This window comes from Algibacter sp. L4_22 (assembly GCF_023473045.1).
Lineage (GTDB): Bacteria > Bacteroidota > Bacteroidia > Flavobacteriales > Flavobacteriaceae > Algibacter.
This window is the reverse complement of the sequence record NZ_JAMCOK010000002.1, coordinates 634,388-814,163: the sequence shown is the minus strand read 5'-3', so window position 1 is coordinate 814,163 and position 179,776 is coordinate 634,388. Positions and strand designations below refer to the sequence as shown.

Below are 179,776 nucleotides of genomic sequence, written 5' to 3'. Positions count from 1 at the left end.
CCGATGGTACTGCATTTGTGGGAGAGTAGGTCGTTGCCTTTTTTAATCCTCAACAAGAAATTGTTGAGGATTTTTTTGTTATAAACTTAAATGGAAATAGGACCCCCTCATGGATCCCGATCAGAAGTTGTTGGGTTTTGTAATTAAGTTAAATATTTTTTTCATTGTTAATTTTTTATTAATTTAAAAAAAAGAAAAAAAATTTAATAGTTCATTTTCATTATTCCCAATTTCACTTTGTTGATTAATAGCATCTTTATTTCTTCAATTTTAGTGTCTTAATTACTTTATTACTTAATGTGATGTTTAAAACGTATTCTCTATTTTTTAAATGATCAGTACTAAGGTCAATGTTTTTATTTTCTTCTGAATTTGAATCAATATATTTATTCATAACTATTAGTATTTAAGGAGTTTACTGCAGATTATTGTGCAATATAAAAACTGAAATACAAAGCCGTATACTAATGAATAAATCGAGTATTTAAAGTAAATCATAATGAACAGAACTTAAAACTAATTTTGTTGTAAAATAATTATTTTACTTATCGTTTTGTTTTCTGCTGATATTTTTAATAAATAAACTCCAGATTCTTGGTTCTTTAAATTAATTTCTTTGGTGTTTTTAAATGTCTTAACTTTTATACCCAAAACCGAAAAAACTTCAATAGTATCTATTTGATAATTGGTCTTTATGCTGAAGATTGCATTTGAAGGATTTGGATAAATTTCTACCATAGATACTAGTTCATTATCCGATATACTTAAAGTTGGTTGTGCTATATATTCTGTTGCCAAATCATCATCGATAAGCTTAAAAGTATTTAGAGAAGCATGCGTCCAAACACTTCCTTCACTATCTATAGCGAGAGATGCTGGTCTATAATGGTCTAAAGATGGCATTATAGAATTATAATCTTCAATAACAATGTTTTCTACTATTGGGTTAGCATCAGATGGGTTTTTTATTGTGGTTATAGAAGCATTGTCGTTATTAAGTAAATAGGTTTTACCATTGATGTCTACTATAATATCAATTAGATTGTATAACTCAGAATAATCGATAGCTTTAAAATCGTAAAACACTCCAGCTTCTTGATAAATTGCCGCAGTATTGCCCAAAAACCAAACACCTCCATTTGGTGCAGCTACTATTTTACGTAAGTAACTTATACTACCAACTGATGATAAATCGTAAGTTGTAGATGTCAATGCAGTGGTATCAAATTTTTTAATTTCTAACGCACCAGCTGTTGAATATTGCATAAACCAAGCATCTCCATTATCATCTACTGCAAAATAATAGGCTTGTTGGTACCAATCTTCTCCTAAATCATAAGAGGTTAAAAGCGCATCGTCTTTATAAACATCTATTTTTTTATTTGCATGATCAAATATCCAAATCTGATTTCCAACACGTTTTATATCAGTGGCTTGGTTAGCATTCTCTTGAATTGAAATAGCATTAGGGAAATCTATTTTTCTAATTTCACTAGGACTTCCGCCTTGTATAATCGCTTTGTTGTCATCATCTATAGCAGCAGACTGTGATAAATATTGTAAATCTATGGTTTGGAGCTTATCTTCACTATCTCTATAAAGTACTAAATTATCGTACCTATTAAACCACCAAACGCCTCCATTCTCGTCTGATAAATTTTTAGTAAAACGTCTATTCATTCTATAGGATAGGTTGCCTTCTTCATTATCGTTACGTCCAGACCACACATCATTATCGTTAATAATAACTTCATAATTAAAGTTTATACCGCTAGAATAGTCTCTTGTAGTATAATAGAACTTATTATTTCTGTAGTATATATTATCAGGAATATAAGTTACTGGTACACCTAAAGTTGTTAAGTCTTCTTTTGGTAGAAGAGTCCAAGTTGGAGAATCATTTTCAATGGTTAGTTTTACTAAACCATTGTAATTATAAGCAGCGGCCCAAATTAACCCATTATCGTCTAATGCTAGCGTGTTGAATTTAATATTTACGGCAGCATTATCTGGTCTTGGTAATTGGTATGTTGTATAGGTTTCTGTGGTAATATTAAATTTTACAATAGCACCATCGTAAGCTTCATTATTTGCAAGCCATAAATCATTATTAGCATCGATTTGTAAATCATTTATACGATCAAAAGGCAAACTTGGAGTTGTTGTAGTGTCATAATATGTTATAGGCGCTGAATTACCCAAATTTGAAACATTTAATTTATAAAGCCCATATGTATACTTACTAAAACCTCCTATGTAAATAAAATCATTATGATAAAGTAGTTTTGTTTTACCGAGTCCTATTGTGGTAGAACCTGTGCTTAGTCCTATTGTACCTAAATTTTTTATAAGTTTAAGTGTTTGGTTTGCATCATTATACATATAAAGATATGTTGTGCTTGTCTTCGTTGCAAATACCCAAGTTATATCTCTGTCTTCATCGTAAACCATTTGTTGAGGGTATCTATTATCTGGAAAATTAACAGATGTAAAGGTTTTTGTAAGGCGGTCGTAAACATTCAATACTGCACCAGCGTTATTACCTTGAATAATTATTTTGCCATTTGGCAAAACCAAACCTGTTTGTATAGTTGGCAAATACGTGCTTCCCCAAAGTGGCACAGCAATATGTGGTAAGTTGTCCCAAGTACCATCTGCCTTTCTAATAGAAATACCATAACCAGTGAGATAATATTCATCTTCATTAAAATGATTAGGAAACATTCGTAAAACACGTCTATCACTAAGTCCATAGCTTCGTTCTACAACGCCTAGATTGTTGTTTCTATCGCAAAAACTTAATTTTCCGGCTGCTTCAGGCATGGTATTGCCACATTCGTTAATGTAAAATGCGAGTTTTGTGCCAGTTGTAAAGGCTTCTGTTTTTGTTATTTGAGCACTTATTGTTATTGAAAAAATAAATGCTAATGAGAGTAATAATGTTTTCATAATAGTGCTTTTTTTATATATTAATTCGTGTTTGATTTAGAAGCTTCTAATTCGTATTCTTTTTTGGCTCCTTGTATTTTTTCATCTTCCATAACTCGCTCTAAATACCACTTTACATCTTTAGAAGTTTGAGAGCTTAATGTGAAAAGTATTTTTTTAGGGATGGTGTGCTTATTATTTTCGCCATATTGTTGAAGTTCTAGAACACTACTTTTTACAAGATTCCATCCTTTTTTAAACTGAATATCTGCACTTCTTTCAATTTCACGATCATCATAATAAGAGTATCCTCGTATACATTTTTCTTTATAACTAAAAGCTCTGTCTACATAAATCCAATAATACCTATTACCTATATTTTCGTCGAAATTTTCTTTTATTAACATTTCCTCATCAGAAACGATAGATACATAAGCTACAAAAGCATCATATTTTTTTACGTACATTGGTGGATATAACTGCGAATAAACATCATCGTAAGGTGTTTTAAAAAGGGGTTTTCCAGTCATATCCACCTCTCCTTTATCCTTACATATTAGCATATTGAATTGGCTTTCAAAATGAGAATTCATATGATTTTTACCTAGGGCTTTTATATCATATTCTGGCAAATTCAAATGAACAATGCCCTTTTCATCAATCTTACCTAGTACAATTTCATCTCCACTGTTTTGCCATTGAACAAGTTCAAAACCACCTTTGGCATAATCTAATTCCCCTTTAAATTGGTTTTCTATTTTAGGTAATGAAGCTTTAGTTTGCGATTGTTGTGTCTTGCACGAAAGAAATAGCGCAGAAACAATTAATAAAAGTGTATAAATTTTAGTTGTCATAATTACAGTTTTTGAGCTTTAAACTTTCCTTCGGTAATCACTTTTGTAGAATCATCTGCTGGATTAAATCCTGTAAACGAAAAAGTTCCTTTTACATAAGAATTAGTGTTTTCTGTAATGGTAATTGTGCCAGAACCTCCATCTTCGGTTGCTGCCCATACAGCATAAGGATTAATCACTTGATAAAACAGTACATAATCTTCTGATATCGTTGCAGAAAATGTTCCAGTAGAAACAGGACTTTCTAATGAAAAACCAAAGGAAGACTCTTCACCAACACCTCTGATGAAATAAATATCCGTGTTATCTTGAAAAGCACTAATTGTTACATAATCTGTTGAAAAATTAACACCATCTACTTTAGCTGTTAAATAATAATCGCTTTGGTCTGCGTTAGAATCATCATCACTAGAGCAGCTTGTTAATGATGCTGTTAGTAATATTAAAATGACTACAGTTTTTGAGAATAATATCTTTAATGTTTTGCTCTCATTATCTCTATTGATTTTTTTGAGTTCGTAATTTTTCTTTGAATAGTTCATAATTTTGGGTTTTTAATTTTTAATTTCAGAATTTAGATCCATAAACTCATAGTCACTAACTACAATAGTTTTTGGCGATTTCTCTAAGGCGACACATGTCATTTTTGCGCTATATTTCTTTTTCTTTTTATGAGTCATATCCATTTCCATAACGATACTGTTCTCTGCTTTTTCCATCCATTTCGGATTAAAGCCTTTTTGTGTAGTTTTCAAATGATTTCCATATACCTGATTAAAACTAACAGGAGAATCCATAGCCATATACATGGTCATTTCTAATTCATCGTTTTCTACTTTGAAACCTTGACATTCATAACCCAATATCGTTTTATTTCCAATTTCTATAAATGTATATTCATCTATATTTGTTTCTTCTTGTTCAGCTACATCTTCAATATCTATAGTTGGATTCTTAAGAAGCGTACCAGATTTAACATCCTCTGTTTCCATAAAAATTGCCATGATACCTAGTTCTTTGTCAAACACCATAAACATGCCGTTTGCAATAGGGTTATCTTCCACTTCTGGCTGAGACCCAAAATACTTGGAACTAGGTTTTAGGTAATAGGTCATATTTACATTGCCTTTTTTATGTTGCATCTGCATGGTGTATTTCCACTCAAAATCATAGCTTTCTGGTAAAATAGATGGATCTGCCTGAGCACCTTCAAAATCAATATCGAATATCTTATCCATACCTTTTCCTGTCATTTCAGCTGCTTTATTCGATGTTTTTCTTACAATAACTTCTTCAACAGCTTGCCCTGCTTTTTCAGTTAATTTTTTCCAAAACTGAGCGTGGCTTGTATGGCAGATAAATAAAAATACGATGGTAAGTAATAATGGTTTTAGAGTTTTCATGATCGTTGTTTTTAGTTTTGGTTGCTAACGCGTTTATTTTTTAGTGTCTTAATTCGAAAAAGGCAAACATGCGTATGCATCTTTTTATATATAACTACTGCATGCTTTTAAGTTTTAGTTATGGTAATTGTTTTAATAATTTTTCCTTTAGAAAAAATATTCAAGACATAACTTCCATCTTTTAAATAATCTATATGTAAATTAATTTCTGGTTTTGAAGACAATAGTTCTCCATCAAATATGAGCTTGTCTTTGTCAAACATATTATTTAACAATTAATTTGATGTAAAACTATAGTAAGGTGGCTAGAAGGCTTATAAACTATGTAACAAAGTGTTTAAACTATGTAACAAACGCTATTTTATATAGTTGGCTGGAGAAACATTATAAGCGTCCTTAAAACATTTACTGAAGTAAGAAACAGAGTTAAAACCTACGCTGTAAGCAATTTCACTTATAGTAAGTTGCGATGCTTTTAATAATGGAAGCGATGCTTTTAAACGTTGGCTTTTTATAAATTCTGAAGTGGTTAAACCTGTTAATGCTTTTAATTTTCGGTGCAGTTGCATTCTACTCATTAACATATTTTTGCTTAAAAGCTCTGAATTAAAATCGGTATTCGTAATGTTTTTATTTAAAACTTCTTTTAGTTTTTTTAGAAATTGTTGGTCTACAGAAGTGGTTTTAATATCGCTTAGATTAAAAGAATTGCTATAACGTTGTTGTAGTTGTTGACGTAATTCAATTAATTTTTCAACACGTATTTTAAGTTTATTATTATTAAATGGTTTTGTAATATAATCGTCGGCTCCAGTTTTTAAGCCAATAATTTCATTTTTATCGCCACTTTTGGCAGTAAGTAGAATAATAGGGATATGGCTTGTACGTTCGTCTAATTTTAGGGTATTGCAAAGTTCAATACCACTAATTCTTGGCATCATAATATCGCTAATAATGATGTCCGGTATGTATTTTAAAGCATTTGCAATGCCTTGTTCACCATCTGTAGCTTTTTTTATCGTATAATCCTGTTCGAAAATAGAGCTTATAAATTGCCTAATATCCTCGTCATCTTCAACAATAAGTAGTAATGGTTTATTTTTATTATTTTTTGTTTTTGAAATTGGTTCTATGGTATTTGGACTATTTTGGATAACAGGATTCTCTACTGTTTGAAGTTCAATAATTTCTGATGAATTATAAAACGAACGTTCTATGGGTAGTGTTACAGTAAACTGAATTTCATCATCATTCATGGTATGCGCGATGATGTTTCCATGAGACAATGTCACTAATTCTTTAACGAGTGATAAACCAATACCAACACCATCTGCAGTTTTGTTATTTTGATAATACCGAGTGAATAATTTATTTAGTTCTTCTTCTGGTACTGTATTTCCATTATTGATTACCGAAATAATAATTTGACCATTTTGTACAATAGCTTCAAAATGAATCTTTCCATTTTTTGGTGTATATTTTACCGCATTGGATAATAAATTGATTATAATTTTTTCAATGACATCTTTATCAAACCAGGCATCATTAATGGTTTTCATTTGATGTGTAAATACAATGTTTTTTTCTTTAGTTTTAAATTGAAAAGCAGCAATAAGTTGCTTAAGCAATACGGTTAAATTTCCTTTAGAAACTGATAAATTTAAATTTCCTGTTTCAAGTTTTGACAAATCCAGTAATTGATCAACAAGATTTAAAAGGCGTTGCGAATTGCGTTGAACAAGTGTTAACTCTTTTTTATCTTTATTTGAAAGTTTAGGGTTGCTTAATTGGTTTTCAATGGGGCCTGAAATTAAAGTGAGTGGCGTTCGAAATTCATGAGATAGATTTGTATATAATCGTGTTTTAAATTCATTAAGTTTCTTTAAGCGTTTGGTTTCTTCATGTTCAAATTTCAATTTCATTTTCATGTACCAACGCCATTTTAAATAATAATATATGGCATAAGATAGAAGTGCAAACAAAAATATATAAATGCAAATGGCAAGTGTACTCAAGTACCAGGGTTGTTTTATTGTAAATGTATAGGTCGCAGGCGTTTCATTCCAAACACGATCGTAACTACATGAAATAACTTTAAAAGTATAGGTGTTGGGTGGTAAATTTGTATAATGTGCTATGTTGTTATTTCCAGACTCAATCCAATCAACATCATGGTTTATCAATTGATACTTAAATAAATTACGTGCTGGTTGTGAAAAGTGAAGACTTGAAAAAGTAAATGTTACGGTATTTTCATGATCTTGTAATTTCGAATTTTTAATTAATGGACGCACTTTCGAGAAGACTTCAAATTTAGAGATAATGGTTTTTGGTTTTATGGTATTGTAAGTAAGGTTTTCTGGATGAAACCAATTAATGCCTTCTAAACCTCCAAAAAACAAATTACCTTTCTTATCTTTAAAATAAGCTCCTGTATTGAATTCACTACTCTGAAGACCATCAAAAACACTGAAATTCTCAAAACTTTTAGCATTTTCCGAAGCATTAAAACAACTCAATCCGTTATTAGTACTTAACCAAAGTTTACCTTTATTATCTGGTAAGATACCATAAACAACATCGTTTGGAAGTCCGTCTTTTTCAGTATAGGTTTTAGTGGTGTTTTTGGTAATATCATATTCCTTTAATCCAGCACCATTGGTTCCAATCCATAGAAAATTATTATAAGCGTAAAGCGATTTAATTTTCTGGTCTATACCATTAAGTTTGGTAATTTTATTTGTGGTTGTATTCAATTTAAAAACACCGTTATTATCTGTTCCTATCCAAATAATTCCGTTATCTGATTTTACTAAGGTTTTTATATTATTAGAAGTTAGAGCCGAATTCTCCCTATTGTATTCTTTTATAATGCCTTTGTTTTTGTCGAATAATATAATGCCATGGAGTTCTGTGCATAACCATTTTTGGGTTGGAGATTCATTTATAATCTGCCAGATTGTAAAGTTTTCTAACTCTGAATATGATTTCAAATTCCCTGAAGCATCCATAGTATTGAGTCCATGTGCTTGATGGCCAATCCATAATTCGTTGTAGTTGGAGTTAAGACTAACAATTCTGTTACTAGAGAGTTTAGAATTATCAGACGTAAAGGTTCTGTAAGTTTCTGCTCTTATATCAAAATAGGTTAAACCTTTACCAGAGGTGCCAATCCAAAGGTTTTCATTAACATCCGTAGTTATACTTCTTACCATATCTACATTAACACTTTTTGGAACTTGATTGTTTGTTAATATATTGAATTTTATTAAATGCTCGTCATAATAACTAGCCCCTGTACCATCAGAACCAAACCAGATTATCCCAGTTTTATCTTCATATAGTGATAAGATATCATTATAATGAATAGCAAACGGGTTATTTTTGTTAGCCTTAAAATTGGTTACTTTATTGGTTTTGTTGTTTATTAAATACACCCCATTGCCATAAGTTGCAATCCAGAGTCTACCTTTTTTATCTACTAATAAATCTTCTATATTTAAATTTTCGGGCAGATTTGTATTATTGTATTTTTTGAATTCGTTACTATTTAGTGGTTTAAAAAACAAGCCTTTGCCATAGGTTCCTAACCAGGCATCACCGTTCGTGGTTTTCTCTAGAACGCTAAAACTAGTGTTGGATGATTCGTTTATTTTTTCATATGAATTATTGCTATTGATTTTATAGATATTATTAGCAGCTGCAACAATCAAATCATTTTCTATTTCAATATAATCGTAAATTGTTCTAAATCTATCGTCATGTTTTAAAATTTGAATGGTATCATTAGTTTCGGCATCAATTTTTAACAATCCGTTGTCATATAGGCCTATATACATATTTAAATTTTTATCCTGAAAAATGGAACTAGCTGCATGTGGCAATTTAATATGCTTAAAGTTGTCTGTTTTATTTTGATATAACTCAAGCTTTCCCGAGTGAGTAATAATCCAAAGTTTATTTTGTTTATCTATATATACCTTTCCAAGTTTGCTAAATGTGTTTCTTGTAATATCTTCAAACTGTTTTTCATAATGGATAAAATGTCTGCCATCATATTTGTTTAAGCCGTCTTGGGTTGCAAACCATAAATAACCAATACTATCTTGAGCGATACTAATGACGCTGTTTTGTGAAAGTCCATCACGTATAGATAATGTGCTAAAAGCAAATTGTTTTGGTATGGTAAGGTCTGTTTTAATTTCTTTTTGACCGTGCATTGAGCAAGTCCAAAATAGTAAACTAAAAAGAAAAGATATGCACTTGTTTTTAGTGAACATTAATGCCATAATTCATATTGGCTTGAGGGATTTTCTTAATAAGGCTATTGCTAAGGTAATACTTTTTTGTTTTTTATAATTAAATTGTTGGTAATCTGTTTATTGCGAATAAAATATTTTAATTTACTAGATTTAAATGTATGTCCTTAGATGTGTTATACTAAATTTGAACTCTTATAATTGCAGTGCTAGGCACGCCTTGTTCAGTATAAAGAATTTTCTTGTGATAACACTAATTTATTAGGCTTTGTTTTTTTAGAAATGGAGATTGCGGTTTTATAAGCTCGTTTTGGTTAAATGTATTATTTTTCTGATATATTTATGGAAGAAAACGAAAAATTGATTATTAAGAAATACAAGTAATTGTTGCTAATAAACTAATCGACAATTTAAGTTTAGCAATAGATTTGTAAACATGTTTTCGGGAGTAATAATAGCTATCTCTTTTTTTAGTGTTCCATGAAATATTTAGAGTGTTATTAGTTGTAATTAAGTGCTATAGGTTAAATATAGGCTGAAAGTTTAATAAGAAGTAAATTCATATAGAGGATAGCGCTGTTTTAAACTTTTATTAAAAATTCGCATTATTGCAATTAAGATATTATCAAATTCGTAAAAAGTTTTTGATATATTTTTGTTTTGTTAATAATTTGTGATTTGGCAGAAATTGTTACAAATCTGCTATACTTTAACTCCTTTCATATGGAAAAGGGGCCATTTTCAAAGTCAATTTTTGTATATTCGCAACGCAAAAATGGTATCCTTATTTTTATACACCATTTTTTAGATATAATAACTCACAAAAAATCACACGAATGTCTAAAATTATTTACACGAAAACGGACGAAGCTCCGGCTTTAGCAACACGTTCTTTTTTACCTATTGTTCAAACTTTTGTAAAATCGGCGGGAATTAAAATGGAAACGAAAGATATTTCGTTAGCTGCAAGGATTTTAGCTGTTTTTCATGATTTTTTGAATGAAAACCAAAAGGTTTCGGACGATTTAGCTTTTTTGGGAGAATTGGTAAAACAACCTGAAGCAAACATTATTAAATTACCAAATATTAGTGCATCTCTAACTCAATTAAAATCTGCTATTTCAGAACTGCAAAGTAAAGGTTTTGCTATTCCGAGTTATACAAATGAGCCTAAAACTGACGCGGAAAAAGAAATTAAATCGCGTTATGATAAAATTAAAGGTAGTGCGGTAAACCCTGTTTTACGTGAAGGAAATAGTGATCGTCGTGCTCCAAAAGCAGTGAAAAATTACGCGAGAAACAATCCACATTCAATGGGAGCGTGGTCTAGTGATTCTAAAACTCACGTGGCAACTATGAGTTCTGGAGATTTTGCTAATAACGAAAAATCGATAACACTTCCAGAAGAAACGAGTATAAAAATAGAACATACTGACACTAACGGTAATGTTACTGTTTTAAAAGATAGTTTTAAAATATTAAAAGGTGAAATTATTGATGCTACTGTTTTGAGTAAAAAGGCATTAATTAAGTTTTTTGAAATTGAATTTGCAGATGCTAAAGCAAAAGGTGTATTATTATCGTTGCATATGAAAGCTACGATGATGAAAGTGAGTGATCCTATCATCTTCGGTCATGCAGTACGTGTATATTTAAAAGATGTATTTGAAAAATATGGAGAGGTTTTTGATGAAATTGGTGTTGATGTAAATAACGGATATGGTAATTTAGTTGAAAATTTAAAAGTATTGCCAGAAGCAAAACAAACCGAAATTAAAGCTGCTATCGATGCTGCTTTCACAAATGGAGCAAATTTAGCGATGGTAAATAGTGATAAAGGAATTACAAATTTGCATGTGCCAAGTGATGTTATTATCGATGCATCTATGCCTGCGATGATTCGTACTTCGGGACAAATGTATAATGCTGCAGGAAAACTTCAGGATACTAAAGCCGTAATTCCAGATAGTAGTTATGCAGGTATTTATACAGCAACTATCGATTTTTGTAAAAAACATGGAGCTTTCAATCCAACTACAATGGGTACGGTACCAAATGTTGGTTTAATGGCTCAAAAAGCTGAAGAATACGGTTCTCACGATAAAACTTTTGAAATACCATCAAATGGTGTAGTAAAAGTTGTTGATGCATCTGGAGCTACTTTATTGGAGCATAATGTAGAAGCCGGTGATATTTGGAGAATGTGTCAAGCTAAAGATGCACCAATCCAAGACTGGGTTAAACTTGCTGTAACTCGTGCTAGAGCTTCGGAAACACCAGCTGTTTTTTGGTTAGATAAAAATAGAGCACACGATGCTGAGCTTATTAAAAAAGTAAATACATATTTAAAAGATTACGATACTACAGGTTTAGATTTAAGAATTTTATCTCCAATTGATGCTACGCTTTTTACTTGCGAACGTTTAAAAGAAGGTAAAGACACAATTTCTGTCTCAGGAAATGTATTACGTGATTATTTAACAGATTTATTCCCAATTTTAGAAGTGGGAACTAGTGCTAAAATGTTATCTATTGTTCCTTTGATGAATGGTGGTGGTTTATTTGAAACGGGAGCGGGTGGTTCTGCTCCAAAACACGTGCAACAATTATTAGAAGAAAATCACTTACGCTGGGATTCTTTAGGTGAATTTTTGGCACTTGCTGTATCATTAGATCATTTTAGTTTAGCAAATAATAATCCTAAAGCGAAAATATTGGGTGAAACGCTAGATAACGCTACCGATAAATTATTAGAAAACAGAAAAGGACCTTCTAGAAAAGTTGGAGAGTTGGATAATAGAGGAAGTCATTTTTACTTAGCGATGTATTGGGCACAAGAATTGGCAAACCAAACAGAAGATCAAGCTTTAAAAGCTGAGTTTACTCCAATGGCTAAGCAATTAGCGGATAATGAAAGTGTTATTGTTAAAGAACTTATCGATATACAAGGTTCTCCAGTAGATCTAGGTGGTTACTATGAGCCAAACGAAGATTTAATAAATAATGCAATGAGACCTAGTAAAACATTTAATAGTATTTTGAATTAAGAATACACTAAAACGTTTTTATATTATAAAAAAAGCATCCGTTTGGGTGCTTTTTTTTATGATTTAAAGTTTTTATTCTTGTATAAAATATTTACTACTCCATTATAAATAGATTAATGTTTATAGAGTTCATTGCGTTTTCTAAAGGTATCATTATATCTTCTAATTAATAATTTATACTGCGGAAGCCTATTTCACTAACATAATTTGAAATATTTTCATAATAATCTCTTCTAAGCATTATGGCTTCCTCATCATTTGGATGATGGTTTAGATAAGTTTCAATATCTTTTAAAAAGTAAGAATCTTTGTTTTTTAAATGAACTAAAGCTCTATTCTTTAGAATTTCAGATGTTTCACCTTCTAAACTAATCGCCTTATTAAAGTTTTCTAAAGCATCATCTAAAAAGTTTAAATTATATAAGGCTATACCTTTTGTTTTAAAAGCTATAGACAGTGTATCTGTGACCTGAATGGCTAAATTACAATGAGCTATAGATGCTTTGTAGTTTTGTATATCATTAAATGAATTTGCCTTTTTTATATAGTAATTGTAAACCCTAATCTGTTCTTGTTGGGTAAAATTTGAACCACAATTAAATAATAAAAAAAGCACAACATAAAGGTTGATTTTTTTATATAACTCCATAGCTATCTCTTTTTATTTGGTTGAAGTACAAATAAAAAAAGCAACTAGACAATGCGTGTCCAATTAAAAAATAAATTTAGTACAATATAAAAAGAATATTTATATTTAAATATCAGGGTAGTAGCGTTGTAAAATAAATTTATGCTGTTCGACTATGGTTTCAATTAACCATTGCGGTTCTATAACTTTTACCCATAAATTAAATTTGAACAGCTCGATGAGAAACTCATAATTTGGTTTTAAGGTAACCGAAATTTCACCGAATATATTCTTGTCTGTATAATCTAAAATATCTGTATTCATTTTAACAGGACGACTAATAATAGTTTGAGAATGATGCAAAGGTTTTGATTCTAAATATTTGAAGTGATGATTGGCAACTTTGATACGTATTGTTTCTGTTTTAATATCATTTTTTAAAATACCAAAAGCATCTTTAAAATAAATTAACTTATCAAAATAATAAGGATCTTCTACTAAATGATCTGTAATTAAAATGTTAGAAATGCGTTTGTCTAAGCACAATACTTTTACGCCAATATCTTCATTATAAACTAATAAATACCACGCTTTGTTTGCTTCTTTTATATGCAAAGGCTGAACTGTGGCCTGTTTTATTTCAGAAAAATGGTCGTCGTCATACCAGCCTTCATAGTTTATTTTAATATAAACTTTTCTTGCTATAGCTTTAACCAATCCTAAAATGTTGATTTCCGTATTTAATGATGATTCTTCGGTTGTGATATAAGGAGACCATTGGCGCTCTTTATGGCTGGCTAAAAACAATTCCATTTTATCAAAAACGGTGCGGTGTGTTTTTGTAATAACAGATTGGTTTACCATATAATGGCCTTTGTGCCTTATATGTTCAATTTCTACACCAAAAAAGGATTCAATATCTTTTACATCTCGGCTAATTGTTTTCTCATTGCTAACCAATAAGCCTTGATATAGTTTATCACCGTCGTGATAATCTAAATATAATGTTTCTAATGTATTGATTATCTCTTGTCTAGACTTACAATTGTTAATAGAGGTTTTGGTTAATATTTCATAAATATGAAATTTTCTTATAAAATCAGGTGTCATCAGTAGGGTTTGAAGTTCTAATGTAATAAAATTTGTTGAAAATTTACGATATAGTTCTACTTTAGCACAAAAGTGGTAATTGAGTTTATTCAGTAAAAAAGATTTCACGAATGCTAAGTGGTATATTTTAGAAAAAGTATGTCAATTAATGATAGGCATTTATATTACGCCTAAAATTTTTAATAGTCTAGGTGCTTTTAATTCTGGAGAATTAGAAATATCTAAAGCTATTGTTGGTGTGCTAGCACCATTTTTCTTTTTAGGATTATCGGCTATTTGTATTAGGGAATTAGTCTTTAAACCAAAATTAAAAAATTATATCCTGGGTACAACGTTAGTGCTTCGTTTGGCGAGTTTTTTAATATTGTCGCTTTGCTTATTAATCTATACCTATTTTACAAATACTACCGAAATTACTTTTATTGTTTTAATTCTTGCTTTTAGTTATTTGTTTAGAATTAGTGATGTTATAGAGTGTTTTTTTGTAGCTACTAAAGAATATAAATACGTTTTTTTCTGTAAAATTATAACATTAGTAATAGTCTTAATTGTTCAATATTACGGAGTAGAGAATAACCTTGGTGCTTTTTATTTTGCGAGTATTTTGTTTTTTGAATTCGCCATACAAACTATTATATATTTGGTTATTATAAGGTATTCAAAACAATTAGATCTGTCGAAATTAAAATGGTCTTTTGCAATAGCAAAGGATTTATTAAAATCTGCTTTTCCATTATTACTTACTAATTTTATTATTGTTTTTTATTTAGCAATTGACGATTTTTTTATCAATAATTATCTCGGTAATGCAGCTAATGGTGTGTTTTCTGTAGTAGGCTTTTTAGTGATTTTCATTACCTGGAATATTGGCGCAGCTTTTATTTATGGTTTGTATCCTGCTTTGGCGGAATGCTATTTGATAGATAAGAAGTTATATGCTAGTCGATTAAAATTTATGATTATAGTGGTAATGATTTTTGGAATTTCCATTGGTTTATTTTATACTTTTTTTGGCGACTATATTATATCTACACAATATGATAAAAGCTTTAGTACAGCCAAACTTCCTTTGCAAATTTTTGGATGGGCACCTCTATTTATTTTTATGGGTATGCTATTTGAAAAGCATTTGGTAAATCAAAATCAATTAGATCGTAATGTATATCGTTTTATTTTAGGGTGTTGCGTAAATGCTCTATTTTGTTTTTTACTTATCCCTAAATATAAACTCGTTGGTGCAGCTTTTGCTGTTTTATTAAGTCATTTTATAACCAACATCGTATTTGTTTTTTTATACAAATCTTATAGAAACAATATATGGGCTCTTTTATTTAGTAAAACGAAATAATGTTTGTAAATGATTATTAATTAGGTGCTTTTTCTTTATTTTTATAAAAAATTCCCCTAATGAAAATTCTTTTCTTGTGGCTAATAATAGCTTTTTCTTTTTTTAGCGTTTCCTTAAATGCACAAAATAAATTTACTATAAGCGGTACTATTTCAGAAGAAAGTAGTAATGAAACCTTAATTGGTGTTAATATTATTTTTCCAGAAGTTCAATCGGGAACCACAACTAATGAGTATGGTTTTTATTCCATAACATTACCCGAAGGTACTTATAAAATGGTGGTAAGCTATTTGGGGTTTAATACCGTTGTTGAAACAATTACACTCAGCAATGATCTCTCTAAAAATTATAGTTTATCCGACACTTTAGAAAATTTAGATGAAATCGTGATTACCGAAAATATTGAAAAACTTAATATTAAAGCTCCTCAAATGAGTGTAAATAAGTTAAGTTCCACCACTATAAAAGAAATACCAGTAGTGCTTGGTGAAGCCGATATTATTAAAGCCATTACCTTGCTTCCAGGTGTTACAACGGCTGGAGAAGCAGCTTCTGGATTTAACGTTCGTGGTGGTGCGGCAGATCAAAATTTGATACTTTTAGATGAAGCTACCATTTATAATTCCTCACATTTATTTGGTTTTTTCTCGGTATTTAATCCAGATGCTATCAAAGATTTAAAATTGTATAAGGGTGGTATTCCTGCTAGATATGGCGGTCGCGTATCATCTGTTTTAGATATTTATCAAAAAGAGGGAAATAGTAAAGAATTTCATGCCAATGGAGGTATTGGTATCGTATCGAGTAGATTGTTGCTTGAAGGTCCTCTAAAAAAAGATAAAGGCTCGTTTTTATTAGGAGGAAGGTCTAGTTATGCACATTTATTTTTACCACTTTTCGATTTGGATAATAAGGCCTATTTCTACGATTTAAATACGAAACTGAGTTATAAATTAAATGATAATAACAATATCTATTTTTCTGGGTATTTTGGTCGTGACGTGTTTAGTATAGCCGATACTTTTGAAAATACGTATGGAAATACAGTATTAAATTTTAGATGGAATCATTTATTCTCCGATAAGATATTTTCAAACTTGTCATTAATTTATTCCGACTATTATTATGGTCTAAAATTAAATTTTGTTGAATTCGACTGGAATTCTGGCATTCAAAATTTCAACTTAAAATACGATTTTAAACATTATTTAACCAATAAAATAAAATTACAATATGGTTTAAATAGCATTTATTACGCTTTTAACCCTGGTGATATTAAGCCAACAGGAGAGACCTCCGGTATCAATCCATTTACATTAACTCAAAAATATGCCTTTGAGAATGCTATATATCTTGATGCTGAACATAAGGTGTCAGATAAGTTATCATTGTCTTATGGACTGCGTTTAAGTACTTTCCATCGCTTAGGACAAGATGAATTAAACGTTTACGAAAATGATCAAGCCGTTATTTTTAACGAAGATTTTCAAATTTACGAAAAAGCAAAACCTATAGGCACAGAAAATTATGACAGAAGTGATGTCATTAAAAGTTTTATTAATTTAGAGCCTCGAGCTTCAGTAGCCTATCAGCTCAATTCCATATCTTCCGTAAAGGCTAGTTATAATAGAATGAGCCAGTATCTTCATCTACTTTCAAACACTAATTCTCCTACACCTTTAGATGTTTGGACACCTAGTGGGAAATATATTAAGCCGCAATTACTAGATCAGTTTGCGATAGGATATTTCAAAGATTTTAATGAAAGTAAATATTCTTTAGAAATAGAAAGTTTTTATAAAACCATAAAAAACCGAATAGATTATATTGATGGAGCCAATTTAGTGGCCAATAAAGCCATTGAGCAAGTGGTTTTAAACGGAAAAGGTAGAGCTTATGGGTTAGAAGTTTTATTCAGAAAAAATGAGGGACGTTTTAAAGGATGGTTGGCTTACACGCTTTCAAAATCCGAACAACAAACTAAAGGAAGAACGGCGAGCGAAATAGGAATTAATAATGGAGATTGGTACAATACTCCTTATGATAAAACTCACGATATTTCGTTAACCGGAAGCTACGATTTAAATGAAAAATGGAAATTAAATGCTAATTTTTTGTTTCAAACAGGTCAGCCGGCAACCTTTCCAAATGGTCAATATCAATATAATGGAGTTACAATACCTAGTTATAGTAATAGAAACGCCGATAGATTACCTGTTTACAATCGTTTAGATTTATCTGCAACTTATACATCTAAGCCAGAAAAAAAATCAGGATTACAAAGCTATTGGGTTTTTGGGGTTTATAACGCCTATAATCGTAAGAATGCAGCGTCCATTTCTTTTAGTTCTAATAAAGATACAGGAGCTAACGAAGCTAGTAGATTGGCTATTTTTGGTGTTATTCCTTCGGTTTCATATAATTTCAAATTTTAATATCATGAAAAAGTTTATATATATATTATTGATAAGTTTAAGTTTTACAGCTTGCGAAGATGTTATCGATTTAGAATTAAATACTGCCGAACCGCGATTAGTTATCGATGCATCGCTAAATTGGTTTAAAGGTACGGAAGGAAAAAATCAGTTTATAAAATTGTCGTTAAGTGCACCTTTTTATGATAATGAAGTGCCACCTGCTAATAATGCCATTGTAACAGTTGTGGATACAAATAATAATACTTTCAATTTTGTTGAAGATGGAGATACTGGAATCTACAGAAACAATACGTTTATCCCTGAGATAGATGGAGTTTATAATTTGACCATTAATTATAAAGATGAAATTTATACAGGTACCGAGCAATTGATGGGAGTTGCTAGCATTGATCGTGTAGAACAAAAAAATGACGGTGGTTTTAGTGGAGAAGAAATAGAAATAAAAGCATACTATACCGATCCTGAAGGTATCGAAAATTATTATTTATTTGAAGTTGAAAAGTTGTCGGATAACGATGTGAGCTTAGAAGTTTACGATGATGAATTTACGGATGGTAATGAGATTTTTGCATTTTACTCTGATGAAGATTTAGAAGCTGGAGATGAACTAACCATTTATGGTAGTGGAATCTCTGAGCGATTTTACGAATTTATGGTTATTTTATTGCAGCAAACAGATGAGGAAGGTGGCGATCCTTTTGAAACACAACCCGCTACGGTTCGAGGTAATTGTGTAAATATAACGAACCCCGAAAATTATCCATTTGGGTATTTTAGAGTTTCAGAAGTTTCTATTTTTAATTATATAGTCAAATTAAAGGGGGTTTGATACTTATTTCTGGTTTTGAGGTTAATCTCTTAGAAATCAAAAAAGATTTGGTTATTTAAATTCTCTTGAAAATTTCTGGCAAGATTATTACATATTAAGGCAACTTACGCTCTATGACTTTATAAATGATAAAAAGATAGAAGTTGAAGATATTCTTTATGATTAAAACCTGAATAATTCATATTTTTGAAATATGGTGAATTTCACAAAAACTACAGAGCAAGATTCTAAATATAATCATCTGGAAAAGATGAGTATTTCTGAATTATTAAGTAATATTAATAATGAAGATAAAAGTGTACCATTAGCGGTTGAAAAAGCGCTACCACAAATAGAGAAGTTAGTTGAACAAATTGTTGCTAAGTTAAAAGAAGGCGGACGCTTATTTTATATGGGAGCAGGAACTAGTGGACGCCTAGGTATTTTAGACGCTTCGGAATGTCCACCAACATTTGGTGTATCTCCAGATATTGTAATTGGTATTATTGCTGGCGGCGATCACGCTATTAGAAACGCTGTAGAATTTGCTGAAGATTCTATAAACCAAGGTTGGGAAGATTTAAAGGAATATAATATTTCTGATAAAGATGTCGTAGTTGGTATCGCGGCTTCTGGTACAACACCTTATGTTATTTCAGCTTTAGAGCAATGCAATAAAAATAATATTATTACAGGATGTATTTCTTGTAATAAAGATAGCCCTTTATCTTTAACGGCGCAGTTTCCTGTAGAACCTGTTGTTGGACCAGAATTTGTAACAGGAAGCTCTAGAATGAAAGCAGGAACAGCTCAAAAATTAGTGCTTAATATGATAACCACATCCACTATGATCCAGTTGGGACATATAAAAGGAAATAAGATGGTGGATATGCAACTAAGTAATAATAAACTTTTTGATCGTGGGGCTAAAATGATAATGGCCGAACTTAGTATTCCTAGAGAGGAAGCCGAAGATTTACTTAAAACTTATAAAAACGTGCGATTAGCAATAAAAAATCATAACAATGGATAATAATAGAACAGATAAAGTACAACTATTTAAAGGTGTTAAAACCATGATTTTTGCAGTATTAACACTTTTTATGGGGCCAATAATTTTGAGTATGGCTCTTAGTCAACCAGAAAACTCGCTCTATATTCCTCTTTTAATTATTGGAATATTGATTTGTGCTTTTGCGGTATTTTTAATATTTAAAGGTATCCGAACTATTATGGATAGTATGTTTAAGAAGTAGTGGCTAATTATTGAATTAACATTTGTTTGAAGCTGTTTTTGGAGTCGTTGGATTGTATCCAAAATCACCATCTTCAAACTGAATTTCTAAACGATCTAAAATATAGCTAATTATCGCATAATGATGAATAGTATGGCTATTGGCTTGAGATAATAGAGCACCAAAAGTATAGGCGATTTCGGCTTTACCCAAGCCCAAATCGTCAATGACTACAATTTTTGTATCCGCATTAAAATCTAAAGATTTTAATTTCTCCATAGTAATATTTAAATAATTACTAGCTGAATTACATTGCGTTTCTACATCTAGATTTCTACAACGTGCGGTTAAGTCAATTATATTGTCTTCATTCTTATTAAAAATACAATCGTAAAAATCTAAAATATGCCTAACATGGCTACCAATGCTGGAGTAGTATGGAGAAACAGAAGCATTGCATAAATCATCATCCGATAATTTATTTAAAAGTAGGTCTGCTTTCTGTAGCGTTTTTAAGCTCGATTCGATAATTATATTCATGGGCACTAAAATAAATAATTTGAGAATGAAATGAGTAGCTGTTAGTCTTTATTCAGGAACTTCCTTACAAAAGTAAGTTATTAAAGTAAAACTAAGTTTCATTTAAAACCTTTAATACCAAGCGTAGTTCATCATAACTATATTTTTTATCCACTTGCTGCTTTAAATCCGTTACGGTTTCAAACGTTTTTTTAGGAATAATTTCTTTCAGCTCATTATAATGATCTAAAGGTATTAAATCACTAATTTTTATTTCACCCGAATCAATAAAATTCGATAAATGTCTAAAAATAGTGTTTGTAGTTAAATCACGTTCCTTAGCAATTTCAAAAATAGTTTTCCCTGCTTTATGTAATTCTAATGATATTTTTTTCGTGTCAACTTTTGGTTTTTTAGGTTTTTCTACAGCCTTTTCTTCGGTAAAATTAATTTTATCGACATTGGTATCAATATCATTTTCATCACAATACCCTTTAATAACTTTTAAAATTTCGGTGCCATATTTTTCTACACGTGTTTTTCCCATGCCATTTACTTCAAGCAGTTCTGCTTTACTTAAAGGTAAGGTTTCGCACATTTCGTAAAGTGTTTTTTGATTGAAAACTTGATAATGAATTAAATCGTTTTTCTCGGCAATCTCATTTCTAAGCACACGGAGTAATTCAAATAATTCTACATTAGCTGTTCCATCAATAACCGTTTTTCTTGCTTTTTTAGGTTTGTCTTTAGCTAAAAACTTTGATTTAGCTCGTAACTCTAAAAGTTTTTTAGCAGAAAACCCATCTGTTAAACCATTAAAAAATAAAATCTTGGCAGCTAATAACTCTTCGAGTAAATCAAGAGCCTTAACTAAATCTTTGTCAATTGTTTGATTATCAGTAGTGAAATTAAGTAATTTCAATTGTTCTACAAAATGCGTTTCAGTTTCCACTTTAAAATAGGCAATAGCCTTTTTAAAACGCTCTTGTATTAAAGCACTAGCATCTGGTAAACGCTCGGTTTTAGACAATTCCTTTAATTGCGCGTTAAATCCATTACTTACTTTCAAAAAGGTGGTAATGGCGGTTTTTATTGCAAGTAAAGGCGCTTCAACATTACCTTCAATACTTCCACGATTTTTGTAATAGACATCTAAAATTCGATTTGCAGGATATAAAAACGGATAAAAATCGAATACTTCAACAATTAAATCCAACTGAAAATTTTTCTGCGATAACTCTAAAACAGCTTCATCAGGTTCATTAGCTTCTGCATTTTTATTAAAAGTAATTACGTTGGCATCACTAATAATTTGGCTAGAATGTATTTTACTTTTTAAAACCAATCCTTCTAGAGATTTACAACGGCTTAGTGCTACATACGTTTGTCCATGAGCAAAAGCACCTTGAGCGTCAATAATGGCTTTTTCAAAAGTTAAACCCTGACTTTTGTGTATGGTGATAGACCAAGCCAAACGTAATGGCATTTGGGTGTAAGAGCCAATTTTGTTTTCCGAAATAGCCTTGGTTTCCTTATCAACGGTATAATTTATATTTTCCCAAACCTCCGGAGTCGTCACTATATTAAACTCATCGTCGGGGCAATGTACCACAACTTCATCTTTATCTAAATGGATAATTTTACCAATTTTACCATTAAAATAACGCTTTTCTGGGTTGCTGTCATTTTTAACAAACATAACCTGCGCACCAACCTTAAGCTCTAAAGCTTCATTATTAGGGAAAGCATATTCAGGGAATTTACCCTCAACTTTGGCTTTGTAAAATCGATTTCTACCGTCAATTTTATTTAATTCCGTAATATTTGTAGCCTCTGCTTTGTTGTTGTGTGTGGTTAGTGAAATATAGCCAGCATCAGGCTTAGGCGTAAAATCAGGAATATAACGTTTATTTAATTCCGTTGCCGAAGCTTCAGAAAGCACATTATTTCTAATTTCATTTAAAATATTAATAAATACAGGATTATCCTGTCGGTAAATATGTTTTAACTCAATGGTCACCGCGTCGCAAGCTTGATAAGCTAAGCTGCTAAAAAAGAATCCATTCTTGTAAAAAGGTTTCAATAAATGCCATTCACTCTCTTTAATTACTGGAGAAAGTTGTTGTAAATCTCCTATCATGAGCACTTGCACACCACCAAAAACTTTATTTCTGTTTTTAAAACGACGTAATGTGCGGTCAATACCATCGAGTAAATCGGCGCGAACCATACTAATTTCGTCAATAACCAGTAGGTCCATCGACCTAATAATATCGATTTTAGTTTTATTAAATTTTCGATTAAAACTCTTCGAAGCGTTTAAACCTGTATCGGGTAAAATAGGACCAAAAGGCATCTGGAAAAAGGAATGTATCGTCACGCCCTTCGCGTTTATTGCGGCCACACCCGTTGGCGCTACTACTACTAAGCGCTTTAAGCAATCCATTTTTAAGCGGTGTAGAAACGTTGTTTTTCCCGTTCCCGCTTTTCCCGTTAAAAAAATTGACCGGTTTGTGTTGTTCACAAATTCCCAAGCCAATTCTAATTCTTTATTATCTGCCATTAAATCCTGTTCAAAATCGGAAATGAAGATACATAATTTCAATATTTTTTTGGGCGAGTTTTTAAGAAAAATAAAAACCACGCTATCCGCTGTATCTTTTTGCAAAGCAGATTAGTACACAATTTAAATTATATAGAATTAATAAAATGAAGGACAAAATCTAAGTTTAGGCTTGTTAAAGCTTCACAAAAAGGATGCCGCTACTATCGCTCTCGCACTTATCTGCCAAGCATATTGATTAATTTAAGTTACTTAGTTTGCTTGCTAAAATGAAGCCGAAATTAGCAATTTTAAAAATAACGAAACATCGACGAACGGATATTTAATCTATTCAGTATCCATTAATATATTGTGATTTAAATAGAGGTGTGATAAAATCGCAAGTCGTTTTAATAAAATAAATTACTCTAAAAACCGATTTTTTAATTCAACTGTAGGTATCATACATGATTCTTTTTTACCATACCATTTATAACGATTTTTTGCAATAAAATCGTAAACCCAATTTCTGATAAAAGCGGGAATGATAAGGAATATACCCATTAAATTCTCAGGAAAGCCTAATGAAAAACCTACTTTTAGTGCAGCCGTAGATTTATAATCAATTCCTTTCTCGGGTGTATAGAGTAAAATAGAATCTACTTTTTTAGTGTCAATTTTATAATACTCAAGGATTTCTTTTCCAACATCACTTTGTAGCGCTGTAAATAAAAATTGTTCGTTTTTATCACGTTTTATTACATATTGTACGCTGCTGTTACAAAGGTTGCAAACACCATCGAATAGTATAAGTTTTTTATGTTTAGGGACTCCAAAATACATGTTGTAAAAATACCATTTTATAAATCAATTCAAAACGATTAAAATAGGTTTTATAGTAGGTTGTTTTGGTATACTTTTTAGTTGTATTTGTCTAAACCGTCTTTCAAATTCACAACCTTTTTACTGAATTTATGGTTAAGTAAAATTGTAATGGCGGCTTTACTTCTTACACCCGATTTACAGTATACCAAAAGGTTTTTGTTTTTTGGGATTTCATGTAAACGCGCTTCAAGTTCGTTTAAAGGAATATGGAGACTCTCAAAATAATAATCGTTTCGTTCAGTATGTGTTCTTACGTCGAGTACGTTATAATTTTGTTTGTTTATGGCGTAATCCTGAAATGTGATTTCCGTTATTTCTTTAGATATGCCACAAAAACCATCATAGTTATCTTCTAGTTTTTCGATGGATATAGCTTCATTTTTTTTGAATTTAAAAATAAGTTGTTCAGAGCTAAGCGCGTTGTATGTTAGAATTTTACCAGAGAGAACATCGCCCAATTGTAATATTGTTTTAAGGACTTCATTGGCTTGTAAGCTACCAATAATACCAGGCAAAACGCCTAGAACTCCAATCTCTGAGCAGTTAGGTACTTCATTTGGTTTTGGAGGAGTAGGGTATAGGCATCTGTAGGTTGGACCGTTTTTATAATTAAATACAGATATTTGCCCTTCAAACTTGAAAATAGATCCAAAAATTACGGGTTTATTAGCAAGTACAGCAGCGTCATTTACTAAATATCGTGTTGGGAAATTATCACTGCCATCCACTATAATATCGTATTTAGAAAAGAGTTCAATAGCATTTTCTATAGTTACTTTTTTTAGATGAACTTCGAAAGTAATAAACGGATTTAACCTAGATAATTTACTCGCAGCAACTTTAGCTTTATACTTTCCTAAGTCGTCATGGTTGTATAAAATTTGTCGTTGCAAATTACTTTGGTCAATCGTGTCATGATCTGCAATGCCAATAGTACCAATACCTGCAGCTGCTAAATATTGCAAAATTGGGCAGCCCAAACCTCCAGCTCCAATGATTAAAACTTTAGCTTGTTTTAATTTTAATTGCCCAGATTCATTAATTTCATCTAAAATTAAATGGCGATTATATTGTTGATGTTCTGCTTTAGATAAATTCATTATTCCCAATTATTACTCCAATCTTTCCAAACCACTTCTAGTCCTTGATCTTTTAGCATTAAAGTCACTTCTTCTGTAGAACGCTCATCCGAAATTTCAAATTGTTCTAAAGATTCTGGTGCTACAGCATAACCTCCTGGATTTGTTTTAGATTCTGCACTAATTGATGTAATGCCAAGATTCACAATGTTATTCCTAAATACTTCACTTTCACGTGTAGACATAGACAGTTCGACATCTTCATCTAGTAACCTAAAAGCACAAATTAACTGCACCAAATCTGGATCTGTCATTTCTACCTTTGGATCTAACCCTCCAGAATGTGGACGAAGCCTAGGGAAGGATATGGAGTATTTTGTTTTCCAATATGTTTTCTGTAAATATTTTAAATGTAACGCGGTAAAAAAACTATCGGCTCGCCAATCTTCTAAGCCAAATAAAGCGCCTATACCAATTTTATGAATTCCGGCTTTACCTAGTCGGTCAGGCGTGTCTAATCTAAAATCGAAATTTGATTTTTTACCTTTAGGGTGGTGTTTTTTATACTCTTCTCTATGATAAGTTTCTTGATAAACTAAAACTGCAAATAAGCCATTATCAATTAATTGCTCATATTCATTTTGATATAAAGGTTGTACTTCAATAGTAATATTTGAGAAGTGAGAACGAATTAATTTTAATGCATTATTAAAATAATCCACACCAACTGTTTTGTTGGCTTCGCCTGTTACTAGTAGAATGTGGTCGAATCCTTTTGATTTGATATAGCCAACTTCTTTTAAAATTTCGGCATCGGTTAAGGTTCTACGCGCAATTTTATTCGTCATGCTAAATCCGCAATATGTGCAAATATTTTGGCACTCGTTGCTTAAATACATTGGCGAGTACATTTGTATGGTATTACCAAAACGTTTTTTAGTTAACGCTTTACTTAGCTGAGCCATTTGCTCTAAATAAGGTTTTGCAGCAGGAGAAATTAACGCTTTAAAATCTTCTAAATCGCGTTTCGGGTTTCCTAAAGCACGTAAAACATCGGATTCTGTTTTAGAAAAAATACTCTGTAGAGTATTGTCCCAATTGTAAGTGTCAAATATGTTTTTGAAACTGCTCATAGATTCTTAATTCAAAAAACTTGTTAAGGGACTACTTGCTTCTGCTTTTTTATGCACTATTGGAGCAAGTTTTGCTTTATAAGCCATGCGTCCAGCTTCTACGGCCATTTTAAAAGCAATAGCCATGTCGGTTGGGTTTTGAGAAACTGCAATAGCGGTGTTTACTAAAACAGCATCGGCTCCTAGCTCCATAGCGTAAGCGGCATGCGATGGTGCACCAATACCAGCATCTACAATTACAGGAATATTACTTTGGTCGATTATAATTTCGAGAAAATCTTGAGTTTTTAAACCTTTATTACTACCAATAGGCGCACCTAAAGGCATGACACATTGTGTACCAACTTCTTCTAAGCGCTTACATAAAACAGGGTCGGCATGGATATAAGGCATCACAACAAAACCTAATTTTACAAGTTCCTCGGCTGCTTTTAAGGTTTCTATAGGGTCTGGTAATAAATACTTTGGATCGGGATGAATTTCTAATTTAATCCAATTGGTTTCTAATGCTTCACGAGATAATTGTGCTGCAAAAACGGCTTCTTTTGCATTTCGCACACCAGATGTATTGGGTAATAGATTAATTCTAGGATGATTTAAATGTGATAAAATATCATCTTCTCTATCTTGTACATCTACACGTTTTAGCGCCACAGTTACCAACTCACTTTCCGAAGCTAACAAGGCCGCTTTCATTAATTTAGACGAGCTAAATTTTCCAGTTCCAGTAAATAATCTTGAGCTAAATGTTTTATCTGCTATTTGTAATTTATTATTCATAATAAAAGTAACTTTTATTAAAGATTTGTGTTTTATTTTTCTTCAGGTTTCCAGCGTTGTTCCTCTGTTATGCCTCCGTTTATAAGTTCTTTAAATTTCGAGATTTTATTGAAATCGCTTGTGATTTCTCCCGAAACGGCAATACCATAAACACCTGTTATCATAATATCTAAAATATCATTCAATGTGATGCCACCAATAGCGATAACCGGAATATCTGTTTTTAAGGATTCTAGTATTGTTTTGTATCCTTCTTCTCCTAAAACAGGGCTTAAGTTTTCTTTTGTTTCCGTAAAACGGAAAGGCCCCAAACCTATATAATCTACTTTTTGATCAATTAATTTTTTGCAATCAGCAAGTGTGTTAGCGGTTCCTCCAATAATTTGCCAAGATGCCAATCCTTTTCGGGCAATAGTTGGGGAAGTGTCCGATTTACCTAAATGCACACCATCGGCTTTAACTTCGGCTGCTATTTTATAATAGTCGTTTATAATTAAGCGTGTTTGAAAATGCTCCGTAATTTCTCTCGCTTTTTTTGCAGTTTCTAAAACAGTTTTAAGGTCGTATTTCTTTAAGCGCAACTGAACCAATTCGGCTCCAGCAGCACAAGCACTATGGATATTTGTTAAATGTTCTTGTGGCGTTGCGCCTTGCGATATGTAATGTAATTTAGCTATCATATTATTTTTTTGAATGAAATCCTAACATTGATTTATTAGAATTTAAAAATTTTTCGGTGTATCGTTTACCTTCTTTGCATGCTTTTAACAAAGGAAATCCTAATGCTAAATAACTCGTTATAGCAGAAGATAAAACACAACCACTACCATGTTTTTCGGAGCAGTTAAATGATTTTGGGTTTAAAGTAAATTGCTTTTTATTGGTAATATAAAGAACGTCTCGTCCTATTTTATCTGTACGGTGACCACCCTTTAAAAATAGATTTGTTTTTGATGAAATATAAGCAATTGTTTCTTCTATATCTTTTTCTGGGTATAATTGTTGAATTTCATTGTAATTAGGTGTTAATAGATATATTTTAGATAATATATCGTCTAATTTTTCTGAATTATTAGAATGAAAACTAAAGTCTGAACTTGACTTTAAAACAGGATCTAAAACGATTTTAATTTCCGGATTTAGTTCTTGCAATCTATTAATTATAATGGATAATATTTCCCAGTTTTCTACAATACCAATTTTAACATAATTGATTTCAAAACGATTAAATAATATCTCCATTTGATTTAAAATAAGAATTATTTCTGTCCAATGGCAGGCTTTAAATTCTATGTCATTCTGGATGGTATTCGCTGTGCAAACAGATAAACCATAACATTTTAAAGCTTCAAATGTTTTTATGTCAGCAGTTAGTCCGGCTCCATTAGATGGATCGAAACCTGCGATGGTTAATATGCTTGGTCGTTTTTTCAAATTATTGTAGTGTCGTAAACTGTTTTTAATTCTATGAAACTTTTAACGGGATTATTTGAATTCCATATACCTCCCAAAACTCCAACACCTTTAAAACCTAATTTAAAAGTTTCGATTATAGTATCTGCGTTAATACCTCCCATACCAATAATAAATTTATCTATATGGTTTACATTAAAACCTCTCCCTTCGTAGCCTACTTTAGAAATAGAAGAAAACACGGGACTTAATAAGTGGTAATCGAATTCGAATTCGCAATCTTCTAATGTTTTTGGTTCATGAAAAGAGGAACTAATGCTTTTACCAAACATGTTTAGATTTTTAAAATACTGTCCAGGATTATCTATATGATCTATCCGTTTTTGTTCTTGAAAGTGAATGCCTTTTAAATCGAATTCATTAATTAGTTCATGAAAATAATGCACTACAATTCTATTATGATATTGTTTATCTATTTGATTTAAATAAGAGCAATGTTCTTCATAGTTTTTATTGGGTTTTCTAAAATGATAGTATTGTAAACCTTCTTGAAACAACTGGTTAAGTATTTCAATTTCGTTTGGAATATCATGTTCTGGTGCTATTAAAACTATCATTTTTTTTGAGTTAGGGATTGCAGTGAAAATCCTTTTGCTTTTGCAAAAGATTGTAACGGAAAGCCCGCCCTCGCTTTGTTTAAAAAGCGGGGGAACTCCCAATTAATTATTCTACAAATATACTTCAGATCCTTTATCTTTAAACTCTTTTGATTTTTCTTTGAAACCTTTTGCAATAACCTCGTTATCTACAATGTCGTTTTCGGCTGCAAAGTCTCGTACTTCCTGAGAAATTTTCATGGAACAAAATTTTGGACCACACATAGAACAGAAATGCGCAATTTTTGCACCTTCGGCAGGAAGTGTTTCATCGTGATATTCGCGAGCACGTTCTGGATCTAAACCAAGGTTAAATTGATCTTCCCATCGGAACTCGAAACGTGCCATACTCAAGGCGTTATCTCTATGTTGAGAACCAGGATGACCTTTAGCTAAATCGGCAGCATGGGCAGCTAATTTATAAGTAACCACACCAACACGAACATCTTCTTTATTAGGTAAACCCAAGTGTTCTTTTGGAGTTACGTAACAAAGCATCGCGCAACCGTACCAACCAATCATGGCGGCACCAATACCAGATGTAATATGGTCGTAACCTGGAGCAATATCGGTTGTTAAAGGGCCTAGTGTGTAAAAAGGAGCCTCGTCGCAAAGTTCAATTTGTTTCTCCATATTTTCTTTAATCATGTGCATGGGCACGTGACCTGGACCTTCTATAAAACACTGTACTTCGTGTTTGCGGGCTATTTGTGTTAACTCGCCAAGGGTTTCTAATTCAGCAAATTGTGCTTCATCATTCGCATCTGCAACAGAGCCTGGACGTAATCCGTCACCAAGAGAAAAAGCGACATCGTAAGATTTTAAAATTTCGCAAATATCTTCAAAATGTGTGTATAAAAAACTTTCTTTATGGTGAGCTAAACACCATTTTGCCATAATGGAACCACCACGAGATACAATACCGGTAACACGTTTTGCCGTCATAGGCACGTAACGAAGTAATACGCCAGCGTGAATTGTGAAATAATCTACACCTTGTTCGGCTTGTTCTATTAATGTATCACGGAAAATTTCCCATGTTAAATCTTCGGCAACGCCATTAACTTTTTCTAAAGCTTGGTAAATTGGCACGGTACCCACAGGAACAGGTGAGTTGCGTACAATCCACTCGCGTGTTTCGTGAATATTTTGCCCAGTAGATAAATCCATGATATTATCTGCGCCCCAACGGCAAGCCCAAACTGCTTTTTCTACTTCTTCCTCAATGGATGAGGTTGTGGCAGAATTTCCAATGTTGGCGTTTATTTTTACCAAGAAATTACGACCCAAAATCATAGGTTCTGCTTCTGGGTGGTTTATGTTTGAAGGGATTACTGCACGACCTCTTGCTACTTCCGATCGTACAAATTCTGGTGTAATTTTATCTGGAATAGAAGCGCCAAAGTGTTCGCCTTTATGTTGTTTTCTAATCTCGGTCATTTCATCAATTCGTTGGTTTTCACGAATAGCGATGTATTCCATTTCTGGAGTAATAATGCCTTTTTTGGCGTAATGTAATTGTGTTACGTTTTGGCCTGTTCTGGCACGCAATGGCATTTTTAGATGCGAAAAGCGCATGTGGTCTAAGCTAGAATCATTTAAACGCTCGTTACAATATTTTGAAGAAAAACCGCTTAATTGCTCGACATCTCCACGTTCTAGAATCCAGCTTTCGCGAATTCTTTCTATACCGGTGTGTACATCGATGGATTTATTAGGGTCTGTATATGGGCCAGAGGTATCGTAAACAGTTATAGGCTGGTTTGGTGTTTTCTTTTTCGTCAACGAATCTGTAGTATCACTTAAAGAAATTTCACGCATGGCTACTTTAATTTGTGGGTGAATTTTTCCTTTCACGTAAATTTTATTAGAATTTGGGAAAGGGTTTCTTGTTATTCCGTCTTGTTTTGGTGCAGTGTCTTTTGTTTTCATTGCTTATTTATTTGATAGCGTGTAACTGGTAATAAATTTGATTGAATTTTGTGTAAATTTTATTTGTAGAAGGTTGGTTTTAACCGCCTTGAGTGGCTTTTATGATTAAGACCTCGTCACCATCATTAAGAGTTTGAGTTTTCCAGTCGGTTCTAGTGATGATGTTTAAGTTTACGGCAAGTGCTATGCCGTTCGTCGAGATTTCTAACTTTTTTAAAATGCTTTCAAGAGAGCATTCTTTATTTAATTGATGTGTTGCGTTGTTTACCTTTATGTTTATCATATAAAAATAGTTTGTGCAGACTAAATAAGTTTAGTCAAACAATTTTTGTAAACGATAAAAGGTTCGGGAATTTGAAAAAAGGGCAGTGGTTACACTGTTAACTTTTCCCTCCGTTGGTGTTAACCAAATCAGGTTCTAAGGATGTTTCTCAAACTAATTATATAAATAATTAATTACTCCTAAAGTTTACTATCGCAAATATATGTAAAACAATGAAAGATTAGACTACAAAAAATGAGATTGTTTTTTTTCATTTTTTAAATGATGTATTATACTTATGAAAGTATCATTATTATTTGTTTTAAAAGTCTTTTTAAGATAAAGGTTAGAGATATAATTTATCTATTTTATTTTCCAATGTGATTTTACTCTATTTTCCATTGATATTTATCTTCTTCACTTAATATTTTATAGATTTGGAATCCAAATTCGGCTAAATAAACTAAAACTTTATTTAGTAATACTATGTCAAATTGAATTAAAATTTTATTTCCTTCAAGTTTGTTTTTATTAAATAAAAATTCAAATAGATTTTTATAATATTGGTTATTTGGGATTTTATAAACATCTAAATAACCTTTATTGTGAGTTACTGAATGTCGAATCTCACTAAATATTTTGAGTAATTCTTTAAATTTGAAGTCATTAATGTTGTTTTTTGAATAATTAACTAACCTTTTTCCTCCTGCTTTTTTGATTAGCTTATAGATGTTTTCTCCTCCTTTTAAATCTTTTCTTGAGTAGTTTTCATTAAATCCAACTAACTTTTTAAATTCAATATCATTTATGATTTTTGAATCTATACAATCTTTCAAAAATCTTTCAAAAGCTTCATAGCATTGTGAATAAACAAAACTAAATTCTCTTGATAAAATTTTAGTTATTTCATCGGGATAATTTTCTTTTCCAGTTAATTTATTAATTCCAGTATGAAAACGTAATTTAGAATTATTTTCTCTTTGTAATGTCCAGTCTTCAATTACTAAAGATGTTAATGAAGAATAAATAGATTCTTCTGTCTTATATTTTTCTATGTCTTTTATTAAGACCTTATTAAGTCTATTTGTTGAATGTTTAAAATCCGTTATCGTATGAAAGTAGTTGTCTAAATTTTTTCTGTAAATGTTCTCGATTTTCATTTTATCCAACTTAAAAAATGATTATTACTTCTTCATATGCTCCACCAATTCCAACTGATCAATACTCACATTTGTAGTAAAGATGCCATAGTTTACAACAGCTTTATTTTTTTCAATTTTATCAATGGTACCAACGGCTCGGCCATCTTCCATGCGGACGCGATCGCCTAAACGAATTATCGATTTTGGTTTAGGAGCTTCAATGGCTTTTTTCTTCGCTTCTTTTTTATTTTCGCGAATAACTTCAACCTTTTTTTCTACTTCTTTTTTTACCTGAACTTCTTTGGCTTTTACTTTCTTTTTTTGCTTTACAGTAACGCGTTTACGTTTAGAATTTTCAATTTGAACTATTTTAAAAAGTTCGCCCATGAGTTCTTTTTTCTGTTTGTTTTCAAAAAACTTCTCGGCAATATCATTAACCTTTTGGCCTAAGTAAATTAAACGTTGATTGCTATCGTAGAGTTCTTGATAGCTTTCTAGTTTTTTTTGGATTTTGGTATTTATTTCTTCAAGTTTATCGGCTTCTTCTCCTTTTTTCTTTTCGTTTTCTTTTAATGATTGGCCTGTTTTTTCTAATTTAGAACGTTCTTTTTGAAGTTTAGCAATTGTGGCATCAAAACGAACTTTGCTACGTTCAATTTTCTTTTTAGCCCGGTTTATTAAACTATAAGGAATACCATTTTTCTGTGCAACTTCAAAAGTAAAACTACTTCCTGCTTGTCCGATTACGAGTTTAAACAAAGGTTCAAGCGTACGCTCATCGAAAAGCATATTTGCGTTAAGCATATTTGGCATTTCGTTTGCCAAAATTTTCAGGTTAGAATAGTGTGTGGTAATAATTCCAAAAGCTTCACGATGGTAAAACTCTTCTAAAAAAGTTTCCGCTAAAGCACCTCCAAGTTCCGGATCACTCCCTGTTCCAAATTCATCTATTAAAAAAAGTGTGTTTTTGTTACACTTCTTCAAGAAATAATTCATTTGTTTTAAACGATAACTATATGTACTTAAATGGTTTTCAATGGATTGGTTGTCGCCAATATCACTTAATATTCTATCGAATAAACAAACGGTGCTCCGTTCGTGTACAGGAATTAGCATACCACTTTGCAACATAACTTGTAGTAATCCAACGGTTTTTAAAGTTATACTTTTTCCGCCCGCATTTGGTCCAGAGATTACAATAATCCTGCTATCTTTTTTTAACTCTATACTTTGCGAAAATGTTTTTTGTTTTTTTTCTAAATTGTTTAAATAGAGTAGTGGGTGGAAGGCATCACGCAAATTCATGCTGTGATCTTCTGTAAATTCTGGTAAAATCCCGTTCATAGATTTGGCGTATTTCGCTTTTGCGGAAATAAGATCTATATCGATTAAAAAATCTTGATAATTTTCTAATAATGGTAAAAACGGACGAATAAAATTGGTAACATCTTTTAAAATACGAATAACTTCTTCTTGCTCTTCGTATTCTAAATTATTTAGTTCACGTGAATGTTGCAGCGTAGTTTCTGGTTCTATATAAACAATACTTCCTGTTCTACTACCGCCCATAATGGCGCCTTTAACTTTGCGGCGGTACATCGCTTTTACTGCTAAAACACGTTTGTTGTCTACCACAGATTCGCGAATATCATCTAGATATTCCATGCCGTGGTAAGTATTTAAAGCGGAACTGAAACTAGCGTTTATCTTTCCTTTTATTTGGTTTATAGATTGACGCAAACCATATAAAACAGTAGAGGCATTATCTTTTATGTCTCCAAAACGATCAACAATAGCATCTACTTTTTCAATAAGTACTTTGGTAACTTCAATATGCGATGCAAATTGGTGTAATTCTGGGTAATATTCTGCAAATTTCTTTAAAAACACAAGTATTGCATTTACCGAAATCGACATTGAAACAATTTTTTTTAAGCCATGCACTTCTAAATAAGTGTTTTCTATATGAAGGAGTTTCAATTCTTTTGCAATAGTATCGAAACCATGGTTAGGTATACGATTATCGTTATATAATGACGATAAATATTCGTTAGTGAGTTGTAATGCGTTTAGGAGTTCTTCTTTGGTTCTAAACGGCTCTATTTCTAAAGCCTTTTGTTTGCCTAATGGTGTTACGCAAAGCTCGCTTACTTGTTGTAAAACGGCATGGAACTCTAAATCTTGTAATGTTTTTTCGTGAATGTGTATCATTCGAAGTTTAATGGAGATTATCTAATAAAATGTGTGCTAATTTACATATTCTAATTGAGAATGGGTGTCTATAAATGCAACTCGGTTAAATTAAGCGGAAACGAGAAGCTTATGTAGTATATTTCTTGTTTTTTTTTAGTGAATTAATGAGTTTAATTTTTATTTTTTTAAAAAAAAGACTAAAGATATCGGATTTGCTGCTTTTTTGTTTCTTGCTGATTATCAATTGTTTGGCGCTGAAAGATGCATTTCGTCGATAAAAAGCAGTTAATAAACTACTTAAAAAAGCATTTCGTCGATAAAAGATGTCTTTTCATAGGATAAATATTGTATTTTTGAGGAAATTATTATGCAATTTTATTGTTCCAAGCCTAAAATTTAATTACTTATGAAAAAGTTTACTTTAGAATTACTGTTGTTTTTGTTTCTGTTTGGTAGTGCCTTTGCTCAACAAGAAAAAGGAATAATAGGTGATAACAACTGGTTAGAGAATTGGACGGAGTTCAATCCAAAACAATCTAACTACAGAGAACCTAATAAAATATTAACAGGTAACATTACCGAAGACTTAACTCTTAACAAAAGAGACACCTATTTACTTATAGGTAGTGTTTTTGTAACCAACAATGCAACACTTACTATTGAACCTGGTACAGTAATAATTGGCGACTACGATACTAAAGCATCACTTACTATTGCTAAGGGCTCTTTTATAGTGGCAGAAGGTTTAGAAACCGATCCTATTGTTTTTACTTCAAATAGAAGTGTAAAGCGAGCTGGAGATTGGGGAGGAATATTTATACTTGGTGATGCTCCAACAAATAAATTTGGTAATGGTTCAGTAGTGTCCTTCTTTCCTGGTTTAGCTACAAAAGATTATGCATATACTGGTTTTGGAGGCGATAATGCAGAAAGTTGCTCGGGTATTTTACGATATGTTAGAATTGAATATGCTGGTAAACGAATTAAAGGTGCTGGGTATTTAAATGGTTTATTGCTAGCGGGTGTTGGAAACCAAACTGTATTAGAAAATATTATGATGAGTTATTCTGGTGGTGATGCTATTGAAGTTTGGGGAGGTGATGTCATTTTGAAAAAAGTAGTATCATATAGAACAAGTAGTAATGATTTTAAATTTAATTATGGTGTACAATGTGAGTTATTTAATTCAATAGCAATAAGGTCTCCTTATATTTCAAGTAGTGAAGGGTCTAGATGTTTTCAAATATTGGCTTATGACGATATTGCTGATGTCGATTTTTCTAAGCCCGGAACATCTGTAGTCGCAAAAAATGTTACTATGATTAATAATAGTGAAAATTTAGCAGCCGATGTAGAAAAAGGTTTGGTAAAGGAAGCTGTATTTGTTGCTTATAATACATCATTAGAAATGAGTAAGACTGTAATCTCTGGTTTTAACCCGGCAGTTATTTTCGAAGAGAAGATAAATATTAATCAGGAAAGCCTAGATCAAATAAAATTTAGCAATATGTATTTTAATAATTGTAATGGAAACATTTTTGTTGAACATAATTCTAATAATGAAGATCTAGAAAACTGGTACGGGAACTCTTCTTTTTTTAATGTTTATGCTAAAAGCAGAAATTCAGAAACATTTATTAATATAAGAGACGAGCGTATGCCTGATTATCGTTTAAGAATTAATGAAATTACTTCAGTACAAGATGTTAATATGGACTAATATTTTTTTAATCTACCATATTTAAGTTTTAAAAATACTTAAGTTGTTGTTATTTAGCTGTTTGGCTCCTTCGTTTTTTAGGGGTTTTGTTCAGCTTTAATATAAGGTGTTGAAATATTAATTATTTGAGGATCTTTATTTATAAACATAAATTACTATAGAATGAGACGTTTAAATGTTTTTATTTTTTTTGTTTTGAGTTTTACGCAAATAGTAAGTGCTCAAATAGGAAAACCAATGCTTGGTTTTACTCAGGCTTGTGCGAGTCCGTCATTTAACACCTACAATGTTACGTTTACTTTTTCTTCAGATATAGGATCAAATGCATCAAATCAGTTTGAAATAGAACTTTCCGACGAAAACGGCGATTTTTCAGCAGCATCTACTATTTATGTTTCAGAAGCAGGAAGTGTAACAGTATCACCAGCAACATTAACATTTTCTTTGCCTACAACCACTTCAGGCGAAGGCTATGAAATTAAAATAAAAAGTACCGAACCAGCGGTTTCAAGTACTGCTTCCGATGCTTTTGCTGCATATTATAAAATTCAAGATTCACCATTTACTATTAATAATTTAATTGCAACTGGATCTTATTGTTCATCAGGAAGTTACCTGTTAACTATTGATAATCCTGGTGATGATAAAAATGATTCACCATTAAAATATGAATCACTTACCTTTAAATGGTTTAAAGAAACAGGCCCATCAACTTCAGTTTTTGTGGATTACGGTAATACTTTGGAAGTAGATTCTCCAGGTATATATTTTGTAGAAACTAATTATGGAACTTGTACTTCAAATTCATATTCAAATCGTGTTACTATAGATGAAGTTGAGCTTGATGCGTCAACATTTACTATAAACTCCAGCTTAGAAATTCCATATTGTGCTAGTGACGGACCAACCATTTTAACTGCTATTAAGGGTGATACATATCAATGGTTTTTAGATGATGTTGAAATTACTGGGGCTACGGAACAAATGTATACAACAAATGTAGAAGGAACTTATTTAGTAAATGTAAGCTTAGGAAGTTGTTCATCCAGTGCAACTATAGATTTAGTAAATACCGATTTTACTGCAAGTATTGATGTACCAGAGTATAACGATATTGAAGCAAATGAAACTTTAGAAATTAATGTTACAACTACAGCAACAGATCCTCAATTTAATTGGTATTTAGATAAAACATCTGTCGCTACAGGTATTAGTTATGAAGCTACTGAATCTGGTAATTACACGGTTGAAGTATTACAAACAACGGGATGTGTTTCAACAAAAACATTTTCGTTTGAAGTAAATAAAAAGACAGGTACTGATAAAATAGATCCATTTCCGGATGTTGAGCAAATTCCAAATATAATTAGCCCAAATAATGACGGTGAAAATGATACCTGGGTAATTCCTAAAATTTATGTTAGTGGCACAAATGCTAAAGTGCTGATATTTAGTCCGCAAGGTAAAATAGTTTTTAAGACCGATGATTATCAAAATAACTGGCCAATAAATCAAATAGAATTTAAAAGTATAAATCCAGTGTATTATTACATAATTACGACCGAAAATAACGAAATACATAAAGGATCGATAACTGTTATTAGATAATGAAAAAGTATATTCTACATACCGTTTTATTTTTGTGTTTAACTACTCAGGTCTATTCTCAAGAGAATGATATTGCCGCGTTTGCATTACCTGTTAGGAATTCGTTAAAATTCAACAAATATGCCTTAAACCCTACATTTAGTTTTGTGCGGGAACAAAATAAATATATAAGTATTACCAATAAAAGGCAATGGGTTCAATTCGAAAATTCTCCTGAGAATTATTTATTAAGTTATTCTGGCCGGTTTAGTGAAAATATTGGAGCCGGTATTGGTTTATTTCAGCAAAACATTGGTGTATTTACTAACTTTGGCGGTGTTTTGAATTTTGCTTACAATGCTGTTCTTAATCGAGACAGTAATTTAACTTTTGGTACTAATATAGCATTTTATCAAAGTGGTATAAATGAAGGTAAAGTTGTTTCTAACTATCCTGATTCAGCATTAAATAATATAGAAAAAAGCTCAGTTATTACAATAAATCCAGGGCTTAATTATGGAACTAAATTCTTAGATTTTGGTGTTGCTATTAATAATTTGGTTTCATATAATATGAATTCTTCCGAGCTTATTGAAGAAAATCCAGAGCAAAGTGTTCAAGGTCATATTATGTACACGGGCTATATACAAAGTCGTGGTTTTTTTGATGAAAGTAAATTTTCTGGTTTAGTGAGATCGGAGTTTAAAAAAGATGAAACTGTGGTATCTGGAATTATGATGCTTGCTATGCCTAAAGGTATATGGACACAAGTTGGATATAATACGCTTTATGGTGTTTCGGCAGGATTAGGTTTAAATGTAAGTAATTCAATAGCAATAGAATATAATTACGAGAAATCTATGGGGGAGTTGTCAGGATTTGGTAATTCTCATGAAATTACTTTGGCTTATAAATTCAAAAAGAAATTTAGATATGATTATAGTGATGACGAGGAAGAAACTTCACTTTTTTCTCCATCAAATAAACCAAAACGATCAGCTTCAAAACAATCAGCTAAAACAAGTGAAAGTGATAAAGAAAAATTTAGAAATAATAGAGTAGCAAGTTCCGAAGTAAAAGAAGAAAGAAAAGTTGAAAAAATAGCAGAAGTAAAAGCTAAAGCAGAAGAAGTTGCTAAAACGAGAGAAATAGCACGAGAAAAAGCTAAAACGGCAAGAGTAGCTAAAGCAAATCAATTAGCATACAAATTATATAAAGCGAAACAAGCTAAAGAAGCAGCAAGAGCAAAACAATTAGCAAGTGCGCAAGCTAGAGCGGAAGAAGTTGCTAAAGCTAGACAATTAACAGCGGAACAAGCTAAAGCAGAAGAAGTTGCAAGAGCGAAACAATTAGCTGAAGAACAAGCTAAAGCAGAAGAAGTTGCAAGAGCGAAACAATTAGCTGAAGAACAAGCTAAAGCAGAAGAAGTTGCAAGAGCGAAACAATTAGCTGAAGAAAAAGCTAAAGCAGAAGAAGTTGCGAGAGCGAAACAATTAGCTGAAGAAAAAGCTAAAGCAGAAGAAGTTGCAAGAGCAAATAAATTGACAGAAGAGCAAGCTAAAGCAGAAGCAGCTGCAAGAGCAAAACAATTAGCAGAAGAAAAAGCTAAAGCAGAAGAAGTTGCAAGAGCGAAACAATTAGCAGATGAAAAAGCTAAAGCAGAAGAAGTTGCAAGAGCAAATAAATTGACAGAAGAGCAAGCTAAAGCAGAAGAAATTGCAAGAGCGAAACAATTGGCAGAAGAAAAAGCTAAAGCAGAAGAAATTGCAAGAGCAAAACAATTAGCGGATGAAAAAGCTAAAGCAGAAGAAGTTGCAAGAGCAAATAAATTGACAGAAGAGCAAGCTAAAGCCGAAGAAATTGCTAGAGCGAAACAATTGGCAGATGAAAAAGCTAAAGCAGAAGAAATTGCTAGAGCAAAACAATTAGCGGATGAAAAAGCTAAAGCAGAAGAAATTGCAAGAGCAAAACAATTAGCAGATGAAAAAGCTAAAGCTTTAGAAAATCAACCTGTGGCTGTAGTTACGCCACAACCAATGATTGATATAACGAAATTAACCGATGCATCTAAGATAAAACAAGAGGATTTATTAAGCCGATTAAATGAAAAAACGGCTGGCAAACAAAAAGATCTTGATGATTTGAAAAAGGAAAATGATTTAAGAGATAAAGGTATTGTTAGCCCTCCAAAACCATTTAGACGTGTTTCTGAAGAAAATGCAGCTTTAGAAGCCTTAAAGATTGAGGTTGATGATGTTATAAGTGCAAGAACTGATAAAATAAAAGAGATTGAAGATTTATACAACCAGAGACGTAAAAAGGTTAAAAGTAAAGACGACCCTCTTAATATTATTTATTTAGATGCCATTGAGCTTCTATATAAAGAACAAAAAGAAGCAAAAGAAACGAAGGAAAGATTAGTTTCTACACTTGAGCGTATTAAAATAGCAACAGATATTGAAAGAAAACGTCGTATTAAAAAAGCTGATTATGAAAATGAGGAGGATCGATTTAAGAAGGATAGAGCAGCTTTAGCTAGAATTAAAAATAATACAGAAGTTAGTACAGAACCGCTAACAGAAAGTGATTTCGATTTTGGTAAAAAGTTAAGTAATATTCAAATTATGAAAGGAGTCGATAATGTGGAAAGTGGATATTATTTAGTAGTTGCCGTACATAGTGATGTTGCTAAAAGAGATGCTTTTTTAGCCAAAGCAGTGGCTGCAGGACAATCAAATATTGATTTCTTTTATGATGTTAATAGTAGTAACTATTTTATTTATTATCAAAAATTTGATGATATCGAAATGGCATCAAGAGTTTTACTAAACAGAAACAATAAACCATACGATAGTAGAATGTCAATGGTTAAAATAGAGAATTAAAAAAAAACAAGCATACTGTTTATTTTTCATAGCCTTAAAATGAAAAATAAATGTAACTAGAACTATCATGAAAAAAACTACTTATTTAAACAAAGGCTTAGCAATATTGCTACTATTATTCAGTTTTCAAGCTTTTGCACAAAATTATGTGAATTTTACTCCAAGATTCGATCAAGATCTTAAAGGGGATATAGTTTTAATTGGTAATAATACTTTAGGTCCAGATAATAATGCCTTTAATAATAATAGCACGTATAATCATAACGTTAATATGCGTTATATTGATATAGATGGAGATGCTTCTACATTTAGTTCCACGAGTGCAGATTTAGTAATCCCAAATATTGATTGCTACAAAATTATTCATGCTGGTTTATATTGGGGTGCTGTTTCAAGAGGAACGGCTCCTATTACTGATATAAAATTTAAAGGACCAGAAGGCGGTTATAATGATATTACGGGAGAAATTATTTATGATGCAAATGGCACTTTAGTTACAGGGAGTAGTTACCCTTATTCTTGTTATGCGGATGTTACAAGTATAGTTACAGGTATAACTAATAATACAGGAACTTACACGGTTGCAAATGTATCTAGTGAGGAAGGTAGATCAGCTTCGCTTACCCCAAGAAATGGTACAGGCTTTTCTGCAGGTTGGTCGTTATTTATTGTTTATGAAGATCCTACATTACCAGGAAAATCGATTACGAGTTTTGATGGTTTTAGTGCTATTAGTACCTCGGTAAATTTAGATATTCCTATTTCAGGATTTAGAACTATTCCTGCACCAGCACCTGTTCGTGCAAATTTAGCCTTTGCTACTTTGGAAGGTGATAAACCAATTAACGGTGATAGACTTAGAATTAATGGCTCTAGTTTATCGTCAACAGATAGAAATAGTTGGAATTTCTTTAATAGTTCAGTAACGCAATTAAGCGGATTACCTGTTAATAATAGAAACCCAAACAGTACAAATACATTAGGTTTTGATACTGGTATTATGAATGTGCCCAACCCCGGGAATGGAGTTATAGCAAATAATGCCACAAATGCAACTATACGATTGGAAAGTAGTGGAGATACATATTTTCAATATTTTTTCGCGTTAGCCGTCGAAATTATTGAACCTAAAATTGTACTTACCAAAATTGTTGAAAATGATACAGGAACTAATATAGGAGGAGAAATAGTAGAGCTTGGTGATCAATTAAATTACGTTATTGGTTTTCAAAATACAGGAAACGATAACGCGACAGAAGTAATTATTAGAGATATATTACCACAAAATATTGTGTTTGATTATCCAGCGGATTTAGCACCTCTACCACCAGGTGTTACTGTCCAAAGTTATGACGAGGCCACGAGAGAGTTAATTTTTCAAATTGACGAATCGGCTGTTGAGGAAAACGATCCTCTTGGAGAAATTAGATTTTCAGTAAGGGTGGTTTCAACTTGTAGTTTACTTAGTGACGCATGTTCTAATTTAGTAGATAATCAGGCATATGCAACTTATAATGGTACGTTAAATCCACTTTTCACTATTTCTGATGACCCTAGTTTTTCAGAAAATACGGGGTGTTTATTAAACCCTAAGGCTACCAATTTTTTAGCAGATATAAATGATTGTAGCTTTGAAGAAGAAGTAACTCTTTGTGGAGCAACTACAGAATTAGTGGCTGCCGATGGTTACAATAATTATACATGGTCTACCAGTCCTTCACTTACTCCAGTTATTGGAAATACGCAATCTATAAGCGTTACTGAAACAGGAACTTATTATGTTTATAATGAAGCAGTAGCGCCTTGTAAATCTATAAATCAAGTATTTAATGTTGTTAATTTTGGAACAACGGTTAATAATCCTGTGCTTCCTTATGCCGATCAAGTTGTAATTTGTCCTAATGATGGAAAAGAATTACCAAATATTTTTCTATGTGGAGCAAATGATTCAACGGTTATTCAAACAGGAATTTCCGATACATCGTCAATGATTTGGGAGAAATTGGACGAGGCTAGTTGCGATGCTGTAACTAACCAAGACTGTGCTAATGAAAGTGATACGTGTACATGGAATCAAGTAGAAACTGGACCAAATTTTACAGCCGATACTGCTGGACAATATAGGTTAACCTTAAATTACACAGGAGGTTGTTTTAATCAGTATTATTTCAATGTATATGAAAATATTTTGGAACCAAATACAACATCACGTGATATTTTTTGTACAACTACAGGTGAAATTGTAGTTGGGGGAGTACCTAGTGGTTACGAATATAGTATTGATGGAACAAACTACCAATCGAGTAATGTGTTTCCTATTTCAACTCCAGATTTTTATACTGTTTATATTAGACAAGTAGGTGTATCACCAAACCCGTGTATATTTACTGTTCCAGATATTCAAATTCGTGAGCGTGATTTTACAGGTTCAACTATAATTACACAACCGCTTTGTTATGGTGATAAAGGAAATATTAATTTAGCCGCGAATGATGTTCGTCCGCAGTATTTCTTTACGCTTTATAGCGGTTTAACTTTAGTAAACAGTGTAGGGCCAATTAATGAAAATAGTTATAAGTTCGAAAACTTAAATCCAGGATTTTATACGGTTAATGTTTCTTCGGAAGATGGTTGTACATTTTCTGAGACGGTAGAAATTATAAATCCACCTTTATTAACCGCAACTTCGGCATTAACAACCCCGTTAACGTGTATTGATGGAGAAATTACCGTGTATCCAGAAGGAGGAACTGCACCATATTTCTATTTTATTAATAGTACAACGGAATTCCAAAGTTCGGCAACAATAGATGTAACGTCTGCTGGTGTTTTTGATATTATGGTTGTAGATTCAAATAACTGTAGTGCAACAACATCTATTACGGTGGAAGATATTCCGGCTCCAGTTTATACTATAGCTGAAACAGATATTTTATGTTATGGTTATGATTCTGGAGAAATTGAATTTAACGTTACTAATGCTAATGGGTATACTTTAGAATACAGTATAGATAATGGAGTAACTTATGTTGCTAATCCTGTTTTTTCAAATCTTACTGCAGGTAGTTATGATACTATGGTTAAATATTCTCTTGGTACATCAGAATGTTTTACAACTCCAGAAAATATTACGATAAGCCAACCAGATACAGCTTTAACGGCATCTTCTGGGGTTTCTGAATTGGCAGGTTGTGAACCTTCAGGTTCAGGGGAAGGTAAAGTACGTATTACAAACCCGCAAGGAGGTACCCCACCATATGAATATAGTTTTGATAATCAATCGACATGGTTAACCACTAATGAATATTATGTTTTACCAGGAACTTATACGTTGTATATAAGAGATACTAATGGTTGTATTTATGCCATGCCATCTATCACATTAGATCCTGAACCAGTTGCACCAACTATAGATGTTTCAGATCCTGATTTTAATTGTGATGGAACAGCCGATGCCACGGTAACGGTAACAAATGCAGAAATAGATTCTTTTTCTTATAATTATTTGTTAGATGGTGTAGAAAATCCTAATACGGCTGATCCTACAGTGTTTTTAAATGTTCCAAGTGGTTCTCATACAGTAACTGTAGATTATAAATTAGAAAGTGTAACGACTTACAGTAATTTATTGTATGAAACTTTCGGCTATGGAGAGGATACAACTTCTCCAGGAATAAACCCAACCTATTATTGTTTTGAAAGGCAAGTTGTCGGATCAGAATGTAAAGGTCAAATTAATATTCAGGATGGAGATTATTCTGTTACAGCTGAAATAGTAAGACCATATGGTACTTGGCTTCAACCTGGAGATCATACACCTGCGACTACACCAGCAACAGAAAAAGGAAGGTCTTTAGTTGTTAATATAGGGTCTTCTATACCGAAAACAGAAATCTTGTATGAAAAGGATATTAATGATATTATTGCTGGTCAACCTATTATCGTAGAGCTTTATGCTATAAACTTATTGAGATCTGGTAGATCAGGAGCTAATCCTGATTTACTTGTTGCGTTAGTAGATGGTTCAGGTACTGAAATTTCTTCTTTTTCAACAGGTGAAATTCCAAAAAGTAATCAATGGGAGAATTATCCTAAAACACCTATGACTCTTGATCCTGGATCAAATACGAGTTTAAAATTTATTATTAGATCCAATGTTCAAGTAAACAACGGTAATGATGTTGCCATCGATGATATCACAGTTTATCAATTACCAAAATCTTGCGTAACAGAAGTTGAGTTTCCTATTGTAATCGATTCAGGAAAGGCCTTTACATCTAGTACCACAGGGTCTACAAATGTTACTTGTAATGGAGCTTCAGATGGAACTCTTAGCATTGCAGCACAAAATTATGACGCAACTATAGGATTTGAGTATTCAATAGATAATGGTACTACTTGGACAACTCAAATGACTTCACCTTATACTATTACTGGATTAGCAGCAGATAGCTATGATGTTATAGTGCGTTATGAAACGTGTAGTTTTCCATTTTCTGAAACTATTACAGCACCAGCCCTTTTAGAAGTTAGTGCTTCGGGAACACCAATAACTTGTCTTACAGGTTCTACAGTTACAGCAACAGCAACAGGAGGAACAGCTGGTTACACTTATGAGTTGTTAGATACTGCAACATTAAATTTAGTAGATAGTTTTCCAAGTAATGGTATTTTATCTAATATACCTTCAGGAGATTACACAATAAGAGCTACAGATTCTAACGATTGTGTTGCTACAACAACGCTTAATTTATCGGGATCTGCGGCACCAACAGCATCTATAAATACAACCTCTAATTTTTGTTATGATCCCGTTGGAGGTGGATCACTAATAGTTGATGCATTGGGTGGAGAATTACCATATGAATATAGTATTAATAGTGGTATTTTTCAATCAAGTAATACTTTTACGAGTTTAGCACCAGGTAATTATATAATTACAGTGCGAGATGCTTATGGTTGTACGGTAGTTTTACCAGCAGAAACTATTGCTCCACAAATTTCAGTAGTTGTAGAATTAACAAAAGAATTAGATTGTACCACATCACCAGATGCAGAAATTTCAGGAACTATTTCTGATGGTTATGCACCATATACAGTAACCTTATTACAAGGAACAGGAACTGTTACTTTAACAGGAAATACCTTCAGCTTAAATCCAACTACAGATGGTGTTTATCAATTTGAAGTAACCGATGATAGAGGATGTATTGTTGCATCAAACGAGGTTAACGTAAATCCTTTATTAACACCAGCAGTTACGGCTACTAAAACGGAAGTTACTTGTAACACAAGTGCCGACGGAACAGTTACGCTAACAGGCTCAGGAGGTTCAGGAGGTTATACTTATAGTGATGATAATGTAACTTTTACAACAAATAACACGTTTTCAGGTTTAGCAGCTGGTACATATAGCTTTTATGTAAAGGATAGTAAGGATTGTTCTAATACAGTTAGTGCTACTATAACAGAGCCAACACCTTTGGTAGCTACGGCTAGTGCCACAACATTTAGTTGTAGTGCAACCAATACAAAAGAATCGGCAGAAATAACTATTGCTTTACCAACAACAGGAACAGCAACATATCAATATAGTTTTAATGGAGGAACATCTTTTAGTTCTACCAATACATTAACGGTAAATGATACTGGGGCAGATCAAACCTTCTCATATGTTGTAAAAGACGCAAATGGCTGTTTAACCGCAGCACAAGATATAACGATAACGGCATTAGATCCACCAACAGATTTAGATTTTACTTCATTATCTGTAACGTGTTTAGCCACGACTACTACTGTAGATTTAACAGCTACGGATGGTGTAGGAACATTGCAATATGAAACCATAGCGCCTTCACCTATAATAGTTGGAAAACAAACATCTAATTCTTTTGCAGGATTAACGCCAGGTACTTATGTGTTTCAAGTAACAGATGCTAATGGATGTTATTATTCAGAATCATATACAATAACTCCAGTAACACCTATAGCCGTTTCAGGTACATTAACAAGTGATGTATCATGTAAAGGAGGTGATAACGGATCTGGAACTTATACGGTTTCAGGAAATGCAACTGTTGGAGGTTATACGTTTATATTAACATCAGGAACTTTAGGAACTGGTACACTTACACAAACAGGAGATGTTTTAACTTTAGCAAATGTAGAGGCAGGAACTTATACTGTAGAAGTTACAGATAACGCTACGGGTTGTGATGATACTGCCAGTATTACAGTTAACGAACCTATAGATGCGTTAACACTTGGTGTAACAAGTAATGTTAATGGAAATTGTGATACTGACGCTCAAGTAACAGTAACAGCATCTGGAGGTACACCAGGTTATAGTTATGCTTTTGTTCAAGATGGAACTTCTCCAACAGGACTTTATACGTTTAGTAGTACTTCTAACTTAGATCCATCAGTAAATACCGATTGGGATGTTTGGGTAATGGATATTCAAGGCTGTACCACTAAATTAGATATTGTTGTTGCTGCAGATGGAATACCAACAATAGATCCTGTGGCATTAGAATGTTATAAAGGGCTACCTATTAGTATTACGTTATCAGGAATGGCTGTTGGCACACCAACTTATAGTATTGGAGGTGCTTTTCAAGCAAGTCCAATTTTTACAATAAATGCTCCGGGAACATATAATTTGAGTATTAAAGATGGTAACGGTTGTATTGCATCTACAACTTATGTTGTACAACCAGAATTGTTGTTGGATGCTAATATGACACAAGATTTAACTTGTACTGTTGATGCTAGTATTACCTTAACGGCAAGTGGCGGAACAGGAACTTACAGCACTTATGAAGTTAATATTGATGGTGCAGGTTATAATTTGATATCTGGTTCTCCATATACAGCAACAGCTGATGGAGATTATCAATTTAGAGTTACGGATAGTCAAGGCTGTATAGCTGAATCTAATATTATTATAGTTACACCAAAAACAACACCAACACTTACATTTACACAAACTAATGTTAGCTGTAATAGTAGTAGTGATGGTAGTATTGTAGTAACAGCAGATAGTGGTATAGCTCCATACGAATACAGTATAGATAATGGAGTGACGTTCCAAACGTCTAATGTGTTTAATGGATTAAACCCTACAGGAACTTATAATATTGTTGTTAGAGATAGCAAGAATTGTGATTCATCTGCTACCTTAGTAACTATAACAGAGCCAGACGCTTTAGTTGCTACAGCTAATGCCACAACATTTAGTTGTAGTGCAACTAATACAAAAGAATCGGCAGAAATAACTATTGCTTTACCAACAACAGGAACAGCACCATATCAATATAGTTTTAATGGAGGAACATCTTTTAGTTCTACCAATACATTAACGGTAAATGATACTGGGGCAGATCAAACCTTCTCATATGTTGTAAAAGACGCAAATGGCTGTTTAACCGTAGCACAAGATATAACGATAACGGCATTAGATCCACCAACAGATTTAGATTTTAGTTCATTATCTGTAACGTGTTTAGCCACGACTACTACTGTAGATTTAACAGCTACGGATGGTGTAGGAACATTGCAATATGAAACCATAGCGCCTTCACCTATAATAGTTGGAAAACAAACATCTAATTCTTTTGCAGGATTAACGCCAGGTACTTATGTGTTTCAAGTAACAGATGCTAATGGTTGTTATTATCAAGAATCATATACAATAACTCCAGTAACACCTATAGCCGTTTCAGGTACATTAACAAGTGATGTATCATGTAAAGGAGGTAATAACGGATCTGGAACTTATACGATTTCAGGAAATGCAACTGTTGGAGATTATGCGTTTATATTAACATCAGGAACTTTAGGAACTGGTACACTTACAAAATCTGGAAATGTTTTAACCTTAGCAAATGTAGAAGCAGGAACTTACATTGTAGAAGTTACAGATAACGCTACGGGCTGTTTTGATACAGCCGACATTATAGTGGGAGAGCCCGCAAGTGATTTAAGCTTTGCAACAACTTCAACAAATGTATTCTGTACAAATGATGAATCACAAATTACAGTTACTCCAGCAGGAGGAACGGCAAGTTATACTTATGCCGCTGTAGTAACAGGAGCATCAGCTCCGGTAACTTACGATGCAAGTAGTGTGATAACAGTAGATACCAATTCGGCAGCAAACTTAAGCTGGGATGTTTATGTAAAAGATGCAAATGATTGTATTGAAATAAACCCTGTTATTATTGGTACAGAAGGGTTACCAACGGTTACTACACCAGCTATAGCTTCAAATCAATGTTCAGTTTCAACTGGCTTTACATTTACAGCAACAGGAACTGGCTTAGCGCCCCTTACTTATAGTATTAATGGTGGAGCTTCTTATCAAGCAAGCTCAACATTTACAGTAAATACGCCTGGAAGTTATACCGTAACAATAAAAGATAAGAATGGTTGTACAGGATTTAGTACTACGCCAATTGTTGTTTATGCACCACTTACGGCAAATGCTATTTTGACTAAAGATTTAACCTGTTCAATGCCAACAGAAGCTTCAATAGATATTTCTGCTTCAGGAGGAAATGGGGCTTACACTTACGAAGTGTCAACAGATGGCGGATCGACATATACAAGTATTACAGGTTCACTTTATAAAACATCAACAGCTGGTACTTATCAATTTAAAATAACAGATGTTAATTTATGTGATATTGAAACAAATGTTATAACAGTTGCCCCTGTAACTCTGGTAACAGCTTCAGAAACACTAGTAAATCCAACATGTAATGGAGATACTGATGGTTCTATTGAATTAACAGCATTAACAGGAGAAGCTCCATTTATTTATAGTATTGATGGAGGTGGTTCGTTTGTATCATCAAATACATTTGGTGGTTTAGCAGCAGGGACTTATAATTATGTTGTGAGAGATGTTAAAGGTTGTGAAATAACAGATACAGTTACATTAACGTCCCCAGCACCAATTGTTCCTGAAATTGTGACAAATGGAATTTTATGTAATTCTGTTACACCTGGTAGTTTTGATGTGGATATCACTTCAGGAGGAGATGCTCCATATGTTTATAGATTGTTTGATAATTCTTTTACGGAAATAGGTAACTATACGACTACTTTAGCTTCAACTTCATTTCCACATAATTTTCCGAATTTAGATTTTGGAGATTACTATATTACTATTGTAGATGCACGAGGGTGTGAGTTTTTAAGTTCTAAACTTAGAATAGAACCTATACCATATTTGGAATTAACTAGTCAAACAACATCTTTATCTTGTTTAACAGGAGCAACTGTTAATTTAAATGTTACTGGAGGTAATCCAAATTATACGTATTCAATATATGGGCGACCAGGAACAACTTCTCTGCCAACATCATCAACTTCTTATACATTTGCAAATTTAGATCAAAATACAACATATGTATTTGAAGTTGTTGATTCAGGGGGATGTCCATCTTTTTTAGAAATAAAAACAGGTACAATATCTCCTATAACTATTGATCCTATAGTAGCTACAGACGTTACTTGTAATGGATCCAACAATGGAGAGCTTTCATTTACTATTGGTCAATATGATGCATCAGTTACAGAACTTTATTATGAAGTACGTGATAATTTAACAAATGTTGCAATTTCACCAGCAAAAAATGGTACAATAACAGGAGTAACCGGAGCTGATGTTAGTGAAACAATTACTGGATTATTAGCTGGTAATTATACTTTATATATAAAAGAGGTTGACGGTACTTTCTGCTCAACAGCAGAAGAATTCCAAATTAGGCAACCAATTCAAGCATTATCTTCAATTATTACAAAAGAGATAAATGCTAATTGTAATTCAGGAGCTCAACTTACACTTACAACAACTGGAGGAACAGGCCCATATAAATATGCCGCTGGCGCACCAGGTTTCACACCGTTAACAGGAGATTTTGGAACGAGTAATGTGCTTAATTTAGATTACAATATTAGAACTATTTGGGATATAGTTGTAGAAGATGCCAATGGTTGTCAGTTTTTAATAGAAGACAAAACTATAATCAAAGATACCGATCCAACAATAACATCACCTGCTCAACAATGTTTTACAGGTTCACCAATTTCAATTACTTTATCTGGTACAACTGTTGTTAGTCCAGTTACCTACAGTATAGGTACTGGTGGTGTAGCAGGTGCTTATCAGTCTAGTGATACATTTACAATTAATGCCGCTGGAACTTATGATGTGTTTATTAAAGATGGTAATGGCTGTATTGCATCTACAACTTATGTTGTACAACCAGAATTGTTGTTAGATGCTGATATGACACAAGATTTAACTTGTACTGTTGATGCTAGTATTACCTTAACGGCAAGTGGAGGAACAGGAACTTACAGTACTTATGAAGTTAATATTGATGGTGCTGGTTATAATCCGGTACTAAGTTCTCCATATACAGCAACAGTTGATGGAGATTATCAATTTAGAGTTACGGATAGTCAAGGCTGTCCAGCCGAATCTAATATCATTATAGTTACACCAAAAACGACTCCTACATTTACTCACACTCAAACTAATGTGAGTTGTAACGGAGGTGCAGATGGTAGTATTGTAATAACAGTAATAGATGGTATTGCTCCATACCAATACAGTATAGATAATGGAGCTACATTCCAATCATCTAATGTCTTTAATGCATCTAATGGTAATCCATTAAATGCAGCAGGAATATACAATGTAGTTGTTAGAGACAGCAAGAATTGTGATTCATCTGCTACCTTAGTAAACATAACAGAACCAGTATTGCTTGATGGAACAGGTGATTTACTACAAGGTTTAACATGTGGTTCTGGTAATGCAACACAAGCAGCCGAAGTAACTATTACTGCAATAGCAGGAACGGGTACAGCACCATATACTTATAGTTTTGATGGTGTAAATTACACATCAACTAATAATTATTTCACATATACATCTGGTACGGTATCGGCATACATAAAAGATGCCAACGGATGTGTTGCAGGTCCAATAGATGTTATTGTACCAGCATTAGACCCACCAACAGATTTAGATTTTGTTGCAAGCGCAGTAACTTGTGTTGATTTAACTAGTGATGTACAATTAACAACAACAGATGGTGTTGGCATATTAAGTTATGAGATACTATCACCGGCAACTTCTACAGGAAATGTATCGGGCGCATCAAATGGTTTATTTACAGGCTTAGCACCAGATGATTATTTATTTGAAGTGACTGATGCTAATGGATGTACTTATCAAGAATTGTATACTGTGGTCCCTGTAACTAATATTGCAATTGCGGGATTAAAATTAAATGATGTTTATTGTTTTGGAGATAATTCAGGAGCTATTGAATATACTGTAACAGGATATGCTGGTACTTACACACCTACTTTAACAAGTGGAGTGGGAACTTTGTCTCAAACCGGAAACACTATTGATTTAACAGGTTTAGTAACAGATACCTATACAGTAAGAGTAACAGATGATATTACAGGTTGTTTTGATGAGGTTGATATTACTATAGATCAGCCAGCAAATGCATTAACATTTACAGCAGCAGCAACACATGTATATTGTACAGAAGATAATTCACAAATAACAGTTACTCCAGCAGGAGGAACAACAAATTATACTTATGCAGCTGTAATACAAGGAGCAACAGCTCCATCAGCAGGGGATTACGGTATAAGCAACATAGTTACAGTAGATACCAATTCTGGAACAGATCTAATTTGGGATGTCTATGTAAAAGATGCTAATGGTTGTATTACCACAAATTCATCTACTGTAATACTCGATCCAGAACCAACGGTAACCACACCTGCATTGGCTTCAAATCAATGTTCAGTTAGTTCAGGTTTTACTTTTACAGCAACCGGAGCATCGGGAGTATCACCATATGTGTATAGTATTAATGGAGGCGCATCGTATCAATCGAGCCCAACATTCACAATAAATACACCAGGTTCTTATACAGTTACAATAAAAGATGCAAATGGCTGTACGGCTACAAGCCTTACACCAACAATAGTATATGAGCCATTAACGTCGGTACCTGCTGTAACAAAAGAATTAGATTGTTCAGCAACGCCAGAGGCAGAAATTACGGTTACTATTTCAGGTGGTAATGGACCATTTACTTATACTGTTCAAAAAGGAGCAGGAGTAGCGAGTGTTGCAAGCGCACCTATTGCAGGTCCAACATTTACATATTCGGTTTCTTTAGCAGATGTAGATAGTTATACTTTTGAAATTACGGATGCTAATTCTTGTACTTCAACAAGTACTATAACAGTAGATCCAATAACTAATCCAATAGTAACACCAATTAAAACAGATGTTAGTTGTAATGGCGGTTCTAGTGGTACGGTTCAATTAACAGGTTCTGGTGGTTCAGGTGGTTACACCTATAGTGATGATAATGTAACATTTACAACTACATCATTATTTACAGGGTTAGCGCAAGGATCATATACGTTTTATGTAAAAGATAGTAAAAACTGTACAGGTTTTGTAACCGTAAACATCACTGAGCCAACGGCATTAGTGGCCACGGCTGATGCAACAAAGTTTAGTTGTAGCATTACAAATGAAAAACAAGCTGCAGTAATAACTATTGATGTTCCTACAACGGGAACGGCACCATATCAATATAGTTTTAATGGAGGAACAACATTTACTTCTAGCAATACCTTAACGGTAAATGATACTGGAGTTGATCAAACATTTTCTTATGAAGTAAAAGATGCTAATGGATGTACAACAGGAGCTCAAAATATAACGATAGTGGCATTAGATCCTCCAACGGATTTAGTATTCACACCAGGAAGCGCGGTAACTTGTTTAGATACAACGGGAGGTAGTGTAACATTAACGGCAACAGATGGTGTTGGCATATTAAGTTATGAGATAGTATCACCGGCAAGTGCTACAGGTAATATATCAGGCGCTTCAAGTGGAACTTTTACAGGCTTAGTAGCAGATACTTATTTATTTCAAGTAACGGACGCTAATGGTTGTTATTATCAAGAATCATATACTGTACCGCCTGTAACCAATATTGCAATTGCGGGATTAAAATTAAATGATGTTTATTGTTTTGGAGATAATACGGGTGCTATTCAATATACTGTAACAGGATATGCAGGTACTTACACATATACTTTAACAAGTGGAGTGGGAACTTTGTCTCAAACCGGAAACACTATTGATTTAACAGGTTTAGTAACAGATACCTATACAGTAAGAGTAACAGATGATATTACAGGTTGTTTTGATGAGGTTGATATTACTATAGATCAGCCCGCAAGTGATTTAGACTTTACAACAACTTCAACAAATGTATATTGTACCGAAGATAATTCTCAAATAACAGTTACTCCACTAGGAGGAACAGCAAATTATACTTATGCAGCTGTAGTAGCAGGAACAACAGCTCCAGCAGTTGGAGATTATATTACGAGTAATGTAGTTACAGTAGATACTAACTCTGGAACAGATCTAGTTTGGGATGTCTATGTAAAAGATGCTAACGGTTGTACTACCACGAACCCATCTACTGTAATATTAGATCCATTACCAACAGTAGATGTGCCTACTTTAGCATCAAATCAATGTAATTTAACTGGAGATGCTTATACATTTACAGTAACAAACCCAACAGGTGTTGTGCCTTTTGAATATTCTATAGGGAACGGTTTTCAAACAGGTACAACCTTTGCGGTTAGTAATGCCGGAACTTATTCGGTAACAATAAAAGATGGAAATGGTTGTACGTTTACAAATGCAACCCCAATAACTGTTTATGCGGCGTTAGATGTTTCTTCTACAATTGTTTCTTTACCTAGTTGTATAGATAATGATGGTGAAATTACAGTATCTGGAAGTGGAGGATCTGGAAATTATACATTCAGTATAAATCCTTCAACAGGTATCACACAAACAGGAAATATATTTTCAGGATTATCTGCTTTAACTAATTACACAGTTACAGTTACGGATACTGTAACTACCTGTACTAATACAGTTACTGTTAATTTAGAAGCAGCAACTCCTGTTAACTTTACAGCAACTCCAATAGATGTTACCTGTATAGGTGATACGGATGGTGTTATTACTGTTAATTTAGATGCATCGAATAATAATCCATTATACAAGTATGCTATAATTGCAGGACCAGCAACATTCCCAGCACAAGATTCAAATATATTTACAGGATTAGAAACTGGAAGCTACACTGTTGAGGTTACATCTGGACGAGATTGTGTTGACACAGAAATTGTAACGGTAGGAACACCAACGGCTATTATAGTTCCTGCTCCAACGGTTCAAGAATATTCTTGTACAGTAAATACCAATTTATCTAATTTTGCAACTATAACCGTAACAGGTGTATCTGGTGGATCTGGTAATTTTGTTAAATATGAATTTATTAGAGATGCCGATGGTGTTGTAGTACAATCTAATTCTAGTAATGTTTACACAATAACCAATCTTTTAGGTGGGGCATATACAGTTAATGTTTATGATGATAATGGATGTTTAGGCGCTTCTGTAGCAACGGTAGCTCCATTTATTTCTATTGATGATTTAACAATTACTATTGATAATGCTATTACATGTACTAATGATGAAGATATAACGGTATCTGTAACAAGTACAGGAGGTACGCCTACCAATTTACAATTTACTTTAGAGGATATTGTAGGTAGTGTAAAAGGAGGTGTTTATAGCCAAACCAATGCAACAGGTGTATTTACAGGATTACCAATTGGTAATTACTTAGCGACCGTTTTAAATATCGATACCGGGTGTGTTATAGAAAAAGTACATTATGTAAACGATCCATTCACGTTCGATCTTACTATAGATAATATTGTAGACGTTACTTGCTTTAGTGATAATGATGGTAGTGTTGATATTACTTTAATCGACAGAACACCTAATCCAACCGATGAGTCTGGTGCTTTTAGTTATGAGTTATTTGATAATTTAGGTAATTCAGTAGCAACAGGATTAACAACTAATGCTGGACCAGTTACAATAACAGGCCTTTTAGCAGGAACTTATAGTGTTACTACAAGTTTAACAAATGCTCCTTATTGTACAGTAAATAAAAACTTTACTATTACTGCACCAACTGCGGCATTAGCAATAGCTGAAACGCATACTGCTATTACATGTGTGAGTGGTAATAATGATGGGTCTATATCTGTTAGTGCAACAGGAGGTTGGCCAGGAGGTTATGAGTATCAATTATCAAATACAGGAGGATCTGTTATAATTCCTTTTGGAACGGAAAGTAACTTTATTGATTTATCAGCAGGAGATTATACCGTTACAGCTCGAGACAGTCAAGGTTGTGAGGATCCTATTAATGTAATATTGGTAAACCCAACTCCAATAACTATTGTTGCTAGTACAGATATAACAACATTAAATTGTTTTGGTGATTCTAATGCAACTATTAGCGTTACAAGCACAACAGGTGGACAGGGAAGTAATTATACATATTCTCTTAATATGGTTTCACCAACAGGAAGTACGTCGGGACCACAAACATCAGGTGTATTCTCTGGTTTAGCATCAGGAACTTATAATGTAACTGTAACAGATGGTTATAATTGTAGCGCAACTTCGTTAGATATCATTATTGCAGAACCTGCAGATATTCAAGCATCGTTAGTGAAGTCTACATCGGAAACTTGTTTAATTAGTGCAGCATTGACATTAAGTGCTACTGGAGGAACTGGTATTTATGAATATAGTAACGTAAGTGATTTTGCAACAGTTATAGGATCGTTCGTATCAGAGGTTACTTTTGATGCTGCACCAGGAACGTATATGTATTATGTGCGTGATGCAAATGGTTGTATTGCTAATGCATCTAACGAAATAATTATAGATCCTTTACTTGATTTAAAGGTGAATTTAGATACTACAAATGCTAGTATTAATTGTTCTGGAGATGATACAGGTGTTATTATAGCTAAGGCTGAAGGAGGTTTAGGTAACTATGTTTATACGTTGCAAGATGCTTCTGGAACCGATATAAGTCCAGTGCCAACTCAAAACAGTCCTGGTGTATTTACAAATTTACCAGCAGGAGATTATTTAATTGAAGTAGAAAGTGGCGACTGTTTAGAGATTAGTGCTCCTGTATCAATTTCTGAACCAACAAATCCATTAAGCGTTGCTTATAATGTTATAAATGTTACTTGTGCGGGAATAAATAATGGAATTTTAGAAATAAATGCTACGGGTGGATCTGGAATTATTAAATATGCAATTTCACCAAGATTAGATCGCTTTTTTGAAGATGCTACTTTTGAAGATTTAGCACCGGGAATCTATCAAGCTATTGTTCAAGATCAATTAGGTTGTTTTGTAATCATTGATTTTGAGGTTGAAGATGCCGAGCCTGTCTTATTAAATATTGTACCAAATTCTATATTCCCAGCCGTTTGTGATGGTGATATGGATGGTGAATTTAGTGTTGAAATATCAGGAGGTGAAATGCCATACAGTGTTGTTTTAGATGATGAAGATGGTGTTTATACAACTGGAGCAGCAACACAAATAGAATTCGATTTTACAGGTTTAGAAGGTGGTGATCATATTGTTTTCGTACGTGATAACTTAGGTTGCGAAAGTGAATGGAATATTACATTCCCAGAATCTGTTCTTATAGATCCTCAACTTAACATTGAGTATGGTTGTGTTGATAATGCATCAAGTAACACCGTGACAATTTCTGTAGATGAAAGTATCACAGATACTTCAGATTTAGATTATTCTCTAGATGGAGGTTTATCATACCAAGCTAGTAATATTTTCTTAGATGTTCCTGCAGGATTAAATCACTATGTTGATGTTAGACATACCAATGGCTGTATTAAACGTACAGAGCTTTTTGATATTTCTGAAATTCTACCATTAGAATTGGCTATAGAAGCAGGAGGTTTAAATGAAATTGTTGCAACGGCAACAGGAGGAGTAGAGCCATATGAGTTTACATTAAACGGCGAATCGTACGGAAGTACTAGTGATTTTATATATTACGAGTCTAGAGATTATACTGTAACTGTAACCGATAGAAATGGCTGTATAGCAACTGCCACAATGTATTTTGAGTTTATTGATGTGTGTATAACTAATTATTTTACACCAAATGGCGATGGCGTTTTAGATGAGTGGGGCCCAGGTTGTACATCTATTTATAATGATTTAACTTTCGAAATTTTCGATAGATATGGTCGTGTTGTAGCTAAATTAAGAGCTGGACAAAAATGGAATGGTAAATATCATGGTAAAGAGTTACCTACTGGAGATTACTGGTATGTAGTGAAACTGAATGATAGTAGAAATAATAAAGAGTTTGTTGGACATTTTACACTTTATAGATAATGAAGAAGAGTCTGTTTATGTTTAACACTAAAAGAATTCAAATGAAAAAAATATTAGTATATCTGCTTCTTATGGTTATGGCAAATGCTTATAGTCAAGAACTTAATTTACCTGTTTTTACACAACATTTAGCAGAAAATGATTTTGTAATATCTCCAACCTATGCTGGAATTGGTGATAACTTGAGAATTAGAGCCAACGGTTTAACGCAGTGGGTAGGTATAAAAGATGCACCAGATAATCAATCTATTTATGCCGATTTTAGAATAGCCGATCGCTCTGGTGTAGGTGTTTCATTTTACAATGATAGAAACGGCTATACTATTCAAACTGGTGCTAAATTTTCATTTGCACATCACCTTATTTTAGATTATTATTCTAAGCAATATTTGTCTTTTGGTATTTCTTTAAATCTGAATACTTTTAGAATAGATATTGATCAATTTAACACAACTATTGAGAACCCATCTTTAGATCCCTTTATTACCGATAATAGAAAAACATCAAATCAGAATTTCGATGTTGGTGCGTTATATAGAAATCACGGCTTCTTTTTAAGTTTTAATGCTAATAATGTTCTAGCCAAAGAGCTTGAAGATTTTAGAGAACTAGAACCTAATTTACTTTTAAACTATCAAATATATTCGGGATACACTTTTAGTGGGCCTAAGAAAAGTGGTTTAGAATTTGAGCCTTCCATTTTTTATCAAATGTTTGCAAGTGATAAACGTTCGGCAACCGATATCAACTTAAAAATGCGTAAATTTAGTAGAAACGAAGATTACTATTGGGCAGGAATTTCTTATCGTTTTCTGAATGACCAGTTAATGAAACCATTAAACATTGGACCTATGGCGGGTTTTAAAAAATCGCAATTCTATTTTGGGTATTCTTATCAAATTACAATGAATGGCTTATCATCTTATAACTCAGGAACGCATGTAATAACTGTTGGGTTCGACTTCTTACAAGGTATTAGTAATTGCCCTTGTACGCAAAGTGCTGTGCATAAGTAATGCTTAAATTATTGCATTTAAAATAAAATGTTACATTACTTTTGCAACTTCAAAAAGTAATATTTTTTTAAATGGAATTACGAGTAAAACAGCGCATTGCTTTAAGCGTTTACTTTTTTTTATCTGGGATTTGTTTTGCAACTTGGGCATCACGAATTCCAACTATAAAAACTTTTTTTAATTTAAATGAAGCGGAACTAGGTACCATACTTATTGCTATGCCAGTAAGTTCCTTGATTGGTTTGCCTATTTCTGGCTGGCTAGTTTCTAAATTCGATAGTCGTATTCCATTAATATTTGCCTTTGTTTGTTTTTCAATATCATTGGCTATGATTGGTTTTGCAACCACCACATTAGGATTGATTTTGTCAATTTCTAGTTTTGCTTTTTGCCTACGAATTTTGAATATTTCGATTAACACACAATCCATTACCTTACAGAAAAAATTTGAAAAGCGGGTAGTAGGAGCTTTTCACGGACTTTGGAGCACAGGTGGCTTGTTTGGTGTGTTATATTCAACTATCATGGTTAAGTTTAAAGTGCCTATCCATATTCATTTATTAAGTATAGCCATTTTTGCAATATTTGTAGCTTTGGCAACCTATAGGTATACTTTAAAAAATGATAAAGCACCTTCTGGAAATAAATTAATAGTAAGCAAGCCCGATCCTTACATTATGTGTTTAGGGTTAATTGTGTTTTTTGCAGCCATTTGCGAAGGTGGTATGTTCGATTGGAGCGGTGTCTATTTTAAAGAAGTTTTAAAAGAAGATGTTTTTACGTATGGCTATTTAATGTTTATGACTACTATGGCGTTGTCTCGTTTCTTCTCAGATAAATTAGTGACAAGAATAGGTGTTTTAAAAACGTATATTTTAAGTAGTTCTTTAGTTGTTATTGGGATATCTATGGCAGTACTATTTCCTAAGTTTTGGACCGCATTATTTGGGTTCTTTTTAGTTGGTTTTGGTACGGCTGCCTTTTTTCCTGTAACGATGTCTTTAGCAGGAAACTCTAAAAAGTATTCGCCAGGTATGGCTATTTCAATTATAACGACTTACGCTATTATAGGTATGCTTATTGGGCCACCGCTAATAGGTTATCTGGCACATGCTTTTGGATTAAGAAATGCCTTTATACTTTTCATTGTTGTTGGTTTATCATTTATTCCTGTAGCTTTTGGTCTTTTTAAATTTGAAGAAAAAGAAGCTTAAAACTGTTTATAAAAAAAAGTCAAAAAGAGATTTAACCATCTTTTTGACTTTCTAAGGAATAAACTATTAAGTTTTTATTTTTCCATTACCTCTACTTCAAATAATTTATCCCAGTGCTTACCTGTAACAAATATGGTTTTAGTTTTTGGATTGTAAGCAATGCCGTTTAAAACATCTAAACCTTCGTGTTGGGTTACTAGTTTCTTTAATGGAGAAAAGTCGATTACACCTATTACTGCACCGTTTTTTGGGTTAATAATAGCTACACCATCTTTTTGGTAACGGTTAGCGAAAATGTTATCATCAATCCATTCCATTTCATTAATACCAATAATTTTACCTTTATTGGTAAACACTTGTATGTAGCCTTCTTCAACTAAAGTTTCAGGATTTAATAACCATATTTTTTCGGTACCATCGCTTTTATAAATCGATTTCTCATTATGTGTTAAACCCCAACCTTCTTTACTATTAGCGTATTTAAAGCTGTCTAATTTTTCGAATGTATTTACATCGTAAACAAAACCAGTTCCTTTTTGCCAAGTTAATTGATAAATTTTATCATTTAAAACTGTTAATCCTTCACCAAAAAACTCATCGGCTAAATTGATGTTTTTAAGAATTTCGCCTGTTTTATAGTCTACTTTTCTAAGTTTAGATTCTTTATTTTGGCCAGTGCTTTCATATAATGTATCATTATAAAACTCTAAACCTTGTGTATAAGATGTAATATCGTGTGGGTATTCGTTTAAAATTTTATAGGTGAATATTTTTGGTGATTCATCATTCAAAATAGTAACGGAAGTATTTATACTTTGTTTCTCACCATTATAATAAACTGTAGCTTCAATAGTTTGTTTACCTAATTTAAAATTGCTTAAAGCTGTATTATTTTCAATTCGCTTACCGTTTAAAGTATAGGAAACAGAATCAATTTTATGACTTTTTTTATTTTCTAAAGAAAGTTTTAAGGTCTTATTTACTGAAATATTCCCTTTTTCAGCGTTCGTTATAACGTTGAAATCATTTTTTTTTAGTCCGTTATTAGATCCGCAAGCAATAATTAGTGTGCTTAAAAATATGATTATTAAGTGTTTGAATGTTTTCATTTCGAGCTTTAAATTTTAAGCAAGATATTTATTTAAAATCAGTTAAAAAAAATATTGTGAATTTTTTAAAAGGTTGTATATTTGCACCCGGCAAGTCCTACACAACTAGCTCCTGTTGAATCCTCCAGGGCGGGAACGCAGCAAAGGTAAATGGTCGTAGCAGTGTGATGTAGGTAGCTTGCCTTTTTTTTTACAATAAACTGAAATCTTGAAAGCTTAGGCTTATCGAGATTTTTTAGTTTTATATTGTATCTTCTTTATAAAACAATTTTAATAATTTAAGTGGTATATTAAAATTCATTATTAATTTTACATTTTTAATTTTCATACAAAAAGCATGTCTAAAGTTGTATTAATCACAGGAGGTTCTTCGGGAATAGGTAAATCTATTGGCGAGTTTTTAAAAACTAACGGATTTATTGTTTACGGAACCAGTAGAAATCCGGAGAAATACAAGGATAGTAAATTTCCTATTTTAGCTTTAGATGTAAAGGATAATCAAACTATTGAAGAAACAGTTGCTACAATAATTGCAAATGAAGGCAAGTTAGATGTGGTAATTAATAACGCTGGCGCGGGAATTACAGGTCCAATTGAAGAAATTCCAGATGTTGAAATCAAGAATAATTTCGATACTAATTTTTTCGGACCTATTAATGTAATAAAAGCCGTTTTGCCCCAAATGCGCGTACAAAATTCGGGTTTAATTATTAATGTAACATCTATTGCTGGTTATATGGGGTTACCGTATCGTGGTGTTTATAGTGCAAGTAAAGGCGCCTTAGAATTGATAACAGAAGCGTTTAGAATGGAGTTGAAAGATTTCAATATTAAAATGACTAATGTAGCACCTGGCGATTTTGCAACCAATATTGCTGCAGGACGCTATCATGCACCATTACTAGAAAATTCACCTTACAAAAAACCTTACGGTGAAACTTTAAGTTTAATGGACTCTCATGTTGATGGAGGAAGTGATCCTAATGAAATGGCAAAGGCTGTTTTTAGTATAATAAACTCCAAAAACCCTAAAATACATTATAAAGTTGGTGCGTTTATGCAGAAGTTTTCAATTGTCTTAAAACGAATTCTTCCAGATGCGGTCTATGAAAAAATGCTTATGAATCACTATAAGCTTTAGGCTAAATTATTTTTTGAGTAGGCCAAGAAGTTGATCTTCAAACTTGCTATAAAAAATATTAGTATTGCCGTTAGATATCGTTTTGTTTTTATTTATTATGAAGGTTTTAGTTACTGGATGAATAGCTAAAGCTTCCGATGCTAATTTTGGCGATTTAAAAAAGTATTCGTTTCCACTAACAAAGCCATTAGATTGTAATAGGCGTCTTGCTTTATTTACATTATAATTATCAATATTGATACTTATAAAAGTTACTTCTGGATATTTTGCTTTTAAACTTTTTAGTTTATGATGGCTGGTTTTAAAATGATCGTAATACATATTAGACCAAAACGTAATTACCGTTGGTCCTTTTACTATGTCACTAAGTTCTTGAGAGTTGTTTCTGTAATCTACAATATCAAGAGGCGGTAGCTTATTTCCTTTATCTAATTTACTAACAGCCTCGGCATAATTAATAATCATTTGTTTGCCTTTCTCATTTTCTGTTTTGGCTAAATAATTTTTAAGAATGGTATTTGTTTCTTTCGTATCATGACTTAACGAAAGAAATTTAACGGTGTAATGATAAAGTAATTCTTCTTTTAAACTTTTATCAGAAATTAAACTATCTATTTGTTTAAGTCGATCTAAGTTAAAACAAAGCGAACGACCTCTTTTAAAATCAAATTTATTACAATGTGCTAAGTGTTCGTTTAAAGCCAAATTACTTATGTTCGATTTTAAAAACCATTTATAAGTAACAAAGTCTCTTAATTTAGAATTATTGTAATCAATATCTTTTCTATAGGCATAAAAATCTTTAGGAAGCGTTTTATATATTTTTTCAATTTCAGTTCTATTGCTTCTAAAAGGATAAGTTTCTTTACTAGCGTAGTAGGAAAAATTGATATGTTCTAAAATTAAATTCTCAAAAGTTTTACTAACATCATTTTTCTTTTTAAATTTTTTAAATTTAGCAAGTTGTGCTTGTTTTATCGAGTCTAATTTAGCAGTAAACTTTTCTGGATCGAGTGCTTTAAATCTTCTAACGGCTTGTTCTGTCTTTTTGTTTTCTAAAAACTCATTTAACAAAAAGTTATTTTGTTTTGCACCACGGCCAGTGTAAACTAAAGATTCATCAAAATCGAATGTGTTTAATCTAAAAAGTAAACTGTCGTTAGGTTCAAGAATTATCATTTGATATTCACTACCATGTTTAAAAGTGTATAAACCTGGGTGCAAATTATTAATTTTATATATAAACCTATTTCTACCGTCAAGTTTTATAGTGTCAATAATTTTATTCCTACTTTCTAAAATAATGGTATTTTCAATAGGATTTACAATTTCCCCTCCAATATATGCAAAGCCATCACTCAGGTCGTGAGCGTTATTTTTACAGCCTGATATTAAAAGTGTAATTGATAATATTGAAAATAATATTCTCATATAAAGTCTTGGTTTTTGCAAAGTATCTACAGAACAAAAATATGCCTTGTTTTCATAATCTGCTGTTAATGCGTTGTTAAATGTTATTTAGACTAATAATGGATTAAAGCTTTAACACTGCAAAAATTAGAGCTTCTAAGTTTCTTCTTACCAATGTATTTTTTTACTTTTGCAAAAAAAAATAAACAACCTTTTATGTTATCAGTTTCAAATCTTTCTGTTCAATTCGGAAAACGTATTCTATTTGATGAAGTAAGCACGACCTTTAATAATGGCAATTGCTATGGAATCATTGGTGCAAATGGATCTGGGAAATCTACATTTTTAAAGATTATCTCAGGTAAAATGGAGCCAACTTCTGGACATGTTTCCTTAGAGGCAGGTAAGCGTATGTCGGTTTTAGAGCAAAACCACAACCTTTATGATGAGAGTACGGTTTTAGAAACTATTTTAATGGGTAATAAACCATTATTTGATATTAAAACTGAAATTGATGCACTTTATGCTGATTATACAGACGAAAATGCTGAGAAAATAGGAGAACTTCAGGTTAGGTTTGAAGAAATGGATGGTTGGAATGCTGATAGTAATGCTGCTTCTATGTTATCTAACTTGGGTATTAAGGAAGAATTTCATTATACTTTAATGGCCGATTTGGATGGTAAACAAAAAGTGCGTGTATTATTAGCACAAGCTTTATTTGGAAATCCAGATGTACTAATTATGGATGAGCCTACCAATGATTTGGATTACGAAACAATTTCTTGGTTAGAAAACTTTTTGGCCAATTATGATAATTGTGTAATTGTTGTATCGCATGATAGACACTTTTTAGATGCCGTTTGTACGCATATTTCTGATATTGATTTCGGAAAAATTAACCATTATTCTGGTAACTATACTTTCTGGTACGAGTCGTCTCAATTAGCAGCTCGCCAACATGCACAACAAAACAAAAAGGCTGAAGAGAAAAAGAAAGAGTTAGAAGAATTTATTCGTCGTTTTTCTGCAAATGTTGCAAAAAGTAAACAAGCAACAAGTAGAAAAAAGATGATTGAAAAATTAAATATTGGAGATATTAGACGTACTAGTCGTCGTTATCCAGCTATTATTTTTGATCGTGATAGAGAAGCAGGCGATCAAATTTTAAATATAGAAGGTTTAACAACTTCACTTGAAGGCGAAATGCTTTTTAAAAATATTGATTTAAACTTGGCAAAAGGAGATAAAGTGGTTGTGTTTTCTAGAGATTCTAGAGCAACAACGGCATTTTATCAAATTATAAATAATAATGAAAAAGCTGATTCTGGTGAGTTTGCTTGGGGTGTAACAACTACACAATCTTATTTACCTCTTGATAATAGTGAGTTTTTTGAAAATGATTTAAGTTTAGTAGATTGGCTACGTCAATGGGCTACAACCGAAGAAGAACGTGAAGAAGTACATATTCGTGGTTTTTTAGGTAAAATGATTTTTAGTGGAGAAGAAGCGCTTAAAAAATCGAATGTACTTTCGGGAGGAGAAAAAGTGCGTTGTATGCTTAGTAGAATGATGATGGTGCGTGCAAATGTGCTAATGCTTGATGAGCCAACAAATCATTTAGATCTGGAAAGTATTACAGCTTTTAACAATTCGCTTAAAAACTTTAAAGGTACTATGTTGTTTACAACACACGATCATGAGTTTGCGCAAACTGTTGGTAATAGAGTAGTGGAGTTAACTCCAAACGGTGTTATAGATCGTTACACTACTTTTGATGAATATATGCAAGACAAAAAAATAAAGGAATTACGTGATAAAATGTACACCGTAAAAGCTTAATATATTGCTTTAAATTAACTAAAGTATTTATTTAAATTTTTGCTTGGCAATTATACAATTTTAAAAAAGGGTTATTGAAATTAGTTTTCAACAACCCTTTTTTTTTGCTTGAATACGATCTCTTTAAATATTTCAAGCTTTTGGTAAAAAAAAGGACTTCGCTAAAAGTCCTTTCATTGTGGTAGATCGTGCAGATTTTAATTTGTTGTACTTAAAATCAGTGTTTTTTTTGAGTTTAGTTTGTTTTGTTATAAAATAATAATTTTAAAAACTAACTAGTAAATTAATTAAGCATTAAGCATAATTCCTACGTATTGGTTTGCTATTAGAATTGTTTTGAACCAATTTAGAAGTGTTTTTACCCATTAAATGATCAATAACATCAGTAGCGCGTTCAAGTTCGTCTTTGTGTACTAGAATGTCTTGTAAGGTCTGATTTAAATCACCAGGATAATTAATACGCTCAAACTTCGATTTGGCTCTAATTACTGCACAAATATTAAGTGCTGCTAAGTCATTAAAAACACGTTGTACATCGTTGAGATTTCCGGTAAATACTTTAATGTAGTTTTTCATTGTAGTTTGTTTTTAAAAGTTTATTCCTACAAGATAATAAATAAAGTAATCAAAATAAAGAGTTAAAGCGTTAAAAATCAGTTAAGTTTTTGCGTGTGCGCCAACACTTTTTTTTAAGGCTCTATTTCTAAATTTATACCTTCAATAATTGACGTCGCTTTTTCTAGCTCATCCTTATGTACATAAATTTCTTGAAGGCCTTGTATAGCCGAGCCAAATCCAGCTAGTCTTCCAGATTCTGTTTCATCTTTTATTACAGCTGTAATGTTCTCATTTTCTAAATCTGAAACAATACGTTGTACAACAATAAAGTCTCCAGAGAAAACTTTTATATAGTTTGAATTTGTCATAATAAATTTTAGTTTAATGTTCTAACTAAATATACAACATTTTTAAACACAAAAAAAGCCGACCATAGCCGACTTTTAATTTTTAACACGTGTTTAACTATCTTAATTCCGCACCAAGTTGTCTTTCAAAACTCGATTTCAATTTGTTCATTATTTTATCAATTTGTTTATCGGTTAACGTTTTGTTTTCATCTTGAAGAGTAAAACTCACTGCGTAACTCTTTTTGCCTGTTGGAAGGTTTTTACCTTGGTAAACATCAAAAAGGTTAACCGATTTTAGTAATTGCTTTTCACTTTGTTTTGCCAATTTATAAATAGACTCAAAGGTTACATTGTCATCCAATAATAAAGCGAAATCACGCTTTACTTCAGGATATTTGGTAATGGCTTTAAAAGTAATTTTATTGCGTTTTACAACATCTAAAATAGCATCCCAGTTAAAGTCTGCAAAAATAACATCTTGGCTAATGTCAAAATGCTTTAAAACTTGCTTTTTAACTAATCCAAAATCCACTAAAGTAGTTTTTCCTAAACCTAGGCTTATTCCTTCACTTATTAAATCGTTTTTAGTTGGCGCTTCGCTAAATCTAGAAATGCCTAAACGTTCTAAAAGAGAGATAATACTCCCTTTCATAAAGAAGAAATCACTTTTTTCGCTAGATGAAATCCAGTTATCTTGTGATTGATTTCCCGTTGAAAATACAGCTAGATGTTTAAATTCTTCACGCTTATCTTGGTAACCATGGTAGGTTTTTCCGAATTCGAATAATTTTAAATCACCACGTTTTCTATTGATGTTGAATGATACAGCCTCTAAACCTGAAAATAATAGCGATTGGCGCATAACCGACAAATCGTTACTTAAAGGGTTTAGCATGGTAATATTGTGTTCTTCTTTTAATTGTTCACTTAAAGCAGCGTAATTTGGCGTTGTAAGTGAGTTTGATAGTATTTCGAAAAACCCTTGCGAAGCCAATTGATTTCCTGTAATATTTTGAATTTTATAATCCTCAAAACGTGATGTAGGAGAAATAGAAGCGTTTAGTTTTTCGGTGGTTTTTACGTTATTGTAACCGTAAACACGCAAAATTTCTTCTATAATATCTGCTTCACGTTGCACATCGTTTCGGTATGCAGGCACCGTTAAACCTAATCCAGTTTCTGTAACATTGTTTATTTTTATATCTAAAGAAGATAAAATACGTTTTATAGTTTCCTTCGGAATTTCCTCTCCAATTAATTTTTCAGCATTATCGAAACTTAATCTAACTTCGAAATCTTGAATTTTCTTTGGATAGAAATCAATAATATCACTAGTAATTTCCCCACCAGCTAATTCCTGAATTAATAAAGTTGCGCGTTTTAAAGCATATTCCGTAATGTTTGGATCAATGCCACGTTCAAATCTAAAAGAAGCGTCAGTATTTAAAGCGTGTCTTTTTGCCGTTTTACGAACACTTACTGGATTAAAATAAGCACTTTCTAAAAAGATACTTGTAGTATGTTCTGAAACTCCAGAGTTTAATCCGCCAAAAACACCAGCAATACACATTGGTTTTTCAGCATCACAAATCATTAGGTCATCTTCGTGTAATTCACGTTCTACACCATCTAAAGTGATAAATTTTGTTCCAGCTTCTAAGGTTTTAACTTCAACTTTATTACCAGATATTTTTGCTGCATCAAAAGCGTGTAGTGGTTGCCCTAATTCATGTAAAACATAATTAGTAGCATCAACAATATTATTTATTGGGCTTAGTCCAATCGCTTTTAGGCGGTGTTGCAACCAAGCTGGAGATTCTTTTACTTTTATACCAGAAATAGTAACGCCACAGTAGCGTGGTGCTAATTCCTTATTATGCACATCGATATCCATTTTTAGGGTGCGGTTTTCAACGTGAAAGGCACTTACCGATGGTGTAATAAGTTCTAAGTTTATGTCTTTTTGGATTAGTCCAGCTTTTAAATCACGGGCTGTTCCAAAATGACTCATGGCATCGGCACGGTTTGGTGTTAATCCAATTTCAAAAACTTGATCGTTTTCAATTTCGAAAATATCTGCTGCAGGCGTACCAACTTCTAATGTTTCATCTAAAACTAAAATACCGTCGTGTCCTTTTCCTAAGCCAAGTTCATCTTCAGCACAAATCATCCCGAAACTTTCTTCACCTCTAATTTTACCTTTTTTAATGGTCCAAGCTTCTCCTTCTTCCGAGTATAAAGTGGTTCCAATAGTAGCAACAGGTACTTTTTGTCCGGCAGCAACATTGGGAGCGCCACAAACAATTTGTACAGGTCCATCTAAACCAATATTTACAGTAGTAATGTTTAGTTTATCGGCGTTTGGGTGTTTTACACAAGTTAAAACCTCACCAACTACAACACCTTCTAATCCCCCTTTTACAGATTGATAGGCTTCAATGCCTTCAACTTCAAGTCCTAAATCGGTAAGTAATTCGCTGGTTTGTTCTGGAGTCCAATCTGTTTTTAAAAATTGCTTTAGCCAGTTATATGAAATCTTCATAAATCGTTTTCGTATTAAGCGAACAAAGATAAATTATTGTGCTAAGCTTTCAAACAAAGGGATGTGAATTGTTTTATGAAAATGTGATATTGTTTTGGTTTAGTTTAATCATTTTTACAATCCTTCAATCATCTCATTAAAATCATATTGTAAATCTTCATGTAAACCCGATATTATCTTTTTCACCATAAGTAATTGACGATCATAGAGATTTACCAATTGTGTGCTGCGTTTGATGCTTGGTGAAAAATTTTTTAATGTTTGGCAGAAATAGATAAGTAGTTCGGCTTCGGTTTCTTTTTTCTGTGAATAACGCACAAACTTTTTTACATTTCTAAGAATTTTTCGAACAGATTTTCTAATATAAAAAAAGCTATCTCTGTTTATGGTTTCAAACTCATTGTCTATGTATGTTTTTACAGATTGAATATAGTCGTCTTCATGAGCCGATTCGAATAATAAATAGGTGAGGAGTTCTTTGTTTTCTTTTTTAAAGCGTGATAACCTAAGGCAAAGTGCTATTAACTCTTCGTTGGATTGATGTTGTAATTCTTTTTTAATAGCGACTGCCGAAACTGCTTTCATTTAGAAATAAATTAGATTTTAAATTTAATAAAATAATATGGGTTTCCACAAGCTTAGCCAGACAAAGTAATTTAGACTTGCTTTTATTGAAAAGTAATTTTAATATGAAAAAAGAAAGGTTTTGACAGGAGAAACCCGGCAAAACCTTTTTTAATTATTTTTTATAATGAACTGAATTATCTCAATTTAGGGAAATTTGCAGGATTACTTTCATGCATAACATCATAAATAGCTTCAAAAATATCTTCAGATGAAGGTTTTGAAAAATAATCACCATCATTTCCGTAAGCTGGTCTATGGGCTTTTGCAGTTAATGTTTTTGGTGCACTATCTAAATATTGAAAAGCATTTTGCTTGATTAAAATTTCGTCTAAAATATATGCAGATGCACCACCTGGAACATCTTCATCTATAATCATGACGCGATTAGTTTTTGCTATACTTTTTACAATATCATGGTTTAAATCGAATGGAATTAATGATTGTACATCAATAATTTCTACGTTAATACCAAGAGCCATAAGGTCTTTCGCTGTTTGCTGAACTATTCTTAGAGTAGAACCATAAGATATTAAAGTAATATCTGTACCTTCTTTAACAGTTTCAACAACGCCAATAGGTGTTTTAATAGCACTTAAATTGTTTGGCATTTTTTCTTTTAAACGGTATCCATTTAAACATTCTACAACAATAGCAGGATCATCTCCATTTAATAATGTGTTATAAAAACCGGCGGCTTTAGTCATGTTTCGTGGTACCAATAAGTGCACACCTTTAACTAGGTTTAAAATACCACCCATCGGTGATCCCGAATGCCAGATACCTTCAAGTCTGTGTCCTCGAGTTCGTATAATTAACGGTGCTTTTTGCTTTCCTTTGGTACGGTAATGCAGAGTAGCTAAATCGTCACTAATAATTTGAAGTGCGTATAAAATATAATCTAAATACTGAATTTCTGCAATAGGGCGTAAGCCACGTAATGACATGCCGATACCTTGACCAATAATTGTTGCTTCACGAATTCCTGTATCGGCAACTCGTAATTCACCATACTTTTCTTGTAAGCCTTCTAAACCTTGATTTACATCTCCAATCTTTCCTGTATCTTCACCAAAAACTAAAACTTCTGGGTGATTGCTTAGAATATAATCGAAATTATCACGAATAATAATACGGCCATCTACTAATTCTGCTTCGTCTGGATAAGTTGGCTTAATTTCTTTTATTCTTATGTTTGCACGTTGCGTTTCCGAATATAAATGCGAACTAAAGTTGTGTTGTGTTTTGTTTATATTGGAATTTATCCAATTGGCAAGAGTCGTTTTTTCAGTATTAGTTTCACCAAGTGTTAGGCGAAGTGTTTTTCTAGCCGTGGATAAAATATCTTTTCTAGTTGGCTCGGTTATACCTTCTAAATCGCTAGCTAATTTTGAGATAAAAACACGGTTGGCACTTTTTGATGCCACTTGCTTTAAAATATTAATTATCTCAAGTTGTTCTTTTTTTATTGGTCTTAAAAAAGTATTCCAAGCATTCTTTTTGGCATCACGTACATTTCTTTTTGCTGTACGTTCTATTTCTACTAAAGCTTCGTTGGTTGCAATACCGCTTTCAATAATCCATTCACGCATTTTGGCATTACAATCGTGGTTGTTTTCCCATTCTAAACGTTCTGCATTTTTATAGCGCTCATGCGATCCTGAAGTAGAATGCCCTTGTGGTTGCGTTAATTCGGTAACGTGAATTAAAACAGGTACATGTTCTTCTCTAGCAATCTTAGCTGCCTCTTGGTAGGTTTCCATTAAATTAGGATAATCCCAACCTTTTACTCTAAGGATTTCGTATCCTTTTTCATCTTTATTACGTTGAAACCCTTTTAAAATTTCAGAAATATTTTCTTTAGTGGTTTGGTGTTTGGCATGTACGGAAATTCCGTATTCATCATCCCAAACGCTAATAACCATAGGTACTTGTAATACACCTGCTGCATTTATGGTTTCAAAAAATAATCCCTCACTTGTACTTGCGTTACCAATAGTACCCCAAGCAACTTCATTTCCTTTAACCGAAAAATTATTGGTGTTAATATCTTTTACATTTCGGAATATTTTAGAAGCCTGAGCTAATCCTAATAAACGAGGCATTTGCCCTGAGGTAGGAGAAATATCTGCACTAGAATTATACTGTTCTGTTAGGTTTTTCCAACTCCCATTGTCATTTAAACTGTGAGTAACAAAATGACCACCCATTTGGCGTCCGGCAGACATAGGTTCCAATTCTAAATTAGTGTTGGCGTATAAACCTGCAAAAAACTGTTCGTTGGTTAACGCACCAATAGCCATCATAAAAGTTTGATCGCGATAATATCCCGATCTCCAATCACCTTTTAAAAAGGCTTTTGCCATGGCTAATTGTGGAACTTCTTTTCCATCTCCAAAAATTCCAAATTTGGCCTTTCCTGTTAAAACTTCTCGGCGACCTAATAAACTACATTCTCGACTCACCACAGCAATTTTGTAGTCGTTTAAAACTTCTGTTTTAAAATCTTCGAAAGAGAGGTTGTTGGTAACGTCTGGAATTGTCTGCATATTGTATAGAATACTTTTTGCAAAAGTAGTCAATCTTAGTGATTTTTACAATATTATAGCGCGTTAAAAAATTGTTATTAATTTTGTTAAATACTGTTTCATCTTGTTTTTGTTGATTTTTTCGTATTAGTAGTTATGTATTACTGATAATTCTATAAAAAATTAAAACCAACGACGTCTAAATAAGCCAAGAAGAGCTTGTGGGTCTAAAGTGAATTTAAACCTGATTTTTTGGTCGTAATGGGGTTGACCAATTTCCCATCCAAGATTGGAGTAAAGTGGAAGGTAAATTTCGAAATAATCGGTAACTAAATTAATTCGAACACCCGAATCGTATACAAAATGTGCATCGCGGTGTTTGTTTTTAACTAAACCAATATCACCATATAGTAAAACGTAATTCCAAAGGGTTGTACTTGTGTTTATGGTAGAAATCCATTGGTTTGCAAACGGAGTATCTAGTTTAGATTTAAAGCCACCTTCGGCTTCTATGTATTGTTGACTGAATATACCTGATGCTTCCGAACGCCCTAAATAAGAATAGTCGAATAAATAATCTGACGGTCGGTCTAGAGCAAAACTAAAATAGTTAGTATTGGTAGGTATATTATTTTCAATAAAAGCACCAGTAAAAAAACGAATATTTAACTGTCTATTATTTTCAAATAATCTTCTGTATTCATAATTAAAAGCAAGTTTACTAAAGTTTTTAGCAACTTGAAAATCGGAATACCAACTGCTATATTTTATAAGATTGTTGTTCGATTTGGTATAACGTGCATTAAAAACAGAGTAATTTGGTTCTGAGTTCGTTAATATATTATTAAGGTCTTGGTCTCTATTAATATCCAAATATCTTAAATTTAGGGATCCCCGTTTATTAGATCTTAAATCGGAGTGTTCTCTAAAACTCAATGAAATAGATGGTTGAATTTTACTCACAAATAAATCTTCTGCATAAGATTTGTAACTTCCGGATATACCGTAGTTTATAGCATACAAGTTTCTGTTTTCAAAATAATGTGTTTTATATGCAGAAGCTCCACCAGTAAAAGTTTTCGATTTAATGGCATATTGAGGTTCTATACTATAATTAAATAATTTTCTTAAAACTGTTTTGTTATAGGCTCTTATTCCTAGTGTAAGCCCGTCGTAAATATTATTAAATTCTACAACAGGCATAAAAAATACCTGATTGTAATGCGGATCTTCAATATCTTGAAATAGTCTAAATTGTAAAGGTTTATTATTAAAAAAGAAGCCTTTTAGTGATTTCCAATTATCCCTTAAGTTGTTCTCCGGAATACTATTTTCGTAATTTAAAGCTAATTTATTAGCGCCATTTCTTGGTAAAGTAATGGTTTTAATACCCGAGATGTTTTCTAACCAAGTTTTAGAAATAATACTATCATTATTTAAAGCATAAAGAGAAACAGGCATGCTGTTATTTCTCTTGTTTTTAATAGTTAACGTAATAGAATCTTCTGTTTTTGTTACTTTTTTTATTTTGAAATCTATTTTTTTTCGAGTGGATATATATTCAGAAAAAAACCAATCTATATCTTTATCTGTGTTTGATTTTAAAAGAGCTTCAAAAGCTTTAGTATTGGTTGGTTTTAACTTGTTTGTTTTTAAAAACGATTTAATACTATTTTCAACTACATCACCATTTACAAACTCATCTAAATATTTAAGTCCAATTCCTGCCTTATATTTATTGGCGATATTTTTATTAAATTTTAAAAGAGAATCCTTTGCCATAGTTAAAGGTTGATCTCTGTTTGTTCTAGCCATAAGCATGTAAGCTAGTGTATATTTATCGTTAAACTTCATATCGGCTGCATGAAAAGGGCGAATGGCCCAAAAATCACTCAGGCTACCTAAGAATTTCATGTTAGGATAATACTCATCTACGTAATTTATAGTATAATAAGTTTGAATGCCATCTATTAACCATTGCTCTTTTCTAGGGTTTAGTAATAGCGTATTTTCTAAATAATTATGTAATATTAGTTTTAATAATTTCAATTCGTATTGAAAATTATCGGGATAAGGTTTTATGAAATTTGGTAAAAAATTAAGTCCATAAACGGGGTCTTTGGCATAATCTATTTCAGTAATTAATAGCCTTTCATGTGGATATGCACCAAAGGTTTTTAGTAAGAAATCGGAAACTTTTTCGGTAATTAAAATCTTATCAATAATTTCTAAATCATCATCTTTTATATTTGAAATTAGAGAAAAATCGTCACTTTTAATAGATTTGAAAGTAGATTGCTTGGTTAAAAATAGTTTGGTGTTAATTCTATCTTCTCCTCCTAATTTTATGGTTTTTATATCATTTTGTTGCGCCGTTTCTAACACATCTAATTCCGAAGTTATTGTATAACTCTCTGGGTACTCAATCTCTAAAGTAACGTCGGCTTTAGGTATATATAGATCATCTAAATCTTTATTACTGTAATACTGCCATTTACCATCGTAAACTGCTGGTGTAATATACCAATAGCGTAGATTGAAATCACCAAAATCTGTAATTCCATAACTTGTAAATTTGCTGTTAGGGACTTGCACACGGTATTCTAGATCAATAGTGTAAGCAGTGTGCGGTTCGAGCGCCTTAACAAGCTTAACCTCTAAAATATCCATTTGGTTTTTAACGCGCGAAAAGTTTAAAACAGCATCATTTTGTTTTATAGAAGTTACTACAGAATAACCGCGATCTTCATTTTTAGCTAAATGAAAATCATTTTTATATTCGTCTGCAATTCGTATTGCTAGAGGTGTTTTTTTTGTAGAATAACTGTTGCTCCAGTCGTTTAGATAAATCGTTTTTAATGTATCTTCCGTAGTATTATGATACGTAATAGATTGTACAATTATAATAGATTTATTCTCAATGTCAAACTTGGCTTTTAAGTCAATTTTATTCTGACTAAAACCTGAAAAGCATATTGAAGAAAACACGAAAAAAAATAAAAATTGTAACTTCAAATTATTTTAGCATTAATAGGGTTTATAGCACTTAAGGTGTTGCAATATAATAAAATAACGTGGCTTAAAAATAAAACTTTTAAGTTTAACTAAATTTATTAAAAAATGAGTTTGGTTGTTCTTTAAGAGTTGGTTTCTATGAGTTATCTCTTATTTAAATTAAGTAACTCATGAATGTGATAATTTAGTTAAAACTCTATCTATATTATTTAGATTTAATAATATAGATAGAGTTTTAATCTATAACGTTAAGATTATCTCCAAACTAGTTATATTAACTTGATTCAATGGTTGTTAAAAATTAGGAGTTAACCTAGATTCTTGATAAAACTTATCAAGTATAGTAATCACTTCATCTTCAGTATCTACTAAATGAATCAAGTCTAAATCCTTTGGGCTAATATTTCCAAAAGAGCCTAAAAGTGTTGTTTTTACCCAATCAATTAAACCTTCCCAGAAATCGGTACCAACAAGAATTATTGGGAATTTTCCAATTTTATGTGTTTGTATTAATGTAATGGCTTCAAATAGTTCATCTAAAGTTCCAAATCCACCTGGCATAACAACAAAGCCTTGGGAATACTTAACGAACATTACTTTTCTAACAAAGAAATAATCGAAATCTAAACTTTTATCATTATCAATATAAGGGTTATCGTGTTGCTCAAAAGGTAATTCAATATTTAAACCAACAGAGGTTCCGCCACCTAAATGAGCACCTTTGTTTCCCGCTTCCATTATTCCAGGGCCACCACCAGTTATAACACCGTAACCATGTTCAACAATTTTTCCTGCAACTTTTTCAGCTAGTTTGTAATATTTATCTTCTGGTTTAGTACGTGCCGATCCAAAAATAGAAACACAAGGTCCTATTTTACTCATTTTTTCATATCCATTAACAAACTCGCCCATTATTTTAAAAATGGCCCAAGAATCGTTTGTTTTCTTTTCATTCCAACCTTTTGGGTGTTGCTCTTTTTTCATACTTCTTATTCTGTTTAAAATATTTTTAAATTTATTTGTTTTTGAAGTGTCTCTTTTAAAAACAGAGAATCACTTCTTGAGTTTTACTATTTACTATTTTCAAGTTCCAACCTTAGAAATTTAGCTGTGTAACTCTTTTTATGCTTAGCAACAACTTCGGGAGTACCTTCTACAATAACCTTACCGCCACCTTTTCCGCCCTCGTAACCAATGTCAATAATATAATCAACGGTTTTTATAACGTCTAAATTATGCTCAATAATTAAAACGGTATTTCCTTTATCTGCTAATTTATTTAAAACAATCATTAATACTCTAATGTCTTCAAAATGAAGTCCTGTTGTAGGTTCGTCAAGAATATAAAAAGTGTTTCCTGTATCTCTTTTGGATAGTTCTGTGGCGAGTTTTATACGTTGTGCTTCTCCTCCAGAAAGCGTAGTACTTTGTTGGCCTAAAGTGATATAGCCTAAACCAACATCTTGAATAGTTTTTACTTTTCTGTATATTTTAGGAATGTGTTCAAAGAAGTCTACAGCTTCATTAATAGTCATGTTTAAAACATCACTAATAGATTTGCCTTTATAGCGAATTTCTAGTGTTTCTCGATTAAAACGTTTGCCTTGGCAGGTTTCACATTCTACATAGACATCCGGAAGGAAATTCATTTCAATAACTCGTAAACCACCACCTTGGCAAGTTTCACAACGTCCACCTTTAACATTAAAACTAAAACGTCCGGCTTTGTAACCGCGAATCATAGCTTCCGGGATTTTTGCAAATAAAGCTCTAATTTCGCTAAACGTTCCTGTGTAAGTAACAGGGTTACTTCGAGGTGTTCTTCCAATAGGTGACTGATTGATATCAATTACTTTATCAATATGCTCTAAGCCTTTTATGCTTTTATAGGGCATTGGTTTTTTTACTCCATTAAAATAATAGGCGTTTAAAATAGGGTAGAGGGTCTCGTTTATTAGAGTAGATTTACCGCTACCAGAAACTCCAGTAACACCAATCATTTTTCCTAAGGGAAGTTTTATTGAAACGTTTTTTAAATTATTTCCTGTACAGCCTTTAAGTTCTAAGAAATTCCCATTGCCTTCTCTGCGTTTTTTAGGGATTTCAATTTCTTTTTTACCGTTTAAATAATCGGCTGTTAACGTATCGTGAGTTTTTAATTCTTCGGGAGTTCCGATGCTAATAATATTTCCGCCATGTTTTCCCGCTTTCGGACCAATATCAATCACGTAATCGGCGCGTTCGATCATGTCTTTATCATGTTCAACAACAATTACGGAGTTGCCAATATCCCTTAAGGATTCCAAGGAATTTATCAGTTTTTCATTATCACGTTGGTGTAAACCAATACTAGGTTCATCTAAAATATAAAGCACACCAACAAGTTGCGATCCAATTTGAGTAGCTAACCTGATACGTTGTGCCTCACCACCCGAAAGCGATTTGGAACTTCTGTTTAATGATAAATAATTTAAACCAACATCGAGTAAAAACTGTAATCTGGTTTTAATTTCTTTTATAACTTCTTCGGCAATTTTTAATTGTTTATCCGAAAGATGCTCGTTTAAATTTTTAAACCATTCAGATAATTCAACAATATCACTATTGGCCAATTCTGCAATATTTTTATTGTTTATTTTAAAATAAAGCGATTCTTTTTTTAAACGAGAACCTTCGCAAACAGGACATGTAATTTTGTCCATATAATCTTTAGCCCAACGTTTTAAAGAAGTCGATTCGGCTGTTTTATATTGATTTTCAATAAAATTAGCAACACCTTCAAAATCTATTTTGTAATCACGAGTTACGCCTAATGTTTTACTTTCTACTGAAAATTTATCGTTACCACCATACATAATAATTTGTTTGGCTTCCTTTGGAATATCTTTGTAGGCATCGGTTAATTTAAAGTTGAAACGTTTTGCAATAGTTTCAAACTGTTTAAATATCCAAGAGTTTTTTTCAGGACCATGTGGTGCTAAAGCTCCGTTTTTAATAGAAAGGCTATCGTCGGGAACAATTTTACTTTCGTTAACTTGATACAGTTCTCCAATACCATTACAATTATCGCAAGCGCCTTTTGGTGAGTTGAACGAAAAATTATTTGGTTCTGGATTTGGATAAGAAATTCCCGAAGTAGGGCACATTAAACTTCTGCTAAAATATCGTGCTTCCTGAGTGTCTTGGTCAATAACCAAAAGCACATCTTCACCATGATACATGGCTGTATTTATGGTTTCTGTTAAGCGTTTATCGTTATCTGCAGTATCGTCAATCTTCAATCTATCGATAACAATTTCAATATCATGCATTTTGTAACGGTCGAGTTTCATACCTTTTACAAGGTCTTTTATTTCGCCATCGGTACGTACTTTTACAAAACCTTGTTTCGCAATTTGTTCAAAAAGTTCACGATAATGTCCTTTTCTAGAGCGAACAACTGGTGCTAAGATATTAATGCGTTTTCCGTTAAAATCTTTTAAAATAAGCGCTTTAATTTGCTCATCGCTATAGCTTACCATTTTGTCGCCTGTGTTGTAGCTGTAAGCATCACTAGCACGCGCAAAAAGCAAACGCATAAAATCGTAAATCTCTGTAATAGTACCAACCGTAGATCGTGGCGATTTACTAGTGGTTTTTTGTTCTATAGCAATTACGGGAGAGAGGCCATCTATTTTATCAACATCGGGGCGTTCTAATCCTCCTAAAAATTGTCGGGCATAAGCTGAAAAGGTTTCAATATATCGACGTTGACCTTCGGCATAAATAGTATCAAAAGCTAACGACGATTTTCCACTCCCCGATAACCCTGTAATAACAACAAGTTTTTCTCTAGGAATAGAAACGTCTATATTTTTAAGGTTGTGAACACGCGCTCCTTTTACTTCAATAAAATCATCAAATTGGCTCATAAATTGGCAAAAAGGCAAAGTTACGATTTTAGATGTTAAAACCTTGTGAAGATTAATTCGAGATTTATTACCATTAAATAAATGGAATTAAGAAGTTTTTTTTAGTTTAAAATTATCGTATTTGTCTTAAAATTAATGATTTGTTGTTATCCATGAGGTGTTTTATTCTGAAGTTTTTAAGTGATCAATCTCCAAACCTAAAAACAAAAGTTGATGAAACGTGGGTAAGAGAGCTCCTGTTTCTGTCGTTTTCCAATCCCTCCAGGAGGCCTCTAAACCATCTATTGGTAAAATTGAAGTCCACATTTTAAATGCGGTTGGTTTAAAATTATCGTCTAGTAACCATAAATATGAATCTCCAGGAGTTGAACCACCGGATTTATAAGTAATTAAAAGTCCCGATTTGTTATTTGTCAATTTTACTAAGCGACGTTCGGTACCAGAATCGAAAACCTTGTATGGTGCTACAACCCAAAAGGAATCGTTATTAAAATAATTAAGGGCTTTTTCTTTAAGTTCATCGGCAATTTCGTTATCCGTAACAAAACCGTGAATATAGGCTTTGCTTAAGCTGAGATTGTTTAAATCAAGGGCTACTCTGTAGTCTTTCCAAAATACATCACATTTATTTTCGTTCTTTTGCCATTTAAAATGATGTCTATTCTTAAACGTCCACTCAATATAATCTGTGTTTTTATACGCTTCGAAATCTAAGGCTATAAGCATATTTTTTGCTAATTCATCGGCTTGTTTACCTTTAGTACCTGTTGGTAATTCTTCATTATATTTAAAATATAAAAAACCGAAAAGGAGTAACGTAGGTAGTGTTAAGAATATTATTATTCCTGTTACTATTTTTAGTATTCTTTTTGGTGTAAGTTTTTTTCTTTTTCTCATTAGTTTTATTTGAAAAGATTACACAAATTTAAGTTATTTATATTTCAGAAATAAATTAAAAAACGCATGAACTTTTGCTCATGCGTTTTTTGATTTTTGGATATTATCTTTTAAGTGTGAAGTGGGCCCTCATAGTTTTTTTCTCATTTGTTTTTGGTTCTCTATACTCTACAGTAAACCAATAATCGTTTGTAGGCATTAAATTACCATTATAATTGCCGTCCCATCCTTTACCTGTAGGTTTTAGTTGTTTTAATAACCTTCCGTAACGATCGTAAACATAAATTAGAGCATCGGGTTGAGTATCTATGGAATAAATGTTCCAGGTATCGTTATAGCCATCACTATTTGGTGTGAAGTATAGTGGGTAATCTATAACCAATATCTCAATACTGTTTTCACCACATCCGTCGATATTATTAGCTGTTACTAAATTGTAACCAGGTTTAATATTTGTGAAAGTGTAGCTTGAAGTACCATCACTGTTAATTGTACCTAATTGAGGGGGGCCATCGTTTAAACTAAATGTATGATTTGTTGTTATTGTACTAATTTCAGAAGCAGTCGCGGTTACTGTTACATCATGAAGGTTTGCAAATGCAGGTGTTAACTCGTAGCTTAATTGGGGTGGTGCACTTGCCTCAACTATAATTGTATAGTTATTGGAGCACATGAAAGGGCTAACCATATCGGTTACAATAAGATTGTATTCACCACTTTGATTTGGTGTTAGTGATGGTTCCGTTTCGTTTGGTATAATTATACCGTTGTAATACCAAGAAAAGCTATATTCCGGTTTATTTAAAGGAATATTTATTACAGTAGAATCATCAATTGCAATGCCGTTGGTATCAACACATATTAAGTATGATTCTTCTAATTGAATATATGGTAAACTTTCTACCATTAAGCCAAGTTCGGTAATGGCATAACAGGTGCTTCCCGGTGAATTATTGTCTACTCGCGCATATATAGTTTGAGGATTAATTGTGTTTTCGTAAAGATTAGGTAGAGTATTTGATTTTTGTTCTGCATCTTCAAAAGTCGGATAATAACTAACAGAATATATAGTATTATCTAACCCGTTTAGAACATTGTTGTCTTGGATGCTTAAATCGAAAACAGTGGTATTGTTTGCTGTATTATTATCTGTTTCAGGGGTGTCATCGCAAACGCTATAAGTTTCTAAATTTTGATTTGCCAGAATAGTATCATTTAAGACTGTAATAGTTTGTATTTGATCTATAGCCGAATTACCATTAGTATCTTCTAAACTCCATGTTCTAGTAATAATTTTAGAACCAGGACATGCGCCGTCAATAATAGTGTCTATAAAAGTGGCTTGAATTCCAGTGGAACAATTATCTATTTCATCTAATACATCGCCAGTAATATTAATACTAATATCATAGTTAGAGTTAATGTCTGAAAAAATTTCAATATCATCTGGAGCAGTAAATGTCGGACTTTCGTTATCTTCTATAGTAACAATTTGTTCGCAAGTACTGGTGTTTCCAACTCCATCTGTCGCTGTCCAAGTTATTGTAGTATCTCCAGTAGGAAAAATTGTGGGAGCGTTATTTGTTAAACTAGCAACAGTACAGTTATCTACAGCTGTTATGTTTCCTAAATTTACATTGCTAGCAGTGCATAATCCAGTATCTGTATCTATTGTTATGTCAATAGCGCAATTAATAGTTGGACTTTCGTTATCCTCTATATTTATTATTTGTATGGTACTAGTAGCGTTGTCGCAACGATCTTTAATGGTATAAGTTCTTGTTATTACAATTGGGTTGGTACCGGTAACTGTGTCATCGCTTGTTACAATTAAATCGTTATCATTGCTACATGAATCTGTAATAGTTAATCCCATGAGTTCTAACTCAGGTACGGTAGTTACTGCTGTGTCGGCATCGCTAACAGAGCATTTTGCTATTGTTGTTTCTGCTATTGTACCGGTTAAACTAGGAGCCACTGTATCGTTTACTAAGTAGTTTTCAGTAGAAATTGTTTCATAGAATAAAGTGTCTCCAGTATTATAAATGTTATCATTATTGTTGTCTAAGTATTCTATTACAGTATAGGTTCGGGTTACGGTTTGATTGCAATTACCAGTATCTAGACTATTTGCTGCTGTGATTTCTATTAGGCCACAATTATTATTGTTAATTAAGCCATCGGCATTTCCTAAAGTTTCAAATTCTGTTTGACTTAAAATAGTGCTCGATGGTATGTCATCATAACATTGAACTTGTGTTGGGGCTGTAGAAAAAGTTGGAGCAATCGATTCAGAAATGGATTTTATAGTTACGGTTAAGAATGCTGTATCAAAGTTATCAGTATTTGTTGTTTCTGTAATTTTGTATTCTAATGTGTAAGTTTGTCCAGGTAAACTGGTGTTATTTACATCTATATTTCCCATGGCATCTATGGTAATTACGTTTTCCGGATCTGCAGTTTCTGTAGTTACTAAAAAATCGGTTTGTACTAATGGCTGTTGACCGTAGGTGTCATTATCTAACACATTTAAAAGGTTGTTGTAAATTGTTGATGGGCAGATGTCTAAAACAGAATTGTCAATAGCTGTTAAATCGCTTTCTAATATGTTTATAGTTACTGTAGTGCTATCTATACCATTGCAACCAGTATCAACAACATAATCAAAAGTGTAAGTTCCGGCCTCTAATCCAGTTGCATCCCATAAATTATCATTTAAAGTGCCTGAAGGTGTTGCAGTAGTTTCTGTCCAGATTCCAAAATTATCATAAGGACCATTAATGTAGTCAAATAAATTTTCTAGAGTAGTATCTATAAATGCGATATCTACAGTTTGTCCATTACCTGCAATAGGTGGTGCACTAGTAACAGTATAACTTAAGGTTTGGTTAGCACAAGAACTTGGATTAGCACTATAGCTTAGAATTGCATTATATGTACCAGTATCTGTAGCAGAGTATGGTGTGAAATTTAAAGTATTTCCAGTAGCAGAAAAACTAGGGTCTCCATCTTTGGTCCATGTAACATCAATAATTGATAAAGCATTAGTAGTAAGAAAACCATTTTCTCCAACACACAAGTTGTAGGGCTTTATAACAGATAATTGAGATTTGTTAGCATTAATAACAAAATTACTTATAGCGCCACAATCATCACTTATTTGTACCTCGTATAGACCAGGTGTTAAGCCTGTAAAGACAGGGGATTTACCATTATTAATAGTAGGGCTAAGTGCAACTCCATCTCTACTTATTAACTCATAATTTAAATTGACACCTAATGCTTCAATTAATAAATCGTTAGTGCCATTTCCACAATCGATTACCGAAAAATCAACAAGCGTAATGTTATTATCACCAATTGTAAATTCTTGAAGCGTGTTATAGCAACGTTCTTGCTCACTAGTTCTTAAAAAAGAATAATAAATTCTAAATAATCCAGATCCGGTAACATTATTAATAAAACCACTATCAGTTATGAATTGCCCATAGTTATTTTGAGTATTAGTTAATATAACAGAGGTGTTGCTATCTTGGTATAAATATGTGTTATCTACATAATTAGTTAACTCGGCAGTAGCACTATTAATATTTGCCCAAACGCCATCTGTAGTGTTAAATTTTTGAAGAACAAAGATTGGTTTATTTATATTAAATGTCGCAGTTAGATTAAGATTAAAGCTACCACAAAATGATGTAATCGTGGCGTCCACATCTTTAAAAAGAACTCCATTGATAGTTTTGGAGCCAGTTAAAGAATAGCCGCATGTTGTTTCTACATCAAAAGTATAATCACCAGCAGGTAAATCATAAAGATATATGAAATCTCCATAAAAATTATTAACAGTAGATGTTGCTATGTCTATTGTTAGTGGTCCTGTGTAGTTTGCAGGTGCAGAGGTAATAGTTACGCTGTTAAAGCCAGCAGCTGAAGTTGTATCAGAAGTTCCTTGCTTTGTTACATTTATTTCTAAATTACCTGTTGCACCACAACCTTCTCTGGTTCTAATACTTAATTCTCTTGGGCTGTTATCGGTTACAACGTTTATAGTTTTATTTACTTGGCGACCACAGTTGTCTTTAAATGCAAAAGTGTAACTTCCATCAGGAAGGCTTAAGTTGTAGTGACCAAAATATAAAGTGTTAGCGTTGGGAATTGGATCAGAAATATTAGATCCAACAGGAAAAATAGAGTTATAAAGGTTTGGATCATTATTTAGATCGAAAGCGGCTGGTGCAGATAAAACCTCAATAATCATTGGAAATGCAAAGTTTGCAAAATCGGAAAACCTCAGACGCTGTCCTCCACATTCTTGAGTTGTTCGCGGAATAACATTTAATTTTGGTGGACCAGAAAAATCAACAGTACTTAAATAAACAACGCTACCACACACATTTGTTATTTGTGTTGTCACTGAATATGATGTGTCTTGTGTTGGAAGATTATAATAGGCCCCATTTTCATTGTTGGAGGTCCAGGTATCAGTCATCACTGTATCATTTCCATCGGCATCATCATCATAAGTTATTGTTACATCAAAAGGATAAAAGTTTTCATCAAGATCATTTGTTATACTTCCTGTGCTTAATTCTTCCAATACATAAATAAAAAGTTTTGTTTGCGAGCAATCTTCGTCATCAATATTATTATTAAATACATAAGGGTTTGTATAAGTAGGGGCTAGGTCTATTAAATTAATTCCTTGAACTACTATGTTGCCACAAACATCTTCAACTTCAATGGTGTAGTCTCCAAAGGCTAAATTTGTAAACGTACTTTCAGTACCAGCGTCTATTTGAGCCTGAGTAATGGTTTCAATTAATACACCAGCTTGTTTAACTCTATATTCTAAAACATTACCAGAGTTTAATAATACATTGATAGTTCCTAAACAAGCACTTTCCTGGATGGCGTCAAAAGTAATAGGTACAATATTATTAACGACTGTAATTACTTGTTCTATTATTGTATCAGTAGCTCCAATGGTTTCAGTTGCTCTTATAATATAGGTGCCACTATTTATAGTTGTTATATTGGTTGTAAAGTCAGCAGAACTAATTGGTCCTTCAAATACTGTTTCACTATTTATTGGTGTTGTTAAATCTGAGGTGTCATAAACTAAAAACTCAAAAGTAGCGCCTATTTCAGAACCATTGATTTCTATTTGGATGTTTCCGTCTCCCGCGCACTCTTCTCCTTTAGCAGTAAGATTCATGGTGTAACCAGAAATTTCAGAGTTATTTAGTGAATGTATATTATCTGTGTTTAATGCGAACACATTAGATATATCGCCATTGAATATTGTTAAAAACACTAAAAAAAGCAGTAGTAGGTATTTGTTTTTCATTACATGTTATTTTTAATAAGGTTATATTGCTATAAAGGCACAAGACTAATTATGGGGTGTTTAATAAAGTGCTTTTATAGAGGATTTATTTGTGAAAAAAGTTAATATTCTAATGATGTCTTTTGTTAAAACCCAACCGCGGTATCATCTCCACGATAATCTGCGCCTCCTTCCAACGTTTTATCATTTAAAACAAGAATTCCATCTACTTTTCCTATTACAGGAGAATCTTTTTCATTAATAGAATACCCTAATTTTTCAAGGTTTTCAATTATAGTTTTATCGAAAGAATTCGGTTCCATGCTAATTTCATCTGGCAACCATTGGTGGTGAAAGCGTGGCGCGTTTACTGCTTCTTGCATGGTCATATTGAATTCGTGAACATTTAAAATAGTTTGTAAAACCGATGTGATTATGGTAGCGCCTCCTGGTGTACCAACAGACATAAATAACTCGCCGTTTTTCTCAACAATTGTTGGTGTCATAGAACTTAACATACGTTTTTGGGGTACAATGCTATTTGCTTCGGCTCCAATAAGTCCGAACATATTAGGTTCTCCTGGTTTGCTACTAAAATCGTCCATTTCGTTGTTTAAGAAAAACCCTAGTTCCGAACAATACAATTTAGAACCATAAGCACCATTTAATGTTGTGGTTGCAGAAATGGCGTTTCCGAATTGATCTATAATAGAGTAGTGCGTGGTTTCATCACTTTCAATAATAGCAATATTTCCATGAGAAACATCTTTGGAAGACGTTGCTTTTTCAAACGAAAAATCATTCATTCTTCCTCCCAAATAAGCTGCATTAATTAATGTTTCAACTGGGATCTTAACAAAATCAGGATCACCTAAATAAAAACTTCTATCGGCATAAGCGCGACGTTCAGCTTCTGTAATTACTTGAATAGTTTTTTCAGAATTGTGTCCGTATTCTTCAAGATGAAAAGGTTCTATCATTTTCATTATTTGTGCTAAGCAAACGCCTCCACTCGATGGTGGTGACATTGAAATAATTTTTAAATCATCATAAGAAAAACTAATAGGTGTACGCCATTTAGCTTCATAGTTTGCTAAATCTTCTTCAGTAATTACACCTCCATTATCTTGAATAAATTTCGCTAATGTTTTAGCCGTTTCGCCTTTATAAAACCCATCTTTTCCATGTTCTAAAATACGTTCTAGAGTTTCAGCTAAATCCGGGTATTTAATGGTGTCGTTTGCCTTCCAAGCTTTATCAAAAAGAATAGAATCTTTATTTGCTTTTTTAAATAAAGGCTGGTAATGTTCAATACGTTTTTCTTGCTTTTCGGTAACCAAAACACCTTTCTTTGCTAATGCAATTACAGGGTTTAAAATATCTTCAATAGGTAAAGAACCTAATTTTTTATGAACTTCAAACACTCCGGCTACTGTTCCTGGTACTCCAACTGCCAAGGCGCCTAGTGTACTTTTATCCGGAATCACATTTCCTCCTTCATCTAAATACATGTTTTTTGTAGCTGCCATGGGGGCTTTCTCCCGATAATCAATAGCTCCTGTTTCTCCGTTTGCCTTTCTGTATACCATAAAACCACCACCACCAAGATTACCGGCATATGGATACGCAACGGCTAAAGCAAGTTCCGTAGCAGCCATAGCATCAAAGGCGTTTCCTCCTTTTTTAAGAATATCATTTCCTATTTTAGAAGCTTCAACTCGGGCCGAAACTACCATAGCTTTTTGAGTAATTAAACCAGTTTGCTTTTCTGCTTTAGGAGTTTCAACTGTTTTTTTACAGGAAACAAAAAATAAAAGGAGAAGTGCTGTATATATTAAATTTCTCATAAAATGGTTTCGTTAAGTTCGTTTAATTTTTCTTTTGAAAAAGCAATGAGTTCATCAAAAAAGGAAGAAAATTCAGCTTCAAATTCTTTGTAAAAAACTTCAAGTTCATGCACGGCTTTATCCATTCCCGATCTGTTTTTTGTGCGCCGGTTCATTCCATCCAAAACTTTTGAAATTCCTTCGATAGACGCATAGTTTAACAACCAGTTATCACTCATCATGTAAGGCATCATTTTTTGGATTCTCGCGGGAAGTACATTATAATGTTCTTCTAAAGAATCATAAAAAGTATCTACATATCCACCTAAAGGAGTATCGGAATATTTACTCCAATTTTTAGCTAAAAAATGGTCGTAAAGTATATCAACAATCACTCCCGAATAATGTCCGTAATTTTCATGAAGTCGCTTTGTACTTAGCCTAACCGTTTTGTGAGCATCTGTATAAGTATCAATATTTCGGTGTAACAAAATACCGACTTGGATGTCTTTTGGGAATTTTTTATAATCTTTTCCTTTAATACCATCGGCAATAAAATTTCCGACGGTTACTAAGTCGTTATCCCCTGAAAGATAAATATGTGCTAAATAGTTCATTGGGGAAATTTACGAATTACGAATTTGAAATACTATATTTGTCCTTTAAAATTAAACAAAACTATGACACTAATAAAATCAATTTCTGGAATCCGAGGGACCATTGGCGGACAAGTAGGTGATAATTTAACACCTATAGATGCTGTTAAATTTGCATCGGCTTATGGCGTTTGGCTCAAGGAAAACCGTGTAAAAGAAAATTATAAAGTAGTTGTTGGTCGTGATGCTCGTATTTCGGGTAAAATGATGCAAAACCTAGTAATGAATACACTTATTGGTTTGGGGATAGATGTAGTAGATTTAGGTCTTTCTACAACACCAACCGTTGAAGTAGCAGTAACTTTAGAGCATGCCGATGGTGGTATTATTTTGACAGCAAGCCATAATCCAAAACAATGGAATGCCTTAAAATTATTGAATGAAAAAGGTGAGTTTTTAGACGCTATTGAAGGTGCGAAAATATTGAATATAGCAGAAAGTGATACGATGAACTTTGCTGAGGTTGATGATTTAGGGAAAATTACAAAAAATAAGGCTTATATCGATTTGCATATTATTGAAGTGCTAGATTTAGATTTAGTTACAGTAAAAGCAATTGAAGAAGAAAAATTTAAAGTTGTTGTAGATGGTGTTAATTCTACTGGAGGTATTGCTATTCCTTTGCTTTTAGAACGTTTAGGAGTTGAAGTTGTTAAGCTTTACTGTGAGCCAAATGGAGAGTTTCCGCATAACCCGGAACCTTTAAAAGAACATTTAACGGATTTATCTGAAGAGGTTAAAAAACATAACGCCGATTTTGGAATTGTAGTAGATCCAGATGTAGATCGTTTAGCCTTTATGGACGAAAACGGTGATATGTTTGGTGAAGAGTATACGCTTGTAGCTTGTGCCGATTATGTGCTAAGTAAAACACCAGGGAATACCGTGAGTAACATGAGTTCTACTCGAGCATTACGCGATGTTACCGAAAAATATGGTGGTACTTACGAAGCGAGTGCAGTAGGTGAAGTGAATGTTGTTAATTTGATGAAAAAGAATAACGTAGTTATTGGTGGTGAAGGTAACGGTGGTATTATTTACCCAAAATCGCATTACGGTCGTGATGCACTTGTTGGTGTGGCGTTATTTTTAAGTTTATTAGCCGAAAGGCGAGTACCTGTAAGTGCTCTTAGAGCAACATATCCAGACTACTTTATGAGTAAAAAGAAAATTCAATTAACACCGGGTTTAGATGTTGATGGCATTTTAAAAGAAATTGAAACACGTTACCAAAATGAACAGTTAACCACAATAGATGGTGTTAAAATTGACTTTGCAGAAAGTTGGGCACATTTACGTAAAAGTAATACAGAACCTATAATTAGAATTTATACAGAAGCAAAATCTCAAATTGAAGCTGATACTTTAGCCGATAAATTTATTGAAGAAATAGGTGCTATTGCTAAATTGTAAACTTTTTACTAAATTGCTTGTCTGACAAAAAGTTTAAGCATTATTTTATTAGTACTTAGTTTTAATTTTTAAGCGCTCAAAAACCATACAAATTCCCTTTAAATGAAGCTTTACCGGGGAAATGTTTTCTGAAGTGTTTCGAGTATGATAAAATATTTGAATGGAAAATAGTAGACTGTGATAAGTTTGGTGGAAAATTAATAGCTAATGCTGATTGCGATAATAGTGGTAAGAGTGAAGAAGAACTAATTATAGAAAAATAACGTGCTAAGCTTAAATTAATTTCCTATCAGGAAAAACTAAAAGGTCTTGGTTATAAATTGGAAGTTTCTGGTATTATTGATGACGCTACATTAAGAGCACATGATAAATTTTTAAGGAAAAAGTTCCGAGAAGAAAAACGAAAGAAAAGCATAAAAAAAACGAGTTAGATATCTAACTCGTTTTTTTTGTATTTAATAAATAAGAAGGTTTTTTTAAGATTTTATGTATTCTTTGCGAGAAGTATCGAAAAAAAAATAGTAGATTTTTCTTTACAAAAACTCTTTAGGAACTTTGTCCTTGTGTTTCCAACGTTTATGTGTCCATAAATAATATTCGGGTGCTTCGTAAATTTGTTCTTCAACACGTTTTAATGCAGCATCAATAATAACAAAATCTTTTAAATCTTTGGTGTTTTTTATAATATCCATAAACGTCGCTTCATAATAGCCACGTTTTACTTTTTTTACTTTTAGAAATAGGGTTGCCATATCTAAACGTTTAGCAAGTACTTCGGCTCCAACATGTACAGGAGCTTTTACACCCATAAAGTTTTGCCAATGTATAGCTTTGTTTGCTTTTGGAGACTGGTCGAAAACAAAGCCATTAAGTGTTAATTCTTTATTTAACTTAGCTCTTAAAAGTGTTGGTACAGTTTCTTTTGTAGTTATTAAATGGCTGTTATATTTGGCACGAATTCGTTTTACTAAAGCATCAAAGTATTTATTGCTTAGTTGCTTGTAAACAGCGTATCCTTTATGGTTTACATGGGCTTGCAAAATAAAAATCCATTCCCAGCTGGCATAATGCCCCATAAGAAGTATTATACTTTTATTTTCTTTTTCAAGTTTATATATTTCTTCCAAATTAGTGAAAACATAGCGTTTTTTAATTTCAGCTTCCGAAATGGTAATAGATTTAATAGCTTCTAAAATCATATCACATAAATGATGATAGAATTTTTTTTGAATTACAGCAAGTTCGCGGTCTGATTTATCCGGAAAAGCGAGTCTTAAGTTGCTGGCAACTACTTTTTTACGATAGCCTATAATATAGTAGATTAGTACGTATACGCCATCGGAAACGACATAGAGTAATTTAAAAGGCAATATAGAAATTAACCATAAAAATGGATAAAGAATAATATAGGCTAATAATTGCATGAAATAATTTTAGATTTGCAAATATATGTTAATTCAATTTTAAATAATTAGACCGCATGGGAAAATTAGATTTAATAACTATTGTTATTATAGCAGCAAACGTGATTATATCTTACAAAGGTTTTAATGATTACGCCTTTTTTGAAAAATATAAATTTAATGTTGGAGGTATACAGCGTGGCGAGAAAATTAGGTTTTTTAGTGCAGGCTTTTTGCATGTAGATATGCAACACTTGCTGTTTAATATGGTATCGTTTTATTTTTTTGCAGGAAGTGTTGTCGGTTCTTTAGGTGTCGTAGGGTTTTTAGCGGTTTACATAGGTAGCCTTCTGGTTGGGAATTTATTGTCTCTTTATTTTCATAAAAATGAATATCATTATAGTGCTGTTGGTGCCAGTGGAGCAGTAAGTGGTATTATCTATTCAGCCATATTGTTTAGACCAGATATGAGCTTGTATCTGTTTTTTATACCAATTCCAATTCCAGCTTATCTTTTTGGTATTGGTTATTTATTGTATTCTATTTATGGTATGAAAAATAGAGTTGGTAATATTGGACACGATGCCCATTTTGGAGGAGCTATAGGTGGTTATGTAATAACTTTATTATTGGTACCAACGCTGTTTCAAACAAATCCGTTAATGATTGGTTTATTGGCTTTTCCTATTGTTTTATTATTTGTTATGAAAAAAACAGGAAAAATCTAATAATTGTTAAAACCATTATTGGCATAGCTATTGAATTTATAGCAGTATTAAGTATAATGAATTAGTTTTAATTAATTGATTTTTAGTTACTTAATATTTTATGTAAATTGTTAACCTTAAAGTTCAATGTGTTTTAATGACAGATTGACCCAAAAATATATATGAAAAAATCAAAATTTACAACTCTTGACAGTTTGTCATTACAGGAATTTGATGAAAACTCAGAATTAATTCCGTTAATGACGCCTGAAGATGAAGAAGCTATAAATAATGAAGAATTGCCAGAAACATTGCCAATTCTTTCATTACGAAATACGGTATTGTTTCCTGGTGTAGTAATTCCAATTACTGCAGGACGAGATAAATCGATAAAATTGATAAATGATGCAAACAAAGGCGGAAAAGTTATTGGTGTTGTCGCTCAAAAGGATGAATCTGTAGAAAACCCGTCGGCTAGTGAAATTCACGAAACAGGAACGGTAGCACGTATTTTACGTGTTTTAAAAATGCCTGATGGTAATGTAACAGTTATTATTCAGGGTAAAAAACGTTTTAAAGTAGCAGAAGTGCTTACGGAAGAACCGTATATGACTGCTACCATTAGAGATATTTCTGAAGCTAAACCAGCCATTAAAAACAAAGAGTTTTCGGCTATTATAGAATCAATAAAAGAGTTAGCTCTAGAAATTATAAAAGAAAGCCCGAACATACCAAGCGAGGCATCTTTCGCTATAAAAAATATAGAAAGCAATTCGTTTTTAATAAACTTTGTATCGTCTAATATGAATCTTTCAGTGATCGAAAAACAGTCGCTTTTAGAAATGGACGATCTTAAATCGCGTGCCTTAGCAACCTTGAAATTCATGAATGTTGAGTTTCAAAAATTAGAACTTAAGAATGATATTCAGTCTAAAGTTCAAATGGATATGAGTCAGCAACAACGTGAATATTTTCTTCATCAACAAATGAAAACTATTCAAGAAGAATTGGGTGGTGTAAGTCATGATGAGGAAATCGAAGAAATGAAAATCAAGGCGAAATCTAAGCTTTGGGATAAAACAGTTGCTAAGCACTTTGAAAAAGAAGTTGCAAAAATGCAACGCATGAACCCGCAAGTTGCAGAGTATTCTATACAGCGTAACTATTTAGAGTTGTTTTTAGATTTACCATGGAATAAGTTTAGTAAAGATAAGTTCGATTTAAAACGTGCTATGAAAATTCTAGACCGCGATCATTTTGGTTTAGAAGATGTAAAGCGCCGTATTATAGAATATTTAGCAGTTTTAAAACTTCGTAACGATATGAAATCGCCTATTTTATGTTTGTACGGACCTCCAGGAGTTGGTAAAACATCTTTAGGAAAATCTATTGCAGAAGCTTTAGGACGTGAATATGTTAGAATTTCATTAGGTGGTTTAAGAGATGAAGCTGAAATTCGTGGACACCGTAAAACTTATATTGGTGCTATGCCAGGGCGTATTATTCAGAGCTTGAAAAAAGCGGGAACATCGAATCCTGTTTTTGTTTTAGATGAAATTGATAAGTTAGCAAATTCACACCAAGGCGATCCATCTTCAGCTATGCTTGAAGTTTTAGATCCTGAGCAAAACAGTGAGTTTCATGATAACTTCTTAGAAATGGGTTACGACCTATCTAAAGTGATGTTTATAGCAACCTCCAACAGTTTAAATACTATACAGCCAGCTTTGCGTGACCGTATGGAAATTATAAATGTAACGGGTTATACCATTGAGGAAAAGGTTGAAATTGGTAAACGTCATTTACTTCCAAAGCAGTTAAAAGAGCACGGATTAACTTCCGATAACTTAAAAATAGGCAAACCGCAATTAGAAAAAATTGTTGAAGGATATACTCGAGAATCTGGTGTGCGTGGTTTAGATAAGCAAGTGGCAAAAATGGTGCGTTATGCAGCCAAAAATATAGCCATGGAAGAAGATTATAATGTAAAAGTTTCTAACGAAGATATTATTGAAGTATTGGGTGGTCCAAAAATGGAGCGCGATAAATACGAAAATAATAACGTAGCTGGTGTTGTTACAGGTTTAGCATGGACGAGCGTTGGTGGTGATATTCTGTTTATAGAGTCTATTATTTCTAAAGGAAAAGGAGTGATGACGATTACAGGAAACCTTGGTAAGGTGATGAAGGAATCGTCTACCATTGCCATGGAATATATAAAATCTTATGCCGATGAGTTTGGTATAGATCCAGCCGTATTCGATAAATATAATGTGCATATTCACGTGCCAGAAGGTGCTACTCCAAAAGATGGGCCAAGTGCAGGTGTAACCATGTTAACCTCACTAGTATCTTTATTTACTCAGAAAAAAGTAAAGAAAAGTTTAGCGATGACAGGAGAGATTACATTACGTGGAAAAGTTTTACCAGTTGGTGGAATTAAAGAGAAAATTTTAGCAGCAAAACGCGCTAGGATTAAAGAAATCTTGTTGTGCGAAGAAAATCGTCGTGATATAGAAGAGATTAAACCTGAATATTTAAAAGGGTTAACGTTTCATTATGTTACAGAAATGAGTGATGTTATTAAATATGCAATTACTGATGAAAAGGTGAAAAATGCTAAAGTATTATAGATTTTGATTAATTTAAGAAAGCCTCGACTAAGTCGAGGCTTTTTTTTTGATTTCATATTAAAGAATGTTCTTTTCATCGAAAAACCTAGGTTAAAACTACTATTGATTCTTTTTTAATTAAAATAAAAGATACATGTCTTCGTTTTAAGATAGATTTATTTTCTTTGCAGCCTGAAATATGTTTAAAAATATTGCTACGTTTTTTTGTTTTTCTTTTGGCTTATTTGCGTCTGCGCAAGTAGGTGGAGAATCTACGTATCAATTTTTAAATTTAGTATCATCTCCACGACAAGCCGCTTTAGGGGGCAAAGTATTAACAAATGTGGATTATGATGTTACTCAAGCTCTGTACAATCCGGCTACCATAAATGTAGAAATGGATAATCAATTAGCCTTAAACTATGTGAGTTATTTAGGAGGGATAGGTTACGGTACAGCCGCCTATGCTTATACTCTTGATAGACGGACACAAACCATTCATGCCGGTATAACTTATGTTAATTATGGTGATTTTGATGGTTATGATGAAGATGGAAACTCTACAGGAACTTTTAGCGGAAGCGAAACAGCTTTATCCTTAGGTTATGCTACTCAAGTAGGGTATTCAGATTTTTATTTCGGTGCAAACCTAAAATTAATTACTTCAAAATTAGAACAATACAGTTCCTTTGGTGCGGCTGTGGATTTAGGATTAATTTATATTAATGAAGATTTAGATTTTAATGCGGCTTTGGTTGTCCGAAATTTAGGAGGGCAAATTACAACGTATGCTGGTTTAAATGAGTCATTGCCTTTCGAGGTAAGTTTAGGATTATCTCAAAGGTTAGAACATGTACCAATACGTTGGCATGTTACTTTTGAAAATTTACAAGAATGGCCTATTGCTAGACCCAATCCTGCGCGTGAAACTAGTGATTTAAGTGGAGATAGCTCTTCTGAGGAAATTGGATTTATAGGTCAAGTTATTAGGCATACAATTTTAGGTGCCGAACTTTTTCCTGAAAGCGGTTTTAATATTCGTTTAGGTTATAATTTTAGAAGAGGCGAGGAACTCCGAATTGTAGATCAGCGTAATTTTTCTGGTGTTTCCGCAGGTATTTCAATTAAAATGAATAAAATGCGCTTTAGTTATACACATTCAAAATATACGAGTGCTGCAAATGCTAATTTTTTTGGATTACAAATAGATTTACGGTAATCGTTAAGTTTTCAAACTTAATTTAAACTGTTTAGTTTTATACTTTATAATTCTTTAAGTATTTTTGAACTTTCAAAATAGTCACTTTTCAATTTAAAAAGACATGAATAAAATTACTATAGCCATCGACGGGTTTTCTTCAACCGGAAAAAGTACCGTAGCAAAACAACTTGCTAAATATTTTGGTTACGTGTATGTCGATTCTGGCGCCATGTATCGTGCGGTGACTTATTATGCCATGCAAAATGGATTAATTTCTAAGGAAGATTTTAATATTGAAGCTTTAATTTATCAGCTAGATAATATTAATATCACTTTTAAATTTAATGAAAATTTAGGCTTTGCCGAAGTGTATTTAAATAACGAAAATATAGAAAGAGCTATTAGAACGCTAGAGGTTTCTAGCTTTGTTAGTAAAGTGGCTGCCATTTCGGAGGTTAGACAAAAACTTGTTGAACAACAACAAAAAATGGGGCAGGATAAAGGTGTTGTTATGGATGGCAGAGATATCGGGACCGTTGTTTTTAAAGATGCTGAGCTTAAATTGTACATGATCGCTTCCGCGGAAAAAAGAGCCATTCGCCGGTTCGATGAACTTATTGAGCGTGGAGATAACGTTTTATATGAAGATGTATTGAAAAACGTTCAAGAACGTGACTTTATAGATTCTACTCGAGAAGATTCGCCTTTAGTTAAAGCCGATGATGCTATTGAAATAGATAATTCAGACATGACATTAGATGAACAATTCGATAAAATTTTACGTCTTGCCAAAATGACAATTGAGGATTGTGAATAGTATTTCAGTTGGCAGTATTCAGTAAAAAGTAAACAACATTTAATTATTTAACTTCAAAATAAAACATAAAAAAACGAACGCCTAAATAAATAGACGTTCGTTTTTTTATAAATATGTTCTACTCCTTATAAATTAGGAATAATTAATTCTTGGTCTGGGTGAATTACATCTGGATTTTTTAAGATATCAGAGTTTGCCTTAAAAATATCTTGATATTTAGCAGCTTTACCATAGTATTGAATTGCTATTTTTCCTAGAGTCTCACCGCTTTTTACAGTATGTCTATGAAAAACAGTTTCGTCAGCCACTTTAATATCAGCCATAATGTCTGTTGGGTTGTCTCCACCAATTTCTTTAATTTTATCCCAAATTAGGTTTTTCTCGTATGGAGTATTTGCTGTTCCTGTAACTTTTAATTGTCCGTTTTCTTCTTTAACATCACCATTTTGGATGTTTAAAGATTCGCCTAGATCTAATACAGATTGGTACTTTGCTTTCATTGTCATAAGTGTAGATTTTAATTTTGTTTACAGGTTCAATATAGCAAAACGGGTGCCAAGTTTAAAGTTTTATTTCAATTTTATTATTTTACTAGCAATCAGTAGTTTAAAATAGTTTATACAAATTAGGCTAATTGATTGAAAATATGTATTTTTGCACTCCTTTTAGCGAATTATTGGAAAAGATAAAAGGAATGAAAATTATATAAAAATAACACTTCTGTGTGTTACTCGCTTAAATCTTCCAAAACATATAGAATACAAAAACATAATGTTGTTTTATTTCCGCGAAAGCGTATGTATTTAAAACACGTTATTAAATTTAATTAAATGGCGGAAAACGCAAACCCAGCTGAAGTTGAAGCAACTGACGCAAACCCTGTTGAAGCTCCAGTTGTATCTGAAGCAAAAGCAAACCCTGAAAAATTCTTAGCAGATTTTAACTGGCACAATTACGAAGAAGGAATTGATGAAGTTGATAGTCAGCAATTAGAAGAGTTTGAAAAATTAGTAGCTGAAAATTTCGTTGACACATTAAACGATGAGGTTGTTGAAGGTACAGTAGTACACATTTCTGATAGAGATGCTATTATTGATATTAACGCAAAATCTGAAGGTGTTATTTCTTTAAACGAATTTCGTTACAACCCAGGTTTATCTGTAGGTGATAAAGTTGAAGTATTAATTGATGTGCGTGAAGATGCAACTGGTCAATTAATCTTATCTCACAGAAAAGCTCGTGTAATCCAAGCATGGGATCGTGTAAATAAAGCACACGAAACTGGAGAAATCGTTAACGGTTTTGTAAAATGCAGAACTAAAGGTGGTATGATTGTAGATGTTTTCGGAATTGAAGCATTCTTACCAGGATCTCAAATTGATGTTAAACCAATTAGAGATTACGATCAATATGTAAACAAAACTATGGAATTCAAAGTTGTGAAAATCAACCATGAATTTAAAAACGTTGTTGTTTCTCATAAAGCTTTAATTGAAGCTGATATTGAAATCCAGAAAAAAGAAATTATTGGTCAATTAGAAAAAGGTCAAGTATTAGAAGGTATTGTTAAAAATATTACTTCTTACGGTGTATTCATCGATCTTGGTGGTGTTGACGGATTAGTTCACATTACAGATTTATCTTGGTCTAGAATCAACCATCCAAATGAGATTGTTGAATTAGATCAAAAATTAAATGTTGTAATTCTTGACTTTGATGAAAACAAATCTAGAATCCAATTAGGTCTTAAACAATTATCTAAACATCCATGGGAAGCTCTTGCAGAAGAGGTGAAAGTTGGTGATAAAGTAAAAGGTAAAGTTGTTGTAATCGCAGATTACGGTGCATTTATCGAAGTTGCAGATGGTGTTGAAGGTTTAATTCACGTTTCTGAAATGTCTTGGTCTACGCATTTACGTTCTGCTCAAGATTTCGTTTCTGTTGGAGATGAAGTTGAAGCAGTAATCTTAACTTTAGATAGAGAAGATCGTAAAATGTCTCTTGGTATCAAGCAATTATCTGCAGATCCATGGACAGATATTACTACTAAATACCCATTAGCTTCTAAGCATACAGGTATTGTACGTAACTTTACAAACTTTGGTGTTTTTGTTGAATTAGAAGAAGGAATTGACGGATTAATTTATATCTCTGATTTATCTTGGACTAAGAAAATTAAACATCCATCTGAATTCTGCGCTGTTGGCGATAAATTAGATGTAGTTGTATTAGAGTTAGATGTTGAAGGTCGTAAATTATCTTTAGGACACAAACAAACAACTGTTAACCCTTGGGATAAATACGAAACTGAGTTTGCTTTAGATACAGTTCACAACGCTGCAATCACTGAGATTGTTGATAAAGGAGCTACTATCGAGTTTAACGAAGATATCGTTGCATTTGTACCATCTCGTCACTTAGAGAAAGAAGACGGAACTAAGCTTAAGAAAGGTGAAGCTGCAGACTTTAAAATTATTGAATTCAACAAAGAATTCAAAAGAGTTGTAGCATCTCACACTGCTGTATTTAGAGCAGAAGAAGCTAAAATGGTTAAGCAAGCAGTAAGAAAAGCTGAATCTCAAGCAGCAGAGTCAAAACCTACTTTAGGTGATGCCAATGATGCTTTACAAGCGCTTAAAGATAAAATGGACGGAAAAATATAATTATTAATTTTCTGTTTCCGTGTAAACGGAAGTCTATTTATAAAATTAAAGCTCCTCAGAAATGAGGAGCTTTTTTTGTGATTATAAGTGATTTTGAATGGTGTTTAAATAGCCGAAGATTGCTTGGTATATATTGTTCTTATTTTGACCGTTTTTTAAGTTTTATACTGTGAAGAAAACCTTTAGTAACTCACTAAAGATTTTTGATTTCGAAATTTAAACAACTAGTTGTGAATTACAATAGAAAGCAAGCCCTATAGTAAACGATATGTTTTAAATAGTATAACGATAACGCTCTTAATTCTAAAGCTACTTCGGGAACTAAATAGTATTATAAAATAAGAATTGATATAATCAGAAAAAGTATAAACAAAATCTTCTAAAATTAAAAACCCAGAACAATAAAGTTATTGTTCTGGGTTAAATAATGGATTGTATCTTTTGGTAGTCTGTTATGATTACTTAGAACATAAAAATGTTAGTTTTTATTGAACACTTATTTTTATTGTTTTTGAAATATTATTGGATGCATTACCAACATAGATTAGATAGTCGCCCTTTTCAATGCTCCAATCGGATATAGATTCGTTATAATAAGCTAAAGAACTTACAGGAATACTAATGCTTACATTTTTAGATTCTCCTTTTGTAAGCGATGCTTTATTAAAACCTTTTAATTCTTTTAAAGCTCTTTTTACTTTAGAGTTTTTCTTACCAATATAGACCTGTACAACTTCGTCTCCTTCAAGATTACCTGTATTGTTTATACTGCAAGAGACTGTAATGTTATCTTTTGTATTATACTTATTTTGGTCCGCTTTAATATTTGATAGACTAAATTTTGTGTAAGATAAGCCATAACCAAATGCATATTGCGAGGCAATCTTTTTGGTATCGTGCCATCTGTAGCCAACTAAAATATCTTCTTTGTAATATTGATTTGTTCCATCTCCAGGATAAGATATTTCGCCGTAAAAGTGAGCGCCATTATCTTTTAATTTTTTAGGAAAAGAGAAGGGTAATTTTCCAGAAGGATTTACATCTCCACTAACAACATCTGCAATAGCATGGCCAGCCATACTACCTAAATACCAAGTTTGCAATAAACCATCAACTTTAGATAACCAAGGTGTTTCAACTGCATTTCCAGTAACTAGCAACATGCCTAATTTTGGTGAAACTGCTTTTAATTGGTTAATTAGCTCTTCTTGATTATATGGTAACTCGTAAGATTGTCTATCATCACCTTCGCAATCTTGTAAGTGGCTTTTGTTTAATCCGCCAACGTATAAAACAATATCTGCTTTTTTAGCGGTTGCAATAGCTTCTATTCTCAATGAATCTTGATTTAAATTAGAAGGAATTATATTATCGTAAACCGAAGAACCAGTATGATATCCCATGGCATGGATTATTTTAGCTTTTTTGTAGCGTTGTTTTAATCCTTCAAGCGGAGATATTTCAAATTTGGGTTTTAATTCCGAAGAACCACCACCAGCAGTCATAGAGCGAGTTGCGTTTTCACCTATCACAGCGATTGTTAATCCTTCTTTATCTTCAATAGGAAAGAAATTATTTTCATTTTTTAATAACACAATACCTTCAGTTGCAATTTTTCTAGCAACATCATGATGTTCTTTATTATTTATTTTTCCTAATGCTTTATTTGGGTTCATGTTAGTTCGATACATAAGTCTTAAAATACGTCTAACTTTATCGTTAACCAAAGCTTCATCCATGTCTCCATTTTTAATAGCTTTAAGAAAAGGTGAAGCTAAATAGTAGTGATCATAGTGGTTTGCTGTAGATGTTCCTAAGCCATCTGTTCCAGTTCCCATTTCCATATCTAAGCCATAAAGAGCAGATTCCTCTGTGGAGTGAGCGCCACTCCAATCGCTTATTACAACACCATCAAAGCCCCAATCTTTTTTCAATATATCGTTTAGCAACAATTCATTATGACATGCAAATTGACCTCTGACTTTATTATAAGCACCCATAATAGACCATACGCCTGCTTCTTGAACAGAGGCTTTAAAGGCTGGTAGATATATTTCATGTAATGCTCTATCACTAACTTCAACATTTATGATATTACGCCAATGTTCTTGATTGTTTAGTGCATAATGTTTAACACAAGCGGCTACACCATTTTTCTGAACGCCCTTTATATATGGTACTACCATTTTTGAAGCCAAATATGGGTCTTCTCCTAAATACTCGAAGTTTCTTCCGTTTAGAGGTGTTCTGTAAATATTTACACCAGGACCTAATAGTACATCTTTTTCTCTGTAAAGGGCTTCTTCTCCAACACTCATTCCATATTGAGCGGATAGTTCTGGTCTAAACGTAGCAGCCAAACATGTAAGTGCAGGGAAAGCGGTTATAGAATCGTTAGTCCATCCAGCATAATCCCATGAATCCCAACTAATTTCTGCTCTAACACCGTGTGGACCATCGGACATCCATATTTCAGGAATACCTAATCTATCAACGCCAGGTGTACTAAATTTTGATTGTGCATGACACATTGCTACTTTTTCTTCTAAAGTAAGTAACGGTAATATGCTGTCAACTTTTGTGTTTATTTCATCTATACTAAAATTTTTAGATGATTTGTTTTGCGAAAACATGGTGCTACATGTAATAACTGAAAGTAATAACGCGACAACATATTTATGCTTAATTGTATTTTTCATAAATGATTATAATTTAAAGACTCGTTTATCAAAGGAATTATAAGTTCTATTAATTCCACAGGATAAAATTACTATAAACCCAAATTGAAACTTAAAACGAATCGAGCAATTATTGTAACATTTGTTGAATTATGCATTAATAGTAAGGGTAAAGCGATGGGTAAGGCCGTTTTTTTAATTTTTATTATTAAATATTATAACCCTTTTTTTACTTGAGATAATTTGTTTTCGAAGGCCGAAATTAAATATTTATGCAAGGGGAAGTGTGATTAATTATATTTTATTACGAAAAAAATAAAGAGTTTAAAGTTGATACTTACAAAACCAAGGAAGGATTAGCACAGTAGATTTTGAGTTGAGATCATAGAATATTTCTATTCTGATCTAAAAAAATCGCAAAAGAATATTTGCGATTTTTTTAGATTTATGATAATAAGATTTAAAAAGTGATGCTGTTTTGAAATATAGAATATTTATTTACATAACACTTATAATTAATTGTTATGTAAATAAACCAAGGCAAAATATTTAGTTTTTTACAGCACAGCTTGCACCACTTTTTTTAGCACCGAGTTTTGTAAGTATAACCTCTAATAAACACCATTTTGTAAAGGCCGATTGTATTAAGTTTACACCAATAAAAACAGTGAACCACATCCAATTTTGATTTACATAAAGTGTTAGTAGCATACTAACAATTACCAATGTACCAACAATAACTCTGAAATATGTATTTAACATTTTAATTAATTTTTAAATTTATATAGATTTTTCAATAGGAATTACAACTGCTTTCAACGGATTATTCGTTTCTAAATTAGCATTGAAATCTTTTATTAAGTTGAATAAAGCATCAATATTTTCTTCCTCGGTGAATGAGAAAAACATACTCGATTCATTTCCTCCTTTCTCAACAGGAAACCAATTTGAAGCCATTAATAATGATGATCCGTTTTTGTGTCCATCAATATCAGAACTGCTAAAATTTTTAATATTAGCGTTTTTAAATAATCTAAAAACATCTTTTTGAAACTCTTCAACAGCGGTAACTATAACTAATTTCATAGTATTGGGGTTTTAAAATCATTTTTCTGAATTGTCGAAGTGACAATTCAGAATTTAATTATTTATAATTTTTTTTCTCAATCATATAATATACTAACGGTACCACCAATAAGGTTAATACTGTAGATACAATAGTTCCCCCCATTAACGATATGGCTAAACCTTGGAAAATAGGATCGAACAATATCACAAAAGCACCAATAACAACCGTTCCTGCTGTTAATAAAATAGGAGTGGTACGTACAGCTCCAGCTTCAATTGCAGCTTGTTTAAGAGGTACACCTTCTGCTGTTCGCAGATTTATAAAGTCAATCAATAATACGGAGTTACGAACCATAATTCCGGCTAAAGCAATCATTCCAATAAAAGAGGTTGCAGTAAAAAACGCTCCCATAATCCAATGCCCAAGAATAATACCAATTAAGGATAGTGGTATCGCAACCATCATTACAATTGGAGCTTTAAAGTTTTGAAACCAACCTACTATTAATATGTAAATCAAGATGATAGCGCCTAAAAAGGCGATTCCTAAATCTCTAAATACCTCTAAAGTAATTTGCCATTCTCCATCCCATTTTACGGTGTAATTATCTTCGAATTCTGGTTGACCTAAGTACATTTCGTTTAGCTCATAGCCTTTTGGTAGCGGAATCTCTTTTAGTTTTTCTTCCATTCCTAAAATAGCATAGGCAGGACTTTCTAATTCTCCAGCCATATCTGCCATAACATAAACTACACGTTTTTGGTTTTTATGATAAATACTTTTCGCAGCGGTGTTTTTTGTAATATCAACCAAATCTGCTATAGGAACCATATTTCCTTGTTTCGATTTAACCTTTAATTGAGAAATATCTGTAACAGTAGATTTTTCCTTTTCATCTAAAGCCAATACTAAACCAATTTGATTCACGGCATCTTCATCATACAAATTCGTGATGGGTCTGTTTGATAATGCCATATTCATGGTATAAGCTATTTGTTGTGGCGCAACACCATAAAGCATAGCTTTTTCTTTATTAATATCGAATTGATATTCGGTTTGGTCAGCTTCAACCATCCAATCAATATCCACCACATCATCTGTGTTTTTTAGGATATTTTGAACACTGTTTGCAATTTTAATTTGCTCATTATAATCGGGGCCGTAAACTTCAGCAACAATAGTTGACATCACTGGTGGTCCTGGTGGCACTTCAACCAATTTTACATTCGCATTATATTTTGATGCGATTTTTTGAATATCAGGTCGCAGTAATTTAGCGATATCGTGACTTTGGGCAGTTCGTTCTTCTTTATCAATTAAATTCACTTGAATATCTGCCATATTACTTCCACCACGTAAATCGTAATGACGAACCAAACCGTTAAAAGTTATTGGCGCAGAAGTACCAACATAGTTTTGATAATTTACTACTTCTGGTCTACTTGATAAATATTGTGATATTTCTTGTGTTACAACTCCAGTACGTTCTAAGGTAGTGCCTTCCGGCATATCAATCACAATCTGAAATTCGTTTTTATTATCAAAGGGTAACATTTTTACAGCAACAGATTTGGTGAAAAACAACACCATAGTTATCATTAATAAAAAGAATGTTCCTCCTAAAAACAACCAACGTTTTGCTTTACTTTCTAATAAAGGACGTTCAAATTTATTATAGATTCTATAAATAAGTGTGTCCTCGATTGCTTTTTCTGGTTTTTCTTCAGCTCCTTTTTTATCTTTTTCTCTTAAGAAAATATAACCTAAATATGGTGTAATGGTTAAGGCAACAAATAAAGATAAAATCATGGCAATAGATGCACCAATTGGCATTGGCGCCATGTAAGGCCCCATTAATCCAGATACAAAAGCCATAGGTAAAACAGATGCTATTACAGTAAATGTTGCTAATATTGTTGGATTACCAACCTCATTAATGGCATACAAAGCAGCTTGTTTAAAAGGCAGGCGTTTCATTTTAAAATGCCTATGCATATTTTCGGCAATAATAATCGAGTCATCAACCACAATTCCAGTTACAAATACTAAAGCGAATAAAGTAATTCGGTTTAGAGTGTAATCCATCATATAATAACTTAACAGCGTTAAAGCAAAGGTAATTGGAACCGATAAAAACACAACCAATCCACCACGCCACCCCATGGCTAACATCACTACAATAGTAACGGCGAAGATAGAACCTATAAGGTGCCACAATAATTCGGATACTTTATGCGATGCTGTTTCACCATAATTTCTAGTCACCTCCACATGTACATCGTCCGGAATTAAGTTGCTACGTAAATGATCTACTTTATCAATAATCACCTCAGCAATTTTCATCGCATCTGCACCTTTTCGTTTAGCAACGGAAATAGTAACGGCAGGATATTCCGATTTATAATCAGCAGATTTTACACTTCCTTTTCCATACCCTAAACTCACATAATTTTGTGGTATTTCAGGGCCATCAATAATTTTAGCAACTTGCTTTAAATATATAGGTTGGTTTTGTTGTACGCCAACCACTAAATTCTCAACATCTGTAACAGATGCTAAAAAATCACCAGTATTTACAAGAAATTCGGTATCATTCTTATCAAAACTACCTGAACTTAGTTGGCTGTTATTTGCCTTTATCATTTCAGAAACAGACAAGAAATCCAATCCACTTGCGGCTAATTTATCTTTATCTAAAACTACTCGTAACTGACGTTTTCTACCTCCAATTTTATGGGTAGTTGCTACATCATTAACCTTTTTTATTTCGGCTTCCAATTCTTGCGCCATTTGGCTCAATTGGAAATCGTCGTAATTTTCACTCCACAAGGTTAAGCCTAACATTGGCACATCATCAATTGCTCGTGTTTTCACTAATGGAAACGTAACACCTGCAGGCATTTCGTCCATATGTTTGTTAATTTCATTATATAGTTTTACAAACGAGCGTTCAATATCTTCGCCTACATAAAACTGCACAATCACCATGCCTTGCTCTTTCATCGAGGTAGAATACACGTATTCCACACCCTTAATGTTTGAAATTAATTGTTCCAATGGTTTAATTACACGAGATTCTACCTCGGTAGGACTTGCACCAGGATAACCAACAAAAATATCGGCCATAGGCACATCAATTTGTGGCTCTTCCTCACGTGGAATTAAAAACGAACTATACACGCCAACTACCATAAATACAATCATTAACAGCACGGTTAATTTAGATTGCATAAAGACTTTGGCAATTTTTCCTGCGATACCTTCTTTCATTGAATTATTTTTTTTCATTCCCACGCCATGTGAGAATCTCTATTTTATATTCTTTTGTTTTGGGCGTTTTAACAGGCTATCCGTTGCAATCTTTTTTTGCCATTTGTGGCAGCAAAAAAAGGATTTCCACTTCTATCCTTAACGCGAATTTTAGCTATTTAATTGAAACTTTTACACCATTAAATAATTTGCCTTCAGCCGAAACAATGTAAGCTTCGTCTGAATTTAAACCCGATAATACTTCTACTTGGTTCCCAAAAGTTCTACCTAAACGCAACCAACGTAACATGGCAGTGTTGCTTTGGCTAACAGTGTATAGACCTGATAATTGACCGTTAGTTATAATCGCTTCACTAGGAACCAAAACCATTGCCGATTTTGCTTTGCGCTCCACAGGAAACTGAACTGTAGTAAACATTCCAGATAGGATGTTAGCGTCCGTTTTATCTAAATTAATTTTCACTAAATATTGTCCGCCTGTATTTTTAGCAGAAGTACTAACTTCAGTTACTTTTCCCTTTATCGTTTCATTAATAGATTTGACTAACACATTAACAGTAGACCCTTTTTTAATTTCAGAAATTTCAGATTCAGGCACCATTGCCATCACTTCAAAATTCCCAGGAGTTTCAATACTTATTAACGGCATTCCGGGATTTGCCATATTGCCATCTTCCACATTTTTACTAGTTACTGTTCCGCTAAAAGGTGCGGTAATATTGCTATATGTAAATTGAGCGTTAACTTCATTCTTCATTTGGTTGGCCGATTCTAAACGTGCCTTTGCCATTTCGAAGTTAGCCGTCATATCATCCATTTCTTTTTGAGAAGCACTATTCTCTGTGAATAAATTTTTAAAACGGTTATAATCTTTTTCAGCATTATTATAAGCAGCAGTGGCTTCGGTAATTCCAGCATTTACTTGTGCTCTTTTTGCTTGTAAATCAGCGTTATTAATAGATACTAATAATTGGCCTTTACGCACTTTATCGCCAACGTTTACGTAAACTTTATTTACATAACCCATCATTCTAGTGCTTAAATCGGCACTATTGGTTGCCTGTATTTTCCCACTTACACTTAAAAACGGGTTATTACTATTGGCTTCTACTTGATTTACTTTTACGCTAATTGCAGGAGAATTATCTACAACAGTATTTTTGTCTTCACTTCCACAACTGGCTAATAAAAGAGCTATAGAAAATGTTAGAATTGTATATGTTTTCTTCATTGTGTTTGTTTTTATTAGATGACCTCGAATACATGAGTTTTAATCATGATAACTCTTGGCTCTTTATTCTTTTTCTATTCTTTAGTTAAAAATTGTAAATAAGCTTGTGCGTAATTATATTCGAAAATAGTTTGGTAATATTCTAATTGTTTTTGAGCGTATTGTGTATCGGCTGTTAATAGATCGGATGTTTTTTCTAAACCTTCTTTAAATCTATTTGTTCTAATTCTTAAAGACTCTTCCGATTGTTCCATAGCCAAAGCCGTTAGCTTTAGTTTATTTTCAGCATCTAAAAAAGCTCGTTTTGCTTTATTTAATTCTAAATTACTTTTCGATACATATTGATTATATTCTAACTTAGATTTTTCGAATTCAGCTTTACTTTTTTGTGCTTTTCCAAAGCGTTTAGAACCTTGAAAAATATCCCAACTTAATTGTGCCCCAAATAAATAACCGCTAGCATCTGCTTGAAAAATTTGATCGTCGTATAACTCATAACTTCCAAAAGCATTTAATCTTGGTAAAAATGCCATTTTATCTGCCTTGTTCATGGCTTCATATGAGTTAGAAGCTAATTGCATTGCTTTAATATCCGATCTGTTTTCTGAAACTGTTTTATCTGCTATACTTAAAGTTGAAATTGTTAATTCATCTGTAGGCATGTAAACCACATAAGTTTCATCATTCATTAAAAATGATAAATAATTTGATGCGTTTTGCACATTACTTTTAGCGGTTTGTAACTGGTTTTGAACTTCGGTAACTCGTACTTCAACATTCAACACGTCTGCACGTTGTAAATACCCTTGTTTAAAACTATTATCTGCTAATTTTTTATTAGCATTGGCTGCTTCTAAAGCTTTTTCTAAAACATCAACAGCTTTATAAGCTAATTGTAATTGCATGTATGCCTTTTCAACTTCGAATGCTAAATAATCTTGAGTACGCTCTGTTTTTAAAGACATCGCTTCCATTTTAGATTTAGCAGCTTTACGTTGATAGATGCCATCTACATTAATTAATGGTTGCTGAATTTCGAACTTTGTTGCATAGTTTTCAATTTGCGATGGATCATTTAATAACGCCGGACTAAAATCGTTTGCTGTTAAAATTTCCTGGTTTAATTTAGAGCCAAAAGCCATTAATGGGTTTGTAGTCGCCATCGCTGTATGACTCGCTGTTATATTTGGTAAAAAAATAGCGTTAGTTTGTCTATAATCTGCTTTAGCTTGATTGAATTCTTGCTCAGAAATTTTAATACTTGTATTATTTTCAGATACTTTAGATAAAACCTCTGTTTTAGCAATTGGCACTATGTCTTGGGCTTGCAGAGCGAAAGTGAAGCTTAGGAGTAGTAATGGTATATAAATGTGTTTTTTCATCAATTATTAGTTTACGTTACAAAGGTATGGTAGATTAGAATTGAAGTCTGTAACCAATGTTACTTGGCGGCCCTTTCCTTTTTTTATTGGTTCTATTTTGGGCGTTATAAAGAATGGTATAAGAATTAATATTGAACATATAATTATAAACCCAAAGGCTAAAATTCTTTTTGCTAATTGAGCTTTTATAATTTTATGATAAATAACGGTAATCACTTTCCAGTGTAAAAAAATATGTAGTGTTAATAACCCCCAAAAGACCAAGCCTAATATAAAATGGATATTTCCCCATTGATGTCTATTCATATTGAGTAAATAAAGCTCTATATTTTGTCCGTATATGGTTTTACGTTCTTGTCCCTGTAAAAGTGTATGTTTTATTAGGAAACCAATACCAATAATAGCCAACATGCACAAGGTCATTACTGCGTTTAATGCGAAATTCCAGTTGGGTTTACGCATTGTTTTAACTAAATTTTTCATTTGTTCTCCTAATTTGGATTGCTACTAAAAATATGTTTTGAATAGAAAAGCCACAATGATATTAATCAGGCTAAAGAAATTAGATTGTAATTATTGCGTTAATAATAAGATAGAATTAAAATGGAGTTACTTAAAATAAAGAATTTGGTGTCGTTTAATATTCATGTCTTATTTTTACGGTGTATATGGATTCATTAACTCAAATAGTATTAGGAGCCGCTGTAGGAGAGGCTGTTTTAGGTAGAAAAGTAGGGAACAAAGCCATGCTTTATGGTGCAATTGCTGGAACTATTCCAGATTTTGATGTGTTTGCATCTTACTTTACAGATACGGTTTCTGCTCTTTCCATACATCGTGGATTTACGCATTCTATTGTGTTTTCTGTACTTTTCGCCCCTATTCTCGGGTGGATTGTTTCACGTTACGAGACCTATAAAAACTTTAAAGATTGGTCTTGGCTCTTTTTTTGGGCATTTGTAACGCATCCTATTTTAGATGCACATACTACTTGGGGAACACAATTGTTTTGGCCTTTTGATTTAAGACTAGCATTTAAAACCATATTTGTTATTGATCCGCTTTATACCGTACCCTTTTTGGTGTTTTTAATTCTTGCTATGATGCAAAAACGAACCACTAAAAAGCGCCGTTTGTATAATAAAATTGGACTAATATTGAGTTCTTCTTATTTAGTACTTACCTTTTTCTTAAAATGGGTAGCCTATGCTAAATTTGAATCTGCTTTAAAAGATCAAAATATAGATTATGTGCAAATAGATACCAGACCTTCTCCTTTAAATACGATACTTTGGAGCGCTAATGTAGAAACCGACGATGCTTATTTATTAGGTAATTATTCGTTTTTAGATTCAAGACCAATCACTTTTGAGACTTACCCCAAAAATCATGAGTTTTTAGGAGAGCTTATTCATAATGAAAAAGTAGAACGTATGATTGCTATTTCTGAAGGTTGGTATATTATTTCAAAAGAAAAGGATCGCTTATATTTTAATGATTTACGATTTGGATTATTAAGCTTAACTCCAAAATCTGAAAACTTCGTTTTTAAATATGAAATAGATGTTGATAAAACGGGTAAAGTACAATTTATAGAAGCTCCTAAAGATTCACGAGATGGAAAGAAGTTACTGTCTGAATTATGGATACGTTTAAAAGGAAATTAAATAAAAAATTCTATATTATGGCTTGGAACTTATCCTTGTTTTAAATTAAATAAAAATACAGGTTTTAAAAAGTCGTTCCACTTAATTTTTTTTAAATTCTAGATAATTAAAAAATAAATTTTCATGAATATAACAGCTACATATACAGATCTTTATCAACTCACTATGGCTCAAGTTTATTTTAACACTAAGCCAGATGGACGAGCCGTTTTCGACTATTATTTTCGTCATAATCCTTTTAATAGTGGGTATTCTATTTTTGCTGGATTAGAAGATGTTTTAGATATCCTTGAAACTCTCGAGTTCTCTCCTTCAGATCTTTCTTATTTACAACAATTTGGATTTGAAAGTGATTTTTTAGAATACTTAAAGAATTTTCGTTTTACAGGGACTATTTTTTCAAGTAAGGAAGGAGATGTTGTTTTTCCAAACCGTCCTATACTACAGGTTGAAGCTAATATTATAGAGGCTCAGATTATTGAAACGGTTTTACTAAATATTCTCAATTTTCAGACGTTAATCGCAACAAAAGCAAGTAGAATACGGAGAAGCGCAAAAGATGAAGTATTACTGGATATGGGCTTACGCCGAGCGCATGCCACTGGAGGATATTATGCCTCAAGAGCAGCTGCTATTGGCGGTTTTGATGGCACGAGTAATGTTAAAACAGCTGAAGATTATAACATTCCGTGTTCCGGAACAATGGCGCACTCCTTCATACAAAGTTATAAAGATGAATTAGAAGCATTTCGTGATTTTGCAAGAATACGACCGAAAAATTGTGTGCTTTTAATAGATACTTACAATTCTCTAAAAAGCGGATTGCCTAATGCCATTACAGTAGCCAAAGAAATGGAAATTAAAGGGGAACGATTGTTAGGGGTTCGTTTAGACAGTGGTGATTTGGCATATTTGTCTAAAAAGACCAGAACGATATTAGACGATTCTAATTTGGGTTACGTACAAATTGTGGCTTCGAATCAATTGGATGAATATGTAATAAAAAGTCTTAAAGAACAGGGCGCACCTATTGATATTTTTGGTGTTGGTACCAATTTGGTTACTGGAAAACCAGATGCTGCATTAGATGGTGTCTATAAATTATCTGAATATAATGGAGATCCTAGAATCAAGCTTTCTGAAAATATTATAAAGGTATCGCTTCCTTACAAGAAACAAGTTTACAGAATGTTAGACAGCAATGGCATGTTTTATGGTGCAGATGCCATAGCTATGTTTACGGAAGGTAAGGTGACCAAAATAGAACATCCTTTTGATGCTACAAAAGGTTTAGATCTTAGCTCTTATACACACGAACCCTTACTTGAAAAGGTTATGGAAAATGGAAAAAGAGTTGTAGCGCCTCGCTCTGTTACAGAAATTTCTAAATATTCGCAATCTCGTTTAGATCAACTTCCAAATGAATACAAGCGTTTCCAAAATCCACATATTTACAAAATAGGTCTTAGTATAGAACTCAAACAAGAACGAGATAAATTAGTTCAAGAACATAAGTTCTAAATTGGGTATTATAATACATTGCAATATTTAGGTCTGAATTTAAAATAAAAAAACAATGAAAACACTTCTGATAATTGATGTGCAAAATGACTTTATGCCTGGCGGTGCGCTTTCCGTTCCAGATGGAGACAAAATAGTGCCAATAATCAATGCAATGCAGCATAAATTTGATTTGGTAGTTGGTACACAAGATTGGCATCCCCAAGATCATGTTAGTTTTGCTTCAAACCATAAAGCCGCATCTACTTTTGATGAAATCGAAATTCATGGTAAGTCGCAAACATTATGGCCAGATCACTGTGTACAAGGAACAAAAGGCGCTGAACTTCATCCTAATCTAGATACGTTAAAATTTGAAGCTATTTTTAGGAAAGGAACGGATAAAGAAATAGATTCTTATAGTGCTTTTTATGATAATAGCCATTTAAAGTCAACAGGGCTAACTGGCTATTTAAAGGAGAAAGGAACTTCTCAGCTTTTTATATGTGGCTTAGCATCCGATATTTGTGTTTATTACTCCATTTATGATGCCTTTAAAGAAGGCTTTTCTTGTTTTTTTATTGAAGATGCTTCTAAAGCATTAGATATTGAAGGGTTTTTAGAGATTAAGAAGGAAATGATTAACATGGGAATCCAAATTATTTCATCGAAAGCCATATAATAATGCTACGTTAAGTAGAAGATCTGTTATCCGAAATTTGAATATACTATCAGCCAAAAAAAATGGTGCTATGTGATAAAAGTCACCTTTAAAGCTGCTTATTTGATATAAATTTGTAGTAATGAAAAAATGGATATTCTTATTTTCAATAGGTTTGAGTGCGCTTATAATGTTCAACACATTAAGAGTATCCTACACGTTTATTAATTACAAATTAGATCCCATTGGTTTTATTGAGAATTATTGTGTTAATATAGATAAACCGGAACTAAAGTGTAATGGTAAGTGCCACTTAAAGAAAGTGTCTCAATCTACAGAAGGCGAAAAAGAAGCCATTAAATTTTTGAATTACGAGGTTTTATTATTTCATCAACCAACTAAAGCATATCAACTAAACGCTTTTATTTTCACTCAAAAAAAAGAAATTTTTTCATATTCAAACCTTTATAGTTTTAATTATAAGCTATTTTGTTTTCATCCTCCAAAGGTATAAGTCAAATTCTAAAATTTATTTATTGTTACAATGAAGTTTTCTTCAATAGCAATAGAAGGACTTATTACAAAAATTTTAAATATTCATATAATGAAAACAATTTATAGTGTGCTTTTATGCGCTCTAATTACGGCTGTATCCTTTGGTCAAACAAATAATAAAGCACAAGACACCACTAAACAAAAAAATATAAAATTAGATGAAGTTATTGTTTCAGGAAATATTAAAACAGATCCTGTTCTTAACACGGTAACCAATAATTATGATAAAAATGTTGTTCAACCAAAAAACGTTGCCGATTTATTTAACGATATAAACGGGTTTTCGGTTATAAAAAGAGGGAATTACGCTATCGATCCCAGTTTTCGAGCTAGTCAATATGAACAGTTAAATGTTCAGTATGATGGTGGAACAAAAGCCATGCACGCGTGCCCAAACCGTATGGATCCAATAACAACACATGTTATCCCTGAAGAAATTTCGAAAATTGAAATTATTAAAGGCCCATATACCGTTCGTTATGGTGCCACATTTGGTGGTATAATAAATCTAGTAACGCAAAAACCGGATTATTTAGAGAAAGGCTTTCATGGTAAAGCTTCCGCAGGATATGAAACCAATGGGAATTCCATGGTTAATATGCTTCAGCTTCAATATATTGAAAATAAATATGATATTATCGGAAATATAGGTTATCGGGATTTTGGGAGTTATGAAGATGGTGATGGTATAGAGATACCTTCGGCTTTTAAAAGTACAGATTATGGCGTGAAATTTGGTTATAATCTTACTGAAAATCAACGTTTACAAGCCCATTGGAGACAGTCTTTTGGACGAGATATCCAGCATGCCGCATTAGCCATGGATACAGATTATGATAATAGTAGTATTCTATCTTTAGATTATAAAATCATCGATTTGGGTGAAATAGTTAAAAGTTTTTCCGCGAAAGCTTACTATAGCTATGTGGATCATTTAATGACCAATTTTGATAGACCTTCTTTTGCAACAACGGCGGCCGAATCGTCTGTGGAAGCAACAACAATAGGTGGTAAATTAGAGTTAAATTGGGAACCGTTTAAATCTGTAACTATTTTTAGTGGTTTAGATGCGATGAGTATTGCAAGAGATGGTGCAAGAATTAGAACCGTGAAAATAAATATGATGGGGATGACTTTAGCCACGCCATTAGTTTATAATGATAAGGTTTGGCAAGATGCTTATGTTAACGATTTTGGAGTATTTACCGAAGCAAAATGGGCTATTAATCCAACCGCTGTTTTAACAGCTGGTATACGTTATGATATGGTTAAGAGTGATCTAAATGACCCTGCAGACGATTTTGCAGCGCGATATGATTTAGAGGAAAAAACAGATAATAATATTAGTGGAACGGTTTCTATTAAAAAAATAGTGACAAATAACCTGACTTTGGAAGTTGCTTATGGACGTGGCATTCGATCTGCAAATATGATTGAACGCTATATTAATCACTTTACAGTAGGGCAGGACCCTTATGAGTATTTAGGAAACCCAAATCTTAAACCGGAAGTTAACAATCAATTTGAAATTGGTTTTAAAGGAAAAAATAGCACTAATAGTTTTAAATATGCTTCTAGTTTTTACTATTCTAAATTTGAAAATTATATTGTAGGTGTTGTAGATCCTACTATTACACGCAAATTTATGCCTACGACAGATCCGCAGTTTGTAAAAGTATTTAGAAACTTAGATAATGCGTATAAAACAGGTTTTGAAGTTATGGGTGAAGTAGGCTTTTTTAATGATTTTTACTTTAAAACTCAATTGGCTTATGTTTATGCAAAAAATAATGATTTAAACGAATCTTTACCGCTTACACCTCCTTTTAATACTACGTTTTCTTTAGGTTTAAAACGAGAAAAATATTGGGCTAATGCTCAATATAAAATAACAAGTAAACAAGGTAATATTGCTGAAAGTTTTGGAGAAACCACTACAGATGGCTATGAAACTTTGGATATTAAGTTTGGTATTATACCGCTTAAAAATTTAACATTAGGAGTTGCTGTGTTAAATGCTTTTGATGAAGCTTATAACAATCATTTAAATTTTAGTTTTACGAATCAAGAAAACTTTGGAAGAACTCCAATTACAGATCCAGGACGCAACTTCACTGCTTTTGTGCAGTATCAATTTTAAGGTTTAGTTGAAACTTATTTATAGAAAAAAAGGGCATTATTACTAATGCCCTTTTTCCATTAAAAATCAACTAAAAACTAACAATCACATTAGTTTACTTTTCTAGTGCCTCCATGTCCTCCAGCAACAACAAGCATTATCTTTATACTTAAATAAATAAACTTGAAAAACTGAATGATAGGATTCATCATTTTAAATCTTTGATATTTTGATATTCTATGTGTCATGACTTTGCAATTTATTCTCTTATTATGGTTTAAGGTCTTTCACTATAAGCTATTTACACCACAAGTGTAGGTTTCCTAATTATTCTGGAATTAACCACCAAAATGGTTTCATTTTTGCTTTGTAAATAAAGGCATAATGTAAAGCTAATTTTAACCAGTGACCAGCTAAACCAATTGCTCCAAAGGTTTTACCTAATTGTCTGCCTTGTGTTTTTGGATATTTCTCGTAATCTGGAACAATAGGAAATGTAGTAATGCTCACGCCGCTTCCTTTTGTTAGTCCATAACCTGCAGAAGCAATACAAGCAGCTCCCATATTTCCCATAGAACCTTTATGTTTTAAAGATTCTTTTCCACTTTTAATAGAATCGATAATATTGTCTGCTACCAATTTTGCAGTTATACCAGATGGCATGCCTGTTCGTGGTGGTGCAGGTGAAATATCTGTACCGTTTTTACTTTTTCTTGGTTTAGAAATAGCATGTGGTGGTGCAAATGCAATACCTGGTGCAAAAATATTTTTATAACTAGGATTTTGATACGTTTCTGGCCAATCTTTTACCGACCACTCTTCGTATGGTTTTTGGGTATAATCAGCATCGACAATCATAAACCCTTTAAAGAGTTTTTCTGTAATGTCATTTTTGTTTTTATCATAGGCTTTAAAACCATGACCTGAAAATGCAGGAATTAACATGGCAAAATCATAAGTTTCAGATTTTTGTTCGCCTTCTAGGTTTTCGTAATGAGCTAAACCATCTTCAATTTTATTAACGCCAGCTCCAAGAATCCATTTAATATCTCGATCTTCAAAAATCATTTCAACCATTTCATGAGATTTCATGGTCATGCTTCCATAACTTAATAACATACCATCCATACCAAAATCTCCTAATTGGTATTCGTTAGAAATCCATGTTACTTCTGCCATATCGCGCACATTATGTCTGCACAATTCTTTTTCTACATTTAAAATATATTCGAAAGCAGCACCTTGGCATGTGGATTTTGCGTGTCCTGTACCAATTAAAATTTTAGCTCTTTTACCAGCTTTCATTTGTTCTATAACTTTGCTTAAGCCTTCCCAAGCATGGTCTGCGTGTGTATATGTACATACAGAATAGGTTTTGTTTTTACCAGGTATTAATCCGTCTGTCGCTCCAAAGTTTAATCTTGGACCGGTTGCATTAATTAAATAATCATAAGTTATTTTTTCTTGTTGTCCTACATTATCTCCTTTTACATATTCGGCTAACACATAAGGTTTATATTCATTTTTGTCTCCTTCAGGAAAAAATGAAATAGCTTTTGCCTGTTTGAAACCGATACCTTTCTTTTTATATAAAGGTTCTAATGGGAATAATATTTTTTCGGATTTCATTCTACCGATTCCTACCCATATATTAGAAGGGACCCATTGGTAATTACCGTTGGGAGAAACCACAACAACTTCATGTTTTTTTGAAAGTTTTCTGCGTAAGTGTGTCGCGGCAACATGGCCAGAAATTCCAGCTCCTAAAATAACGATTTTAGACATTTTTTATGATTTGATAATGTGAATTTAGTTTAAAAACTAAGGATACAAAATGATATTTATCAATTTGATTTTCTTTGGAACAGAAAGCCTTAATGATAGTGTAAAGGTTAGGTTTTTACATTAGTTAAACAGTAACTTTGGTTACACAAGTGTTAATTTGTTTTCTTGTAACTCCAAACAGCTAAGCCATTCATTATAAAAGCATAAAGTGCTGTTTTTAATAGCTGAGGAAGAATATCCATAAACCCAGAACCTTTAAGCATTACCATGCGCATCACTTCTACAAAGTATTTAATGGGGTTAAAATCTGTTATTGTTTGTGCCCATTTTGGCATGCTTTCTATTGGTGTGAATAAGCCACTCATTAAAATAAAAATAACCATAAAAAACCAAGCAATAAACATAGCTTGCTGTTGAGTATCCGTAAAGTTGGATATGAATAAGCCAATTCCTAAAATCACTAAAATATAAATAGATGTGTATAAATAGAGGAGTGGTAAACTTCCAACCATAGGAACATTAAATATAAGTTTTGCTAATGCTAAACCAACAGTTAATAAGCCTAGTCCTATTATCCAAAAAGGAAAGAGTTTCCCGATAATAAACTGACTTTTTTTAATTGGTGTTACATTTATTTGCTCTAATGTGCCTATCTCTTTTTCTCGTACAATATTCATTCCTGAAAGAAAAAGAGTAATCATTGTTACCAATAGAACTAGTATTCCTGGAACCATAAAGGTTTTATAGTTTAAAGTTTTATTATACCAAAACAAAGGAATGTTTTCTATGGTAATTGGCTGTATTTGTTTGTCGGAAACTTGTAATAAATCTACTTTTATATTTTGATTAAAGCGTTGCACGATTTGTGTAACATATACATTTTCAACTCCAGCGGCAGCACCATCAATAGCATTTATAGTTACTCCTAAATTGTTGTGTTTTTCTTTTTGTAAATCACGTTCAAAATATTGTGGAATTTGTAAAAGAACATCAACATCTCCTTTAAGCATTGCTGAACTTGCTAGTGCTTCCGAAGAAAAATCTGTTAATACATTAAAATATGTAGATGCATTAAATTTTTCAACTAAGGCTCTAGATGTTGAAGAGTGATCATTATCGATATAGCCAAATTTTATATTTTTCACTTCAAAAGTGGCTGCATTTGATAAAATAATGAGTTGTATTAATGGCATAACAAAAATGATAGGAAGCATACCTTTATTTCTAAAAATTTGCTTGAACTCTTTTTGTATGATGTATAGAATTGTTTTCATTATTCCAATCTAATTTTATATTTCTTAACGCTCACTCCAATAAAAAAGATAGTCATTCCTATTAAAATTAAAGTTTCTTTCCATATAAATTGTAATCCAACACCTTTGAGCATAATACCTTTAATGATGATTATAAACCATTTTGCTGGAATAATATTACTAATAATTTGCAATGGTAAAGGCATGCTTGAAATAGGGAAAATAAAACCAGACAATAAAATTACAGGAAGCATGAGCCCCATTAAAGAAATCATCATGGCTGTTTGTTGAGTTGCCGAAATAGTTGATATTAAAATACCTAAGGCTAATGCAGTGATGATGAATAAAACACTTTCTATACCTAGTAAAAAGAAACTACCTTGAACTGGCATTTTAAAAATAAAAATACTCAGCATAACAATGACTATTGCGTTAATAATGGATAGAAAAATATACGGAAATACTTTGCCAATAATGACCTGAATTGGTTTTATTGGGGATACTAAAAGGATTTCCATAGTGCCTAATTCTTTTTCTTTTGTAATAGAAATTGAAGTCATCATTGCGGAAACCAACATTAAAATAATTGTCATAACACCAGGGACAAACATATACACACTTTTTAATTCTGGGTTATAAACCATGCGTGTTCTTGGTGTTATTTGGTATGCAATTGTGATGTTTTTATTCAATCCTTTTTGATATTGCTGAAGAATTGCATTTACATAATTACTTATTGTATTTGCGGTATTTGGGTCTGTAGCATCCGTAATAATCTGTATGGTTGCTTTATTATCTTTGATTAGATTTTTACTGAAATCTTTTTCGAAATTTAAAATAGCTTTTACTTTTCCCTTTTTAAAAATAGTTTCAATATCCGACTCTTTGTCAATAAATTGATTAATGCTAAAATATTTTGAAGCTGAAATTTTATTTATAATCTCTTCTGTTGTCGCATCTTTAGAATGATCTAAAACGGCAATATCTACATTATTGATTTCGTTTGTTATAGCGAAACCGAATAGCATAATTTGAGCAATTGGCATACCAAAGAGAATAAACAACGAGCGTCTATCCCTAAAAATATGGTAGAATTCCTTTTTTATGAAGCCTATAAATCTTTTCATCCTCTTGCTAGTTTTAGAAACACATCGTTCATATTATCCACTTTAAACTGCTTTTTGAGTTTCTTAGGTGTATCTAAAGCTTCAATTTTACCGTTAACCATGATGGAAACTCTGTCGCAATATTCTGCTTCATCCATATAGTGTGTCGTTACAAAAACAGTTGTGCCTTCACTTGAGGCTTTGTAAATCATTTCCCAAAATTGACGTCTAGTTATAGGATCTACTCCTCCTGTTGGCTCATCTAAAAACACAATTTTTGGATCATGAATTAAAGACACAGAAAAGGATAATTTTTGTTTCCATCCTAATGGTAAAGAACCTACTAACTGGTTTTTTACTTCTTCCAATCCCAATTCTTCAATTAATAGCTCTGATTTTTCTTTTATTTTTTTTCTTGATAGGCCATAAATCCCTCCAAAAAAAGTGATGTTTTCTTTAACCGTTAAATCGTCATATAAAGCAAATTTCTGACTCATATAACCAATATTTTTTTTGATATTTTCAGCTTGTTTGTACACATCAAACCCTGCAACATTTGCTTTTCCAGAAGAGGGTTTAGAAATACCAATCAACATTTTCATGGCTGTTGTTTTTCCTGCTCCATTAGCTCCTAGAAACCCAAATATTTCACCTTTATTAACCTCAAAAGTAATCGCGTTTACTGCTGTAAAATCTCCAAACATTTTGGTTAGTCCTTCTACTTGTATAACTTTATTATTTTCCATTTTTATTTAAACCTTATAGGGCTATTTTGCTAATTCCATAAAGGTGTCTTCAATAGTTGGTTGTGTCTTTTCTATTTCTATATTAGATAGGTTTTTTGATCCTAAATAGGTTACTAAATCTTCTGGATTAAAATCTGTTCTACTATCCGAATAATGTACAAATTCTCCAAAAGGGTAGACGCTATGGTTGTATTCATAATCCTTTAAAGCATTTATGAGTTGATACGTATTATTAGCCCTTACATTATAAATTTGTTTGGGATAATGTTTTACAATAGCTTTAGGCGTGTCAATCTGTAAAATTTTACCATCTTGTATTAAAGCAATTCTATCGCACAAAGCAGCTTCGTCCATGTAAGGTGTAGATACCAAAATAGTAATCCCCTTTTGTTGTAAACGCTTTAACATTTCCCAAAATTCTTTTCTGGAAACAGGATCAACACCTGTGGTTGGCTCGTCTAAAAACAGTACTTTAGGTTTGTGGATTAGTGCACAACATAAAGCAAGTTTTTGCTTCATTCCTCCAGATAATTTTCCTGCTCTACGGTCTTTAAAAGGTTTTATTTGAACGTAAATCTCTTTTATTAAATCGTAATTTTCTTCTATAGTTGTTCCGAAGATAGTGGCGAAAAAATCAAGATTTTCTTCAACAGTTAAGTCTTGATAGAGTGAAAATTTCCCTGGCATATAGCCAACACTATTTCTAATTTTTTTATAATCTAAAACCACATCGAAATTGGCAACCGTGGCCGTACCTTCATTTGCAATTAAAAGTGTTGTTAGAATTCTAAACAACGTTGTTTTTCCTGCTCCATCAGGACCAATAAGTCCAAAAAGTTCACCTTCCTTAACTTCAAAAGAAATATCTTCTAAGGCTTTTACGTTTTTGTACGATTTGCTAATATGGTTAACAGATATACTCACTTAGTTTTAATTTTGAACAATAATTTTAGTTTCCATAGTAATTTTAGAGGTAATGGAATTTGAAATTAAACAGGCTTTTTCCGATTTTTCTAAAATACGTTCTGTTCGCTCTTTTTTAGATTCGTCTGTAATTACAACTTCCGGAAACAATAATACTTCGCTAATTACAAACTTGCCATCTACTTTTTCTAAAACCCCTTTAGATTCACATTTAAAACTCACAAATTCTAATTTTGAATATTCAGAAATCGCTAAAAAAGTGGTCATTAAGCAGCTACTTATCGCTGCTGTAAATAAATGTTCTGGCGACCAAATATTGGGCATTCCTCCGGGAAATTCTGGTGGTGTTGCAACTTCAATGCAATTAGTTTCGTTGGTTGCATTATTTTTTAATTCTGGGGAACACATGGTTCCTTTTCTGTCTTTTGTCCAATTTACATTAACGTTATAAGTATGTTTTTCCATGATATTGTATCTTATATTTATTATTGAAAGTAGGTGTTGTATTTATAAATATTTTCCGCAGTACTCTTTTTTAATTTTGAAGCATCTTCAATAGTTTTAGCTTCAGAAAGTGCTTCAATTTTATCCATCAATGGTAAGAGCCAAACATGTAAATTATCATGAGGTTCACCTTTCATAGTACAATTTTTAATAATATAATTTTTATTGATGTCTAATTGTTTTGCTAGAGTTTTATAATCCTCTAAAGTATTTGTTTTAATGGTTTCAAGGCTATTAAGCATGTTTTTTACACCTTCATTGGTTTCTTTGTTTGCTAACCATTTACCTTCTTTGTTCGTCTTTATTTCATTAGTCCATGAGTTTTTATAAACTTCTAAAGTCTCTCTGTTTTCCTTTGTGTTATCTACTACAACGGGTGGGTTATTTGTTTGTATTCTATCTAAAGTATTTTGCTTTTCATTGTCTTTACAACCAACAAAAACAATTAAGGTTATTACAAAAATTAAATATTTCATCATTTTAGTTATTATTTATATTGTTAATCCACATTTCAGCAGGCATTCCTATTTTAAGGCTGCCATCATTTTTCACATCTACTTTTACTGCATAAACTAATACAACACGTTCTTCTTTAGTTTGAATTATTTTTGGTGTAAATTCTGCTTCCGAAGCAATCCAACTAATCGAACCTTTATAAGATTTCATTGTATCTACACCATCAATTTCCACAGTAACTTCTTGACCTATTTTAATATTGCCCAATTGCGTTTCGCTAATGTAGACGCGTAATTGCATCGTGTTTAAATTTGCTATTTTATATAAAGGTTTACCAAAAGCGGTAATTTCATTAGGCTCGGCATATTTAGTTAATACCGTTCCGTTTACAGGATTTATAATTTTACTTTTCTGAATCTGATCGTCAATTTGTTTTAATTGCACATCGATAGATTTAAGCTCGTTAACCACAGGTGCATTTTGTATTTCTACACTTCTAATTTGATTTCTTATAACATCAATTTCTCCAGAAACATCGTCTAATTGTTTTTGAGTTCCTGCGTTATCTTTTATTAAATTTTCTGCTCGTGTTTTATTAATGTTGGCTGTTTTTAATCTAGAATTTAGTACACTTATTTGGGATAAAACTCCTTTAGATTTTGAGCCAATTACAGCTTTAGACACTTCTAATTGTTCTTGTTTTAATGCTAACGGAATAGTATCGATATAACCAATGAATTGTTCTTTTTGAAGTACATCGCCTTCATTTAGATCGAATTGCATTAATTTTCCGTTGTTTTCAGCTGAAATGGTTATTTCCGTAGCTTCAAAATTTCCATAGCCATCGGCCTTTTCATCGTTGTTTCCACAAGAAAACAAGCTTGTTGCTATTATGCTTAAACCCAATATATAGTTGTAATTTTTCATCTGTATATTTTTATTGTCCTTTAATGATATTGTAATTTGATTTTGCTAGTTGTAACTGAATTTTATGTTTTACTAACGTATTTTCGTCTTCGTATAAATTGGTGAGTTCTGTAATATATGCCGATGAGGTAATAACTCCGTTTTTAAGTTGAGAATCTGCCGATTTTAGTACCTCTTTTCTAAGATTTATAATCTCTAAATCTGATGTGATAAAGGCTTCTGTTTTATCGATTTCTTTTTGTTGTTTATTTAATTCAATGTTAGTGTTTAGTTTGAAAATTTCGGTTTCATTATCTATAATATCTTTATTAATTAATAAGGATTCACGTTGTTTTTTGTTCGAATTCCAATCGAATACTTTCCAATTCAATTTAACTCCAACAGTATAAAATGTTTGAAATGAATTATCGAGCATATTTAGTCCTGGATTACCATATCCGCCAGTTGCAAACCCTAGTAGTTTTGGTGTATTTTGTTTTGATAATACACTTTCCGAATTTTCAATTTCTTCTTTTTTAAGTTGAAATAATTCTAATTCTGGTCGGGTTAAATCCGTTTGTAATTGCGTTTCTACCAATGAATTTTGAAATAAAGTTGAAGAATTTAATTGCAGGCTTATTAAACTAGAAAGAGATTGAATAAGTGTTAATTTATTACTTTCTAATTCTTTAAATTGTTGATCTATTTTTAATAATTCAGCTTGTAAAACTTTATCTGAAGATGGTAAAACAGCACCATACTTAATACCCGATTGTATTTCTTTTAGTTTTGCTTGTAATTGCGTTTGTTTTGCGTTTAATAATAACTTTGATTCTTGTGCTAATAAAATGGAAAAATAGAGCTGATTGATTTGTTGTTTTAATTGATACAAACTAACTTCTACTTGTTTCTGTTTGGTTTTTAATTGCGCCGATTTTAAATCTAAGGAGGCACCGGTTGCTCCTCCATTATAAATTAATTGATTTACGGAAACCGTAGCACGATATTGGTCGTTGTTTAGTGGCTCCACCGCAGACATTGCGGCAGGAAACTCAATAACATCCGATAGGTAAGTGGCATAGGCATCTAAACTTATTTGCGGCAATTGTGAAGTAGAAATAACTGCAGCTTCTAGTTTGTTTTGGGTATTTAATAATTTAGATTGTTTTGCTAAAGGGTAATTAGTAGTTACTAAATTGTAACATTCTTCTAGTGTAATGCTTTGTTGAGCAATACTTGGCAAGGCCGTTAGGAGGATTAAAATGATTATTAATTGTTTCATTTTATATGTGCTTTATAGAATTAATAATAAAGTCGGCTACTTCTGTTTTTCGATCTTCAATTAGCTTTTTATAAGCGTCATCATCTGTATTTGTAAATACCATGATTAGTGGTTTGGCTACAAATGGGAAAATATTTAAAGCCATAATATTTATGAATAATTGTTCTGCGCTAATGGGTTTAATAATGTTGTTTTCAACTTCATATTGAACTTGTTTTTTAAATTTTTCAATATTAGGGAAGCCATTTGTGCCTTTCATTTTAAGCATAAAATCTGGATTTCTATTCAATTCTTGAATTATGAAATTTGGCAGATAAGGATGTTTAACAATAAATGTTATATAATTTGAAGTAAAGTTTCTTACTTTTTCTTCAATTAAAGAATCATCATTTAAAATAGTATTTAATTGAGGTGCTAATAATGAAAAGGCATTTTTAAAGACTGCTTCAAACAGCATTTGTTTACTTCTGTAATAGTAATGAAGCATCGCTTTGTTAATACCTGCTTTATCTGCTATTTCTTGCATACGAGCACCATCCATTCCTTTAGACTGAAATATGCTTTTTGCAGCGTCTAATATTTGTTCTTCCGTATTTTCGTCTTTTGTTTTTCTCATTTCAACTAAATGGTTTAACCAGATGGTTAACAAATTTACAAAAAATAATCAAACAGTATCCTATTTGATTATTTTATTATAGTTTTAATTTATTTTTTAGGAAGATCTTTATTCAATTTGCTCTCTATAAACTTAATGGCTATTAATCCGAGCACTCCGCCTAAAATGGAAATAATACAATTAATGATAAATAATGAGATATGAAATGTTCCGTTTTGCATTATGGACCAAGGATCGAAACCTAATCTTCCAAAGGATTTAATAAAAAAGATACTACCAAAAACACCTATTAATGTATTTCCTGTGAAACCAAAAGAATATGTTTTTTTTAAATTCCCAAATACATTTGCAGCAATAATCCCTATGAAAATACTAATCAAGGAAATTAAAGTACCTGTCATGATTTAGACTGATTGTAATTATTAAAAATAGTTTTTTTTATAGACTATAAAAGTACTAAGTATATAGTTAATACTACGTAACTTTGGTTACAAAAAAAAGCCTCAATTTGAGACTCTTTTTTAATTTAATATATATGCGCCAATGCGTGCAATTTAAATCTTTTATTAACGTTGATTTTTCTTCAGGAAAACTATAATATTTAATATTAAATAGCTTTGTTAATTTTGTAATGAGTAATTAATTAAACTCGTTAACATCGTCGCTAAGATCATATACTGTAACATTATTTATTAAATTTGAAATAATACTACTACCTGCTGCACTTCTATATCCACCAGCACAATGCACTACAATTGGTTTATCTGTAGGGATTTTGTTTTTAGAAACTCTTAATTGATTTAGAGGAATTGGGATGGCGCTTTCAAAAACCTTACCTTCATCTACTTCACTTGTATTTCGGATATCAATAATTGTATATTGATTTGGATACTTTTTAAAGTTTTCAAGGTCTAAAGATTTGAATGTTTCGAATTTATTAGAACCTAAAGTTATAATTGATTTTATTTGCTTTTCATAACCAATTTTGGCTATACGACTAAGAATTGTTTTTCTGTCATTAATAGAATTAATTACCAAATGAAACGCTTCATTAGGTTCTACAATAGAACCCAACCACGTTTCTACTTTATCATCTTCTGTTTCTGCAATAATATTAATACTTCCTTTAAGATGATTATATTTAAAATATGAAGCCTTTCTTACATCAATAATCAAACTGTCGTAATTCCTGAACTCGGTTATTCCAAAGTTAAAAGGTACATCGCAGAATGTAGTTTCAAAATTATCTGCACCTTCTTTATTAATAGCCACATTAAATCCAAAATAAGCAGGGATAAAAGGTTGATCTTTTAAAATGTGATTCACAAACTGATCTTCGGTTAAATCCTTAAAAGCCCAATTTTCATTTCGTTCTCTTCCTAAAGTACTTGATGGATCTGTACTCATGTTTTTACCACATAAAGAACCTGCTCCATGCGCTGGATACACTTTTGTAGTATCTGGCAAATGATTAAATTTATTATGTATGGTATGATACATGCTTTTAGCTAATTCTTCTCTTTTAGCTTTCATGTTACCCGCTTTTTCTCGCAAATCGGGTCTTCCAACATCGCCTATAAATAAGGTGTCTCCCGAGAACATAGCATAATTATTATCTATATCATTAGCTATAATTGTAATACTATCTGGTGAGTGCCCTGGTGAGTTAATTGCAGAAAATGTAATCGCTCCCATTTTTAGTGTATCACCATCATCAAATGCTTGGTGTGGATAGTTAGCTCCAACCAATTTACTTACATAAATTTTTGCTTCCGTCTCTTTATGTATCTGAAAATGACTGCTCACAAAATCTGCATGGGGATGGGTTTCAAAAATAGCTTTAATTTTTGCGTTATGCTTTTCTGCTAATTCATAATAAGGCTTTGCATCTCTTGATGGATCTACAATAGCCATTTCATTATTACTTATTATAACGTATGAATAATGCGCTAATGGTTTGTCTTCAAATTGTATAATATTCATAATTTTGTCTTTTTATGTTTATCTATATAATAGAAAAATTGGTCTCCTTTTAAATTTAAAACTAATATATTGAAGGAGCGTTGTGTTTATCAATTTTAGTTTAAAAAAATATACTAATTGAGTTAAATTAGAAAAAGAGCCTCAATTTGAGACTCTTTTTAATTTAAAAATTATTTTACTTTTTAAGAATGCTGTCTAACACTAAATCTTTATCCAGTTTTTTAGTACAGAAAAACCAGTCTTTACAATCTAACTCTTCAGTAGAAGTCATTCTTTCTTCTGCAACGCCACAAGATCCAGCTGGAGATACTATAACATCGTCACCAGGATTCCAATCTGCAGGAGTTGCTACATTAAATTTGTCTGATGTTTGCATGGCTATCAATGCTCTGTATAACTCATCAAAATTACGGCCTAAGCTTAAAGGATAATAAATTATGGCACGAACGGTTTCTTCTGGATCTACAAAAAAGACAGCTCTAACGGCTTGGGTTTTACTTTCTCCTGGTTGAACCATACCATATTTTTTAGCGATATCCATAGAAATATCTTCTATTAAAGGAAATTTAACTTCAACGTTTTTCATTCCGTTAAATTCAATTTTCTCTTTAATAGTTCTTAACCATGCAATATGGCTGAATAAACCATCTATAGATAAACCAATAAGGCTACAATTTGCTTTATTAAATTTTTCTTCTAAATGTGCAAATGTCATAAATTCTGAAGTACAAACCGGCGTAAAATCTGCTGGATGACTAAATAATATAGACCATTTTCCTTTATAATCCGAAGGGTAATTAATTTCTCCTTGAGTAGTTACTGCGGTAAATTCTGGTGCTTTATCACCAATTCTTGGCATGGTGAAAGTTTCTTGTTTTTCTAAATTTGCTTCCATAATTAATATATTGTATTATTGATTTATTCTATGATGTAAATTTAAACCTATAGAGTAAGCCTATATATAACTTAGGTTACATAAGTTGAGCAATTTTGAAAAAAGAAGTATTTTAAGGATGCGTTGCTCTAAATATATGGTGTAGTTTTCTGAATAATATAAACCTGAATTAGGTTTTGATAGTTATTATTTCTTCTTAATTTTAATAAACAACTCTCTTCCTTTTCTTGAGTGATGAGAATTATGAGATTCATCCATTAACAGCACATCAAAATTTGGGTGAAAATATTTTTTATATTCTGTTTTAGAACCTCCAAAAGGAGGGTGTGTTTTATTTAAAGGTGCGTTAAAAAGTAAACCTGCTATTTTACCGTTTGTATTTAACATTTTAAATGCTTTTTCTGCATAAGTAGTTCTTAAAATGGGGTTTATTGCACAGAAAAAGGTTTGTTCAATAATTAAGTCGAAAGTGATATTTATATCAAAAAAGTCGCCATGAATAAGATGATGTTCAGGAAAGGAAGGGACTCTTGTTTTTATGTTTAGGAGTGCAGTTTGAGATAAATCGATTACAAATACATTCTCAAAGCCATTAAGGTGTAGATATTCTGCTTCATGAGAATTACCTCCACCAGGAATTAAAATTTTTAAGCTTTTGTTTGTTAACTGATCAAAATAAGCTTTTAATGGTGGTGAGACTTCGCCTAAATCCCAACCCGTATCACTTAATTTATATCTATTATCCCAATAGCTTTCGTTAAAATCCATTAATAGGAATCTGTAATTACATTAATTAATTCGTGCTTTTGAAGCATACCAGATTGTCTCCACACTTGTTTTCCTTTAATAAAAAGTAGCATAGTTGGTACACCTCTTACTTGGTATTTAGCGGCTATAGCTTTGTTTTTGTCAACATCTATTTTAATTATAGAAACTCTATCTTTTAATGTTTCTTTGACCTCTTTTAAAATGGGATTCATCATTTTACAAGGTCCACACCATTCTGCATAGAAATCTACTATTACGGGAGTATCTTTATCTATTAATTCTGAAAATTTGCTCATAACTTATTTAATTTATTTATCAAAAGTAATACTCCAAAGACCTCTAATTTCATTAATGTTATAACCTATTGCTTTATCTTGAGGGTATAAGCTTTCTAGTTTGCGTAATGTTAGTTTTTGAATGTCTTGGTTTATTTTTCCATGACATTGTAAACACATTGTATTTGTAGAAATAGGGTAGTAGACCTGAACTTTATTATCCAGTTGATCTACAATCGCCTTTGGTTCTATATTATTTTTAATATCGGTTTTAAAAGATTCAATATACGTTAATTCTTTTTTATTTGCTTGATTATTTTGGTTTCTAGGTTTGTCGGAAACTCTTTTAATAGTTGCGTTATGCACCACAGCCATACTATCTGTTAATGGGTAGGCTTTTATATTACAAAATGCTAAGGCTTCTAAAGTTCCTTTTTTTTGAATGGCTTTCATTAAATTTTTACCCAAAACGGCTTTTGTGGATAGGGCATATTTTAAGCCACGTTCACCATAAGATAAATCACCAGTACTCGCTTTTGTTTGTTGCATGCGCATACCTTGTCCGTTACCCAGGCCTTTTTTCATACCTTGACCATTGTTATTGCCTCTTTCTTGATTATAATGAGCTTCGAACCATTCGGGTTTATCAATCTCAAAATCGAACATGTAATCCGCTATTTGGGTTATGGTTTCTTCTTCAAAAGGTAGTTTTGGCATCAAACCAAAACGGTTTACTGCTCCGTACATTTTGGCATTCTCTTCAGTTGGGTTTTTAATCCAAGCTAGTATATCTTTTGTAAAGTTGGCCTTTGTAGTTTTGTTATTTATATAACGTTTTTTTATAGCAATCATTGGTGGTCCAATTCGATCATCTTGATTTGCAGAAGGACTATGGCATGCATAGCAATTAGCTTCCATTAATTTTTTACCTGGATGGTTGTTTGCTTCCTTTTGATTTTCGAAAGCTGAATACTCTTTTTTCTTAGAATTATTACAACTAAAGATTAGAGCAGAAAAAATAAATATGACTATTAAATTTTTGATTTTAACCATTTTATTTTGAAAATTTTCCTGTAGCACAACTAACAAAAGATTTAGCTTTTGAAACTAAATTATTATCGTCTTCTACCGAAGGATAACCTATATTTTTTAATTTTTCTTTTACGGCAAGTGCATCGGCTTCATTTATGTAATTAAACGATACTTTACTTTCATCTACATGAACTTTAATATCCGAAATATTTTTAATATCCGATAGTTTAGTTGAAATTGTATTGGCACAACCACCGCATTTTAGGTTTTGTACTATTATTGAAGTTTTCATTTTTGAATGTTATTTTATATGTTGGTAAAATGGGTTCGCCGTTAATTTAGTTTATTTATAATTTAATATACCTCCTTTTAAATCGTAGATTTCTGTAAAACCCATTGCGGCTAATTTATTCGAGCATTGTCTGCTTCTAGCTCCGCTTCTGCAATACACATAAACAGCTTGATCTTTGTTTAATTTACTAAACTCGTCATTAAAATTACTAGAAGCCGAATCTATGTTTTTTGAGTTTTTTATATGTCCAGAGTTAAACTCATTTGGAGTTCTAACATCTATTAATTGTACGTTTTTGTTTTGTGTCTGTGCTTTAAATTCGAGAATATCTAAAACTTTTATTGCACTATTTTGAGGCGTTTTAGATCCAAATATTGTTGTGAATATTGACATGATTATGATGCTTTTCATTTTTGATTATTAATAAGCATAAATTTAATCTAATTCCTACATTTTATATGTAACCTAAGTTACACAGATGTAATATCTAGTTTTTGCATTAATGGATATTTATTCTCTATAATTTAAAGGACTTTCAGTTTAAAAAATTAGCGTTTATAAATTTAAAATTTTCAAGTAATTTCTATGTAGCTCTATCTTGCCAAGCTGTTCCAGTTTTTTTAGTAATCGTGATATTACAACTCTAGAGGTGTGGAGGTCATAAGCAATTTCTTGATGTGTATATCTAATAATATTATCATTATTAACACTGGCTTTTTTCTTTAAGTATTGTACTAATCTCTCATCCATTTGATAAAAGGCAATACTATCCAAGGTTGCTAATAATTCGTTTATTCTATTATGGTAACTTTCAAAAACAAAATTTCTCCAAGATTTATATTTTGCCGTCCATTCTTCCATTTTACCTACAGGCACCATAATTAGTTCTGCATTGGTTTCGGCTATAGCTCTAATTTCACTTTTTTTATGTCCTAAACAGCAGGTCATGGTCATGGAGCAGGTTTCACCTCGTTCTAAATAATAAAGCAATAGCTCGTCTCCATCATTATCTTCTCGTAAAACCTTAATAGCTCCAGAAATAAGCAATGGCATAGATTTTATGTAATCGCCTATTTCTAGCAACTTAAACCCTTCGGGTATTTCTTTATAAGTTCCAATCTGTGCTATTTCTTCAAGTAAGGCGTCTTCAAAAAGATGCCCATAACTATCGTTTAATTCATTTATCATCTTAATTCCGCTTTAAGTTGTTTCAAAATTACAATATCAGCATTTGAATAAGGTTACTTATGTTACACACTCGATATGTTATTGTTCTATTCTAAAGTTGAAAAGATGCAACTTATAATAAGGATAAATAAATGATTAAAAATTGTATTAAATATAGTGATGTCTTTATGCAGTAACAGCTTCTTTTAGCTTAGTATTATGTTTGTTAAAAGCTAGTATTGGTATGGTTACAATTTCTTCCATTTCTCTAACCAAATCTCTATGAAATAAATTATCAAGACTTAAGCTATGTTTACGTTCTAACATGGCTAACATACTTGCTTTTTCATTATCTAAAACACTTACAAGACCAGATTTTATTTTAGTTGCAGCCATAGTTTTAAATGTGATTTCTTTATAAGAAATTTGCTCTAATAGTATAGATTTAAATCGTACCATTTTTTCTTTAGCAGTAGTTGTATCTGTTTTATAAATATGAACAACTTCTATAAGAGCTTCAAACGGGCTTACAATTTCAATAAGTTTTTTTATAGGTAGAATATCTTCCTTTTCAAAATCTGTTGCATATACTATAGTTGAAATGCTTTTATAAACCATACCATTTGGTATCATCATTACTGGAACTTCAATTTTATCTAACAATATATTTGCTATATTACTAGAGAAATACGTTCTGTGACTACGGGTATCTTTAATACCTAGAAGTACTAAATCTGGTGATAATTTTTTGGATATGTCGAGGATAGCATTTTCAACTGAAATGTTTTCGACAACATGAATTTTAATAGGGTTTTCTCTAAATTCGTTTTTAAGATGGGTTTCGCAGTATTTTGTAACAATATCTTTTTGCTCTTGAATCATATTATTCTTCAATACGTCAGAACGTTTTATAACAGAAATAGAAACCGGAGGAACATCGTAAACGTGCATCACGTGTAAATTTGCTTTCATAATATAACTAAAACGATAAGCATATTTTAATGCTGAAGCATCGTTTTTAGTACAATCTGTTGCATATAGGATAGTTTTCATAACACTTAATTTTATCTGATTAAAATTATGATTATACATCTTTCAAAAAAATGACATTCGTCATAGAACCAAATTATTTTAGGACACTAAATTTTGAGTTTAATATTCCTGTTTTTAACTGCTTTTTCCTGAAAGATCTAATATTTTTATACGGTATACTACGGGGGCTTTGTAAGATTTTGTTTTGTTGGGGAAATCGTTTATGAACTGAGGGTATTCATGATCCTTATTAGCTATTATTTTTTTTAGACCTAAAGTAAATTTGTGTAATTGATGTTGTGCAAACGTGCCATCCAGTTCTTCAAATTTACCATGCACAAGGATAGATTTCCATTTGTTTATGGATTCTATTTCGGTTATTGCTAGAGATGTTGCATTGTTTAATCTCATAGCATCGATTTTATGACCTTCATCAGAATAACTAATAATACAATTATCTTCTTTATTATAATAATAAGTAATAGGAATTGAATAAGGTTTATTTTCCCATATAAAAGATAAGTAACCAATATAATTAGTCTCTAAAATATGCAAGCTTTCGCTTTTGGTTAAATCTTTCATGACGTTATATTTTAAACTAGTATTCATGATATTATATTTTAAAGTATTATTTATTAAAAATATAATTATAATAGGTAGTCTACAATGATATATATCAATCAACTATAATTTTATAGATTCGGAATTTTAAATGAATGAAATTTGGTAAGAAACTTACCGAATAAGCAAACTATATAGAAGTAGAGTTTACTGTATTTATAGATATATAATGCTTTAGAAATTATTAAAAGCTATTCTTTTACGTGTACTTTAACTTCAGGGATTTTAATGATTTCTATAGTTGTTGATGCTAGTAAAACTTTGCCATTTGTTTTTTCAAGGGCTTTATATATATCATTGTTTAAGATATGTTTTGTGATGCGTCTTTTTTTATAATCTACAATATATCTTAGGTTAAATTGAATCCAATTATCGTTTAGAGTAATTGCTAAAGTTGGGTCTACTACAGCGTCTTCAATGTAATATTTATTAACAACTTCATTCCATTTAGATTTTGAATTAATGGTGTGTTCAGAAAGAATTTCCGAAGCAATTTTAATAACTATAGATTTTGCTAATTCAATATCCGATCCATATTTAATGGGTAAATTAAACTCATCCCAAATAAAAGGAAAGTCTTGAGAATAGTTGTAAATAGGGCCTTTAAAAACGAATGCATTGCTTAGTTTTACAATACGACCGCTATAATTATCACTGCTTACCCATTGGCCAATTTCCATCATGGTGGTATGCATACTGTTTACATCAATTACGTCGCCTTTAATACCATTAATTTCAATACGATCTCCAGGTTTGTATACTTTAACAATAAATATATATAATGAGCCAGCAACGCTTAAAATAAGTTCTTGTAACGTAAAAGCGATACCAGCAGTAAATAACCCAATAGCTAATGTGAAATCTTTAATATTGCCTGTGAAGTAGGAAAAGGATAGAATGATTAGAACTATGTATCCAATAATTTCTATACCTTTTTGAGACTTATATCTAGCATCTGTATCGGTAACTTTTTTTCTTAAATAACGCCGAAATAATTGAATTAAAATAAGAACAAAAATGACAAGAATAACATATTTAAAAACACTAAATATTGTTGGGTTTTTATCGAGCCAGTTTATTAATTGTTCCATTTTAATTAGTTATATATCTTCATAAAGGCTTAGCCTATTATTTAAAGTTTTTATTTCTTCTTGTAGCGATTCAACTTGTTTTAGTAAATTATAAATAACATCTACACCTTCTAAATTAATATCTAAATCGTAGTGTAAGCGTATCATTTTTTCAACTTTTTTTATCTGTTTGGTATGGATATAAAAGTCATTATTTTTAGCAATAACCTCTACCAGTTGAAATTCCTGTAATGTATTTATAAAGGAAACCGGAACATTATAGCGATTACATAGAATTGGTACAGGTATTAAATCTTGTATTTCCATTATTGACGTAGTTTTTGTAACTCTTTTATTAATGTTTTTTCTTTTTCTGTAAGGGCAGTCGGTATTTTTATTTGATAGGTAATATATAAGTCTCCAAACTGACCGTCTTTTTTATACTTAGGAAACCCTTTTCCTTTTAGTTTTACTTGAGCTCCATTTTGGGTTTCTGGTTTTATATTTAGTTTAACTTTCCCGTTAAAGGTATCCACCATAATTTCGCCACCCAATAATGCATTATACAAATCTAAATCTATGGTTGTATAGAGGTTATCTTTGTCTCTTTTAAATTTTGTATTGTTTGAAATAGAAAACTGAATATACAAATCGCCATTTGGACCACCATTAACACCTTTGCCACCGTGGCCTTTTATTTTTATGTTTTGTCCATTTTCTATACCTGCCGGAATGGTTATTCTAATGTTTTTATTGTTAACGGTTAAGGTACGTTTGTGTGCTGTATAAACATCTTTTAAGTCTAGTTGCATTTCCGCATTAAAATCTTGGCCTCTAAATTTTACAGATCGGCCACCGCCACCTCCTGAAGCTCTACCACCAAACATATCCTCGAAAAAAGAAGAATAATCTTGATCGGCATATCCACTAGGACCACCTTGAGAACTTTGATTATATTGTCCTTGTTGTTTTGCTTTTTCATACTCTTCAGCATGTTGCCAATTCTCACCGTATTGGTCGTATTTTTTTCTGTTTTCAGGGTGGCTTAAAACTTCATTAGCTTCATTTATTTGCTTAAATTTTTTCTCTGAAACTTTATCATTCGGATTTAAGTCTGGGTGATATTTACGAGCCAATTTGCGATATGCTTTTTTAATATCGGCTTCTGAGGCTGTTTTTGAAAGCCCTAATAATTTATAATAATCTATGTAAGCCATTATCTACTTATTTTTATGGGTTTCGATATGATGTTTTAATAACAGGTTTAAACTTTCTAAATAATCGCCCATTACCTTCGTGTTTATATGTGGTTTGTTTTTGGAAGGCACAGTCATTGGTGTTTCGTCTAAAAAGGGATATAGTTCGGGGTAATCCGTTTCTATTAAGTTTGTTAGCTTAACGATTTTGTTCTCTATAATTTGTAATTTATCCATGATTTTTTAATTAAACATCCAAGTTTTTTTCGATTTTTCATTTTCTAAGATTTCTTTAATCATCCTAAAAACAACATTTTTAACTTCTCTTTCATTATTTATTAATGAAATAATATCATCTTCAAGTTGTTCGTTTTCAATTCTAAATTCGGCAGTATTATGTTTGTATGTCTTATCGATTATTTTAACAATATTGTCTAAATTTAATTGTATCCGTTGCTGTATGTATTCGCACTGGTTTTTTAACTCAAAAATTTCAAGTTGTAATTCTCTTAATTCGTCCAGATTTTCGTATTCTAATAGTTCAGAAAAGTGTGACTCTATAAGGGTTTCTAAAAATTTTATGTCGAATAAATAAAACGCTATATCATTTTTCCAATGCTCTATTAAAATATAAAGTTCTTCCCAATTAGCTTCTTTAATATAATTTGCGGTTGGTTTTATTCGGTAATTTTTCATCGCATTAATTTTAAGAAGGTTAAAACTTAAAAGTACTTTTAATATGGCTCATTATAAATGATAAATATCAGTTAAGGTAACCTAGTTTTAGTAACTAGTTCTGGCTTTTGATTTTAAGATATATAAATTTCTAAACTATAATTTTACCATCTTCCATAGTAATAATTCTATCTGTTTTTTTAGCGAAATCTTCGTCGTGAGTTACAATAAGAAGCGATAAATCTTGTTCTTCACTGAGTTGTTTAAAAATATTGAAGACGTTTTTAGAATTATGACTATCTAAGTTACCAGTAGGTTCGTCTCCCATAATAATAGAAGGGTTATTAATTAAAGCTCTCGCAATGGCAGCGCGTTGTTTTTCTCCTCCAGAAATTTGAGAGGCTTTCTTTTTTGAAAGCTGTTCTATATTTAAAATTTTGAGTTTTTGCATGGCATCGTGCTCAATTTCTAAATTCGATTTTTCACCTAATTTTTTAGCAGGAAGCATTACGTTTTCTAAAACTGTAAATTCTGAAAGTAGATAGTGAAATTGAAAAACAAAACCGATATGCTTGTTTCTTATGTATGATAATTGGTCGTTATTGTTGCCTGTTATTAATTTATTATTTAAAAATAGTTCACCTTGATAATTGGTGTCCATGGTAGATAGTATGTAGAGTAATGTGGATTTTCCACAACCAGATTTTCCCATAATAGAAACAAATTCCCCTTTGTTTATTTTAAAACTAATATCCTTTAAAACGTGAAAAGGCATAGGCTTTTTAAAGTATTTATTAATGTTTTTAGCTTCTAGTACAGTGCTCATAATTATTGACCTCTTATAATGGTTACAGGATCTATTTTTTTAGCTTTTCGTGATGGTAAATAACCTGCGAAAAAAGTGGATATCATAGCGAATAACATGCCTATAAAATAAAACCATGGATTAAAATTTATAGGGTACGTTTTTACTCTTGGTAATGCCTGAGTTTGAAAAGGAATTGTGCTAATAATATTTGTAAAAATGAAACCAACAAGTAGACCTAAAATTCCGCCAATAAACCCAATTATCATGGCTTGACTCATAAAAATAAGCTGCACATCTTTGCCAGAAAACCCTATGGCTTTTAGAATGGCGATATCGTTCATTTTTTCATAAATAAACATATTTAAAATGTTGTAAATACCAAAACCAGCAACAATGAGCAAAGTTATAGATACGGCATAGGTTATCATATTTCTAACATTTGTGCCTGTTTCAAATTGGGCATTGGCGGTATTGATATCTACGGCTTTTAAATTGAACTCTTGTTCTAGTTTTTTTGATAAAGGAAGTGCATCATCAATGTTATTAAGTTTTACATTAATATCTGTAACATAATTATCTGCTTCACCAAGAATGCGTTGTACTGTTTTTAAATTTGCAAAGCTTTGTATAGCATCAATATTTGTAACACCACTTTGGTATAATCCAACTATTTTTAACGGGAAAATCTCGCCTGTTGTTGTGTTTATTTGAATACGATCTCCAACATCTAAAGCCATTTTTTTTGCAATACCTATACCGAGTAAAATACCATTTTCGGTATGATCTAAAGCTTCTGGAGAACCTCTAACTATATAATCATCAAGGTTGAATAATTTAGCTTCATCTAGCACATTAATGCCTGTTAAATTACCACTAATATCTATAGAACCTGCAATGTAAAATATATTAGCTTTTATTTGGGGGAGCGCACCACGAACAATGTTTTTGTTTTCTAAATATTTAATTATAGGTAATGCGTTGTGTATTTTTTTTTGACTTAATTTAGGTTTAATGGAATGCACTACATTCATACTGTTTTTAAACTCATCATATAACGCGATTGGTTGTTTTTTTGAAGGTTCTATTTCATTATAAATATGAATATGCGGTGTTTGATTTAGAATTAAATCGTCTAATATGGTGTTTAAACCCGTCATAAAACTCACCAAAGTAATGTAAGCTCCAATACCAAAAGTAACACCTAATGCCGCAACCGCAGTTTGCTTAAATTTAGTTAGCAAGTGCATTTTTGCAATGTTTAGTATAACCTTCCAGTTCGTCATTATTCGGGTTTATAAATACTTGTATTTTCGCTAATTCCAGAAGTTATTTCTATGAATTCCATATTTTGTAAACCAGTAGTAATGGTTATTAGTCCATCATCGGTTTTTACTTTATTATCATTTATAAGATATTCTTTTGGAATGGTAAGCACATTTTTTTTATTTGAAATAATAATATTAGCTTCTCCAGAAAGTCCAGGATATAAGGTTTTTGGAGCTTCATCAAATAGAGCTTCTACTGTAAATGTTTGGTTTCTTTCATCTTTTTTTGGATATATTTTGGATACTTTTCCTGTAAAAATAGAGCCATTGTATGCATCTAGATTAATAATTACTTTTTGATTTTTTATTATTTTTACAATATCCACCTCATCTACTAGCATTTTAATAATAAATTTAGTTGCACTGCCTATTGTAGCCAGAGGTTCTGTGGTAGCAACAATTTCGCCGGGTTCTTTATATAAGGCATATATTTTACCATTTATTGTGCTTTTTATGGTGAAATCTTTAGTGTTTATTAATGAAGATTGATAGTTGTTACGCGCCTGTTTTACGGTTGTCTGTAATTCGTTTTTAGTTCTGTTATATTTACTTTGTAGTAGTTGTAAATTATTTGATGATAATTGATAATTAAGTCGTTTTGTATCATATTCTACTTTAGAACCAATATTTTTATTCCATAGATTTTTTTGTCTGAAATAATTAACCGAATCATTTTTGTATGTTAAGTTAGCCGCAATTATTTCATCTTTTATACCTCTTAAAACGGCTGCATTTCCGTTATAATTTTCTTGAGCCAATTCTAAAGATAGTTTGGCATTTTCAGTATTTAGTTTAGGTGTGTTATTCTCAATTTGTAATAAGGCATCACCTTTTAAAATAATATCTCCTTCTTCAACTAAGTTTTTGTATAAAATACCGGCAACAATGGCATGCACTTGGTAAAGGCTATCTGGCTGTATGGTTACAGAAGTGTATACAGATTCTGTTAGATTTTGTTTTTCTGGGTGTATTTTATCTGTGTTTTTAGAACAAGACACCATGAGTAAAAACAGACTTGTTAATTGTATTATCTTCATGTTTAATTTAACTTTTAATAAAATAGATATACCTAGGCTTATTTTTATTAATAACAACTATTACTAAACGGTTGGATAAAATGGTTTTTATATACAAAGAGTGTTTAGCGCTATTTCAATTATGATGCTAAATAGTTTTTTCTATCAATGACAGTAAAAATTTTTGTTGAGATAAATGAATAGGAAAACAAAAAGAATAAATATTTCCTTTTTTTGCTTCTATATGGATGCTTTTAATATGCCTTTATAATAATAAAATACTTATGCTTTTTCGCAAGTATTAGATTTTAGTTCCATCTCTAATTTTGCTAGCATGATGAGTTCAGATTTATTTAACCCAGAAAAAGAAGAAGCAATAGCATTAGCCGTTTTCATGATTAGTTTTTTAATAACTTTCGTAAATAGCTCTGGGTTTTCATTTTTGTAATTTACAAAATCATGAAAGCAAGTTTCGGCTTCATAGGCTCCGTTATTTAGCCAATCGAAAACAATTTCTATATGGTAAGCAGCATTTGTATGATAATGGTCTTCAGCGAGATCAAGGTGTAACCATTTTAGTTTAACAAGCTCTTTTAATTTGTTAAACTCATCTGGATGTACTTTTTTATCGGCTGCAGCAATAGCATAGAACAGCTTACCAAGGTGTTGATAGAACTCTAGGGTTAACTTTGTTTTAGTTTCCATGTTTAGCAACGTTTAATTTTACTAAAAATAAAGATAAAATATTGATTTAATCATGATATAAATCAGTCGTTCTTAATTATAAATCGTGCATTTTTACCTATTTTTAGGAGACTATCCATTAACGCATCGTTATTTATGTTTAGACAAGATCAAGAAATATTTAATATTCTATTAGAAACGGTTTCCGAGGGTGTTATTATTGTTGATAATCTCCAAAAAATAGTTGAAGTCAATGCATCGGTAGAATTTATTTTTGGATACACAAAAAAAGAAATTTTTGGCAAGGAGCTAAACGTATTAATTCCGTCTAATTATCATCATAGTCACTCTAAGTATTTTAAAGCGTTTCTTAAGGCAAGTAAACGTATAAAAATGGGTGACGTTAGAGATATTTTTGCCTTAAAAAAAGATGGAACTATTTTTCCGGTAGAAGTAGAATTAAACCCTTTTCAAATTTATAACAAAACTTATGTTATGGCTTTGATTAAAGATGTTTCAGAAAAAAAGGAAATTGAAAAAAACTTAATGCTGCGTACCAAAGCATTACAATCTGCTAATAATGGCATAGTGATTACCGATGCTTTAAAAGATGATAATCCTATCATTTATTTTAATTCGGCTTTTCAAAACCTTACGGGTTATTCCGAGGTAGAAATACTTAACCATAATTGTAGATTTTTGCAAGCTCAAGATAGAAATCAAGAACCTCTTAAAAAACTTCGAACTGCAATAAAAAACGGGGAAAGCTGCCAAGCAACGCTACGTAATTATAAAAAAGATGGTAGCTTATTTTGGAATGATTTGTACATTTTTCCGATAACGAATTCTAAAGGTATTGTTACAAATTTTATTGGTATTCAGAATGATGTTACACTAAGAAAAAAAGTAGAAGAAGAACGTCATCATTTAGCGTCTATTTTTGACGAGTCTTTAAATGAAATTTATGTTTTTGATGCTGAAACATTAAAGTTTATAAATGTTAATTATGGTGCGCAAATTAATATAGGCTATAGTTTAGATGAATTAAAACACATGACGCCTTTAGATATTAAAAAAAATGATACCGAAATTGAATTTAGAAATACCATAGACGTTTTATTAAAAAAGAAAGTAAATAAGATTGAGTTTGAAACGTTGCATAAGCGTAAAAATGGATCAGAATATCCTGTTGAAGTTCATTTGCAATTATCAAACCTAAACAACAAAGAAGTTTTTGTAGCTATTATTTTAGATATTACAGAACGTAAAAGTTATACTAATAAATTAGAAAATAAAGTAGAAGAACGAACCAAACAACTGGAGATGGCATTGGTTAAAGAAAAAGATATAAATGAATTGAAAACTAATTTTTTATCATTAGTATCTCACGAGTTTAAAACACCTTTAAGTGGTATCTTATCTTCTAGCGAGTTACTTAGCAGATACCAATTAACCGAGCACCAAGAAAAACGAAATGAGTATATAAAAAATATCACGGATAAAGTGTATTATTTAAATAACATCTTGAACGACTTTTTATCGGTAGATAAGCTGGAGCGCGGAAAAGTGAATTATAGATTTAGCCATTTTAAACTTAGTAAAGTAATTAACGAGGTTGTTTATAATGCTAACATGCTTTTAAAAGATGGTCAGAATATAAAGTATCCCGAAAACATAGACGATTTATCTATATATCAAGATGAAAAAATTATTCAGTTAATTTTCACCAATCTTTTGCACAACGCTATAAAATATTCCCCAGAAGGATCCATTATAGATATGCATATTGAACAGGATGATAAATTTATAACAGCAACTATTACCGATCAAGGAATGGGTATTCCCGAGAAAGACCAAAAAAATATTTTTGAACGTTATTTTAGAGCACAAAACGCAATAAATATTCAAGGCACGGGCATAGGTTTAAATATCGTTAAAAATCATATAAATAATATAGGTGGTACTATTTTTTTTAAAAGTGAAGAAAATAAAGGATCTACTTTTACAATAACATTTCCGAATATAGGGTTAGAATAAAATAGCAAAAACTAAAAAAAAATACTCATGAAAACAATTTTACTTATTGAAGATGATGTGGTTTTAAGAGATTGTACAACAGAACTTTTAGAGCTATCTAACTACACGGTGGTAAAAGCTTCTAATGGAAAAATAGGAGTAGAGTTGGCAAAGTTAAAAAGACCAGATATTATAGTTTGCGATATAATGATGCCAGAACTCGATGGGTACGGTGTTATTAAATTGCTTTCAAAAAACAAAAACACTAAGTCTATTCCTTTTATATTTTTATCTGCTAAAACAGAGGTTTGTGATGTTAGAAAAGGTATGAATTTAGGCGCAGACGATTATATTAGTAAACCCTTTGCTATTAACGATCTTATTAACGCTATAGAAAGTCGTTTAGCTAAAGTAGCTATTTTACAAGATTTAGCTACAAAATCGGATACTACTAAAAGTGTAGATATTGAAGATGAAATAAAAACCATTAACGATTTAAAAAACTATTTTGACGATTATGGTTCCATATTTAGATATAGTAAAGACCAGGTTATTTACAATGAAGGCGACCATACCAATTATATTTATTTAATTAATAAAGGCGCTGTAAAATGCCACCAAATACAGGAGCAGGGCAAAGAACTTGTAACGGCTCTTTATAAAGAAGACGATTTGTTTGGTTACACATCTTTTACGCAAAACATACCACACAAAGAAACCGTTACCGCTATCGATGATACCGAGTTAACCGGTGTTTCTGTTATTGAATTTAATCAAATTCTTAACAATAATCATAAATTAACTATCGAGCTTATGCAGTTATTATCTGATAACCTTATAGAAATAAAAAAGCAATTATTAGAAAAAGCTTATGCCTCGGTAAATAAAAAAACAGCAACTACTATTTTAAAATTTGCCGAAAAAATAAATAGAAAGCCAGACGATCCAATAAAAATTTCTAGAAGCGATTTAGCAAGTGTTGCCGGAATTGCAACCGAAACATTGATTAGAGCGTTAACGGAATTTAAAAAACTAGGTATTATAAAATCTGAAGGTAGAAATATAAAAGTAGTCGATATTGAAAAACTAAAGCAGATCTATTAGCTCTATTTTAAATCTTCTCTAAATGATTAATATCATTTTGGTTTATGTGTATACCACTTAAATTAGTGGTTGTAAATATGCTGTTAGATGAAAAATATATTATTACCCACCGATTTTTCAAAAAACTCATGGAATGCTATTAAATATGCGGTAGCTTTTTTCGAAAAAGAAACTTGCAACTTTTATTTACTCCATGTAAATATGCTTAGTGATGTTTTGGAAAGTAACTCTTCATATGAAAATATTAGTAATTCTGATGTTATTGAAGATGTTTATACTAAACCTGCCATGCAAAAGTTACGTAAGGTTTTAACGCGTATTTCAAAACATATTGTACCAAATAAAAATCATCGATTTTATTCTCTTTTGGATTACGATTTTTTTATAGAATCTATAAGAAAACATGTAGAAGAAAAAAAAATAGATATGATAGTTATGGGGACCAAAGGCGCCTCTGGTTTAGCCGAAATTATATTAGGTAGTAATACCGGTGATGTTATTACTAAAGTGAAATGCTCGACTTTGGCAGTTCCAGAAGAAGCTCAATTTACGGAGTTAAAAGAACTCGCATTTCCAACAGACTTTTCTTTAAATTATGATATGCAAATACTGCAACCCTTATTTGATGTTTTGGAAAACCATAAGCCCGCTTTACACATAGTACATGTAAGTAAAAATAAAACAGATTTAAATATAGAACAAAAAAGAAACAGAGAATTATTGGATGATTATTTTAGTTATACAAACCATAGTTTTCATTATTTAAGAAATAAAAAAACAGAGGTTGCCATACAGTCTTTTATTAAAAATGAAAAAATAAATATGATATGTATGGTGGCAAAAAATCTAAATTATTTTCAGCAAATTTTATTTCATTCAAATGTTGAAGAAATAAGTTATCACACAAAAATTCCGTTTTTAGTATTACACGACAAAAATTAATATATCATGGATAATTCAATATTTTTAGCAAAGTTTTGGGGTTGGTACCTCATTATATTTTTCTTTATCTTAAGTTTAAATCCAAAACGTATAAAGCAAGTATTCACAGATTTAAAGGGTGAGCAATTTCTAATTGTGTCATCTTTTTTAGCCATTATTATTGGTTTACTAAATATTTTATTTCATAATATATGGGAACCAAACTGGAAGCTTATTATTACCCTAATAGGCTGGAGCTCTTTGTTTATAGGCTTAGCACTTTTTATATTCCCTAAACGTGCGGTTTCCATTTTAGAGTTTCTTAATATAAAATTCGTCCAGCTTATTTATACCATGTTATTTTTTACTGGTTTATTTTTATTAAATGTGGTTTACAATATTGTACCGATGTAATTTTTTTTAAAACGTGACATTTATCATGTTTTAACATGGGTTTCTACTGTAAATTTGCAGTATAATTGTAAGTTCTTTAAAAATTAACAGGTTATTAAACGTTTAACGCTGTTAAGGATTGTTTGAAGGTATTTAATATCTGAAATTTAATATAGCTTTTAAGGGGGGTATATTAAATTTTCAAAAAGGTAGTTAGCACCATCAAACATTTCAATACTGGAGATAGAAAGCTCTTGCTTTTTGTCTTTTAGTAAAGTTATAGTTGGTTAGTTCACATTATCTCAGTAATGTGAATAAAAAGGGAGTGTTAATTTTAACGTTCCCTTTTTTATTTTACAAAAACAACCAATCTTCACGAGTATATACTCGTTTTTAGCTGATAAATATCATTGTTATTTTGTTGTTAAGTGTTTAAATTTAAGCTAAATACTTTACATCATGAGAAAGATATTGATTCCCACCGATTTTTCAGAAAATGCCAATAACGCTATAGAATTTGCTGTAAACTTATTTAAGTATGATATTAGTGAGTTTTATATTATGCATGCTTATCAAGACGATATTTATGTTAATGAGTCTGCATTAACCAAAGCTAACTTAGCTGATGTGAAATCTGAGATGCGCAAAAAATCTCAGAAAGAATTAGAAAATACTATAAGAGAAATTGAAAATATTTCTCCTAATCCAAGACATACTTTTTATCCCATTTCGGCCAATAATTTACTTATTGAAGAGGCCGATATTGTTGTTGATGATCAAAATATCGACATTATAATTATGGGTACTAAAGGGAAAACGAATGATAAAAAAATAACTTTTGGGAGCCATACATTACAAGTTTTAAAATATGTGCAATGCCCTGTGCTTGCTATTCCAGAGAATTATAAATACACGCAACCAAGACACATTCTTTTTCCTACCGATTACATGATTCCTTATAAAAGAAGAGAACTTAAGCTGCTATGCGAAATGGCTTCTCCATATAGAGCTGTAATAGATGTGCTTTACATATCTAAAATAGAAAAGTTGTCTATGAGACAGTTGGATAACCAAAAATTTATAGATGAGGAGTTATGCAAAAACACCGTTAATTTTAAAGTAGAAAAAAGCAAACACATCATTAATACAATATATAAATATCTTAAAGAAAACCATGTAGATATGCTTGTTATGGTTAATACAAGACATTCATTTTTAGAAAATATTTTGTTTCAATCTACAACTATAGATGAATTGAGCTTAAATCTTGATATTCCGTTTTTAGCATTACAAAACATGAAACGTAAAAACATATAAACTAAATTTTATCATCATGAAAAAGATACTTCTTCCTACCGATTTTTCTGAAAATTCTTGGAATGCTATAAAATATGCATTGCAACTTTTTAAAAACGAAACTTGTAAATTTTATTTACTAAACACTTACACACCTGTAATATACCATGCTGAATATGTATTGGTAGAACCTGCTCAATTGGGCATGATAGATAGCGTTAGAGATGAGGTTTTAAAAAACTTAGAAGATTATAAAACGCGTATTAAAAACGAGTTTAAGAACCCTAAGCATACTATAGAAACCATAGGAGCCTTTAACATGCTTATTGCAGAAATTACAGAAATTGTTGAAGATAAAGCTATCGATTATGTTGTAATGGGTACAAAAGGTGCTACTGGTGCGAAAGAAATTTTATTTGGATCTAATACAGTACATGTATTTAAAAATGTGAAGTGCCCAATACTTGCTGTTCCTAGCGGATTTGAGTTTGAAACACCACACGAAATTTTATTTCCAACAGATTATTCCATAAAGTATACGGAGCAACAATTAAAACCAATTAAATTTATGGTTGAGAATAATAATACCTCCAGAGTTAATATACTTTACCTTACTTATGGTTATGATTTATCTGAAGCACAGAAAGAAAATAAAAATATCTTAGAAAAATCCTTTAAAAAAATAGCACATTTATTTCATGAAGAGAGTAACCAAACCGTAGAAGTAGGTATCACTAATTTTCAGCAAAAAACAAAAGTTAATTTGTTGATTATGATTAATAATAAACACTCATTTTTTGAAAACTTATTTTTCAAATCTACAATAAAGCATATTGGTTTTCATTTAAACATTCCATTCTTAGTTATTCCTTCAAAGGGTATTAAAGCCTAAGTTTTTAATAGAAAAATAATGTGGCAGCCTATACTAAACGCAAATATTTAAAGACGAATTGTAATAGGTTATTAAATAATGATAAAACAATAAAAAAATGAAGCGTAAAATTTTATTGCCAACCGATTTTTCGGATAATGCATGGAGCGCTACGGTTTATGCCCTAAAACTTTTTGCAGAACAAGAGTGTACTTTTTATTTTTTAAACTCAATAGTGGTTAAGGTAAACATGCTTTCTAATGTTTCCAATAAATTAATTACAACAATGAGAGAAAATGCTATGGTAGAGCTTTTAGATTTAAAAGAACTAGTACAAAGTAGTGATCCAAACCCAAAACATGATTTTGATATTATTTTAAGTTCAGATGATTTAAATAAGGCAGTAAAAAATGCTGTTGAAAAACATGACATTAGTCTTATAATAATGGGGACAAAAGGTGCCACTGGAGCAAAAGAGCTTTTCTTCGGAAGTAATACTGTAAGCCTTATTATGAAGATTAAAAACTGTCCTGTTTTAATGATACCAGAGGAATTTGATTTTATAAAACCTAAGCAAATTGCTTTTCCAACAGATTACAATCATTTTTATCACGCTAATGAAATTAAATCTTTAAGAGAATTAGCTGATTTATATAGCTCAGAAATTAGAATTGTACATATTGATGTTGAGGAAGAGCTCTCCGATAAGCAAAGTGATAACTTAATAGTGTTGGAGAGTTATTTAAAAAATAATAACTTCAGTTTACATTGGATGCCAAATTATGCTGAAAAGGTTGAAGAAATCAATGATTTTATAGAAGAATTGGATATTGATATTCTAGCTATGGTAAAGCACAATCATAATTTTTTTCAAAAAATATTAAACGAACCTGTTATAAAAGATCTAGGTTTTCATGCTAAAATTCCATTTTTAGTAATACCAGAATCAGTAGATATTTAGCTTGTCCGTTCACTATTATTCAGTCAGGAATTATATAATAACCTAAAAAATAATATTATGAAACGTAAAATATTATTGCCTACAGATTTTTCTAAGAATGCATGGCATGCCATATGTTATGCAATAGAGTTATATAAAAGAGATCACTGCGATTTCTATCTTTTAAACGTGTATTCCTCTACCGGTAATATTATCGATAGTTTAATAAATGCGGAACCTGGCAGTGAACTGTATGAAACAGCAAAACTAAATTCGGAAAACGGACTCGCCAAGGTTTTAGATATGTTGGCATTTAAAGATTTTGATAATCCAAAACATCATTTTAAAACTATTTCAACTTTTAACAATGCTGTAGAAGCTATTAAAGGCTTAGTTGAAGAAAAGGATATAGAAATGATAGTTATGGGCACCAAGGGTAAAACAAGTTCACGAGGTGTTGCTTATGGTAGTACAGCTATTAATGTTATGGAGAAAGTACGTAACTGTCCTGTAATTGTAGTGCCAGAATTAGCACTTCGCATATTACCTAAAGAAATTGTTTTTCCTACTAGTTTTAAAACCCATTTAAAAAGAAGAGAACTCAATTACTTAATAGATATTGCTAAAAAATGTAACGCATCTATTAAAATTCTTCATATTTCTGAAGAAGCCGAACTAAACAAACATCAAGCAAGCAATAAAAAAATTTTAGAAGAGTATTTTGAAGATATAGATTATTCTTTTCATACCCTAAGCCATGCAGATATACCAATGGCTATTAACTGTTTTGTTGAAAGTAGAGAGAGTGATATGGTTGCTTTTATCAATAAAAAACATGTGTTTTTTGGAAGTATGTTAACCCATCCTTTAGTGAAAGATATAGGTAGGAATTCTAAAGTACCCATATTGGTTATGCACGATTTAAGAAATTAAAACCTGTCAAAGCAAAAAGGCTTTCGAAAGAAATATTAAGGTTAAAATAAAATAAGATGAAACGAGCAGGAATTTGGTTAGACAAAGAAAGAGCCATTATTGTAACGCTTTATAATGGAGATATAAGTGTAAACACACTATTATCGAATATGGAGTATTTTCATGTTCATGGTGGTTCCGGATCACGATTAAAAGGCGGTCCACAAGATGTTGTTCATGATAGTAAATATTTAGAACGTGAAAAACATCAACTAAAAAAATATTTTAATGATATAGCTTCAGAAATTAAAGATGACGATGTTATTGTGTTGTTTGGTCCTGCTGAAACCAAAATTAAGTTCAATAAAGAATTAGCAACATATCATAAAGATTTAAGCGCTAAAGTTAAAGATGTAGTAAAAACTGATAAAATGACCAAAAGACAAGTGAAAGCTTGGGTAAAAGCTTTTTATAAAACTCCTAATCCAAATTAGTCGATTATAATTGGTTTTTGGTAGTTTTAATAAAAACGCAAATATGGAAACAGATACTATAGATATTATTAAATCTTCTGGAGAAAAGGTTAAATTTTCCATAGAGAAACTACGGACTTCATTAAGGCGTATTGGCGCAGATGAGCAAACGGTTAATCAAACTATTAATAGAGTTAGAGACGAGCTATATCAAGGTATTTCAACAAAAGAAATTTATAATCGAGCATTTGCTTTATTGAAAAAAAAGGATAGCCATTTAGCTTCTAAATACAAGCTTAAAAAAGCGATTTACGAATTGGGACCAACAGGTTTTCCTTTTGAACGTTTTATAAGTGCAATTTTAGAGTATTCGGGATATAAAACAGAAGTAGGTACCATTCTACAAGGCCTATGCGTTACCCACGAAATTGATATTATAGCACATAAAAACAACGAAAGCACAGTTGTAGAATGTAAATTCCATAATGAAGAAGGGCTTAATTGTAACGTGAAAATTCCACTTTATATAAATTCGCGATATAATGATGTTAGGGCAAATTGGGATGCTAATTCAAAAAACAAAACGGAACTCACTAATGGTTGGGTAGTTACTAATACTCGTTTTACAGAAGATGCCATTAAATATGGTAATTGTGTTAATCTTTATTTGTTAAGTTGGGATTATCCCAAAAATGAAGGTCTAAAAGATAGAATAGATCGTTTAGGTTTATATCCCATTACGGTATCTACATTATTAACTAATAGAGAAAAACAGTTTTTATTAAGCAGAGATGTTGTGCTTTGTAGAGAGTTAATTGGCGACGCGTTTTATTTAGATCATTTAGGGATCTCGGAAATACGGAAGGAAAAAATAATGAAAGAAATAAAAATGTTATGTAATAATTAAAAGCTATGGATAAGTTTGTTAAAGTACATTTTTTAGGAGCAGCTGGAGTTGTTACCGGTTCTAAGTTTCTGTTAGAAACCTCGGAGCAAAATATATTGATAGATTGTGGTATGTTTCAAGGGCTAAAAGAATTACGAATGCTTAATTGGACAAATCTACCTGTAGATGTTAAAGCTATTGATGTGGTCTTGTTAACGCATGGCCATTTAGATCACGTTGGCTATCTGCCAAGGTTATTAAAACAAGGGTTTAAAGGCAGAATCGTAGGAACCGCACCTACTTTGGCTATAGCCGAAATTATATTAAGAGATAGCGCTAAAATACACGAAGAAGACGCCAAAGAAGCAAATAAAGAAAACTACACAAAACATAAACCTGCATTGCCTTTTTATACCAAGGTTGATGCCGAAAAAACCATAGTATTATTTAAAGCAGAAAAGCCAGATAATTGGATTGCGTTAACTAAAAATATATCATATCGTTTTCAATATAACGGCCATATTATTGGAGCTACTTTTATTGAACTGGATATTTTTGGAAAACGATTTGTGTTTTCTGGAGATATAGGTCGCGTAAATGATTATTTACTAGAAAAACCTAAAAAACCAGAACTTGCCGATTATTTATTTATAGAAAGTACTTATGGTAATAAACTACATCCGGTAGAAAACATAGAGGAAATTTTATCAGAAATTATTAAAGAAACTATTCATAAAAAAGGAAATTTAATCATCCCAAGTTTTGCTGTAGAACGTTTGCAAACACTTATGTATTTACTATGGGAACTTTACAAAAAGAATAAAATACCAAACATTCCTATTTTTATAGATAGCCCTATGGGGAATAATGTTTTAGAAGTTTTTAAACGTTTTCCTGAGTGGCATAAATTATCGATGGAAGATTATAATGCCATGTGCGAGCATGTAAATATTATAGAATCTTACAAGGATACCTGGAAAACTATAGACGATAAACGGTCTAAAATAATTATTGCAGGTAGCGGTATGGTAACTGGCGGTCGAGTGCTTACTTATTTGCAACAACTTATAGATGAATCTTCTACAACGGTATTATTAGTGGGCTATCAAGCCGAAGGGACTCGAGGACGACAATTAAAAGAAGGCGCTCATGAAATTCGCTTTCGCGGAAAATATTATCCTGTAAAAGCCGAAATTAAATGCATAGATAGTTTATCGGCACATGGCGACCAAAACGATTTGTTAGACTGGATGAGTGCTATAAAAAATGTGCCCGAAAACGTGTTTTTAATTCACGGCGAACCTAATGCGGCAGATGCATTTCGTGTAAAAATAAAAGACACATATCATTGGCATGTTACAATTCCTAAGCTTACAGATGTAGAAAAATTAGTTTTGTAAATTCCATTTGGTTAACAAATAGACATAAGCTAACTGATATATATCATTGTGAAAAATCGAATATCGAAATACATTAGTATAGTAATATAAGTTTAATTTAAATAATAATGTCATGACTACATTAATGAAACGTAGAAAAAGACGAAATGGATTATCTCCATTAGAAAGCCAATTATTAACCCCTTGGAACAACAATTTAGTACAGCCTTGGGGCGGTAGATTATTCCCATCTAATTTAAACAATCTGTCAGGGATAGATGATGTTTTTAATGATGATTTCTTTGAAAAAGATAGCTTAATGCCAGCAATGAACGTTACAGAGCATAAAAAAGATTTTGAAATTGAATTTGCTATTCCTGGATTCGATAAAAAAGATTTTGAAGTTTCAATTGAAGAAGATGTACTTCATGTTTCTGGTGAAAAAAAATTAGAAGAAGAGCAAAAAGAAGATGATTTTTCTCGTAAAGAATTTAGTTATAAATCTTTTAAACGATCAATGATGCTTCCATCGTCTATTGATTTTGATCAAGAAGTAAAAGCATCTTACAAAAATGGTATTTTAAATTTAAAATTATTGAAACAACAAGATGTTAAAGAGAAACAAGCTCCGAAAAAAATGATTGAGGTGAATTAAATTCTCCTCTAAATAGAAAGCAATATCTCATTAAAATATTGCTTTCTGTTTTTTAATTCTTAAACTAAACAAAATGAAAACTACAGCAGTAAAAGCAAAATATAGTGCATGGTTAAGTCCTGAGATTATGCATAAAGATTCTCTAAAATGGTTATCTGAATTAAGATTTGTAAAAGATGAAGAACTGTTTTTTGATGATTTAATAAAGTCCTACACAATTCAGCTTATCGATTCAAAGTATTTTGAAGTAAGTAAAAACCTTGTGGTTAAATTAAGTGCTATACAAAGGGAAACTAGCTCATTAATTGATACTATTATAAATCATGAAAATGGACTAAAAATTATGGTCGATGGTGTAAATGAGTTTGAAAAAGAAAATGCTTATAAAATAGAGCATGGCAAACTAATTGTTGTTGTGTGCGAATTTTTAGATAATTACAGATCATTAAAAACCGAACTATTTACACTTATTAAAGGGGTAATCAAAGAGGGGAAACAAAAAAGGTTAACTCCTTAAAAATAAGCTATGCTGTAATTATAAATAAAGAGAATTGTTATGCGGATAGGTGCTTAATTTCACCATCACTAACAACAGGTAATTAATTTTGCTTGTAACTAAAAATAAGTTGTTATTTTTGAGGAATGAAAGTCAATAAAACTTCATTCCTTTTTTTTTGGTTTATTGTTATAAATACGTTTTGTATTGTAAGCCATAATTTAGTATCACAAAATAAAAGGGATAGCACATTATTTTACTACAAAGCTATTACAGAATTAAAAGATGTAAAATCTATAAGTAAATCTTTTGAGTTTTTTAAAAAGAAAGCAGACCAAGCTTTGTTAAATAATAATACCGAAAGAGCGGCATATTATTTAGAGTTAATAGCATTAGGTCAATTGAAAATGGGTTTCTCTTACGAAAGTGAAGCCAATAGTATTAAAGCTTTAAAATTATTAAATAAAAGCAATTCGAAATCTAAAAAAGATGCTGAAGAAAGATTATCTAATCATTTAGGTATGATTTACAGAAGGCTTGAAGATTTTGAAAATGCACGCAGATATTATAACCAGGCCTTAGAATTAAATACAAAATTAGAAGATAAAATTGCGATTATCACCAACATTGCAAACACTTATGCAGATCAAAAAAAATACGATAAAGCCATAGAAACTTTGTCGAAATCTTATGATGACGCCGTTACTTTAGATAATTCAGAAATTAAAGCAACCTATTTTGATAATTTTGGTTTTTTTAGTTTTAAAACTAAACGCAGTCGAGCCTTAAAAGAAATGGAGGGCGCCTTAAAGATGAGGTTGGAACTTCAAGATTTATCTGGATTGTTTTCTAGTTATAGGCATTTATCTTTATTTTTTTCAGAAAAAGGAAACAAAATAAAAGCTCTTTATTATGCCGATAAGGTAACAGAGTTATCCAATAATATTCAAGCACCTGCTTATCAAATTGAGGCTTTAGCTTTAAAGTTGAATCTTGAAAATAATTCCGATTTCCATAAATATGTAGCATTAAATAAGCAAGTTAAAAGTAAGAGTAAGCTTTGGGAAAATAAGTTTGCAGCTATTAAATATAATGTTGCTTTAAAAGAAAAATTATTAGAAGAAAACCAAACCAAGCTATTAGTTAGTGAGTTTGAAAAAGAAAAGGAAAGAACCTATAAATGGTTATATCTAACTCTTTGGATTCTAATTGTTTTATTATCAATTTTAATTTTCTTTACATTAAATGCAAAACATAGAAAAGATAGAGTTCAGGAAGTTTATGTTACTGAAAAAAGAATTTCTAAAAGAATACATGATGAGGTTGCTAATGATGTATACCAAGTTATGACCAAGCTACAATACGAGCAGGTTGGAGAGAATGAAGTGTTACTAGACGAATTGGAGCATATCTATAATAAAACTCGAGATATATCGAGAGAGAGCGGTACTATCGATTTAGAGACTGACTTTGGTGTTATTTTAAATGACTTATTACTTATTTATGAAACTGAAGGTCTCGTAATTATTACAAGGGGTTTAAAAGATATTAATTGGCAAACGATCTCTAAATTAAAAAGAACTACTATTTACCGTGTGTTGCAAGAGCTTATGACGAATATGAAAAAGCATAGTAAGGCCACATTAGTATCGGTTTCATTTAATAAAAACAAAAATGTTTTAGAGATGAATTATGCTGATAACGGTGTCGGGGCCGAGCTAAAAAGACTAAATGGTCTTGGAAATGTGGAAACCCGTATTCATGCATTAAGAGGAAGTGTTATCTTTAGCACAAAAATAGGTGAAGGTTTTAAAGTTAAAGCAAAAATATAATATGTTTAAAAAAGTTTTAATTTCTGATGATTTAGGGAGCATCAATCAAGGTGTATCTACTGTTTTGAAAGATTTGAATATAAAAAATGTTTCAAAAGTTCAATATTGCGATGATGCTTATCTAAAAATTAAAAAAGCATTTTTTGATAATAAACCGTACGATTTGCTTATTACCGATTTATCATTTCAATCCGATCATAGAGAGCAAACTTTAATTTCTGGTGAAGATTTAATTTCGGTTTTAAAAAAAGAACATCCAGAAGTAAATATAATAGCTTATTCTATTGACGATAGATTAGAAAGGGTTCGACGTTTAGTTAAATTAGGTGTTAATGGCTATGTATGTAAAGGAAGAAAGGGTTTAGTTGAATTGGCGGAAGGTGTAATAGCTGTTTCTGAGGGTGGTAATTATTTTTCACCTAAAATAGCTAAAGCATTAGGAGATAAAACCAATTTAGAGATAGATGACTATGATGTTAAATTACTCGAGAATGTCTCTAAAGGCCTATCAAAAGATCAAATTAGTGTGCTTTTTAGAAATAAAGGCATATCGCCATCGAGTTTAAGTTCCATCGAGAAGAGATTAAATAAACTTAAAATCCAGTTATGTTCAAAAAATACGATTCATTTAATCGCAATAGCTAAAGATTTGGGTTTAATTTGAAAAAAAAATGTGTGTTTACGGAAAACCGTAAAGATTAATCCTACAGTTGTTGTAATCTTGTATAAGCTATTAATAAAGGCTGTAGGGAGCTTTTAAACTCTGTGTTGTAATGATGCAGAGTTTTTTTATGACTAATTCTAAATATTTTTTAGATTTAAGCCTAAAATTTAAAATAAAAAGCGAATTCAACTTAAATAAATATGTTTTAACCATTTTCATTTAAATGCTTTGCTAAAAATGCTCCAGTGCTTGCGCAAGCTTGCAACAAATATCCTCCAGTAGGAGCATCCCAATCTACCATTTCGCCAATACAAAATTGATTGGGCATTTTTTTAAGTTCATAATTTTTAGAAATAGCATTTAAACCAATACCTCCAACGGTAGAAATTGCTTTGTCAATTGCTGCCGTATTTATTATTTCTAAAGGAAATTTTTTGATGTGTTTGGCTAATAATTCCGCGTTTAAATAAACATCTTTGGATAAATATATTTTTAATAGGTTAATTTGCGAGGTACTTAGCTTTAATTCTTTTTTTAAAATTTCCGAAGTATTTCTGAATTTAGAAGTTGTTATTTTAGAATGAATATTATCTAATGTTAGTAAAGGTTTAAAATCTATAAAAATGGTTGCTTTAGAGTTTGAAGATAACTGTCCTCTAATTTGAGGGCTTAACCCGTAAATAGCATTTCCTTCTAGTCCAAATTTAGTAATAACGGCTTCTCCTTTTTGAATAACATCATTACATGAAATAGCAATGTTTTTTAAAGGTGTTCCTTCGTTATTTTGTATAAAATCTGGGTGCCAATCAATTTGATAGGCACAGTTAGACGCTTGAAAAGGTTTAGTTTCTATTTCTTTTTTAGCAAAAGTTTTAAGCCAGCTTCCATTCGATCCTGTAATCTTCCAACTTCCTCCTCCTAAAGCAAAAGCGGTGTAATCTGTTTGTATACTTTTGTTATTAATAACAGGACTACTAGTATCATCCCAACCAGAAAAAGTATGTTCATATTTAATAATAACACCTTTTTCGTTAAGAAGTTGTAGAATAGCATTTAGTACTTCAATAGGTTTAATTCCTTCTTCCGGAAATACTCTTTTACTACTTCCTACGTAAGTTGGAATACCTATTGTATCGAGCCAATTTCTAAAATCGTTATTAGTGAAACTTAATAGCGCTTCTTCTAAAAAATATTTAGGAGTATAACGTTTAATAAATTGATTAATATCTTCCGAATGCGTTAAGTTAAAACCGCCTTTACCAGCCACTAAAAATTTACGTCCAGAGGTTTTGTTTTTTTCGTAAATAGTAACAGTAAATTTTTGGGGATCTAAAAAGGCCGCCAATAATAAAGCTGCTGGTCCGCTACCTATAATCGCTATTCTTTTTTTCATATAACAAAAATAGTTATTATTAGGAGGTAAATGAATTTTCTAGAGCTAAATCAAAATGAGAAGTGAGTTTGGTTAAGTTTAACTGATTCATATCAGTTAAACTTAAAAATTGTAATTATAAATTTGCGAAAACAAACTATTTTAATATATAAATGTCTGATTCTAAAAAGTTTCAACAAACAGCAGATTTGCTTTTTGAAATTTCATCACTTTTGATGGTTTCGGGAGCAAATACTAGTAGAATTAATATTAGCATAGATCGATTTGCTTCAGTTTTAAATTTTGATGTTCAAAGTTGGATTAGTCAAAAAACGATTATAATGACATTAACAGATGAAGTAACTAAACAGAGTACTACAAAAGTTTATAATTTGCCACCTCATGCTTTAAGTTATCTTATCATTTCTGAAATTAGTAAGTCCAGTTGGACGGCTATTCATGAAAATTGGTCTTTAGAAGAAATTGAAGCAGAAATTAAACGGATTAAAGAACTTGAAAAGTACCCTAAAATAGTTGTGCTATTTGCTGTTAGTTTTGCTATTGCTGGGTTTTGTAACCTTTTTAAAGGGGATTATCTAAACATGTTAGTTGCTTTTATAAGTGCATTTGTAGGGTTGTTTGTTGCTCAGCAAGCACATAGGTTAAAGTACAATATGTATATACGGATTTTCTTGGCGTCCTTAGTTGCTTCTTTAATAGCTTCTATAGGTATGGTGTTTAATATAGGAGCAAACCCTCAAACGGCGGTAGCGACTTCCATACTCTTTCTTGTACCTGGAGTAACACTTATTAACTCCTTTACAGATTTACTTGAAGGGAATATTTTAAACGGTGTTGTTAGATTTGCGATGGGAGCAATGACTGTTTTGGCCATTGCTACTGGGCTTTTTATTGCTATGTATGTTTTTTCAATTAATAAAATATGATAGATTTGATATTACATTTGTTAGAAGTTTCCTTTTGGTCTGGTATTGCTGCAGTTGGATTTGGAGTGCTTTTTAATGTGCCTAAGAACACTATATTCACCATATTCTTATTAGGATTTTCATCTGGTTTTATAAAGTTTTTACTTTTACATTTTAATTTCCATATAGCTCTTGTTAGTCTATTTGCTGCTTGTTATGTAGGTTTAATAAGTATTCCTATTGCACATAAAATCCATAATCCCCCAGTTGTTTTTTCTGTTCCAGGCGTGATACCTATGATTCCGGGTTATTATGCCTACGAAACTATATTATCAATAATGAATTTTGTTTTTATTGAATCTAACAGTGATAAGCGTTTAGCCTTAATAGATTCTATTTTTTCTAATGGTTTTACTATGGTTTATATATTGATAGCATTAACGCTTGGCGTATCATTACCGTTGCTTTTTTTGAATAAAAAGACTGTGAAACGTATTAAAAATTAGTATAACTTAAAGTTGATTATATTATTAACTGTAAGAAAAGCCTCTTTTTAAATTACTAAAAAGAGGCTTAAAAATTTCAACTGAATTAAGTTTTAATAGAATAATATCTTACTTCAGAATAAAGTAAAGAACTTATTCTTCAATCCAACCCATAATAGCATTAGCTACAAATCGTGGTTCTGGAGGTAATGAGTAAATGTCTTTCTCGTAATTTTTATTGTATGGTGAAATATTCATGATTTCTCCATCAACAACTAAGGTGCTACTTCCTCCCGGATCAAAGCCCATAGCTTTTTCCATTCCATATTTTAAAAGAATATCGACCATATCAAAATGAGTTGCTCCAACAGATTCTCGAATTCTACCATTCACCATAAGTACCATTAGTTTACCTTCTTTGGTAATACCTACAGCAATTTTTGGTCCGCGCATATCTGTGAAATCTAACCGTGCAGCTTGTGTTTTAATAGAGTTAGAGGTTTTCCAACCTTCATCTTCCATATTTAATATTTGCTTTCCGCCATCAATCAGCATAGGTCCAGCTTCAATAGCATAAGATATCTCGTCCCATTTATAAGGATTAGTCTCTGGTTCTAATAATTGAATATCTAGCGGCATACCTTCTTTAAAGATAGTATCGGAAAATATTTTAGAAGGAATAGATAGGGTGATACCAACGGGAATGGATGCTACAGATTCTTTTTCTTTCGTTTTAATTATTTGTTTCACTGTGTTTCCTGCGATTCTGATAATGACATTACCATCTCCTTTTAAAGTATCTTCGGAATAGGATAAATCATAAAAACAAGGTTCAGTATTACTATGTTTGTTATAGTTGTTCGCGCTAAAAACGATGTCTTTTTGCTTGCCTTTTATGATAAATCCAGCTTCACTGTTTACCTTTCTAATATCTACATCACCATTTTTATAAATAATAAAGGCTGGTTTATTAAATAAAGGTGGGCAAAACACCTTATTATTCATAATTAATAAACCTAAAGGCGAGCCAATATAGGTTTCTGGTAATCCCAGTTTTCCAACTAATTCAGGATTTAAAATATAACCGCCATTCCAGGCGAGTTCTATTTTATTTGGGTTTTTACTTTTCTTTTTATATTCCTTGACTAATGCAGGAACATTTTTAGGCGTTTTATTCGCAATATGTGCTGCAAATTTCCAATTGTGCTTTTTAGTATCAATTTCAGCTAATACACCACTCCATGGTAAACCATCATCATAGACACCTCCTGCAAAAGATGATTTTACTTTTTCAATAGTTTTAGACTTTTTCAAACTCGCCTTTATTTGTTCTAGTAGCTTAACAATAGGCGTTCCGTTTTCGATAGCATCGGTAGAAATCAATTGGAATAATTCTTTTTCACCAATTGTATTTTTTAAATCATTGAAAATTTCACTTTTTAAAGCCAAGTCAAAATCTTTGGCCGTTTGTATTGGAGTAGGGTAGGCTAAAGTAGTACGAACAGCTGCTGGCACAAATTGAATAAAGCCACTATCTTTAGGGATTCCCATAATTTTGGCCGTCATTTCATATAACACTTTTCCAATATGAAAATGATCTATTTCGATAATATCCGTCATCATGGCAGAATATTCACCATTTGTAATTATAAACCCATTGGCTTCTTTTATGTCTCGTAAAATTTTAATGGCTTTCGGACCCATTTGAGGGAAATGAACACCTTCTGACCATTGTTTGGTTTCTACTATTTGAACCACTCCAGCTTTGTAAAGCAAGCCTAACTCTGGTTCTTTACCACTTTCTAAATACTCTTTAATGTTTGCACTAGAAAACCATTTTGTTATTCTTGGCTCATGTATAAAAATATATACTTTTTCTAATGTATCTAGGCTAGATTGGAGTACTTCTGTAGTAAGTTCTTCTTGTATGGTAAGTTTTAGTTGTGCGCGAATAGGTTGTAAAACAAAATATTCTAACTCGTGTTTTATGTAACGCCCAGGGAAGTAACCTTTAGGCACATTTTTCTTTAAATTGGTTGTTAATATTTTTCTATCATCAATACCTAAAAACTTACTATTGGTTAATTGAAATAAAGCCAATTCCCAATCAGCAAAAAATTGTGGAGCTAATGTTAAATCTGTTAAGTTTTCTGGCTTAAAAATATCGTTATAAATCATGTTAACCAAACCAGTTACTTCTTGGTAGGTAAAAGCTTGATAGGCATAAGATTTTTTATTTCTATGTCTGTATGTAAGTGCGTGATCGTGTCTGGTTGTAATTTCTCCATCCACATATTTAAAAATATCATCAATGGCATTGTAATAAGTATGAATGCGTTCTAAATTGGTATTTACTAAATCTGGAATATCATTTTCCATCATTCTAGCATAACGCATTACTTTACCTTTTACAAGTTGCTCTTCAACTCTAAAAAAACTAGGGTCTATTAAAGATTTCAAGTACAACATAAATGATAAACGGCCATATCCTGGTAAATAATGTCTTGTTTTCTTATTCAGAATAGCATTTAAATCATCGTTTTCAAAGTTAACAGATGTTTTGTATTGTTTTAGTAAATTAACCACTTGTATATTCTCTTCAATACCCGAAGAATCTAGCTGTAAACACATGCGTTCTAAAATATATCGCATGTTTTTTTCTAAAGATTCTATGCTGTAACGTTTATTAATAACACTTCGGTTGTGTGTTACATCTACCATTCGGTTTTGCGGATAAAATACGTGGTCGCATATCTTTTCTGCCAATATTTTAGGAATTTTAGAGCCTTTAAATTCTAACACTTTTAAACGTAAGGACTCATCTAAATGACGCCCGATAACTTGATCGTAAACCTCTCTTGGTTCGTATTGTCTACAAAATATAGGTGTTCCGCAAGCTGCAGCTTCTATAATAGGCAGGCCTCGTCCTTCGGTTTGACTTGGTAATAAAATTAGAGAAGCAACATCATAAAGCTGTTCAATATTTAATGGTTTTTTATATTTTTTCTTGAACTCATTTTTATCAAATTCACTAAATAAAAAACCTAGAAGCACTCTTGATTTAAATTCCTTTGGAAGCTCTTTAAGGAAGTTTGTAAAGTCCTTTTTTAAATCTCTATAATAATTCTGTTGGCCATGAGGTATGGGGCCAGAAACAATGAGCGATAATTTTAATTGTGGATTAGTAGAAAATTTTTCAGCAAATGAATCGTATGAAAATAATCGTTTTATAAGCTTAAAGTTAAGCTCAATAGATTTTCTACTAATAACCCGAGTGGGTTGCAGAAAAACAATATTATTGTTTACAAAATCGAATTTTTCAATTTTTTTATGTCCTAATAATATAGGTTTTAAAGAACGTTTACTGTCTTTATGGTTGGCGGCGGTGTGTACTGTAATGGTTTCTTTTTTATTAGAAAAAATAGTAGACACTTGCATAAACGCTTTTATAATATCACGTTTACTCATTTGGTGCATTTGGGTATCTACGGCAGTACCTAATAAAGCTACATTTGCTGGATTATGACCATTAATATTTATAAGATGCTCTTGTTGCATTTTATTAATATTTACGTTCATCCAAGAACGACTTTCCCATGGATATACCATTTCTATAACAGAGAAAAATTCGCCAATATGCGCATTATGAAAAAAGAAATCTCTTGGTCCCTTTTTTAAGCCTTTCTTTTTAATATCTTCCTTTTTATTACCACCTTCCCAGTAAAAATCATGATTATTATTTATAACAGGAATTCCTAAATATTCTGAAATTAAAACTGTAGCCAAGGCCAATGAAACATTGCCAGGATTGGAGCAAACATTGATGAGATACAACAGCGAAATATCGTTTTCTTCAATATAGCTTCCTAGTTTCTCGACGAGTACAAGAACCTCTTTCCAAAACTTTCCGATAAGATCGTTATAGGCCTCGCTTCCGCGCTCCATTTTAACGCTAAAGAAGTCTTTATATAATGGCCAAGCATCAAAAGCTTCCATTTCTGGGATCACTTTTTTAAAGGCATCTTTGGGGATTAACTCATCGGCTTCTTCTTTAATATCTCCTGCTACAAAGTGTATAGGAATGTTTGGATAGATGTTTTTAAAAATTTTGGCATACTTTTCAGTTTCCACTGTAATACCATCTATAGTAAAATAGAATGTAAGGAAAGCTATACCTCCTTTTTCTATTTGTTTATCAAAAGATTGTGCATCACCTTTAAATGCTAAGGGTGATTTTTGCTCTTTGAACTTATCAATAAATAAACCGAGGTCGAACCAAGTGTTTATCTTTTCATTTTTTAAATTTTTTAAAATGTTATGGATTTTCGCTGCTTCCTGTTTAATCATTATTTGTTTTTAAAATTTAAATAGACTACTTAATTTTTCTTCTAGAACTTCATAAGAGAAATGTTTTTTTCCAAGATTAAAGTTGAATTCACCAATTTCTTTACATCGTTCGGGGTTGTATATAATATCAGACATTTGTTGAACACTTTCAGGTGTTAAATTGCCATCTTCTATCATAACGGTTTCAAAACCTTTACAGCCAATATCCTGCATGTATACAGGTTTGTAGTTATTAACAAAAATTGGTTTTTTTGCAAGTACTGTTTCTACAAAAGCATTTCCGAAACCTTCATAAGTACTAAAGTAAGTTGCAGCCCGACCGTGTGCATAAACATCAGATAAATCTTTATGGTCTAAAACTTTATCTGCAGCAAATATAATTTGGCTAGATATATTAAGTTGATGTATTTGGTCTATTAATTCGTTGTAATATTCTTTGTTTTCATCATCATTATTATTTCCAGTAATTACGAGTTTTAATTTTTTATCATCTAGCTTATCAATTAAAGAAATTGCAGTTTCAATACCTTTTCGTCTTACAATACGTGTTACTTGTAATAAGGCAATTTCGTCTTCTTTAATACCAAGATCTCTAAGAAAAAACTGGTTTTCTGGGGTTGGAACGCCGTAGATTCGATTAAAGTCCATAACATTAGGAACTAAGGTGGCGTCTATATCAAATCTGTTTTTAAAGGTTTCTACTCCAAAAGTGTTAATTACCGCATGTTTTACATCGGGTAGTAATAATGGGAAATTATCATCCACATATTGGTTAACTTCTGGGTGTGTAGAAACATAGCGCTGACCACGTTCCCAATGGAAATCATGATCATGAGTTACAATAGGTAATCCTGTAGTTTTAATTAGTTTTTTTATAGCTACACCCATAGATAAATGGCAGGGTAGTGCCGAAGCATTTTCGGAAAGTAGAACATCTATTTTTTTGTTAGTTACCCATTTCACCATGGCATCATGAATCATGTTAGATGCTTTTTCAACATGTTCAAGTAATGGACCTGGATCTTTATCGGGTTCGTAAAAGGCTTTACGTTGTCCCCATTCGGCTTCTACCGAAAAAAAAGATAAAGCAGGATATAAATAGTCGTGTTCATAATCCATATTCCAAGATTCAAACTCTCCAGACATGATAAATACCTCATGGCCTAATTTTTTTAAGACATCTATCCATTTTTCGGTTTCAAGAGCTACACCGTCCACTCCACCAATTCTACCAATGATAATACCAATTCGCATGTTTTATATATAAAGATTCATATCCTTTAAATATACATTATTGGTAGCAACTTTGAAAGGTTTAGGAAGACTGTGTTTAATAAATTGTCACTTCAAAAATTTTAACAAGAATAAATTATGTGTTATTAAATTTATTGCTTTAATCTAGGTAAAATGATAATTGTATATTTTCAGAATTATTATAAAATGAGTTAATTTCATACTTATATACTGTCTATTAAAAAAATATACCCTAGAAAGACGGAAGTATTTTATATGGTTGAATGAAGAGGTGTTTTAATTTTTTTAAGAACCCAAAAATAGATTTGTATTCACGCTTTGACGCCTTTATTATTCGGCCTTTTATATTTAGATACTTCTTGAAATTTAAATACACTGATGTATGTCAGTTTCTTTTTAAATTTTTTCTAATTTTTTTTTATAGGACTGACTTAAGTCTTTAAATAGGTTAGTAATCTGCTTTACTTTAGCACCAATTGAAGGCTATAATTATGAAAACTACAAATATAAATTATTCAGCTTGCCGAGTTGAATTAGAAGAGCATGAGTTATTTAAGCATTTAAATGAAGACGCAATAACCTCTTTATTAGATAATTTTAAATATACCATATGGGAAAAAGGCACAGAATTTTTTGCAGGTGATAACAATTCAAACAACTTTTGTATCATTTTATCAGGACGTTTAAAAACCTGTAAATCTAATTATGATACAGATAGAAATTATACACTGTCATTATTAGAAAAAGGGGATGTTTTAGATATTATGTCACTTATAGATGGGCATAAACATGATATTAACTTTACAACAATCGATGAGGTAGAAGTGCTTTTAACTTCAATGAATAAAATGCGAGCTTGGATGGAAGTCAATCCAGCCATATATAAAACCTTTATGCCTTATATGGCATGCCGAATGCGTGAAATGGAAGCTAACCTTACCGATAATGTATTAGCTGATATCCCTACACGTTTAGCTCGTTTGTTTATGTCTAATTGTAATGAAACTAAACATTTGGAGAGAATAAATGATCTCTCGCATAATGAGATTGCTTATATGATAGGTAGTACAAGAGCAGTAGTAAACCGTTATATCCAACAATTTAAAAAAGACGGTATTATTAGCGTACAGCGTAAACATACAGATGTGGTTAATTATCAACTGTTGTCGCAACGTGTTCATAATCAAAATTATATGTTAAAAAACTCATAAAAATATAGAAGTGCTACTTAAGTAGTATAAAGAGGTTTTAAGTGATAATATCTTTACATAGTAATTCTTCATATATAGGATTATATCAACCAGGATTTATTATTAATTAAATTTTATTATAATGAAAAAGTTTTTAATTGGTTTATGTTTTATGGGCCTAACCAGCTCAATGTTTGGACAAGAAGGAGTCTTGTATTCAGCAAAAATTTTAAAAGAAAAGGTGCCTGTAGAAGTAGTGTCTTCAGTAGAAAATGATTTTAATGATTATAGCGTTATAGAGTATGAGGCTGTACCTATAACTATGATAGAAGATCAGGTCATTGTTACTAAAAATGAAGATTTTAACCCTAATTATTATGATACTTATGAAGTAAGACTTTCTGGGAAACACGCAAAAATAAGTGCTTATTATAATGCCGATGGCACATTAGAGAGTACTTATGAAAGTATTAAAAATATAGCATTACCAAGTGCTATAGACAGAGCGGTTTTTAAAAAGTATCCTAAAGCTAAATTGTTGTCAGATAGATATGTGTCTACACACTACGCAAGGGATGGTAAAACTTCGGTGTATTACCATGTTAAAATTATGAATAACGGTAAAACACACCGTATGTACATAGATGGTAATGGAAACATACTTAGAGGGTAGTTTAATTGTATTTACTATTACGGCGTACTTAATTGTATGGCATAAAGGTAAATACCAATAATTTTTATTAAAATGAAAAATCTAAAAAATATAAGATTGTTATTCGTATTAGTTGCATCTGGAATGGTTGTGAGCTCTTGCGGTAATAAGGAAAAAAAAGAAGCAGAAGAAGTGACAGATGTTGTAGAGAATGAGGTATCTATGGAATTGCCTAATAAATCTGATATTGCATTTGAAAAAGCGTTAATGGCTCTAGATAAAAATGAATACAAATCGGCAGCAGAACACATAAATTATGGTGCTAAGGAATTAAAAACAGAAGCTAAGGATAAAGGCTCTGAGTTTATAGAAAGTGTAGATGTCAGTATTAATCAGCTTACAGAGTTTTCTAAACTATTAGAAAAAGGAAAAAAGGTAGATATAGATGCATTACGTAGTGTGATGGCCAACGCAGAGATTAATGTGGGGCATGATTATTTGGTTACCGATGATACCTATATTCTCACAGAACCTGAAAAAGTTAACGATTCGCAATTAGAGAAGGTCTTAGATCATAATATGAAAAGTCTTAAGGCTGGAAAATCCAAACTAACAGGTGCTACCAAAAAAGAAGGAGAAAAGTTGGAAGCTCAAGGTGAAAAACTAAAAGAGGATTATATTGCTTGGAAAAAAAGAGCTAAAGCGCATGCAAAAGAAACAGAAGCATATTTTAAAGAACATCAACCAGAAAATGTATACCCTGTAGGAGTTTTTCCTTTATTTTAAGGAGAAAATGAAAGTTTCATTTTATTTATTGGTTAGAGTTAAGAGAGGTTGTTTTAAAAGATAATCTCTCTTTTTATTAAGAAGAACTAGAACTGCTACTTAAGTAGCAGTTCTAGTTCTTCTATGGTGTTATATTTACATTATAGTGCAATTAATTTTACTAGCGTAGTGGAATAATAAATCAAAAAAATCTAAAAATGAAAAGGATATGTATTGCTTTGGACACTAGTCCTTCCGCAGAAAAAATAGCAACTTTAGGTTTCGAGTATGCAAAAGCATTGAAGGCCAAATTAGTTTTAGTTCATGTAGTTTCAGATGCAGCAGAATATGCTATAGATTTTGATCCTATCATGGACTATAGTGGTAGTTTAATTCAACAAAATATTGGTCTTGTTGATGATTTTAAAACTGAAGCAGGAAAATTTCTTAAATCAACGGCAAACTTTTTAGGTGAGCCAGAAATAGAGATTAAAGTATTAGAAGGCGAGCCAGATTATGAGATTTTGGAATTCTTAAAAGAATGGAAAGCTGATTTATTAATAATGGGCACGCACAGTCACAGCATTATAGAAAATGTATTAATGGGTAATACTGCGGTGAGAATAGTGAAACATTCTACAACGCCTATATTGATAGTGCCTATAAAAAAAGCAGAAAAAACTTCTTAAGTTTAAATATTATAAAAAAGTATCTAAAGTGAATTTAGATGCTTTTTTAAATTTTAGATTTATCTTTTGTACGAAAACAAACTTTAAGCATTTGGTATAGGTCTGGATGGTTTTTCTTCATTTTTTGAGGTTGTTCAAAAAAATATTCTGAAGCTACTGCTAAAAACTCGGCTTCATTGGTACCTCCATAATTTCTAATATCAGATTTATTATTATTTATGGCTTCCATTTCTTTATGAATAATTTTTAACCAAGGAATAACGTAGGGTTGTTGTATTAAAGTTTCTGGTACGCCATCTGTTAAGCCATCTAGTTTGTCTATTAAATGAACAAATTCATGAATACCAGTATTGTGAATGTGAGATTTTTTCTGAAAACCTCCATGCAGTGCTTTTCGTGATAAAATCATTTGATGTTCAAATTGTCCGGTACCAACCATACCTGCAATTTGTCGGTTTTCATCGGTTTGAGCAAAACCTAAATCTTCATTAAAATGGTCTGGATAAACCAACACAGTACTTAAATTTTTATAATGCCATTCAGAAAAATTAAAAACGGGTATAACGGCGCTACATGCAATTAATATTTTATCAAGATCTTCTAGGTCAAAACCAACACTTTCTATGTTTATTTCGCTTAAAAACACCATTATACGCTTCTGGAATCGTTTTTGTTCGGTAGTCGGTAAACTTTTGTAAAAGTTAACATGTTGTATTATTAAGGTATGCCAATTAGCCGGGAATTTTTCAGCTTTCTTCTTTTTGGTAATATAAAGCGTGTAAATAGCAAAAGCTACTAAAAATATAAAAGCAATAATAAATGCCATAAAAGGATGTTTTTATTTTTTGTAAAAGTATTCTATTTTTTAAAGAAAAGAAATTGCTACTTAGGTAGCATTGCCTTTTGCTTTTATTTAGTTCCTTTACACATAAATTAAATTTTTTGGGTGAATATTAATGCCTAATGGAGATATGCGGAATTATATTTAACTTAAAGATTAATTGAGACAAACATAGAAATAAAACATGATTTAGAGGTGGTAGATTATTTCTATTATCCAGAAACTCTTGCTGTATTTGTTTTAGCTCAAAAAACGATTAAACACCTAATAAATCATGAAAACAATTTTTAAAAATTATGTTTTAATAGTAGCGATGTTATTGCTTGCAAGTTGCTCTAAACCTTATAAATTATCCGACAGTGGATCTAGAGTAACCTTATCTGAAGATGATCCATTTGAAATTATTCTTGAAGGCGAAGTCAATTCGGGATATACATGGCGGTTAGATGCTAATCCACAATTTACGGAACTTGAAAAACCTGTAGTAATAATCAAAAATGAAACTACAGAAACTTATACCTTCAATTTCAAGACTGTATCGGAAGGGGTGGATGTTATTAGAATAATTTATACGGATGGGAATAATATAGCAAATACGTTTGAACTTAAGGTAATTGTTGGAGAAATGGGACTTATTGAGGGAGAATAATTGAATAACCTAGGTAGCTTAATTATTTTAAAAAAAACATCAAAAAGATACTTATACTAACGCGTCTGGCTATTTCGAGTTAGATGATGTTTCAGTGAATGATATCGTTTACTTTTATCAGTTAGGGTATGAAAACCAAGAACTTCTAATTGTAGAGAAACATCTAAATAATAAAATAGACATTAAATTAAAAATATCTTCAGCATCTTTAGATTAAGTACTAATTGTTTCAAAAGTAAACGTACTGAGCAATTTTGTTAATGTAGATTTAAAAACAAGTCCTGTAAAATCATCGCAAGAAATGCACCGATGGTAATAGGTTAGAATCCGTAAGGCGTTGCAAAAAATGTTTATACTGTAATGGCAAAAGTGAAGTTTAATTTACTATTTTTTCTTCTTAAATGTTCATTAACGACGTTAATAGAGATTTTTTTTACGAAACGACGTAGGAAAGAAGTTTTACTTAGCCCAAAATTTAGTAAATTTACACACAAAATAATGGATTTTCTTTTTGCGAAAGTAGGGGAGCAATGTTTTTAGATTAATTTAACGTCCCAATGCTTGGGATTGTTCTATTAAATAATTTTGTGAATGTTATTAGAAGCATATCTTTGTGCTAACAATTATAATTAAAATAAGTTAAATATGAAAAAACCCACTATCGGATTTATCGGACTAGGCCTTATGGGAGGTAACATGGTTGAAAATCTGCAAAAAAGAGGATATGAGCTAACAGTAATGGATCTTAATAAGGACGAAGTTGCAAAAGTTATCGCTCGAGGTAATGCTACAGAAGCTAGCTCACCAAAAGAATTGGCTGAAAAGAGCGATATCGTAATGTTCTGTCTTACCACTTCTGCTGTTGTTGAAAAGGTTGTTTATGGCGAAAATGGTATTTTAGCGGGTATTAGAGAAGGTGCTGTTTTGATTGATTTCGGAACGTCTATTCCTGCTTCTACTATCAAAATTGGAAAAGATCTTGCTAGTAAAGGTGCAGGTATGATTGATGCGCCGCTTGGTCGTACACCAGCTCATGCTAAAGACGGACTGCTTAACATTATGGCAGCAGGAGATAAAGATACCTTTGCAAAGGTGAAGCCGGTTCTTGACGAGCAAGGTGAGAACGTGTTTTATTTAGGCGCTCTTGGTGCTGGTCATACAACTAAATTGATAAACAATTTTATGGGTATGACTACTGTGGTTGCTATGTCTCAAGCTTTCGCTGCAGCGAAATTAGCTGGAGTTGATGGGCAACAATTGTTTGATATCATGTCAGCTGGACCATCGAATTCACCGTTCATGAAATTCACTAAAAACTACGCTGTAGATAATGTAAGTGATCTAGGTTTCTCTATTGCCAATGCTAATAAGGATTTGGGTTATTTCGTACAGATGATACAAGATCTTGGTTCAGTTTCTACTATAGCCGAAGCTACTTCAGGCAACCTTCAGGCTGCTTTAGATGCAGGCATGGGAAGTGGCAATGTTCCAGAAATATTCGATTATTTCAAGACGTTAAAGAAATAATTCATCGGAAATTACTTCCGGAGATTATTTTGAAAAACGATTTTATATTATAGTCTCAAAAGAGGACGACGGGAAACAATCCGCCGTTCTCTTTTTTTTTGAATGGCATAAAGATAAAACTCATTCCCTCATAATATTGCGCTGTTGTTTGTTGACCTTGACTTACTAATTTAAAAAAAATATATACTGAATTTAATTTTTGGATCGTAGCACAAAACAAAATAGCGTTCGATGACATGTCAATATTATAATTGTACACCATTTTTTTAATCCGTCAGTTACAGTGTTATTTCTAAAATTTGAGTTGTTGTCAAAATTAATATTATGTTTTTCAGTATTGATATTTTTTCCGTTACTACTTTTTCTTCAAACTTGTATTTTATGTTCTTTTTCAACCTTAAATAGGGTTATATTAATGATTGTTCCTTTTAGGAACAATTCTAATAGGAGAACTTGTAAAAAATAAAGACAAAGGCCTAAATGCTTTTTTTAAAAGTGGAAATAACCTGCCATGGTGGGTGGTTTCTTTATCTTTAATAGTAACAAAAACAAATGTTTTTAAATTATAGTAGTTCCTGTTTCTATACTTTTTATGAATAGAAACTTAACCTATTTGCAAATGACTATTGGTTTTGCTTTATGTGTTATTAAAAGAATATTATGAAGAAGGTATTTTTAGTTCATACAATTTTATTCAAAATAGATTAGGTATAAAAACAAGTCAATTAGCACGTACCTTTTTATGATTGGTAAAACTATGAGTTAAGGTGTACAATTATTAAGTAGAGTTTTTGTGCTTATTATTATTACAGGGCAAAGTACAATTTCATGAATTTGCATTATTTGCTATTGTATGGTCTTATATTGGAGGCATAACAACTGTAGTTTGCACAGATACTATTCAACAACTAATATTAAAGTTGGAAATGTGGATACAGTAAAGTTAAGAGAATATATGGTTAACAATTGGGATCAATTTGATGCTGAGGAAATAGCGGATGATAAAGCTGATGTTTTAAAGCGTAGCAAGCGCATTTCTACATGGGGCTTTTACGATTTATGGAATGTAGCAACAGCAAAAGTAAAAGTAACTATTCCTAGAGAGAATGTATTGTCTTTTGAAACGAATATCTAAGTTGAATTTATATTTAATATCTCTCGTGTGTTAGGTTTCGATCCTTTAAACCCGTTCGATTTAAGTAAAGCGAAAACTATGGAGCGTAGACAATGTATGGAAACATATAAGTTTCTTAGAAAATATGTTCCAGGTTTTGAAAAACGCAACATTTGTAAGTACTCCACCGCATATTAGTTATCGGAAATTTTTTTAAATATTTGACTAGTAAAATTAATTTTCAGGTTTTTTCTACCAGTATTGGATTAAATAACATCCTGATTTGCTTATTGTTTTATGAGTTTTAATCAATAGTTTTTTTTAAGTAGGCAGGATATATAGTGGTTTATTTTAAAAAATCTGGGTTATTAAAACTCGGATTTGGATATTTATAAAATCCTTCTCCAGTAGAAACACCTAATTTGTTTTTATCTATATAATTCTCTTTTAAGTATTTTACTGTTTTTATTTTTAATTCATTTTTGGTCTTTTCAGCAGAAATTTTACCAATATTATAAGCAGAAGTGATACCAACAACATCAAGAATACCAAAAGGGCCTAAGGGTGCGCTAGTTGCTTTCATCCATGTTTTATCTATAGTTTCTTGGTCTGCAACGTCACCTACTAATAAATCTAGTGCAGAACTAAGCAATGGCACTAATAATGAATTTAGAATGTATCCTGGTTGCTCTTTATGTAAAGGTAAAGTTAGCATGCCAATGGCTTTAGCAAAGGCCACTACATCCTTAAAAACTTGTGGATCTGTTGTTGTATGTTCCATGATTTCTGCCGTGTTATGGAGCCATATTTTATTCGCAAAATGCAAAGCTAAAAATTTAGAAGGTCTTCCTGTTATTTTAGCAAATTGACTAGGTAAAAGTGTTGAAGAGTTGGTTGTGAAAACAGTTTTTTCAGGAGCAACTTTTGCTAATTTTTTGTAAAATTCTGTTTTTATTTTTGGGTCTTCTGGTACTGCTTCAATTAGTAAATCTGCATTTTTAACCGCTTCGGCTAAATCGGAAGTGTAGCTTAGGTCTTGGAAGGTTCGATCTAGCTGTTGTTGGGTTGCATTTAAATCTGTTTTATAGGCGTCGCTCAAACCATTAAATTTTGTTTTTGCTTTTTCCAAAACTTCATCATTAATGTCATAAACGGTAACATTGAATCCATGAAAAGCGGTTTGAAATGCAATTTGATATCCTAAAACACCACTTCCCGCGATGGTTATATTTTTGTAGCTCATTTCAATAGTTTTATGTTTAACTTTTTTGTTTTACTGTTCTAGTAGTACTCTAATACAAAGTTAATATATCCTATTAAGCCCAGTAATGACCTAAGTCATTATAATAAAAACAACCCTAATTTATAGCTATAAATTAGGGTTGTTTTTATTCAATTATTTTTAAGAAATTATACCCAATCTATTTTCTATTCTAATTGCGTATAGAGAGAAATAAGTTGTTTTTTTTTAGTGCTTTTTTTCTTATTTATTTTTCTTCTAACTCAAGGAGGTTGCTTTTTCCTTTAATAGTTTCGGGGTTTACAGTTGTTTTTATCACAATTGCATTATTTATTCCTTTAACTCCGAGAATTATTTCTGTTGCTTTTTTTGCGGCTTCTTTTTCATAAGGAAATGTTACTTCTCCAGAGAGGTTAACCCAACCATCACTAACTTCAATCTCTATTTTTGTTTCTGGTATAGCTGTATTCTCTTTAAAAGCATATACTATTGCTTTTGCAATTTCTAAATCTGTTTTTTGATAATCTGTACCATATTTTATTTCTATATCTTCTGCTACTGCTCTTACGCCTTTTACCTTTCTAACTGCTTTTTTTGCGGCTACTTTTATAGAAAAATCATCAACAACTCCAGTTAGCATTACTACGCCGTCTTCTACTACCACACCAATTTGGTTTTCTTCGATGTTAGGTTGAAATACCAACTCATCTAATATGTCTTGTTTAATTTGACAATCAGTTTTCATGTCTATTTATTTTTGATGAAACAATAATTTATTAGAAGTAAAGATATGCTGTTGAAGTAGTATTTAAAATGACTTATGTCAGTCTTTTAGAAAATAAAAATGTATTAATATTGTTATAATATAGTAAGGTTTTTATAAAAGAAAACCCTACAGTTAAGACTATAAGGAGTTCTAATACTATGTTAATATAAATTCTAGATTCATTTATCCATAAGTAATAACGTTTTAATTACCATTAGAATCGTTTGGTCTTTAGCTTCATCAAGACCGTCTGTTTTTTTTGAGTGTTTTTTTTATATTTTTAAGTGCGGATGAAGTATAGCGTGCCTAAGTGTTTTTATTACTAACGCATACTAAAAAGCTCTTGATGAAACCTATTAGATGGTAGTCCGTTTTTAAATAAGTCTTTTTGTAAGTCTTTACCAAATCCAATAGGCCCGCAGAACCACACACTAGCCGATTTCCATTCGGGAACTATTTCGCGCAATTTTTCCCCGTTTAGGTGGCCATCACGCTTATCAAGTATCACATGCAACGTAATATTAGCAGCGGCAGCATCGACAGTTAGTTTATTCAATACTTCAGGTTCTAGTTCGCTCGCACAATGGAATAAATCGATAACTTGAGAGCTTGGGTTGTGGGCAAGATGTTTCATTCTAGCAATAAATGGCGTTATACCAATTCCACCACCAATCCATATTTGACGTTTGGTCGTATCGTTGAAAGTGAAGCAACCATAAGGGCCTTCTATAATTACTTTATCTCCAATAATTAATTTTTCTGGTAAAAAATTGGTGTAATCGCCAAGTGCTTTGGTGATAAACATGATACGAGGATTGTTTGCATCCCAGTCTGAGGCGATAGTAAATGGATGCTGTCCTTCTTTCTTATCAAAGCTAACAAAAGCGAACTGACCACTCTTGTGGCCTTTCCATCCATCCTTTAGTAAGATCAAGGTTTCTAGCACCTTCATTTTTGGAAAATAATGTTGTGTTTCTATAGCGCCTTCAACCTTACGTCGTTTACCGAGTTGTCCAGTTAGCACAATTACAGCCGATATTGTACCTCCAATTAACAAAAGCCCCATTACAATTCCCAATGGTTGGCTCCATGAGGCAAAATCTAATAAAGCCACAGCATGGAATACCAAAGCTAGATAAACCACCGCGATTAGTGAATGTGTCTTTACGAAAATTTTATAGGGAAAGCGCTTAATTAGCGCTATCGTAATAAGTATAATTAGTGCATAAAAGGCCCATTCACCAATTAACTTGGCAGGACCGTGCAGACCATCAAGGAATGCTTGAACCTGATTAAGCGAGTCGGATTCTGAATGTGAACCAGCACCACGACGATGGCCACCTTCTATTAAACCTAGTTTGGTAAGCCAATGTGGAGCTTCTTTAGCAACCCAATGCAATACCACAGCAATTAGCCCAGTAATTCCTAACCATTTGTGAAGTCTATAAGATTTATCTAACCCGCCAAGCAAGGACTCAAGCCAAACTAGGCGAAGTGCAAGCACCATAGATATACTCATTACTCCAATGCCTATAACTCCAGAATATTGAATGAATAAATTACGAACAGTAATAAAATTAAGTGTACTAGGTAAAGGTAAACTTGCCAATACCCATAAACTTGTTAAGACTAAGAGTACGATCCAAAGCGATATTTTGACGTTCCTAAGCATGATGATGTAAATTTTGTTCTAACGAACAATTTTCTAGAGGAGTTAGCAAATAATTGTAGTGTTTTTTGCTAAATGCTATTGCTTTAAAAGCTGCTTCCATTGGTATAAATATTAATTATCCCCAATTAATTATCATAAATAAGGTTATTATAACTTGTGCTATTTTAGATGTGATCTTAGCATCCAAGCTGTTTTCTCGTGTTGTTCCATAAGTCCAGTTAGATAATCGCTAATACCATCAGCTTTCCATTTATCTGCAATAGGTTTTATTTCTTCTCTTAGAAAAATAATAATACTTTCATGGTCTTCTAATAATTCGGCAAATATACTTTGGCTATCATTTTTACCTTTTGTTTTTTCGGTAAGGTGTGTTAATTCAGAATATTTTTCTAAGCTTGCAGATACATAATGACCTATCATACGTATTTTTTCTGCTACAGTATCAACAACTTCTTGTTGCTCATTGTATAAGGTTTCAAGATAAAGGTGTACAGAGTGAAAATCTGGGCCTTCAATATTCCAATGGAAATTTAATATTTTTGAATATAAAACAAATTCATCTGCTAATACTATTGACAATTGATCTGCAATAGCTTGTCTGTTTTCATCTGAAATTCCGATGTTAGGAGTTTTCATTTTTTTCTAATTTTGAATTAATAATAATCCAAAGGTATTATAAGCCTAAAGTAATTACACTGACCTATATCAGTATGGGCTATCTTTTTAAATTTTAGTAAAAACTAATAAGTCGTAACGATATTTATAAACATTATTTAAGGAATTTTCTTCGGAAAAGCTTTTAATTTTCAGCTGAAGATATTGGTAAGGAAGTCTCTATTATGTTTCTTCTTTTCTGTAAATAGCGGTATCTTAAATAAGCCGACACATAGGCTATAAATAATAAAATTAAGAGGTGTATGATGTCATTAAAATAAAACGGACTATCAACACCCATTATTGTAAGTTTCTTCAGAAAAACAAAAAAGGGTCTTAAAGGAATAAGGTTTGAAATATATTGTATTAATAACGGCATTTCATTGATAGACCATGTAACACCTGTAATTAAAAAAACAGGGTAAGAGGTAAAGGCTATGACTTCCATAGCTCCTGTTTCGGTAGTAAAAAAAGAGGCAAAGAACCAACCGTACAATAATGTAGTTAAAATAAATAGGCATGATACTCCTAATAGTATAAATAAGTTACCATGAATAGGTAAATCGAAAAAAGGAAAAATAACTAAAAGTACTAATAGGGTATAGGCTAGAAAAATTAAGAAATGAATCCCGATTTTTCCGAATATATAATTTAGAAAGTTGTTTTTACTTTCTTCAAAACCAACTTGCATGAGTCCTTTTTCACGATCGGATGCTACACTTTCAGCCAAACCCATTAATAGTGTTTGGTGTAGAATTAGAAATAGCACGAACGGTAGTAAAAAATCACCATAATTATTAGTTGAGTTGTATACTGCATTTACCTTTATGGATACAGGATTTGCATATTCGTGAGCCAATTCTGGAGCAATTTGTTTGGATTTAAAAAAATCTTCTCGTGATTTAACTGCATAATCTAGAGCTACTAAATTAACCGCTTTGTTAATATCGTTAGAGGGTAGAAATCGTGTATTATTCAGTACCAATGCAATAGGTGAACTTTCTTTTAAAAGTAGCTTTTTTTCAAAACCTTTTGGAATATGCACATAACCTTGCACTTCAAAACTGGAGAGTCCATTTTTAGCTTCGAGCAAACTTGTGTAAGTATGGGTGAGCGCTACTTTTTGAGTTGTATTTAGTTTATTTAAAAATGATCTACTACTTTTTGTGTGGTCCATGTCTACCACACCAACGCTTACCTTTTCTTCATCTTTTTTTATATAAGTAGTACCAATTAAAAACAAGTATAGAAATGGAGCGGCAAATAAAACCAGAAGAATACTCTTATCATTAAGTATAAGGAGCGCTTCTTTTTTTATTAGTTTCCATATAATTTTTAGATTCATATCGCAGCTGTTTTTTTAACAGGAAAAATGAGTTTTCTGTTAATGGTTAATCCTGCTAAAATCAATACAAATGCCACCAATAGAAATACAAGTAATTTCCATATTTCTGGCCATATAAAATGGATAGGTGTATCTAATTGATAAATTTTAAGAAAACCCGTTAAAAAGTGGGTAAAAGGGATAATTTGAGCATATGCTGAATTTAACCACGGCATAGCCCAAATAGGAAAGGTAAACCCACTAAATACAAAGGCTGGCGAATTATAAAATATAGCTAAGTCGAGAGCTATGAGTTCCTTTTTAAATATGAGTGAAATTCCAAATCCGAGAAATATATTTACAGTAATTAGAAGAAAAATTAATAGTAATAAACTACCTATATTTCCATAAATGGGAATGTCAAAAAAAGGAAACAATATGGCTAAAACAATACCGCATAATCCTAAACTATAAATAGAATATGCAAAATATTTTCCGAAGAGCATGGATAATATATTTCCTTTTGAAATGGTATATAAATCTTGAAATGTTTCCATTTTCCATTCATTATTAAAAGCTCTTGAGGCCGCGATAAAAACAATCATTTGTAATAGAACAATTGCTAAACCCGGAATTAAATAATAACTGTAATTATATTGCGGATTACCTATAACTCTTGAGTTTACTGGTATTGGTAGAACTGTTCCTGATATTTTACTAGGATTTATTCCTAAAGGAGCAATTCGTTTTATTACAACCGAAGCGCTTACTAATTGTGTAATTTGAAGTGCCGATCTGTAAATTAGGTTTCCAAAAACAATGTTTGTGGAATTGGTATACACCTTTATCTGTACGGGTGTTTTTTTTAATACGTTTTTATAAAAATCCTTCGGAATATAGAATATACCTTCAACACCATTTTTTACAAAGGTGTTTTCAATGTTTTCGTCAGAGGTTATATAATGTGTTACTTTAAAAGTGGGTGAAGCTTCTAAGGATCTAATATAAGTTCGGCTTAAAGAGCTGTTGTCATTATCATAAACAGCAATAGGAACTTCTCTTAATGCGCCCTTAGAATAAATAGCACCAAGTATAAAAAACGCAACAAATGGAACTACAATAAATAAATTTCGTACAGATTTCTGCCGTGCCAATCGCAGCATTTCTCGCTTAAAAACTAGATATACACTCCAATTACTTAACATAATTCTATTTGTAAATTTGAATAGACATACCTGGTCTTAATTCCGTAATGCGGCTTTGAGGTTTTAAGTGAATTTCAAAAGTTTTTAGATCGTATTCTCCTTTAGCTTTTACAGGAACCCATGTAGCAAAATCTGCCATTGGCGAAATGTAACTCACTTTGAATTCAACTTCTTCATTACTTAAACCTGGTACTTTTGCTTTATAGATTTGATCCATTTTAAAATCCGCAAGATGATCTTCTCTCACATTGAATATAGCATAAATTTTTTCAGGAATTTGTATTGTTACAATAGGGTAGCCGGCAGCCATAACTTCACCAACTTCGGCAACTTGATTACTTATAATACCAGCGGTAGGAGCAACAATTTTTAACTCATCATAAAAAGCTTCTACTTCATTATAGGCACTTTGCGCAGATTCATAACTGCCATAGGCCGCACTAATATCTTCTTTTCTAGCTCCTTTTTTTGCCATTTCCCAAACCGATTTAGCAGCATTCATTTGCTCTTTAGCAGCATCGTATTTAAACTGAATTTCGTCCATTTCTTGTTTAGAAATAATGCTATCGGCATAAAGAGCTTGAAACCTTTTATATGTTTTTTCAGCGAAATCAAATTGACTTTTTGCCATTTGATATTGGTTTTGTAACGCATTTATTTCTTCTTTTCTAGCGCCGTATTCCGCTTTGTTAAATAAAGATTTGGCGGCATTAACCATACCTTGGGCTTGGCCTTTTTTTGCATTTAGAATATCGGGTTCTAGTGTTGCTAATAGTTGTCCTTCTTTTACAGTTGTCCCTTTTTCAACGAGAAGGGTGTGTACTCTTCCTGAAATTTCTGATGCTACATTAACTTCTGTAGTTTCTAGCATACCCGAATATATGGTCTGTTCTTCACTATTCGCTTTAAAGAAAAAGAAAACGATTGCAAAAACAATGATTATTATAGGTATGATTAATGTTATATATGCTTTTTTCATAATGAAGCTTATTTATTGATAAACGGTATTATTTTTTCTGGTTCTCCTGTAGAGGTGTAAAGGTTGGCAATAGCTTGGTAGTATTCATTAAGTGCTACCAATTGTTCTATTTTCGATTTTTTGTATAAGAGCGTGGCATCAATAACATCTATAGATTTTCCTAAACCTTCTTCAAATCGTCTCGTATTAATTCTTAAATTTTCTTTAGCCAATGCAACTGTTGCAGATAAGCTATTGTAAAGCTTTTGTTGATTTAGCGCATTCACGTAGTTAGATTGAACAAGTAAGTGAATTTGTTGTAAAGCATATTCCTTCGCATTTTTAACTTCTTTTTGTAAATGTTTTTTAGCTTTAAATTGGTGAATATCTTTAAACCCGTTAAAGATATTTATTTGGGCTTGCACCCCTACAATAAATTTAGGAGGAATAATCGAGAGCTCATCACGTACAATATTGTAACTACCAAAAGCAGCTATGTTGGGCATAAATTTAGATTTTTCTAAAGCAAGGGCTTGTTTTGCCATTTCTTCTTTTTGCCCAATTAAACCTAAAATTGGTTGTTTTTCATAAGCTGTATTCAATAACGCTCCAAAATCTAAATAAAGATCTCTATAAGCAATGCTGTCCATAACCTTAAACTGAAAATCATCAGGAACGTTCATTGTAGAGCGGAGAGCCATGATGGCTAAAGTCTCTTTATTAAGGTCGTTGTTTAAATCCTTTTGAGCGTTTGCTACAGCAACTTGCGCTCTTAATAATTCGTGTTTGGGAAGAATTTCTAACTGAACAGCACGTTCAGCTTGCTCTTTATGTTTCAACATACCATTATAAACGGCTTCACGAGTTTGTACAACTTGTTTTATAAGAACTAGGTTTAAATAGCGCTCAATAAGCTCATTCGCAATGTCATCTTTTACTTGTGTAAATTCAATGTTTGCCGAATTTAGCTCTGCTTTTGCGTATTTTTTAGCTGCAATTATTTTTCCGCCTGTAAATAAAGGTTGGGTTGCTACTAAAGCTGCTGTTGGGAATTGTTGGTTGTCTACCTCCATATTTGGGTAGGCTGGAAATTGGCCTAAAACACTAGATAGTGTACTAAAAGCACTTTCCGTACTAACACCAGAAAGACCTATTTCATCCCCATAGGCTGTTACAAATGCGGCACCATATTTAGCTCCTAGTTCATCTAAAGAACTCGAAATTTGGGAGGTGTTTACTTCTATGTTCTCGCTGAGGTAAGTATAACCACCCAACAAATTAATTGAAGGTAAAAAATTGCCTTTAGCCGCCTTGTCTTCATTTACTTTTTGTTGTATGCGCTCATTATATTGTTTAATTTTACTGTTGTTGGAGTAACTTAGTTCTAAGGCTTCAGAAATACTTATTACTTTCTCTTGTGCTTTCGCATAAGATGTGAGTATCACCATAAGTAGAAAAGTCATCTTTGCGAATCCTGCTTTACGTTTTGTTCTTACTCGATCTTTCATCTATTTATAAAAGTTTTATCTAATGTCTTGGCAAAGGTTTAATTCTTTAGAATGAATAAGTATGATTTAAATCATTATAACGAAATAATTTTACTTTTTTTTAATTTGAAATGTTTCTTAACCATAGACTTATACATCGTTTAAGGTGACTTTTTATAAAAAAAAATAATTTATAAGAAGCTTTTATTATAAGAGTAAGAGAATTCTGTTATGAATGGCAATATGTAGAAAACTATAAGTTTTGTTAATTACCCTGAAGTTATACTTTATAGCACTTTTT

Annotated in this window: 136 protein-coding genes, 1 other RNA gene and 1 riboswitch; of the genes, 50 read left to right on the top strand and 87 right to left on the bottom strand. The window is 31.9% G+C overall.

What is annotated here, in order from left to right; translation table 11 throughout:
- Nucleotides 1-516: 516 nt before the first annotated feature.
- From M4I23_RS08090 to M4I23_RS08065, 6 genes are all read right to left on the bottom strand, one after another.
- The gene (locus M4I23_RS08090; RefSeq protein ID WP_249754051.1) at nt 517-2,949 is read right to left on the bottom strand and encodes a T9SS type A sorting domain-containing protein; all 2,433 of its coding nucleotides are present in this window, start codon (nt 2,947-2,949) and stop codon (nt 517-519) included.
- Nucleotides 2,950-2,969: 20 nt separating this feature from the next.
- A complete protein-coding gene (locus M4I23_RS08085; RefSeq protein ID WP_158848952.1) occupies nt 2,970-3,782 on the bottom strand; it encodes a hypothetical protein in 813 nt (270 codons plus the stop codon).
- A gap of 2 nt (nt 3,783-3,784) precedes the next feature.
- Entirely contained in the window at nt 3,785-4,324 is a 540-nt protein-coding gene (locus M4I23_RS08080; RefSeq protein ID WP_158848954.1) for a DUF6252 family protein, read from the bottom strand.
- A 12-nt stretch (nt 4,325-4,336) separates the two neighbouring features.
- Nucleotides 4,337-5,185, bottom strand: a complete 849-nt coding sequence (locus tag M4I23_RS08075; RefSeq protein WP_158848956.1) for a DUF4412 domain-containing protein — start codon at nt 5,183-5,185, stop codon at nt 4,337-4,339.
- Between the two features lie 107 nt (nt 5,186-5,292).
- Entirely contained in the window at nt 5,293-5,448 is a 156-nt protein-coding gene (locus tag M4I23_RS08070) for a hypothetical protein (protein ID WP_158848958.1), read from the bottom strand.
- A 93-nt stretch (nt 5,449-5,541) separates the two neighbouring features.
- Nucleotides 5,542-9,405, bottom strand: a complete 3,864-nt coding sequence (locus M4I23_RS08065; protein WP_158848960.1) for a two-component regulator propeller domain-containing protein — start codon at nt 9,403-9,405, stop codon at nt 5,542-5,544.
- A gap of 875 nt (nt 9,406-10,280) precedes the next feature.
- Between M4I23_RS08065 and M4I23_RS08060 the strand changes: the two genes are divergently transcribed.
- A complete protein-coding gene (locus tag M4I23_RS08060; protein ID WP_249754050.1) occupies nt 10,281-12,491 on the top strand; it encodes an NADP-dependent isocitrate dehydrogenase in 2,211 nt (736 codons plus the stop codon).
- Nucleotides 12,492-12,657: 166 nt separating this feature from the next.
- Here M4I23_RS08060 and M4I23_RS08055 read toward each other — a convergent pair whose 3' ends face one another.
- Together M4I23_RS08055 and M4I23_RS08050 are read right to left on the bottom strand one after the other, a co-directional pair.
- Nucleotides 12,658-13,140, bottom strand: a complete 483-nt coding sequence (locus M4I23_RS08055) for a hypothetical protein (RefSeq protein ID WP_249754049.1) — start codon at nt 13,138-13,140, stop codon at nt 12,658-12,660.
- A gap of 105 nt (nt 13,141-13,245) precedes the next feature.
- Entirely contained in the window at nt 13,246-14,229 is a 984-nt protein-coding gene (locus M4I23_RS08050; RefSeq protein WP_249754048.1) for a YafY family protein, read from the bottom strand.
- 79 nt (nt 14,230-14,308) lie between these two features.
- Between M4I23_RS08050 and M4I23_RS08045 the strand changes: the two genes are divergently transcribed.
- From M4I23_RS08045 to M4I23_RS08025, 5 genes are all read left to right on the top strand, one after another.
- Complete coding sequence (locus M4I23_RS08045) at nt 14,309-15,577, top strand: polysaccharide biosynthesis C-terminal domain-containing protein (protein WP_249754047.1); 1,269 nt, start codon at nt 14,309-14,311, stop codon at nt 15,575-15,577.
- A 59-nt stretch (nt 15,578-15,636) separates the two neighbouring features.
- Nucleotides 15,637-18,012, top strand: coding sequence for a TonB-dependent receptor (locus M4I23_RS08040; RefSeq protein ID WP_249754046.1), 2,376 nt, complete (start codon nt 15,637-15,639; stop codon nt 18,010-18,012).
- Nucleotides 18,013-18,016: 4 nt separating this feature from the next.
- On the top strand, nt 18,017-18,844 hold the full coding sequence (locus M4I23_RS08035; protein WP_249754045.1) for a DUF4249 family protein: 828 nt from the start codon (nt 18,017-18,019) through the stop codon (nt 18,842-18,844).
- A gap of 196 nt (nt 18,845-19,040) precedes the next feature.
- Entirely contained in the window at nt 19,041-19,856 is an 816-nt protein-coding gene (gene murQ, locus M4I23_RS08030) for an N-acetylmuramic acid 6-phosphate etherase (protein ID WP_249754063.1), read from the top strand.
- A complete protein-coding gene (locus M4I23_RS08025) occupies nt 19,849-20,079 on the top strand; it encodes a DUF6095 family protein (RefSeq protein ID WP_158848980.1) in 231 nt (76 codons plus the stop codon). Before murQ ends, M4I23_RS08025 begins: the two co-directional genes overlap by 8 nt.
- Before the next feature lie 15 nt (nt 20,080-20,094).
- Here the strand turns inward: M4I23_RS08025 and M4I23_RS08020 are convergent, their stop codons facing one another.
- From M4I23_RS08020 to M4I23_RS07960, 13 genes are all read right to left on the bottom strand, one after another.
- Nucleotides 20,095-20,598 carry a hypothetical protein gene (locus M4I23_RS08020; protein WP_249754044.1) on the bottom strand — a complete coding sequence of 168 codons (504 nt, stop codon included), beginning with the start codon at nt 20,596-20,598 and terminating at the stop codon, nt 20,095-20,097.
- A gap of 91 nt (nt 20,599-20,689) precedes the next feature.
- A complete protein-coding gene (locus M4I23_RS08015; RefSeq protein WP_249754043.1) occupies nt 20,690-23,140 on the bottom strand; it encodes a helix-turn-helix domain-containing protein in 2,451 nt (816 codons plus the stop codon).
- 402 nt (nt 23,141-23,542) lie between these two features.
- Nucleotides 23,543-23,962 (bottom strand): thiol-disulfide oxidoreductase DCC family protein, encoded by a 420-nt coding sequence (locus M4I23_RS08010; RefSeq protein WP_158848986.1) that lies wholly within the window; start codon nt 23,960-23,962, stop codon nt 23,543-23,545.
- A gap of 77 nt (nt 23,963-24,039) precedes the next feature.
- A complete protein-coding gene (gene moeB, locus M4I23_RS08005; protein ID WP_249754042.1) occupies nt 24,040-25,104 on the bottom strand; it encodes a HesA/MoeB/ThiF family protein in 1,065 nt (354 codons plus the stop codon).
- Nucleotides 25,104-26,216 carry a 2-iminoacetate synthase ThiH gene (gene thiH / locus M4I23_RS08000; RefSeq protein ID WP_249754041.1) on the bottom strand — a complete coding sequence of 371 codons (1,113 nt, stop codon included), beginning with the start codon at nt 26,214-26,216 and terminating at the stop codon, nt 25,104-25,106. Before thiH ends, moeB begins: the two co-directional genes overlap by 1 nt.
- Before the next feature lie 6 nt (nt 26,217-26,222).
- On the bottom strand, nt 26,223-26,996 hold the full coding sequence (locus M4I23_RS07995; protein WP_158848992.1) for a thiazole synthase: 774 nt from the start codon (nt 26,994-26,996) through the stop codon (nt 26,223-26,225).
- Nucleotides 26,997-27,028: 32 nt separating this feature from the next.
- Nucleotides 27,029-27,676, bottom strand: a complete 648-nt coding sequence (gene thiE, locus M4I23_RS07990; protein ID WP_249754040.1) for a thiamine phosphate synthase — start codon at nt 27,674-27,676, stop codon at nt 27,029-27,031.
- A 1-nt stretch (nt 27,677) separates the two neighbouring features.
- A complete protein-coding gene (locus tag M4I23_RS07985) occupies nt 27,678-28,430 on the bottom strand; it encodes a hydroxymethylpyrimidine/phosphomethylpyrimidine kinase (RefSeq protein ID WP_249754039.1) in 753 nt (250 codons plus the stop codon).
- Nucleotides 28,427-29,026, bottom strand: coding sequence for a thiamine phosphate synthase (locus M4I23_RS07980; protein ID WP_249754038.1), 600 nt, complete (start codon nt 29,024-29,026; stop codon nt 28,427-28,429). The genes M4I23_RS07985 and M4I23_RS07980 overlap by 4 nt, the downstream gene beginning before the upstream one ends.
- Nucleotides 29,027-29,137: 111 nt before the next feature.
- Entirely contained in the window at nt 29,138-30,997 is a 1,860-nt protein-coding gene (gene thiC / locus M4I23_RS07975; protein ID WP_249754037.1) for a phosphomethylpyrimidine synthase ThiC, read from the bottom strand.
- A 79-nt stretch (nt 30,998-31,076) separates the two neighbouring features.
- Complete coding sequence (gene thiS, locus M4I23_RS07970; protein WP_158849003.1) at nt 31,077-31,280, bottom strand: sulfur carrier protein ThiS; 204 nt, start codon at nt 31,278-31,280, stop codon at nt 31,077-31,079.
- A gap of 88 nt (nt 31,281-31,368) precedes the next feature.
- Nucleotides 31,369-31,471, bottom strand: a riboswitch (TPP riboswitch).
- A 174-nt stretch (nt 31,472-31,645) separates the two neighbouring features.
- The gene (locus M4I23_RS07965; RefSeq protein ID WP_249754036.1) at nt 31,646-32,419 is read right to left on the bottom strand and encodes a hypothetical protein; all 774 of its coding nucleotides are present in this window, start codon (nt 32,417-32,419) and stop codon (nt 31,646-31,648) included.
- A 24-nt stretch (nt 32,420-32,443) separates the two neighbouring features.
- Nucleotides 32,444-34,612 (bottom strand): DNA mismatch repair protein MutS, encoded by a 2,169-nt coding sequence (locus M4I23_RS07960; RefSeq protein ID WP_249754035.1) that lies wholly within the window; start codon nt 34,610-34,612, stop codon nt 32,444-32,446.
- A 388-nt stretch (nt 34,613-35,000) separates the two neighbouring features.
- Here M4I23_RS07960 and M4I23_RS07955 point away from each other — a divergent pair, with 388 nt between their 5' ends.
- The 6 genes from M4I23_RS07955 (at nt 35,001) to M4I23_RS07930 (ending at nt 60,420) form a co-directional block, all read left to right on the top strand.
- Nucleotides 35,001-36,314, top strand: a complete 1,314-nt coding sequence (locus tag M4I23_RS07955) for a hypothetical protein (protein ID WP_158849010.1) — start codon at nt 35,001-35,003, stop codon at nt 36,312-36,314.
- Nucleotides 36,315-36,476: 162 nt separating this feature from the next.
- The gene (locus M4I23_RS07950; RefSeq protein WP_249754034.1) at nt 36,477-37,922 is read left to right on the top strand and encodes a gliding motility-associated C-terminal domain-containing protein; all 1,446 of its coding nucleotides are present in this window, start codon (nt 36,477-36,479) and stop codon (nt 37,920-37,922) included.
- A complete protein-coding gene (locus M4I23_RS07945) occupies nt 37,922-40,786 on the top strand; it encodes a PorP/SprF family type IX secretion system membrane protein (protein ID WP_249754033.1) in 2,865 nt (954 codons plus the stop codon). The genes M4I23_RS07950 and M4I23_RS07945 overlap by 1 nt, the downstream gene beginning before the upstream one ends.
- A gap of 67 nt (nt 40,787-40,853) precedes the next feature.
- Complete coding sequence (locus M4I23_RS07940; RefSeq protein WP_249754032.1) at nt 40,854-58,190, top strand: T9SS type B sorting domain-containing protein; 17,337 nt, start codon at nt 40,854-40,856, stop codon at nt 58,188-58,190.
- Between the two features lie 41 nt (nt 58,191-58,231).
- On the top strand, nt 58,232-59,206 hold the full coding sequence (locus tag M4I23_RS07935; RefSeq protein WP_249754031.1) for a type IX secretion system membrane protein PorP/SprF: 975 nt from the start codon (nt 58,232-58,234) through the stop codon (nt 59,204-59,206).
- 71 nt (nt 59,207-59,277) lie between these two features.
- Nucleotides 59,278-60,420 carry an MFS transporter gene (locus M4I23_RS07930; protein WP_158849026.1) on the top strand — a complete coding sequence of 381 codons (1,143 nt, stop codon included), beginning with the start codon at nt 59,278-59,280 and terminating at the stop codon, nt 60,418-60,420.
- Between the two features lie 74 nt (nt 60,421-60,494).
- Here M4I23_RS07930 and M4I23_RS07925 read toward each other — a convergent pair whose 3' ends face one another.
- The gene (locus M4I23_RS07925) at nt 60,495-61,529 is read right to left on the bottom strand and encodes a glutaminyl-peptide cyclotransferase (protein WP_158849028.1); all 1,035 of its coding nucleotides are present in this window, start codon (nt 61,527-61,529) and stop codon (nt 60,495-60,497) included.
- A gap of 88 nt (nt 61,530-61,617) precedes the next feature.
- Between M4I23_RS07925 and ffs the strand changes: the two genes are divergently transcribed.
- Nucleotides 61,618-61,716, top strand: an RNA gene (gene ffs, locus M4I23_RS07920) — signal recognition particle sRNA small type.
- Between the two features lie 150 nt (nt 61,717-61,866).
- Entirely contained in the window at nt 61,867-62,670 is an 804-nt protein-coding gene (locus M4I23_RS07915) for an SDR family oxidoreductase (RefSeq protein ID WP_249754030.1), read from the top strand.
- A 6-nt stretch (nt 62,671-62,676) separates the two neighbouring features.
- On the opposite strand, the gene M4I23_RS07910 is transcribed toward M4I23_RS07915, so the two are convergent.
- Complete coding sequence (locus M4I23_RS07910; protein ID WP_158849032.1) at nt 62,677-64,101, bottom strand: hypothetical protein; 1,425 nt, start codon at nt 64,099-64,101, stop codon at nt 62,677-62,679.
- Between the two features lie 195 nt (nt 64,102-64,296).
- Between M4I23_RS07910 and M4I23_RS07905 the strand changes: the two genes are divergently transcribed.
- A complete protein-coding gene (locus M4I23_RS07905) occupies nt 64,297-65,922 on the top strand; it encodes an ABC-F family ATP-binding cassette domain-containing protein (protein ID WP_249754029.1) in 1,626 nt (541 codons plus the stop codon).
- 294 nt (nt 65,923-66,216) lie between these two features.
- On the opposite strand, the gene M4I23_RS07900 is transcribed toward M4I23_RS07905, so the two are convergent.
- The 12 genes from M4I23_RS07900 to M4I23_RS07845 form a co-directional block, all read right to left on the bottom strand.
- Nucleotides 66,217-66,498 carry a DUF2007 domain-containing protein gene (locus M4I23_RS07900; protein WP_158849036.1) on the bottom strand — a complete coding sequence of 94 codons (282 nt, stop codon included), beginning with the start codon at nt 66,496-66,498 and terminating at the stop codon, nt 66,217-66,219.
- A 113-nt stretch (nt 66,499-66,611) separates the two neighbouring features.
- Complete coding sequence (locus tag M4I23_RS07895; RefSeq protein ID WP_158849038.1) at nt 66,612-66,848, bottom strand: DUF2007 domain-containing protein; 237 nt, start codon at nt 66,846-66,848, stop codon at nt 66,612-66,614.
- Nucleotides 66,849-66,945: 97 nt separating this feature from the next.
- The gene (pheT, locus tag M4I23_RS07890; RefSeq protein ID WP_249754028.1) at nt 66,946-69,372 is read right to left on the bottom strand and encodes a phenylalanine--tRNA ligase subunit beta; all 2,427 of its coding nucleotides are present in this window, start codon (nt 69,370-69,372) and stop codon (nt 66,946-66,948) included.
- Nucleotides 69,373-69,486: 114 nt separating this feature from the next.
- On the bottom strand, nt 69,487-69,957 hold the full coding sequence (locus M4I23_RS07885) for a hypothetical protein (RefSeq protein ID WP_249754027.1): 471 nt from the start codon (nt 69,955-69,957) through the stop codon (nt 69,487-69,489).
- Between the two features lie 176 nt (nt 69,958-70,133).
- The gene (locus M4I23_RS07880) at nt 70,134-72,545 is read right to left on the bottom strand and encodes a thiamine pyrophosphate-dependent enzyme (protein ID WP_249754026.1); all 2,412 of its coding nucleotides are present in this window, start codon (nt 72,543-72,545) and stop codon (nt 70,134-70,136) included.
- 162 nt (nt 72,546-72,707) lie between these two features.
- Entirely contained in the window at nt 72,708-75,539 is a 2,832-nt protein-coding gene (locus M4I23_RS07875) for a metalloprotease (RefSeq protein ID WP_249754025.1), read from the bottom strand.
- A gap of 294 nt (nt 75,540-75,833) precedes the next feature.
- Nucleotides 75,834-76,523 carry a TIGR00730 family Rossman fold protein gene (locus M4I23_RS07870; RefSeq protein ID WP_158849048.1) on the bottom strand — a complete coding sequence of 230 codons (690 nt, stop codon included), beginning with the start codon at nt 76,521-76,523 and terminating at the stop codon, nt 75,834-75,836.
- Nucleotides 76,524-76,609: 86 nt separating this feature from the next.
- On the bottom strand, nt 76,610-79,450 hold the full coding sequence (gene uvrA, locus M4I23_RS07865) for an excinuclease ABC subunit UvrA (RefSeq protein ID WP_249754062.1): 2,841 nt from the start codon (nt 79,448-79,450) through the stop codon (nt 76,610-76,612).
- 162 nt (nt 79,451-79,612) lie between these two features.
- The gene (locus M4I23_RS07860; protein WP_249754024.1) at nt 79,613-80,347 is read right to left on the bottom strand and encodes a hypothetical protein; all 735 of its coding nucleotides are present in this window, start codon (nt 80,345-80,347) and stop codon (nt 79,613-79,615) included.
- A gap of 103 nt (nt 80,348-80,450) precedes the next feature.
- A complete protein-coding gene (locus tag M4I23_RS07855) occupies nt 80,451-85,694 on the bottom strand; it encodes a T9SS type B sorting domain-containing protein (protein ID WP_249754023.1) in 5,244 nt (1,747 codons plus the stop codon).
- Nucleotides 85,695-85,819: 125 nt separating this feature from the next.
- Nucleotides 85,820-87,520 (bottom strand): gamma-glutamyltransferase, encoded by a 1,701-nt coding sequence (gene ggt / locus M4I23_RS07850; protein WP_249754022.1) that lies wholly within the window; start codon nt 87,518-87,520, stop codon nt 85,820-85,822.
- Nucleotides 87,517-88,116, bottom strand: coding sequence for an ACP phosphodiesterase (locus tag M4I23_RS07845; RefSeq protein WP_249754021.1), 600 nt, complete (start codon nt 88,114-88,116; stop codon nt 87,517-87,519). The genes ggt and M4I23_RS07845 overlap by 4 nt, the downstream gene beginning before the upstream one ends.
- A gap of 63 nt (nt 88,117-88,179) precedes the next feature.
- On the opposite strand from M4I23_RS07845, the gene glmM reads away from it, so the two are divergent.
- Nucleotides 88,180-89,568, top strand: a complete 1,389-nt coding sequence (glmM, locus tag M4I23_RS07840; protein WP_249754020.1) for a phosphoglucosamine mutase — start codon at nt 88,180-88,182, stop codon at nt 89,566-89,568.
- A gap of 533 nt (nt 89,569-90,101) precedes the next feature.
- Here the strand turns inward: glmM and M4I23_RS07835 are convergent.
- A complete protein-coding gene (locus tag M4I23_RS07835; RefSeq protein WP_158849065.1) occupies nt 90,102-90,992 on the bottom strand; it encodes a lysophospholipid acyltransferase family protein in 891 nt (296 codons plus the stop codon).
- A gap of 56 nt (nt 90,993-91,048) precedes the next feature.
- On the opposite strand from M4I23_RS07835, the gene M4I23_RS07830 reads away from it, so the two are divergent.
- The 4 genes from M4I23_RS07830 to cmk all read left to right on the top strand — a co-directional run bounded on the left by M4I23_RS07830 (nt 91,049) and on the right by cmk (nt 96,308).
- On the top strand, nt 91,049-91,699 hold the full coding sequence (locus M4I23_RS07830; protein ID WP_158849067.1) for a rhomboid family intramembrane serine protease: 651 nt from the start codon (nt 91,049-91,051) through the stop codon (nt 91,697-91,699).
- A 161-nt stretch (nt 91,700-91,860) separates the two neighbouring features.
- Nucleotides 91,861-94,311, top strand: a complete 2,451-nt coding sequence (gene lon / locus M4I23_RS07825) for an endopeptidase La (protein WP_249754019.1) — start codon at nt 91,861-91,863, stop codon at nt 94,309-94,311.
- 178 nt (nt 94,312-94,489) lie between these two features.
- On the top strand, nt 94,490-95,509 hold the full coding sequence (gene porQ, locus M4I23_RS07820) for a type IX secretion system protein PorQ (RefSeq protein ID WP_249754018.1): 1,020 nt from the start codon (nt 94,490-94,492) through the stop codon (nt 95,507-95,509).
- Between the two features lie 103 nt (nt 95,510-95,612).
- Complete coding sequence (gene cmk / locus M4I23_RS07815) at nt 95,613-96,308, top strand: (d)CMP kinase (RefSeq protein WP_158849073.1); 696 nt, start codon at nt 95,613-95,615, stop codon at nt 96,306-96,308.
- A 125-nt stretch (nt 96,309-96,433) separates the two neighbouring features.
- On the opposite strand, the gene M4I23_RS07810 is transcribed toward cmk, so the two are convergent.
- Nucleotides 96,434-96,814 (bottom strand): LysM peptidoglycan-binding domain-containing protein, encoded by a 381-nt coding sequence (locus M4I23_RS07810; RefSeq protein WP_158849075.1) that lies wholly within the window; start codon nt 96,812-96,814, stop codon nt 96,434-96,436.
- A 324-nt stretch (nt 96,815-97,138) separates the two neighbouring features.
- On the opposite strand from M4I23_RS07810, the gene rpsA reads away from it, so the two are divergent.
- Nucleotides 97,139-98,971, top strand: coding sequence for a 30S ribosomal protein S1 (gene rpsA, locus M4I23_RS07805; protein WP_158849077.1), 1,833 nt, complete (start codon nt 97,139-97,141; stop codon nt 98,969-98,971).
- Between the two features lie 485 nt (nt 98,972-99,456).
- Here the strand turns inward: rpsA and M4I23_RS07800 are convergent, their stop codons facing one another.
- The 7 genes from M4I23_RS07800 to M4I23_RS07770 all read right to left on the bottom strand — a co-directional run bounded on the left by M4I23_RS07800 (nt 99,457) and on the right by M4I23_RS07770 (nt 109,084).
- Complete coding sequence (locus tag M4I23_RS07800; RefSeq protein ID WP_249754017.1) at nt 99,457-101,670, bottom strand: beta-glucosidase; 2,214 nt, start codon at nt 101,668-101,670, stop codon at nt 99,457-99,459.
- A 528-nt stretch (nt 101,671-102,198) separates the two neighbouring features.
- Nucleotides 102,199-102,411 carry a DUF2892 domain-containing protein gene (locus tag M4I23_RS07795; protein ID WP_158849079.1) on the bottom strand — a complete coding sequence of 71 codons (213 nt, stop codon included), beginning with the start codon at nt 102,409-102,411 and terminating at the stop codon, nt 102,199-102,201.
- An 18-nt stretch (nt 102,412-102,429) separates the two neighbouring features.
- Nucleotides 102,430-102,735, bottom strand: coding sequence for a hypothetical protein (locus M4I23_RS07790; RefSeq protein WP_158849081.1), 306 nt, complete (start codon nt 102,733-102,735; stop codon nt 102,430-102,432).
- A 58-nt stretch (nt 102,736-102,793) separates the two neighbouring features.
- Nucleotides 102,794-105,988 (bottom strand): efflux RND transporter permease subunit, encoded by a 3,195-nt coding sequence (locus M4I23_RS07785; RefSeq protein WP_158849082.1) that lies wholly within the window; start codon nt 105,986-105,988, stop codon nt 102,794-102,796.
- 154 nt (nt 105,989-106,142) lie between these two features.
- Nucleotides 106,143-107,219 carry an efflux RND transporter periplasmic adaptor subunit gene (locus M4I23_RS07780; RefSeq protein WP_249754016.1) on the bottom strand — a complete coding sequence of 359 codons (1,077 nt, stop codon included), beginning with the start codon at nt 107,217-107,219 and terminating at the stop codon, nt 106,143-106,145.
- Between the two features lie 74 nt (nt 107,220-107,293).
- The gene (locus tag M4I23_RS07775; protein ID WP_158849086.1) at nt 107,294-108,601 is read right to left on the bottom strand and encodes a TolC family protein; all 1,308 of its coding nucleotides are present in this window, start codon (nt 108,599-108,601) and stop codon (nt 107,294-107,296) included.
- A gap of 6 nt (nt 108,602-108,607) precedes the next feature.
- A complete protein-coding gene (locus tag M4I23_RS07770) occupies nt 108,608-109,084 on the bottom strand; it encodes a DUF4405 domain-containing protein (protein ID WP_249754015.1) in 477 nt (158 codons plus the stop codon).
- 185 nt (nt 109,085-109,269) lie between these two features.
- On the opposite strand from M4I23_RS07770, the gene M4I23_RS07765 reads away from it, so the two are divergent.
- From M4I23_RS07765 to M4I23_RS07745, 5 genes are all read left to right on the top strand, one after another.
- Nucleotides 109,270-110,268, top strand: coding sequence for a metal-dependent hydrolase (locus M4I23_RS07765; protein WP_249754014.1), 999 nt, complete (start codon nt 109,270-109,272; stop codon nt 110,266-110,268).
- Between the two features lie 123 nt (nt 110,269-110,391).
- The gene (locus M4I23_RS07760) at nt 110,392-111,789 is read left to right on the top strand and encodes a nicotinate phosphoribosyltransferase (RefSeq protein WP_249754013.1); all 1,398 of its coding nucleotides are present in this window, start codon (nt 110,392-110,394) and stop codon (nt 111,787-111,789) included.
- Nucleotides 111,790-111,844: 55 nt separating this feature from the next.
- Nucleotides 111,845-112,450 carry a bifunctional nicotinamidase/pyrazinamidase gene (gene pncA, locus M4I23_RS07755; RefSeq protein ID WP_249754012.1) on the top strand — a complete coding sequence of 202 codons (606 nt, stop codon included), beginning with the start codon at nt 111,845-111,847 and terminating at the stop codon, nt 112,448-112,450.
- A 121-nt stretch (nt 112,451-112,571) separates the two neighbouring features.
- On the top strand, nt 112,572-112,943 hold the full coding sequence (locus tag M4I23_RS07750) for a hypothetical protein (RefSeq protein ID WP_249754011.1): 372 nt from the start codon (nt 112,572-112,574) through the stop codon (nt 112,941-112,943).
- Between the two features lie 90 nt (nt 112,944-113,033).
- Nucleotides 113,034-115,124 carry a TonB-dependent receptor gene (locus M4I23_RS07745; protein ID WP_249754010.1) on the top strand — a complete coding sequence of 697 codons (2,091 nt, stop codon included), beginning with the start codon at nt 113,034-113,036 and terminating at the stop codon, nt 115,122-115,124.
- 89 nt (nt 115,125-115,213) lie between these two features.
- Here M4I23_RS07745 and M4I23_RS07740 read toward each other — a convergent pair whose 3' ends face one another.
- The 31 genes from M4I23_RS07740 to M4I23_RS07590 form a co-directional block, all read right to left on the bottom strand.
- Entirely contained in the window at nt 115,214-115,351 is a 138-nt protein-coding gene (locus M4I23_RS07740) for a hypothetical protein (RefSeq protein WP_199269854.1), read from the bottom strand.
- Between the two features lie 79 nt (nt 115,352-115,430).
- Nucleotides 115,431-116,888 (bottom strand): NAD(P)/FAD-dependent oxidoreductase, encoded by a 1,458-nt coding sequence (locus M4I23_RS07735; RefSeq protein ID WP_249754009.1) that lies wholly within the window; start codon nt 116,886-116,888, stop codon nt 115,431-115,433.
- A gap of 152 nt (nt 116,889-117,040) precedes the next feature.
- Nucleotides 117,041-118,162, bottom strand: a complete 1,122-nt coding sequence (locus M4I23_RS07730) for an ABC transporter permease (RefSeq protein WP_249754008.1) — start codon at nt 118,160-118,162, stop codon at nt 117,041-117,043.
- Complete coding sequence (locus M4I23_RS07725) at nt 118,162-119,268, bottom strand: ABC transporter permease (RefSeq protein ID WP_249754007.1); 1,107 nt, start codon at nt 119,266-119,268, stop codon at nt 118,162-118,164. The genes M4I23_RS07730 and M4I23_RS07725 overlap by 1 nt, the downstream gene beginning before the upstream one ends.
- Nucleotides 119,265-119,993, bottom strand: coding sequence for an ABC transporter ATP-binding protein (locus M4I23_RS07720; protein ID WP_158849104.1), 729 nt, complete (start codon nt 119,991-119,993; stop codon nt 119,265-119,267). The genes M4I23_RS07725 and M4I23_RS07720 overlap by 4 nt, the downstream gene beginning before the upstream one ends.
- Nucleotides 119,994-120,014: 21 nt before the next feature.
- Nucleotides 120,015-120,917, bottom strand: a complete 903-nt coding sequence (locus tag M4I23_RS07715) for an ABC transporter ATP-binding protein (protein ID WP_158849106.1) — start codon at nt 120,915-120,917, stop codon at nt 120,015-120,017.
- Between the two features lie 6 nt (nt 120,918-120,923).
- The gene (locus M4I23_RS07710; protein WP_158849108.1) at nt 120,924-121,382 is read right to left on the bottom strand and encodes an OsmC family protein; all 459 of its coding nucleotides are present in this window, start codon (nt 121,380-121,382) and stop codon (nt 120,924-120,926) included.
- A 20-nt stretch (nt 121,383-121,402) separates the two neighbouring features.
- Nucleotides 121,403-121,900 carry a hypothetical protein gene (locus M4I23_RS07705; RefSeq protein ID WP_158849110.1) on the bottom strand — a complete coding sequence of 166 codons (498 nt, stop codon included), beginning with the start codon at nt 121,898-121,900 and terminating at the stop codon, nt 121,403-121,405.
- Nucleotide 121,901: 1 nt separating this feature from the next.
- Nucleotides 121,902-122,804 carry an HlyD family secretion protein gene (locus tag M4I23_RS07700; protein ID WP_158849112.1) on the bottom strand — a complete coding sequence of 301 codons (903 nt, stop codon included), beginning with the start codon at nt 122,802-122,804 and terminating at the stop codon, nt 121,902-121,904.
- A gap of 10 nt (nt 122,805-122,814) precedes the next feature.
- Nucleotides 122,815-124,065 carry a TolC family protein gene (locus M4I23_RS07695; RefSeq protein ID WP_249754006.1) on the bottom strand — a complete coding sequence of 417 codons (1,251 nt, stop codon included), beginning with the start codon at nt 124,063-124,065 and terminating at the stop codon, nt 122,815-122,817.
- Between the two features lies 1 nt (nt 124,066).
- Nucleotides 124,067-124,681: a TetR/AcrR family transcriptional regulator gene (locus M4I23_RS07690; protein WP_249754005.1), complete on the bottom strand. Its 615-nt coding sequence runs from the start codon at nt 124,679-124,681 to the stop codon at nt 124,067-124,069.
- An 89-nt stretch (nt 124,682-124,770) separates the two neighbouring features.
- On the bottom strand, nt 124,771-125,082 hold the full coding sequence (locus tag M4I23_RS07685; RefSeq protein ID WP_158849119.1) for a hypothetical protein: 312 nt from the start codon (nt 125,080-125,082) through the stop codon (nt 124,771-124,773).
- Between the two features lie 238 nt (nt 125,083-125,320).
- Complete coding sequence (locus tag M4I23_RS07680) at nt 125,321-126,664, bottom strand: rhodanese-like domain-containing protein (protein ID WP_249754004.1); 1,344 nt, start codon at nt 126,662-126,664, stop codon at nt 125,321-125,323.
- A 175-nt stretch (nt 126,665-126,839) separates the two neighbouring features.
- Entirely contained in the window at nt 126,840-127,559 is a 720-nt protein-coding gene (locus M4I23_RS07675; protein WP_158849123.1) for a peroxiredoxin, read from the bottom strand.
- Between the two features lie 186 nt (nt 127,560-127,745).
- Nucleotides 127,746-128,327, bottom strand: coding sequence for a TPMT family class I SAM-dependent methyltransferase (locus M4I23_RS07670; protein WP_249754003.1), 582 nt, complete (start codon nt 128,325-128,327; stop codon nt 127,746-127,748).
- Nucleotides 128,327-128,623 carry a thioredoxin gene (gene trxA / locus M4I23_RS07665; protein WP_158849127.1) on the bottom strand — a complete coding sequence of 99 codons (297 nt, stop codon included), beginning with the start codon at nt 128,621-128,623 and terminating at the stop codon, nt 128,327-128,329. The genes M4I23_RS07670 and trxA overlap by 1 nt, the downstream gene beginning before the upstream one ends.
- A 12-nt stretch (nt 128,624-128,635) precedes the next feature.
- On the bottom strand, nt 128,636-129,655 hold the full coding sequence (locus M4I23_RS07660; RefSeq protein WP_249754002.1) for a DUF3365 domain-containing protein: 1,020 nt from the start codon (nt 129,653-129,655) through the stop codon (nt 128,636-128,638).
- Between the two features lies 1 nt (nt 129,656).
- Complete coding sequence (locus M4I23_RS07655) at nt 129,657-129,926, bottom strand: heavy-metal-associated domain-containing protein (protein ID WP_158849131.1); 270 nt, start codon at nt 129,924-129,926, stop codon at nt 129,657-129,659.
- Nucleotides 129,927-129,977: 51 nt separating this feature from the next.
- Nucleotides 129,978-130,337, bottom strand: a complete 360-nt coding sequence (locus M4I23_RS07650; protein ID WP_233267538.1) for a rhodanese-like domain-containing protein — start codon at nt 130,335-130,337, stop codon at nt 129,978-129,980.
- A 144-nt stretch (nt 130,338-130,481) separates the two neighbouring features.
- Nucleotides 130,482-131,114 carry a Crp/Fnr family transcriptional regulator gene (locus M4I23_RS07645; protein ID WP_158849133.1) on the bottom strand — a complete coding sequence of 211 codons (633 nt, stop codon included), beginning with the start codon at nt 131,112-131,114 and terminating at the stop codon, nt 130,482-130,484.
- A gap of 165 nt (nt 131,115-131,279) precedes the next feature.
- The gene (locus M4I23_RS07640; protein WP_158849135.1) at nt 131,280-132,146 is read right to left on the bottom strand and encodes a universal stress protein; all 867 of its coding nucleotides are present in this window, start codon (nt 132,144-132,146) and stop codon (nt 131,280-131,282) included.
- 114 nt (nt 132,147-132,260) lie between these two features.
- Nucleotides 132,261-132,707 carry a pyridoxamine 5'-phosphate oxidase family protein gene (locus M4I23_RS07635; protein WP_158849137.1) on the bottom strand — a complete coding sequence of 149 codons (447 nt, stop codon included), beginning with the start codon at nt 132,705-132,707 and terminating at the stop codon, nt 132,261-132,263.
- A gap of 230 nt (nt 132,708-132,937) precedes the next feature.
- On the bottom strand, nt 132,938-133,837 hold the full coding sequence (locus tag M4I23_RS07630) for a mechanosensitive ion channel family protein (protein ID WP_158849139.1): 900 nt from the start codon (nt 133,835-133,837) through the stop codon (nt 132,938-132,940).
- Nucleotides 133,838-133,846: 9 nt separating this feature from the next.
- Nucleotides 133,847-134,143: a chaperone modulator CbpM gene (locus M4I23_RS07625; RefSeq protein WP_158849141.1), complete on the bottom strand. Its 297-nt coding sequence runs from the start codon at nt 134,141-134,143 to the stop codon at nt 133,847-133,849.
- Nucleotides 134,143-135,033: a DnaJ C-terminal domain-containing protein gene (locus tag M4I23_RS07620; protein WP_249754001.1), complete on the bottom strand. Its 891-nt coding sequence runs from the start codon at nt 135,031-135,033 to the stop codon at nt 134,143-134,145. Before M4I23_RS07620 ends, M4I23_RS07625 begins: the two co-directional genes overlap by 1 nt.
- 3 nt (nt 135,034-135,036) lie before the next feature.
- Nucleotides 135,037-135,249, bottom strand: coding sequence for a hypothetical protein (locus M4I23_RS07615; protein ID WP_158849145.1), 213 nt, complete (start codon nt 135,247-135,249; stop codon nt 135,037-135,039).
- Between the two features lie 6 nt (nt 135,250-135,255).
- Nucleotides 135,256-135,708, bottom strand: a complete 453-nt coding sequence (locus tag M4I23_RS07610; RefSeq protein ID WP_249754000.1) for a hypothetical protein — start codon at nt 135,706-135,708, stop codon at nt 135,256-135,258.
- Nucleotides 135,709-135,838: 130 nt separating this feature from the next.
- Nucleotides 135,839-136,513 (bottom strand): ABC transporter ATP-binding protein, encoded by a 675-nt coding sequence (locus M4I23_RS07605; protein ID WP_249753999.1) that lies wholly within the window; start codon nt 136,511-136,513, stop codon nt 135,839-135,841.
- A gap of 2 nt (nt 136,514-136,515) precedes the next feature.
- Nucleotides 136,516-137,778: an FtsX-like permease family protein gene (locus M4I23_RS07600; RefSeq protein ID WP_249753998.1), complete on the bottom strand. Its 1,263-nt coding sequence runs from the start codon at nt 137,776-137,778 to the stop codon at nt 136,516-136,518.
- Complete coding sequence (locus M4I23_RS07595) at nt 137,778-138,857, bottom strand: efflux RND transporter periplasmic adaptor subunit (protein WP_249753997.1); 1,080 nt, start codon at nt 138,855-138,857, stop codon at nt 137,778-137,780. Before M4I23_RS07595 ends, M4I23_RS07600 begins: the two co-directional genes overlap by 1 nt.
- Nucleotides 138,858-139,118: 261 nt before the next feature.
- Nucleotides 139,119-139,541 carry a hypothetical protein gene (locus M4I23_RS07590; RefSeq protein WP_158849156.1) on the bottom strand — a complete coding sequence of 141 codons (423 nt, stop codon included), beginning with the start codon at nt 139,539-139,541 and terminating at the stop codon, nt 139,119-139,121.
- A 135-nt stretch (nt 139,542-139,676) separates the two neighbouring features.
- On the opposite strand from M4I23_RS07590, the gene M4I23_RS07585 reads away from it, so the two are divergent.
- The 15 genes from M4I23_RS07585 to M4I23_RS07515 all read left to right on the top strand — a co-directional run bounded on the left by M4I23_RS07585 (nt 139,677) and on the right by M4I23_RS07515 (nt 154,358).
- The gene (locus tag M4I23_RS07585) at nt 139,677-141,557 is read left to right on the top strand and encodes a PAS domain S-box protein (protein ID WP_249753996.1); all 1,881 of its coding nucleotides are present in this window, start codon (nt 139,677-139,679) and stop codon (nt 141,555-141,557) included.
- 27 nt (nt 141,558-141,584) lie between these two features.
- Nucleotides 141,585-142,640: a response regulator gene (locus M4I23_RS07580; RefSeq protein WP_249753995.1), complete on the top strand. Its 1,056-nt coding sequence runs from the start codon at nt 141,585-141,587 to the stop codon at nt 142,638-142,640.
- Nucleotides 142,641-142,727: 87 nt separating this feature from the next.
- Nucleotides 142,728-143,582 (top strand): universal stress protein, encoded by an 855-nt coding sequence (locus M4I23_RS07575; RefSeq protein WP_249753994.1) that lies wholly within the window; start codon nt 142,728-142,730, stop codon nt 143,580-143,582.
- 6 nt (nt 143,583-143,588) lie between these two features.
- Nucleotides 143,589-143,975, top strand: coding sequence for a hypothetical protein (locus M4I23_RS07570; RefSeq protein ID WP_158849164.1), 387 nt, complete (start codon nt 143,589-143,591; stop codon nt 143,973-143,975).
- Nucleotides 143,976-144,413: 438 nt separating this feature from the next.
- A complete protein-coding gene (locus M4I23_RS07565; protein ID WP_249753993.1) occupies nt 144,414-145,271 on the top strand; it encodes a universal stress protein in 858 nt (285 codons plus the stop codon).
- A gap of 16 nt (nt 145,272-145,287) precedes the next feature.
- The gene (locus tag M4I23_RS07560; protein ID WP_158849168.1) at nt 145,288-146,142 is read left to right on the top strand and encodes a universal stress protein; all 855 of its coding nucleotides are present in this window, start codon (nt 145,288-145,290) and stop codon (nt 146,140-146,142) included.
- A gap of 97 nt (nt 146,143-146,239) precedes the next feature.
- Nucleotides 146,240-147,082 (top strand): universal stress protein, encoded by an 843-nt coding sequence (locus tag M4I23_RS07555; protein WP_249753992.1) that lies wholly within the window; start codon nt 146,240-146,242, stop codon nt 147,080-147,082.
- 57 nt (nt 147,083-147,139) lie between these two features.
- Nucleotides 147,140-147,994, top strand: coding sequence for a universal stress protein (locus tag M4I23_RS07550; protein WP_249753991.1), 855 nt, complete (start codon nt 147,140-147,142; stop codon nt 147,992-147,994).
- A 56-nt stretch (nt 147,995-148,050) separates the two neighbouring features.
- Nucleotides 148,051-148,467 carry a hypothetical protein gene (locus M4I23_RS07545; RefSeq protein ID WP_158849174.1) on the top strand — a complete coding sequence of 139 codons (417 nt, stop codon included), beginning with the start codon at nt 148,051-148,053 and terminating at the stop codon, nt 148,465-148,467.
- Nucleotides 148,468-148,510: 43 nt separating this feature from the next.
- Nucleotides 148,511-149,353: an ATP cone domain-containing protein gene (locus M4I23_RS07540; protein WP_249753990.1), complete on the top strand. Its 843-nt coding sequence runs from the start codon at nt 148,511-148,513 to the stop codon at nt 149,351-149,353.
- Nucleotides 149,354-149,358: 5 nt separating this feature from the next.
- Complete coding sequence (locus M4I23_RS07535; protein ID WP_249753989.1) at nt 149,359-150,732, top strand: MBL fold metallo-hydrolase RNA specificity domain-containing protein; 1,374 nt, start codon at nt 149,359-149,361, stop codon at nt 150,730-150,732.
- 112 nt (nt 150,733-150,844) lie between these two features.
- The gene (locus M4I23_RS07530) at nt 150,845-151,366 is read left to right on the top strand and encodes an Hsp20/alpha crystallin family protein (protein ID WP_249753988.1); all 522 of its coding nucleotides are present in this window, start codon (nt 150,845-150,847) and stop codon (nt 151,364-151,366) included.
- A 73-nt stretch (nt 151,367-151,439) separates the two neighbouring features.
- Nucleotides 151,440-151,883 carry a hypothetical protein gene (locus tag M4I23_RS07525; protein ID WP_158849180.1) on the top strand — a complete coding sequence of 148 codons (444 nt, stop codon included), beginning with the start codon at nt 151,440-151,442 and terminating at the stop codon, nt 151,881-151,883.
- A 125-nt stretch (nt 151,884-152,008) separates the two neighbouring features.
- On the top strand, nt 152,009-153,694 hold the full coding sequence (locus M4I23_RS07520; RefSeq protein ID WP_158849182.1) for a tetratricopeptide repeat-containing sensor histidine kinase: 1,686 nt from the start codon (nt 152,009-152,011) through the stop codon (nt 153,692-153,694).
- 1 nt (nt 153,695) lies between these two features.
- A complete protein-coding gene (locus M4I23_RS07515; RefSeq protein ID WP_249753987.1) occupies nt 153,696-154,358 on the top strand; it encodes a response regulator in 663 nt (220 codons plus the stop codon).
- Nucleotides 154,359-154,563: 205 nt separating this feature from the next.
- Here the strand turns inward: M4I23_RS07515 and M4I23_RS07510 are convergent, their stop codons facing one another.
- Nucleotides 154,564-155,751 (bottom strand): TIGR03862 family flavoprotein, encoded by a 1,188-nt coding sequence (locus tag M4I23_RS07510; protein ID WP_249753986.1) that lies wholly within the window; start codon nt 155,749-155,751, stop codon nt 154,564-154,566.
- 152 nt (nt 155,752-155,903) lie between these two features.
- On the opposite strand from M4I23_RS07510, the gene M4I23_RS07505 reads away from it, so the two are divergent.
- Both M4I23_RS07505 and M4I23_RS07500 read left to right on the top strand, forming a co-directional pair.
- Nucleotides 155,904-156,677, top strand: a complete 774-nt coding sequence (locus M4I23_RS07505) for a threonine/serine exporter ThrE family protein (RefSeq protein WP_158849188.1) — start codon at nt 155,904-155,906, stop codon at nt 156,675-156,677.
- A complete protein-coding gene (locus M4I23_RS07500; RefSeq protein WP_158849190.1) occupies nt 156,674-157,162 on the top strand; it encodes a threonine/serine exporter family protein in 489 nt (162 codons plus the stop codon). The genes M4I23_RS07505 and M4I23_RS07500 overlap by 4 nt, the downstream gene beginning before the upstream one ends.
- 132 nt (nt 157,163-157,294) lie before the next feature.
- Here the strand turns inward: M4I23_RS07500 and M4I23_RS07495 are convergent, their stop codons facing one another.
- Nucleotides 157,295-161,488, bottom strand: coding sequence for a phosphodiester glycosidase family protein (locus M4I23_RS07495; protein ID WP_158849192.1), 4,194 nt, complete (start codon nt 161,486-161,488; stop codon nt 157,295-157,297).
- Between the two features lie 9 nt (nt 161,489-161,497).
- The gene (locus M4I23_RS07490) at nt 161,498-162,742 is read right to left on the bottom strand and encodes a glycosyltransferase family 4 protein (protein ID WP_158849194.1); all 1,245 of its coding nucleotides are present in this window, start codon (nt 162,740-162,742) and stop codon (nt 161,498-161,500) included.
- 491 nt (nt 162,743-163,233) lie between these two features.
- Here M4I23_RS07490 and M4I23_RS07485 point away from each other — a divergent pair, with 491 nt between their 5' ends.
- The 4 genes from M4I23_RS07485 to M4I23_RS07470 all read left to right on the top strand — a co-directional run bounded on the left by M4I23_RS07485 (nt 163,234) and on the right by M4I23_RS07470 (nt 166,038).
- On the top strand, nt 163,234-163,953 hold the full coding sequence (locus M4I23_RS07485) for a Crp/Fnr family transcriptional regulator (RefSeq protein WP_249753985.1): 720 nt from the start codon (nt 163,234-163,236) through the stop codon (nt 163,951-163,953).
- A 121-nt stretch (nt 163,954-164,074) separates the two neighbouring features.
- The gene (locus M4I23_RS07480; protein ID WP_249753984.1) at nt 164,075-164,605 is read left to right on the top strand and encodes a hypothetical protein; all 531 of its coding nucleotides are present in this window, start codon (nt 164,075-164,077) and stop codon (nt 164,603-164,605) included.
- A 72-nt stretch (nt 164,606-164,677) separates the two neighbouring features.
- Complete coding sequence (locus M4I23_RS07475; RefSeq protein WP_249753983.1) at nt 164,678-165,370, top strand: hypothetical protein; 693 nt, start codon at nt 164,678-164,680, stop codon at nt 165,368-165,370.
- 197 nt (nt 165,371-165,567) lie between these two features.
- Nucleotides 165,568-166,038, top strand: coding sequence for a universal stress protein (locus M4I23_RS07470; protein WP_249753982.1), 471 nt, complete (start codon nt 165,568-165,570; stop codon nt 166,036-166,038).
- A 46-nt stretch (nt 166,039-166,084) separates the two neighbouring features.
- On the opposite strand, the gene M4I23_RS07465 is transcribed toward M4I23_RS07470, so the two are convergent.
- Entirely contained in the window at nt 166,085-166,864 is a 780-nt protein-coding gene (locus M4I23_RS07465; RefSeq protein WP_249753981.1) for a zinc-dependent peptidase, read from the bottom strand.
- A gap of 289 nt (nt 166,865-167,153) precedes the next feature.
- Between M4I23_RS07465 and M4I23_RS07460 the strand changes: the two genes are divergently transcribed.
- The 3 genes from M4I23_RS07460 (at nt 167,154) to M4I23_RS07450 (ending at nt 170,190) form a co-directional block, all read left to right on the top strand.
- Nucleotides 167,154-167,528, top strand: coding sequence for a hypothetical protein (locus M4I23_RS07460; RefSeq protein WP_158849206.1), 375 nt, complete (start codon nt 167,154-167,156; stop codon nt 167,526-167,528).
- Nucleotides 167,529-168,173: 645 nt separating this feature from the next.
- Nucleotides 168,174-169,055 carry an NAD(P)-dependent oxidoreductase gene (locus M4I23_RS07455; protein ID WP_262922241.1) on the top strand — a complete coding sequence of 294 codons (882 nt, stop codon included), beginning with the start codon at nt 168,174-168,176 and terminating at the stop codon, nt 169,053-169,055.
- A 928-nt stretch (nt 169,056-169,983) separates the two neighbouring features.
- Entirely contained in the window at nt 169,984-170,190 is a 207-nt protein-coding gene (locus tag M4I23_RS07450) for a hypothetical protein (RefSeq protein ID WP_249753980.1), read from the top strand.
- Nucleotides 170,191-170,515: 325 nt separating this feature from the next.
- On the opposite strand, the gene M4I23_RS07445 is transcribed toward M4I23_RS07450, so the two are convergent.
- The 8 genes from M4I23_RS07445 to M4I23_RS07410 all read right to left on the bottom strand — a co-directional run bounded on the left by M4I23_RS07445 (nt 170,516) and on the right by M4I23_RS07410 (nt 179,496).
- Nucleotides 170,516-171,412 (bottom strand): 3-hydroxyacyl-CoA dehydrogenase, encoded by an 897-nt coding sequence (locus M4I23_RS07445; protein WP_249753979.1) that lies wholly within the window; start codon nt 171,410-171,412, stop codon nt 170,516-170,518.
- A gap of 244 nt (nt 171,413-171,656) precedes the next feature.
- Complete coding sequence (locus M4I23_RS07440; RefSeq protein ID WP_249753978.1) at nt 171,657-172,154, bottom strand: BON domain-containing protein; 498 nt, start codon at nt 172,152-172,154, stop codon at nt 171,657-171,659.
- Nucleotides 172,155-172,497: 343 nt separating this feature from the next.
- Entirely contained in the window at nt 172,498-173,784 is a 1,287-nt protein-coding gene (locus M4I23_RS07435) for a ferric reductase-like transmembrane domain-containing protein (RefSeq protein ID WP_249753977.1), read from the bottom strand.
- A gap of 222 nt (nt 173,785-174,006) precedes the next feature.
- Nucleotides 174,007-174,483 (bottom strand): Dps family protein, encoded by a 477-nt coding sequence (locus tag M4I23_RS07430; protein WP_249753976.1) that lies wholly within the window; start codon nt 174,481-174,483, stop codon nt 174,007-174,009.
- A gap of 163 nt (nt 174,484-174,646) precedes the next feature.
- Complete coding sequence (locus tag M4I23_RS07425; RefSeq protein ID WP_249753975.1) at nt 174,647-175,846, bottom strand: ABC transporter permease; 1,200 nt, start codon at nt 175,844-175,846, stop codon at nt 174,647-174,649.
- Nucleotides 175,843-177,030, bottom strand: a complete 1,188-nt coding sequence (locus tag M4I23_RS07420; protein WP_249753974.1) for an ABC transporter permease — start codon at nt 177,028-177,030, stop codon at nt 175,843-175,845. Before M4I23_RS07420 ends, M4I23_RS07425 begins: the two co-directional genes overlap by 4 nt.
- 4 nt (nt 177,031-177,034) lie before the next feature.
- Nucleotides 177,035-178,009 (bottom strand): HlyD family secretion protein, encoded by a 975-nt coding sequence (locus tag M4I23_RS07415; protein ID WP_158849226.1) that lies wholly within the window; start codon nt 178,007-178,009, stop codon nt 177,035-177,037.
- Nucleotides 178,010-178,017: 8 nt separating this feature from the next.
- A complete protein-coding gene (locus M4I23_RS07410) occupies nt 178,018-179,496 on the bottom strand; it encodes a TolC family protein (protein WP_249753973.1) in 1,479 nt (492 codons plus the stop codon).
- Nucleotides 179,497-179,776: the final 280 nt, after the last annotated feature.

Excerpts from the sequence above, each read along its gene's own strand:
- pheT (WP_249754028.1), bottom strand. The coding sequence starts at position 69,372 with ATGAAGATTTCATATAACTGGCTAAAGCAATTTTTAAAAACAGATTGG.
- ggt (WP_249754022.1), bottom strand. The coding sequence starts at position 87,520 with ATGAGAAATTTAATATATACAGCACTTCTCCTTTTATTTTTTGTTTCC.
- M4I23_RS08060 (WP_249754050.1), top strand. The coding sequence starts at position 10,281 with ATGTCTAAAATTATTTACACGAAAACGGACGAAGCTCCGGCTTTAGCA.
- M4I23_RS07445 (WP_249753979.1), bottom strand. The coding sequence starts at position 171,412 with ATGAGCTACAAAAATATAACCATCGCGGGAAGTGGTGTTTTAGGATAT.
- M4I23_RS07580 (WP_249753995.1), top strand. The coding sequence starts at position 141,585 with ATGAAAACAATTTTACTTATTGAAGATGATGTGGTTTTAAGAGATTGT.
- M4I23_RS07415 (WP_158849226.1), bottom strand. The coding sequence starts at position 178,009 with ATGAAAAAAGCATATATAACATTAATCATACCTATAATAATCATTGTT.
- M4I23_RS07770 (WP_249754015.1), bottom strand. The coding sequence starts at position 109,084 with ATGAAAAATTTAGTTAAAACAATGCGTAAACCCAACTGGAATTTCGCA.
- M4I23_RS07535 (WP_249753989.1), top strand. The coding sequence starts at position 149,359 with ATGGATAAGTTTGTTAAAGTACATTTTTTAGGAGCAGCTGGAGTTGTT.
- M4I23_RS07905 (WP_249754029.1), top strand. The coding sequence starts at position 64,297 with ATGTTATCAGTTTCAAATCTTTCTGTTCAATTCGGAAAACGTATTCTA.
- M4I23_RS07885 (WP_249754027.1), bottom strand. The coding sequence starts at position 69,957 with ATGAAAGCAGTTTCGGCAGTCGCTATTAAAAAAGAATTACAACATCAA.
- M4I23_RS08040 (WP_249754046.1), top strand. The coding sequence starts at position 15,637 with ATGAAAATTCTTTTCTTGTGGCTAATAATAGCTTTTTCTTTTTTTAGC.
- M4I23_RS07515 (WP_249753987.1), top strand. The coding sequence starts at position 153,696 with ATGTTTAAAAAAGTTTTAATTTCTGATGATTTAGGGAGCATCAATCAA.
- M4I23_RS07945 (WP_249754033.1), top strand. The coding sequence starts at position 37,922 with ATGAAAAAGTATATTCTACATACCGTTTTATTTTTGTGTTTAACTACT.
- M4I23_RS07630 (WP_158849139.1), bottom strand. The coding sequence starts at position 133,837 with ATGGAACAATTAATAAACTGGCTCGATAAAAACCCAACAATATTTAGT.
- M4I23_RS07520 (WP_158849182.1), top strand. The coding sequence starts at position 152,009 with ATGAAAGTCAATAAAACTTCATTCCTTTTTTTTTGGTTTATTGTTATA.
- M4I23_RS07730 (WP_249754008.1), bottom strand. The coding sequence starts at position 118,162 with ATGAAAACAATTCTATACATCATACAAAAAGAGTTCAAGCAAATTTTT.
- M4I23_RS07935 (WP_249754031.1), top strand. The coding sequence starts at position 58,232 with ATGAAAAAAATATTAGTATATCTGCTTCTTATGGTTATGGCAAATGCT.
- M4I23_RS07540 (WP_249753990.1), top strand. The coding sequence starts at position 148,511 with ATGGAAACAGATACTATAGATATTATTAAATCTTCTGGAGAAAAGGTT.
- M4I23_RS07915 (WP_249754030.1), top strand. The coding sequence starts at position 61,867 with ATGTCTAAAGTTGTATTAATCACAGGAGGTTCTTCGGGAATAGGTAAA.
- M4I23_RS07460 (WP_158849206.1), top strand. The coding sequence starts at position 167,154 with ATGAAAACAATTTTTAAAAATTATGTTTTAATAGTAGCGATGTTATTG.
- M4I23_RS07725 (WP_249754007.1), bottom strand. The coding sequence starts at position 119,268 with ATGAAAAGATTTATAGGCTTCATAAAAAAGGAATTCTACCATATTTTT.
- M4I23_RS07625 (WP_158849141.1), bottom strand. The coding sequence starts at position 134,143 with ATGGAAATACAAGATTTAATACCTGTACCAATTCTATGTAATCGCTAT.
- M4I23_RS07635 (WP_158849137.1), bottom strand. The coding sequence starts at position 132,707 with ATGAAAGATTTAACCAAAAGCGAAAGCTTGCATATTTTAGAGACTAAT.
- M4I23_RS07685 (WP_158849119.1), bottom strand. The coding sequence starts at position 125,082 with ATGACAGGTACTTTAATTTCCTTGATTAGTATTTTCATAGGGATTATT.
- M4I23_RS07835 (WP_158849065.1), bottom strand. The coding sequence starts at position 90,992 with ATGCAATTATTAGCCTATATTATTCTTTATCCATTTTTATGGTTAATT.
- M4I23_RS07615 (WP_158849145.1), bottom strand. The coding sequence starts at position 135,249 with ATGGATAAATTACAAATTATAGAGAACAAAATCGTTAAGCTAACAAAC.
- thiE (WP_249754040.1), bottom strand. The coding sequence starts at position 27,676 with ATGATAGCTAAATTACATTACATATCGCAAGGCGCAACGCCACAAGAA.
- trxA (WP_158849127.1), bottom strand. The coding sequence starts at position 128,623 with ATGAGCAAATTTTCAGAATTAATAGATAAAGATACTCCCGTAATAGTA.
- M4I23_RS07560 (WP_158849168.1), top strand. The coding sequence starts at position 145,288 with ATGAAAAAGATACTTCTTCCTACCGATTTTTCTGAAAATTCTTGGAAT.
- M4I23_RS07675 (WP_158849123.1), bottom strand. The coding sequence starts at position 127,559 with ATGGAAGCAAATTTAGAAAAACAAGAAACTTTCACCATGCCAAGAATT.
- M4I23_RS07650 (WP_233267538.1), bottom strand. The coding sequence starts at position 130,337 with ATGAAAAGCATCATAATCATGTCAATATTCACAACAATATTTGGATCT.
- M4I23_RS07745 (WP_249754010.1), top strand. The coding sequence starts at position 113,034 with ATGAAAACAATTTATAGTGTGCTTTTATGCGCTCTAATTACGGCTGTA.
- M4I23_RS08050 (WP_249754048.1), bottom strand. The coding sequence starts at position 14,229 with ATGACACCTGATTTTATAAGAAAATTTCATATTTATGAAATATTAACC.
- M4I23_RS07795 (WP_158849079.1), bottom strand. The coding sequence starts at position 102,411 with ATGTTAAATACATATTTCAGAGTTATTGTTGGTACATTGGTAATTGTT.
- M4I23_RS08025 (WP_158848980.1), top strand. The coding sequence starts at position 19,849 with ATGGATAATAATAGAACAGATAAAGTACAACTATTTAAAGGTGTTAAA.
- M4I23_RS07740 (WP_199269854.1), bottom strand. The coding sequence starts at position 115,351 with ATGACACATAGAATATCAAAATATCAAAGATTTAAAATGATGAATCCT.
- M4I23_RS07455 (WP_262922241.1), top strand. The coding sequence starts at position 168,174 with ATGAAAAAACCCACTATCGGATTTATCGGACTAGGCCTTATGGGAGGT.
- M4I23_RS07555 (WP_249753992.1), top strand. The coding sequence starts at position 146,240 with ATGAAGCGTAAAATTTTATTGCCAACCGATTTTTCGGATAATGCATGG.
- M4I23_RS07960 (WP_249754035.1), bottom strand. The coding sequence starts at position 34,612 with ATGATACACATTCACGAAAAAACATTACAAGATTTAGAGTTCCATGCC.
- M4I23_RS08020 (WP_249754044.1), bottom strand. The coding sequence starts at position 20,598 with ATGAATATAATTATCGAATCGAGCTTAAAAACGCTACAGAAAGCAGAC.
- M4I23_RS07895 (WP_158849038.1), bottom strand. The coding sequence starts at position 66,848 with ATGACAAATTCAAACTATATAAAAGTTTTCTCTGGAGACTTTATTGTT.
- M4I23_RS07500 (WP_158849190.1), top strand. The coding sequence starts at position 156,674 with ATGATAGATTTGATATTACATTTGTTAGAAGTTTCCTTTTGGTCTGGT.
- M4I23_RS07925 (WP_158849028.1), bottom strand. The coding sequence starts at position 61,529 with ATGAAAACATTCAAACACTTAATAATCATATTTTTAAGCACACTAATT.
- M4I23_RS07845 (WP_249754021.1), bottom strand. The coding sequence starts at position 88,116 with ATGAACTATTTAGCACATATTTATCTTTCAGGGGATAACGACTTAGTA.
- M4I23_RS07495 (WP_158849192.1), bottom strand. The coding sequence starts at position 161,488 with ATGATTAAACAGGAAGCAGCGAAAATCCATAACATTTTAAAAAATTTA.
- M4I23_RS07430 (WP_249753976.1), bottom strand. The coding sequence starts at position 174,483 with ATGAAAACTCCTAACATCGGAATTTCAGATGAAAACAGACAAGCTATT.
- thiH (WP_249754041.1), bottom strand. The coding sequence starts at position 26,216 with ATGAGCAGTTTCAAAAACATATTTGACACTTACAATTGGGACAATACT.
- M4I23_RS07655 (WP_158849131.1), bottom strand. The coding sequence starts at position 129,926 with ATGAAAACTTCAATAATAGTACAAAACCTAAAATGCGGTGGTTGTGCC.
- M4I23_RS08075 (WP_158848956.1), bottom strand. The coding sequence starts at position 5,185 with ATGAAAACTCTAAAACCATTATTACTTACCATCGTATTTTTATTTATC.
- M4I23_RS07620 (WP_249754001.1), bottom strand. The coding sequence starts at position 135,033 with ATGGCTTACATAGATTATTATAAATTATTAGGGCTTTCAAAAACAGCC.
- M4I23_RS07470 (WP_249753982.1), top strand. The coding sequence starts at position 165,568 with ATGAAAAGGATATGTATTGCTTTGGACACTAGTCCTTCCGCAGAAAAA.
- M4I23_RS07965 (WP_249754036.1), bottom strand. The coding sequence starts at position 32,419 with ATGAAAATCGAGAACATTTACAGAAAAAATTTAGACAACTACTTTCAT.
- M4I23_RS07585 (WP_249753996.1), top strand. The coding sequence starts at position 139,677 with ATGTTTAGACAAGATCAAGAAATATTTAATATTCTATTAGAAACGGTT.
- M4I23_RS08010 (WP_158848986.1), bottom strand. The coding sequence starts at position 23,962 with ATGTATTTTGGAGTCCCTAAACATAAAAAACTTATACTATTCGATGGT.
- rpsA (WP_158849077.1), top strand. The coding sequence starts at position 97,139 with ATGGCGGAAAACGCAAACCCAGCTGAAGTTGAAGCAACTGACGCAAAC.
- M4I23_RS08080 (WP_158848954.1), bottom strand. The coding sequence starts at position 4,324 with ATGAACTATTCAAAGAAAAATTACGAACTCAAAAAAATCAATAGAGAT.
- M4I23_RS07955 (WP_158849010.1), top strand. The coding sequence starts at position 35,001 with ATGAAAAAGTTTACTTTAGAATTACTGTTGTTTTTGTTTCTGTTTGGT.
- moeB (WP_249754042.1), bottom strand. The coding sequence starts at position 25,104 with ATGAATTTATCTAAAGCAGAACATCAACAATATAATCGCCATTTAATT.
- M4I23_RS07490 (WP_158849194.1), bottom strand. The coding sequence starts at position 162,742 with ATGCGAATTGGTATTATCATTGGTAGAATTGGTGGAGTGGACGGTGTA.
- M4I23_RS07720 (WP_158849104.1), bottom strand. The coding sequence starts at position 119,993 with ATGGAAAATAATAAAGTTATACAAGTAGAAGGACTAACCAAAATGTTT.
- M4I23_RS07800 (WP_249754017.1), bottom strand. The coding sequence starts at position 101,670 with ATGAAAAATACAATTAAGCATAAATATGTTGTCGCGTTATTACTTTCA.
- M4I23_RS07690 (WP_249754005.1), bottom strand. The coding sequence starts at position 124,681 with ATGAGAAAAACAAAAGACGAAAATACGGAAGAACAAATATTAGACGCT.
- M4I23_RS07930 (WP_158849026.1), top strand. The coding sequence starts at position 59,278 with ATGGAATTACGAGTAAAACAGCGCATTGCTTTAAGCGTTTACTTTTTT.
- M4I23_RS07575 (WP_249753994.1), top strand. The coding sequence starts at position 142,728 with ATGAAAAATATATTATTACCCACCGATTTTTCAAAAAACTCATGGAAT.
- M4I23_RS07595 (WP_249753997.1), bottom strand. The coding sequence starts at position 138,857 with ATGAAGATAATACAATTAACAAGTCTGTTTTTACTCATGGTGTCTTGT.
- M4I23_RS07440 (WP_249753978.1), bottom strand. The coding sequence starts at position 172,154 with ATGAAAACTGATTGTCAAATTAAACAAGACATATTAGATGAGTTGGTA.
- glmM (WP_249754020.1), top strand. The coding sequence starts at position 88,180 with ATGACACTAATAAAATCAATTTCTGGAATCCGAGGGACCATTGGCGGA.
- M4I23_RS07545 (WP_158849174.1), top strand. The coding sequence starts at position 148,051 with ATGAAACGAGCAGGAATTTGGTTAGACAAAGAAAGAGCCATTATTGTA.
- M4I23_RS07785 (WP_158849082.1), bottom strand. The coding sequence starts at position 105,988 with ATGAAAGAAGGTATCGCAGGAAAAATTGCCAAAGTCTTTATGCAATCT.
- M4I23_RS07530 (WP_249753988.1), top strand. The coding sequence starts at position 150,845 with ATGACTACATTAATGAAACGTAGAAAAAGACGAAATGGATTATCTCCA.
- M4I23_RS07750 (WP_249754011.1), top strand. The coding sequence starts at position 112,572 with ATGAAAAAATGGATATTCTTATTTTCAATAGGTTTGAGTGCGCTTATA.
- M4I23_RS07590 (WP_158849156.1), bottom strand. The coding sequence starts at position 139,541 with ATGGAAACTAAAACAAAGTTAACCCTAGAGTTCTATCAACACCTTGGT.
- M4I23_RS07775 (WP_158849086.1), bottom strand. The coding sequence starts at position 108,601 with ATGAAAAAACACATTTATATACCATTACTACTCCTAAGCTTCACTTTC.
- M4I23_RS07735 (WP_249754009.1), bottom strand. The coding sequence starts at position 116,888 with ATGTCTAAAATCGTTATTTTAGGAGCTGGAATTTCTGGCCATGTTGCC.
- M4I23_RS07870 (WP_158849048.1), bottom strand. The coding sequence starts at position 76,523 with ATGAAAAAAGAGCAACACCCAAAAGGTTGGAATGAAAAGAAAACAAAC.
- M4I23_RS07420 (WP_249753974.1), bottom strand. The coding sequence starts at position 177,030 with ATGTTAAGTAATTGGAGTGTATATCTAGTTTTTAAGCGAGAAATGCTG.
- M4I23_RS07950 (WP_249754034.1), top strand. The coding sequence starts at position 36,477 with ATGAGACGTTTAAATGTTTTTATTTTTTTTGTTTTGAGTTTTACGCAA.
- M4I23_RS07610 (WP_249754000.1), bottom strand. The coding sequence starts at position 135,708 with ATGAAAAATTACCGAATAAAACCAACCGCAAATTATATTAAAGAAGCT.
- M4I23_RS07860 (WP_249754024.1), bottom strand. The coding sequence starts at position 80,347 with ATGAGAAAAAGAAAAAAACTTACACCAAAAAGAATACTAAAAATAGTA.
- M4I23_RS07780 (WP_249754016.1), bottom strand. The coding sequence starts at position 107,219 with ATGAAGAAAACATATACAATTCTAACATTTTCTATAGCTCTTTTATTA.
- M4I23_RS08055 (WP_249754049.1), bottom strand. The coding sequence starts at position 13,140 with ATGGAGTTATATAAAAAAATCAACCTTTATGTTGTGCTTTTTTTATTA.
- thiC (WP_249754037.1), bottom strand. The coding sequence starts at position 30,997 with ATGAAAACAAAAGACACTGCACCAAAACAAGACGGAATAACAAGAAAC.
- M4I23_RS07760 (WP_249754013.1), top strand. The coding sequence starts at position 110,392 with ATGAATATAACAGCTACATATACAGATCTTTATCAACTCACTATGGCT.
- M4I23_RS07940 (WP_249754032.1), top strand. The coding sequence starts at position 40,854 with ATGAAAAAAACTACTTATTTAAACAAAGGCTTAGCAATATTGCTACTA.
- M4I23_RS07670 (WP_249754003.1), bottom strand. The coding sequence starts at position 128,327 with ATGGATTTTAACGAAAGCTATTGGGATAATAGATATAAATTAAGTGAT.
- M4I23_RS07855 (WP_249754023.1), bottom strand. The coding sequence starts at position 85,694 with ATGAAAAACAAATACCTACTACTGCTTTTTTTAGTGTTTTTAACAATA.
- M4I23_RS07600 (WP_249753998.1), bottom strand. The coding sequence starts at position 137,778 with ATGACGAACTGGAAGGTTATACTAAACATTGCAAAAATGCACTTGCTA.
- cmk (WP_158849073.1), top strand. The coding sequence starts at position 95,613 with ATGAATAAAATTACTATAGCCATCGACGGGTTTTCTTCAACCGGAAAA.
- M4I23_RS08015 (WP_249754043.1), bottom strand. The coding sequence starts at position 23,140 with ATGGCAGATAATAAAGAATTAGAATTGGCTTGGGAATTTGTGAACAAC.
- M4I23_RS07570 (WP_158849164.1), top strand. The coding sequence starts at position 143,589 with ATGGATAATTCAATATTTTTAGCAAAGTTTTGGGGTTGGTACCTCATT.
- M4I23_RS07505 (WP_158849188.1), top strand. The coding sequence starts at position 155,904 with ATGTCTGATTCTAAAAAGTTTCAACAAACAGCAGATTTGCTTTTTGAA.
- M4I23_RS07695 (WP_249754006.1), bottom strand. The coding sequence starts at position 124,065 with ATGAAACAATTAATAATCATTTTAATCCTCCTAACGGCCTTGCCAAGT.
- M4I23_RS08085 (WP_158848952.1), bottom strand. The coding sequence starts at position 3,782 with ATGACAACTAAAATTTATACACTTTTATTAATTGTTTCTGCGCTATTT.
- M4I23_RS07510 (WP_249753986.1), bottom strand. The coding sequence starts at position 155,751 with ATGAAAAAAAGAATAGCGATTATAGGTAGCGGACCAGCAGCTTTATTA.
- M4I23_RS07910 (WP_158849032.1), bottom strand. The coding sequence starts at position 64,101 with ATGAGAATATTATTTTCAATATTATCAATTACACTTTTAATATCAGGC.
- M4I23_RS07565 (WP_249753993.1), top strand. The coding sequence starts at position 144,414 with ATGAGAAAGATATTGATTCCCACCGATTTTTCAGAAAATGCCAATAAC.
- M4I23_RS07880 (WP_249754026.1), bottom strand. The coding sequence starts at position 72,545 with ATGCAGACAATTCCAGACGTTACCAACAACCTCTCTTTCGAAGATTTT.
- thiS (WP_158849003.1), bottom strand. The coding sequence starts at position 31,280 with ATGATAAACATAAAGGTAAACAACGCAACACATCAATTAAATAAAGAA.
- uvrA (WP_249754062.1), bottom strand. The coding sequence starts at position 79,450 with ATGAGCCAATTTGATGATTTTATTGAAGTAAAAGGAGCGCGTGTTCAC.
- M4I23_RS07995 (WP_158848992.1), bottom strand. The coding sequence starts at position 26,996 with ATGAATAATAAATTACAAATAGCAGATAAAACATTTAGCTCAAGATTA.
- M4I23_RS08035 (WP_249754045.1), top strand. The coding sequence starts at position 18,017 with ATGAAAAAGTTTATATATATATTATTGATAAGTTTAAGTTTTACAGCT.
- M4I23_RS07425 (WP_249753975.1), bottom strand. The coding sequence starts at position 175,846 with ATGAATCTAAAAATTATATGGAAACTAATAAAAAAAGAAGCGCTCCTT.
- M4I23_RS08070 (WP_158848958.1), bottom strand. The coding sequence starts at position 5,448 with ATGTTTGACAAAGACAAGCTCATATTTGATGGAGAACTATTGTCTTCA.
- porQ (WP_249754018.1), top strand. The coding sequence starts at position 94,490 with ATGTTTAAAAATATTGCTACGTTTTTTTGTTTTTCTTTTGGCTTATTT.
- M4I23_RS07475 (WP_249753983.1), top strand. The coding sequence starts at position 164,678 with ATGAAAAATCTAAAAAATATAAGATTGTTATTCGTATTAGTTGCATCT.
- M4I23_RS07830 (WP_158849067.1), top strand. The coding sequence starts at position 91,049 with ATGGGAAAATTAGATTTAATAACTATTGTTATTATAGCAGCAAACGTG.
- M4I23_RS07645 (WP_158849133.1), bottom strand. The coding sequence starts at position 131,114 with ATGATAAATGAATTAAACGATAGTTATGGGCATCTTTTTGAAGACGCC.
- M4I23_RS07710 (WP_158849108.1), bottom strand. The coding sequence starts at position 121,382 with ATGGAAAAACATACTTATAACGTTAATGTAAATTGGACAAAAGACAGA.
- M4I23_RS07485 (WP_249753985.1), top strand. The coding sequence starts at position 163,234 with ATGAAAACTACAAATATAAATTATTCAGCTTGCCGAGTTGAATTAGAA.
- M4I23_RS07790 (WP_158849081.1), bottom strand. The coding sequence starts at position 102,735 with ATGAAATTAGTTATAGTTACCGCTGTTGAAGAGTTTCAAAAAGATGTT.
- M4I23_RS07525 (WP_158849180.1), top strand. The coding sequence starts at position 151,440 with ATGAAAACTACAGCAGTAAAAGCAAAATATAGTGCATGGTTAAGTCCT.
- lon (WP_249754019.1), top strand. The coding sequence starts at position 91,861 with ATGAAAAAATCAAAATTTACAACTCTTGACAGTTTGTCATTACAGGAA.
- M4I23_RS07480 (WP_249753984.1), top strand. The coding sequence starts at position 164,075 with ATGAAAAAGTTTTTAATTGGTTTATGTTTTATGGGCCTAACCAGCTCA.
- M4I23_RS07410 (WP_249753973.1), bottom strand. The coding sequence starts at position 179,496 with ATGAAAGATCGAGTAAGAACAAAACGTAAAGCAGGATTCGCAAAGATG.
- M4I23_RS07765 (WP_249754014.1), top strand. The coding sequence starts at position 109,270 with ATGGATTCATTAACTCAAATAGTATTAGGAGCCGCTGTAGGAGAGGCT.
- pncA (WP_249754012.1), top strand. The coding sequence starts at position 111,845 with ATGAAAACACTTCTGATAATTGATGTGCAAAATGACTTTATGCCTGGC.
- M4I23_RS07640 (WP_158849135.1), bottom strand. The coding sequence starts at position 132,146 with ATGAAAACTATCCTATATGCAACAGATTGTACTAAAAACGATGCTTCA.
- M4I23_RS08090 (WP_249754051.1), bottom strand. The coding sequence starts at position 2,949 with ATGAAAACATTATTACTCTCATTAGCATTTATTTTTTCAATAACAATA.
- M4I23_RS07900 (WP_158849036.1), bottom strand. The coding sequence starts at position 66,498 with ATGAAAAACTACATTAAAGTATTTACCGGAAATCTCAACGATGTACAA.
- M4I23_RS07810 (WP_158849075.1), bottom strand. The coding sequence starts at position 96,814 with ATGACAATGAAAGCAAAGTACCAATCTGTATTAGATCTAGGCGAATCT.
- M4I23_RS07550 (WP_249753991.1), top strand. The coding sequence starts at position 147,140 with ATGAAACGTAAAATATTATTGCCTACAGATTTTTCTAAGAATGCATGG.
- M4I23_RS07700 (WP_158849112.1), bottom strand. The coding sequence starts at position 122,804 with ATGAAAAATTACAACTATATATTGGGTTTAAGCATAATAGCAACAAGC.
- M4I23_RS07705 (WP_158849110.1), bottom strand. The coding sequence starts at position 121,900 with ATGATGAAATATTTAATTTTTGTAATAACCTTAATTGTTTTTGTTGGT.
- M4I23_RS07605 (WP_249753999.1), bottom strand. The coding sequence starts at position 136,513 with ATGAGCACTGTACTAGAAGCTAAAAACATTAATAAATACTTTAAAAAG.
- M4I23_RS07660 (WP_249754002.1), bottom strand. The coding sequence starts at position 129,655 with ATGGTTAAAATCAAAAATTTAATAGTCATATTTATTTTTTCTGCTCTA.
- M4I23_RS08065 (WP_158848960.1), bottom strand. The coding sequence starts at position 9,405 with ATGCACGGTCAAAAAGAAATTAAAACAGACCTTACCATACCAAAACAA.
- M4I23_RS07680 (WP_249754004.1), bottom strand. The coding sequence starts at position 126,664 with ATGAATATTATACAATTTGAAGACAAACCATTAGCGCATTATTCATAC.
- M4I23_RS07465 (WP_249753981.1), bottom strand. The coding sequence starts at position 166,864 with ATGGCATTTATTATTGCTTTTATATTTTTAGTAGCTTTTGCTATTTAC.
- M4I23_RS07980 (WP_249754038.1), bottom strand. The coding sequence starts at position 29,026 with ATGATAGTTTTAATAGCACCAGAACATGATATTCCAAACGAAATTGAA.